The organism is Streptomyces sp. NPDC051211 (assembly GCF_040689505.1).
In the GTDB taxonomy this organism is placed as follows: domain Bacteria; phylum Actinomycetota; class Actinomycetes; order Streptomycetales; family Streptomycetaceae; genus Streptomyces.
Genome location: NZ_JBFBAV010000001.1, coordinates 53790 through 282125, shown reverse-complemented (window position 1 = coordinate 282125; position 228336 = coordinate 53790). Strand labels below are relative to the sequence as shown.

The 228336-nt window shown below is 71.9% G+C and carries 206 protein-coding genes, 4 tRNA genes, 1 pseudogene and 1 riboswitch (2 of these 212 running past the window's edge); of the genes and pseudogenes, 104 read left to right on the top strand and 107 right to left on the bottom strand.

The annotated features are described in order from the left end of the window. The 8 genes in view from AB0447_RS01375 to AB0447_RS01340 are tightly spaced (each overlapping or abutting the next) and all read right to left on the bottom strand, a layout consistent with a single transcriptional unit that may run on beyond the window. A protein-coding gene (locus AB0447_RS01375; protein WP_366474345.1) for an ABC transporter permease crosses the window boundary here: on the bottom strand, positions 1 to 727 show its 5' portion. The gene continues 221 nt to the left of window position 1, outside the view; only the first 727 of its 948 coding nucleotides appear in the window; the start codon lies at positions 725 to 727; the stop codon falls past the left edge of the window. Continuing rightward, the gene (locus AB0447_RS01370; RefSeq protein ID WP_366474344.1) at positions 724 to 2289 is read right to left on the bottom strand and encodes an ABC transporter substrate-binding protein; all 1566 of its coding nucleotides are present in this window, start codon (positions 2287 to 2289) and stop codon (positions 724 to 726) included. The genes AB0447_RS01375 and AB0447_RS01370 overlap by 4 nt, the downstream gene beginning before the upstream one ends. Further along, the gene (locus AB0447_RS01365) at positions 2286 to 3095 is read right to left on the bottom strand and encodes a class I SAM-dependent methyltransferase (RefSeq protein WP_366474343.1); all 810 of its coding nucleotides are present in this window, start codon (positions 3093 to 3095) and stop codon (positions 2286 to 2288) included. The genes AB0447_RS01370 and AB0447_RS01365 overlap by 4 nt, the downstream gene beginning before the upstream one ends. Continuing rightward, positions 3092 to 4378 carry an MFS transporter gene (locus AB0447_RS01360; RefSeq protein ID WP_366474342.1) on the bottom strand — a complete coding sequence of 429 codons (1287 nt, stop codon included), beginning with the start codon at positions 4376 to 4378 and terminating at the stop codon, positions 3092 to 3094. The genes AB0447_RS01365 and AB0447_RS01360 overlap by 4 nt, the downstream gene beginning before the upstream one ends. After that, the gene (locus AB0447_RS01355; protein WP_366474341.1) at positions 4375 to 5529 is read right to left on the bottom strand and encodes a dipeptide epimerase; all 1155 of its coding nucleotides are present in this window, start codon (positions 5527 to 5529) and stop codon (positions 4375 to 4377) included. The genes AB0447_RS01360 and AB0447_RS01355 overlap by 4 nt, the downstream gene beginning before the upstream one ends. Next, on the bottom strand, positions 5526 to 6647 hold the full coding sequence (locus AB0447_RS01350) for a pyridoxal-phosphate dependent enzyme (RefSeq protein WP_366474340.1): 1122 nt from the start codon (positions 6645 to 6647) through the stop codon (positions 5526 to 5528). The genes AB0447_RS01355 and AB0447_RS01350 overlap by 4 nt, the downstream gene beginning before the upstream one ends. Continuing rightward, positions 6644 to 7513 (bottom strand): DUF364 domain-containing protein, encoded by an 870-nt coding sequence (locus AB0447_RS01345; RefSeq protein WP_366474339.1) that lies wholly within the window; start codon positions 7511 to 7513, stop codon positions 6644 to 6646. The genes AB0447_RS01350 and AB0447_RS01345 overlap by 4 nt, the downstream gene beginning before the upstream one ends. Then, entirely contained in the window at positions 7510 to 8796 is a 1287-nt protein-coding gene (locus tag AB0447_RS01340) for an ATP-grasp domain-containing protein (protein WP_366474338.1), read from the bottom strand. Before AB0447_RS01340 ends, AB0447_RS01345 begins: the two co-directional genes overlap by 4 nt. Positions 8797 to 8909: 113 nt before the next feature. On the opposite strand from AB0447_RS01340, the gene AB0447_RS01335 reads away from it, so the two are divergent. Further along, positions 8910 to 9476, top strand: coding sequence for a GNAT family N-acetyltransferase (locus tag AB0447_RS01335; RefSeq protein ID WP_366474337.1), 567 nt, complete (start codon positions 8910 to 8912; stop codon positions 9474 to 9476). 55 nt (positions 9477 to 9531) lie between these two features. On the opposite strand, the gene AB0447_RS01330 is transcribed toward AB0447_RS01335, so the two are convergent. The 5 genes from AB0447_RS01330 to AB0447_RS01310 form a co-directional block, all read right to left on the bottom strand. Continuing rightward, complete coding sequence (locus tag AB0447_RS01330) at positions 9532 to 11718, bottom strand: cation-translocating P-type ATPase (RefSeq protein ID WP_366474336.1); 2187 nt, start codon at positions 11716 to 11718, stop codon at positions 9532 to 9534. A 2-nt stretch (positions 11719 to 11720) separates the two neighbouring features. After that, a complete protein-coding gene (locus tag AB0447_RS01325) occupies positions 11721 to 12020 on the bottom strand; it encodes a DUF1490 family protein (protein WP_366474335.1) in 300 nt (99 codons plus the stop codon). Between the two features lie 140 nt (positions 12021 to 12160). After that, entirely contained in the window at positions 12161 to 13183 is a 1023-nt protein-coding gene (locus AB0447_RS01320) for an iron-containing redox enzyme family protein (protein WP_366474334.1), read from the bottom strand. After that, the gene (locus tag AB0447_RS01315; protein WP_366474333.1) at positions 13180 to 13434 is read right to left on the bottom strand and encodes a CDGSH iron-sulfur domain-containing protein; all 255 of its coding nucleotides are present in this window, start codon (positions 13432 to 13434) and stop codon (positions 13180 to 13182) included. The genes AB0447_RS01320 and AB0447_RS01315 overlap by 4 nt, the downstream gene beginning before the upstream one ends. Next, positions 13418 to 14134 (bottom strand): HemK2/MTQ2 family protein methyltransferase, encoded by a 717-nt coding sequence (locus AB0447_RS01310; RefSeq protein ID WP_366474332.1) that lies wholly within the window; start codon positions 14132 to 14134, stop codon positions 13418 to 13420. The genes AB0447_RS01315 and AB0447_RS01310 overlap by 17 nt, the downstream gene beginning before the upstream one ends. 333 nt (positions 14135 to 14467) lie before the next feature. Between AB0447_RS01310 and AB0447_RS01305 the strand changes: the two genes are divergently transcribed. Then, positions 14468 to 15130: an HAD family hydrolase gene (locus AB0447_RS01305; RefSeq protein WP_366474331.1), complete on the top strand. Its 663-nt coding sequence runs from the start codon at positions 14468 to 14470 to the stop codon at positions 15128 to 15130. Positions 15131 to 15152: 22 nt separating this feature from the next. Here AB0447_RS01305 and AB0447_RS01300 read toward each other — a convergent pair whose 3' ends face one another. The 5 genes from AB0447_RS01300 to AB0447_RS01280 form a co-directional block, all read right to left on the bottom strand. Next, positions 15153 to 16148, bottom strand: coding sequence for an alpha/beta fold hydrolase (locus AB0447_RS01300; RefSeq protein WP_366474330.1), 996 nt, complete (start codon positions 16146 to 16148; stop codon positions 15153 to 15155). An 87-nt stretch (positions 16149 to 16235) separates the two neighbouring features. Further along, positions 16236 to 18626, bottom strand: a complete 2391-nt coding sequence (locus AB0447_RS01295; protein ID WP_366474329.1) for a SpoIIE family protein phosphatase — start codon at positions 18624 to 18626, stop codon at positions 16236 to 16238. Next, complete coding sequence (locus AB0447_RS01290) at positions 18623 to 21046, bottom strand: SpoIIE family protein phosphatase (protein WP_366474662.1); 2424 nt, start codon at positions 21044 to 21046, stop codon at positions 18623 to 18625. The genes AB0447_RS01295 and AB0447_RS01290 overlap by 4 nt, the downstream gene beginning before the upstream one ends. Before the next feature lie 174 nt (positions 21047 to 21220). Then, the gene (locus AB0447_RS01285) at positions 21221 to 21853 is read right to left on the bottom strand and encodes a nucleoside/nucleotide kinase family protein (RefSeq protein WP_366474328.1); all 633 of its coding nucleotides are present in this window, start codon (positions 21851 to 21853) and stop codon (positions 21221 to 21223) included. A 119-nt stretch (positions 21854 to 21972) separates the two neighbouring features. After that, complete coding sequence (locus tag AB0447_RS01280) at positions 21973 to 23130, bottom strand: serine hydrolase domain-containing protein (RefSeq protein ID WP_366474326.1); 1158 nt, start codon at positions 23128 to 23130, stop codon at positions 21973 to 21975. A gap of 203 nt (positions 23131 to 23333) precedes the next feature. Here AB0447_RS01280 and AB0447_RS01275 point away from each other — a divergent pair, with 203 nt between their 5' ends. Further along, positions 23334 to 23861: a hypothetical protein gene (locus AB0447_RS01275; protein WP_366474325.1), complete on the top strand. Its 528-nt coding sequence runs from the start codon at positions 23334 to 23336 to the stop codon at positions 23859 to 23861. Positions 23862 to 24384: 523 nt separating this feature from the next. Further along, complete coding sequence (locus AB0447_RS01270) at positions 24385 to 26646, top strand: MMPL family transporter (protein ID WP_366474324.1); 2262 nt, start codon at positions 24385 to 24387, stop codon at positions 26644 to 26646. A 78-nt stretch (positions 26647 to 26724) separates the two neighbouring features. Here the strand turns inward: AB0447_RS01270 and AB0447_RS01265 are convergent, their stop codons facing one another. Further along, entirely contained in the window at positions 26725 to 28728 is a 2004-nt protein-coding gene (locus AB0447_RS01265; RefSeq protein WP_366474323.1) for a heavy metal translocating P-type ATPase, read from the bottom strand. 96 nt (positions 28729 to 28824) lie between these two features. Here AB0447_RS01265 and AB0447_RS01260 point away from each other — a divergent pair, with 96 nt between their 5' ends. Beyond that, positions 28825 to 29196: a metalloregulator ArsR/SmtB family transcription factor gene (locus AB0447_RS01260; RefSeq protein ID WP_366474322.1), complete on the top strand. Its 372-nt coding sequence runs from the start codon at positions 28825 to 28827 to the stop codon at positions 29194 to 29196. Positions 29197 to 29320: 124 nt separating this feature from the next. Here the strand turns inward: AB0447_RS01260 and rpsN are convergent, their stop codons facing one another. Both rpsN and rpmB read right to left on the bottom strand, forming a co-directional pair. Next, complete coding sequence (rpsN, locus tag AB0447_RS01255) at positions 29321 to 29626, bottom strand: 30S ribosomal protein S14 (RefSeq protein WP_366474320.1); 306 nt, start codon at positions 29624 to 29626, stop codon at positions 29321 to 29323. Continuing rightward, complete coding sequence (gene rpmB, locus AB0447_RS01250) at positions 29626 to 29862, bottom strand: 50S ribosomal protein L28 (RefSeq protein WP_366474319.1); 237 nt, start codon at positions 29860 to 29862, stop codon at positions 29626 to 29628. The genes rpsN and rpmB overlap by 1 nt, the downstream gene beginning before the upstream one ends. Before the next feature lie 113 nt (positions 29863 to 29975). On the opposite strand from rpmB, the gene AB0447_RS01245 reads away from it, so the two are divergent. From AB0447_RS01245 to AB0447_RS01225, 5 genes are all read left to right on the top strand, one after another. Next, the gene (locus AB0447_RS01245; protein ID WP_366474318.1) at positions 29976 to 30527 is read left to right on the top strand and encodes a GNAT family N-acetyltransferase; all 552 of its coding nucleotides are present in this window, start codon (positions 29976 to 29978) and stop codon (positions 30525 to 30527) included. A 229-nt stretch (positions 30528 to 30756) separates the two neighbouring features. Continuing rightward, on the top strand, positions 30757 to 32226 hold the full coding sequence (locus AB0447_RS01240; RefSeq protein ID WP_366474317.1) for a Y4yA family PLP-dependent enzyme: 1470 nt from the start codon (positions 30757 to 30759) through the stop codon (positions 32224 to 32226). Continuing rightward, positions 32223 to 33542, top strand: coding sequence for a pyridoxal-phosphate dependent enzyme (locus AB0447_RS01235; RefSeq protein ID WP_366474316.1), 1320 nt, complete (start codon positions 32223 to 32225; stop codon positions 33540 to 33542). Before AB0447_RS01240 ends, AB0447_RS01235 begins: the two co-directional genes overlap by 4 nt. A 1-nt stretch (position 33543) precedes the next feature. After that, positions 33544 to 34752, top strand: a complete 1209-nt coding sequence (locus AB0447_RS01230) for an aminotransferase class V-fold PLP-dependent enzyme (RefSeq protein ID WP_366474661.1) — start codon at positions 33544 to 33546, stop codon at positions 34750 to 34752. A gap of 8 nt (positions 34753 to 34760) precedes the next feature. Further along, positions 34761 to 35513: a class I SAM-dependent methyltransferase gene (locus tag AB0447_RS01225; protein ID WP_366474315.1), complete on the top strand. Its 753-nt coding sequence runs from the start codon at positions 34761 to 34763 to the stop codon at positions 35511 to 35513. Between the two features lie 14 nt (positions 35514 to 35527). On the opposite strand, the gene AB0447_RS01220 is transcribed toward AB0447_RS01225, so the two are convergent. Next, positions 35528 to 36103: a hypothetical protein gene (locus tag AB0447_RS01220; RefSeq protein WP_366474314.1), complete on the bottom strand. Its 576-nt coding sequence runs from the start codon at positions 36101 to 36103 to the stop codon at positions 35528 to 35530. Positions 36104 to 36279: 176 nt separating this feature from the next. Here AB0447_RS01220 and AB0447_RS01215 point away from each other — a divergent pair, with 176 nt between their 5' ends. From AB0447_RS01215 to AB0447_RS01205, 3 genes are read left to right on the top strand one after another with little or no spacing between them, the layout of a single operon-like run. Next, complete coding sequence (locus AB0447_RS01215) at positions 36280 to 37596, top strand: cytochrome P450 (RefSeq protein WP_366474313.1); 1317 nt, start codon at positions 36280 to 36282, stop codon at positions 37594 to 37596. 29 nt (positions 37597 to 37625) lie between these two features. Beyond that, entirely contained in the window at positions 37626 to 38672 is a 1047-nt protein-coding gene (locus AB0447_RS01210) for an amidohydrolase family protein (RefSeq protein WP_366474312.1), read from the top strand. 14 nt (positions 38673 to 38686) lie between these two features. After that, a complete protein-coding gene (locus AB0447_RS01205; RefSeq protein ID WP_366474311.1) occupies positions 38687 to 39124 on the top strand; it encodes a VOC family protein in 438 nt (145 codons plus the stop codon). Here AB0447_RS01205 and AB0447_RS01200 read toward each other — a convergent pair. The 17 genes from AB0447_RS01200 to AB0447_RS01120 form a co-directional block, all read right to left on the bottom strand. Beyond that, a complete protein-coding gene (locus AB0447_RS01200; protein ID WP_366474310.1) occupies positions 39121 to 39585 on the bottom strand; it encodes a hypothetical protein in 465 nt (154 codons plus the stop codon). The genes AB0447_RS01205 and AB0447_RS01200 overlap by 4 nt on opposite strands. 76 nt (positions 39586 to 39661) lie before the next feature. Beyond that, positions 39662 to 39817, bottom strand: a complete 156-nt coding sequence (locus AB0447_RS01195) for a DUF6131 family protein (RefSeq protein ID WP_366474309.1) — start codon at positions 39815 to 39817, stop codon at positions 39662 to 39664. 84 nt (positions 39818 to 39901) lie between these two features. After that, on the bottom strand, positions 39902 to 40963 hold the full coding sequence (hypE, locus tag AB0447_RS01190; RefSeq protein ID WP_366474308.1) for a hydrogenase expression/formation protein HypE: 1062 nt from the start codon (positions 40961 to 40963) through the stop codon (positions 39902 to 39904). Then, on the bottom strand, positions 40956 to 42155 hold the full coding sequence (gene hypD / locus AB0447_RS01185; protein ID WP_366474307.1) for a hydrogenase formation protein HypD: 1200 nt from the start codon (positions 42153 to 42155) through the stop codon (positions 40956 to 40958). Before hypD ends, hypE begins: the two co-directional genes overlap by 8 nt. Next, a complete protein-coding gene (locus tag AB0447_RS01180; RefSeq protein ID WP_366474306.1) occupies positions 42152 to 42487 on the bottom strand; it encodes a HypC/HybG/HupF family hydrogenase formation chaperone in 336 nt (111 codons plus the stop codon). The genes hypD and AB0447_RS01180 overlap by 4 nt, the downstream gene beginning before the upstream one ends. After that, positions 42456 to 44864 (bottom strand): carbamoyltransferase HypF, encoded by a 2409-nt coding sequence (gene hypF / locus AB0447_RS01175; protein WP_366474305.1) that lies wholly within the window; start codon positions 44862 to 44864, stop codon positions 42456 to 42458. The genes AB0447_RS01180 and hypF overlap by 32 nt, the downstream gene beginning before the upstream one ends. Beyond that, complete coding sequence (gene hypB / locus AB0447_RS01170) at positions 44864 to 45556, bottom strand: hydrogenase nickel incorporation protein HypB (protein WP_366474304.1); 693 nt, start codon at positions 45554 to 45556, stop codon at positions 44864 to 44866. The genes hypF and hypB overlap by 1 nt, the downstream gene beginning before the upstream one ends. Before the next feature lie 3 nt (positions 45557 to 45559). Further along, a complete protein-coding gene (locus AB0447_RS01165) occupies positions 45560 to 45955 on the bottom strand; it encodes a hydrogenase maturation nickel metallochaperone HypA (protein WP_366474303.1) in 396 nt (131 codons plus the stop codon). Between the two features lie 114 nt (positions 45956 to 46069). Beyond that, positions 46070 to 46285 (bottom strand): hypothetical protein, encoded by a 216-nt coding sequence (locus AB0447_RS01160; RefSeq protein ID WP_366474302.1) that lies wholly within the window; start codon positions 46283 to 46285, stop codon positions 46070 to 46072. Continuing rightward, positions 46282 to 46860: a hydrogenase maturation protease gene (locus AB0447_RS01155; protein ID WP_366474300.1), complete on the bottom strand. Its 579-nt coding sequence runs from the start codon at positions 46858 to 46860 to the stop codon at positions 46282 to 46284. The genes AB0447_RS01160 and AB0447_RS01155 overlap by 4 nt, the downstream gene beginning before the upstream one ends. Further along, on the bottom strand, positions 46857 to 48272 hold the full coding sequence (locus tag AB0447_RS01150) for a hypothetical protein (protein WP_366474299.1): 1416 nt from the start codon (positions 48270 to 48272) through the stop codon (positions 46857 to 46859). Before AB0447_RS01150 ends, AB0447_RS01155 begins: the two co-directional genes overlap by 4 nt. Continuing rightward, positions 48269 to 48970, bottom strand: a complete 702-nt coding sequence (locus AB0447_RS01145) for a DUF6084 family protein (protein ID WP_366474298.1) — start codon at positions 48968 to 48970, stop codon at positions 48269 to 48271. The genes AB0447_RS01150 and AB0447_RS01145 overlap by 4 nt, the downstream gene beginning before the upstream one ends. After that, the gene (locus AB0447_RS01140) at positions 48967 to 49629 is read right to left on the bottom strand and encodes a DUF5947 family protein (protein ID WP_366474297.1); all 663 of its coding nucleotides are present in this window, start codon (positions 49627 to 49629) and stop codon (positions 48967 to 48969) included. Before AB0447_RS01140 ends, AB0447_RS01145 begins: the two co-directional genes overlap by 4 nt. After that, positions 49626 to 50147 (bottom strand): hypothetical protein, encoded by a 522-nt coding sequence (locus AB0447_RS01135; RefSeq protein WP_366474296.1) that lies wholly within the window; start codon positions 50145 to 50147, stop codon positions 49626 to 49628. The genes AB0447_RS01140 and AB0447_RS01135 overlap by 4 nt, the downstream gene beginning before the upstream one ends. Further along, on the bottom strand, positions 50144 to 51928 hold the full coding sequence (locus tag AB0447_RS01130; protein ID WP_366474294.1) for a nickel-dependent hydrogenase large subunit: 1785 nt from the start codon (positions 51926 to 51928) through the stop codon (positions 50144 to 50146). Before AB0447_RS01130 ends, AB0447_RS01135 begins: the two co-directional genes overlap by 4 nt. A gap of 72 nt (positions 51929 to 52000) precedes the next feature. Then, positions 52001 to 53068, bottom strand: coding sequence for a hydrogenase expression protein HypE (locus AB0447_RS01125; RefSeq protein ID WP_366474293.1), 1068 nt, complete (start codon positions 53066 to 53068; stop codon positions 52001 to 52003). Positions 53069 to 53140: 72 nt separating this feature from the next. Next, the gene (locus AB0447_RS01120) at positions 53141 to 54940 is read right to left on the bottom strand and encodes an enoyl-CoA hydratase-related protein (RefSeq protein ID WP_366474292.1); all 1800 of its coding nucleotides are present in this window, start codon (positions 54938 to 54940) and stop codon (positions 53141 to 53143) included. A 332-nt stretch (positions 54941 to 55272) separates the two neighbouring features. Here AB0447_RS01120 and AB0447_RS01115 point away from each other — a divergent pair, with 332 nt between their 5' ends. Together AB0447_RS01115 and AB0447_RS01110 are read left to right on the top strand one after the other, a co-directional pair. After that, the gene (locus tag AB0447_RS01115) at positions 55273 to 55662 is read left to right on the top strand and encodes a hypothetical protein (protein ID WP_366474291.1); all 390 of its coding nucleotides are present in this window, start codon (positions 55273 to 55275) and stop codon (positions 55660 to 55662) included. Positions 55663 to 55798: 136 nt separating this feature from the next. Next, positions 55799 to 56365 (top strand): hypothetical protein, encoded by a 567-nt coding sequence (locus AB0447_RS01110; protein WP_366474290.1) that lies wholly within the window; start codon positions 55799 to 55801, stop codon positions 56363 to 56365. Positions 56366 to 56440: 75 nt separating this feature from the next. Here AB0447_RS01110 and AB0447_RS01105 read toward each other — a convergent pair whose 3' ends face one another. After that, positions 56441 to 56839: a DUF1992 domain-containing protein gene (locus AB0447_RS01105; RefSeq protein WP_366474289.1), complete on the bottom strand. Its 399-nt coding sequence runs from the start codon at positions 56837 to 56839 to the stop codon at positions 56441 to 56443. 96 nt (positions 56840 to 56935) lie between these two features. After that, positions 56936 to 57415 (bottom strand): hypothetical protein, encoded by a 480-nt coding sequence (locus tag AB0447_RS01100; RefSeq protein ID WP_366474288.1) that lies wholly within the window; start codon positions 57413 to 57415, stop codon positions 56936 to 56938. 392 nt (positions 57416 to 57807) lie between these two features. On the opposite strand from AB0447_RS01100, the gene AB0447_RS01095 reads away from it, so the two are divergent. Together AB0447_RS01095 and AB0447_RS01090 are read left to right on the top strand one after the other, a co-directional pair. Further along, positions 57808 to 58323 (top strand): NUDIX domain-containing protein, encoded by a 516-nt coding sequence (locus AB0447_RS01095; RefSeq protein WP_366474287.1) that lies wholly within the window; start codon positions 57808 to 57810, stop codon positions 58321 to 58323. A 130-nt stretch (positions 58324 to 58453) separates the two neighbouring features. Beyond that, on the top strand, positions 58454 to 59056 hold the full coding sequence (locus AB0447_RS01090; protein ID WP_366474286.1) for an NUDIX domain-containing protein: 603 nt from the start codon (positions 58454 to 58456) through the stop codon (positions 59054 to 59056). Between the two features lie 343 nt (positions 59057 to 59399). Here AB0447_RS01090 and AB0447_RS01085 read toward each other — a convergent pair whose 3' ends face one another. Both AB0447_RS01085 and AB0447_RS01080 read right to left on the bottom strand, forming a co-directional pair. Further along, entirely contained in the window at positions 59400 to 61751 is a 2352-nt protein-coding gene (locus tag AB0447_RS01085; RefSeq protein WP_366474285.1) for an Rv1355c family protein, read from the bottom strand. A gap of 64 nt (positions 61752 to 61815) precedes the next feature. After that, on the bottom strand, positions 61816 to 62517 hold the full coding sequence (locus AB0447_RS01080; RefSeq protein ID WP_366474284.1) for a GNAT family N-acetyltransferase: 702 nt from the start codon (positions 62515 to 62517) through the stop codon (positions 61816 to 61818). A gap of 326 nt (positions 62518 to 62843) precedes the next feature. Between AB0447_RS01080 and AB0447_RS01075 the strand changes: the two genes are divergently transcribed. After that, positions 62844 to 64037: an alpha/beta hydrolase gene (locus AB0447_RS01075; RefSeq protein WP_366474283.1), complete on the top strand. Its 1194-nt coding sequence runs from the start codon at positions 62844 to 62846 to the stop codon at positions 64035 to 64037. 42 nt (positions 64038 to 64079) lie between these two features. Here AB0447_RS01075 and AB0447_RS01070 read toward each other — a convergent pair whose 3' ends face one another. Beyond that, positions 64080 to 64769, bottom strand: a complete 690-nt coding sequence (locus AB0447_RS01070) for a TetR/AcrR family transcriptional regulator C-terminal domain-containing protein (RefSeq protein ID WP_366474282.1) — start codon at positions 64767 to 64769, stop codon at positions 64080 to 64082. A gap of 117 nt (positions 64770 to 64886) precedes the next feature. On the opposite strand from AB0447_RS01070, the gene AB0447_RS01065 reads away from it, so the two are divergent. Next, positions 64887 to 65609 (top strand): DUF4386 domain-containing protein, encoded by a 723-nt coding sequence (locus tag AB0447_RS01065; protein ID WP_366474281.1) that lies wholly within the window; start codon positions 64887 to 64889, stop codon positions 65607 to 65609. 139 nt (positions 65610 to 65748) lie between these two features. Continuing rightward, complete coding sequence (katG, locus tag AB0447_RS01060; protein ID WP_366474280.1) at positions 65749 to 67938, top strand: catalase/peroxidase HPI; 2190 nt, start codon at positions 65749 to 65751, stop codon at positions 67936 to 67938. 72 nt (positions 67939 to 68010) lie between these two features. Here the strand turns inward: katG and AB0447_RS01055 are convergent, their stop codons facing one another. Then, on the bottom strand, positions 68011 to 68883 hold the full coding sequence (locus tag AB0447_RS01055; protein ID WP_366474279.1) for an AraC family transcriptional regulator: 873 nt from the start codon (positions 68881 to 68883) through the stop codon (positions 68011 to 68013). A gap of 141 nt (positions 68884 to 69024) precedes the next feature. Between AB0447_RS01055 and AB0447_RS01050 the strand changes: the two genes are divergently transcribed. Further along, positions 69025 to 69651 (top strand): TOPRIM nucleotidyl transferase/hydrolase domain-containing protein, encoded by a 627-nt coding sequence (locus tag AB0447_RS01050; protein ID WP_366474278.1) that lies wholly within the window; start codon positions 69025 to 69027, stop codon positions 69649 to 69651. An 18-nt stretch (positions 69652 to 69669) separates the two neighbouring features. Here the strand turns inward: AB0447_RS01050 and AB0447_RS01045 are convergent, their stop codons facing one another. Then, positions 69670 to 71130 carry a SulP family inorganic anion transporter gene (locus AB0447_RS01045; RefSeq protein ID WP_366474660.1) on the bottom strand — a complete coding sequence of 487 codons (1461 nt, stop codon included), beginning with the start codon at positions 71128 to 71130 and terminating at the stop codon, positions 69670 to 69672. 289 nt (positions 71131 to 71419) lie between these two features. On the opposite strand from AB0447_RS01045, the gene AB0447_RS01040 reads away from it, so the two are divergent. Next, the gene (locus AB0447_RS01040; RefSeq protein WP_366474277.1) at positions 71420 to 71695 is read left to right on the top strand and encodes an isoamylase early set domain-containing protein; all 276 of its coding nucleotides are present in this window, start codon (positions 71420 to 71422) and stop codon (positions 71693 to 71695) included. Positions 71696 to 71752: 57 nt separating this feature from the next. On the opposite strand, the gene AB0447_RS01035 is transcribed toward AB0447_RS01040, so the two are convergent. The 14 genes from AB0447_RS01035 to AB0447_RS00970 all read right to left on the bottom strand — a co-directional run bounded on the left by AB0447_RS01035 (position 71753) and on the right by AB0447_RS00970 (position 86108). After that, positions 71753 to 72940 (bottom strand): glycosyltransferase family 9 protein, encoded by a 1188-nt coding sequence (locus AB0447_RS01035; RefSeq protein WP_366474276.1) that lies wholly within the window; start codon positions 72938 to 72940, stop codon positions 71753 to 71755. A 10-nt stretch (positions 72941 to 72950) separates the two neighbouring features. Further along, the gene (gene rfaE2 / locus AB0447_RS01030) at positions 72951 to 74339 is read right to left on the bottom strand and encodes a D-glycero-beta-D-manno-heptose 1-phosphate adenylyltransferase (RefSeq protein WP_366474275.1); all 1389 of its coding nucleotides are present in this window, start codon (positions 74337 to 74339) and stop codon (positions 72951 to 72953) included. Continuing rightward, entirely contained in the window at positions 74336 to 74977 is a 642-nt protein-coding gene (locus AB0447_RS01025) for an SIS domain-containing protein (RefSeq protein WP_366474273.1), read from the bottom strand. The genes rfaE2 and AB0447_RS01025 overlap by 4 nt, the downstream gene beginning before the upstream one ends. A 97-nt stretch (positions 74978 to 75074) precedes the next feature. Beyond that, a complete protein-coding gene (locus AB0447_RS01020) occupies positions 75075 to 76325 on the bottom strand; it encodes a glycosyltransferase (protein WP_366474272.1) in 1251 nt (416 codons plus the stop codon). Continuing rightward, the gene (locus tag AB0447_RS01015) at positions 76322 to 77287 is read right to left on the bottom strand and encodes a glycosyltransferase (protein ID WP_366474271.1); all 966 of its coding nucleotides are present in this window, start codon (positions 77285 to 77287) and stop codon (positions 76322 to 76324) included. The genes AB0447_RS01020 and AB0447_RS01015 overlap by 4 nt, the downstream gene beginning before the upstream one ends. Next, positions 77284 to 78357: a glycosyltransferase family 9 protein gene (locus AB0447_RS01010; protein ID WP_366474270.1), complete on the bottom strand. Its 1074-nt coding sequence runs from the start codon at positions 78355 to 78357 to the stop codon at positions 77284 to 77286. The genes AB0447_RS01015 and AB0447_RS01010 overlap by 4 nt, the downstream gene beginning before the upstream one ends. Continuing rightward, on the bottom strand, positions 78354 to 79043 hold the full coding sequence (locus AB0447_RS01005; RefSeq protein WP_366474269.1) for an HAD-IIIA family hydrolase: 690 nt from the start codon (positions 79041 to 79043) through the stop codon (positions 78354 to 78356). Before AB0447_RS01005 ends, AB0447_RS01010 begins: the two co-directional genes overlap by 4 nt. Next, positions 79040 to 80134: a glycosyltransferase gene (locus AB0447_RS01000; protein WP_366474268.1), complete on the bottom strand. Its 1095-nt coding sequence runs from the start codon at positions 80132 to 80134 to the stop codon at positions 79040 to 79042. The genes AB0447_RS01005 and AB0447_RS01000 overlap by 4 nt, the downstream gene beginning before the upstream one ends. Next, positions 80131 to 81795: a carbamoyltransferase C-terminal domain-containing protein gene (locus tag AB0447_RS00995; protein ID WP_366474267.1), complete on the bottom strand. Its 1665-nt coding sequence runs from the start codon at positions 81793 to 81795 to the stop codon at positions 80131 to 80133. The genes AB0447_RS01000 and AB0447_RS00995 overlap by 4 nt, the downstream gene beginning before the upstream one ends. Before the next feature lie 142 nt (positions 81796 to 81937). Further along, positions 81938 to 82900 (bottom strand): NAD-dependent epimerase/dehydratase family protein, encoded by a 963-nt coding sequence (locus AB0447_RS00990; protein WP_366474266.1) that lies wholly within the window; start codon positions 82898 to 82900, stop codon positions 81938 to 81940. A 292-nt stretch (positions 82901 to 83192) separates the two neighbouring features. Beyond that, positions 83193 to 83939 carry an SDR family oxidoreductase gene (locus AB0447_RS00985; protein ID WP_366474264.1) on the bottom strand — a complete coding sequence of 249 codons (747 nt, stop codon included), beginning with the start codon at positions 83937 to 83939 and terminating at the stop codon, positions 83193 to 83195. Between the two features lie 154 nt (positions 83940 to 84093). Further along, positions 84094 to 84570: an STAS domain-containing protein gene (locus tag AB0447_RS00980; RefSeq protein ID WP_366474263.1), complete on the bottom strand. Its 477-nt coding sequence runs from the start codon at positions 84568 to 84570 to the stop codon at positions 84094 to 84096. Between the two features lie 140 nt (positions 84571 to 84710). After that, on the bottom strand, positions 84711 to 85103 hold the full coding sequence (locus AB0447_RS00975) for an ATP-binding protein (protein WP_366474261.1): 393 nt from the start codon (positions 85101 to 85103) through the stop codon (positions 84711 to 84713). Between the two features lie 195 nt (positions 85104 to 85298). Then, entirely contained in the window at positions 85299 to 86108 is an 810-nt protein-coding gene (locus tag AB0447_RS00970; protein WP_366474260.1) for an SDR family oxidoreductase, read from the bottom strand. Positions 86109 to 86284: 176 nt separating this feature from the next. On the opposite strand from AB0447_RS00970, the gene AB0447_RS00965 reads away from it, so the two are divergent. Beyond that, the gene (locus AB0447_RS00965) at positions 86285 to 87469 is read left to right on the top strand and encodes a zinc-dependent alcohol dehydrogenase (RefSeq protein WP_366474259.1); all 1185 of its coding nucleotides are present in this window, start codon (positions 86285 to 86287) and stop codon (positions 87467 to 87469) included. Positions 87470 to 87490: 21 nt separating this feature from the next. Here the strand turns inward: AB0447_RS00965 and AB0447_RS00960 are convergent, their stop codons facing one another. The 8 genes from AB0447_RS00960 to AB0447_RS00925 form a co-directional block, all read right to left on the bottom strand. Continuing rightward, the gene (locus AB0447_RS00960; RefSeq protein ID WP_366474258.1) at positions 87491 to 88195 is read right to left on the bottom strand and encodes a DUF6766 family protein; all 705 of its coding nucleotides are present in this window, start codon (positions 88193 to 88195) and stop codon (positions 87491 to 87493) included. 82 nt (positions 88196 to 88277) lie between these two features. Beyond that, positions 88278 to 88649, bottom strand: coding sequence for a hypothetical protein (locus tag AB0447_RS00955; protein ID WP_366474257.1), 372 nt, complete (start codon positions 88647 to 88649; stop codon positions 88278 to 88280). An 80-nt stretch (positions 88650 to 88729) separates the two neighbouring features. Continuing rightward, a complete protein-coding gene (locus AB0447_RS00950) occupies positions 88730 to 89206 on the bottom strand; it encodes a hemerythrin domain-containing protein (RefSeq protein WP_366474256.1) in 477 nt (158 codons plus the stop codon). Between the two features lie 75 nt (positions 89207 to 89281). Then, on the bottom strand, positions 89282 to 90904 hold the full coding sequence (locus AB0447_RS00945; protein ID WP_366474255.1) for an NAD(P)/FAD-dependent oxidoreductase: 1623 nt from the start codon (positions 90902 to 90904) through the stop codon (positions 89282 to 89284). A 43-nt stretch (positions 90905 to 90947) separates the two neighbouring features. Continuing rightward, positions 90948 to 91409: an SRPBCC family protein gene (locus tag AB0447_RS00940; RefSeq protein WP_366474254.1), complete on the bottom strand. Its 462-nt coding sequence runs from the start codon at positions 91407 to 91409 to the stop codon at positions 90948 to 90950. Continuing rightward, positions 91388 to 92380 carry a short-chain dehydrogenase/reductase gene (locus AB0447_RS00935; RefSeq protein WP_366474253.1) on the bottom strand — a complete coding sequence of 331 codons (993 nt, stop codon included), beginning with the start codon at positions 92378 to 92380 and terminating at the stop codon, positions 91388 to 91390. Before AB0447_RS00935 ends, AB0447_RS00940 begins: the two co-directional genes overlap by 22 nt. A gap of 170 nt (positions 92381 to 92550) precedes the next feature. Next, positions 92551 to 93444, bottom strand: a complete 894-nt coding sequence (locus AB0447_RS00930) for an oxygenase MpaB family protein (RefSeq protein ID WP_366474252.1) — start codon at positions 93442 to 93444, stop codon at positions 92551 to 92553. 106 nt (positions 93445 to 93550) lie between these two features. Continuing rightward, on the bottom strand, positions 93551 to 94891 hold the full coding sequence (locus tag AB0447_RS00925; protein WP_366474251.1) for an MFS transporter: 1341 nt from the start codon (positions 94889 to 94891) through the stop codon (positions 93551 to 93553). A 612-nt stretch (positions 94892 to 95503) separates the two neighbouring features. On the opposite strand from AB0447_RS00925, the gene AB0447_RS00920 reads away from it, so the two are divergent. Beyond that, positions 95504 to 95956 carry a DUF4383 domain-containing protein gene (locus AB0447_RS00920; RefSeq protein ID WP_366474250.1) on the top strand — a complete coding sequence of 151 codons (453 nt, stop codon included), beginning with the start codon at positions 95504 to 95506 and terminating at the stop codon, positions 95954 to 95956. A gap of 158 nt (positions 95957 to 96114) precedes the next feature. Here AB0447_RS00920 and AB0447_RS00915 read toward each other — a convergent pair whose 3' ends face one another. The 6 genes from AB0447_RS00915 to AB0447_RS00890 form a co-directional block, all read right to left on the bottom strand. Continuing rightward, entirely contained in the window at positions 96115 to 98547 is a 2433-nt protein-coding gene (locus AB0447_RS00915) for a SpoIIE family protein phosphatase (protein WP_366474249.1), read from the bottom strand. 196 nt (positions 98548 to 98743) lie between these two features. Further along, positions 98744 to 99676 (bottom strand): carbohydrate ABC transporter permease, encoded by a 933-nt coding sequence (locus AB0447_RS00910; protein ID WP_366474248.1) that lies wholly within the window; start codon positions 99674 to 99676, stop codon positions 98744 to 98746. Continuing rightward, positions 99673 to 101004 (bottom strand): ABC transporter permease subunit, encoded by a 1332-nt coding sequence (locus AB0447_RS00905; protein ID WP_366474247.1) that lies wholly within the window; start codon positions 101002 to 101004, stop codon positions 99673 to 99675. The genes AB0447_RS00910 and AB0447_RS00905 overlap by 4 nt, the downstream gene beginning before the upstream one ends. Before the next feature lie 10 nt (positions 101005 to 101014). Next, positions 101015 to 102346, bottom strand: coding sequence for an ABC transporter substrate-binding protein (locus tag AB0447_RS00900; protein WP_366474245.1), 1332 nt, complete (start codon positions 102344 to 102346; stop codon positions 101015 to 101017). 58 nt (positions 102347 to 102404) lie between these two features. After that, positions 102405 to 104087: a glycoside hydrolase family 13 protein gene (locus AB0447_RS00895; protein WP_366474244.1), complete on the bottom strand. Its 1683-nt coding sequence runs from the start codon at positions 104085 to 104087 to the stop codon at positions 102405 to 102407. A 229-nt stretch (positions 104088 to 104316) separates the two neighbouring features. Continuing rightward, entirely contained in the window at positions 104317 to 105603 is a 1287-nt protein-coding gene (locus tag AB0447_RS00890) for an ABC transporter substrate-binding protein (RefSeq protein WP_366474243.1), read from the bottom strand. A 168-nt stretch (positions 105604 to 105771) separates the two neighbouring features. Between AB0447_RS00890 and AB0447_RS00885 the strand changes: the two genes are divergently transcribed. The 5 genes from AB0447_RS00885 to AB0447_RS00865 all read left to right on the top strand — a co-directional run bounded on the left by AB0447_RS00885 (position 105772) and on the right by AB0447_RS00865 (position 111736). Further along, the gene (locus AB0447_RS00885; protein WP_366474242.1) at positions 105772 to 106278 is read left to right on the top strand and encodes a PadR family transcriptional regulator; all 507 of its coding nucleotides are present in this window, start codon (positions 105772 to 105774) and stop codon (positions 106276 to 106278) included. Beyond that, positions 106275 to 107042 carry an ABC transporter ATP-binding protein gene (locus AB0447_RS00880; protein ID WP_366474241.1) on the top strand — a complete coding sequence of 256 codons (768 nt, stop codon included), beginning with the start codon at positions 106275 to 106277 and terminating at the stop codon, positions 107040 to 107042. Before AB0447_RS00885 ends, AB0447_RS00880 begins: the two co-directional genes overlap by 4 nt. A gap of 2 nt (positions 107043 to 107044) precedes the next feature. Continuing rightward, entirely contained in the window at positions 107045 to 109369 is a 2325-nt protein-coding gene (locus tag AB0447_RS00875; RefSeq protein WP_366474240.1) for an FtsX-like permease family protein, read from the top strand. A gap of 547 nt (positions 109370 to 109916) precedes the next feature. Beyond that, complete coding sequence (locus AB0447_RS00870; protein WP_366474239.1) at positions 109917 to 110783, top strand: papain-like cysteine protease family protein; 867 nt, start codon at positions 109917 to 109919, stop codon at positions 110781 to 110783. Positions 110784 to 110797: 14 nt separating this feature from the next. Continuing rightward, complete coding sequence (locus AB0447_RS00865) at positions 110798 to 111736, top strand: hypothetical protein (RefSeq protein WP_366474238.1); 939 nt, start codon at positions 110798 to 110800, stop codon at positions 111734 to 111736. 83 nt (positions 111737 to 111819) lie between these two features. On the opposite strand, the gene AB0447_RS00860 is transcribed toward AB0447_RS00865, so the two are convergent. Continuing rightward, positions 111820 to 112785 carry a pirin family protein gene (locus tag AB0447_RS00860; RefSeq protein ID WP_366474237.1) on the bottom strand — a complete coding sequence of 322 codons (966 nt, stop codon included), beginning with the start codon at positions 112783 to 112785 and terminating at the stop codon, positions 111820 to 111822. A gap of 72 nt (positions 112786 to 112857) precedes the next feature. Between AB0447_RS00860 and AB0447_RS00855 the strand changes: the two genes are divergently transcribed. The 6 genes from AB0447_RS00855 (at position 112858) to AB0447_RS00830 (ending at position 117199) form a co-directional block, all read left to right on the top strand. Continuing rightward, entirely contained in the window at positions 112858 to 113208 is a 351-nt protein-coding gene (locus AB0447_RS00855) for a tetratricopeptide repeat protein (RefSeq protein WP_366474236.1), read from the top strand. A gap of 86 nt (positions 113209 to 113294) precedes the next feature. Then, a complete protein-coding gene (locus tag AB0447_RS00850) occupies positions 113295 to 114497 on the top strand; it encodes a methyltransferase (protein ID WP_366474235.1) in 1203 nt (400 codons plus the stop codon). 28 nt (positions 114498 to 114525) lie between these two features. Beyond that, complete coding sequence (locus AB0447_RS00845; protein WP_366474234.1) at positions 114526 to 115284, top strand: MerR family transcriptional regulator; 759 nt, start codon at positions 114526 to 114528, stop codon at positions 115282 to 115284. Positions 115285 to 115392: 108 nt separating this feature from the next. Further along, positions 115393 to 116001 (top strand): DUF6230 family protein, encoded by a 609-nt coding sequence (locus AB0447_RS00840; RefSeq protein WP_366474232.1) that lies wholly within the window; start codon positions 115393 to 115395, stop codon positions 115999 to 116001. Continuing rightward, positions 115992 to 116540, top strand: coding sequence for a DUF6114 domain-containing protein (locus AB0447_RS00835; RefSeq protein WP_366474230.1), 549 nt, complete (start codon positions 115992 to 115994; stop codon positions 116538 to 116540). The genes AB0447_RS00840 and AB0447_RS00835 overlap by 10 nt, the downstream gene beginning before the upstream one ends. Next, the gene (locus tag AB0447_RS00830; protein ID WP_366474229.1) at positions 116537 to 117199 is read left to right on the top strand and encodes a hypothetical protein; all 663 of its coding nucleotides are present in this window, start codon (positions 116537 to 116539) and stop codon (positions 117197 to 117199) included. Before AB0447_RS00835 ends, AB0447_RS00830 begins: the two co-directional genes overlap by 4 nt. A gap of 10 nt (positions 117200 to 117209) precedes the next feature. Here AB0447_RS00830 and AB0447_RS00825 read toward each other — a convergent pair whose 3' ends face one another. The 3 genes from AB0447_RS00825 to AB0447_RS00815 form a co-directional block, all read right to left on the bottom strand. Next, positions 117210 to 117950 (bottom strand): ABC transporter ATP-binding protein, encoded by a 741-nt coding sequence (locus AB0447_RS00825; RefSeq protein WP_366474659.1) that lies wholly within the window; start codon positions 117948 to 117950, stop codon positions 117210 to 117212. A gap of 86 nt (positions 117951 to 118036) precedes the next feature. Further along, on the bottom strand, positions 118037 to 119056 hold the full coding sequence (locus tag AB0447_RS00820) for an iron ABC transporter permease (RefSeq protein ID WP_366474228.1): 1020 nt from the start codon (positions 119054 to 119056) through the stop codon (positions 118037 to 118039). Continuing rightward, the gene (locus AB0447_RS00815) at positions 119053 to 119979 is read right to left on the bottom strand and encodes an ABC transporter substrate-binding protein (RefSeq protein WP_366474658.1); all 927 of its coding nucleotides are present in this window, start codon (positions 119977 to 119979) and stop codon (positions 119053 to 119055) included. The genes AB0447_RS00820 and AB0447_RS00815 overlap by 4 nt, the downstream gene beginning before the upstream one ends. Before the next feature lie 125 nt (positions 119980 to 120104). Next, positions 120105 to 120243, bottom strand: a riboswitch (cobalamin riboswitch). 57 nt (positions 120244 to 120300) lie between these two features. On the opposite strand from AB0447_RS00815, the gene AB0447_RS00810 reads away from it, so the two are divergent. Then, positions 120301 to 120804 (top strand): NUDIX domain-containing protein, encoded by a 504-nt coding sequence (locus AB0447_RS00810; RefSeq protein ID WP_366474227.1) that lies wholly within the window; start codon positions 120301 to 120303, stop codon positions 120802 to 120804. 405 nt (positions 120805 to 121209) lie between these two features. On the opposite strand, the gene AB0447_RS00805 is transcribed toward AB0447_RS00810, so the two are convergent. Further along, positions 121210 to 122604 (bottom strand): serine hydrolase domain-containing protein, encoded by a 1395-nt coding sequence (locus AB0447_RS00805; RefSeq protein ID WP_366474225.1) that lies wholly within the window; start codon positions 122602 to 122604, stop codon positions 121210 to 121212. Positions 122605 to 122745: 141 nt separating this feature from the next. Between AB0447_RS00805 and AB0447_RS00800 the strand changes: the two genes are divergently transcribed. Next, the gene (locus tag AB0447_RS00800) at positions 122746 to 123024 is read left to right on the top strand and encodes a DUF2087 domain-containing protein (RefSeq protein WP_366474224.1); all 279 of its coding nucleotides are present in this window, start codon (positions 122746 to 122748) and stop codon (positions 123022 to 123024) included. An 82-nt stretch (positions 123025 to 123106) separates the two neighbouring features. On the opposite strand, the gene AB0447_RS00795 is transcribed toward AB0447_RS00800, so the two are convergent. The 4 genes from AB0447_RS00795 to trxA form a co-directional block, all read right to left on the bottom strand. Then, positions 123107 to 124024, bottom strand: a complete 918-nt coding sequence (locus tag AB0447_RS00795) for an AAA family ATPase (protein WP_366474223.1) — start codon at positions 124022 to 124024, stop codon at positions 123107 to 123109. Between the two features lie 3 nt (positions 124025 to 124027). Next, positions 124028 to 125248 carry a T4 RnlA family RNA ligase gene (locus AB0447_RS00790; RefSeq protein WP_366474222.1) on the bottom strand — a complete coding sequence of 407 codons (1221 nt, stop codon included), beginning with the start codon at positions 125246 to 125248 and terminating at the stop codon, positions 124028 to 124030. Between the two features lie 88 nt (positions 125249 to 125336). Continuing rightward, on the bottom strand, positions 125337 to 126794 hold the full coding sequence (locus AB0447_RS00785; RefSeq protein WP_366474221.1) for an NAD(P)/FAD-dependent oxidoreductase: 1458 nt from the start codon (positions 126792 to 126794) through the stop codon (positions 125337 to 125339). Positions 126795 to 126877: 83 nt separating this feature from the next. Next, positions 126878 to 127264, bottom strand: a complete 387-nt coding sequence (gene trxA, locus AB0447_RS00780) for a thioredoxin (protein ID WP_366474220.1) — start codon at positions 127262 to 127264, stop codon at positions 126878 to 126880. A 114-nt stretch (positions 127265 to 127378) separates the two neighbouring features. Between trxA and AB0447_RS00775 the strand changes: the two genes are divergently transcribed. Beyond that, positions 127379 to 127921 carry a hypothetical protein gene (locus tag AB0447_RS00775; protein WP_366474219.1) on the top strand — a complete coding sequence of 181 codons (543 nt, stop codon included), beginning with the start codon at positions 127379 to 127381 and terminating at the stop codon, positions 127919 to 127921. 7 nt (positions 127922 to 127928) lie between these two features. On the opposite strand, the gene AB0447_RS00770 is transcribed toward AB0447_RS00775, so the two are convergent. The 3 genes from AB0447_RS00770 to AB0447_RS00760 all read right to left on the bottom strand — a co-directional run bounded on the left by AB0447_RS00770 (position 127929) and on the right by AB0447_RS00760 (position 132223). Then, positions 127929 to 129368: an aldehyde dehydrogenase family protein gene (locus tag AB0447_RS00770; RefSeq protein WP_366474217.1), complete on the bottom strand. Its 1440-nt coding sequence runs from the start codon at positions 129366 to 129368 to the stop codon at positions 127929 to 127931. A 133-nt stretch (positions 129369 to 129501) separates the two neighbouring features. Further along, on the bottom strand, positions 129502 to 130695 hold the full coding sequence (locus AB0447_RS00765) for a thiolase family protein (protein WP_366474216.1): 1194 nt from the start codon (positions 130693 to 130695) through the stop codon (positions 129502 to 129504). 565 nt (positions 130696 to 131260) lie between these two features. Next, positions 131261 to 132223 (bottom strand): LacI family DNA-binding transcriptional regulator, encoded by a 963-nt coding sequence (locus AB0447_RS00760; protein ID WP_366474215.1) that lies wholly within the window; start codon positions 132221 to 132223, stop codon positions 131261 to 131263. A 380-nt stretch (positions 132224 to 132603) separates the two neighbouring features. On the opposite strand from AB0447_RS00760, the gene AB0447_RS00755 reads away from it, so the two are divergent. From AB0447_RS00755 to AB0447_RS00740, 4 genes are all read left to right on the top strand, one after another. Beyond that, positions 132604 to 133857, top strand: coding sequence for an MFS transporter (locus AB0447_RS00755; protein WP_366474214.1), 1254 nt, complete (start codon positions 132604 to 132606; stop codon positions 133855 to 133857). A 74-nt stretch (positions 133858 to 133931) separates the two neighbouring features. Next, positions 133932 to 134627 (top strand): alpha/beta hydrolase, encoded by a 696-nt coding sequence (locus AB0447_RS00750; protein WP_366474213.1) that lies wholly within the window; start codon positions 133932 to 133934, stop codon positions 134625 to 134627. 137 nt (positions 134628 to 134764) lie between these two features. Continuing rightward, a complete protein-coding gene (locus tag AB0447_RS00745; protein WP_366474212.1) occupies positions 134765 to 136159 on the top strand; it encodes an amidase in 1395 nt (464 codons plus the stop codon). A gap of 3421 nt (positions 136160 to 139580) precedes the next feature. Beyond that, complete coding sequence (locus AB0447_RS00740; RefSeq protein WP_366474211.1) at positions 139581 to 141305, top strand: lytic murein transglycosylase; 1725 nt, start codon at positions 139581 to 139583, stop codon at positions 141303 to 141305. A gap of 259 nt (positions 141306 to 141564) precedes the next feature. Here the strand turns inward: AB0447_RS00740 and AB0447_RS00735 are convergent, their stop codons facing one another. After that, a complete protein-coding gene (locus AB0447_RS00735; protein ID WP_030162033.1) occupies positions 141565 to 141768 on the bottom strand; it encodes a cold-shock protein in 204 nt (67 codons plus the stop codon). Between the two features lie 237 nt (positions 141769 to 142005). Here AB0447_RS00735 and AB0447_RS00730 point away from each other — a divergent pair, with 237 nt between their 5' ends. The 7 genes from AB0447_RS00730 to AB0447_RS00700 all read left to right on the top strand — a co-directional run bounded on the left by AB0447_RS00730 (position 142006) and on the right by AB0447_RS00700 (position 149173). After that, a complete protein-coding gene (locus AB0447_RS00730; RefSeq protein WP_366474210.1) occupies positions 142006 to 142854 on the top strand; it encodes a menaquinone biosynthesis protein in 849 nt (282 codons plus the stop codon). Positions 142855 to 142944: 90 nt separating this feature from the next. After that, positions 142945 to 143556: a hypothetical protein gene (locus AB0447_RS00725; RefSeq protein WP_366474209.1), complete on the top strand. Its 612-nt coding sequence runs from the start codon at positions 142945 to 142947 to the stop codon at positions 143554 to 143556. A gap of 60 nt (positions 143557 to 143616) precedes the next feature. Then, positions 143617 to 145455 carry a protein kinase gene (locus AB0447_RS00720; protein WP_366474208.1) on the top strand — a complete coding sequence of 613 codons (1839 nt, stop codon included), beginning with the start codon at positions 143617 to 143619 and terminating at the stop codon, positions 145453 to 145455. Positions 145456 to 145520: 65 nt separating this feature from the next. Beyond that, entirely contained in the window at positions 145521 to 146720 is a 1200-nt protein-coding gene (gene mqnC / locus AB0447_RS00715; protein ID WP_366474207.1) for a cyclic dehypoxanthinyl futalosine synthase, read from the top strand. Positions 146721 to 146730: 10 nt separating this feature from the next. Beyond that, complete coding sequence (locus AB0447_RS00710; RefSeq protein WP_366474206.1) at positions 146731 to 147414, top strand: hypothetical protein; 684 nt, start codon at positions 146731 to 146733, stop codon at positions 147412 to 147414. Between the two features lie 113 nt (positions 147415 to 147527). Next, positions 147528 to 148220 carry a demethylmenaquinone methyltransferase gene (locus tag AB0447_RS00705; protein ID WP_366474205.1) on the top strand — a complete coding sequence of 231 codons (693 nt, stop codon included), beginning with the start codon at positions 147528 to 147530 and terminating at the stop codon, positions 148218 to 148220. A gap of 26 nt (positions 148221 to 148246) precedes the next feature. Continuing rightward, on the top strand, positions 148247 to 149173 hold the full coding sequence (locus AB0447_RS00700; RefSeq protein ID WP_366474204.1) for a glutaminase: 927 nt from the start codon (positions 148247 to 148249) through the stop codon (positions 149171 to 149173). Positions 149174 to 149204: 31 nt separating this feature from the next. On the opposite strand, the gene AB0447_RS00695 is transcribed toward AB0447_RS00700, so the two are convergent. Further along, complete coding sequence (locus AB0447_RS00695; protein WP_366474203.1) at positions 149205 to 149732, bottom strand: GNAT family N-acetyltransferase; 528 nt, start codon at positions 149730 to 149732, stop codon at positions 149205 to 149207. Between the two features lie 98 nt (positions 149733 to 149830). On the opposite strand from AB0447_RS00695, the gene AB0447_RS00690 reads away from it, so the two are divergent. After that, a complete protein-coding gene (locus tag AB0447_RS00690) occupies positions 149831 to 151114 on the top strand; it encodes a geranylgeranyl reductase family protein (protein WP_366474202.1) in 1284 nt (427 codons plus the stop codon). Between the two features lie 144 nt (positions 151115 to 151258). Further along, positions 151259 to 152143: a hypothetical protein gene (locus AB0447_RS00685; RefSeq protein ID WP_366474201.1), complete on the top strand. Its 885-nt coding sequence runs from the start codon at positions 151259 to 151261 to the stop codon at positions 152141 to 152143. Positions 152144 to 152253: 110 nt separating this feature from the next. On the opposite strand, the gene AB0447_RS00680 is transcribed toward AB0447_RS00685, so the two are convergent. Then, positions 152254 to 153093, bottom strand: coding sequence for a C40 family peptidase (locus AB0447_RS00680; protein WP_366474200.1), 840 nt, complete (start codon positions 153091 to 153093; stop codon positions 152254 to 152256). Positions 153094 to 153807: 714 nt separating this feature from the next. Here AB0447_RS00680 and AB0447_RS00675 point away from each other — a divergent pair. From AB0447_RS00675 to nuoN, 14 genes are read left to right on the top strand one after another with little or no spacing between them, the layout of a single operon-like run. Further along, on the top strand, positions 153808 to 154167 hold the full coding sequence (locus tag AB0447_RS00675) for an NADH-quinone oxidoreductase subunit A (RefSeq protein WP_366474199.1): 360 nt from the start codon (positions 153808 to 153810) through the stop codon (positions 154165 to 154167). Positions 154168 to 154182: 15 nt separating this feature from the next. Then, the gene (locus tag AB0447_RS00670) at positions 154183 to 154737 is read left to right on the top strand and encodes an NADH-quinone oxidoreductase subunit B family protein (protein ID WP_366474198.1); all 555 of its coding nucleotides are present in this window, start codon (positions 154183 to 154185) and stop codon (positions 154735 to 154737) included. Then, complete coding sequence (locus AB0447_RS00665) at positions 154734 to 155471, top strand: NADH-quinone oxidoreductase subunit C (protein WP_366474197.1); 738 nt, start codon at positions 154734 to 154736, stop codon at positions 155469 to 155471. Before AB0447_RS00670 ends, AB0447_RS00665 begins: the two co-directional genes overlap by 4 nt. Then, positions 155471 to 156796, top strand: coding sequence for an NADH-quinone oxidoreductase subunit D (locus AB0447_RS00660; RefSeq protein WP_366474195.1), 1326 nt, complete (start codon positions 155471 to 155473; stop codon positions 156794 to 156796). Before AB0447_RS00665 ends, AB0447_RS00660 begins: the two co-directional genes overlap by 1 nt. Beyond that, positions 156793 to 157530, top strand: a complete 738-nt coding sequence (gene nuoE, locus AB0447_RS00655) for an NADH-quinone oxidoreductase subunit NuoE (protein ID WP_366474194.1) — start codon at positions 156793 to 156795, stop codon at positions 157528 to 157530. The genes AB0447_RS00660 and nuoE overlap by 4 nt, the downstream gene beginning before the upstream one ends. After that, positions 157530 to 158909, top strand: a complete 1380-nt coding sequence (nuoF, locus tag AB0447_RS00650; protein ID WP_366474193.1) for an NADH-quinone oxidoreductase subunit NuoF — start codon at positions 157530 to 157532, stop codon at positions 158907 to 158909. The genes nuoE and nuoF overlap by 1 nt, the downstream gene beginning before the upstream one ends. Next, the gene (locus AB0447_RS00645; protein ID WP_366474192.1) at positions 158906 to 161380 is read left to right on the top strand and encodes an NADH-quinone oxidoreductase subunit G; all 2475 of its coding nucleotides are present in this window, start codon (positions 158906 to 158908) and stop codon (positions 161378 to 161380) included. The genes nuoF and AB0447_RS00645 overlap by 4 nt, the downstream gene beginning before the upstream one ends. Beyond that, positions 161377 to 162729 carry an NADH-quinone oxidoreductase subunit NuoH gene (gene nuoH, locus AB0447_RS00640; RefSeq protein WP_366474191.1) on the top strand — a complete coding sequence of 451 codons (1353 nt, stop codon included), beginning with the start codon at positions 161377 to 161379 and terminating at the stop codon, positions 162727 to 162729. The genes AB0447_RS00645 and nuoH overlap by 4 nt, the downstream gene beginning before the upstream one ends. Positions 162730 to 162789: 60 nt before the next feature. Then, positions 162790 to 163344 carry an NADH-quinone oxidoreductase subunit NuoI gene (nuoI, locus tag AB0447_RS00635; protein WP_366474657.1) on the top strand — a complete coding sequence of 185 codons (555 nt, stop codon included), beginning with the start codon at positions 162790 to 162792 and terminating at the stop codon, positions 163342 to 163344. Continuing rightward, complete coding sequence (locus AB0447_RS00630) at positions 163341 to 164162, top strand: NADH-quinone oxidoreductase subunit J (RefSeq protein ID WP_366474190.1); 822 nt, start codon at positions 163341 to 163343, stop codon at positions 164160 to 164162. Before nuoI ends, AB0447_RS00630 begins: the two co-directional genes overlap by 4 nt. After that, positions 164159 to 164458 (top strand): NADH-quinone oxidoreductase subunit NuoK, encoded by a 300-nt coding sequence (gene nuoK, locus AB0447_RS00625; RefSeq protein WP_356850827.1) that lies wholly within the window; start codon positions 164159 to 164161, stop codon positions 164456 to 164458. Before AB0447_RS00630 ends, nuoK (AB0447_RS00625) begins: the two co-directional genes overlap by 4 nt. A gap of 12 nt (positions 164459 to 164470) precedes the next feature. After that, positions 164471 to 166411: an NADH-quinone oxidoreductase subunit L gene (gene nuoL / locus AB0447_RS00620; protein WP_366474189.1), complete on the top strand. Its 1941-nt coding sequence runs from the start codon at positions 164471 to 164473 to the stop codon at positions 166409 to 166411. A 1-nt stretch (position 166412) separates the two neighbouring features. Next, positions 166413 to 168008, top strand: coding sequence for an NADH-quinone oxidoreductase subunit M (locus tag AB0447_RS00615; RefSeq protein WP_366474188.1), 1596 nt, complete (start codon positions 166413 to 166415; stop codon positions 168006 to 168008). Continuing rightward, positions 168005 to 169630 (top strand): NADH-quinone oxidoreductase subunit NuoN, encoded by a 1626-nt coding sequence (gene nuoN, locus AB0447_RS00610; protein ID WP_366474187.1) that lies wholly within the window; start codon positions 168005 to 168007, stop codon positions 169628 to 169630. Before AB0447_RS00615 ends, nuoN begins: the two co-directional genes overlap by 4 nt. A 71-nt stretch (positions 169631 to 169701) precedes the next feature. Here the strand turns inward: nuoN and AB0447_RS00605 are convergent, their stop codons facing one another. Further along, positions 169702 to 170334 (bottom strand): hypothetical protein, encoded by a 633-nt coding sequence (locus AB0447_RS00605; RefSeq protein ID WP_366474186.1) that lies wholly within the window; start codon positions 170332 to 170334, stop codon positions 169702 to 169704. A 312-nt stretch (positions 170335 to 170646) separates the two neighbouring features. Further along, a complete protein-coding gene (gene fahA / locus AB0447_RS00600) occupies positions 170647 to 171873 on the bottom strand; it encodes a fumarylacetoacetase (RefSeq protein WP_366474185.1) in 1227 nt (408 codons plus the stop codon). 148 nt (positions 171874 to 172021) lie between these two features. Here fahA and AB0447_RS00595 point away from each other — a divergent pair, with 148 nt between their 5' ends. Beyond that, positions 172022 to 172840 (top strand): HAD family hydrolase, encoded by an 819-nt coding sequence (locus tag AB0447_RS00595; RefSeq protein ID WP_366474184.1) that lies wholly within the window; start codon positions 172022 to 172024, stop codon positions 172838 to 172840. 171 nt (positions 172841 to 173011) lie between these two features. On the opposite strand, the gene AB0447_RS00590 is transcribed toward AB0447_RS00595, so the two are convergent. Next, positions 173012 to 175018: a CocE/NonD family hydrolase gene (locus tag AB0447_RS00590; protein WP_366474183.1), complete on the bottom strand. Its 2007-nt coding sequence runs from the start codon at positions 175016 to 175018 to the stop codon at positions 173012 to 173014. A 396-nt stretch (positions 175019 to 175414) separates the two neighbouring features. Between AB0447_RS00590 and AB0447_RS00585 the strand changes: the two genes are divergently transcribed. From AB0447_RS00585 to AB0447_RS00570, 4 genes are all read left to right on the top strand, one after another. Further along, positions 175415 to 176425 carry a polyprenyl synthetase family protein gene (locus AB0447_RS00585; protein ID WP_366474182.1) on the top strand — a complete coding sequence of 337 codons (1011 nt, stop codon included), beginning with the start codon at positions 175415 to 175417 and terminating at the stop codon, positions 176423 to 176425. A gap of 238 nt (positions 176426 to 176663) precedes the next feature. After that, positions 176664 to 177866 carry a sigma-E factor regulatory protein RseB domain-containing protein gene (locus AB0447_RS00580; RefSeq protein WP_366474181.1) on the top strand — a complete coding sequence of 401 codons (1203 nt, stop codon included), beginning with the start codon at positions 176664 to 176666 and terminating at the stop codon, positions 177864 to 177866. Positions 177867 to 177963: 97 nt separating this feature from the next. Next, positions 177964 to 178167, top strand: coding sequence for a plasmid partition protein ParG (locus AB0447_RS00575; protein WP_223837821.1), 204 nt, complete (start codon positions 177964 to 177966; stop codon positions 178165 to 178167). After that, positions 178164 to 178598, top strand: coding sequence for a hypothetical protein (locus tag AB0447_RS00570; protein ID WP_366474180.1), 435 nt, complete (start codon positions 178164 to 178166; stop codon positions 178596 to 178598). Before AB0447_RS00575 ends, AB0447_RS00570 begins: the two co-directional genes overlap by 4 nt. On the opposite strand, the gene AB0447_RS00565 is transcribed toward AB0447_RS00570, so the two are convergent. The 7 genes from AB0447_RS00565 to AB0447_RS00535 all read right to left on the bottom strand — a co-directional run bounded on the left by AB0447_RS00565 (position 178588) and on the right by AB0447_RS00535 (position 188727). Continuing rightward, entirely contained in the window at positions 178588 to 179922 is a 1335-nt protein-coding gene (locus AB0447_RS00565) for a M28 family metallopeptidase (protein WP_366474179.1), read from the bottom strand. The two genes, AB0447_RS00570 and AB0447_RS00565, sit on opposite strands and share 11 nt — an antisense overlap. Positions 179923 to 180133: 211 nt before the next feature. Next, entirely contained in the window at positions 180134 to 181087 is a 954-nt protein-coding gene (gene rarD, locus AB0447_RS00560; protein ID WP_366474178.1) for an EamA family transporter RarD, read from the bottom strand. 258 nt (positions 181088 to 181345) lie between these two features. Continuing rightward, positions 181346 to 182422 (bottom strand): 2-oxoacid:ferredoxin oxidoreductase subunit beta, encoded by a 1077-nt coding sequence (locus AB0447_RS00555; protein ID WP_366474176.1) that lies wholly within the window; start codon positions 182420 to 182422, stop codon positions 181346 to 181348. Beyond that, entirely contained in the window at positions 182415 to 184358 is a 1944-nt protein-coding gene (locus AB0447_RS00550) for a 2-oxoacid:acceptor oxidoreductase subunit alpha (protein WP_366474175.1), read from the bottom strand. Before AB0447_RS00550 ends, AB0447_RS00555 begins: the two co-directional genes overlap by 8 nt. Positions 184359 to 184499: 141 nt before the next feature. Beyond that, the gene (locus tag AB0447_RS00545) at positions 184500 to 185159 is read right to left on the bottom strand and encodes a response regulator transcription factor (RefSeq protein WP_366474655.1); all 660 of its coding nucleotides are present in this window, start codon (positions 185157 to 185159) and stop codon (positions 184500 to 184502) included. Between the two features lie 387 nt (positions 185160 to 185546). Continuing rightward, positions 185547 to 186851, bottom strand: coding sequence for a sensor domain-containing protein (locus AB0447_RS00540; protein ID WP_366474174.1), 1305 nt, complete (start codon positions 186849 to 186851; stop codon positions 185547 to 185549). Positions 186852 to 187464: 613 nt separating this feature from the next. Next, complete coding sequence (locus AB0447_RS00535) at positions 187465 to 188727, bottom strand: sensor domain-containing protein (RefSeq protein ID WP_366474173.1); 1263 nt, start codon at positions 188725 to 188727, stop codon at positions 187465 to 187467. Positions 188728 to 188875: 148 nt separating this feature from the next. On the opposite strand from AB0447_RS00535, the gene ndhC reads away from it, so the two are divergent. The 12 genes from ndhC (at position 188876) to AB0447_RS00475 (ending at position 200319) form a co-directional block, all read left to right on the top strand. Then, the gene (gene ndhC / locus AB0447_RS00530) at positions 188876 to 189283 is read left to right on the top strand and encodes an NADH-quinone oxidoreductase subunit A (protein WP_366474172.1); all 408 of its coding nucleotides are present in this window, start codon (positions 188876 to 188878) and stop codon (positions 189281 to 189283) included. Further along, positions 189274 to 189882: an NADH-quinone oxidoreductase subunit B family protein gene (locus tag AB0447_RS00525; protein WP_366474171.1), complete on the top strand. Its 609-nt coding sequence runs from the start codon at positions 189274 to 189276 to the stop codon at positions 189880 to 189882. Before ndhC ends, AB0447_RS00525 begins: the two co-directional genes overlap by 10 nt. Beyond that, positions 189879 to 191150 carry an NADH-quinone oxidoreductase subunit C gene (locus AB0447_RS00520; RefSeq protein ID WP_366474170.1) on the top strand — a complete coding sequence of 424 codons (1272 nt, stop codon included), beginning with the start codon at positions 189879 to 189881 and terminating at the stop codon, positions 191148 to 191150. Before AB0447_RS00525 ends, AB0447_RS00520 begins: the two co-directional genes overlap by 4 nt. Then, positions 191147 to 192115: a complex I subunit 1 family protein gene (locus AB0447_RS00515; RefSeq protein WP_366474169.1), complete on the top strand. Its 969-nt coding sequence runs from the start codon at positions 191147 to 191149 to the stop codon at positions 192113 to 192115. The genes AB0447_RS00520 and AB0447_RS00515 overlap by 4 nt, the downstream gene beginning before the upstream one ends. After that, positions 192112 to 192765 carry an NADH-quinone oxidoreductase subunit I gene (locus AB0447_RS00510; RefSeq protein WP_366474654.1) on the top strand — a complete coding sequence of 218 codons (654 nt, stop codon included), beginning with the start codon at positions 192112 to 192114 and terminating at the stop codon, positions 192763 to 192765. The genes AB0447_RS00515 and AB0447_RS00510 overlap by 4 nt, the downstream gene beginning before the upstream one ends. Continuing rightward, positions 192762 to 193382, top strand: a complete 621-nt coding sequence (locus tag AB0447_RS00505; protein WP_366474168.1) for an NADH-quinone oxidoreductase subunit J — start codon at positions 192762 to 192764, stop codon at positions 193380 to 193382. Before AB0447_RS00510 ends, AB0447_RS00505 begins: the two co-directional genes overlap by 4 nt. Continuing rightward, complete coding sequence (nuoK, locus tag AB0447_RS00500; RefSeq protein ID WP_366474167.1) at positions 193382 to 193741, top strand: NADH-quinone oxidoreductase subunit NuoK; 360 nt, start codon at positions 193382 to 193384, stop codon at positions 193739 to 193741. Before AB0447_RS00505 ends, nuoK (AB0447_RS00500) begins: the two co-directional genes overlap by 1 nt. Then, positions 193738 to 195759 carry an NADH-quinone oxidoreductase subunit L gene (locus tag AB0447_RS00495; protein WP_366474166.1) on the top strand — a complete coding sequence of 674 codons (2022 nt, stop codon included), beginning with the start codon at positions 193738 to 193740 and terminating at the stop codon, positions 195757 to 195759. The genes nuoK (AB0447_RS00500) and AB0447_RS00495 overlap by 4 nt, the downstream gene beginning before the upstream one ends. Before the next feature lie 38 nt (positions 195760 to 195797). Next, positions 195798 to 197360, top strand: coding sequence for an NADH-quinone oxidoreductase subunit M (locus AB0447_RS00490; RefSeq protein WP_366474653.1), 1563 nt, complete (start codon positions 195798 to 195800; stop codon positions 197358 to 197360). Beyond that, positions 197357 to 198898, top strand: coding sequence for an NADH-quinone oxidoreductase subunit N (locus AB0447_RS00485; RefSeq protein ID WP_366474165.1), 1542 nt, complete (start codon positions 197357 to 197359; stop codon positions 198896 to 198898). Before AB0447_RS00490 ends, AB0447_RS00485 begins: the two co-directional genes overlap by 4 nt. Before the next feature lie 168 nt (positions 198899 to 199066). Then, the gene (htpX, locus tag AB0447_RS00480) at positions 199067 to 199930 is read left to right on the top strand and encodes a zinc metalloprotease HtpX (RefSeq protein WP_366474164.1); all 864 of its coding nucleotides are present in this window, start codon (positions 199067 to 199069) and stop codon (positions 199928 to 199930) included. Then, positions 199927 to 200319: a YccF domain-containing protein gene (locus AB0447_RS00475; RefSeq protein WP_366474163.1), complete on the top strand. Its 393-nt coding sequence runs from the start codon at positions 199927 to 199929 to the stop codon at positions 200317 to 200319. Before htpX ends, AB0447_RS00475 begins: the two co-directional genes overlap by 4 nt. Before the next feature lie 302 nt (positions 200320 to 200621). Here the strand turns inward: AB0447_RS00475 and AB0447_RS00470 are convergent, their stop codons facing one another. The 3 genes and pseudogenes from AB0447_RS00470 to AB0447_RS00460 form a co-directional block, all read right to left on the bottom strand. Next, entirely contained in the window at positions 200622 to 201887 is a 1266-nt protein-coding gene (locus AB0447_RS00470; protein WP_366474162.1) for an APC family permease, read from the bottom strand. Positions 201888 to 201897: 10 nt separating this feature from the next. Next, positions 201898 to 202253, bottom strand: a pseudogene (locus AB0447_RS00465) (SulP family inorganic anion transporter); the annotation flags it as partial. Positions 202254 to 202460: 207 nt separating this feature from the next. Beyond that, complete coding sequence (locus tag AB0447_RS00460) at positions 202461 to 202949, bottom strand: YajQ family cyclic di-GMP-binding protein (RefSeq protein ID WP_366474161.1); 489 nt, start codon at positions 202947 to 202949, stop codon at positions 202461 to 202463. 202 nt (positions 202950 to 203151) lie between these two features. Here AB0447_RS00460 and AB0447_RS00455 point away from each other — a divergent pair. After that, positions 203152 to 203233, top strand: a tRNA-Tyr gene (locus tag AB0447_RS00455). 107 nt (positions 203234 to 203340) lie between these two features. Continuing rightward, positions 203341 to 203778: a DUF3574 domain-containing protein gene (locus tag AB0447_RS00450; RefSeq protein ID WP_366474160.1), complete on the top strand. Its 438-nt coding sequence runs from the start codon at positions 203341 to 203343 to the stop codon at positions 203776 to 203778. A 12-nt stretch (positions 203779 to 203790) separates the two neighbouring features. Here the strand turns inward: AB0447_RS00450 and AB0447_RS00445 are convergent, their stop codons facing one another. Both AB0447_RS00445 and AB0447_RS00440 read right to left on the bottom strand, forming a co-directional pair. Beyond that, on the bottom strand, positions 203791 to 204447 hold the full coding sequence (locus tag AB0447_RS00445) for an SDR family oxidoreductase (protein WP_366474159.1): 657 nt from the start codon (positions 204445 to 204447) through the stop codon (positions 203791 to 203793). Positions 204448 to 204490: 43 nt separating this feature from the next. After that, positions 204491 to 205741: an amidohydrolase family protein gene (locus AB0447_RS00440; RefSeq protein WP_366474158.1), complete on the bottom strand. Its 1251-nt coding sequence runs from the start codon at positions 205739 to 205741 to the stop codon at positions 204491 to 204493. A gap of 251 nt (positions 205742 to 205992) precedes the next feature. Between AB0447_RS00440 and AB0447_RS00435 the strand changes: the two genes are divergently transcribed. The 10 genes from AB0447_RS00435 to AB0447_RS00390 all read left to right on the top strand — a co-directional run bounded on the left by AB0447_RS00435 (position 205993) and on the right by AB0447_RS00390 (position 211915). Continuing rightward, positions 205993 to 206065: transfer RNA gene (locus AB0447_RS00435), tRNA-Thr, on the top strand. A gap of 48 nt (positions 206066 to 206113) precedes the next feature. Beyond that, positions 206114 to 206186, top strand: a tRNA-Met gene (locus AB0447_RS00430). 89 nt (positions 206187 to 206275) lie between these two features. Then, the gene (rpmG, locus tag AB0447_RS00425) at positions 206276 to 206440 is read left to right on the top strand and encodes a 50S ribosomal protein L33 (protein WP_003956487.1); all 165 of its coding nucleotides are present in this window, start codon (positions 206276 to 206278) and stop codon (positions 206438 to 206440) included. A 119-nt stretch (positions 206441 to 206559) separates the two neighbouring features. Then, a complete protein-coding gene (locus AB0447_RS00420; protein WP_366474157.1) occupies positions 206560 to 207012 on the top strand; it encodes a MaoC family dehydratase N-terminal domain-containing protein in 453 nt (150 codons plus the stop codon). A 1-nt stretch (position 207013) separates the two neighbouring features. Continuing rightward, the gene (locus tag AB0447_RS00415; RefSeq protein WP_366474155.1) at positions 207014 to 207442 is read left to right on the top strand and encodes a MaoC family dehydratase; all 429 of its coding nucleotides are present in this window, start codon (positions 207014 to 207016) and stop codon (positions 207440 to 207442) included. 213 nt (positions 207443 to 207655) lie between these two features. Beyond that, positions 207656 to 208225 (top strand): helix-turn-helix domain-containing protein, encoded by a 570-nt coding sequence (locus tag AB0447_RS00410; RefSeq protein ID WP_366474154.1) that lies wholly within the window; start codon positions 207656 to 207658, stop codon positions 208223 to 208225. A 94-nt stretch (positions 208226 to 208319) separates the two neighbouring features. Then, positions 208320 to 209879: an MFS transporter gene (locus AB0447_RS00405; protein ID WP_366474652.1), complete on the top strand. Its 1560-nt coding sequence runs from the start codon at positions 208320 to 208322 to the stop codon at positions 209877 to 209879. A gap of 98 nt (positions 209880 to 209977) precedes the next feature. Next, the gene (locus AB0447_RS00400; RefSeq protein ID WP_366474153.1) at positions 209978 to 210376 is read left to right on the top strand and encodes a DUF3291 domain-containing protein; all 399 of its coding nucleotides are present in this window, start codon (positions 209978 to 209980) and stop codon (positions 210374 to 210376) included. A gap of 66 nt (positions 210377 to 210442) precedes the next feature. Continuing rightward, positions 210443 to 211498, top strand: coding sequence for a UDP-N-acetylmuramate dehydrogenase (locus tag AB0447_RS00395; RefSeq protein WP_366474152.1), 1056 nt, complete (start codon positions 210443 to 210445; stop codon positions 211496 to 211498). Between the two features lie 45 nt (positions 211499 to 211543). Further along, entirely contained in the window at positions 211544 to 211915 is a 372-nt protein-coding gene (locus tag AB0447_RS00390) for a hypothetical protein (RefSeq protein WP_366474151.1), read from the top strand. On the opposite strand, the gene AB0447_RS00385 is transcribed toward AB0447_RS00390, so the two are convergent. Then, on the bottom strand, positions 211905 to 212924 hold the full coding sequence (locus AB0447_RS00385; RefSeq protein ID WP_366474150.1) for an adenosine deaminase: 1020 nt from the start codon (positions 212922 to 212924) through the stop codon (positions 211905 to 211907). The two genes, AB0447_RS00390 and AB0447_RS00385, sit on opposite strands and share 11 nt — an antisense overlap. A gap of 315 nt (positions 212925 to 213239) precedes the next feature. Then, positions 213240 to 214466, bottom strand: coding sequence for a pyridoxal phosphate-dependent aminotransferase (locus tag AB0447_RS00380; protein ID WP_366474149.1), 1227 nt, complete (start codon positions 214464 to 214466; stop codon positions 213240 to 213242). Between the two features lie 224 nt (positions 214467 to 214690). On the opposite strand from AB0447_RS00380, the gene AB0447_RS00375 reads away from it, so the two are divergent. The 10 genes from AB0447_RS00375 to AB0447_RS00330 all read left to right on the top strand — a co-directional run bounded on the left by AB0447_RS00375 (position 214691) and on the right by AB0447_RS00330 (position 227944). Then, a tRNA-Trp gene (locus AB0447_RS00375) sits at positions 214691 to 214763 on the top strand. Between the two features lie 105 nt (positions 214764 to 214868). Then, the gene (gene secE, locus AB0447_RS00370; RefSeq protein WP_150212225.1) at positions 214869 to 215150 is read left to right on the top strand and encodes a preprotein translocase subunit SecE; all 282 of its coding nucleotides are present in this window, start codon (positions 214869 to 214871) and stop codon (positions 215148 to 215150) included. 84 nt (positions 215151 to 215234) lie between these two features. Next, a complete protein-coding gene (gene nusG, locus AB0447_RS00365; protein WP_366474148.1) occupies positions 215235 to 216143 on the top strand; it encodes a transcription termination/antitermination protein NusG in 909 nt (302 codons plus the stop codon). Positions 216144 to 216328: 185 nt separating this feature from the next. Continuing rightward, positions 216329 to 216763 carry a 50S ribosomal protein L11 gene (gene rplK / locus AB0447_RS00360; protein WP_361606070.1) on the top strand — a complete coding sequence of 145 codons (435 nt, stop codon included), beginning with the start codon at positions 216329 to 216331 and terminating at the stop codon, positions 216761 to 216763. Between the two features lie 112 nt (positions 216764 to 216875). Beyond that, the gene (gene rplA / locus AB0447_RS00355) at positions 216876 to 217604 is read left to right on the top strand and encodes a 50S ribosomal protein L1 (RefSeq protein ID WP_366474147.1); all 729 of its coding nucleotides are present in this window, start codon (positions 216876 to 216878) and stop codon (positions 217602 to 217604) included. A gap of 170 nt (positions 217605 to 217774) precedes the next feature. Further along, a complete protein-coding gene (locus tag AB0447_RS00350; RefSeq protein WP_366474146.1) occupies positions 217775 to 218638 on the top strand; it encodes an LppX_LprAFG lipoprotein in 864 nt (287 codons plus the stop codon). Between the two features lie 245 nt (positions 218639 to 218883). Further along, positions 218884 to 219414, top strand: a complete 531-nt coding sequence (rplJ, locus tag AB0447_RS00345; RefSeq protein ID WP_030026650.1) for a 50S ribosomal protein L10 — start codon at positions 218884 to 218886, stop codon at positions 219412 to 219414. A 110-nt stretch (positions 219415 to 219524) separates the two neighbouring features. Next, positions 219525 to 219908 (top strand): 50S ribosomal protein L7/L12, encoded by a 384-nt coding sequence (gene rplL, locus AB0447_RS00340; protein ID WP_366474145.1) that lies wholly within the window; start codon positions 219525 to 219527, stop codon positions 219906 to 219908. Positions 219909 to 220461: 553 nt separating this feature from the next. Beyond that, complete coding sequence (gene rpoB / locus AB0447_RS00335; RefSeq protein ID WP_366474144.1) at positions 220462 to 223944, top strand: DNA-directed RNA polymerase subunit beta; 3483 nt, start codon at positions 220462 to 220464, stop codon at positions 223942 to 223944. Positions 223945 to 224044: 100 nt separating this feature from the next. Continuing rightward, positions 224045 to 227944: a DNA-directed RNA polymerase subunit beta' gene (locus AB0447_RS00330; protein WP_366474143.1), complete on the top strand. Its 3900-nt coding sequence runs from the start codon at positions 224045 to 224047 to the stop codon at positions 227942 to 227944. Between the two features lie 282 nt (positions 227945 to 228226). Here the strand turns inward: AB0447_RS00330 and AB0447_RS00325 are convergent, their stop codons facing one another. Then, on the bottom strand, positions 228227 to 228336 hold the end of the coding sequence (locus tag AB0447_RS00325) for a YfhO family protein (RefSeq protein WP_366474142.1). The gene runs 2359 nt beyond the window's last position; 110 of the gene's 2469 nt are visible here — the last part of the coding sequence; the start codon falls outside the window, past its right edge — the gene reads right to left on this strand; it ends in the stop codon at positions 228227 to 228229.

Here is a 228336-nt window from a genome sequence, read left to right as displayed (position 1 = left end):
GTTGCTGGGTGGCGGGGGCCAGGGCGTTGGGCAGGGCGTGGGCCCAGCGGGTGCGGCGGCCGGAGATGCCGTAGCGCCGGGCCTGGGCGACGTACGGCGAGGCCATCGCCTCGACCATGCCGGCCCGCACCAGGCGGCTGATGGTGCACACCGGGCGGGACAGCAGGACGACGACGGGCAGGACGAGGACCGCGGGCCGGGTGAAGGGGTCCGCGCCGACGGCGGTCGGCGGCAGCCAGCCGAGCCAGAGTCCGAAAAGGGTGGCGAGCAGCACGCCGAGGGCGAATTCCGGTACGGCGTGCACGGCCAGGGTCAGGGCGCTGACGGTCCGGTCGAGGAGGCCGCCCTCGCGGCGGGCCGCCAGCACGCCGAGCCCGACCGAGACCGGGACGAGCAGGGCGAGGGTGGCGGCGGCGAGGAGCAGGGTGGGGCCGATGCCGGCGGACAGGTAGCCGGTGACGGGCCGGCCGGTGACGAGGGAGGTGCCCAGGTCGCCGTGGAGCATGCCGGTGACCCAGTCGAGGAGGCGTTCGGCGGCCGGCCGGTCCAGGCCCATGGCTTCGCGGATGCGGGCGATGCGCTCGGGGTCGGGCTGCTCCCCGGCGAGGGCGACGGCGGCGTCGCCGGGCAGGGCCTCGGTGAGGACGAAGATGAGCAGGACCACGGCCGCCGTCTGCCCCAGGCCGAGGAGCAGGCGGCGGCCGATCCATGACAGGTGCAGGGTCACGCGAGCCAGGTCTTGTCGAACCGGGCCCAGTCGAGGGTGTTGGCGGGTGCCTGGTCGGAGACGCCGCGGACCTTGGGCGCGGTGGCCACGATCCAGTCGGCGAAGCCCCAGATCAGGAAGCCGCCCTCGTCGTGCAGGCGGCGCTGCATCCGCTCGTGGAGCGCGGCGCGCTGCTTCTCGTCGCGGGTGGACTGGGCCTGCTGGTACAGGTCGTCGAAGTCCTTGTGCTGCCACTTGGTGGCGTTGGTGGTGGAGCCGGTCAGCAGGCGCTGCGAGACGTGGGACTCGATGGGCATGGCGCCGGACCGGTAGGAGGCGAAGGTGCCGGAGTCGAGGATGTCCTTCCAGTAGGTGTCCTTGTTGCCGACCTTGACCTCGACGGTGACGCCCGCCTTGGCGGCCTGCTCCTTGAAGATGCCCGCGGCCTCGATGAAGCCGGTGGCGGCGGGGGCGGTGTCGAGGGTGACCTTGAGTCCCTCGGCGCCGGCCTCCTTGAGGAGCGCGCGGGCCCGGTCGAGGTCCTGGGTGCGCTGCGGCAGGCCGGCCGCGTAGTACCGGTAGCCCTTGCCGAAGAGGTCGTTGCCGACCTCGCCGGCTCCGGACAGCGCCCCGTCGACGAGTTCCCGGCGGTCGGCGATGAGGAAGAAGGCCTGGCGGACCCGCTTGTCGTCGAACGGGGGCCGGTCGGTCTTCATGACGAAGCCCTGCATGGCGCTGCCGGGGAGGCGGATGATCTCGATCCGGCCCTTGCCCTGGTGGGTGCGGGCGCTGGCCGGGGTGAGTTCGTGGGCGTATTCGACCTGGCCGCCGAGCAGGGCGCTGACCCGCGCCGATTCCTCGGAGGCGACGACGAATTCCAGCTCGTCCAGGTGCGGGGCGCCTTCCCAGTAGGCGTCGTTGCGCTTGAGGAGGAGGGAGCTGCCGGGCTTGAAGGAGACGAAGGTGAACGGGCCGGAGCCGATGGGCCGGTCGAAGGAGGCGGCGTCCTTGGGGACGATGTACGCGCCGAACGCCGCGAGGACGTTGGGGAATTCGGCGTAGGGGCGCTTGAGCCTGAACTCGACGGTGGACGCGTCCACGGCCCGGCTGGCCGCCAGGTCGACGGGTTCGAGGGAGGCCTTGGCCCGGAAGGTGCCCTTGGGGTCGGCGATCCGGCGGTAGCTGTACAGGACGTCCTCGGCGGTGACCGGCCGGCCGTCGTGGAAGGCGGCCTTGCGGAGGGTGATGCGCCAGGTGTCGAGGGTGGCGTTGGGCTCCCAGCGTTCGGCGAGCCGCGGGACCGGGGCGAGGTCGGCGCCGAAGTCGGCGAGCTTGTCGAACAGGGCCTTGGCGCGGGCGGCGTCGACGAACAGGCTTGCGGCGTGCGGGTCGAGGGTCTCGCTCACGCCGCCGCCGGCGAAGGCGGCGCGCAGCCGGCCGCCGCGCCGGGGCGGGCCGGCCGCGGCGTTCTCGGCGTCCGGCGTGGTGCCCGGACCGCAGCCGGCGGCGGTGAGGGCGAGGGCGGTGGCCCCGGTGGCGAGGATGAAGCCTCTGCGGGCGAGGCCGCTGGAGCTGTGGTTCACGGGGTGTCTCCGTTGCTGTGCTGGGGGGTGCGGCGGGCGATGAGGTGGAGGCGGTCGGAACTCGTGGTTCCGTACGGGGGTTCGCCTTCGCTCCACGGCGGTTCGGTGCGGGGACCGGGACCGTCGTGGAGGGCGAGGACCTCGAACCCCGCTTGGCTGAGGAAGTACCGGAGTTCCTGCGGGAAGAGCAGGCGCCAGGCGGAGCGCTGCTCCTCCTGCGGGCAGCCGTCGTCGGCGGTCCAGATCCTCCGGCGGCGCAGAAGTTGTGCGCCGTGGTCGACCCACAGGGTGGTGTGGGAGGTGTAGGTGGTTCCGCGCCAGGTGAAGGTGGCGGTGCGCGGGCCGTCGAGCAGTTCGGTGGTGCCGAGGAAGAAGGCGCCGTTGCGCATTTCGGCGACGAGCAGGCCGCCGGGGGCGAGATGGGCGCGGCATCGGGCCAGGAAGGCCGTCAGGTCCTCGTTGGTGTGGCAGTAGAGCAGGGCGCTGTCGAGGCAGACGATCCCGTCGAAGGTGGTGCCGAGGTCGAACTCCCGCATGTCGGCGTGGTGGTAGGCGGGGCCGGGGTGGTGGCTGCGGGCGTGCGCCAGCATGGCCCCGGAGGTGTCGATGCCGGTGACCCGGCGGCCGGCCCGGTGGTGCAGCCAGGCGGCGTCGCGGCCGGTGCCGCAGCCGATGTCGAGGATGCGGGGGCCGGTGCCGTGGCGTGCCAGTACGTCCTCGGCCCAGCGGGCGGCGAGGTGACCGGGGTCGGGGAAGCGCTCTTCGTAGAGCTCGGGGTGGTCGGTGAGGAGGTTTCCGCTGGTCACGTGGTCTCGCTTCGGGGGCGTGCGGGGGCCCGTGGGGGCAGGGGGTCGGGCGGCGAGTCGGGGGGCGGGTCCGGTGGCAGGCCGCCGCGGCGGTGCAGGCGGGTGACCGCTGCCGCCGAGGTCAGGCCGAGGGCGAGGCAGCAGGCGTACGGCAGCCAGGTCAGGCCGGTGTGGCCGGCGGTGTCCATGGACCAGCCGATCGCCGCGCTGCCGGCGGCTGCGGCGAAGCCGGAGACCGCGTAGAAGACGCCGTAGGAGGTGCCGGTCAGGGTGGAGCGGCCGAAGGCCGGTATCAGCTCCATCACGAACGGGGAGGCGATCATCACGCCGAGGTGCAGCAGCAGCGCGCCGGCGAGGACGGGCAGCAGGTGCAGCGGGTGCGCGGCTGCGGCGCCCGCGACCAGCATCGGCGGCACGAAGCCGAGGCCCATGACCGCCAGGCCTGCGGCGATCCAGCGGCCCCTGCTGCCGCGGGCCTTGAGGCTTCGGGTGATGCGCAGCTGGAACAGCAGGTTGGCGACGGTCCCGGCGAGGAAGAGCAGCCCGATGGAGCCGTCCCAGCCGGAGGCCCGGGCCGCGGCGTGCGGCAGCAGCAGGTAGAGCTGGTTCTCCAGCCCGTACATGCCGACCATGGCCAGGGAGAACGCGAGCAGCTGGCGGTTTCCGACGGCCTCCCGCCAGTCGCCGAGCACCCCGGTGGCGGGTGCCTCGACGGTGCGGGCGGGCAGGACCAGGAGCTGGGCGAGGGTGAGGACGGCGAACACGGCGGCGGCGGTGACGGCGGCGGCCCGGAAGTCCACGAGCAGCAGCAGGCTGCCGAGGAGCGGCCCGAGGAGGGCTCCGGTGGTGGCGAAGACGTTGAACAGCGCGAAGGCCTCGGCCTTGCGCTCGCCGGCCTCCTGGGCGACGTACGTCCGCACGGCGGGGTTGAACAGGGCGCCCGCCAGCCCGCTGAGCATGGAGGCGGCGAGCAGCAGGGGCAGCGCGTCCCCGAGGGCGAACAGACCGAATCCCACGGTGCGCAGGGCGCAGCCCGCGATGATCACGCCGCGGGCGCCGAGCCGGTCGGCGGCCGATCCGCCGATCAGGAACAGGCCCTGCTGGCTGAGGTTGCGCAGGCCGAGGACCACGCCGATGACGGCCGCCGAGAGGCCGAGGTCCTCGGACAGGTGGGTGGCGAGGTACGGGATGAGCAGGTAGAAGCCGGTGTTGACGCCCAGCTGGTTGACCAGGAGGAGGCGGACGGCGAGCGGGAAGCCGCGGACGGCGGCGAGGGTCTTCACCGCGCTCCCTCCGGGCCGGTCCCGCGCACGTCCTGCCGTACGTCCTGCCGTGCGCCCCGCCGTACGTCCTGCCGTCCGTCCTGCGCCATGTCCTTCCGTACGTCCTCCCGTTGGGCCCGCCGGACGCCGAGGCCGGCCCGGTCCGCGACGCGTACGGTGCCGTCGGTTCCGCCGATGCCCGTCCAGGGGTCGTCGGCGAGCAGCAGGTGTCCGTCGAGGTCCACCCAGCGGGCCCGGTCGGCCAGGTGCACGGCGGGGGCGATGCCGAGGGAGCTGGCGGTGAGGCAGCCGAGCATCAGCTCGGTGCCGCTGCCGTGCAGGGCGTCGTGGATGCGCAGGGCGGCGCGCACCCCGCCGCATTTGGCGAGTTTGACGTTGACCCCGTGGACCAGTCCGGCGAGGGCGACGGCGTCCTCGTAGGAGACGGCGTCCTCGTCGGCGATGACCGGGACCGGGGATTCCTTCGCCACCCGGGCGAGGGCGTCGGGGCGGCCCGGGGCGATGGGCTGTTCCACGGCGGTGACGCCGAGGGCGGCGAAGCGCGGGAGCAGGTCGAGGGCCTGCCGTTCGGTCCAGGCGCCGTTGGGGTCTAGCAGCAGGCCGGCCTCGGGCGCACCGGTCCGCACGGCCTCCACCCGGGCGAGGTCCTCCCCCGGATCGGGGGATCCGGCCTTGACCTTGAGGGCGGTGAATCCGCTCACGGCCAGGCGGGCGGCCTGCGCGGCCGCCGGGACGGGCGCGACGATGCCGATCGTGCGGGTGGTGGCGGCGGCCGGGGCGGTGGGCGTGCCCAGCAGCTGGTGCACGGGCCGGCCGGCCCGCTTGCCGACCAGGTCGAGCAGGGCGGCCTCGACGGCGGCGAGGACACCGGCCGGGAGCTCGGGCAGGCCGGGCAGGGCGCCGGCGGTGTACTCGTCCCACAGCGTCTCGGGGTCGGGGAAGCGTTCGACGACGGGGCGCACGGCGGTGAGGTTCCGCACGATGCGGTCGGTGGGCAGGCCGAGGTAGTCGCTGCTGACGGCCTCGCCCCAGCCGGTGAGTCCGCCGTGTTCGACGGCGGCCCAGACGGCGTCGCGGCGGGCCATCACGGAGCGGGAGATGCGCAGGGGTTCGGCCAGTTCAAGGGTGGTGGTGTGCCATCGGAGTTTCACGCGGCACCTCCCCGGGCGGGCGCGGACGGCCGTGGCCGGGTGGCGGCGACCGGGTCGAGGACGGTGCGGCAGCGGGCCCAGCCGGTGGCCTCGGCGGCCTGCGGATGGGCGATCTCCAGCGGGCGGACGGCCAGTTCGGCGCGGTCGAGGCCGTGGGCGCGGCAGAAGTCGTCGTCGTAGACGGTGCCGAGGTAGCGGTGCGGGCCGTCCGGGAAGACGGTGGCGACGACCGCGCCGGCTTCCAGCCGGGCCGCCCAGGCCGAGACCAGGGCGACGGCGCCGGTGCTCCAGCCGCCGCTGACGAAGCTGCCCCGGGCGAGCCGGCGGCAGGCGTCGACGGCTTCGGCCGGGCCCACCCAGTGCACCTCGTCGAAGGCGTGGTGGGCGACGTTGCGGGGGTGGATGCTGCTGCCGAGCCCGCGCATCAGGCGGGGGCGGGCGGGCTGGCCGAAGATGGCGGAGCCGACGGAGTCGACCCCGATGACCTTCAGCCGCGGCCAGCGGCGGCGCAGCGGCCCGACGAGTCCGGCACTGTGGCCTCCGGTGCCCACGCTGCACACCAGGATGTCCAGGTGGTCGAGCTGGTCGCAGAGTTCGGCCGCCATGGGGAGGTAGCCGGCCGCGTTGTCGGGGTTGTTGTACTGGTCGGGCCAGTAGGCGTCCGGCATCCGGGCCAGGACCTCGTGCAGCCGGGCGATCCGGGCGGCCTGCCAGCCGCCTTCGGCGGCGGGCCGGTCGACCAGCTCCAGCCGGGCGCCGTACGTGCGCAGCAACTGGCGCATGGACGGTTCGAGTTCGGTGTCGCCGACGAGGACGACGGGGTGGCCGAGGGCCTGCCCGGCGAAGGCGAGGCCGAGGCCGAGGGTGCCGGAGGTCGACTCGACCACGGGGGCGCCCGGGCGGAGTTCGCCGCGGCTGCGGGCGCCGAGCAGCATGGAGACGGCGGACCGGGCCTTCATGCCGCCGGCCCCGAGGCATTCGAGTTTGGCCCAGAATCCGGGGTGCTGGTACGGGAGTTCGGCGCGGACCCGGGCGAGCGGGGTGCGGCCGATCAGCGCCAGCAGCTCGGGGCGGGCGGCGCCGGCCGGCAGCCGGTGCAGCGGGGGTGCGAGGGTCACCGGGCACCTCCGTAGCGGTGGATGACTCCGGGGCCGCCGTCGAGCCAGAAGAAGGGGAAGGGTTCGGCGGACACGGCGCTCACCCCGGCGCCCAGGAACCGGGGCAGGACGGCGCTGCCGGTCTGGGCGAACATGACGAGGGGCTTGCCGGTGGTCGCGGCGTGGTCGAGGAGCGGCTGGAAGGTGCCGTTGCCGAGGGTCATGCCGGAGGCCAGGACGGCGTCGCAGCGGTCCAGCTCGGCGAGGGCGTCGGTGTGGACCGGCTCCCCCCATTCGGTGGTGCCGCCCTTGAGGTCGCAGGGCAGGTATCCGGTTCCGCGGGCGCGCAGTTGTTCCAGCAGGGAGTTGACGACGCCGACGACGAGGACGCGGTGGAGCCCGGCGGCGGGCAGGAGGTCGACGACCGCCCGGGCCCGGGACCGGGACCGGTGCAGGGAACTGCCGGCCGGCAGGGGGTGGGGGCGGGCGCCGTGGCCGGGGGTGTGCGGGCGTACGTGCATCAGGTACGCGTCGAGGGCGGCCATGCGGACGGGCAGCAGCGGGTGGTCGAGGAGGTCGGCGACGGTGGTGCCGACGCAGTCGTCGAGGGCCGCCGCGGGCAGCGCGCCGGGTTCCACGGCGCAGGATCCGACGGCCGCGTCCAGCCGCAGGCTGAGGACCTCGTTGCGGTAGCCGCTGCTGCGGCCTTCGTGGCGGACGGCCTGGGCGGTGGTGAAGGCGAGCGCGATGCGTTCGCGGGCGGGGTCGGGGCCGTATGCCCCGGCGCGGACCCGGGTGATGAGCTGGTCGACGGTGCGGGCGGGGGCCGGCTCGTGCCGGGGGGCCGCCTGCGCTGCCTGGGCTGCCTGGGCTGCCTGTGTGGTCATGCGGGCACCGCCACGGGCAGCACGGCGCCCTCTTCTTCGAAAGTGGGGTGCAGGTGGGCGAGGAGCCGCTCGGCGGTGTCGCGGGCGCCCGCGCCCCGGGTGTCGGCGGTCATGATGTGGCCGAGGTATTCGTTGTTGCTGGTTGCGGCGCGGACGGTGCGGCCGGGTTCGGCGAGGGTCAGTTCCAGGACCTCGGGCCGCTCGCGGACGCCGTCCGCGCCCTCGATGGCGGCGAGGGTGCCGGTGGTGTCGGGGAGCAGGAAGGCGATGGCGGCGCTGTGCACCCCGGTGGGGCGGGGTGCCAGGTCGGGGGTCCGGCCGAGGGCCACGTCCACGCAGGCGGCGGCCAGGTCGATGCCCGTGACGTGCCGGACGAGTTCGGTGATCCGGTTGCCGGCCGGGCGGGGGTTGACCTCGACCACCCCGGGTCCTTGCGGGGTCAGTTTGATCTCGGTGTGGCAGACGACCTGGTCCAGCCCGAGGGCCTCGACCGCCGCCAGGGCGGTCTCGGCGGCCTGCTGCCGCAGCTCGGCGGTGATGTCCGCCGGGAACATGTGGCCGGTCTCGATGAAGGCGGGTGCTCCGCCGATGCTCTTGTCGGTGATGCCGACGATGTGCGCGGTCCCGTCGAAGGAGACGGTTTCGACGCTGACTTCGGGTCCGGTGAGGAGTTCCTCGAGGAGGAAGAGCGGGGCTCGGTCCTGGCCGCGGGCGTTCACCGGGAACGCGGCCAGCGCCCGGCAGGCCGCGTCGAGTTCGCTCGCGTCCCGGACCTCGCGGACCAGCATGCCGGCGCACAGGTCCACCGGCTTGACGACCAGCGGGTAGCCGATCTCTCGGGCGGCGGCTGCCGCCTGCGCCGGGTCGGTGCAGATCGCGAAGCGGGGGCCGGGCACCTCGGCCTCGGCCAGGATCCGGCGGGTGAGGTCCTTGCGGCAAGCGGCCTCGACCGCGGGGGCGGCGGGGCCGGGCAGGCCGAGCCGTTCGGCCGTACGCGCCACCGCGGGCAGGTAGTAGTCGCAGGAGGACACCACCCCGTCGAAGGCGAGCACCGCGTGCAGCCGCTCCAGATGGGGCAGCAGCGCGTCCGGGTCGTTGGTGTCGGCGGTGAGGATGTTGCGGGCCGCGAGGAGGGGGTGCGGTCCGTCGGCGGAGCCGGCCCGCAGGTAGTGGTGGAGGTCGCGGGTGACGAAGGTGAACTCGTGTCCGCCCTCGCGGATCGCCCTGGGCAGCAGCCTGCTCATCGATCCCACCCAGCTCTCGAGAACCAGCAGATGTGCCACGGAACTTCCTCTCAGACCGCCGTCACGGCTCCGGGTGCGTCCGGAGCCGAGCAGGACGTTATCTGAAATCGTTTTCATTTCCAATACATGGGTTTTCGGGTAACGTGCCGCCCGTGAACCAGCTGCAGATCGGGCCGTACGCGGTACGGCATGCCCGGCCGGAGGACGTCCCCGGCGCGCGGAGCGTCATGCTCGACACCTTCTACCGGGAGTTCGACTACGGGTACGTGCCCCGGTGGCACTCCGATGTCGTCGACATCGAGGCGGCGTACCTCGCCCACCCGCGCCACACCCTGGTCGTGGCGGCCCTGGGCACCGAGGTGGTGGGCACCACCGCCGTGCACTCCCGCGGGCCGGCCCATCCCCCGCACCCGGCCCGGCTCGCCGAGCAGTACCCCTCGGGCAGCACGGCGCAGCTGCTGCGCGTCTACGTGCGCCCGGAGCACCGGCGGCACGGGCTGGCCCGCGCGATGGTCGGCGCGGCCTGCGCGTTCGTGGCCGAAGTCCCCGGCTACGAGCGCATCTACCTGCACACCAATGTCGACATCCCCGGCGCAGAGGGGTTCTGGCGGAGCCTCGCCACCGAGGTGTGCGACGCCCGTACGACCGGGGAGCACGGCGGCTACGGGACGGTCCACTTCGAGATCCCGGTCCCCGTCCCGTCCCTGGCCCGCGGCTAGCCGGCCCCCGGAGCCGGCGGACCAGGCGTCACTGTCCGGCGTCACCGTCCCGGCGTCAGTGGACCCGGCGTTCCTCCAGCGGGGCCCGCCGGAGGGTCTCGTCGCCCACCCGGGGCAGGTGCGGGGTGTGGTTGACCAGTCGGGCCGAGTTGCCGACGACCGCGATGCTGCTGGTGTTGTGCAGCAGTGCCGCCAGCACCGGGTTCATGGTTCCGCCGGCCCCGGCCACCAGCCCGAGCAGGTTGACGCCGATGGCGAGCCCGTAGTTCTGCCGTACGACGCGCAGGGTGTGCCGGCTGAGTTCGACGACGGCGGCGACCTGGCGCAGGTCGTTGCCGGCGAGCGCGATGTCGGCGGTCTCCAGGGCGACGTGCGAGGAGTGCTCGCCCATGGTGATGCCGACGTCGGCCAGGGCCAGGGCGGGGGCGTCGTTGGTGCCGTCGCCGACCATCGCCACCGTGTGGCCCTCGGCCTGGAGGTCCCGGATCAGCTGGAGTTTGGCCTCCGGAAGGGCGTGCGCGTGGACCTCGGTGATGCCGAGGGTGTCGGCGACGACCTGCGCGGTTTCCGGGGCGTCGCCGGTCAGGAGGACGAGGCGGGACACTCCGAGGTCGCGCAGCTGCTGGATGACGGTCTCGGCGCCGGCCCGGACGGCGTCGGACACACCGAGCATGCCGATCAGGTCCTCGTCGTGGGCCAGGCAGATGACGGTCTCCCCGCCGCCGCGCAGCCGTTCCGTCCAGCCCTGGGCCTCGTCGGTGAGGCCGACCCCGTGCCGGCGCAGCAGGGCGGGGCTGCCCACCAGCAGCCGGGTGCCGTCGAGTTCGGCGCGCATGCCCATGCCGAGGACGACCTCGCAGGCCTGGTGGATGGGGATGTGCAGGTGCTGTTCCTCGGTGCGGGCGACGATGGCCTGGGCGAGCGGGTGGCGGGCGTGGAGTTCGCCGGAGGCGGCGAGGCTGAGCACCTGGTCGGCGGTGAAGCCGTCGCTGAGGGTGACCACGCTGGTGACCAGGGGGCGGCCGAAGGTGAGGGTGCCGGTCTTGTCGAAGACCACGGCGGTGACCCGGCCGATGCCCTCCAGGTGGGTGCCGCCCTTGATGAGGGTGCCGCGGCGGGCGCCGTTGCCGATGGCGGCGCTGATCGCGGTCGGGGTGGCCAGGCCGGCCGCGCAGGGGCAGGCGATCAGCAGCATGGTCATGGCCCGCCGGGCGTCACGGGTGACCCCGTAGGTCAGCGCGGCCAGCGCGAAGGAAACGGGGACGAACCGCCGGGTGAAGCGGGCGGCCACGGTCTGGATCGGCGCCCGGTCCGACTGGGCCTCCTCGACCCGGCTGATGATCCGGCCCACCGTGGTGTCCCGGCCGACGGAGTCGGCTCGTACGGTCAGCGAGCCTGAGGTCACGATGGTGCCGGCGTACACGTGGGAGCCGTCGCGGGCGTAGACGGGGAGCGCCTCGCCGGTGACCGCGGCCTGGTCGACCAGGGCCTCGCCGGAGACCACGTGGCCGTCGACGGGGATGCGGTGGTGCTCGTACACGGCTACCACGTCACCGGGCTCGACCTCCTCCAGCGGCACCTCGACCTCCACCCCGGCCTCGCGGACCAGCCAGACGCGCTCCTCGCCGATGGTGAGGAGGTCCTCGATGGCGCGGCGGGTCCGGCGCAGGGTGATGGTCTGCAGGAACTCGCCGATGTTCAGCAGCCACAGCACGGTGAGGGCGACCACGTTCTCCCGGAGCACCAGCGAGATCACTGTCGCCGCGGTGACCAGGGTGTCCGTACCGGGACTGCTGCGGCCGCGCAGCGAGCGGACGGCGCCCCGGAAGAAGGGCAGCCCGGTGAAGACGGTGATCACGCCGAGGAAGCCGCCGGAGCCGAGGGTGAACGGGGGCCGCCCCAGCAGCCGCCGCAGCGCCACGAGCGCGAGGACGGCGCCGCCGACCACCAGTCGGGCGACCTCACCGGTGGAGGAGTCGGGGGTGGAGCGGGTGGGCCGGGCGGGCGCGGAGGCGGGCGGGGCCTCTTCCAGGAGGGCGACGAGGGCGTCGACGTCCAGCTCCTCCGGGGCCGTCCAGACGACCACGCTGCCGGTGCGCGGGAAGATGCGCAGCGCGCGGAACCCGCTGACGCCCGCGAGCCGGTCGTCGACCAGTCCGGCGCATCCGGGCCGGTCCCGTAGCCAGGGGACGGTCAGCCGGGCCCGCCCCGCCGCCACCGAGCACACCAGGACGGCGGGCATGATCAGTGCTCGTGATCGTGGTCGTGGTTCTCGACCTTGACCGCGGAGGGCGGCGGTACCTCCTCGCCGAGCGAGGTACGGGCCTCCGCCAGCATGTCGCCGGCCTTGAGCCGGGCCTCCTCGGCGGCCGAGGCGAGCCAGCGGCTCGCGACGATCCCGCCGGCGAGCCCGCCGACCAGCGCCTTGCGGGCCGCGGGCTTGGCGGCGGGCAGATTCTTGATGATCAGCCCGCCCACCACTCCGGATACCGCGTAGTGGGCCAGTTTGCCGGCGGTCGCACCGGCGATGGCGAGGGGGTGCATGGACTGCTCCTTCCGTCCGCGCCGGGGGGCGCGACGGGCCACCATGTCCAGTGTGGACCCGCGGGGGCGCGCGATCGAGCGGGACGGCGGGCGGGCGGAAGGCCGGGCGGACGGGCGGCCGCGCGGAGCAGGCGCGGGGCTCAGCCCGGCGGCTGCTGCCGCAGGGCCGTCCGGCCCCGGTCCCAGGCCGCGCGGAGGCGGGCGGCGAGGCGGTCCTCCAGCAGGAGGGTAGCCGCGCAGCCGAAGGCGATGTCGGGTTCGAGTTCCGGCTCGTCGGCGAGCAGGCCGCCGATGACGTCCCGGCGTACGACCTGCTCGTGGACGGCGTCCGCCTCGACGTGTTCGGCGTAGAAGCGCTCCGCGGCCGGTCCCGCTCCGCAGCGCCGCATGGCGTGGGCGAGGCGGCGGGAGCCGGGCGAGGAGGTGACCTCGACGCAGGCGAAGTGTCCGACCAGGGCGCCGCGCAGGGAGCGGTGCAGTCCGAAGAGGGACATCAGGTTGACGGTGGCGAGCAGGGGGGCCGGGGCCCGGTCCAGGTAGGTGCCGTACGCGGGATCCAGGCCGAGGTCGGTCATCAGGTCGGCGAAGAGGCGGGCGTGGATGCGGTCCGGGCGGCCGGCGCCGAACTCGTCGTACTCGATGGCCACCATCGCGGCCTTGGCCCGGCCGGTCAGCCTCGGAATGACCCAGGCGTGTGGATCGGCCTCCTTGAGGTGGTAGAGGGAGCGCAGCGCCGCGTACTCGCGCAGCTGCCAGAGCTCGCCGTCGGTTTCGAGGTGCCGGCTGAGGCTGCCGGTCAGGTCGACGGGCTCGACGAGGAGCGGCGCGAAGGCCTCCTCCACGGTGGCGGGCCCGTCGTGGAGTGCGGTGCGCAGGGCGTGCAGGAAGCGGTGCTCCAGGGCGCGGCGCAGCCGCAGCAGCTCCGGATCCCATTCCCGGTCGTCGTCGACGCCGGCGAAGCCGCGGTAGTGGAGTTCGTACAGCAGGTAGAGGGCGAGTTGCAGGTCCTCGCCCCACGGGTCGGCGCGACCCACGGCCGCCTCCTCGTACGCCGGGGGCCGGCCGGTGCGCAGGGAGGCCACGACGGCGTCCGACAGCCGGCCCCGCCCCGGGACCAGCGTGGGGCGGGCGGGGCGGGTGGGGGCAGGGCTGAGCGTGGTCATCGGGCGGTCCTGTCCTCGGGGGCGGAGGGGCGTTCGCGGGGGCGGTGGCTGGTGTCGCACCACGGGTAGGTCCGGCTGCGGCGGCAGGTGCACACGGCGACCAGGAAGCGGTCGGAGCGGGCCACCGTGCCGTCGTCGAGGACGATCTCCACGGGGCCCTCGATCAGGACCGGGCCCTGGGGGTCCACCGCCACCCGGCGGGCCGGGCAGGCCGGTACGGCGGGGCGCGGGGTGTCAGAGGTACCGGGCACGGATGACCACCAGCTCTTCCCACTCCTCGCCGGCGTCGGCCAGGCCGCGGCGCTCCAGCCAGGTCCGCCGGGCGCGCAGCACCGGGCCCCACGGGACCCGGGCCCGCGCCGTCACCTCGGCGGCCAGCCCGGCCCGCTCCAGCCGCTGCACGGTGCTCTGGGGCCCGCACATCGCCGAGTGGACCATGAGGAGTACGCCGCCGGCTGCCAGCAGGGCGGGAGCCCGGGCGCAGATCCGGTCGATGACCTCGCGTCCGTCGGGGCCGCCCTCCCAGGCGCGGCCGGCGCCGTGGGAGGGCAGCCGGGCGAGCGGGGAGGGCACGTAGGGCGGGTTGGCCAGGACCACGTCGAAGCGCCGGCCGCGGGTGCGGTCCGCGAAGTCGCCGTGCAGGACCCGCAGGGGCAGACGGCGGCGCAGGGCGTTCAGGCGGGCGGCGAGCACGGCCGGCCAGGAGACGTCCACGGCGGTGACCCGGGCCCCGGTGGCCGCTGCGCGGAGCGCCACGGCGCCCGTACCGGTACCGATCTCCAGGACCTCGGTGTGGGGGCCCAGCCCTTCCCGGGCGAGGGCCCCGGCGAGGAGCCGGGTGTCGGCCTGCGGGCGGTAGACGCCGGGCAGGGCGATCAGGGGCTGCAGGGCGTTCCCCGCAGTGAGGACGGAAAGCGGCACGGTGACCTCCGGATCGACCGGTCCGCGCATGCGGACCGGGGTGGCAGGGGATGGTCTTCGGTAGGTGGCGGCTACCCAGGGCCACGGGACTCAATGCACAAACGGCGCAAAGCGCCAATCAGCGGCCGGGAGGACGCCGTGCCCGGGCCGGCCGGGCCGCGCCGGCGGTGGAGCCGGGTGTGCGGAGCGGCGCGACGGGTAGGCGCAGCGCATGTCCACCGAGGAGAGGAGTGCCCGTGCACGGCCGCTCGTCCATGAACAAGCCCGAGCTCGAGCGCGAGCTCGGGCACTGAGTCCCCGGATCCCGGGATCCCGGGTCACTGATCCCGGGCCACGAGTCACGGGTCACGGCGGGAGGCGTCAATGAACCGCGCCGCGCTGTTCGATGTCGACGGGACGCTCGCCGACACCAATCACCTGCACGTCACCTGCTGGTGGGAGGCGCTCCGGCAGGCCGGCCACGAGGTGGCCATGCACGACATCCACCGCGCGATCGGCCTGCCCGGGGAGGATCTGATCGCCCACCTGCTCGGGGAGGACCGCGACGCGAGCGAGGACGACACCCTCAGCGCCGCGCACGACACCCTCTACGGCACGTACTTCGACCGGTTGCCCGCCCTGGACTCGGCCGCCGGGCTGCTGCGCGAACTCGACGGGCGGGGCTGGCGGGTCGTTCTCGTCACCTCGGCCGGAAGCACGGAGCTGACCGCGCTGCGCAAGGCCATCGGGGCGGACGAGGCCATCACCGCGACCGCGAGCTCCGACGACGTGAGCGAGGGCAAGCCGGCCCCCGACCCGGTGGACCATGCACTGGAGCTGGTCGACGCGCCCGCCCACAGCGCGGTGTTCGTCGGGGACACGGTGTGGGACATGAAGGCGGGCACCCGGGCGGGGGTGGCCTGTGTGGGCCTGCTCTGCGGGGGCATCCCGCGGGCCGACCTCGAAGAGGCAGGGGCCGGGTCCGTGTACCGGGACCCGGCCGACCTGCTCCGCCACCTCGACCGCAGTCCCTTCGGCGGAACGTGAAGGGCCCAGGGGCGACTTGCCCTCAGCGGCAGAGCCGGGCCACGCGCTCCAGTTCGTCCGCCCACACCGCCGGGTCGCGCGGGCCGATGTGCGGTGCGGCCAGTGACCGTACGCGGAAACGGTTGCGCGGGGTCGTCTCGTCGGCCTCGCGGATCATCAGGTCCTGGAGCGCCGGCGGGATGGAACGGTCCTCGCCGAACCGCAGGTAGGTCCGCGGCACCCGCCCCCAGGTCTCGGGCACTCCCCGGGCGTCGGCGAGCGCGATGGCCGAAGACTCGTCCGGTTCCAGGATGTTCAGCAGCGCCCGCACCTCGGCGTCCGGCCGGTCGGCTGCGAGGGCGTCCTTGGCCACCGCGAAGAACGCGGGGTCGCCGGAGCGCCAGTTGACCCGGCTGACCCCGAGTTCCGGCGGCGTCGGGACGCCGGTCATCCGGAACAGGGCGCTGGTGGAGGCCTCCGGAGTCGTCATCAGCTGCATCACCGAGGAGTGCCGGGTCGGGCAGAACGCCGCGGCGTACACCAGGTGGGAGAGCAGCTCCGGCACTTGGTTGGCGACCGCGTTCACCGTCGCCCCGCCCATGCTCTGGCCGACCAGGACGACCGGACCGTTGCGGTGGGCGCGCCGCACCACGCCCACCACGTGGGCCGCGAAGTCCGCCAGGGTCACCTCGGAGATCGGGGAGGGTTCGGTCCGCAGCCGGTCCAGGTCCTGCGGGGCCTGGTAGGAGACCGGGAGGCACGCACCGAGGCCGTGGCCGGGCAGGTCGACCGCGACGGCGCGGTGGCCGCGCAGGGCCAGCTCGCCCAGGACCGCGGTCCAGCCGAAGGAGTTGCTCCCGGAGCCGTGGACGAGGACGAAGGTGGGGGCGCCGCGCCGCCGCCCGTCCGCGTGCGCGGCGGAGGCTCCCGCCCCCGCCGCGGCGACCGCGCCGGCCCCGGCCACGGCCGCCTTCAGGACACGGCGCCTCGACTGCCCACCGCCACCGGCCGGTTCACTCGTACCGCTCATATCGCTCATGTGGCCGACTCTATGATCGCCCGCCCGGGTGATCGCCGGAATCGGGCCACGGTGGCCGCCGTCCGCAGCGCCACCCCGCTCCCTGCCCTACCCGGCGTGTCCCTCGGCCGTCGGCCGCTTCACCGCGGGCAGGGCCTGCTCGGCCCAGATCGTCTTGCCGGTGGCCGTGTAGCGGGTGCCCCACTGCTGGGTCGTCTGGGCGACGAGGAACAGGCCCCGGCCGCCCTCGTCGTCTCCGGCGGCGTGCCGCAGGTGCGGTGAGGTGTGGCCGCTGTCGGACACTTCGCAGATGAGCGTCTGGTCGCGGATCAGCCGCAGTTGGACCGGGCCGGCCGCGGCGTGCCGGATGGCGTTGGTGACCAGTTCGCTCACCACGAGTTCGGTGGTGAACACCAGGTCGTCGAGGCCCCAGGCCCGGACCTGGGCGGCGGCCGCCGCCCGCGCCCGGCCGACGGCCTGGGGATCGGCGGTCAGCTCCCACACGACCACTTGGTGCCGGCCGAGGACCCGGGTGCGGACCAGCAGCAGGGCCGCGTCGTCGTCCGCCGGGCCGGGCATCAGGGCCCCGACCGCCTCGTCGCACAGATCGTCCAGCGGCTCGCCCGAGCGGGCGAGGACCGTGCGCAGCGTCTCCAGCTGCTCGTCCAGGTCCCGGTCGCGGGCCTGCACGAGGCCGTTGGTGAACAAGGCGAGCAGGCTGCCCGGGGCGAGCGTCAGTTCCGCGGACTCGAAGGGCAGGCCGCCCAGGCCGAGCGGCGGCCCCGACGGCAGCTCGGGAAAGGTGACCGTGCCGTCCTCGGGGTCGACGACGGCGGGCAGCGGGTGTCCGGCCCGGGCCATCGTGCAGGCTCCGGTCACCGGGTCGTAGACGGCGTACAGGCAGGTGACGCCGAAGGCTTCGTCCTCGGGCAGTTCCTCGCCCTCGATGCGGACCGCGGCCCGTTCGTTGGTGCCCTGGGTGACGAGGTCGTCCAGGTGGGCGAGGAGTTCGTCGGGCGCGAGGTCCATCCGGGCCAGCACCCGCACGCTGGTGCGCAGCCGGCCCATGGTGGCGGCGGCGCCCAGGCCGTGCCCGACCACGTCCCCGACGACCAGCCCCACCCGGGCCCCGGACAGGGCGATCACGTCGAACCAGTCGCCGCCGACCCCGGCCCGGCTGTCGGCGGGCAGGTAGCGGTACGCGAGTTCGACGGCGGACAGCTGGGGCAGCAGCCGGGGCAGCAGGCTGCGCTGCAGCATGAGGGCGGCGGCGTGCTCGCGGGCGTAGCGGCGGGCGTTGTCGATGCACACCGCGAGCCGTGCCACGAGCTCGTCGGCGACCGCCAGTTCACCGGGGTCGAAGGGGGTGCCGCGGTGGTCCCAGGCGAAGGCCACGACACCCAGGTTGGCGCCCTCGGCGCGGAGCGGCACGGCCAGCAGGCCGGCTTCGTCCACCGGGCGCGCGGTGGCCAGGGCCCGTCCGCGGACGGTGGAGGGGGCGTGTACGACGGGCTGCCCGGCCGGAGGCCAGACGCGCACCAGCCGGTCCTCGGGCGGTCCGGCGTCTCCGGAGGCCGGCCGGTCGCCGTCGAGCACCGTTTCCAGCAGGTCGACCGTGACGGAGTCGGCGAACTGCGGGATGGCGACGGCGGCGAACTCCTGGGCCGTGCGGCCCATGTCGAGGGTGGTGCCCACGCCGGTGCCGGCCCGGACCAGCAGGTCCAGGCGCTGCTGGGCGAGGTAGCGCTCGGTGATGTCGACGGTCTCCTCGCACACGCCCAGCGGGGTTCCGGCGGAATCCGCCAGCCGGTAGTAGGAGCACGACCAGACGTAGTCGCGGTCGGGAGCGGAGGGCGGGCGGCCGCGGTAGTGCAGCTCGATGACGGGCTCGCCGGTCGCGAGCACGCCGTCCATGATCTCTTCCAGGGTGCCGGGCATGCCGGGAGTCAGGACGACGCCGTGCGTGACCATGTCGTCCGGGCCGAGTCCGGCGTACTGGGTGGTGCCCATCTCCTTGTAGAGGGCGGAGTTCGTCCACACCACCCGCATCCGGGTGTCGTAGATGGCCAGGCCGACCGGGGACTGGGTGGCGAGGCCGCGCAGCATGGACTGGAGGGCCTCCCACTGCTCGGTCTCGGCGGCGTCGGCCATCGCGAGCAGGCGGGCGGGCCGCGTCCGCCCGCCCAGCAGGTCGGCGTCGCCGTCGCGGTCGTCGCCGGGGGTGACGGTGAACACGGCCACCGCCGTCCGCACGGTGTGCCCGCCGCGCCGGCGCAGCCGCAGTACGCGCCGCAGGCCGGGCATGAGGCCGGGTGCCGGGGTGTCGGCGGCGAGGTCGGCGAAGGGCCGGCCGAGCATCTCGGAGGCCGCGTACTCCAGGAGTTCCTCGGCCGCCGGACTCCAGCCCAGCACCCGGCCCTGTCCGTCGAGGACGGCCATGGCGGCCCTGGACACGTCGAGGGGACCGTGCAGTTCACCGAAGCCGGGGACTGCGCTCATGACGCCTTCCTCCACTCCGCGGGTCGCCGGGCCGCCAGCAGCAGGGCGACGTCGTCGGGCCGGTCGGGGGCTTCCCCGGCCTCGCGCACGAGCCGGTCGGCGGTCTCGGCCAGGCCGGCCGACCCGGCCTCGGCCAGGGTGCGGCGCAGCCGCTCGATGCCCACGTCGATGTCGGTGCCCGGCTGTTCCACCAGGCCGTCGGTGAACAGGGCGAGGACGGCGCCCGGTTCGAGCTGGAGCCGGGTGACGGGGTAGGCGGCCTCGCCGTCGACGCCGAGCACCACCCCGCCCGGCAGGTCCAGTACGTCGGTCCGGCCATCGGCGTGGCGGAGCAGCGGCTGCGGGTGCCCGGCGCGTACGGCCCGCATGGAGCCGGTCCCCGGGTCGAGCAGGATGTAGCAGCAGCTGGCGAACTGGCCCGGATCGAGGTCGATCAGCAGCCGGTTCGTGCCGCTCACCACCTCCTGCGGGGAGTTCCCGCTCAGGGCGAACGCCCGTACCGCGCTGCGGAGTTGACCCATCGTGGCGGCGGCCGGCACGCCGTGCCCCTGGACGTCCCCGATGACCAGGGCGAGAGCGCCGGGTCCGGTCTCGATGACGTCGTACCAGTCGCCGCCGACTTCCATGCCGGCGGTGCCGGGGAGGTAGCGGCCGAGGGTTTCGACTCCGTCGACCACCGGCAGCCGGTGCGGGAGCAGGGCGTCCTGGAGCCCGCGGGCGAGGGCGGCTTCGGTGTCGTAGCGCTGGGCGCGTTCGAGGGCCTGGGCGATGAGCCCGGCGAGGGCGGTGAGTACCGTGCGCTCCTCCGGGCTGAAGCCGCGCGGCTGGTCGAAGCCGAGGATGCATGACCCGACCGGCCGTCCGGAGGCGATGAGCGGCAGGAAGGCGCGGGCGCCGACGTGGGCGTCCAGGGCGATGCCCGGGTAGGCGGCGGCGAGGTGTTCCATCGACTCGAAGAAGATCGGGCGGCCGGAGGTGAGCGTCTCGACGCCGGGGAGCCGGACCTCCAGGGAGACCCCGTCGAAGCGGTCGAGGAACCCCTTGGGGAAGCCGGTCTCCCAGGCGAGGTAGAGGTGGCGTTCGTTGAGCAGGTAGATGGCCAGCTGGCGGCCGCCGAAGGCGGGCAGCAGCTCTTCCGTCACCACGGCCGAAACCTGGCGTGCGGTGACCGCCTCGGTGAGCGCGATGGCGAGGGCGACCGGGCGGTACAGGGCGGCCGCCCGGTCGGCCGGGGAGCCCAGCCCGGCACCCGGCCGGACCAGCGATGCCGGGGTGTACGCCGGTTGCTCCTCCGGGGTCAGGGTGACCGTGACGCCGCCGGGGCCGGGGTGCAGGACGACCGAAAGCCATTCCTCCGCGGAGCGCCGGGCCACGAACTGGACCGGGTCGCTGCCCATCAGGACCGCCCGGAAGTAGTCCTCGTACGCGGGCTGCCCGAGCCAGGGCAGGGCCTCCCACAGCACCCGGCCGGCCAGCTCGGCGCGGCTGTGCCCGAGCAGGGCCGGGACGCCGTCGTTGGCGTAGGTCACCCGGCCGAGCCGGTCGAGGGCCAGGACGGCCTGCGTGAGGCGGTCGGCGGCCTGCTCGGTGAAGGGGCCGGTGCCGAGGTCCAGCACCAGTCCGGACAGCGGCCGCCGGCCGCCGGCGCCGGGCGGGCCGGGCCGGGCCGTCAGGTCGAGGACGATCCGCCGCCCGTCGCGTCCGTACAGCGCCAGGCGGCGGGCCGGCGGTCCGTGCGGATCCGCCAGCTCCCGCGCGACGACCCCCAGACCGTGGCGGTCCTCCGGCACCCAGCCCGCGGTGAGGGCGGCCAGGTCGCCCGGGAAGGCGGCGGGATCCAGGCCGGAGATCACGCACAGGCCGGCGTCGGCGGTGACCACGCCCGTGTCGAGGTCCCAGGTGAAGCGGCCGGTGCGCAGGAGCTCCGTCACGGGCGTGGGCAGGGTGACGCACACCGGGTCGTCCTCCCAGACGACGGGCGGGCCGTCGGCGCCGAGCCGGGCAAGCCGGCCGGCCAGCCGCTCTGCGGCCTCGTGCAGCCGACGGCGGTCGTCCCCGCTGACGAGCGCGCCCGGGGTCGCGGCGCGCAGCACCATCAGGACGCCGTACCGCTCGGGTCCGGCGACGAGGGGTTCGTACAGGGAGCCGAAGGGGAAGGGCAGCCCGGCCATCAGCTGGGGGTAGCGCCGCATGGCCTCCTCGGCGTTGGCCAGGTGGACCGCCTGCCCGGAGCGGTGGGCGTCCGCGACGGGGAACGGCCGGTTCACGTGCATCCGCCACCAGGGGCGGAACAGCGGCGCGGGCAGCCCCGCGACGACGGCGAGCCGCAGCAGGCCCGTCGTCCCGGAGCGCATGTAGATCCCGCCGGCGTATCCGCCGACGGCTTCGATCGCGCCCACTGTGGCCTGGGCGAGCACCATGGCCAACTCGTCCGGAACCCGTCCGCCGTCGTCCGGCCTCCCGGTCACACCTCTCTCCCGGTCACACAGCCAGGATGCGCCCCACCCCGCGGGTGCCGCATCCGGGCGGGCGCCGGGCGGGCGCCGGGTCCCGCCGGGTCCCGCCGGGTCCGAGGGCGGTCGGGGTCGGATCGACTAGGGGGTGTCGAGTTCGGATCCGGTGAGCACGAGGTCCGCGCGGGCGCGGGTCGGGGCGATGAGCCGGGCGTTCGCCTCGTCCGACCGGGTCACCCACTCCTCGGCACGCGCCCGCTCGCGGCCGTGGCGGACGTGGCGTTCCACCAGGCGGCGGGTGCGGATCGCGTCGTCCGGGGCGAGGAACCAGGACTCGTCCAGGAGGGGCCGTACGTCCGCCCAGCCGTCGGCCGGGTGGAGGAGGTAGTTCCCTTCGGTGATCACCAGGGGTACGGCCGGGTGGACCGGGATGCTGCCGGCGATCGGTTCCTCCAGGGACCGGTCGAAGGCCGGGGCGTAGACGGTGGCCGGGCCGGGCTCGCGGAGCCGGCGGAGGAGGGCGGCGTAGCCGGTCGCGTCGAAGGTGTCCGGCGCGCCCTTGCGGTCGGCCCGCCCGAGGCGGACCAGCTCGGCCTGCGCGAGGTGGAAGCCGTCCATGGGTACGACCACGGCGAGGGCGGGCCCCAGGGCCCGGGCCAGGCGCCCGGCGAGGGTGGACTTCCCGGCACCGGGCGGCCCGGCGATCCCGAGGATGCGCCGTCCCCCGGAGGCCGCCAGCAGCCGGGCCCGTCGTTCAGGTTCCGTCGTCGGCATCTGCGTATCATCCGCCAGGCGGAACGGTCGGCGCAGCCGGGCGCGGAACGGTGCGGGCGCAGAACGGTGCGGGCGCGGGGCTCGGGCCGTTCTCCCGAGCCGCCGCGCCCGCGGGGCGGCTACTTGCTGCAGAATTCGGCCTCGACCACCGCCTGCGAGCCCCCCGCCCAGTCGCCGTTGAGGTTCATGGCCAGGGCGTGCCGTGCGTCGCGGGTCACCACGGCGTTGGAGCTGGACCCGTGGATGCCGCCGCCGTGGCCCCACACCTGCGTGCCGCAGGACAGCCGGATGCTCATGATGCCCAGCCCGTACCCCACTCCGGGCGCGTCGGGGACGGGCACGGTGGTGGTCATCGCGCGCATCTGTCGCGGCGGGAGCAGACGGCCCGAGAGCAGGGCCCGGTAGAAGTCGTTGAGGTCACGGGCGTCGGTGACGATCTCGCCGGCCGCTCCGGCCAGCGAGGGGTTGAGCTCGGTGACGTCGTGGGTGGGGGCCGTCGCGTCCGGGGACAGCTTCGAGTATGCCCGTCCGGCGGGCTCCGGCATGCCCGGCCGGGTTCCGGGCAGCACGGTCGCGTCGAGGCGGAGGGGGCGCAGGATCCGCCGCTGGACCTCCTTCGCGTAGGGGTTGCCGGTGGCCTTCTCTATGACCAGGCCGGCCAGGATGTAGTTGGTGTTCGAGTAGTGCCAGTCGGTGCCGGGTGCGAAGTACGGCTTGTGGGCGGTGGCCACCCGGACGAGCTGCTCGGGCCGCCAGGTGTCGTAGCGGTGCTGCAGGAATCCGGTGCCGAAGACCGTCCGGCCGAACTCCTCGTCCTCCGTGTAGTTGAAGACTCCGCTGGTGTGGTTGAGGAGCTGGCGCACGGTGACCTTCCGGCCGTCGTGTCCGTTGCCCCGCACGAGCCCCGGGAGCCACCGCTCCACGCTGTCGTCGAGGCTCAGCCGGCCCTCCGCCTCCAGTTGGAGCAGTACGGTCGCGACGAAGGTCTTGGTTATGGACCCGGCTCGGAAGCGGTCCTGGGCCTGCCGCTTTTCGCCCGTCCGCTGGTCGGCGACGCCCGCCGTACCCGTCCAGCTGTGCCGGCCGCGCTCGGCCACCGCGACGGCGCCGGGCGCTCCCGCCCGGACCGCGGCGTCCAGGGCCTGCTGGGTGGCCCGGTGCCCGCTGTCCGCGGGAGCGGCGTACGCGCTGCCGGTGAGGCCACCGACCGCCACCGCGGCGGCTGCGACCACCGCCACCGCCGCGTGCCGGACCCTGCGCGTCGTACGACCTGCCATGTGCGTCTCCTGCTCTCCTGCCGGGCGGCTGGTGCCCCCGGTCGCCGGAGATGACCATGGTTCGGCCGACAAGGTTGCGTGCGCTTGGGATGGTTGAGCATGTTTCGGCCATCTGGACGAAGGGCGGCGTTCTGGCGGGCGTCGGGGTGGTGCGGCACCATCTCCCGTGCCCTGCAAGGCCGTAGAGCGGAAGGGATCCACCTGTGTCCGCGTACCAGCATCCGCGCATCCGCGCGTGCCTCACCGTCCTCGCGCTCGTGCTCACCGCGCTCTTCGCACCCGGTGTCGGCGTCCTGACCGACGCCTCCGAGGCCCGGGCCGCCACCAAGATCAGTCATGCCACGGCGACGTCGATGTTCCGCCAGTCGGGGATCACCTGGTCCTCCTCGGGCGGCTGCTCCGACCGGAACAACCCGACGTGCACCTCCTTCGAGCAGCTGAACCTGGCGACGGCCCAGGGCGCCCAGACCCTCAAGTCCGCGTCCCGGTGCGCCTTGAACATCACCGGCGGCACCGAGACCGGCCACGCGAGCGGCACCTATTCGCACTGGAACGGCTACAAGCTGGACTTCTCCAAGAGCACCTGCCTGACCGGCTACGTCAAGAACACGTTCACCTACATCGGCGTCCGCGGGGACGGCGCCCCGCTGTGGCGCTCCGGCGCCGGGAACGTCTATGCGGACGAGGGCAACCACTGGGACGTCCTCTACTACAACTGCGGCGGCTGCTGACCCGCACGGCCGCCGACAACACCCGACGCCGCCCTGCCCGCGCGGCCGCCTGACGGCGGCCGCGCGCCTGCGTGCCGCCCGCCCCGGCCCGCTGACCGCCGTCCGGTGCGGCACGCTGCGCCGCGCGACAGCGCTGCGCCGGCGGCCCTGCCATCGACCGGGAGACGAGCAGGAGCCCTTCAAGACCTCCGGCCTGCGGTGATCCACCCTCCCGCACCGACGCGATGGCGCCACAATGGCTCATTCATGGCGCCTCGACGAACCCTTTTGACACACAGGCTCAGCCCGGCACGACACGCGAACGAGCCCCGTGTGACCCTGCCGAAGGGGAACTCCGGAACGCCGCGCGTGACACCGAACTGGCACCAGAAATGGCGCCATCATCTTGTGTTGGCGCCACAATGATGCCAGAGTGGCGTCATGCGGTCCTGAGGCGTACATGCCTCCCCGGATCCGTCTCTGCGCGCATCGAGAAGCGGTGCGCGAACCCCTTCACTGCCGATCCGACAGGAGCCTGTTCGTCGTGGCTACATTCCTCTACAAGCTGGGCCGCCTCGCCTTCCGGCGGCGCGGCTTGACCGCCCTGCTGTGGGTGCTGATCCTCGGCGGGGTGGGTGTCGCCGCCTCGTCCGCACCGGCACCTCCGGCCGACACGTTCTCGATGCCGGGCACCGAGTCGCAGAAGGCCTTCGACCTGCTCCAGGAGAAGTTCCCGGCCGCCGGCGCCGACGGCGCGAGCGCCCGAGTGGTCGTCCGAGCCCCCAAGGGCGAGAAGATCTCCGGGCCCGAGCGGAAGGCGGCGGTCTCCGGGCTGGTCTCCAACCTGACCAAGGCCCCGGAGGTGGTCGCGGTCACCGACCCCTTCACGGCGGGCGCCATCAGCAAGGACGGCACCACCGCCTACACGGTCGTGACGTACAAGATCGCCGCCACCGCGCTGACCGACAAGGAACACGACGGGCTCACACAGGCGTTGGACGAGGCCCGCGACACCGGCCTCACCGTCGAAGCCGGCGGTGACGCCATCAAGGTCGAAGCGGAGCTGGGTGGTGCCGAGGGCATCGGCATCCTCATCTCGGCCGTGGTCCTGCTGATCACCTTCGGCTCGATGATCGCCGCCGGCATGCCCCTGCTCACCGCCCTCATCGGGGTCGGCGTCGGCCTCAGCGGCATCCTCGCCCTCGGCAGCACCTTCGGCCTGTCCGCCACCACGTCCACGCTGGCCATGATGATCGGCCTCGCCGTCGGCATCGACTACGCCCTGTTCATCATCTCCCGCTACCGCTCCGAGATCGCCGAGGGCCGCGCACCGCAGGAGGCCGCCGGACGCGCCGTCGGAACCGCCGGATCCGCGGTCGTCTTCGCCGGACTCACCGTCATCATCGCGCTGGCCGGCCTCGCCGTGGTGAACATACCCATGCTCACCAAGATGGGCATGGCCGCGGCGGGCACGGTCGCCGTCGCCGTCCTGATCGCGATCACCCTCGTCCCGGCGCTGCTCGGCTTCGCACCGGTCAAGGTACTGCGCCGCATCGACCGCAAGGCGGTCACCGGCAAGCCGCTCTCGGCCCGGCAGCGGCGCAAGGCCGCCAAGGCGGCCGCCCGCCAGAAGCCCAACCTGGGGACGCGCTGGGCCCGTTACGTCCTGCGCCACCCGGTGTCGGTACTGCTCGTTGGCGTGGTGGGGCTGGGCGCGATCGCGCTGCCCGCCGCCAGCCTGGAACTGGGCCTGCCCGGCGAGGGCACGATGGCGCCGGAAACCACCCAGCGCAAGGCGTACGACATGCTGTCGGAGTCCTTCGGCCCCGGCTTCAACGGCCCCCTGACGATCACCGTGAGCGCCAAGGACGCCTCGGCCGCGGCCGGTTCGGCCGGTCAGGCACTGGTGAAGGTGAAGGGCGTCGACTCCGTCTCCCCCGCCACGGCCAACACGGCGAACGACACCGCGATCCTGAACCTCGTACCGACCACCGGACCCACCGACCACGACACCGAGGAGCTCGTCCGCTCCATCCGGGAGAGCATGGGCGGCATCGAGACCGGCAGCGGTGCGAACGAGATCCTCGTGACCGGCCAGACGGCGATGTTCATCGACTTCTCGAAGACCCTCGACGACGCGCTGGTGCCGTACCTGGCGCTGGTGGTGGGCCTCGCCTTCCTGCTGCTGGTGCTCGTCTTCCGCTCGATCCTCGTGCCGCTCAAGGCGGCGCTCGGCTTCCTGCTGTCGGTCAGCGCGGCCCTCGGTGCCGTGGTGGCGGTCTTCCAGTGGGGCTGGCTCGCCGACCTGTTCGGCGTCAAGGCGACCGGCCCGGTGATCAGCACGATGCCGATCTTCATGATCGGTGTGGTGTTCGGCCTCGCGATGGACTACGAGGTGTTCCTGGTGAGCCGGATGCGGGAGGCTTACGCCCACGGGGAGAAGCCCGGTGAAGCGGTCGTCACCGGCTTCCGCTACGGCGGGCGGGTGGTCAGCGCGGCCGCCGTCATCATGATCAGCGTGTTCTCCGGCTTCATCACGGAGTCCAACGACCTGATCAAGATGATCGGCTTCGCCCTGGCGTCGGCCGTCCTCTTCGACGCCTTCGTCGTCCGGATGGCCATCGTGCCGGCCCTGTTCGCCCTGCTCGGCAAGTCGGCCTGGTGGCTGCCGAGGTGGCTGGACCGGCTGCTGCCGAACGTGGACGTGGAGGGCGCCAAGCTGGAGAGCCGCGGGACCGCCGAGGACAAGGTGGCGCAGGCGGTACAGCGGGCCAAGGAGCCGTACTACACGAACAACCGCTGGTAGCAGCGGTACGCGACGGGGCCGGCCCGGCTGTGGGAACAGCCGGGCCGGCCCCGTCGCATGGGACGAGGAGGCCCCTGTTCAGGCGCTGCCCCGACCCGGGGCGGCAGCCCGGTTCCAGGCCGCATCGCGCAGCAGGCGCAGGCCGTTGAGGCCCACGATGACGGTGGAGCCCTCGTGACCGAGGACCCCGAGCGGCAGCGGCAGGTGCCCGGCCAGGTCCCAGACCACCAGGACCGAGATGAACACACCGGCGATGACCAGGTTCTGCACCACCAGGCGGCGGGCGGCGCGGGAGAGCGCGATCACGGCGGGCACGGTGGCGAGTTCGTCGCGGACGACGACCGCGTCCGCGGTCTCCAGGGCGAGGTCGGAGCCGGCCCGGCCCATGGCGATGCCGGTGTGGGCGGCGGCCAGTGCCGGGGCGTCGTTGACCCCGTCGCCGACGACCAGCACCTTGCGCCCGGCCGCCTCCTGCCCGCGTACGGCCGCCACCTTGTCCTGGGGCAGCAGTCCGGCACGTACGTCGGTGATGCCGACCTCGGCGGCGAGGCGGCTGGCGGCGCGCGGGTTGTCGCCGGTCAGCAGCATCGGCGCGGTGCCGGTGAGCCCGTACAGGGAGGTGACGGTGGCGGCGGCATCCGGACGCAGCCGGTCGGCGGCGCCCAGCACGCCGACGGGAACCCCGTCGCGCCGGACGAGGACGGCGGTGCCGCCGCCCTCCTCCAGTTCCGCCGCCCACACGGCTGCGCGGGCCGAAGCCGCGTCGGCCGCCCCGCCCGGGGCGGGGCGCAGGAGCCGGGCCGGGGCGCCGACTTCGACGGTGTGGCCCAGGACCGTGGCCGTCACCCCCACACCGGGGGCGGAGGCGAACTCCTCGGCGTCGGGCAGGTCCAGGCCCCGTTCGCGGGCGGCGTCGACGACCGCCCGGCCCAGAGGGTGTTCGCTGGGGTGCTCGGCGGCGGCCGCGAGGGCGAGCAGCGCGTCCTCGTCGAGGCCGCTGCCGGGCAGCGGGCGGACCGCGGTGAGCCGGGGCGTGCCCTCGGTCAGGGTGCCGGTCTTGTCCAGGGCGACCGCGTCGACCCGGCCGAGGCGTTCCATGACCACGGCCGACTTGACCAGGACGCCGTGGCGTCCGGCGTTGGCGATGGCGGAGAGCAGCGGCGGCATGGTGGCCAGTACGACCGCGCACGGCGAGGCGACGATCATGAAGGTCATGGCGCGCAGCAGCGAGCCCGCCAGGTCGGCGCCGAACGCGAGCGGCACCAGGAAGACCGCCAGGGTGGCGGCGACCATGCCGAGCGAGTACCGCTGTTCGACCTTCTCGATGAACAGCTGGGTGGGCGCCTTGGTCGCGGAGGCCTCCTCCACCATGGCCACGATCCGTGCGATCACCGAGTCGGCCGGATCCCGCCCGACGGCGACCCGCAGGGCGCCGCTGCCGTTCAGGGTGCCGGCGAAGACCTCGTCGCCGGTCTCCTTCGCCACCGGCAGCGGCTCGCCGGTGATGGTGGACTGGTCGACCTCACTGGTCCCGTCCAGGACCCGGCCGTCGGCGCCGACGCGTTCGCCGGGGCGGACGAGGACGGTGTCTCCGACCGTCAACTCCTCGGTGGGGACGGTCTCCTCGCGGCCGTCCGGGGCCAGTCGGGTGGCGGTGGCCGGGGCGAGGTCGAGCAGGCCGCGTACGGCGTCCCGGGTGCGGGCGGTGGCCAGTGCCTCCAGGGCGCCGGAGGTGGCGAAGATGACGATCAGCAGCGCGCCGTCCATCACCTGACCGATCGCGGCCGCGCCGATCGCGGCGACGATCATCAGCAGGTCCACGTCCAGGGTCCTGGCGCGCAACGCCCGGAGTCCCGCCCAGGCCGGCTCCCAGCCGCCGGTGGCGTAGGCGGCCGCGTACAGCGGACCCCACGTCCAGGCCGGTGCACCGGCCAGTTGGAGCGGCAGGGCCGCCAGGAACAGCACCAGGGCTGCCGCTGCCCAGCGGGCCTCCGCCAGCGCGAACACCCTGGTACGGCGCCGCAGCGGCATCGGGGAGGCCTGCGCGGCCCGTTGCGGACGCTGGAGGAGGAGAGAAGGCATGGCGGATGAACCCTTCACGGGCGAGAGGATCGCAACACCTCCACCGTACAGGAACATCTGAACAGGTCTTCATATATCGCCGGTAAGATGGCCCGCATGGGCCACGGCATGGACGACAAGAACACCTCCACCACCCGCGAACGCCTGGACGCCGTGGGGACCGCAGACGTGGCCGCCACCCTCCAGGCCCTGGCGACCCCCTCGCGGCTGTACATCCTGGCCCGCCTCCAGGAGGGCCCCTGCGCGGTCGGCGACCTCGCCGAAGCGGTCGGGATGGAACCTTCCGCCTGCTCCCACCAGCTGCGCCTACTGCGCAATCTCGGCCTGGTCGCGGGCGAGCGGCGGGGCCGCTCGATCGTCTACTCCCTGTACGACCACCATGTCGCGGAGCTGCTCGACCAGGCCCTCTTCCACGTGGAGCACCTGCGCCTGGGGCTGCACGACGCCGTCCCCGCCGAGCGGCGCTGAATCGTCACGGACCGCCGAGGAGCGGGCCGGGGACGGTGCTCCCGACCAGGGCGCGGCCGGACCGGACGTGCGGCCCCACACCCCGCCGGAGGAGTGGGACCACGCGCCCGGTCCGGTCCGGGCGTCACCAGGAGGACTTGGTGACTCCGGGGAGGAATCCGGCGTGCGCCTGCTCCCGCATGCGCACCCGGGACAGGCCGAACTTCCTCAGGTGACCGCGGGGCCGGCCGTCCACGCCGTCCCGGTTGCGCACCCGGGTGGCGCTGGCGTTGCGCGGCTGCTTCCGCAACTCGGCCAGGGCCGCGCCGCGTTCGGCCTCCGTCGAGGAGGGCCGCCGGACGATCGCCTTCAGCTCCGCCCGCCGGGCCGCGTACCGCTCGACGACCAGCTTGCGCTTCTCGTTCTGCGCGATCTTGCTCTTCTTGGCCATCAGACCTTCACCCCCCGGGCGCGGATCCGGGCCACCGCGGCCTCGATGCCGATGGTGTCGACGGTCTTGATCGCCTTCGCGCTGAGCGTGAGACGGACGTACCGCCCCTCGCTCGGCAGCCAGTACCGCTTGCGCTGGATGTTGGGGTCGAAGCGGCGGGAGGTGCGCCGGTGGGAGTGGGAGATGTTGTTGCCGAAGCCGGGCTGGGCGCCGGTCAGCTGGCAGTGGGCGGACAAGGGGGTTACCTGCCTCTCGTGAAGGGGTTTCTTTTGGTAATGGAAACCATTGTCATATACTAGCGGCACGGCGAGCCCGCCCGGCACGCCGGGACTGTGGGAGGGTGCCGGTCATGACGGTGTACGCAGCCCCGACGCTCCTGGAGTTCAGCCGCCCCGGGGAGGTCACGCCCGAGCTCAGAGAAGAGCTCGTCAGCTGCTGGGAGACGGTGGCCAACGCCGGCGGCGCCGTCATCGCCGCCGAGTTCCCGCTGCCGCCGGTGACCGCACGCGACGTCGGGCCCGTGCTGGCCGGGCTCGTGGGCGGGCTCGACCCCCGCTACCGCCGACTGCTGACCGCCGGCGTCGACGGGCACCTCGCCGGCTGGCTGATCCTCCGCCGCGATGCGCACCCCCTGGTCGCGCACTGCGGAGTGGTCAACCACGTCCAGACGCACCCCCGGTTCCGCGGTCGCGGGATCGGCGCCGCACTCATGAACCGGGTCCACGACCTCGCCCGCGAGGAGATGGGCCTGGAACGGCTGAGGCTCGCCGCGCGAGGCGGTCTCGGACTCGAGGACTTCTACCGCAAGCTGGGCTGGGTGGAGGTCGGCCGGTTTCCCGGCGCGCTGCGGGTGGCCCCGGGAGACGACCGGGACGAGATCCTGATGAGCCTCACGCTCTGACGCTCCGGCCGTCCGGGCTGCCGACCCGGCCGTCCGGTCGCCGCGGCTACCCGACCCGACCCGACCGCCCGACCGTCCCGACCGTCCCGACCGTCCCGATCCGGCCGTCCGGCGTCACGAAGCAGTCCCTCCCCCGCCGGTCCGGGCTCAAAAGGCCCGGCGCGGGTTACGGTCGTATGACCGTTTTTCCGACACCGGTACGCATTCCTCGTCGGGGAGGAACCCTGGGATGAGCAACGCCCCTCTGTACCTGGAACCGCGGCTGGAACCCCGGCCTGCGTCCTTGCTGGACTCGGCCGCCTTCCTCCACACGCTCGTGGACGGACTGGGATCACCCCTCAACCTCGTGCTGCCGCAGCAGTTCGCGGAGAACGTGGCGCGATTCCGCTCCGTCCTGCGCCGGCACCGCCTCGGCGGCCAGGTCTACTTCGCGCACAAGGCCAACCGCTCCAGCGCACTCGTCCGGCGCCTCAGCACGACCGACGCCGCCCTCGACACCGCCTCCCTCGGGGAGTTGCAGCACGCACTCGGGTCGGGCTTCACCGGCGACCGCCTCATGGCGACCGGCCCCAAGGACCCCGAGTTCCTCTGGCTCGCCGCACGCTCCGGAGCGACGGTCAACGCCGACGGGGCCGCGGAACTGGTGGACGCGGCCGGTCTCGTCCGCGCGTACGGGCTGCCCCGCCTCCGGGTCCTGCTGCGGCTGTCCGAGTTCGAGACCTCCGGCGCCCGGGTGCTCTCCCGCCGCAGCCGCTTCGGCACCTCCGTGAAGTCCCTGGGCGCCCTGCTCGACACCCTCGAACGCCACCGGGACGCCCTGGATCCGGTCGGCGTCGGCTACCACCTCGACACCACCAGCCTGGACGAGAAGGCCACCGCCCTCGAGGGCTGCTTACAGGCCATGGAGGAGTTGCGCATCCGCGGCTTCCAGCCGCGCGTCATCGATGTGGGCGGCGGCTTCGGCGTCAACTACCTGGCGCACGCCACCCAGTGGGAGCGCTACACCACCGAGCTCACCCACGCCGTCATGGGCCGGCGCCCGCCCCTCACCTGGGGCGGGCACGGCTACGGACTGCGCGTGGAGAACGGAACCCTCAAGGGCGCTCTCGGGCTCTACCCGGCGCACCGGCCCGTCGCCGGCGCCGACTACCTAGACGAGCTCCTCTCCCGCCCCGCCCCCGGCCTCGGGCGCCCGCTCGGCACCCTGCTCCTGGAGGGCCTGTACGAGCTGTACGCCGAACCGGGCCGGGCCCTGGCCGACCAGTGCGGCCTCACCCTCGCCCGGGTGCTGGAGGTCCGGCGTACCGAATCCGGGGAGCGGCTGGTCCGGCTCGCGATGAACTCCGGCGACGTCGGCCTGGAGGACCACGGAGTGCTGCTGGACCCCGTGCTCGTACCCCGCAACGGCCCCGGTCCCGCGATTCCGGCGGAGCCGGTGGCAGTCCATCTGATGGGCAACCTCTGCCTGGAGGCCGACCTGATCACCCGCAGAACGGTGTTCCTGCCCCGGCTCCCGCACCCCGGCGACCTCCTCGCCTTCGCCAACACGGCCGGCTACTGCATGGACTTCGGCGCCACGCATGCCCAACAGCAGCCCATCGCCCGCAAGGTCGCCGTCCAGGAGGAGGCCGGCGCCTGGAGCTGGTGCCTGGACGAGCAGTACTGGCCGATCACCCGTACGGGGGGACAGCGCGCATGAGGTACGACAGCATCACCGAGGCCATCGGCAACACCCCGCTGGTCCGCATCGACCCGGCCGTCCACGGCCTGCGCACCATCGACCTGTACGCGAAGCTGGAGATGCTGAATCCCTTCGGCTCGCTGAAGGACCGGGCCGCCTGGCACATGGTCCGCGACGGCCTCGACGGTGCCGCGGAGCGCGGCGAGACGGTCGTGGAGCTGTCGAGCGGGAACACCGCCAAGGCCCTGGCCCTCATCGCGGGCCTCCACGGGCTGCCGTTCAAGAGCGTCACCAACCGGATGCGCATACCGGAGATCAAGGACCTGCTCCTGCTGCTGGGGGCCGAGATCGAGGAGCTGCCCGGGCGGAGCGAATGCCTCGACCCCACCGACACCGACGATCCGCTGACCGTCTTCCACCAGCAGCTGAACCGCCCCGGCAGCGCCCACCTCCACACCGACCAGTACTTCAACCCGCTGAACGCCGAAGCCCACGCGCAGGGCACCGGACCGGAGATCGTCGCGGATCTGGACGGACGCGCCCCGGACTTCTTCATCGCCTGCGTGGGCACGGCCGGTTCGTCCACCGGCGTGGCCTCGGCGCTGCGCGCCCACGATCCGGCGGTCCGCGTCATCGGTCTCGTCGGGGAGAAGTCGGACTTCATCCCCGGCATCCGGACCATCGACGAGGTCCAGGAGGTCGGCCTCTTCGACCCCGGCACGTACGACACGATCGAAGCGGTGAGCGCGGACGAGGCCGTCGAGGGGATGCTGACCCTGCTGCGCCGCTGCGGCCTGCTCGCCGGACCGACCGGCGGAGCGGCGTACTTCGGCGCGGTGCGCCATCTCCGGGCCCTGGACGAGGGACCGGCCGGGCGCCGAACGGCCGTGTTCATCGTCTGCGACCGGGTGGAGAGCTACCTGGGCTACCTGCGGCAGCGCCGCCCGGACCTGCTCGGCCGGCCCCCCGTGAAGAACTCGGTGGCCGCGCTGACCGAGGCCGAGGTCCGCGCCGCCGCCGTCATCGAGGTCGCCGACGCACAGAAGTGGATCGAGGACCGGCACCCGCTGGTGGTGGACCTCCGCGGCCCCTTCGCGTACGCCGCACTCCACATCGACGGATCCGTCAACATCGTCGACGAGCTCTTCGAGGAACTCCTGCGCGGCGGCCTGCCCTTCGGCAAGCGGCAGCCGGTGCTCCTGGCCTGCCCGGTCGGCGAGCAGTCCGCCCGGTACGCGGCCCTGCTGACCCGCATGGGCCACCCCGACGTGCGCAGCCTGGCCGGCGGCATCGTCGCCTGGCGGGACGCCGGGGCACCCCTGGTGCGTGACTGACATGGCGGCCGACCCCACCGCGGACATCGCGGAACTGGCACCGTGGCAGCGACGGCTGCGCGCCCAGTTCCCGATCATCCTCGCCCACCCGGAGCTCGCCTACCTGGACAGTGCGGCCACCGCGCAGAAACCGCAGGCCGTCCTGGACGCCGTACAGAGTTACCTCATCACCTCGAACGCCAACGCGGGCCGCGGCTCGTATCCTTGGGCCAACACGACGACGGCCCTGCTGGACCGCACCCGGGACCGGATCAAGGAGTTCCTGGGCGATCCGCAGCCGGACCGGTCGTCGGTGCACTTCACCAGCGGGGCCACGGAAGGGCTGCGCACCATCGCCCGGGACTGGCTGGCCGAGCCCGGGCTGTTGTCGGACGGGGACGAGATCATCGTCCCGTTCACCGACCACCAGGCGAACCTGTCGCCGTGGTGGGAGGCGCGGGAGCTGCTGGCCCGGCAGGGGGTCCGGATCCGGGTCCGGGAGCTGCCCTGCCAGTCGGGCTCCGGAGACTACGACGCGGCGGCGCTCGCCGCGATGGCCGGTCCGCGCACCCGCTTCGTGGCGGCCACCCATGTGCACCACGTGTACGGGGCCGACATGAACGTGCACCGGATACGCGAGGCGGTGGGCCCGGACGTGCCCATCGCGCTGGACGCCGCGCAGAGCGTCGGGCACCTCCCGGTGTCCGTGGCCCGGCTCGACGTGGACTTCGTGGTGTTCTCCGGGCACAAGGCGATGGCCCTGCCCGGTACGGGCGCGGTCTGGGCCCGCGGGCAGCGGGGGCCGGTCTTCCGGCCGGGCGGCTGGAGCGGCACCCCCAACACGGTCGGCATCGCCTCGCTGGCGGCGGCCCTCGACTGGCTGGACGCCGCCGGGACCGAGCGCATCGAGCGCTGGACCGTGGCGTTGACCTCCCGGCTGACCGACGGGCTCGACCGGATGCCGGCGTACGAGGTCCTGGGCTGCCGGTCGAGCCTGGCGGCCGAGTCCGAAGTGCAGCGGCGCCGCAGCATCGTGACGTTCAGGCACCGTGAAATCGGCGCCCAGGACCTCGGGTTCATCCTCTTCAGCCACGGGTTCATGGTGCGCTCCGACGGCCACTGCCAGGCCGGGGCCCGGGACAAGGAGGGCTCGGTGCGGGTGAGCCTCCACGTGCACAACACACCGGAAGAGATGGAAGAATTGCTCACCACCCTCGCCAATCTGGAATGATTTCCATTATGGAAATGAGTACGGTGACGGCATCGCGGTGGGTGGAACGCTGGGAGAGGCAGCAGCAGCGGTACGCGGTCCACCGCGAGGAGAGATTCGCCGTCATGGCCGACGTCGTCGAGCAGGTGACCGTCGGTCAGACCGACCCGCTGATCCTCGACCTGGGCAGCGGACCCGGTGCCCTGGCCTCCCGGATGGCCGCCCGCCTTCCGTCCGCCGAGGTGCTGGCCGTCGACGCCGATCCCCTCCTGCTGGAACTGGGCCGGTCCCACTACGGACCGGCCCTGCGCTACGTCGAGGCGGTGATCGGCCGGCCCGGCTGGCTGGACGCGCTCGGCCTGGACCGCCCGGTGGACGCCGCCGTCTCGGCGACGGCCCTGCACTACCTCGACGAGCCCACCCTGCGCCGGACCTACCGGGAACTCGCGGAACGGCTGCGCCCCGGCGGTGTCCTCGTCAACGGCGACCACATCAGCCCGGACGCACCGGGCGTCTCCGAACTCGCCCTGCAGCTCGGGCAGCGCCGCATCGAGTCCTGTCTGGACAACAGCGAGGACTGGGAGTCCTGGTGGTCGGAAGCGGCCACCGATCCGGAACTGGCGCGGCTGGCCGCCCGGCACGAACGGGGACAGCACCCGCACTGCGAGGGCAACGACCTGACCCTGTCCGGCCACGTGTCACTGCTCCGCGAGGCGGGATTCGCCCACGTCGGGACGGTCTGGCAGTTCGGCCACAGCCACGTCGTGGTCGCCGTCCGCTGAACCGCCGGCCCGGCTCAGGCCGCCGGCTTGGGCGGACGGGTGGTGCCGGGGAGGCAGGTGACCGCCGGGTTGAACGTCTCGAAGACACCCTTGGGGTTCTTCTTCCAGAGCCACAGGTGCAGGGCGTAATGGACCGGCTGGCCGGGGAAGTTGCCGGGCCGCGGGCCCTTGAAGGCGGTACCGAACAGCGAGGGCCGGTCGTCGTCCGTCGCCGGGTTCTGGTCGCGGTCGTAGACCAGCCACTGGACCCCGACGAGGCGCTTGCCGCCGCGCCCGTCGTCCTCGTAGAACAGCGCGGCCGGCTTCGACGGGTCGACGGAGTTGTCGTAGGCGTGGTTGAAGTGCGGGTAGCCGAGCGCGCCCGTGCCGGCCGCCCGGTCGACGACGCAGTACTTGTCCGGCACGTAGCCCGCTCTCACCGCGTTGGCGTGCAGGTGGAACGGGGCGGTCGCCCGGTAGGTGAGGGCACGCTCGACGGCGGCCCTGCCGGTGTCCGCACCGGTGGCGGCGGACGCACCGGTGGGCGCGGCGGCGGCCGCCAGGGCGAGCGAGGCGGCGGTCGTGAGGGCCAGGGCGATACGTCGGGGCATGCGCGCACTCCTTGGGGCTGGGCCGGCGGTACTGCCACCTTGTTCCCGGGTCCGCGGGCTCGCCACACCGCCGGACCGGACGGCTGACGGCCGAACGGACCAAGGCCGTTTCGTGCTCCGCCCCGGCGGGGAACCGCTGACTCCGCACATCACGCGTGTGACGAAGGGTGCGGAACATGACGCAGGAGAAGGCGACACCGAACGGCGGCGGGGCCCTGCACGACGCCGTCTCAGCCGTGTCCAGGGGGGCGCCGGAGTACCGGGTGTGCCCCCACCCCGTCTACGCCACCCTGCGCGAGCAGGCCCCGGTGTGCCTGCTGAAGCCTCCGCACGGGGTCGACACGTACCTCATCACCCGGTACGACGACGCCCGGGACGCCCTGTCGGACCCGCGTTTCAGCAAGAACATGCACGGCGCCCTGGACACCTACCACGCGGTGTACGGCAGTTTCTTCGATGCGCTCGACGACAACGTGCTCTTCTCCGACCCGCCCCGGCACACGCGGCTGCGCCGCTCCCTCAGGAGCGCCTTCAGCCCCCGGCGGGTGGAGGCCATGCGGCCGAGGATCACCGAGATCACCGAAAACCTCCTGCGTGAGTGCAGGAAGGCCAACTCGGTCGACCTGATGTCCTCGTTCGCGTTCCCGCTCCCCATCGCGGTCCTGTGCGACCTGATGGGCATCCCGGAAGCGGACCGCCCGGAGATCCTCGAGCACTTCGCGGTGGTGACGCGCGCCCGGTTCGATCCCCGGATGAAGGCGCAGCTGAAGGAGGCCGAGGAGTGGCTTCAGGGCCGGCTCATCCGGCTCATCGCGCACACCCGCGAGCACCCGTCGGACTCCTTCCTCAGCGACCTCATCCAGGCGGAGGACCGGCTGGACGACGCGGAACTCGTCTCGTCGCTGTGGGTCCTGTTCTTCGCCGGCCACAAGACCACCGCGTACCAGATCGGCAATTCCGTCCTCGATCTGCTGCTCCGTCCCGACCAGCTGGAGAAGCTCCGGACGGACCCGGCGCTGATTCCGGGGGCGGTCGAGGAGATCGTACGGTTCGAGGGGTCGGTGGAGACCTCGACCTTCCGGTACGCGGCCGAGGACGCCGAGATCCGGGGGACGCTGATCCCCAAGGGCTCCCTCGTGCAGATCGCCATCACCTCGGCGAACCGGGACCCGGAGAAGTTCGACTCCCCCGACGTCCTGGACGTGACCCGCGAGGGACTCCAGGGCACGCACCTGGGCTTCGGGCATGGAACGCACTACTGCCTGGGGGCGCCGCTGGCGCGGCTCGAACTCGAGATCGCGCTCTCCTGCCTGCTGCGGGAATTCCCGGAGATGGAACTGGCCGACGCGGAGGAGAGCAAGGGGGCGTGGCTCAAGGGGCCGGTGGCGGCATTCCGGGGCCTCGAGCGGCTCCGGCTCGTCCTGGATCCGTCGCGGCCGGCCGGGGCCCCGGACCCGGCACCGACGTCCATGGCCTCCGTGGCTGCCAACTGACCGGACCCGACAGGCGGTGGATTGACGACATGCCGAACCCTGCGAACAGCCCCGGCCTGGGTCTTCTGGGAATGGAGACGGAGGAGGTGCAGGTCTCCCCTGCACTCGCCGTCGACCACGCAGTCCCGTCGAAGATCGACATGCACCACCACTTCTGCGCACCGGAATGGCGCGAATGGGCTGAGCGCCACGAGCTGATCAAGCCGGAACAGCTGCCGCCGTGGGCGAAGCTCGACATCGAGGCCTCGGTCCGTTTCATGGACCGCGCGGGGGTGGCGACCGCCGTCCTCAAGCCGATGCTGCCGGCCCGCTACCGGTCGTCGGCACAGCTGCGGGAAGCCATCAACATCACGCTCCGCTCGATGCTCGACGTGGCCGGCTCGCATCCGGGCAGGTTCTCCTTCTACGTCCCCCTCTTCCTGGACGACCCGGACGCGTCCTCCTGGGCCGCGCGCCGCGGGCTCGGGCAGCTCGGGGCCGTCGGCGTGAACGTGACGGCCAACTACGGGGGCGTCTACCTCGGAGACCCCTCCTACGACCCGGTGTTCGCCGAGCTGAACGAGTACTCGGCCGTGGTGGACACCCACCCGCACAATCTCCCGGGCGGCCCGCCCGGTGCGCCGACCGTTCCGGGCATCCCGAACTTCATCTGCGACTTCATGCTGGACACCACGCGGGCAGCCGTGAACATGATCAGCAAGAGGACGCTGGACCGCTTCCCGAACATCTCCGTCGTCCTGCCGCACGCCGGCGGGTTCCTGCCGTACATCGCGACGCGGTTGGAGGCCCTCGGACGGTTCTGCGATCCGGCCGTCGAACCCGCCGCCGTCCGCGACCACCTGCGCCGCTTCTACTACGACACGGCAGGCCCGATGGCGCCCGCGGCAACGCTCCTCGCGCACGTGCCCGCCGACCACATCCTCTTCGGCACCGACTGGCCCGCCGCGCCCGCCGACACGGTCACGGACCTGGCGCTGCGCGCCCTCGACGCCGACCCGGCCTTCACCCCGGAACAACTCCAGGGCATCTACCACGACAACGCACTGCACCTGATCCCGCAGCTGGCAACCGTCTGACCGGGCGGGCGGCCATGGAGCAGCGCATCAGCCTGATCACGCTCGGGGTCACCGACCTGGCGCGGGCCCGGGCCTTCTACGAGAGTCTGGGCTGGCGGGGCCGGGAGGTCGAGGAGACCGTCTTCTTCCAGGCGGGCGGGCTGGCCCTGGTCCTGTGGGGCCGTGACAGACTCGCCGCGGACTGCGGCCTGCCCGACCCGGGCACGGCCGGCTTCGGCGGCATCGCGCTGGCCCACAACGTCCGGTCCCGCCAGGAGGTCGACGGCCTCCTGGCCGCGGCCGGCCGGGCTGGGGCCACCATCACCCGCCCGGCCGGGGTCACCCCGTACGGCGGCTATGCGGGGGCCATCACCGACCCCGACGGCCACCCGTGGGAAATCGCCCACAACCCGGGCTTCACCCTCGCCGAGGACGGATCCCTGGTCCTGGTCCTCCCGGACTTCACCGCCTAGCCGCCGCCCGGGCTGCGGGCGAGGGCGATGATCAGCGCGTCGTCCGTCAGGGGAAACCGGCCCGCATGGCGCAGCAGGTCGCTGCCGAGCCGGTCCACGGCGACCGCGGCGTCGTCACCGGCCGGCGCGCGGCCGGGCGGCGGATCTGCACCGTGCCGTCCGCGGTGATCAGCAGGGGCTGTTCGTGGCCCCGGTGCACCAGGGCGGCGTGGTCGGGCCGGAACCAGCGCATAGCGCAGGGGCAGCCCGCACAGGCCTACGGCCATTACCACGCCCGGCCTGGCGGTGGCCGCGGCGAGAGCCGGGGCCAGCACCAGGAACGGGAACGGGTAGAAATACGTGTCGCGCCCGGTGGCGAGGTCGAGCAGGGCCACGACCACCAGAACCGCCACCGGCAGGGCCAGCTCACGGATGACCGACGTGCTCCGCACCGCGGCTTCCCGCGCCGACGGGTCGGTCATCCCTGAGCCTCCGCAGACGCTCGTACGGTGACGAACCGGGAATCACCGGGTCGCAGGGCAGCTGCCGGGAGGGCAGCTACCAATAGTGCCGGCGGCCGCCGACCCCGCGGCCGACGGAGCCGAGGATCAACAGCACTACGCCGATGACGAGCAGGATGATCCCGATGGTCCAGAGGATCGAGATACCGGCTATCCAGCCGATGATCAGAAGTATGAGTCCAAGGGCGATCATGGTGTCCTCCGGTGATGTGGAACACCCCGCCTCTGCCCCGCACGGGCCGTCTCATGCATACCGGGGCACACCGGATGAATCCTCTCAGCAGATGCGCGGCAGCTGTTCCCCGATCGGCAGGTCGACCACCCGGGTGCCGCCGAGGCCGGTGCGGGCCACGACGAGGCCCGGGTGGGCGTCTACGGCTTCGCCGATCACCGTCGCGTGGCGGCCCAGCGGGTGGGCGCGCATGGCGTCGAGGACCGCCTCGGCGTGCTCACGGGGGACGAACGCGACCAGCTTGCCCTCGTTGGCCACGTAGAGCGGATCGAGGCCGAGGATCGCACAGGCGTTCCCGACGGCCGGGGGGACCGGGACGCTTCCCTCGCGGATGACGACGCCGGTCCCGGATGCGGCCGCGATCTCGTTGAGCGAGGCGGCCAGGCCGCCGCGGGTGGGGTCGCGCAGGACGTGGAGGTCCGGGGTGACGGCGAGCATGGTCTGCACCAGGCCGCCGAGGGCCGCGCAGTCGCTCTCGATGTCGACGCCGAACTCGAGGCCCTCGCGGACGCTCATGATCGCCACCCCGTGCAGGCCGATCTCACCGCTGACGATCACGACGTCACCGGGCACGACACGCTGGGGACGCAGGTCCACGCCGTCGGGGATGAGCCCGATGCCCGCGGTGTTGACGTAGATGCCGTCGCCGTGGCCCGCCTCGACGACCTTGGTGTCGCCGGTCGCCACCTCCACGCCCGCGGCCCGCGCGGCGGCGCCCAGGGCCTCGGCCACCCGCGCCACCACGGAGATCTCGATGCCCTCTTCGAGGATGAACCCGCAGGATAGGTAAGCGGCTTGGGCGCCGCTCATGGCCAGGTCGTTGACCGTGCCGTTGACCGCCAGGTCGCCGATGCTGCCGCCGGGGAAGAACAGCGGCCGGACGACGTAGGAGTCGGTGGTGAAGGCCAGCCGGACACCGCCCAGGGAGAGCGCGGCCGAGTCCCCGAGCCGGGCCAGCACCTCGCCGCCGAACGCGGGGGCGAAGAGGTGCTCGACCAGTTCGGCGGAGAGCGCGCCGCCGCCGCCGTGGCCCATGACCACCCGGGGACGGTCGCGCAGCGGGGCCGGGCAGGTCCAGCCGGTGATGTCGAGTGCGGTGTCAGGCAACGGGGCTCGCCTCCAGCGGTACGGCGGTCGCGGCGGGTTCGGCAGGCGCGGCGGGCACGGCGGGTTCGGCCTTCCCGGCCTTCCCGGCCTTCCCCGCGGGCGGGGTTTCCAGTCGGCGGTAGAGGTAGTACGCGGCGCACGCGCCCTCGCTGGAGACCATGGTGGCGCCGAGCGGGGTGCGCGGGGTGCAGAGTCCGCCGAAGGCCTCGCACTCGTGCGGCTTGAGCAGTCCCTGGAGCACTTCGCCGCTGCGGCACTCGGCCGGTTCCCGGGTGTTGATGCCTGTCACCGAGAAGCGGTACTCGGCGTCGTACTCCCGGTAGCGGGAGGAGAGCCGCCAGCCGCTGTCGGGGATGACGCCGATACCGCGCCAGGCGCGGTCGGTGACCTCGAAGACGTCCTCCAGCATGGCGAGGGCCGCTGAATTGCCCTCCGGGCGGACGGCGCGCGCGTAGGCGTTCTCCACGGTGTGCTCGCCGCGTTCCAGCTGCCGCACGGCCCTGCGTACGCCTTCCAGGATGTCCAGCGGCTCGAAGCCCGTCACCACGATCGGGACCCGGTGCCGCGCGGCCAGCTCCGGGTACTCCCGCGTGCCCATCACACTGCACACGTGCCCGGCGGCCAGGAATCCCTGGACCCGGCAGCTCGGCGACTGCATGATCGCCTCGATCGCCGGGGGGACCCGGACGTGGGAGACCAGCAGGCTGAAGTTGGGAATGCCCAGTCGCTTCGCCTGATACACCGTCATGGCGTTGGGCGGCGCGGTGGTTTCGAAGCCGATGCCGAAGAACACCACCTGGTGCTGCGGGTTCTGCTGCGCGATCTTCAGGGCGTCGAGCGGCGAGTAGACCACCCGTACGTCGCCGCCCTCGCTGCGGACCTGGAAGAGGTCGCGGCCCGTACCGGGGACGCGGAGCATGTCCCCGAAGGAGCAGAAGATCACCTCGGGCCGGGAGGCGATCTCCAGCGCCTTGTCGATGACCTCTAGCGGGGTGACGCACACCGGACAGCCCGGGCCGTGAATCAACTCCAGCTGCTTCGGCAGCAGTTGATCGATGCCGTGCCGAATGATGGTGTGGGTCTGACCGCCGCAGACCTCCATCAGCGCCCAGGGGCGGGTGACGGTGGCGTGGATGTCGTCGAGCAGCCGGCGGGCGAGGGCGGGGTCCTGGAACTCGTCGATGTACTTCACTGCCGCGCCTCCTTCTGCGGTGTGCCCTGGGCGGGCTCGTCGGCGAAGGGCCAGGGGGAGCCGTCGGCCTCGGCCGCCGACTCCCACGGGTCGCCGAACTCCTCCTGGAGCATGCCGAGTTCCTCGAAGAGTTCGAGGGTCCGCCGGGCCGATTCCTCGTCGAGGCGCTGCAGGGCGAACCCCACGTGGACGATGGCGTACTCGCCCACCCGGAGGTCCGGGAGGTACTCGAGGCAGACCTCCTTCTGCACGCCGCCGAAATCGACGGTAGCCATGCGGGTGCCGTCCCTCTCCCCGATGTCAAGCACTCTGCCGGGTACCGCCAGGCACATGGGCCTCTCCTTGCTGTCGGTGGGGTTCCGTGACGCCGGCGGCCGCTGCCACCATGAGTTGGCCGAGGGCCAGCCCGCCGTCGTTCGGCGGGACGCGGCGGTGCCGCAGGACGGTGAAGCCTCGCTCGCGCAGCAGGCGGGCGCAGGCGGCGGAGAGCAGGGTGTTGGCGAACACGCCGCCGGTCAGGGCCACGGTGTCCAGGCCGTGCCGCTCGCGCGCGATCCCGCAGAGCGCTGCGACGAGCTCGGCGACGGAGGTGTGGAAGCGGGCGGCGATCAGCGCGGGGTCCACGCCTGCGCGTACGTCGGCCACCACCGCGGCCAGCACGGGCGCCGGGTCGGCGGTGACCGGCCCCCCGACGGCCGCCGGGGGGACGCGCAGCGCGAAGGCGTAGCCGGGGCCGGGGCCGGGGTGAGGGCCGGAGCCAGGGCCGGGCGCGGCGGGGGCGCCGAGTGCGGCGCTCTCCAGCTCGATCGCGGCCTGGGCCTCGTACCCGGCCCGGTGGCAGATGCCCGCCAGTGAGGAGACCGCGTCGAACAGGCGGCCCATGCTGGAGGTGGGCACGCAGTTCAGGTTTCGGTCCAACAGGGTGGCGAGCACGCCAAGTTCGTCGGGAGGGCAGGCGGCCGTGCAGGGCAGGTCCGGCGTCCAGCCGAGGCCGGCGGCGCGCAAGTGGGCCAGGGCCGTGCGGTACGGCCGCTGCACCGCGGCGTCGCCGCCCGGCAGGGGGACGTACGCGAGGTGGGCGAACCGCGTGAACCCCGCGTAGTCGGCGAGGAGGAGCTCGCCGCCCCACACCGCGCCGTCCTCGCCGTAGCCGGTGCCGTCGAAGGCGACGCCGATCACGCGCCGGCCGCCGTCCAGGCCGTGTTCGGCCATCGCGGAGGCGATGTGCGCGTGATGGTGCTGTACGCGGACCAGCGGCCGTTCGCCGGCGTTGCGCCGGGCCCACCGGCCGGACCGGTAGCCGGGGTGCCGGTCCGCGGCGAGCAGCGCGGGGGTGACGCCGGTGATGGACTCCAGCTGCCGCTCGGCGCGTTCGAAGGCGTACTGGGTGGCGAGGTCGTCCATGTCGCCGATGTGGGCGGACAGCCAGGCCCGGCGCCCCTCGCCGAGGCAGAACGTGTTCTTCAGGTCGCCGCCGACGGCGAGGATCGCGGGGACCGGCAGGGGCAGGGGGACCGGCAGCGGGGCGTAGCCGCGGGAGCGCCGTACGGTCAGCGGTTCGCCGTCGCAGACGCGCACCACCGAGTCGTCGCAGGGCACATGGATAGGGCGGTCGTGCACGAGCCAGGCGTCGGCGAGGTGGGCGAGCCGCTCCAGGGCCTCGTCGTCGTCGGTGACGATGGGCTCCCCTGCGAGGTTTCCGCTGGTCATGACTAGAAGGCGGGGGCCCGGGGGGTCGCCGGGCAGCCCGAGCAGCAGGTGGTGGACCGGGGTGTACGGGAGCATCACGCCGAGGTCCGGGCAACGGGGGGCGATCCGGTCGGCCGGATCGGCGGCGGCCCGGCGGCGCAGCAGCACGATGGGCCGTACGCCGCCGGTGAGCAGGCTGCGCTCCTCCGGGCCGATGTGCACGAGGTGTTCGACATCGGAAAGGTTCCGGGCCATCAGGGCGAACGGCTTGTCCCCCCGGGCCTTGCGTCGGCGCAGCTCGGCCACGGCGCCGGGCTGGGCGGCGTCGCAGGCGAGGTGGTAGCCGCCGAGCCCCTTGACGGCGAGGATCGCCCCGGCGGCCAGAAGACGGCGGGCCCCTGCGACCGGGTCGGCGTCCGAGCTCGCGCGGGCGGGCCGCCCGGCGAGCAGCCTCAGCCGGGGGCCGCAGGCGGGGCAGGCGACCGGCTGGGCGTGGAAGCGGCGGTCGGCCGGGTCGGCGTACTCGCGGGAACAGTCCGGGCACATGGGGAAGCGGGACATGGTGGTGTGCGCGCGGTCGTACGGCAGCCCGGTGACGATGGTGAAGCGCGGCCCGCAGTGCGTGCAGGTGATGAAGGGGTGGCGGTGGCGCCGGTCGGCCGGGTCCGCCAGCTCGGCGAGGCAGTCGGCGCAGGTGGCCACGTCCGGGGAGACCAGCGTCCGGGCGGGGCCGCCGGTCCGGGAGGCGACGATGGTGAATCCGGCCCCGCCCGCGACGGGGACTTCGCAGTGGTCGACGGCGTCCACGACGGCCAGCGGGGGCGCGTCCGCCGCGAGCCGGTCGCAGAACTCCGAGACCGCGGCCGGTGCGCCCTCGACCTCGGCGACGACGCCTTCCGGGGTGTTGGTGACGTGCCCGGCGAGGCCGAGCCCGGTGGCGCGGGTGTACACGTAGGGGCGGAAGCCGACCCCTTGCACCACGCCCCGGACCGTGACCCGGCGCCGCTGCACGGCCTCCATCAGCGGGTCTGCGCCATGACCGGCGTGTGCGTCGCGCTGCCTGCGCCGACCGCCAGCGCCCGGTCGAGCAGGACGCCGGCTCCCTCGCCCGCGCGGGCGGACGTCAGCGCCACCTCCACGCCGGGGTTGACCCGCTGGACGTTCGCCCGGAAGGCGGCCTCGTCGAACTCCACGGCCTGCGCGATGTCCGTCTTGGTCACCAGCACCAGCTGGGCGAGGCCGAACGCGGTCGGGTACTTCAACGGCTTGTCCTCGCCCTCGGTGACCGAGGCGAGCACCACGCGCAGGGACTCCCCCAGGTCGTACGAGGCCGGGCAGACGAGGTTGCCGACGTTCTCGACGAAGAGGAGCCGGGTGTCCTCGGGCAGCCATCCGTCGAGGTGGCGGCTGAGCATCCCGGCCTCCAGGTGGCAGAGCCCGTCGGTGAGGACCTGCTTGACGGGTGCGCCGGACCGGGCCAGCCGCACGGCGTCGTTCTCGGTGGCGAGGTCGGCGGTGAGCGCGGCGACGGCGATTCCCCGTTTCCGGGCGAGGAGCAGCTCGCGCTCCAGCAGGGCCGTCTTCCCGCTGCCCGGGCTGGAGAGGAGGTTGACCGTCACGGTGCCACGGGCGGTGAGTTCGGCGCGCAGTGCCTGCGCCGCCTCGTCGTTCTTGGCGAGTACCGCCTGCCGTAGATCGACCACTCGGCACATGGTTCAGGCCTCCTCGGGGATCGGTTCGCGGTGGTCCGCGCGGGCGGGGCCGTCCTCCCAGTCCACGCTGACGATCTGCAGTTCACGGCCGGAGAGCAGCTCGACGTCCGTTGCCCGGCCGCAGCCGGGGCAGCACAGTTCGGGGGGCATACCGACCGGCCATTCGTCCGTACAGGAGGCGCAGCGGGCGCGGGCCGTCACGGGCTCGGTGGTGAGCACGGCTCCTTCGAGGACCGTTCCGGCACAGGCCAGTTCGAAGCAGAAGGCCAGGGAGTCGGGGACCACTCCCGCCAACTCCCCGATCCGGAGCCGGACAGCGGTGACGGCGCTCGCGCCGCCGGCCCGGGCCGCTTCTTCCACCTGGCCGACGACGGCCATGGCGATCGACATCTCGTGCATCGGACTCCGTCCTGCCGGGGCTCATTACACCGGCGGGCCGGGCGCGGCGCGGGCGGGCACGCCGAGGGGCCGGCCGCCCCGTACGCCATTCGGGCGCCCGGGGCGGTCCCGGGGTCACATCCGGCGCATGCGCAGGTAGCGCCTGACGTCGGGGAGGAACTGCTTCAGTACGGCCACGAGGACGGCGGCCGTGGCGCCGCCGACGACGGCCTTCTTGTTCACGGGCTTGTGCGTGGTCTTGTGCATGGCCTTGTGCATGGTCTTGTGCATGGTCTTGTTGTGGGGCTTGTGCATGGTCTTGTTGTGGGGCTTGTGCATGGTCTTGTTCATGGGGTTCTCCTCAGTTCTCGGCGAGGCCTGTCGGCTCCGTCCGCTGACTCGGCCTCGACATCGGCCTCGACATCGGCCTCGGCATCGGGCTCGGCATCGCCTCGGAGCAGGTCCAGGAGCATGCGTACGGCCTGCGGCACCGCGGCGGCCACCGGCGCGCTCAGGCCGATGCCCTCCTCGGTCGAGGCGGGCTCGCAGCCGAGGACCAGTGTCCTGCGGGGCGGTGTGGAGCCGGTGCCGGCGCACAGGGTGTCCAGCAGGGCGAGGACGGCGTCGGGGGACATGTGGTGGCCGTCGAGGACGGCGCTTCCCGGTGCGACCGAACCGGGCCGGTCGGCCTCGATGAGGTAGAGCGTGCCGGGGGCGCCGCCACGGGCAGTGGCGTCGACCAGCACGAGCGTGTCGTAACCGTCGAGGAGCTGGTAGGCGAGGTGGACTCCGCGGACGCCGAAGTCCACCACCCGGACCTCCGGCGGGAGTCGGTGCGCGGACAGGCTGCGTACGGCCTCGACGCCGAAGCCGTCGTCGCCGAGGAAGACGTTGCCGATGCCGGCGACCAGGGTTCCGGCGCTCACGCGTCCTCCAGGGGGGTGACCTCGTCGGGCTGGAAGTAGAGGAACCTGCCCTGTTCCCGGCGGATGTCCGCGCCCGGGTCTCCCTCCACGGTGACGGCGAGGTGCACTCCCCCGTCGACGTCGTGGAGGACGGCCTCCACCTGTGCGGCCCGGCCCCGGAGGAACAGGTCCTGGGCGTCGGTGCGCCGCAGGCCGGGGCGGAGCAGGACGCGACTGCCCGCACCCACCCGGATGCCGTCGATCAGGATCCGGTCGCGCGCCGGGTCCGCGGTGTCCGCCCGGGCGGGATCCCACCAGGGGGTGTCGGGTTTGAACACCGCTTCGTCGTCGGCGGGTTCGGAGATCTCCGGCGGCCTGTCCGGGTCGGTGATCTCCCGCAGGGAACGGACTGCTCCGTGCAGCCGCTCCAGCACCTCGGGCGGCATGGAGTCCGCCAGGTCGATCACGGCGGCCGCGCGGGGGTCCGTACCGCGCGCCTCGCGCTTCTCCCGGTCGGTGAGGGCCGCCGTGCGCAGGGCGAGGATCTCGTCGATCTCGGTGGAGTCGTACATGGCCCCGGCGCTCTCGGGGGCGATGGCCGGGTGGTCCTCCAGGATGATCGGGGAGGACAGGACCACGTCGGCGCGGCCGGGCTCGCCCGCGAGGACGGGCCAGGTGTGCCGGTTGACGCAGCCGGCGACCGCCGCCCTGGCCCATTCGGGCGGGTCGGTCATGGAGAGGAAGGAGCCGCCGCTGAGGCCGAGCATGAGGTGGGCGGCGACCAGGGAGCGGGGCAGGGCCGCGTCTCGGTCGTCCGAGCCGGGTTCCGGTTTCCAGGGGCTGGCGTTCTCCACGATCGCGGTGAGCTTGAACACCCGGTAGGGACCGGGCACTTCGGTGGCCCGCAGCCGTACGACTCCGAGGACCTCCTCGGTACGCCGCACCAGGCGGCCGACGGTGCGGCCCTGGGCGTCGGTGACGGTTTCGGTCTCCTCGCGGGCGGGACGCCGGAAGGGGAGGGTGATGCCCTCGCCCGCCAGTTCCGCCGTGGTCGCGGACAGCTCGACGCGCTCCTCGATGCCCTCGTCCCAGGGGACGAGGACCCGGTCGTCCAGGTGGAGTTCGGCGACCTCGGTGAAGGTGCCGTCGTCCCGGGCCTGCTGGACGGTGCGGCGCTGGGCGTGCAGGAAACGCAGTTCCACGGCCAGGTCGGCCTCGCCGCGGGGTTCCATCAGGATCTCGGTCTGCTGGTGCGCGTGCTCGTCGTGGGCCGGTCCCCAGGCGGGCGGCACGAGCACGCCGAACTGCCAGCGCATCCGGTTCTTGGCCGCCGAGGCCCGGTACGGGTAGAGCACGTACCCCTCGAAGAGGACGGCGTCGGCCACCTGCCGGGCGGCTGCGAAGCGGGCGGTCTGCTCGGTCGTCGTGGTCACGGCGCCGTCCTCTCGCCGGCGCGCGGCAGTACGGCGCCGGCCCAGGCGGGGTCGGAGGGTGGGGGCTCGGTGCGGGCGGCCGCGTCGAGGAGGGCCCGTACGGTCGCCTCCCAGGAGGCGAGGGCGTGGCGCGAACGGAAGGCGAGCAGCTCGTCCATGGCGTCGCGGGGCAGCCGGAGCCAGCCGCAGCCCGGGAAGTGCTGCTCGACCATCTCGCGCCACACCGCGACCGGCATCCGGTACGGGGCTTCGCGGTCCCAGGGCACGGGCTCGACGTGGAATCCGCCGGCTCCGGTGAAGGCCGTGCCGGAGAACAGCATCAGCAGCGGCACCTCCCCGCCTTCGAGGGCGCTGAAGTACCGGGTGGCCGCGATGTCCATGTCGTAGGTGCACGGAACGGCCAGATCCGTCTCGGTCTCGCCGGTGAAGCCGGGCACCATGAGCGCGACCTGGGCGAACTGGACCGGCTTCAGGGTGCTGCCCCAGCGGGACGGCTCGCCGAACAGGTCGGCCAGGCCCTCCGCCTCGGCGGGTCCGTAGCCGCGCCGGGCCGGTTCGATGCGGATCTGGCAGCGCAGGGCGAGGGCGTGCACGGGGGCGTCCCCGCCGGCGGTGATGCGCAGCCGGAAGACGAGGGTGGGCCCGGCTGCGTAGGCGTCGGCGCGGACGCCGGTGCAGGTGAACGCGAATTCCGTCATGCCGTCCGCGCCTTCCCCGCAGCCTCCGCCGGCACCTCGGCCCGGCGCTCGACCTGCTCGAAGAAGGTCCGCAGCGCGGCCTGGGCCTCGGCCCCGCCGTCGAAGCCCTGCCACAACAGACGCATCCGCCCCACCAGTTCGTAGCAGATGTCGATCGGCACCAGGTAGCAGTCGATCCGTCCCTCGGAGCGGCGCAGCAGCAGGGCCTCCACGTCGGGCTCCAGCAGTGCGGCCAGCGGTCCGGCGCCGAGGACCGTCTGCCAGGTGTCCGGGTCGAGTTCGCTCTCGGTGGCTCCGGCCGGGCTCGGGTAGAGGGCGACCAGGCGGTCGAGCGCGGCGTTGCGGAAGAAGAAGGCGACGCCGACCGGGATCCGCAGCAGCTCCCAGGCGGCGTCGTCGAGCCGGTGGCCGGGGTCGGTGAGCCAGCGGTCGGGGACGGCGCGGAAGCGCCCGGTGGCGGCGCCCGGCCGGTCGAACAGCAGGGTGCAGGCGGTGCAGGCGCAGACCAGGGCCCGTTTCTCGGTCTCCACCAGGTGGCGGTGGCCGTCCTCGGGCACCACCGCCCCGCACAGCTCGCAGGTCTCGGGGCGGGGGGCGCGCGGGCCCGCGAACCGGTGCAGCCCGCGCGGGGTGCCCGTACGGGCGAGGGGCGCGTTCACGACACCTGCGCCGGAGCGTGCGGGCGGGGGGAGATCTGGAGCAGGGCGGGCTGCGGGGCCGGAGCCGGCTCCACCTCCACCCGGGTCACCTCGGGCGCGAAAGACGCGAGGGCGTCCTCGACGGCCTGCGACGCGGCCGCGCCGCTGCTCGGGCATCCACAGCCGGAACCGGCTGTGGGGCGCAGCCGCAGGGTGCCGGTGGCCTCGTCGAAACCGAGCAGCTCCACGGGTTCGCCCACGCCTTCCAGGGCGCGGCCGATCCGGGTGTGCACGTCCTCGGGATGCAGCTGGTGCAGGGAGAGCAGGCTCGCCACGAGCTCGTCGCCGAGCAGCGGGGCCAGGGTGCCGGCGCCGAGCCGTTCCACGATCCGGGCGAGCCCGGAGCCGTAGAAGTCCATGAGCACGCGCACGAGTTCCTCGGCCGCCGCGCACGCCTCCCGGTCGCCGGTGGCGGCCAGCCGGTCGAGCACCTCCTCCACCCGCTGCCCGGCCTGCCGGGCGTCGATCGCCGCGCTCATCCGCCCAGTCCGCTCAGCCCGGTGGGCACGTGCATCGTCTTCACCGTCTTGCCGCCGCCCACGTACATGTGGACCCCGCACGGCAGGCAGGGGTCGAAGCTGCGCACGGCGCGCATGATGTCGATGCCCTTGAAGTTCTCCGGGGTGTTCTCCTCGAAGATCGGGGTGTTCTGCACGGCGTCCTCGTACGGTCCGGGCGTGCCGAAGGTGTCGCGGGTGCTGGCGTTCCACGGGGTCGGCGGGTAGGGGTGATAGTTGGCGATCTTGCCGTCGCGGATCACCATGTGGTGCGAGAGGACGCCCCGTACGGCCTCGGTGAAGCCGACGCCGATGGACTCGTCCGGCACCTCGAACTTCTCCCAGGTCTGGGTGCGGCCGGCGCGGACCTCGGCCAGCCCCATCTCGGCGCAGTGGAGCGCGATGGCGGCGGCGTAGGCCTGGAAGTACGTGCGGGCGCGGTTGCGCTCCAGCGCGTTGCTCCACCGTGGGATCTTCCACTCGAAACGGGTCTCGGGCTTGGTCATCGTGCGCGGCAGGGTGATGACCACGCTGTTGCCGGTGGCCTGGACGTAGTCGGTGTGGACGAGTCCGGACAGGGCGGTGGACCACAGACGGGCGAGCGGGCCGCCTCCGGTGTCGAGCGCGAGGTGGTCCTTGCCGTCGAACCAGCGGGGGGACATCACCCAGCTGTACTTGTCGTCGAAGTCCCGCTTCTGCGGGGAGGGGATGGTGTGCTGGTTCCACGGGTGGCGGGGGTCCACCGGGTTGCCCAGCGGGTCGTGCGTGACGAACTGCTCCTGGCCCTCCCAGTCGTCGTAGTAGGAGCTGCCGAGCAGGATGCGGATGCCGAGGTTGATGTCGGTGAGGTCGTTGGTGACCAGCTTGCCGTCCACGATGACGCCCGGGGTGACGAACATCTTCCGTCCCCAGCTGCTCATGTTGGCGTACGTGAAGTCGCAGTACTCGGGGTCGTTGAGGGCGCCCCAGCAGCCGAGCAGGACACGGCGCCGGCCGACCTCCTCGTACCCGGGCAGGGCCTCGTAGAAGAAGTCGAACAGGTCGTCGTGGAGCGGGACGACCCGCTTCATGAACTCGCAGTACCGCATGAGGCGGCTCATGTAGTCCGTGAAGAGCTGGACGGAGGCGATGGTGCCGACGCCGCCCGGGTAGAGGGTGGAGGGGTGCACGTGGCGGCCCTCCATCAGGCAGAACATCTCCCGGGTGTAGCGGCTGACCTGGAGGGCCTCGCGGTAGAACTCGCCCTCGATGGGGTTGAGGGAGCGCATGATGTCGGCGATGGTGCGGTAGCCGTGGTCGCCGGCGTGCGGGGCCTCGGTGCGCTCGGCCAGCTCCAGGACCCCGGGGTTGGTCTCGCGGACCATCTTTTCGCAGTAGTCGACCCCGACCAGGTTCTCCTGGAAGATGTTGTGGTCGAACATGTACTCCGCCGCCTCGCCCAGGTTGATGATCCACTCGGCGAGGTGGGGCGGCTTCACCCCGTAGGCCATGTTCTGGGTGTAGACGGAGCAGGTGGCGTGGTTGTCCCCGCAGATCCCGCAGATGCGGCTGGTGATGAAGTGCGCGTCGCGGGGGTCCTTGCCGCGCATGAAGACGCTGTAGCCGCGGAAGACCGACGAGGTGCTGTAGCACTCCGCGACCCGCTTCTGCTTGAAGTCGATCTTCGTGTGGATGCCGAGGCTGCCCACGATCCGGGTGATCGGATCCCAGGCCATCTCCACCAGGCCGCTGCCGTCACCGGCCGCCTTCGTCTTCGGTGCCATCGTGTCTGCCGTGACCCTTCTTCTGAGCGGGAGGTGATGCGCTGCGGACCGGGGCGCGGGGGTGCGGCCCGGTCACCAGGGCGGGCGGTAGCCCGTCGTCAGCCGGTCGCCGGTGTGCCGCCACTTCGGCTCCTCGTCCACCGTGTGCGCGGTGATCGTCCGGAGTCTGCGGACCACCGCCCCGTACACGCCGCTGGCCCGGCTGGACACCTTGGCTCCGGGGGGTTCGTCCATGAACGGCATGAACTTGTCGGGGAAGCCGGGCATGGTGCAGGCGATGCAGATGCCGCCCACGTTCGGGCAGCCGCCGATGCCGTTCATCCAGCCGCGTTTGGGGACGTTGCACTTCACGACGGGGCCCCAGCAGCCGAGCTTGACCAGGCACTTGGGCGAGTCGTAGGTCTGGGCGAACTGGCCCTGCTCGTAGTAGCCGGCGCGGTCGCAGCCCTCGTGCACGGTGGCGCCGAACAGCCAGGTCGGCCGCAGCTTGTCGTCCAGCGGGATCATCGGGGCCGAGCCCGCCGCCTGGTAGAGCAGGTAGGTGAGGGTCTCCGAGAAGTTGTCCGGCTGGATCGGGCAGCCCGGCACGCACACGATCGGGATGCCGGCCTTCGACTTCCAGTCCCAGCCGAGGTAGTCGGGCACGCCCATGGCGCCCGTCGGGTTGCCCTCCATGGCGTGGATGCCGCCGTAGGTGGCGCAGGTGCCGATGGCGACGACGGCCAGGGCCTTGGGGGCCAGCCGGTCGATCCACTCACTGGTGGTGATCGGCTGACCGGTTTCCGGGTTGTCGCCGAAACCGCACCAGTACCCCTCGGGCTTGATCGTCTCGTTGGGGATCGACCCCTCGACGACCAGCACGAAGGGATCGATCTCGCCGCGCTCACCCTTGAAGAACCACTCGATGAAGGTGTCCGCGCCCCCGACCGGGCCGCATTCGAAGTCGATCAGGGGCCAGTGCACGGCGATCTTGGGCAGCCCGGGAAGCACGCCCATCACGATCTCTTCGATGCTCGGCTGCATCGCCGCCGTCAGGGCGACGGAGTCGCCGTCGCAGCTCAGTCCGGCGTTGATCCAGAGGATGTGGATCGGAGGGGCCTCTGCCTGGTCCTCTACCGGGTCCTGTGTCGCTGCGTCCATGGGGATGCCTCCTCGGGGAGGGACTCGGGGCGGTGGTGCGGGGAGGGCCGGTGACCGGCCCCACCCTTCTTGCTAACAGCAGGTCGCTCCGGGTGCTCGGTCATGTACGGCCAGTCCGGTGACGGTGCGGGGCCGTGCGGGCGGGGCCGGCTGCACGGGGGTGTGCCGGTCGGGCACGGGGCGTACGAGGTGGGGCGGGGTGCCGGACGGGGTCTCCTTGCGTACGAAGGCCCGGCGCAGGGCGTGGTACGGGGCGTCCGGGTCGAAGAAGGTGCGGCGCATCAGGGCGAGCTCCGCCTCCCGGTAGGCGGCGAGCGGCCTGGCCTCCTCGTCCCGGTCGCGCTGCGCCTTCTTCACGGCGATCAGGGACCGGGCGGCGGGCCGGTCGGCGAGCTGCACCGCCAGCCGTGCGGTCTCGGCCGCGAAGGCCTGGGGCGTGCAGGGGATCGTACGGTCGACCAGCCCGAGCCGGTGCGCGGCGGCGGTGCTCACCGGCAGGGCCTCGGTGGTGAGGCGGTCCGCGGCGGCGGCGCCGACGCGGCGCGGCAGGGTGTACGTCCAGTACTCCGAGCCGTGGAGCCCCATCAGGCGGTAGTGCGGGTTCAGCACGGCGCCCGAGCGGCACCAGACCTCGTCGGCGGCGAGGGCGAGCATCGCCCCGCCGGCGGCGGCGTTGCCTCCGACGGCGGCGATGACCAGCCGGTCGGTGGTGGTGAGGACGGCTTCCACCAGGTCGTTCATGGCGTTGATGTTGGCCCAGGACTCCTCGGCCGGGTCGGCGGCCGCCTCGATGACGCCCAGGTGGATGCCGTTGGAGAAGAAGTCGCGGCCGCCACCGAGGACGAGGACCGAGGTGGGGCGGGTGCAGGCGGTCCGGTAGGCGTCCAGCAGGCGCCGGCACTGCTCGGTGCTCATCGCGCCGCCGGGGAAGGAGAACGACAGGAAGCCGGCCTGGCCCTCCTCCCGGTAGCCGATGTCGGACCAGGCGGGCCGCCCTGCGGGGGCGTCCGGCGGGGCGGGGTGCTCCGGCAGCGGCGGCAGCCGGTCGGCGAGCGCGAGGGTGGCGGGCAGCTTGAGGGGGGCGGGCCCGCCGGGCGCACGGCGGGCCCGCAGTTCCGGGATCCACACGGCGCCGTCGGTCGTGGCCCGGCAGATCGCGCCCGCCCGGGTGGCCAGCAGCTCGCCGGGGCGGCCGCGGAGCCGCTCGTACGGCTGGACGGGCCGACCGCCGTGCAGGTACCACTCGCCGCCGAGCAGGTCGTCCCGTACGCCCGGCTGGGAGTCCGCGGCGCGCAGCAGGCGCAGGACGCGCTCGGTGGAGTCGGCTTCCCAGTCGATGCGGCGGTCCTGCTGGCGCAGGTAGGGGCGGGTGCGGGCGGCGGTCTCGTCCTGGGGTCGGGGGGTGTGGGTGCCGGAGGCGAAACGGTCGACGGCGAGCAGTACGGCCTCGAGGGCCGCATCGGCGATCTCGCCGCGGTAGAGGTCGCTCTTGCCGACCTCGGGCACGGGGCACTCGACGCTGGCCCAGACGTCCCCGGCGTCCATCTCCGCGCCGGCCTGCAGGACCGTGACGCCCCACCGGGTCTCCTGCTCCTGGATGGCCCGGTCGAGCGAGGAGGGGCCGCGGTCGCCGACCGGTCCGGGGTGGACGATCAGGCAGGTGCGGGCGGCCCACACCTCTTCGGGGATGGCCGTCTTCAGCATCGGAGCGAGGACGAGGTCGAGATCGGGCTCGTGGCGGCGGACGGCCTCGGCCAGGGAGACCGAGGGCAGGGCGAGTTCGACCGCCACGCGGTGGCCGTGGTCGCGCAGCTCCGCGTGGACACGCTGCGTGAGGCTGTTGAACGCGCTCGCGACGAGCAGGACGTACACGTGATCTCCCAGCGTCGGCCCGGAGCCACTACGGCGTGGCATCCGGCCTGATCGGCAGTGCGTGACCGGAACACGACCGGCGCCTGAGATGGTCGGGCAGGCGGGCGGGGCCGCGGCCGAAGCCGTGCGGCGGTGTCACTCGAACGCGGCACCGGCCGGGGGGCCACTCGGCCGCAGTCAGGCTCTTGAATCGTGTGCCCGGCCCCGGGCCGGCCGAGGGCCGTCCTCGGGTCGGCCGAGGTGACCGCGCGGGGGGCAGGTGGGAGAATTGCTCTACCACCCAGGGCGCGTGCTTCTTTGCGTCCGCCCCCCACAGGACAGCAGGTCAGATCATGGCCAAGCAGCCGAAGCCGTCAGAGCCTCCGCTCGGCAAGGGTCCGAGCCGGCACAAGGGAACCAAGCAGCACGGTTGGTCTCCGGACGTGGACGAGACCAAGCAGCAGGAGAACCCGAGTGCCCGCCGCTCCTTCCATCCGGACGAGTACGCCCCCGGCAAGGGCCCGGGCAGGAAGGCGTCCAAGGAGGAGTCCGGGAATCCGCACGGCAGCCCCACCGAGAGCACGGGCCGCCGCGGGGAGGAGCAGAGCAAGGGTTCCGGCGAGAAGGGTATGCACGACACCGGCCCGAAGGGCCGCTCGCAGCGCCCCAGCGGAACCAAGGACGCCTCTGCCACCACCGGCGTGGACCCGCAGGACCCTCCGGGCAAGCGCAGCGCCGGTTAGTTAGGGCGGCGGTCAGCGCGGCACCCCTAGCAGACTGAGCGGTCGGGGCGGGCGGCAACGGTGACCGGTTCCCCGTAGGAGTGATCATCGGTGTGTCCGGGCGGAGGGACACGCCGGGCCCGCCCAGGATGCGGGCATGCATGCTCACTCCTCGTTGCTGCGCCGCGCCCTCGTCCCGTTCGTGGCCGCCGTCGCCCTGCTGACCACCGCGGGTTCCGCCGCCTCCGACACATGGAAGCCGTGCGGCTCCCTCATCACCGCTCCCCTTTCCCCGCCCGTCAGCGCCGACGATCCCTGTCCCAGCACCGATCCCGTCGTGTGCCGCATCCGGGTCCTGCCGTACGGGGAGAAGGTCGAGGCGCAGCGGACGCGGATGCGCTACCACGGCCTCCTCGAGGACATGCACCGCACCGAAGCCAACATGCGGGAGGCCGGGGCCACCGACGAGGAGATCGCCAGGGAGCTCGTCGACATGCGCAACCAGGCCAAGGAGATCACCCGTGCCGGCATGAGCCCGGAGGAGGTCCGGATCCTGGAGGAGCGGAACGTGGCCAAGTACGGCAACCCGCTCGGGCCGACCGCGGACCAGCTCCACGCCAAGTACGGCTCCTGGCAGAAGGTCATCGACGCGTCGATGCGGACGAGTTACGCCGTCGACCGCGAACTCAGCCTCGAGTACCGCCCCTGCCCCGTCCAGCCCTGACGGCCCGACGGCCCGGACGGCCCGGACAGGCCGACGGGACCGGACAGCCCGGAACCGGCCCCGCCCGCCGCTGCCTCAGGCTCGGCGGGCGCGCCATTCCTCCACCATCGCGGCCACGTCGAACGGCTTCAGGTTCAGCGGCGGACCCGGCGGGGGCCGGCGGATCGCGGCGGCGATCTTGTCGTTGACCGCGGTGAGGATCTCCCGGACCCGGGCCTCGGTACGGGCCTCCGCCACCGCCTCGACCGCGTCCTCGGCCTCCTTGCGCAGCGCGAGCGCGGGCGGGAGGACGGACACGCCCTCGCGGTGCAGCTTGCCCTTGATCCACCACAGCTCGTCGTAGGGGGCGGCGTCGTCGGGGAGCGGTTTGCCGAAGCCGGACAGGCTCGCGAAGTCCCCGCGCTCGGCCGCCTCGCGGATCTGCTTGTCCACGAACGACTCGAAGCTGACGCCGGGGGGTTTGCGCTCGGTCATGCATCCAGCGTACGAAGCGTCGGGGGCGGGGCGGAAGGGACGGCCCGGCCACCCCGCCCCCGGCCACCCCACCCCGGCCACCCCGGCCGCCGGACGTCAGTAGACCAGCTTGTAGGTCACGTCCTGAGGCACCGGGGACGGCGCGGTGTCGGTGTAGACGAGCCGGATCAGGGTGAAGCGCTGGACGCCGGGTTCCGCGGTCCAGGCCTCCGGCTTGCTCAGCGTCACCGTTACCGGATAGGGGTGGAACCGTCCCGCAGCGCAGTAGGGCTTGCAGTCGTTCACCATGTCGGTCCCGGTGGCCGTCGCGGTGTCCGGCCCCCACGTGTGCCAGTCGAGCCGGACGAGACGGTTGTTCCCGTCCCCGCAGGCGAGCAGGTACTCCGGCGGGCGCACCTGTGCCTGCTCGAAGCAGTCGACGACCACCAGGGGGTCCGGGTCCGGGGTCTGCGCGGAGGCCGGGACGGCGCCCGGAACCGCGGCCGCCAAGAGTGCCGCGACCGCCCACATCAGGGCCGTTCTCACCGCCCCGGCCCGGGGCACACCTGCGGGTCGGCCGTGTCCTGAAGCGTCCACGAGACCCTCCTCACCCATCTTGCGCAGCAACACCGGGCCACGCCCAGCTTCCCCCATCGGGCCGGTCCGCGCACCTGCAGAGCCGGCCGCTGCTCCCGCCGGGCCTGAACCAGCTCGGAACGGGCGCCCACCCGGCACGCGCGGCGTGAATCCGTCTTGTGCGGCCGCCGGTCGGCATGTTGGCTGCGTGATCATGGGCGTGGGAGCCGGGCCCGGCCGCGCGTCGGGGCCGGTCGCGGAGTTCGCGCCCGCTCTGCGCGAGTTGCGCCGGAAAGCGGGCAGCCTCACGTACGGCACGACGGTCCGCCGCGCCGGGGCGTACTCGCGTACTCCGCGCTGCCGCCGGTGCCCGGGCCGAGCCGCCGGGAGAACACGCGACCAAGAGGAGTCCGATGAGCACTGCATCCGACGAAGCGCGCGGCATTGCGGCGCCCCCAGCAGCGGTACCGGGGCAGGCCGGGTCCGCCGGGCGGGCATGTCCGAACATCGTCGGGGTCCACCTCTACCTGGAGCGGGGCGGCCGGGTCCTGCTCGGCCTGCGGCACCCCGACTCCGCGTACGCGGGCAAGACCCACCACTTCCTCGCCGGGCACTGCGAGCAGGAATCTGCCGTCAGCTGCCTGGTGAGGGAGGCGGAGGAGGAGGCCGGGCTCGTGATCGACCCGGCGGACGTCGACCTGGTCCACGTGGTCCACGTGGTGGACCACCCGGGCGGGCAGCCGCGGATCCAGCTGGTCTTCCGCGCCGGCCGCTGGCAGGGAGAGCCCGTGGTGCGCGAGCCCGACCGGTGCGTGTCCTGGGGCTGGTGGCCCGCCGACGCCCTGCCGGACCCGATCGTCCCCTATACCCGGGCCGCCATCGACGGCATCCGGGCCGGCCGCCCGTACACCGAACTGGGCTGGACCTGACCCCGTCAGAGTTCGTCAGACCCGGTCAACGCCCTCGCCCCCGTCCGCCGCCGTTGAAGGAGCCGTCTGTGTCCGAACACGCACCACCCGCGCCCGCCGGCGCACCTCCGGCCGCCTCCCCGGCGGTTCGGTGACCGGCCGCGAGCGCTATGCGCTGCCCGTCGACGTACATCTGATCCTGCGCCGCGACAGCGGGAAGGGGCCGGAAGTGCTGCTGTCCCGGCGGGCCGGCGAGGTGTACGCCGCCGGGTTGTGGCACCTGCCGTCGGGGCATCTGGACGGTCCGCACGAGGACATGGTGGACGGGGTGATACGGGAGGCCGCCGAGGAGACCGGCATCACCATCGATCGCGCGGACGTGGCCCTTGCGACCACGGTCCACCACCGAAGCCCCCACGGCAGGGCCCGGGTCGGCGTGTTCTTCGAGGTCCGGGACTTCACCGGCGAGCCGGGCATCATGGAGCCCGACCTGTGCGATGCCATGGGCTGGTACCCCCTCGACGCACTGCCGGAGCCGATGGTGGCGTACTGCCGCGCCGGCCTGGACGCCTACCGCGGCGGCCGCCCCGGCGCCGTCCACTTCCAGCAGCCCGGCGACGCCGTCCCCCACCAGCCCGACGGGCCGGACCGCACCCGCCTCCTGACCGGGCCCTCCCCCGCGAGGGGCCCGTCGCGGACGCTACGGGCCCTGCTGCGGCTCCGCATCACCCACCGCCCCGGTACTGGGCGTTGATGACCGAGCGGTCGGCCGCCCTGTACGGTCCCGCCCTCCCGCAAGGCATCCACCACGACTGAGCCGCTGACGCACAGCACGGTCCGTCCGTGCTGTGCGTCGGCCTCGGTGAGGGGTCTCGCGGGTGGGCCGGCTACTTGAGGTAGGGGCCCGCGGCCCCGATCTTTCCGGGTGCGGACACCGTCGACGCCCAAGTCGATGTACTTGTTGTAGGCGCCGATCAGGTGGTTCTGGACGGGCGCCGACTCGGTGTCGAAGTCCGCGAGGTCGTCGTGCAGCCAGCAGGAGCGGGAGCTTTCGCCCTCCCAGTTGCCGATCCAGCACGGCTGACGTCGGTTCGACGTCAGCGGCGCGTCTCCGGGTCGTCGAAGCGGAGTACGGTGTCGACGTCCCGGCGCAGGGCGCGGGCGGTCGGCGGTGGGGCGTAGGAGAGGCGGAACAGCAGCAGTTCGGTCTCGTCCGGGTGTTGCGGGACGAGGGCGGAAAGGCGCTTCCGCAGGGTGTGCAGGGTGGCGGTTTCCGTCGCGTCGAGTCCGCTGCCGTCACCGCGCTCGATGCGGGCGAAGAGGTACAACAGGACGGTGACGGGCTGGAATCCGAGGCCCAGGGACGTCGCGGTGAGCCAGAGCCGTTGCAGGGCCCTGCCTCCGTCGAAGTAGGCGTCGGATCCGGTGCCGGTGGTGGCGGTGGTGGTGAGGCAGCCGATCGCCGAGGATGCCGCGACACTGCTGCGCGCCCCTTCCTCGAAGGCGCGGCCGCCGCCCATGTGCCGGACGAACGCGAGGTGGGGCCAGTGACGGGCGAGGGACAGGCCCGCCAGGTCGGCGCTGTCCGCTTCGAGGGTGGCGATGTCGATACCGTCCCGGGTCGCCCGCACCTCCTCGGGGGTCCAGCGCAGTTCGCTCATCATCTCCTGGTGCAGGCGCGGGGACAGCATGCGCAGCCGGTCGCCGGCGCCCAGGATGCGGCCCGCCTCCGCCAGCTCCGCACGGTCGGTGATCAGGTGCAGACGGGCACCGCTGTCGGCCGCGCAGCGCATCAGGGCCTGCCGGTGGGACTCGTCCAGGGGACGGGCAGGGCCGGGTCGGCGGTTGGTCGCGCGCCGATCGATCCAGTCGACCAGTCCGGGCCGCGGTGTGTGCGGGGCCTTGGAGAAGGTGAGTGCGCAGACGAGACCGGGATCGGCCGGGTCGGGGAAGGGGCGAACCTGGCAGGCCCAGCCCGCTGCCCGGGCTGCGAGGTCGATGTTCTCGACGGCCGCTCCGATCGCCAGCCGGGTGGCGGCCCCCTGGAAGTCGAGCAGCGTCGCCGGCTGTGTGTCGTCGGTGCGGCAGTGCAGCACGGGGCCGCGGGCGAGGAACTTCCAGGGCTGGACGTTCCCGCCGGACGGCGCCTGGATTCCGTACGCGACGAGGCGGCGGATGCCTTCCTCGCCCAGGGCCGCACCGGGGCCGGGCAGGGCGAGGGGGGAGGTGCGGGTCTCCGCCGCGGGTCCCGGTGCGGGGCCCGCCGCCGGCTGCGTCGCGGGCTCGGACGCGGGGTGTGCCGTGGGCGGGACGGAGGGCGCCGGGTGGACCTGTGCCCCGTCGCGCACGAGCTCCGCCGGGTCGACGAAGAAGCGCCCCGAGGCGGTGAACTGCCCGAGCAGGACACGGCGGGCGGTGTCGGTGAGCACGGCGGCGCCCAGCGCCACCCCCGAGGCGAGCTGGGGCCACGAGGAGAGGGTGTGCCCGATCTCCATCAGCGAGGGGGCCATGCGTTCCGAGAGGTTCTCCGGGCCCAGGATCCGCAGGACGTGGGGCACCTTCTCGCGGACCGGCAGCCCCTTGAGGTCGGCGGCCGACACACCCTCGATCAGGCCGTGCAGTAGGGGCCGGTCCGGTTCGAGGTCGAAGCGTTCCACGTCCAGCATGCCGCGCTCATTGGTCTCCATCAGCACCGCGATCCCGTGCGCCCGGGCACGTTCACGCGCGAAGACCTTGATGTAGAGGTCGTCGCACTCTTCGAGGAACAGATCGGCACGGCCGTCGCCGGTGAGGAACGCGTCGACGTTGTCCTCGGTCAGGCCCTCGGGCCATACCGATATGTCGAGGTAGGGGTCGATCTCGTACATCTGCCGTGCGGCGATGACCACTTTGGGCAGTCCGATGTCGGTGACCGAGGCACGCAGCCGGTTCAGGTTCGAGAGGGAGAGCCGGTCGAAGTCCGCGAGCCGGAAGCGGCTGCCGACCCCTTCCTGGGCGAGGGTGAACGCGCTGGCGGCGCCCACGGAGAGGCCGGCCACGGCGATCGTCCTGCCGGTGAGGTCGGCCTGTTCCGCCGCTGTGATCTTGTACTGGTTGCGGGACTGCCGCAGCTCCCGGTACTCCGCTTCGGGCAGCACGTGCGCGAGTCGGCGTGACCACGGGTACCAGACCCAGGTCCCGTACTCCACCGGCGGCTGCCCGTGGAGATGCCCTTCCACCGCCCTTGCGAGTTCTTCGGTGCTCGGACGCCAGGCGGGGCGGCGGGCGGTCAGCAGCTCCCCCACCTGTTCGGTGAGGGTGTCCCGCACCTCCGTCGCCTCACCGCGGGCCAGGATCGCGGTCAGCTCCGACCGTTGCCCGGGGTCGCCCGCAGTGAACAGCCGCGGACGCCAGTGGCTTTCGCCGTCGGCCGTCCGGGCCGCGGAGTTGATGTGCGCTTCCAGACTCATCGTGCACCTTCGGCAGATCGTGGTCGGGGGGACGGTCGCAGGGGAATGAGGGGGTCGGAGGCTGTCAGGGTTCCTGCGTGAGCAGCGAGGGCTCGAACAGCCGCAGGCCGAGCTGGTCGGCGCAGGTGCGCAAGACCGGCTCGGACATGCGCTCGCGCGTGCTCCTCAGCCCCTGGCCCAGCGCATGCAATGCCCGCGTCAGCCGCGCTTCCCGGTTGTGGAAGGCCTCGATCCTGTCGAGGGAGTAGTACGAGGTGGTGCCGGGCACGGGGACGCCGTCCAGGGGCTGTTCCCACCGCCACCGGTAGCCGCAGCGTTCGTACGTCCCGGTCAGCCGGGCCGAGCAGCTGCCGAGGAGTGCCGTGGCACCGAGGGTCTCGGCGGCGGCGATACCGGCGACCACCAGCACGGTGACGAGATGGCGTCCTCTCCACTCCGGCGCCACCCACGCGCCGGCGATTTCCGCCACCACCTCCCCACGGGCGCGGGCCCGGGCGACGGCGGACGCGACGTCCGGACTGCGGAGGTGGATCTCGGAGGGCAACTCCCCTTCGATTCCGTGGTGGATACGCACGCCGCCCACGAGCCTGCCGTCGTCGTCGACCGCTGCCACACAGCTCAGCGCATCGGCGCCGACGCGTGGGTCACCCTTCCCGAACCTCACCATCGCCTCGTGGCCGAGCCGGGCGTACGCCCGCTCCTGCTCGGCGAGGAAGTCCCGGTAGAGGGGATCGTCGAAGTGGATGTCGAACAGTTTGAGGTGCATGTGGGGGCCTTGAGGATGTAGGTGTACCGGCGCGCGGCGGCCTGAGGGGGCAGGGTGGGCCCGGATTCGCCCTACGGGGTCACCGGCATGCGTGGTGCACGCGGTGCGGCTCCCCGTCCACCGTGCGACGGGCAGCGCGCGGCGCAAGCCGACTGTACCGGGACGGCCACGGTGACGAAGGAGGGGGCCGGAGTTCCTTGCCCACAGGACGAACTCCGCTCCTGTGCCTACGACTTCGGGAGGATGACGGCCCCCTTCGCGCGGGTGACGCCCACTCCTCCCCGAAGCTGACGATCCGTCCGTTTGCTCCGCATAGCTTCAAGGTCATGAATCGACGCCACGCTGCCGCTTCCGCCGCGCTCCTCGCTCTCCTCCTCCCGCTCCCGCTCGCCGTGTCCGGCACCGCCGCCGCGGCCCCCGTGACCGCCGCCGCACCGGCCGCCGCGAACGTCGGCGCCGCGGATCGCCAGGGGGCGCGGCTCGAACTCCCCCGGCCCACCGGCCGGTTCGCCGTGGGCCAGGAGACCCTGCACCTGGTCGACCACAGCCGCACCGACCCCTGGGCGGGCAGCGGGCCGCGCGAACTCATGGTCACCATGCGCTACCCGGCCCAGCGCGGCACGGGCGACACCGTGCGCTACCTCACCGACGAGGAAGCCCGACTGCTCCTGGTCAACCGCAAACTGGACCAGCTGATCCCGGTGGAGACCCTGACCGGCACGGCCGTACACGCGCGCGACCGGGCGCGCGCCCTCCCGGGCCGTTTCCCTCTGGTCGTCCTCTCGCCCGGTTTCACCGTCCACCGCGCCACCCTCACCTCCCTGGCCGAGGAACTGGCCTCCCGCGGGTACGTCGTGGCCGCCGTGGACCACGCGTACGAGAGCGTCGGCACCGCCTTCCCCGGCGGCCGGGTGCTGGAGTGCCTGGCCTGCACCCGGGTAGGGGGCGACGGCTCCGATTTCCGCGCGGTCAGCGACAACCGGGCCCGCGACGTGTCCTTCCTCCTCGACCGGCTCACCGGTCGCAGCCCCGCCTGGCGCAAGGCCGGCCTCATCGACCGCAACCGCATCGCGATGGCCGGGCACTCGATCGGCGGCGCGAGCTCGGCTGCGGCGATGGCCGCCGACCGGCGCATCCGGGCCGGCATCGACATGGACGGCACCCTGTTCACCCCGGTCCCGGAGCAGGGGCTCGACGGCCGCCCGTTCATGCTGCTCGGCGCCGCGGACACCGTGCCCGGTGGCGAGGCCAGCTGGGACCGGGACTGGCAGCGGCTCGACGGCTGGAAGCGCTGGATCACCTTCAAGGACGCCGACCACTTCACCTTCACCGACGTCCCGTCCCTCGGCGACCAGCTCGGCCTGCCCGAGCTGGAATCCCCGCTCCCCGGAACCCGCTCGGTCCAGCTGACCCGCACCTATGTCGGAGCTTTCTTCGACCGCCACCTGAAGGGCATCCCGCAGCCGCTCCTGAACGGCCCGTCCGCCGAGGCCCCGGAGGCGGTCTTCCACCGGCCGTGACCGTCCGCCGCCCGGCAGGGGTGGCGGACGGCACCAACGGCATCACCTGCCGGACGTCCACCCCTGCCGCCGGAGCCGTTCGAAGCCGTCCAGGAGGAGGTCCAGTGCGAACTCGAACTCGAACTGGTCGTCACAGCCTCCGCCGACGACGGACTCCCCGTCGTGGGCAACCGCCATGGCCAGCTCCGTCACGTAGGGGTATCGACGCGCGACCTCGGCGGACGCGTCAGCCGTGACGCCCGGATCGGGGCTCGGCGCGTCGTCGAACAGCTCCTGGGCGAACCCCAGCATGCGGCTCCCCAGTGCGTGCATCACGTGGTGCGTCAGATCCACGGAGAAGCCGCCGGTCCGGAACATCCCGATCACCGAGTCCATATACGCGAGCACGACCGGGGTCGGGCTGGTCCGCGACTGGATCACCCGGGCCGCCCAGGGGTGACCCAGGAGGGCGCGCCGCGCGGAAAGGATCCTCTGCCGGACCGCGCTCTGCCAGTCGGCGTCGGCCGCCGGGGGGTCGATCCCGCCGACGACGACGTCCACCATGCCGTCCAGGAGCTGCTCCTTGTTGGCGACGTGCTTGTAGAGCGCCATCGGCACCACGCCCAGCTCCTGGGCGAGTTTGCGCATGCTGAGCGCTTCGATCCCGATGTCGTCGGCGAGCGCGACGGCGGCCTGCAGCACCCGGTCCCTGCTCAGGGGGGCCCGGCGTCCCGTGTCCGTCTGCTGCGCCATATCGATCATCTCCCTGTGATCAGCCTTGTCCGGCATCCAGCTTGACGGGTGTACGGCGTACACTTAGCGTGGGCTGACAGGTGTACGCCGTACACCAGCATATGGGGAGGGGTCCGCATGGACTCGGTCAGAAAAATCGCCGTCGTCGCGGGTGCGTTCTTCCTCGTCACGGAAGTCAGCGCGATCGCCGGACTCGCGCTCTACGGCCCTGTTCTCGGGGGTGCGGACTACGTGGTCGGTCCGGGTGCCGACACCCGGGTGTTCCTGGGGGCGTTGTTCGAGATCGTCCTCGCGGTGGCCGTCATCGGAACCGGGGTCGCACTCTTTCCGGTCATCAAGAGGCAGAACGAAGGGGCCGCACTGGGTTACGTCTGCGGCCGCCTCCTCGAAGCGGCCGTCATCCTCGTCGGCACCGTCAGCGTGCTGTCCGTGGTGACGTTGAGGAGGAACTTCGCGGGCGGTGCAGACGGTTCGGGCGCTTCGGACGGTTCGGGCGGCGATGCGGCGTCCCTCGTCACGGCCGGCAAAACCCTGGTGGCGGTCCACGACTGGACCTTCCTCTTCGGGCCGAACTTCATCCTGGGCGCGAACACGCTGGTTCTGGCGTGGCTGATGTACCGCTCGGGCCTCGTACCCCGGTTCATCGCCGTACTGGGTCTGGTCGGCGGCCCGTTGATCTGCGCCTCGGCGACGGCCGTGATGTTCGGGCTCTACGAGCAGGTCTCCGTGGCGGGGTCGCTCGCGGCCCTCCCCGTGTTCGCCTGGGAAGTGGCACTCGCCGTCCGGCTCGTCACCCGGGGATTCCAGCCCTCGCCGGCATCATCCCGGCCCGGCCATTGAGCCGGGGCGCAAACGGATTTGGATTTTGACTTCTTGTTACGCGGGGGGCTCTGCGTGTTCTCGTAGCGGTCGGGTCTCGGTGCGCGACCATACCAAGCAGCCAGCAGATGGAAACACCGAGACAGGGAGAAGGACGGACGTGTCCGGCAGCGAAAGCGAGAACCCAGTAATCCCCTCCCCGACCCCCACGCCGACTCGTCCCAGGACGAACCGGGACTGGTGGCCGAATCAGCTGGACCTTCAGGTTCTCCACCAGCACTCGCCCCGGTCCAATCCGATGGGTGAGGATTTCGACTACGCGGAGGAGTTCGCGAACCTGGACGTCGATGCGCTGAAGCAGGACGTCTTCGAGGTGATGACGGCGTCGCAGGACTGGTGGCCTGCCGACTACGGCCACTACGGGCCGCTCTTCATCCGGATGAGTTGGCACGCCGCGGGAACGTACCGCATCGCCGACGGCCGGGGCGGTGGCGGTTCCGGCGCTCAGCGCTTCGCCCCCCTCAACAGCTGGCCGGACAACGCGAGCCTCGACAAGGCGCGCCGTTTGCTCTGGCCGGTCAAGCAGAAGTACGGCCGGAAAATCTCATGGGCCGACCTTCTGGTTTTCGCCGGCAACTGTGCCATGGAATCGATGGGGTTCAAGACGTTCGGGTTCGGCTTCGGACGAGAGGACATCTGGGAGCCGGAGGAAATCTTCTGGGGGCCCGAGGACACATGGCTCGGAGATGAGCGCTACAGCGGCGACCGGGAACTCACCGGCCCTTTCGGCGCCGTGCAGATGGGACTGATCTACGTCAATCCGGAAGGGCCCAACGGCAACCCGGATCCGATGGCTGCGGCCCGGGACATTCGCGAGACGTTCGGGCGTATGGCGATGAATGACGAGGAGACGGTTGCGCTCATCGTCGGCGGCCACACGTTCGGCAAGTGCCATGGTGCGGTCGACCCCGAGTACATCGGTCCGGAACCCGAGGCCTGCCCCATCGAGCAGCAAGGCATCGGCTGGAAGAACACGTACGGCAGCGGCAAGGGCGTCGACACGCTCACCAGCGGGCTCGAGGGCGCATGGACCTCCGAGCCGACGAAGTGGGACAACGGCTACCTGGACAACCTGTTCCGGTACGACTGGGAGCTGACGACGAGCCCGGCCGGTGCGAAGCAGTGGACTCCCACGGATCCCTCGGCCAAGGACACCGTGCCCGACGCGCATGATCCGTCGAAGAGGCACGCTCCCATGATGCTGACGACGGACCTCTCGCTGAAGCTGGACCCGATCTACGGGCCGATCTCGAAGAGCTTCCACGAGAACCCGGACAAGCTCGCGGAAGCGTTCGCCAAGGCGTGGTACAAGCTGTTGCACCGCGACATGGGACCCCTCTCGCGTTACCTCGGCCCGTGGGTGGCCGAGCCGCAGCTGTGGCAGGACCCCGTCCCCCGGGTCGACCACGAGCTGGTCGGGGACGAGGACATCGCCGCCCTCAAGAGCAGGATCCTCGCCGCGGGTCTGCCCGTCTCCCACCTGGTTACCACCGCTTGGGCATCGGCGGCGAGCTTCCGCGGCACCGACAAGCGGGGCGGCGCCAACGGGGCACGGATCCGGCTCGCGCCACAGAAGGACTGGGAGGTCAACGCCCTGCCCGAGGTGGCCGGGACGGTGCAGGCCCTGGAGCAGATCCGGCAGGACTTCAACGACTCACAGGCCGGCGGTACGAAGGTTTCGCTCGCCGACCTGATCGTCCTGGGCGGGTGCGCCGCGGTCGAGCAGGCCGCGAAGAACGCCGGGCACGACATCACGGTCCCGTTCGCACCGGGGCGCACGGACGCCTCGCAGGAGCAGACCGACGTGGATACGTTCGCCGTGCTCGAACCCAAGGCGGACGGTTTCCGCAACTACCTCCGGGCGGGCGAGAAGCTGTCGCCGGAGACCCTCCTCCTGGACCGCGCCAACCTGTTGACGCTGACCGCACCCGAGATGACGGTCCTGACCGGCGGCATGCGGGCGCTGAACACCGGGTTCGGCGGGTCCTCGCACGGCGTCTTCACCCACCGGCCGGAGACGTTGACCAACGACTTCTTCGTCAACCTGCTCGATATGGGTACGGAGTGGAAGGCGTCGACCTCCGCCGAGAACGTGTTCGAAGGCCGGGATCGCGTCACGGGCGAGGTCAAGTGGACCGCCACCGCCGTCGACCTCGTCTTCGGTTCGGACTCCCAGCTCCGAGCCGTCTCGGAGGTCTACGCGTGCGAGGACGCGGGAGAGAAGTTCGTGCGTGATTTCGTGGCGGCGTGGGACAAGGTGATGAACCTCGACAGGTTCGACCTCGTCTGACCCCCGATGTCCCGGTCGACCCCCGTCGGCCGACCGGGACATCATCGGCCGTACGTGCCTGGACCTCGCCTCTCACAGGATGAGGGCTCCCTCCACTACGCGGGCGGCGGCCATCCGGCCGGGAGTGGTGTCGGCCAGGGCACGGAACTCGCGGTTGAGGTGCGCCTGGTCGTAGAAGCCACAGGCAGCCGTCACTTCGGTGAGGTTCGCACCCTCGCGAGTGAGCAGCGCCACGGCCCGGTGGAAGCGCAGTACCCGGGCGGACATCTTGGGCGCCAGGCCGATCTGTTCGGTGAACCGGCGGACCAGGTAGCCCTGACTCCAGCCCACTTCGGCGGCTATCCGGCCGACCGGGATCGCACCGCCGGCGCGGGACAGCAGTCGCCAGGCGTGGCTCACCTCCGGCGCGGGACGCGGTCCGCGCTCGAGCCGGGCCCACAACGCGTTGTCCAGCAGGTCGAACCGGGCTCCCCAGTCCCTGGTGGATGCCAATTGCTCCACCAGCAATCCGGACCCCGGGCCGAGGACGTCGCCGAGCTCGACCACCCTGTTGGTCAACTCGTGCATCGGCACGGCGAACAGCCGGAAGGCGCCCAGCGGGGTCAACTCGAGCCGGATCGCCTCCTGGCCGCCTGGATGATCACACACCCGGGACCCGTCCTCCAGACCCGTGACCAGGGAGCCGGTCACCTGGGTGCTCGGACTCGCCTCCCCCAGCCGGCGGATCCGGGCGAACGGCTCGCCCAGACTGATCACCACGACGGCTCGGCCGGTGGGAACCAGCCGCACCCGATAGGGCGAGGCCGCCGCCTCCCAGTAGCCGGCATAGCTGTGCACGACCGGGCGTAACCAGGGAGGCCACGGCCGGGTCACCCGCCACCGGGCCCCCACCCGGGTCACCTCGACTCCCCGACCGGCCACGCCCGTGCTTCCGACCACCGGCATATCCCTCTCCCTCCGCGGCGACGGCGCGCAGCGCCGGCCCAGCCTGGATTATCAGGCCCGGATGACGAGAGTGCCGGGCATGTCGAGCGGCCGCCGAATATTCCGTGCAGTGCCGGCCGGTGAACGTGCAGACTTCGCTCCATGGCGGACATACAGGCATTCCGGGACGCGGTCGGCTGCTGGGCCGCCGACGGCCCCGGCGAACCGGCCGGGCTCGCGAAGGATCTGGCCGTGGAACTGGGGCTGCGGACGGCGGTGCTGCTGGAAGGCCTGAGCGACCTCGCGGCCGTCGAGGCGCTGGCCGCCCGGCGTGGCCGGGACCTGGCCGCCGAAGGGGTGTGCGTCGTGCCGATGGGCGGGGCGATGAACATCGGCCGCTACGCCGGTCTTCTCGGGCCCCCGGGTCTCGGCCTGCACCTGAGCGGACTGTGCGACGAGCGCGAGCAGCCCTTCTACGATCGCGGCCTGAAGCGGGCCGGGGCGCCGCACCGGGGATTCTTCGTGTGCGTGGCGGACCTGGAGGACGAGCTCATCCGTGCGCTGGGCACGGAGCGGGTCGAGGAGATCATCGAGGCCGAGGGCGACCTGCGGGCCTGGCAGACCTTCCTGCGCCAGCCCGCACAGCACGGTCGGCCCCGGCACGGGCAGTTGCGGCGCTTCCTCGGCACGAAGAAGGGCCGCAAGATCCGCTACGGCCGTCTCCTGGTGGAGGCACTCGGCCCCGGACAGGTACCGGCCCCGCTCGACGACCTCTTCACGAGCCTGTGACCGACGGGTGATCGCGGTTCAGTGGCCGGCGAGTTCGCCGGTGAGCTTGCCGTGGAGGTGGGCGCTGCGGTCGTTCAGGCCGATGATCTCGACCGTCTTGCCGCGCTGGGCGTACTTGTTCTCGATGGCGTCCAGGGCGGCCACCGACGAGGCGTCCCAGATGTGGGCGGCGGACAGGTCGATGACGACCTTGCCGGGGTCGGTGGCGTAGTCGAACTGCCCGACGAGCTCATTGGAGGAGGCGAAGAACAGCTCCCCGGTCACCCGGTAGATCACGGTGGTGCCCTTGGGGTCGGTGACCGCGGTGACCTCAGCGAGGTGGGCAACTCGTTTGGCGAAGATCACCATGGCGGTGACGGAGCCGGCCACGACGCCGATGGCGAGGTTGTGGGTGGCGACCACGACCACGACGGTGATGACCATGACGGCGATCTCCCCGGCGGGCATCCGCTTGAGGGTCGTCGGGGCGATGGAGTGCCAGTCGAAGGTCGCGAAGCAGACCATGACCATGACGGCAACGAGGGCGGCCATGGGAATGTCGGAGACGACCGGGCCGAAGACGATGCAGAGCACCATCAGGAACACGCCGGCCAGGAAGGTCGACAGGCGGGTGCGGGCACCGGAGACCTTCACGTTGATCATCGTCTGGCCGATCATGGCGCAGCCGCCCATGCCGCCGAAGAAGCCGGTGACGATGTTCGCGACGCCCTGGCCGATGGACTCGCGGGTCTTGTTGGAGTGGGTGTCGGTGATCTCGTCGACCAGCTTGGCCGTCATCAGCGACTCCATCAGGCCGACCAGCGCCATCGCGAACGCGTACGGGGCGATCGTCGTCAGGGTGTCCATCGTGAACGGCACGTCCGGCAGCCCGGGCACCGGCAGGGAGGACGGCAGCGCGCCCTTGTCCCCCACGGTCGGAACCGCGATCCCCGCCGCGACGGTGATCACGGTCAGGATGACGATGGAGACGAGCGGCGCCGGGATCACGGTCGTGATCTTCGGGAGGAACACCATCAGTGCCAGACCGGCGGCGGCCAGCGGATAGACGGCCCACGGTACGTCCCGCAGCTCCGGCACCTGCGCCATGAAGACCAGGAGCGCGAGGGAGTTGACGAAGCCGACCATCACCGAGCGGGGAATGAACCGCATCAGCTTCCCCACCCCCAGCGCGCCGAGCGCAATCTGGAAGACGCCCGCCAGGACGACGGCGGCGACCAGGTAGCCCAATCCGTGCTCACGGTTCAGCGGTGCGATCACGAGCGCCACGGCGCCGGTCGCCGCCGATATCATCGCCCGCCGTCCGCCCACGACCGCGATCACCACGGCCATGGTGAACGAGGCGAACAGCCCGATCGCCGGATCCACACCGGCGATGATCGAGAACGAGATCGCCTCGGGGATCAACGCGAGCGCGACCACCAGGCCCGCCAAGACCTCGGTACGCCACACCTTCGGATCGGAGAGCCAGTCGGGACGCATGGCCCGCAGCCGCGCGACGGGCGACACGACGGAAGCAGAAGAAGGCAAGGAGACGGAACCTGTCGTACTCGGGCGCACCCCGCACCGGCGGGCCGGGGTGTACGGGAGGCGGGAGAGCCGGGCCGGCACTCCGCGGACGGCCCCGTGAAGAACGGCAATTCTACCTTCCGCGGGCTGCGGGCCAGCCGGGCGGGTGAAGCCGGCACCCGCCCGGGCCTCTGCGGGTGCCGGTCGTCGGCGCGGGCCTGAGGATGAGCCGAACACCCGCCCTGACCTCAGGAGTTTCGTCATGCTCGAACGCCAGCAGCTCCAGGACTGTGCACAGGTCACCTTCGTCCTGCCCACCGACACCCCGCCCGGCCCGGTCAGCGTCGTCGGTGACTTCAACGACTGGCAGCCCGGCGCCCACACCCTCGAACCCCGCAGCGACGGCACCCGCGCCGTCACCATCGCCCTGCCCGGCAGGAGCGTCCACTCCTTCAGGTACCTGGCCGCGGGCGACTACTGGTTCGACGAGGACCACGCCGACGGTCACGACGGAGCCAACAGCCGCCTGCACACCTGAACCGCCCTCCCGGAATCGGGCACGGGCCCGAGAGTGACCTCGGAGGGGTCGAGGCCGTTAGAGCTTCGCCGGAGCGGCACACCTACCCGGGCCGTTCCGCTCCGGCCCTGAGCGACGTGCCCCGCCGGCCGGGCCCGAGGTCACGCTCTCCACGGCGGCGAGGACCTCGTCGACACGGATCCGCAGCAGGCGCCGGTCGGGCGAGTCGGCGTGCGCGTCTCCCGGGCGCAGCGGGTCCCCGCCCGGCTCGGGATGCCACAGCACACGGTGGGGCCCGGCCGCGGGCGGGCCCCAGAGCCTCGGCGACACGGGTCCGAACAGGACGACGGAGGGGGTGCGGAGCGCGGACGCGAGGTGGGCGAGTCCGGTGTCGCCCACGACCACGCACCGTGCCCCGGCGACGAGGGCGCACAAGCGCCCGAACGGCACGTCGGCCGTCCCGCCCAGTACCGCGTCCGGCGGCAGACCGGCTTCGGCGGCGACGGAGTGTGCGAGGTGTCCTTCGGAGGCACCGGCGGTCACGACGACCCGGTGCCCCGCGCGGTGCAGCGCCGCCGCCACGGCCGCGAACCGCTCCGCCGGCCACTGGCGGGCCGCCGCGTCGGCGCCGGGATGGATGACGGTGGCACCGGGTGCGGGCGAGGGCTCCGGGGGTGGCGGGATGCGCAGGTCGCCGGGGTCGGCCGGAATCCCGTACCAGCGCAGCAGCCGGCACCAGCGGTCCCGCTCGTGCTCCTCGGGACGCCAGATCGGTCCGGGGATGCCGGGAGTGTGGTCGTGTCGGTAGGCGAGCAGCCGGTGGGGCCGCAGTCGCCGGAGCAGCAGGTGGCTGGGCGGGCCGTTGCCGTGCAGGTCGACGGCCACCTCGGGCGGCGGGCCGGGCCAGTCGAGGGAGGCGGGGACCTCGCGCCCGGGGGCCCGGGTGCCCAGGGTGCGGTCGACGAGGCCGGTGGCGGCCGCGGCACCTGCCAGCCGTTCGGGAGCGGCCAGGACGATCTCGTGGTCCGGCAGGTGGTGACGCAGGGCGCGGAGCGCCGGCACGGCCGTCAGAAGGTCTCCCAGACCCAGTGCGCGGAGCACGAGGACACGGGGCCGCGGGCCGGCGGGGCGCCGCCCACGGCCGGGCGCACCGGGGCCACCACGGCCTTCCGGGACTTCCGAGCCGTCCGGGACTTCCGGGTCTTCCGGGCCGTCCGGGTCTTCCGAGCCGGCCGGCTCTTCCGGGCTTTCCGCGTATCGGCTCATGCCCGCTCCTTCACAGTCCCGTGACTGTGGCGGCCGCCCTCGCCGCCCGGCCGGCCAGCATCGTGGTGGAGCGGCCCGCCAGGTAGGGCAGGACGACGGCCTGCCCGCCCCACTCCCGCAGCACGGCCGCCTCGGGAAGGTCGTCGACCGCGTAGTCGCCTCCCTTGACCCACACGTCCGGCCGCAGCTCCGTCAGGAGCGCGGCGGGTGTGTCCTCCTCGAAGGCCACGACGGCGTCGACGCTGCCGAGGGCACCGAGTACGCGCATGCGGTCCGCGAGGGGCGTCAGCGGTCTGCCGGGTCCCTTGAGGCGGGTGAGTGACGCGTCGGAGTTGACGCATACGATCAGGCAGTCGCCGATGCGCCGGGCGCTCTCCAGCAGCCCGACGTGGCCGGCGTGGAGCAGATCGAAGCATCCGCCGGTCGCGACGACGGTCCCGCCTCGGGCCCGGACGCTCCGGGCGAGGGCGAAGGCGTCCGACGGAAGGGTCTCGTCAGCGGCGGCCCGCGCGTGCCACAGGGCGGGATTGCCCGCGCCCCCGGCCGCCACGAAGGCGCACGCTTCGGCGACCGCCCGTTCCACGGCCTCCCCGGGCAGGGCCCCGTCGGCGAGGGCGGCGGCCGCGGTGGCGGCGAAGCAGTCGCCGGCTCCACAGGGGTCTCCGACGGCCCGGTAGGGCGGCGGGACGAGCATCGGCGTGTCCTGGCCCGGGCTCGTCAGCAGTACTCCGCGCTCGCCCAGCGTCACGGCGACCGACGCCGCCGCCCACCGCTCGGCGAGCTGCGCGCCGCGCAGGGCGTCGTCGCTCAGGGTGGTGCCGTCGCCGGGGCACAGGGCACGCGCCTCGGCGGCGTTGGGTGTCGCGAGTCGCGCTCCGGGTACCGGATCGTCGCCCTTGGGGTGGGGGTCCCACACCAGCGGTACCCGGTGGGCCGCGGCCGCGAGCTGCTCGCGTACGGCGTGTGCGGCGTGGCGGCCGTAGTCGGCGACGAGGACGGCCCCGGCCGACGCCAGCGCCTCGCGTACGGCGTCGTCCGGTGCGCCCGGCCGGCCGCCGCCCCGGTCGATCCTGACGAGCGGCCGCCCGCCCGCCATCACCCGGGTCTTGACGGGGAGTTCCCCGGTCAGGGGCAGTTCGACGAGCGTGACCCGGCCGCGCAGGGCACGCCGTACCGTCCGGCTGGCCTCGTCGTCGCCGAGCGCCGTGATCAGGACGACCTCGCGGCCTTCACGGGCTGCCAGGACCGCCGCGAGTCCGGCGCCGCCCGGACGGCACCGGTCCTCGGTGACGTCGACGACCGGGGCGGGGCCGTCGGGCGACAGACGCGTCGCGGAGCCTTCGATGTCCTGGTCGAGCAGGGCGTCCCCGACGACGACCAGCGGCCCGGGCGCGCTCACAGCGGCCTCGGGGCGGCGGCCATCGGCTGGTGGGTCCCGGTGGGCCGGCCCCGTGCCCGGCCGGCGGCCGCGTCGAAGTTCTCGCACAGCAGGTGGACGGCCACCAGGTGGGCTTCCTGGACGGTGGCGGTGCTCGACGCGTCGATGAACAGCGTCTCCTCGGCGATGTCGGCCAGCGGGCTGGGGGCTGGGCCGGTCATCGCCCAGACGTGCAGGCCGGCGCTGCGTGCCGTCGCGGCGGCGGCGATCAGGTTGGCACTGCGGCCGGACGTGGACAGCAGGAGGAGCACGTCTCCGCGGCGGCCGTGGGCGGACACCTGCCGGGCGAACACGTGCTCGTAGCCGTAGTCGTTGCCGATGGCGGTCAGGCTGGAGGTTTCGGCGTGCAGGGCGATGGCCGAGTACGCGGGCCGTTCCTTCCGGTAGCGGCCGACGAGTTCGGCTGTCAGGTGCTGGGCCTGGGCGGCGCTGCCGCCGTTCCCCGCGGCCAGCAGGCGGCCGCCCGCCGGCAGGATGGCGGCCAGCCGGTCGCCCCAGTGGGCCAGTCGGTCGAGGCCGTCACGGCGGAGCCGGTCCAGGGCGTCCTGGAGCGACTGGCAGTGCCGATGCGCGTCTTCCCTCATGTGGTGTTCGCTCATGACGGTCGGACAGGTCGCAGCAGGTCGGTGCGTCCGTGTCCGTGCCTCCTTCGGTCGTCGGCGGTGCGTGGTCGGTGCGTGGGGATCGGTGCCGGGTTCAGATCACCGCCGCGGCCGGCCGGGCGGCGAGTACCGAGCGGTACACCGCCTCGGTCGCCTCGGCGACGCTCGCCCAGCTGTAGCGGCTCAGCACGCGTTGGCGGCCCGCCGCCCCGCAGCTCAGACGCCGGGCCGGGTCGGCGAGCAGAGCGCTCACGGCGGCCGCGAGAGCCTCCGGGTCGCCGGGCGGCACCAGCCGGCCGGTGACGAAGTCGACGACGGTGTCGAGCTGGCCGCCCACCGCGCTGGCGACGACGGGCCTGCCACAGGCCATCGCCTCCAGCGGCACGATGCCGAACGGCTCGTAGTCCGCGGGGCACAGCACCACGTCGGCGCTCCGCAGGACGGTCGGAACCTCCGCGCTGGGCACGGCGCCCGTGAAGTGCACGCGGTCGGCGACCCCCGCTTCGTGGGCGATCGCGCGCAGGCGGCGCACCTCCAGGTCGTCGCCGGCGCGGTCCCCGGCCTGCCCGCCCACCACCACGAGTTCCGTGTCGGGCAGTGCGGCGAGGGCGGCGATCGACACGGCGGCGCCCTTGCGCGGGACCATGCGGCCCAGCTGCACGAGCCGGTGGCGGTGGGGACCGCGTTCGACCGCCGGGCCGTCCGGGGTGAACACCTCGGGGTCCACCCCGCACGGCACGATGTCGACGCGGTCGGGCGGGATCCCCATCCGGGCCAGCTCGGCGGCCTCGTCGCGGCAGGTGGCGACGATCCGGTGGGCGTGCAGACCGACCTGCCGCTCGCACGCGATCCGGGACGGGGGGCTGGTGTCGGCCCCGCCCTGGTGGCGCCGCTTGACCGTACCCAGCGCGTGGTAGGTGTGCAGCAGCGGCAGCCGCAGTTCCCGCGCGGCGGCCAGCGCGGCCAGCCCGGACATCCAGAAGTGGGAGTGCACGAGATCGGGGGGCTGCTCCTGCCACTGCCATGTCAGGTAGTGGCCGAACGCCGGCATGTGGGGCAGGAGTTCGTCCTTGGGAATGTGCCGGGCCGGACCGGCGGGCACGTGGTGCACCTCCACGCCCGCCCGCAGGCGCTTGCGCTGCGGCAGATCGCGGGCGTCCTTGCGGGTGTACACGGTGACGCGGTGGCCGCGGTCGGCGAGTGCCCGGGCCAGGGAGGCGACGTGCACGTTCTGTCCGCCGGCGTCCGCCCCGCCCATGGCCGCGAGCGGACTCGCATGTTCCGAGACGAGGGCGATCGACAGCCGGCCGGAAGCACGGCCGGCGGCATGCGGACTTGGCCTCATGAGCATGCCTCCGCCATCACCCGTTCCCAGTCGGCCAGGAAGCGTTTGAGCCCGTACCGTTCGAGAGCGGCCTGACGTCCCCGCGCACCGTCCTCGGCCGCGGCCTGCGGATCCTCCAGATAGCGGCGGGCGGCGCGCGCCAGCACCTCGGGGCGCGTCGAGAGGACCCCGGTGCCGGGCGGGACGGCCTCCACGGCCTCCGTCGTCGCCAGTGCGACCACGGGCATGCCGAGGTGCATCGCCTCCAGGAGGGACAGCCCGAGGGACGTCCACCGCACGGGGTGCAGGTAGAGCCTGCGCTGAGCCATCGCGGCGTGCAGTGCAGACTGGGGGAGGTCCGCGCTCCGGCAGCGGTCGGCGGGCACGCCCAGGTGGGCCGCGAGCCCTTCCGTGCGCATGCCGAACACGTCGAGGGGGACCGCCGCGGACAGTGCGGGCAGCAGATCGGTCCCGGTGTACCGGCCGCGGCGGACGGGCTCGTTGACGACGACCGCGGCCCGCGGAAGACGGCCGGTGTAGAGGTGGCCGGGATCGACGATCCCGTGCTCGATCACCTCGGTGCGGGTGGAGCCGTTCTCCCAGAAGAGCCTGTTGAAGTGCGTGACGTGGACGAGCGTCAGGTCGTCGCGGTCCGCGTACGGATGCCTGGTCGCCGGGACGTTGCCGGCCGGGGCGTTGTGCTCCAGGTAGACGGCGGGCAGGTCCCGGCCGGGGCGGCGTCCTCCCAGCCACCGCGCGGCGAGCTCCAGCTCGTGCGGGCGCTGGAGGATCACGAGGTCCACGGGGGTGTCCCGAAGGTGCTCGGGGGTGACCTCGCGCACGGAATCGGGCCAGGAGAAGGTGCGGGCGCGTCCCAGTCCGTCCGGGTCCCGGCCCGGGGTCACGGGGACCAGACAGGTGTGCGGCCCCTGGACGAACGCCGTTGTCCACGACCCGTGCACGTGCCACAGCAGGATGTTCATACGCTCGCTCCTTGCTCCGATTCCGTTGGGTCGTCCGCGGCGGCCGCCGTGGGCACCGTGCGGCCGCCGAGCCGGGCCACGGCCCTGAGGACCTCCGCGTCCGGGACACCGTCGAGACAGGGGTGTCCGCGCACGGGGCAGCGCCGTGCCCGGGTGTCGCGGCACGGTGCCTCCTGGTCCCCCAGCAGAACGTGCGGTACCCCGTACGGGCGCCAGCGCTCGGCCGGTACGACCGGGGCGAACAGGCAGGCCACCGGGGTTCCGACGGCGGCGGCGAGGTGTGCGGGGCCGGTGTTGCCCACCACGGCGACATCGGCCCCGGCCAGTACGCCCGCCAGGCACCGCAGGTCGCCCGTGGCCCCGCCGAGGTCGAGCGCGTGGCGGCCGGCGACGTGGGCGGTCAGCTCCCGTTCCGCCGGGCCGCCCGTCACGACGACCCGGTGTCCGGCGGCGCTCAGGGCCGCGCAGGCCCGGGCCGCGCGCGCGGGACTCCACGCGCGGGCCGGGACCGCGGCTCCGGGGTGCAGCACGACGTACGGGGCGGGACCGGTCAGGCCGGTGGTGTCGGGCGGATCGGTGACGCGCAGGGTGCCCGTGTCGCCCGGCGGGAGGGGGAAGCCCGCGTCGGCGGCGAGATCCAGCGCGGCCCGTGCCTCGTGGCGGTGCGGGGCCCGGTGGTGGCGCAGGTCGAGGAGTGCGCCGGGGTAGTCCTCGCAGTCGGCCGCCGTCCACGCCACCCCGGCGAGCCTGAGCAGCAGGGCCGCCGGAAGCGGGTTCTGGTGGTGGGAGACCAGGATGAGCGCCCGGTCGAAGCGTGCGGCGGCCACCGTGGCGGCGAGCTCCAGCCAGGCCTGCTCGGAAAACGGCGCGGGCTCCAGCCCGACCCAGGGGGCGTCGTACACCAGGACGTCGTCGACGCCGGGCAGCAGCCGGCCCGCGGGTGCGCCTTGCGGACCGCACAGCAGCGCGGTGTACGAGGAGCCCGCCGCGACGGCCCGTACCGCGGGGCCGGCCAGCAGGACGTCGCCCGCGCTGTCCAGCCGGACGACGAGGGTGCGCGGCTGACTCACCGCACGCCGCCCGGGGTCCGGGGACACCCCGCACTCGCCGCTCCGGCCCACAGGGCCAGGCGTACGGCCGCCATCAGGTCGGGGGCCGACTCCGGTGCCCGCCGGACCTCTTCGGGGCGGGTGAGGGCGGTGGGCACCAGTACTCCGCGGGCCCCGGCGGCGCGGGCGGCTTCCATGTCGGCGCCGATGTCTCCGATGACCACGGTCCGGCCGGGCGGTACGCCGAGCCGTGCGCAGGCGGCGAGGACCAGGGCGGGGGCGGGCTTGCGGCAGCCGCACCCGTCGTGGGGGCCGTGCGGGCAGACCGCCCAGACGGAGAACGGCCCGATGAGGGCGTCCACCCGCTCGCGCACGGCTTCGACCTGGCGGCGGGTCAGCAGCCCGCGGGCCACGCCCGACTGGTTGCTGACCACTCCGACCGGGATGCCGAGGGCGGTGACCGCGGCCACTGCGGCCCGGGCCGAAGCCATGGGCACCACACGGGCGGGATCGCCGTTGTACGGGACGTCGACGACCAGGGTGCCGTCGCGGTCGAAGAGCACGGCGGCGGGCAGCCCCCGGTCGCCGCTGCCGGCGGGTGCGGGGCGCGGCCCCGGCGCCGCGGCGCGCGCGGGTCCGTCGAACAGCCACGGGCCGTCGTCGAACGCCCCGGGCCGCGCACCGGCCGGGTGGGGAGGGCCGGTCATGCCCGGACCCGCGCTGCGGCGGCCGCGTCCGGCGCGTCCGCGTGCCGGGGTGGACGGGCCGACGTCGCCAGCGGAGCGGCGCGGCGGTGCACGAACAGGCCCCTGAGCCAGTGCCAGGTGGCCGCCGGGGGGATCAGCGCACTCGTCACCGCCATGGTGGAGACCTCCCGGCGGGTCCGCGGTCCCGGCGCGATCCGGGCCGCGGCGAACTCCGCGCAGCCGACGAGCCAGCCGGCTGCGCACAGGGCGGCGGGGCGGTGCCGGCGCAGCACGGCGCAGCCGAGGGCCCCCACGGCCGCCCCGGTGACGAGGAGGTGCCGGGGCAGGCGCCCGCGCGGAGCCGCGGCGCGACCCCACCAGTCGCGGCCGTGCAGCCGGGTCATGAGCACGTCGTCGGCGTTGCCCGCCTGCTGGCGCAGGGAGACCCAGCGGTCCGCGGGCCGGACGGGGTGCGTGGTGCGGCGGCTGCCCGCGGCCAGGGTCCAGCCCGCGTCGAGCACGCGGAGCGCGAGGTCCGCGTCCTCCCGGAAGGCGCGGCCGAAGCGTTCGTCGAAGCCGCCGACGCTCTCCAGGGCCTCCCGGCGGTACGCCATGTCCGCGGTGATCCAGCGGGCGGTGGCCAGGCCCGCCGTGCCGCGTTCCCAGTCGGTGGGCCTGCGATCGGGCGGGAGGGGCACGGTGATGCGGGCCGTGACGCCCGCCGTACGGCCGGACGCGGTGGCCAGGTCGCGCGCCAGCGCCTCGCACCAGTCGGCGCCGGGGACGACGTCGTCGTCGAGGAAGGCGATCCATTCCACGGCACCCGCCGTGCGTGCCCCCGTATTGCGGGCGGCGGCAGGACCGCGGCCACCCCCGGACACCACGGTGGTGACGGCTCTCAGCTCGTCGGGGACCTGGGCGTGCACGGAGCCGCCGCTGCCCGGACGCTGGTCGTCCACGATGACGATCGCGGCGGGTTTCGGCCCGGCGGCCCGCGCCAGCGCCGTCAGGCAGGTGTGCAGGCTGGGGCGGCCGAGTGTGGGGATCACGACCGCGTACTCGGGCACCGTGGTGGCGCCGACGTGTCGCGTGGTCCCGGTCCTCCCGGTCATCGTGACCACTCGTCCTCGCCCTGGCGGAAGAAGGCGCCGCGCCGGACCGCGTAGGGGCCGATGGCCAGGAGGTCCACCGGCGAGGAGCCGAAGCACTCCAGTGCCTCGCGGGGGTCGTCGACCATGGGCCGACCCGCCGTGTTGAGGCTCGTGTTGACGACGACGGGCAGCCCGGTCAGCTGCTCGAAGGAACCGAGCATGCGGGCCACGAGCGGTTCGGAGGCGGGGTCGACGGTCTGGATCCGGGCCGTTCCGTCCACGTGCACGACGGCCGGGATGCGCTCGCGCCACTGCGGCGCCACGTCGTGGACGAAGAGCATGTAGGGGCTGGGGATCGGGCCGTCGAAGATCTCCGCCGCCCGGTCGGCCAGCACCATCGGGGCGACCGGCCGGAACTGCTCGCGGCCCTTGACGTCGTTGAGGCGTTCGAGGTTGCCCGCGTGGCCGGGGTGCGCCAGCAGCGAGCGGTGTCCCAGAGCGCGCGGCCCGTACTCCGAACGCCCTTGGAACCAGGCCACGATGGCGTTGTCGGCCAGCGCCCGTGCCACGGTCTCCGCGATGTCGGGCGGGCGGTCGAAGGGGACGGCCGCCGTCTTGAGGAACGCGCCGAGTTCCGCGTCGGACCAGTCGCGGCCCAGGTCGGCGCCGGCCATGGGCTCCACTTCCTCACCGGAGCCGGCCGCGAGCAACAGGGCTCCGCCCAGGGCCGTTCCGGCGTCGCCGGCGGCGGGCTGGACCCACACGCGGGAGAAGGGGCCCTCACGCGCGATGCGGGAGTTGGCAACGCAGTTGAGCGCGACTCCCCCGGCGAGGGTCAGCAGTTCGTCGTGCGTCTGGCCGTGGAGCCAGCGCGCGAGGTCGAGCATCGTCTCCTCCAGGACGGCCTGGGCACTGGCGGCGACGTCCGCGTGGTCCTGGGTCCAGGGCTCCTCGGGGCCGCGCGGGGCGCACAGTTCGTGCCAGGGGACGCCGGTGGCGTGGAAGCCGCCGTCACCCGTGGGGTAGACGTGACGGCGCAGCTCGGCCAGCATGCGGGGCCTGCCGTGCGAGGCCAGCGCCATGACCTTGAACTCGTCCGAGGACCGCAGGAAGCCGAGGTGTCCGGTGAGTTCCTCGTAGACCAGGCCGAGGGAGTGCGGAAGGTCCTGCGCGTGCAGCGGTTCCATCCGGTCCCCTACCCGACGGGCCGCGAGGTGGGAGGCGCGTTCGCCCCGTCCGTCCAGGACCAGGACGGAGGAGGTCTGCGCATCGTCGGCGGCGAAGGCGCCCGAGGCGGCGTGGGCCATGTGGTGCGGAACGAAGCGGACGATGCCCGGGTCGAGGCCCGGGAGGGCCGTTGCGAGGAATCCGGGCGCTTGGCGTGCGTAGGTCAGGCGCAGGTGGTCCCAGGGGTCGTCGAGCCCCATGATGTGCGCGGCCCGGGCGAGCTCCGGGTCGAAGGAGTAGGCCACGGCGTCGAGGTCCTGAGGGCGCAGACCGGCCCGTTTCAGACACCAGGCGGCGGCCTGCTCCGGCATTTCCCATGCCGAGAACGGCACCGGCCGTTTGCCGTGCTTGCGTCGGGAGAATCGTTCCTCTTCCGCAGCCGCCACGGTTCGTCCGTCGACGACGACCGCCGCCGCCGGATCGTGGAACAGAGCGTTGATCCCGAGAATGCGCATGAGGGGACAGGCCTTTCGGTGAGCGTCGCACCGAGCCCCGCGGGGGGCTCCGAAGGGTCGCGGGGGACTCGGCCCGGCGGCCGTGGACAGTGGCCGTGGACCAGTGACCGTGGGCAGTGGCCGTGGACCAGTCGGCCGTGGATCAGTCGGCGGTGTGCTCGCGGTACCAGGCGATGGTCCGCCGCAGGCCCTCTTCGGCCGTCACCACCGGCTCCCAGCCGAGCTTGTCGCGCGCCAGGGTGATGTCCGGGCAGCGCACCGCAGGGTCGTCGGTCGGACGCTCGATGTAGCGGATCTCGGACGGGGAGCCGGTGAGCCGGATGATCCAGCGGGCGAGCTCCAGCATCGTGATCTCGGTCGGGTTGCCGATGTTGACGGGGCCGCGCATGCCGTCGGCCGCCGCGGCCAGGATGCCTCGTACGGTGTCGTCCACGTAGCAGAGCGAACGGGTCTGCAGGCCGTCGCCGGTGACGGTGAGCGGCTCGCCGGCCAGTGCCTGCCGGATGAAGGTGGGGACGGCGCGGCCGTCGTAGCCGCGCATCCGCGGCCCGTAGGTGTTGAACAGGCGCACGATGCCCGTGTCGGTGCCGTGTACGCCCGCCTCGGCCGTGGTCAGCGCCTCGCCGAAGCGCTTGGCCTCGTCGTAGACGCTCCGCGGACCCACCGGGTTGACGTTGCCCCAGTAGCGCTCGCTCTGCGGATGCTCCTGCGGATCGCCGTACACCTCGGACGTGGACGCGAGCAGGAAGCGGGCGTCGGCTCCGTGGGCGAGGGCCAGGGCGTTGCGCGTACCGAGGCTGCCCGTCTCCAGGGTGTGCAGGGGCAGCCGGAGGTAGTCGGCGGGCGAGGCGGGCGAGGCGAAGTGCAGGACGAGGTCGGGGGGCCTGGTGACGTCGAACGGCTGTGAGACGTCGGCCTCTTGGAAGACGAAGCCCGGCCGGTCCAGCAGATGCCGGATGTTCTCGCGCCGCCCGGTGCTGAAGTCGTCCACGCACGTGACGTCGGTCCCGGCGTCCATCAGGGCGGTGCACAGGTGGGAGCCGACGAAACCGGAGCCACCGGTGACGACCGCGTGCTCCCACCGGCGCGGGACGGTGCTGTCCATGGGGAATCTCCTCTGACGCAGCGGAACTCGGAGTCCCGCCCCAAGGGTTCGTCCGGAGGACGGACGGGCCGCCCGGGGGGCGGGGCAGCCGGTCGGGGGACGCGGCCGGAGCGTGGACGGGTCCAGCCTCTTGGCGCCCGCCGGGGTCGGCACCCGGGGACGGGCATTGGGGTGAAACACGGAGCGTGAGCGCGCGGGCCGACTCGGGCGCCGCCGGGCGCTGAACGGTGCGAACGGTGCGAACGGTGCGAACGGGCATCACGCCGGTGCTGCCGCGGTCGTCGTCTTGGTCTCAGGGCCAGGACGGCTCCGTGCGGGGCACCACCACCAGCTCGGACACCGCGCTCCCGGCCGGCACGGACAGCGCGTACAGCACCGTGTCGGCGACCACTTCGGGGCTCTGGAGCATCGAGACGTCGGCGTCCGGGAACCGCTCCATGATGAACGGCGTTTCCATGCCGCCCGCGATGATGCCGGTGATGCCGATGCCGGGGCAGTCCCGCTGGGCTTCCTTGAAGAGGGTGTGCGTGAAGGCGCGAAGACCGGACTTGCTCGCCGAGTAGGGTCCGGCCTCGGTCCACGTCCGGTTCGCCGCCGTCGAAAGGATGTTGACGATGTGCCCTCCGCCTTGCGCGACCATGCGCCGGTAGACCTCCAGGCACAGGTACATCGGCCCGAGGAGGTTGGTCGTGACCACCCGGGTCACCTCGTCCGCCGTCAGGTGCTCGATCGCCTTCGAGACGTCCACGGCCGCGTTGTTGACGAGGATGTCCACGCTCTGGCCCGTCTCCTCCAGGTCCCCCACGACGGCCGCCACCGCCTCGGGATCGCAGACGTCCATCCTGACGAACCGGGCGCGGGCCCCGGATGCCTCCAGCCGGGCGCACAGCTCTTCCGCCAGGTCCTTGCGTACGTCCGCGACCAGCACGGAGGCGCCGGCCTCGGCCAGTCTCCGGGAGATCGCGGCGCCCAGGCCCCGGGCCCCGCCGGTGACCAGGGCCTGCCTGCCCCGGAGGTCTCCATACACGACGCCGCTCATCGCATCACCGTTCCTCGGTCGTGGGCGCGGCGACGGCCGCCGCCGCCCGCTTACCCACTGTGGGGAGCCGAGGGGCTGCGGGCATGCCGGATTACGCCACCTCGACGCGTGCCCGTCCGGCCGGCCGCCGGACCGCGCGTGCGACGGCACCGGCTCAGCCCCGTGTACGGGCCTTTCGGAGGAAGCCGCGGCCACCTGCCGCCTCGACCGGCGTCCGGTCCGCGCGGGCCCCACTGGCGCCCTGGCCACGCCCCGCCTGCGCCCGCGCGCCGAGGGTGCGGCGCAGGGCGGCGGTCGCGGCGGGCCGCCCGCCGGCGGGCCTCGGCGCATGCGCGGCCTCGATGCGGTCCACGAGGTCCAGCAGCCGCTGCGGCTGCCGGCACCAGTTGTAGGTGAAGAACGCGGTGTCCCGGACCTGGAGGTAGTGGGCGAGGGCCAGCATGCAGTTCATGCCCGTGACGTCCATGAACGAGACGCGCTGCATGTCGCAGACCACCACCGCCACATGGGAGTCGAGACGGTCCCGCACCCGTGCGAAGACGGGCTCGGCCTCGATGTCCAGCTCACCGACGGGGGCCAGGTGCAGGGTCGGCCCGTAGCGCCGTACCGCGACGTGGAAGTCGGGTTCCATGCGTCTCACCTCCCCGGGAAGGGGCCGTTGCACCGACGCCGGCGACGGGCCCGGCTTCACCTCCGATACTGACCCCAAGGATCCGGGCCCGGCAAGCCGCCTCCGGCCAGGCTTCCCGCGCCGGACTGCCCCTGCCGGAATCAGCAGGGGACGCGCACGTGGACCGTCTTTCCACCCTCCCGGTGCCGGATGGCCACGTCGGAGCCGAGCCGGTTGACCAGGTTCCACCCCCACCCGCCTCCGCCCCGGTCGTCCGGCCGCCTGGGACGCGGTTCGGCGGTGCTGAAGTCGGTGACGTCTATGCCGATGCCGTCCTCGTCGAACTCGAGATCCAGCGAGCAGTCGCCGTCCGTGTGGCGCACCGCGTTGGTGACGAGCTCACTGACCAGCAGCAGCGTGGTGTCCACGACCGCGGGTTCCACCGACTCGCCGGCGTACAGAGCAGTGTCGAAGAGACGCCGGGCGGCCCGGCGGGAATCAGCGGCTGCCGTCGGCCGGTGCAGGTCGAAGTGCCGCTGGAGATGGAGAGTCATCGGTGCTCTCCCTTGCATGTGGGCATGGGCGAAACTGCCGCTTTCCAGATGCTGCGGCTGCCCACTCGGGCGCCACCCATGCCTCGATGGCGGGGAAATACCCGGGCCAGTCCGCCGAGGGAGAGCAGAGCCGCCGTGCCGGCCTCCGCCGCGGGGAGCGCGAAGGCCCGTACGCCGAGCGCGTGCGGGCGCCGGTCAGGGGCGGCGCCAGCCGTCGTGGTCCAGGTGCGAACCCGCCATGGGACCCATCCGCAGCATTCCTCCGTCGACCGTCCAGGACGCCCCGGTCACGTACGACGCGTCCGGGCCCGCCAGGAAGGCGACCACGGCCGCCACCTCGCGCGCGTCGCCGGGGCGGCCGACCGGAATGCCGGGCCTGGCCTCCTTGCGGACGTCCCGGTCCTCCTGGCCGGTCATCGGGGTGGCGATCTCCCCGGGCGCGACGGCGTTCACGGTGATCCCGTGCTCGGCCAGTTCGAGTGCCATCACCTGCGTCAGCAGGCCCAGGCCGCCCTTGGCCGCGCAGTACGGCGCGGCTCCCACGCGCGGCTGGTGCTCGTGCACCGAGGTGATGTTGACGATCCGGCCGCCGCGGCCCTGGCGGATCATCCGCCGTGCCGCCCGCTGGCTGCAGAGCAGCGGGCCGACGAGGTCGACGTCGAGGACCTCTCGTACGGTGTCGAGCTCCAGGTCGAGGAAGGGCGTGGCCGTACCGGTCCCCGCGTTGTTGACCAGGACGTCGATGCCTCCGAGTTCTTCGGCCAGCTCGTCGATGACGTCCGCGGCGGCCGGCAGGCGTGTGAGGTCGAGTCCGGCCACCACCGCGCGGCGCCCGCAGGCCCGTACCTCCTCGGCGGTCTCCTGCGCTCCCCGCTCGTCGCGGTGCCAGGTGATGCCGATGTCGGCGCCCGCTTCGGCGAGCCGGACCGCGACGGCCCGTCCGATGCCCGAGTCCGAGCCGGTGACCACGGCGGACCTGGGCGTGAAGTCAAAGGGAGTGGTCATGTGCGAATCCTTCGTTCTGATCGGTTGGGACGGCCTCCCCACGCCGGACGGCTACCCGGAACCGCCGTGATCATCCGGGGCGTCCGTGCTGTGCGGGGGGTGTTTTCGACCGGCACCGGGGGGCAGGCGCAGGGCCTGACCGGAGCGGGGGGCAGGCCACCTACCCAGGAGTCGCCATGAAGGCCCTGACCTGGCACGGCAAACGCGACGTACGCGTCGACACCGTGCCCGACCCCGTGATCAAAGACCCCACGGACGTGATCGTGAAGATCACCACGACCGGCCTGTGCGGCTCTGACCTGCACCTCTACGAGGTCCTCGGTCCCTTCCTCGACGCCGGAGACATCCTCGGGCACGAACCCATGGGCATCGTGGAGGAAGTCGGCTCCGAGGTCACCCGCGTGCGGCCCGGCGACCGGGTCGTCATCCCGTTCAACATCTCCTGCGGTACCTGCCACATGTGCAACCATGGCCTGCACTCCCAGTGCGAGACCACACAGGTCCACGAACACGGCAGTGGTGCAGCCCTCTTCGGCTACACCAAGCTCTACGGACAGGTCCCCGGCGGCCAGGCCGAATACCTCCGCGTCCCCTTCGGCAACACCCTGCCCATCCCCGTGCCGAACGACGGACCCGACGACCGCTTCGTGTACCTCTCCGACGTCCTGCCCACCGCCTGGCAGGCCGTGGAGTACGCCGCGGTCCCACCCGGCGGCACCGTCGCCGTACTCGGCCTGGGGCCCATCGGAGACATGGCCACCCGCATCGCCGCACACCGCGGAGCGGGGCTCGTCATCGGCATCGACCTCGTCCCCGATCGGCTGCGCCGCGCCGCCGCACACGGCGTCCACGCCCTCGACCTCGACACCTACGGCGCGGACATCGTCGACGAGGTGCGGGCGCTGACCGACGGACGCGGCCCGGACTCCGTCATCGACGCCGTCGGCATGGAAGCGCACGGTGCACCCGTGGCCAAGGGTGCCCAGCATCTGACCACCATGCTGCCGGACGCCCTGGCCGCCAGGATGATGCAGCGATTCGGCGTGGACCGCCTCTCCGCGCTCCATCTCGCCATCGACCTCGTACGCCGGGGCGGCACCATCTCCCTGGCCGGCGTGTACGGGGGCATGGCCGACCCGATGCCCCTGCTGACCATGTTCGACAAGCAGATCCAGCTGCGCATGGGCCAGGCCAACGTGTGGCGCTGGGTCGGCGACCTGCTGCCACTGCTCACGGACGGCGACCCGCTCGGCGTGGACGATTTCGCCACCCACCGCCTGCCTCTCGCCGAGGCCCCCCAGGCGTACGAAATGTTCCAGAAGAAGCAGGACGGCGCGGTCAAGGTCCTGTTCAAACCCTGACCGGGCTCCGGTGCTCCGTGGTCAGCCCTCGACCCCGGTCGCCGTGTGGGGGGAGCCGACCGGCTTGGACTCGGGCGATCCCCGCTGGCGCAGGTAGACGGACAGGATGACCATGGCGGCCACGGCCAGGAGCTCCGACTGCCAGTTCTGCAAGGTCCTGCTCCAGAAATCCGGCGAGGCCACATAGGCACCCCATCCGACGGGGTCCTGGAGTTGCCGCAGCTGCTGCTCGCCGTACGCGGCCACGCCCGAGATCGACTGGGCCAGCCAGGACAGCACGAACAGGGCTCCCATGACCAGGCCCAGCGAGCGCGAGTACACCCGCTGCCGCCAGTCCTTCGTACCGGCCCAGCGCGGCGACTCCTCGCTCGCGTGATCACCCATCCGCTGCTCGCGGTCGGACTCGGTACCGATCTTGTGGAGCTTCTTGGACTCCGGTGACCCCCGCTGGACCAGCCACACGGTGCCGAAGATGAACAGGAAGAACTGGAGGAACTCCGACTGCCAGTTCTCGGTGACGTCCACGGCGAAGTCCGAGGACATCACGTACTCGCCCAGGCCGATCCGCTGAAGACCGTCGTCGGTGAGCTGCCCGTTGAACTCGGCCTGCCCGGCCAGCGCCTGTCCCAGCAGGACCAGCAGGAACGCCGTGCCGAAGGCGAGGGTGAGACTGTTGTCCCGCCAGAAACTCCCGTGCTCCCGGCGCCCTTGCCCGCTTCCGCTCATCGGTACATCGCTCCGATCGCGATGAAGTACCCCAGCCCGCCCACGATCACGACCAGGCAGGCAACGAAGAGACCCCGCATGCTCAGCCGCCCTTCACGAGGCACTGGTACGGCTTGTCCTGCTGCGGCGTGCACCCTGCCGCGACCACCCTCCATCCCCCGCTGAACCGCGAAAGGAACAGCGTCTCGCCTTCGGCGCGGATCAGGGCCTGGCGCCCGTAGACCTCTGCGCCGTTCACCGCCCCCGGCGTCGGCAGCTCCTGGCCCTCCAGTGCCTGGGCGCACGACTGCTTTTCGTCCTCTTCCAGTTGCGCGCGGGTCTCGGGGGCCAGCAGGTCGCACGCTGCCCCGTAGTCCCGGGAAGCGAGCGCCTGCTCGAAGGCACGGCCGGCGTCCCGGGCACCGTTCACGCGCGCCCCGGCCGCCCCGCAGCCCGACAGGAACACCCCCAGCACCGCTGCCAGGGCTCCGGCGCCGGCCGTCCGCAGAGCCGCACGGGTCGGGGGGGTCGGGCGGGTCGGGCGGGCTCCCGGTGTCATCGGCTGTCGGCGCTGGGCACGACCAGTGGATCCCGCGGCGCCTTCGGCTTCTCGGCTTCCAGCTGCTCACCGAGCTCGGTGAGCCGGTTGCGTCCCATGGCCTTGCGGACGTCGGGGAACCACTCCTTCTCCTCTTCCTCCACGTGGTGGCGGACGTTCTCCATCAACACGCTCATCTTCGCCTTGAACCGTTCGTCGGCCGCGTCCATCCCTTTGATCTCCGACAGCATCCACACGACCGCATGGTGCTCCTCGATGCTCTCCAGGATGTGGTCGGTGGTGTCCGGCGCGGCCTCGCGGGCAGCGGGGTAGAAGATCTGCTCCTCGATCCAGGCGTGGACGGTCAGCTCCTCGACGACCCGGTCGGCGATCCTCCGCCGTTCGTCCGTGTCCTCGTCCCCGGTCTTCTCGAACTGCTTGAACAGCTTCTCGACCGTCTTGTGGTCGTCTCGCAGGAGCACGATCGCGTCCATGTACATCCTCCAAGCAGCTCGGACCGGTGGGAAACAGCGCATTCCACGCATTTCCCTACCCGAGGGCAGCGCTCCCTACCGCCGGAAGGGAGCGCTGCCGCCCAAGTGGACCAGTCTGCGGCGGTGCCCGGTCAGGGCCGTCGGCAGGTGCCGTCGCAGGGCCGCCCGGGCCGCGTTGGCTCCCGGCGCGCCGTGGACACCGCCGCCCGGATGGGCGGACGCCGATGCGAGGAAGAGGCCCTTGACCGGTGTTTCGGGGCGTCCCGTGCCGGGGACGGGCCGGAAGACCAGCTGCTGGTGCAGGGCGGCCGTGCCGCCGTTGAGGGCGCCGCCCCGCAGGTTGGCGTCCATGGCCTCCATGGTGGGCGGGGCCAGGATCCGGCGCCGGATGATGCTCGCGCGGAAGCCGGGGGCATGGCGCTCGACGACCTCCTCCATGCGGTCGGCCATCACCGCGCTCTCGCTGCCGTCCCAGCGTCCGGTCAGACCCTGGCCGCCCGCGTCGCCCTTGATGCGGTGCGGCAGGTGCGTGTAGGCCCAGGCGGACTCGGTCCCCGCCGGTGACCGGGTGGCGTCGGCCGCGGTCATCTGACCGAAAATCAGGAACGGATCCTCGGGTACGAGTCCCATGGCGATGCGGGCGGCGAAGGCGGTCAGGCCGTCGATGCCGTCGGCCAGGTGGACGGTGCCGGCGGTCGCGGCCTCCGGGGCGGTCCAGGGCACGCGGCGGTCCAGGGCCCAGTCCACCTTGAAGGTGGCGAAGTCCCACTCGAAGCGCCGCAGGCTCCGCAGGAGCCCGTCGGGCAGGTGTTCCTCGCCGACCAGGGACCCGTACAGCGCCGGGGCCGATACGTCGGCCAGGACGGCCCGCCCGGCCGGCACCCGCTCCCCGAAGGCGGTCACCACCCCGACGGCACGGCCGCCGCGCACGCCGACTTCGACGACCGGCGTGGAGCAGCGCACTGCACCGCCCCGGCGCTCCAGCCGCCGCACCAGGGCGGCCGTGAACTCGCCGGCGCCGCCGGCGGGGACGGGGAAACCGTGGTGCTGGCCGAGCATCGACATGAGCCATCCGTATCCGCCGCTGCCGGCCGCCTCCGGCGGAAGGTCGGCGTGCAGGGCGTTGCCCGCGAGGAGGAGGGCCCCCGCTTCGGCGTGGAACTCCTCCTCGCCCAGCCGTCGTACGGGCAACAGCAGCCGCCGTACGAGCCCCAGCCCGCCCGCCCTGCGGACTCCGCCCAGGAGGCGGACTGCGGGACGAACGGGTGGGAAGGGCGTGAACAGGCCGCGGACGATGTCGGGGCCGAGCCGTTCCCAGACCGCGCACAGGTTCGTCCAGGCCGCCCCGTCCCCGGGCGCGAACTCCTCCAGCCCGGCGGCGGTGTCGTGCGGGAGCCGGTCCAGCACTGCGCACCGGCCGTCAGCCATCGGGTGCGCGAGCACCCGCGGGGCGTGGCTCCAGACGAGGCCCTCGCGCTCCAGGCCGAGGGAGGCGATGACGGGCGACGCGGCGGCCAGCGGGTAGAAGGCGCTGAACAGGTCGCTGACGTAGTCGGGGTGCACGCCGCGGTCGCTGCGTACAGCGCCGCCCGGTTCGGGCTGTGCCTCGAGCACCTCGACGCTCCAGCCCGCATCGGCGAGGAGGTTGGCGGCGACCAGACCGTTGGGCCCGGCTCCGATCACCACGGCGTCCGACATCGCGCCTCCTTCCTCATGGAACCCGTTGTCATGGGCCCCGTTGTCATGACACCCGTTCGTGTTCGCCGGCTCCGGCGGACTCCTCCACCACGTTCGCGAGCCGCCTGAGCATGTCGCGGTGGCGCAGCTGGATGAGTGCGTCGAGCGCAGCGTTGTGCAGGGCGCCGCCGATCCCGCGGAGCGGGTGCTCGTCCACGATGACCAGGGATTCCTCGCCCCAGGGGCGGATCTCGATCGCCACCCGGGCCGTCCCGACGGGACCACCGTCGACTTCCAGCTCGAGTTCGTCGGGGGCGTTCACCCGCCGGACGACGGTGGCGCCGGAAGCCGTCCACGGCCCGATCCGGACGGTGTACTCGAGGGCGGAGCCGAGCTCGGGCCACAGGCCGCGGGCGACGCGCGAATCGCTGGTGCCGACCACCCAGTCGGAGTAGCGCGAGCCGTCGGCGAGCACGGCCCACACCTGGCGCGGTGCGGCGTGGATCAGTTGGTGTCGTACGGCCATGGTTCCTCCCCAGGGCGCAGGGATGGGTTCTGGTCCGGAAGTTCCGGAGGTCCCGGAAGTTCCGTCGTACCGCTTTGGGGGGCAGCGGCAGCGGCAGCGCCGCCGGGCCCCAGGAGGCCGGTGGGCGGCAGGGGGCCGTCCCGGCGGGCGGCGAGCACCTGCCGGGAGCGGTGCGCGACGACCGACGGCAGGCAGGCACGCGCCGCTTGTGCGCCGCGCAGCCAGGGCGGGGCGTAGATGTGTGCCGACCGGTGTTCGATGCCGCGGACCATGGAGCGGACGAAGGGGGCCGTGTCGTGGACGGCGGAGGCGGGCCAGGGCAGGTGGGCCCGCAGCTCGCGGAAGACCGCGGTCCTGTCGCCTTCGCGGATCATGCCGGTGTCGGCCCAGCTCAGGTAGGCGATGCCGACTCCTACGCCCCGGTGTGCGACCTCGGCGCGCAGCGCGTGCGCGAAGGCTTCCGCGCCGGCCTTCGAGGCGCAGTAGGCCGTGAGGAGCGGCGCGGGTGCCAGGGCCGCCAGGGAGCACACCTGGAGGTAGTAGCCGCGGGTGCGCAGCAGACCGGGCAGGAAGCAGCGCGCCGTCAGGGCGCTGCCGACGAGGTTGATGTCGATCACCCGCCGCCAGGTCCGGAGGTCGCACTCCAGCAGCGGGCCTCCGAGAGCCACACCGGCATTGGCGACGACCACGGAGGGCTCGCCCAGGGTGTGCCGCACGGCTTCGGCGGCCGCCGCGAGCGCGTCCGCGTCGGTCACGTCGGCGTGCCAGTGGGCCGCCGGGCCGGGCAGCTCCGCGGCCAGCCGGGCCAGCCGTTCCCCTTCGAGGCCGACCAGCGCGAGCCGGGCGCCGCGCCGGGACATCGCGTAGGCCAAGCCCTCGCCGAGGCCGCGCGCGGAACCGGTGACCACGGCGACCCGGCCCTGCAGGGGTCCGGAGTCGTCCGTGCGGTACCGCCGGACGCGGGTTCTCATGGCGGGGCGTCTGCCCGTCCGGCCGACTCCTACACACGCGGCACCGCGCCGCACCGGCCACCGGGGCTCACCGGCGCCCCGACGGACCGGGCCCCCTGGCCGGGCGGCGTTGAACGACCGATGTCGCGGATGGCGGCACGAAGGCCAGGGCCGGCTCCGCCGTCCGTCGGTCAGCGGGCGGCACCGCTGAGATCCGCCGGCGGCAGGGTGGCCATCGCCCAGCGGATGGCGGCGGTCATCGCATGCCCGGAGGGCCGTACGCAGGCCTTCTCCAGCGGCGCCGGCAGCCAGGGCAGGCCGAGCTCCGCGCGGGCCCATCGCGGCAGCATGCTCACGGCGTTCGCGGCGAGGAGGGCGTACGGGGCGCGGGCGGCCGGCGGCAGGGGCGGGTGGAGCAGGATGAAGCGGGCGGCGTCCCGCGCCTCGGGGGTGCCGCGCAGCTCCGGCCGGTAGGCGGCCAGCCGCCCTTGCAGAGCGGCCCGGTCGAGCGGGGGATCCGGCACACCGAGCGCGGCGGCCACCCGGGCGGTGTCGGCGATGTACGCGTCACAGCCGGGTCCGTCGAGCGGGTGCGCGCCGTACCGCTGGTGGGCGCGCAGGAAGCTGTCGATCTCGGCGATGTGGACCCAGGCCAGCAGGTGGGGGTCCGCGGCGTGGTACGGCTCGCCGGTGGCGGTGGTTCCGCGCACCCCGTCGTGGACGGCCCGCACCCGGTCGACGGCCTGCTGTGCGTGCTCGGCCGTTCCGTACGTCGTGACCGCGAGGAAGGTGCTGGTGCGCTGGAGCCGCCCCCAGGGGTCGCCGCGGTACCCGGAGTGCCCGGACACCGCGGCCATGGCCAGCGGGTGCAGGGACTGGAGCAGCAGCGCCCGCAGTCCGCCGATGAACATCGAGGCGTCGCCGTGGACGACCCGCACCGGCCGGTCCGGCCCGAACCAGCGCGGGCCGGGCGTGCCGTGGATGCGCGCACGGTTCGCCGGTCCCGCGGGCCCGGCGACGCGGGAGAACAGTTCACGGCCGAGCTGTTCGCGCAGCCCGGCCAGCACAGGTGCGGCCACTGCCATCCACCCATTGTGGTCTTCCGGTCCGGTGCCTGTCAGCAGGTGGCCGCACTTGGGGCCGGGACCGCGGCCGAGACCGGTGTGCCGCCGACCGCGTTCCCCAGGCCCGTCAGGCCGCGGTGCTCAGGCCCGGGCGCAGTGCCGCCGGGCTGCCGTCGGAGAGGCAGCGCACCTGGACGGAGGTACGGCGGCTGCGGAGCAGGAAGCCCGAACCGATCGCGGCGGCGGTGACCAGGCCGCCGATGACCAGGGCGCCCCGTACACCGGCCGTTTCCATGAGCAGCCCGAGCAGCGGCGGCGCGGCCAGGCTCCACAGCGTGCGCACGCTGCTCCACACGCCCAGGACCCGGCCCCGCAGGTGCGCCGGCGGATCCGTCTGCAGCACGGTGGTCCCGGCGGTGTCGGAGACGGACTCCGCGACCGCCATCGGCAGGACGAGCACCAGCAGTACGGCGAGGGAGGGGGACAGCCCCGCCGTCACCTGGAGGAGGCCTCCGGCCGCAGCCAGTACGCCGACCATCCGCACGGTGGGCTTGCGCAGCCGGGCGCCGAGCACCGCACCGATGATGCCGCCGGCCGCCAGGACGGTGGAGACCGTGCCGAAGGCGGCGGCGTCGCCCGCGAGGGGGCCGGTGACCAGCACGGCCAGGGTGAGCCCGTAGTTCCGCCCGAAGAGGGCGCTGATCCCGCTGATGGCGGCGAGCGCGACCAGGCGGGGGCGGCTCAGGAAGAAGGTGAGTCCCTGGCGTGCGGTCATCTCGGCCCCCGCTGCGTCGGGCGCCTCCGCCGCGCTCTTCTTCAGGGGGTCGGCAGCCGGCGGCGTGGCATCCGCTCCGGCCCGCGCTGCGCCCCACGCCTCCCCGGCAGGCTTGAGGAACGGGATCACCGCGGCGACGAAGAGGAAGGAGAGGCCGTTGCCCGCGTAGGCGGCCGCCGTACCGAGGAAGGCGACGGTGATGCCGCCGAGGGCGGCGCCCGCGAGCCGGCCCGCGTTGTGGACCAGCGAGCCCACACCGATGGCGGAGGGCACGTCCTCGGGACGGACCAGGTCGTTGCCCAGCAGTGCGCAGGCGGGGCCGTCGACCGTGGCGATCAGGCCCGTTACGGCGGCCAGCACCATCAGCACACCGAGGTTGAGCTGGCCGAGCGCCACCAGGACGGCGGTGACGAAGGCGACGGCTCCCAGCAGGGCCTGGCTCACGGCAGCGGTCAGCTTCAGCGGCCACCGGTCCACCGCGGCGCCGCCGACGAGCCCCATCAGCAGGCCGGGGGCGGCCTGGACGGAGATGGACAGCCCCGTCGCGGCGGCGGAGCCGGTGATCTGCAGCACCAGCAGGTTCTGCACCGTGAGCTGCATCCACGTCCCCGCGTTGGAGACGAAGTGGGCCACGGACCACCAGCGCATGCTGCGGTAGCGCAGGGAGCGCCAGGGCGAGCGGTCGGGGGTCACGGATGGCGGCGTGGTGGCAGGGGAGGGCGGCGAGGAAGACACAGTGGGGTACCTGAAGGAGCGCAGGGCTCGGCTCGGCTGTTCGGCGAGGGCAGGAAACGGGGGGACGGGATGTCCGGCGTGCTCCGGCGTGCCCACCGCGGTGGCGGTGGGGGTGGCTGGGGGAGCTCGGCTCGGAGGGATCTCTCCGTCCCGCCGAACCATCGTGGCAGACGCCGATTCGCGGCGGCGGCCCGGACCCGTCCGATGCAGGGGTCACGGAGCCCAAATCACCCGCCGCGTCGGGGCATTGGGGGCCCGCGTGGGCTTGCTCACAGGAACCGCGGCCCGCCCGCGCAGTGACCGCGGTCACCGGAAGCGGGCGAGCGTTCTCCTCATCCGTCGTCGAAGCCTCGGAGCTCCGCGTCGCCGCCCCGGTGGTGGTCGTCAGCCCGTACGGCGCGGGCGCAGGCTGCCGCCCGGGACCGTCGCTCCGCGGACGGATCATGCCGCATAGGGCCGCCGTATCCGGGCAGGCGCGGAGCGGCAGGCGCAGGATGCACCCTGGTCACGCCGCCGCCCGGTGCGCGGGCCCCCGAGCCGGCCTGCCTTGCAGGGAAGAGAGGTCATCCCATGGCAACGCATCGTCCCGCAGCCGTCGCCCCGCGTACCCCGCTCCAGCAGGCCGCGCTCCTGGTGGGTGCGGTGTTCCTGCTCGTGGGCGTGCTGGGCTTCATCCCCGGCATCACCAGCGACTACGACTCCATGACCTTCGCCGGGCACCACTCCGACGCGCAGCTGTTCGGAGTGTTCCAGGTCTCGGTGCTGCACAACATCGTCCACCTGCTGTTCGGCGTCGCCGGTCTGGTGCTGTCGCAGAGCTGGCAGGGCTCCCGCGGCTTCCTGATCGGCGGCGGAGTGGTCTACCTCGCGCTGTGGCTGTTCGGCCTGCTCATCGACCGCGACAGCGCCGCCAACTTCGTACCGGTCAACGAGGCGGACAACTGGCTCCACCTCGCCCTCGGCCTCGGCATGATCGCCCTCGGCGCCCTGCTCGGCCGCCGCGCGCGCCGCCGCGTCCCCTAAGGGCCTCGGCGGGGCCGTCCGCCGATGCGTTGTCGGCGGTGGTCACCGGTGGGCGAGCGGGCATCGATTTCCTGGGCCCGTGCCCCGTCCCGGGGCTGCCGGCCGGGCGGTTGCTGAGGCTCGGCGCGGCCGTGGGCAGCGGGCCTTCGCCCTCCGCCTCAGTCGCTGGCGCGGTGCCAGGGGATCTCGGCCCACACCTGCTTGCCGCCGCTGAGCGGCACCGAGCCCCAGGCCATCGTCGTCGCCTCGACGATGAGCAGCCCGCGACCGCCGGTCGACTCCCAGCTCACCGACACCGGTTTGACGGGGCTGCGCGGCGACGCGTCGTTCACGGCGATCCGCAGCCGGTCCGTCGACAGGATCAGATCCATCCCCACCTCGCCCTGCGTGTGCGCGATGGCGTTGGTGACCAGCTCCGACACGACGAGCAGCGCCGCGTCGAGTTCCTCCACCACCCCCCAGGACCGCAGGGTGCGCGCGGTGAAGCGGCGGGCGTGCATGACCGCCTTGGGCAGCCGCCACACCGTCCAGTGGCTCCTCATCGGCCGGCCCCCTGTGCCGTCGTAGCGCAGCAACAGCAGCGCCACATCGTCGTCGCGACGGCCGACACCGACGACCAACTCGTCGGCCACCCCTCCGGCATCGACCGGGTCGGCCGCAGCGAGCACATCGCACACCCGCCGCATGCCCTCCTCCAGGGGCAGCCTGGCGGACTCGACCAGGCCGTCCGTCAGCAGGACGAGCAGGGTTCCGGGAAGCAATCCCACCTCGGTCATGGGGAATTCGGCTTCCGCGAGCACGCCCAGTGGAGGCCCGCCCTCCACCGCCATCTCCTCGGTGACGCCGTCGGGGTGGCGCAGGATCGGCGGCAGATGGCCGGCCCGTACGGCCCTGGCGATGCCCTCCTCCATGTCCAGGTCCACATACCCGCAGGTGGCGAACAGATCGGTCTCCATGCCGACGAGCAGACGGTTGGCCCGCGCGACCACCACATCGGGCGGGTGGCCCTCGACCGCGTAGGCTCTGACCGCCGTACGCATCTGGCCCATGATGGTGGCGGCTCCCGCGCTGTGCCCCTGTACGTCCCCGATGACGAACGCCACATGACCGTCACTGAGTGGAATGACGTCATACCAGTCGCCGCCGACCTCGAGTCCCGCCGTCGCGGGCAGGTACCGGGCGACGGCGACCCCGCCCGGCAGCTCCGGAAGCTTGCGGGGCAGCAGACTGCGCTGGAGCATGGTGGCGAGTTCGTGGCCCGCGTCCAGTGCGTGGGCGCGCACCAGAGCCTGCCCCACCAGCCCCGCTGTCGCGGTCAGCAGCGACCGCTCCTCCGGTCCGAACCGGTGCTCCCCGTCCCACCCCACCAGACACACTCCGACCATCCTGCCTTCGGCGGGCAGCGGCAGCACCGCGAGACCACCGGGCCCGACACCCAGAAGTCCGGGCTCGAGAGCCGCACCCGGCGGCCACAGACTCATATGCCCCCCACGCAGCGCGCTGTGCAGGGTGGGCAGGTCGCTGAGCGACGCGTCGGGCCACTCGGACCGCCATTCCGAGCGCCAGACCTCGGGCCAGGCATCCGGCTCCGGAGGGTCGAGGGCGGTGACTACGAGCCGCTCGGACTCCAGTTCGCCGACCGCGACCCGGGAGGCGCCGAGCGGCTCGCGCAGGGCGGCGACGACCAGCCGGCTGACCTCTCGGATGGTCGCCGCTCCCGCCAGCGTGGCCGACAGCCGCTGCACGAGGGAGACCTCGTCGGCGCTGGGGCGCAGATAGGTGGCATCGGCCACCACACCCAGGACGCGCTGCGGTGTGCCATCGGGGTCGACCTCCACACGGCAACGCAGCCCCAGCCAGCGCAGCTCGCCGTTCGGGCGGCGGATACGGAACGCCAGCTGCTGTCCGGCGGCGGCCAACCGGTCCGGTTCCACGATCGCCATCAGTGCCGGCATGTCGTCGGGGACGGCGCAGGCGAGCAGGGTCTCCACCTGCCCGTCGAACTGCTCGGGAGTCAGCCCGAGCAGTTCCAGCACATGCGCGTGGGCCTCCATGCGGCCGGTACTCAGCTGCAGGATGAACGCGCCGCCTTGGTGAGGCACCAGGGACTGACCCAGATGTGCCTGCGGGGCTCTGCGCCCGGCGAAGCGAACGGCGACCGATTCGAGTCCGGCGGCCACCTGATCGGCGTAAAGCTCCAGAAGGCTGCGGTCGTCGGCGCTGAATCCGTCCCCGACCTCGCCGGCGACGATCAGGCACCCGAGCTCCTGGTCGCCGTGGCCCAGTGGCAGCGCGCCCAGCGAGATCCTGGCCGGCGAGTTGGGGTCAGCGCCCCGAACCCGGGTGGGGAAGTGGTGGGGATCGTCCTCGACGAACGTGGCGAGTTCCTTGGGGGTCAGCCACAGCGGGCGGCCGGAGCGGAAGGCATTGGCGGCGGGCGAATGACTGGCCACGGCGAGGATCGCGGGCAGTCCGTAAAGGACGCCGCGGTTTCCGGTCAACTCGGCCAGATGCAGTTCCCTGTCCTGGTCGGCGACCACATAGACAGCGGCGAGCTCAGCCCCGCAGAACGTAAAGCGATGCCTGGTCACTGTCTGTATCGCCTCTCCGAGGACGTCCCGCAGGCCGACCGCCTCTCTCCATGCTGTCGCGCCCGGGACCGTTCGGGCGAGTCGGAACGCCGGCCGAAAGGGCCGGCCCCGACTACGTTGCGTGAACCCTGCGGTGACGGAGCGGGGGCGGCCTGCGGGGGTGTACCCGTTCCCGGCACCCCGGACCTCGCGGCCGTTATTTCACCGAGCCCGCCATCACGCCTTGGACGAAATGCCGTTGGAAGGCGAAGAAGACGATCAGCGGGACCACCAGGGACAGGAACGCCCCCGGCGCGAGGACGCCGATGTTGCTTCCGAACTGCCGCATCTGGGACTGCAGGGCGACCGTGAGGGGCTGGGACTCGCTGTCCGCGAAGAGCAGCGCCACGAGCATGTCGTTCCATACCCACAGGAACTGGAAGATGGCCAGGCTCGCGATGGCCGGGCGGCCGAGCGGCAGCACGAGCCGGGAGAAGATCCGCCACTCGCTGCCGCCGTCCATCCGGGCGGCTTCCAGCATTTCGCGCGGTATCTCGGCGAAGTAGTTGCGCAGCAGGAAGATCGCGAACGGCAGCCCGTAGGCGACGTGGAAGAGGACGACGCCCGGAATCGTGCCGAACAGGCCCACCGCGCCGAAGAGTTTGGCCACGGGCAGCAGCCCGATCTGCACGGGCACGACCAGCAGTCCGACGACCACCAGGAAGATGCCGTCGCGGCCGGGGAAGTCCAGCCACGCGAAGGCGTATCCGGCGAGTGCCGCGATGCCGACCACCAGGACGGTGGTGGGCACCGAGATCATCACGGTGTTCCCGAAGGCCGCGGCGATGCCGGAGTCCTCCAGCAGGGCGCTGTAGTTGTCCAGGGACAGCTGGGAGGGGTCGGTGAGCGCGGTCCACCAGCCCTCGGAGGCGTTGTCCCGCTCGGAACGCATCGAGGACAGGAACAGGCCCGCCAGTGGGGTGATCCACACGAGGGCGACCAGGATCAGCAGGCCCTGGACGACCGAGCTGCTCAGCAGGCGCGACAGCCGGCTCCTGCGGCGCGGTCCGGGAGGAGACGGGGCGGGGCCGGGCCGGATCGCCCCCGCCGGCCGCGGCGGCCGGCGCTCGATGGTGCTCTGGCTGCTCATGCTGCGCTCCTTCGGAAACGCCGGATGTTGAAGATCATCGCGGGGACGACCAGCAGGAGGAGCACCACGCTGAGGGCGCTGCCCAGCCCCTGGTCGTTGCCGCCGCCGAAGGACACCAGCCACATGCGGGTGGCCAGCACGTTCGCCTCTTCCTGGACGGGTCCGGGCGCGATGATGTAGACGAGGTCGAAGACCTTCATCACGTTGATCACCAGGGTGACGAAGACGACGGTGAGCACCGGCGCGAGCAGCGGCACTGTGATCTTGCGGAAGATCTGGCTCTCGGTGGCACCGTCCATCCGCGCGGCCTCCAGGGCGTCGCGCGGGATGGCCGCGAGCCCGGCGCCGATCAGGACCATCGCGAAGCCGGTCCACACCCACAGGTAGGCGCCGATGATGGCAGGCGTCACCAGCGCCGGGCCGAGCCAGTTCACGCCCTGGTAGGGGGCCGCGAAGTTGGCCGCGGGCAGCCGGAGGGTGTACTCGCCGTCGGCCAGTCCGGTGAAGCGGAACGACCCGTCGGCGGAGGCGGTGGTGGTCGCGGCCACCCGGCCGTCCCGTACGGCCTCGACCGTCATGCCGGGCAGGCCCTTCTCGCCCGGGTCGACCTTGCCCGGCGTGCCGGCGCCGCCGGGGGCGAAGTCGAGGTAGACGACGCCCCCGATTCCGTCGCCGCCGGGCGTCGCCGAGGCCGCGGCCTTCGCGTCGGCGGGCATCGCGTCGGGTGCCACGCCGACGAGGCCGAGGCTGACCGAGCTGCCGGGACGTACGGCTTCCCCGGTGCTGTACGGGCCGCCCGCGCTGCCCGTCAGGCCCTGGTCCTCGCGGGCACGGGCCGTCGGATAGGCGGCAGCGTCTTCGAAGGTGTCGTGGACGCCGACGACGACCGCGTTGAGCACGCCCCGGCCGGGGTCCTGTTCGTAGGCGAGCCGGAAGATGATGCCCGCGGCGACGAACGACACGGCCATCGGCAGGAAGAGCACCAGCTTGAACGCGGTCGCCCAGCGCACCTTCTCGGTGAGCACGGCGAGCATCAGGCCGAGCCCGGTCAGCAGGGTGGGGGCGACGACGACCCAGATGGTGCTGTTGCGGATCGCTTTGAGGGTGGCCGGGTCCTGGATGATCGCCGTGTAGTTGGCGGCTCCGACGAAGCGGTCGCCACTGGCGTCGAAGAGGCTGCGGCCGAAGGAGAAGACGACCGGGTAGACGACCAGTGCGCCGAGCAGCAGCAGGGCGGGCAGTACGAAGGCGACCGCGAGGCGGCGTTTCCTTCTCTGGGCCCGGCGCCGCGGGTTCGTCGCGTCGCGGGCGGTCGGGGTGTCGGGCATGGGGGCCGCCTCAGTTCCCGTAGGCCTTGGCGGCCTCGGCCTCGAGCTTCGCGGCCGTGCCCTTCGGGTCCGACGGGTCGCGCAGGAAGTCCTGGAGGAGCTTCCACTCGCCCGCGCCCTTGGTGCCGCCGAACGCGGCCGGGGCCTGGTCCGACATGTCGAAGCGGACCGAGTCGCCCGCCGCGATGAGCGACTCGGCGGTGCTGCGGGTGGTGTCGTCGCCGTACGCGAGGGGGTCGACCTTGGAGTTCGGGGACAGGAAGCCGCCCGCGCCGGCCCAGACCTCGGCCGCCTCGGCGCCGGCCAGGAACTCGAGCAGCTTCATGCCGGCCTTGCCGTTCTTGCCCTGCTTGAGGACGACCGCCGCGTCACCGCCGCTGACGACCGGCGCCTTGCCGCCGTCGACGGCGGGGAACGGGAAGAACTTGGCGTCCTTGCCGGGCTGCTTGCCGAACTGGTCCTTGGCGACACCGCCGACGAAGTCGCCCTCGTAGACCATGCCTGCCTTGGGTTCGGGGCCGAAGACCTGCTCGACCGAGGAGGGGAAGTCGGTCTGCAGCGCCGTCTGGGCGCCGCCGGCGACGAGCTGCTTGTCCTTGAACAGTTCGCCGAGGGTGGTCAGCGCCTTGACGACACTGTCGTCGGTCCACTTGAGCTCGTGCTGGGCGAGCCGGTCGTACTTCTCCGGCCCGGCCTGGGAGAGGTAGATGTTCTCGAACCAGTCGGTGAGGGTCCAGCCGTCCTCGCCGGCCACGGCGAAGGCGGGGCGGCCGGAGTCGGCGAGGGTGCGGCCGGCCTTCAGCAGGTCGGCGTAGCTCTTCGGCTCGCTGACGCCGGCCTGGGTGAAGGCCTCGGGGGCGTACCAGACGGTGGACTTGTGGGCGGCCTTGAAGTACAGGCCGTAGTACGTGCCGTCGACGGTGCCGTAGTTCTTCCACACCGGGGCGAGGGTGGAGCCGGCCGTCTCGGCGGCCTGGTCGGACAGGGGCTGGAGCCAGCCCTCCTTCGCGAACTGCCGGAGCACGCCGACCTGGGGGACCATCACCACGTCGGGCGCGTTGCCGCCTTCGATCTTGCTTCCGACGAAGGTGGAGACGTTGTCGCCGGAGGGGACGAAGACCGTTTTGGCACCGGTCTTCGCGGTGAAGGCGTCGAGGACCTTCTTGAAGTTCTTCTGCTCACTGCCGGTCCAGACGCCGGCGACGGTCACGGTCTGGCCGCTGAGTTCACCGCCGCTCGCGGGTCCGGTGGTGCCGCCGCAGGCGGTGGCGCCGAGGGCGAGGACGAGGGCCGCCGATGCGGTGGCCGCGGCGCGTCGGGTCGTCTTGCTGGGTCGTCGCATGATGGGGTCCTTTACGGGGTCGGGGCAGGGGTGCTGGGGGCGGCGGATTCCTGCGGGTTCACGGGGCCGGGCACTCTCCCGTCCACCAGGCGGCGGTCGCCGCGGGGAGCACACCGTCGGGGCAGGGCCCGCTGGCGAGGAGCGGGGTACCGGGGACCGGGGCGGGCACCGGTTCCGTCCCGAAGTTGACCGCGCAGACCAGGCCGTCCCCGCGGGCGATGGCCAGCACCTGCGGGGGCGCGTCCAGCCAGCGCAGGGTGCCGTCGCCGAGCTGAGGCAGGCTGCGCCGCAGCTGGAGGCCGTCGCGGTAGAGGTGCCAGAAGGAACGGGTGTCGGCCAGCGCGCGGTCGGTGGCGTGCTCGGCGAACCATTCGGGCTGCGGCAGCCACGGCTTGACGCCGGCCGCGGCCTGGCTGAAGCCGAACGGGGAGGCGTGCCCCGACCAGGGCAGGGGCACGCGGCAGCCGTCCCGGACGTGCTTGCGGCTGCCGGTGCGGTGGAAGATCGGGTCGGTGAGCACCTCGTCGGGCAGGTCGAGGACCTCGGGAAGGCCGAGCTCCTCGCCCTGGTAGACGTAGGCCGCGCCGGGAAGAGCGAGCATCAGCAGGGCGGCGGCGCGGGCGCGGGCGGCTCCGAGCCCGCTGCCCTCCACCCCCGGCTCGCCCGCGTAGCGGGTCACCGTGCGGACCTGGTCGTGGTTGTTGAGGACCCAGGTGACGGTGGAGCCGGTGCCGGCGATGTCGCGCATCGCCTCGGTGATCGTCGAGCGGAAGGCGTCGGCGTCCCAGGGCGCGCTGAGCAGGTCGAAGAAGAACGCCTGGTGCAGTTCGTCGGGGCGGACGTACTCGGCGTGTTCGCGCGCGGTCGGTACGGACACCTCGCCGACCAGCAGCCGCTCGTGACCGTCCCGGGCGGCGTACTCCTCGCACACCGAGCGCCAGCGGCGCCACACGTCGTGGACCTCGGGCTGGTTCCAGGCCAGCTGGTTGACGGAGTCGCGGGCCCGCTCGTCGGCGCCGGGGTCGTCCGAGTCGGGCAGCTCGGGGTGCTTGAACAGTCCGGCGGCGACGTCGATGCGGAAACCGTCGACACCGCGGTCCAGCCAGAAGCGCAGGACCTGCTCGAAGTCGTCGGCGACGGCCGGGTTGCGCCAGTTCAGGTCGGGCTGCTCGGGCGTGAAGAGGTGCAGGTACCACTCTCCGGGGGTGCCGTCGGGCTCGGTGGTGCGGCTCCAGGCGGGACCGCCGAACATGGCGCGCCAGTTGTTGGGCGGCTCCGCTCCGTCCGGGCCGCGGCCGGGCGCGAAGTGGAAACGGGCGCGCGGCGCACTGCCCGGCCCGGCGGCGAGCGCGGCGCGGAACCACGGGTGCTCGCTCGAGCAGTGGTTGGGGACGATGTCGAGCAGCAGCTTGAGCCCCAGCCGGCGGGCGTCGGCCACCAGCCGGTCGAACTCGGCGAGGGAGCCGTAGACGGGGTCGACGCCGCAGTAGTCGGCGACGTCGTAGCCGTGGTCGTGCTGCGGCGACGGGTAGAAGGGGCTGAGCCAGATGCCGTCGACACCGAGCTTCCTGAGGTAGGGAAGCCCGGCCCGTACGCCGGCCAGGTCGCCGATGCCGTCCCCGGTGCTGTCGAGGAAGCTGCGGACGTAGACCTGGTAGATCACCGCGTCGCGCCACCAGGGGTCACGTGGGGTGGCGCTGCGGGAGGGAAGGCCGATGTCGGCCGGAAGGGTGCTGAGCATCTCGCGTCGACCTGTTTCTGCTGAATGCGAGAGCGCCCCGATCAGGTGCGCTGTTATGCATGCATGTTAAGTAGGAGCGACGGGAGGGTGTCAACGATGCGTCCAGAAACAGCCGAAAGCTGGGGTGGTTTGCACCGAAGCGTCCGCATGCATGACGAAGGGCTTCTACCTAACATGTAAGTAGAAGCCCTGGGGAGGTGGAGCCGGTGGAGGAGGTGGAGGAGTGCGCTCAGCCCTTGCGGGAGATGGTCCCGAGCTCGCGTGCGAGCCGCGCCACTGCCTGCTCGGGCGTCTGGCGCAGCGCCGTCAGGTCCTGTGCCACGGCCTGCACGGCGATGCTCACCTGGTCGTAGCGCGGACTCTTGGGGCGCGGCACCGCCGACAGCACGCTCTGGCGGAGCGTGGGCAGGTACGGGTACGCGCGGATCAGCTCGGGGTCCTCGTACAGCGCGGCACGCACCGGCGGCAGCGAGCCCTCGGTGAGGACCCGGCGCTGGACCCGTTCACTGGTGAGGTAGGAGATCAGATCGGCCGCCGACGCCGGATGCCGCGCATGGCTGCTGACGGCGAGGTTGGAGCCGCCCAGTACGCTGCTTCCGGGTCCGTCGGGTCCGGGCAGCGGCACGACACCGAAGCGGCCCGCGACCTTCGACCCTTCCGCACTCGCGTCCGTGTACGCGTAGGGCCAGTTCCGCAGGAAGAGCAGCCGGCCGTCCTGGAACGCCTGCCGGGACTCCTCTTCCTTGTAGCCGAGGGCGTCGCGGGAGATCCAGCCGTCCCGCACACCGTCCGCGAGGAACCGCAGTCCGGCGCGCGCGGCGTCGGAGTCCACCGCCACCCGCGCGCCGTCGTCACGCAGGATCGAACCGCCCGCCGAGTGCACGGCCTCGGTGATGTTGACGGTGAGCCCTTCGTACGGCAGGAACTGGCCGGCGTAGCCGTCCACTCCGTGCTCGGGGGCGATCGTGCGGGCCTGGCGGACCAGTTCGGCCCAGGTGCGCGGCGGCTTCTCGCCTTCCTGGTCCAGGATGTCCTTGCGGTAGTAGAGCAGTCCCGCGTTGGTGACGTACGGAACCGCGTACAGCCGGCCGTCGAAGGTCGCGGTGTCGACGACCGGCCGCAGGAAGGCGTCCAGGGGGAAGCGGTCACGCTCGAGCGGGGAGATCCATCCGGCCGCGGCGAACTCGGACGTCCAGGCCACGTCGATGTTGAGTACGTCGAACCGGTTGCCGCCCGATCGCAGTTCGCTGATCATCTGGGCCCGGGTCTCGTCGGCCGAGTCGGGCAGTTCGACGAGCGTGACGCGCTCGTCGGGACGGCTGTCGTTCCAGTCGTCGAGCAGCGGGGAGAGGTAGTCGGTCAGATCGCCCGCCGTCACCAGCGTCATGGGGCCGCGCGCCCCGCCGCGGGCCCCGGGTGCCGCGTCCGTGTCGGCTCCGACGCCGAAACCGGCGTACCCCGCCATCACCACCGCCGCGACCAGGAGGGCTCTACCCGCGGCACGCATCCACCGCATAGGTTCCTCCCAGTGCACGATCCGGCTGCGCCGCCGAACATTGCGGCCTATATATACCCGTTAGGCATGGGCGATACTAGACGTCCAGGCAGACAAGACGAGTGGCGATGCCCACTCGCCCCTGCCCGGTGAACGGTTGACTACGGAGCGGGAAGGAGGGGGGAGCGAGTGCGGCTGCCGCTCCTGGCACTCCTCACCCGTGGCCCTGCCCATGGTTACGAGCTGAAGCAGGACCTTGAGAAGCTCCTGGGCGCCGCGTACCCTCAGCCCAACGTCGGCCAGATCTACGTCACGCTCGGTCGGCTGGAGAAGACCGGTCTGATCGAAGGCGAGGACGTCGAGCAGTCCGGCCGCCCCAACAAACGCACGTACCGGCTGACGGACGCCGGGCGCGAGGCCGTGCTGGCCTGGTTCGAGGACACTGCCGAGGAGCCCCGGGTACGGGACGAGTTCTTCATGAAGCTCGCTCTCGCGCCGCAGTCGGGGATGGCCGACCCGGTCGCGCTGATCAACAAGCAGCGGCGGCAGTACCTCAACACGATGCGGGACCTGTCGAAGCTGGCCGCGACCGAAGACCGCGGCAACAAGATCTCCCAACTGCTGATCGAGGGGGCCATGCTGCACCTGCAGGCCGACCTCGACTGGCTGGAACGCTGTCAGGAGGAGCTGGAATGAGCGACGCCGCCACCGACGCTCCTGCCGTGCCCATCGTCCGCGCCGAGGGCCTGACCAAGACCCACCACGGTGAGGGCGCGCCGGTGCACGCCGTGCGCGGGGTCGACCTGACCGTCCAGCCGGGCGAGTTCGTCGCGGTCACCGGACCCTCGGGAGCCGGAAAGTCCACGCTGCTGCACCTGATCGGCGGTCTCCAGCGGCCCGACGACGGGAAGCTGTGGCTCGGCGGAGAGCGGGTCGACGAGTACCGCGAGGCCCGCTGGGCGGTCCTCCGGCGCCGCAGCATCGGCGTCGTCTTCCAGTTCTTCAACCTGGTCTCCAACCTCACCGTCGCCGACAACGTCGAACTGCCCGCCCTGCTCGCCGGCTCCTCCCCCAAGGCCGCTCGCACATCCCGCGCCGAGCTGCTCGCCGAACTCGGCCTGGAAGGCCGCGAGCGTGCGATGCCCGGTGAGCTGTCGGGAGGCGAGCAACAGCGGGTCGCCCTCGCCCGGGCGCTGGTCAACCACCCCGCTCTGCTGCTCGCCGACGAGCCGGCCGGCAGCCTCGACAGCAAGGGCACCCGCGAGGTGCTGCGGCTGCTCTCCCGGTTCCACCAGCGCGGCCAGACGATCATGATGGTCACCCACGACGCCCGGATGGCCAGTGCCGCCGACCGCGTCATCAGCTTCTTCGACGGGCGCATCGCCGACGACGCGCAGCTCGGAGAAGGGCGCCGCGAGCCGGCCGGCGGCGTGTCGCGCGTACTCGGCCTCAAGGGCTGACCGTGCGGGCCACCCTGCGCTGGGCGCACGCCGACTTCCGCGCACACCGCGGCGAAGCCCTCTTCGTCGTGCTGGCCAGCGCCGGGATCATCGCCTCGCTCCTGCTGGCCGGTGCGCTGTTCAGCTACGCGGCGAACCCCTGGCAGCGGATCTTCAACCAGTCCCAGGGCGCGCATATCTGGCTGCACACCCGCGCCGGGGCCGACATGGACGCCCTGTCCGGCGTGGACGGCGTCGCCGCCCTCTCCGGGCCCTTTCGCACGGCGGCGACGACCGTCGAGTCGGGCGGCGCGCGGGCCGCGGTGACGCTGCGCGCAACCGCGGTGGCGCCCCCGGAGACCGGGCGTCCGCTCGTCACCGCGGGCAGCTGGCCGGCCCCGCCGGACGGCGACGGGCGGGCCGGCAGCGTCATGCTGGAGAGTTCGGTCGCACGAGCCCTGTGGGCCGAGCCGGGCGACACGGTACGGGTCACCGGGCCGGACGGCGCCCCGCGCGAACTGCGGGTGAGCGGGACGGCCGAGGCGGCCGAGCCCCGCTACCGGCCGGGCGGCGCCCCGGGCATCGGCTGGGTGCTTCCCGGCACGCTCGACGAGATCGCCGACGGAGACACCGGGCAGAGCGTCGGGCTGCGCCTGGAGGATCCGGGCGACACCGATTTCATCGTCCAGCGCGCCGTGACCCTCCTGGGCGCCGACCGGGTGGCCCAGGTCACCAAATGGCAGCAGGCACGGGCCGAGGCAGGCGGTGACGACCGGCTCCTCGGGCAGGTGTTCGCCGTCTTCGGGCTCGGCGCGCTGCTCGCAGCGGCGCTCGCCGCATCGGGAGCCATCGCCGCCCGGGTCCGCGGCCAGCTGAGGGACATCGCCGTCCTCAAGGCCATCGGCTTCACCCCCGGCCAGGTGGCCCGCGGCTTCCTCGTGCAGCACCTGGCCTTCGCGCTCCTCGGCGTGGCTCTCGGCACGGCGGCGATCGCCCTGCTGGGCGCCCGGATACCGGGGCGGATCGGGGACGCGGCGGCGATGTGGCAGGACCTGCCCGGCCACGCCGCGCTGATGATCGGCATTCCCTGCGGCGCGGTGCTGCTGATCGCGGCCGCCACCGGACTGTCGGCCTGGCGGGCCGGACGTGTGCCACCGGTTCCGGTGGCCCGGGCTGCGCTGCCGTCCGCCGCGCCGATGACCGCGCTCGGCAGGCGGGCCCTCGGCATGCGGGTGCCCCCAGCCCTGGTCCTGGGATGGCGTGCCGCGTTCCCGCGACGCCTTCGGACGCTGGTACCGGTGGCCCGGCTCGCCTTGCCGCTGGCGCTCATCACGGTCGCGCTCGTCGCCTTGTCGACGCTGGACCAGTTCCGCAGCCGGCCCGCGCTGATGGGACTGCCCGCGGCACTGACCGTGCGTGCCGAGCAGTCCGCCGGGCCGTCGGACGGGGAGCTGGAGAAGACCCTCGCGACGGTCCCGGGCATCGCCGCGGTCCATCCGGGCGCGGAAATGGCGGCGCTCGTCCCGGGGCAGACCGGCACCATCACGCTCCGGGGGCTGGGCACGGCAAGGCACCCGTATCCTTCCGCGGTGGTGGAAGGGCGGGTGGCGGCCGGCCCGGACGAGGCTGTGGCCGGGCAGGGGCTGCTGGATCTCCTCGGGGTGCAGGTCGGCGACTGGGTACGGATGACCGTCGAGGGACGGCCGCAGATCCTGCACCTCGTCGGCCGCACCATAGAACCCGAATCCGGCGGCCGGGTGATCACCACGACCATCGACGCGCTGCGGGAGCGCGATCCGCGGCTGCGGCCCGACTTCCATGCCCTGGTGCTGCGCGAGGGCGCGGACCCTCGGGCGGTGAGCGGCACTATCGCCGCGGCGGCGGACGGCAGGCTGGAGATCCGGGAGACGCCCAATCCGGCCGACCGGCTGCAACCGGCACGCGCAGTGATCGCCGCCCTGGTCGCGGTGCTGGCACTGATCGGGCTGACCGAGCTGCTGACGCTGATCAGCACGGGCGTACGCGACCGGGGACGGGACCTGCTCGCATTGAAGGCGATCGGGCTGACGCCCCGGCAGATCGGGGCGATGATCGTGACGGCCGCCGGACTGACCGCGCTCGTGTCCGCCGTGGTGGGTACGACGGTGGGTGCGCTGTCCGGCAGCTGGCTGGTGGACGCGCAGGGCGCGTCGAGCGGAATCGGCGCGGGGATAGCCCAACTGCCGTCGCTGCCGGTGCTGTCGGCGGTGGTCGTCGTGGCGGTGCTGGGTGCGGTGACGGCGGCAGCGCTGCCGGCGACACGGGCGGCGCGGCGGCGGCTGGCGGACTCGTTGAGCGAGACGCTCTGACCCCTTGAGCGGGCTGGGCGAATTCTCCGGTTGGAAATGATGCAGAGTCACGCATCCTGCACTCTGGGCTATTTGGCTATTTGACGGCGCGTCCAATAAAGAGTCGCGCAGCGTCAAGTTTGCGTAAAGTCAACGCATCGTCAGTCCCGTCGACATGGCCTGGACCAGCGACGGCCGTTCGAGCAACTCGACTGCCAGTCAAGGATATTGACGATTCGTCAGTTCACTGCTCTCGATGGTTGAATTGGTGACCTCTTCGCGCGTAGAGCAACCGCGTTCGAATCACCCGATTCCCTCTGGCAGGATTCCCGGCACCCAATCCACTCGAGGAAAGCGGTGCGGTTATGCCTGGTCACAGAAGAGTGATAAACCGGCGAGTCAACGCGCTCTCCACGGGTGACTCCACGGCCGCCTGAGCCCCGCGCCGAGGCGCCACGGGCCGCGGCTGACCCTGCCTCAAGTGCAGTCGGTGCACCCCACCTGACGTCCCGTCGAGCCCGGATCGTCGGGCCGGGCCGCCAGTTCCCCCTTTCCCGAATGAAGGAGCATGATGCACAAACGTCGTACCTCCCGCCGCAAGAAGGCGCTGGTGGCCGTGATCACGGCAGCGCTCTCCGGCGGCCTGCTGTTCGGCTTCGGCGCCCTCGCCCAGGCCGACGTGGTCAGCGGCACGGTCATCGGCGGGCAGGGCAACCACCACACGATCAACCACCGGGCCAAGCCCTCCCTCTCGGCCCAGATCATCGGCTCCTCGAAGGTCGGCGCCAGGATCCGGATGTCCTGCCGGACCACCGGGGACACCGTGGAGAACAACCCGCGGTGGATCTACACCGGCTCGTACTACATCGCCGACGCGTTCATCCGGGAGAACACCACCGGCCTGCCGGTCTGCGGCTCGAACCCGAACCCGAAGCCCACCCGGCCCGTCCCCCCGACGTCGAAGACGCTCGGGATCGACATGCAGAAGCAGGTCAGGACCCAGTGGTGCTGGGACGCCTCGGGCGTGACCATCGCCAAGTACTGGGGGCGCAACGTCAGTCAGGAACGGTTCTGCCAACTCGCCGCCCAGGGAACCTGGGTGAACTGCAACAACCAGCCCGCGACGCTGGAGGACATGGCCAACGGGCTGGCCAGACTGGGGCTGGGCAACAGTGGCCGCAGCTTGTACCGCAACGCCTCGTTCGGCGAGTCGACCGCCGAGATAGCCGCAGGCCGGCCGTTCGCGGTCCGGTTCGGCTGGCACAGCGGCGGCGGCCACATGAACGTCATCTACGGCTACGACAGCGCCAGCAACATGATCGCGGTCGGTGACCCGTGGCAGACCACCCAGACCTACACCTGGTGGAACTACAACACCTACGCGAACAACAACTCGTTCCAGTGGACCCACTCCCGCATCGGCATCCAGGGCTGAGGAGAACACCGACCATGCAGACCATGCGACGCACCAAGCGCGCGGCCGCCCGGGCAGCCGTCCTCGCCACGACCGCGATCGCCGTCACCCTCTGCGGAAACGTCTCCGCACAGGGTGCGGACGGCGACGGCATAGCGGGTTACCAGTCCGCCCGGCAGACCCTCCGCAGCGACCAGCTCCGAGACACCGTGTCCCGCTTCCTGGTCGCGACCCGGCCACCCGGCAGTGCCGGCGCCGCGGACGGCGGCACCCTCGGCACCCCGGGGAACGCACCCGCCGCAGCCGCCGCGCCGCCGAGATTCGACCTCAAGGACCCGGTGCCGATGTTCGAGATCAGCCCCGAGTTCGTGTCCGGCAAGACCCAGGTGACCCCGCAGACCGCGCTGCGGCTCTCCTACCTCGCGTCCCGGGTGACCGCCTCCGACGGCCACAAGGCCGCCGTACTGCTCGCGCCCCAGGGAAACGCCCCCGCGACGGGAGACGGCGTGCGGAACGTCGGCGCCGAGGGCTGGCAGCTGGCCGGCATCCGGGACGGGGACGTCGAGGTCGGCCTTGCCGAACGCAGCACCCCACAGGCCCGCACGTTCGCGGAGCCGCAGATTCGCGCCTGGTACCGGCTCACCGCCCAGGGCATGGTCGAGCCGCTCAACGCGGAGGCGACCACCGGCCTCGGCGGCAAGCGCGCCCTCAGCCTCGCCGCCTACCAGAAGCTCGTATCCGCCCGTTACGGTGACAAACTGCCCGGCTCGGAGTACGACCGCAAGGGCCTGGCCGGCGGGTACGGCGGCCTGGTGGAGGACCGGCCGGCTCAGGCGGCCGCAGCGACCGAGCGACCGGCGGCGGCCGACGGATCCTGGCAGCCGGTGGCCGTCACCGGGACGGCCGCGGCCCTGGCGGCGGCCGCCGGTGCGGCGGTGTACGCGCGCCGCCGGCGGACGACCGCCATGCGCTGACCGGTACGGGCCGCCCGGGGCCCGCCCACCACGGTGAGCGGGCCGGCCCCGGGCTGCACCGTCCGCACGGACATCACCACGGTTCAGCGCACCCTTCCCCGGGGCTTCAGGCGGGTCGCGGGGAGTTCCGGGGCGGGAATCGGAGGGCCGTCGTAGCCCTTCACCTCGCCGAAGCGGGTGCCGTTCATCCAGTCCTCGCGGGCCTGTGTGATGTCCTCCTGGGACCGTCCGATCCAGTTCCAGAACATGACGATCTCCTCCTCGAACGGCTCCCCGCCGAGCAGCATCAGGCCGGCGTCCGAGCTTGCCCGCAGCGGGAGTTCGGTGCGGCCGCAGCCGAGGTAGAGCATGGAGCCCGGGAGGACCGGGACCCCGTCGACGTGGGCTTCGCCGGACATGGAGAGCACGGCGTACTCGAAGTCCGGGTCCAGCGGGAGGCGGGTCTCGGTGCCGGCGGTGAGGGCCAGGTCGGCGCCGGTGATCGGGGTGTACGCCGTGCCCGGCGAGGTCGCGGTGTCCAGGGTGCCCAGGATGACCGTGGCGGTCAGGCCGGGGGCGGTGACCCGGGGCAGCTCGGCGTGGTGCTGGAAGTGCGGTTCGACGTTGCGGTGGGCGTCCGGGAGGGCCACCCACAGCTGGGCGCCGTGCAGGAAGCGGGCGTGCCGCTCGGGGCTCTCCTCGGAGTGGCTGATGCCCCGCCCCGAGGTCATCAGGCCGAGCTCGCGCGGCCGGACGGTCTGCAGGCTGCCCACGCTGTCCCGGTGCAGCACCTCGCCCTCGTGCAGCCAGCTGACGGTCTGCAGACCCGCGTGCGGGTGCGGGGGCACCTGCATGCCGGGCTCGTCGGCGATGTCGTCGGGGCCGTAGTGGTCGACGAAGCACCAGGCGCCGACCATCCGGCGGCCGAGGTTCGGGAGGAGCCGGCGGACCTCGCTGGATTCGCCGAGCTTGACCTGGCGCGGGCTGAGGAGTTCGCGTACGGGTTCGGCGACGACGAAGCCGCGGCCGCCGCAGGCGGAGAGAGCGGGCTGACGATCGAGATTGCTCATGGGCACAAAGTAGCCGCGGGAGGCGGGATGGTTAACCGGAATGTTCCACCTGCGTGCCGTGTTGCAGGCACCATGAACGCTCCGACGACCTACTTCGAGCACGGAACGGCCGCCGAGCGCTGGGAGCGGGCCCAGCTCTTCTTCCGGGCGAGGGAATACACCACGGCCGCGCGCATCCTCGTCACGGTGACCGGCGAGGCCCCCGCGCAGCTCGCGCCGCGGCTGCTGCTGGCCCGCGCCTACTTCCACTCGGCGCAGCTGGGCCGCGCCGAGACCGAGCTGCGGGGCATCCTGGAACGCTGGCCGGTGGAGGACTACGCGCAGCTGATGCTGGGGCGCACCCTGGAGCGGCAGGGCCGGGCCGCCGAGGCGGCGGCGCACGTGCGGATCGCGGCGGCGATGGCCGGCGAGTTCCCCGAGTAGTTCCCGTGCAGTTCCCGTGAATGGCGGCCTGCCCCGCCTCGCGCAATGCGGGGCCGGGGCTCCGGCTCGGTTAGCCTGGGGCCACGATGAATCGCCTGACCACGCCTTTCGGCTCCCACGAGCTCACCCGCTTCCCCGAGGACCCGCGCGACCGGCTGCGCGCCTGGGACGCCGCCGACGAGTACCTGCTGCGCCATCTCGACTCCGGTACCGGGGAGCGCGGGCCGGTGGATCTCGCCGGGGCCGGGCAGATCGCCGTGCTCGGGGACCGGTGGGGGGCTCTGGTGACGGCGCTGGCCGCGTACCACCCCACCCAGATCACCGACTCCGCCCTGACCCATGCGGCCACCGAGGCCAATCTGGCGCGCGCCGGGGTACCCGCCGACAGCGTGCGGCTGCTGACCACGCAGGACGCGCCGCCCGAGCGCATCGACGTGCTGCTCGTACGGGTCCCCAAGAGCCTGGCGCTGCTGGAGGACCAGCTGTACCGGCTCGCCCCGCACCTGCACGAGGGCACGGTCGTGGTGGGCGCCGGCATGGTCAAGGAGATCCACACCTCCACGCTGAAGCTGTTCGAGAAGGTCCTCGGTCCGACCAGGACCTCACTGGCCGAGAAGAAGGCCCGGCTGATCTTCTGTACGCCCGCCAAGCCCGGCACGCCCGGTGCGTCGAGGGCCGTCGACCCCTGGCCGGTCACCTACACCGTGGACGAGGACGGCGGGTCCGGCGCCGGTCTGACCGTGGTCAACCACGCTGGCATCTTCTGCGCGGACCGCCTCGACGTCGGCACCCGCTTCTTCCTCCAGAACATCCCGACCAACACGGACGGCGCCCGGGTCCTGGACCTGGGCTGCGGCAACGGCGTGGTCGGTACGGCGGTCGCGGTGGCGGACCCGGACGCCGAGCTGGTCTTCACCGACGAGTCGTACCAGGCGGTCGCCTCGGCCCGGGCCACCTTCGAGGCCAATGTCCGCCAGGGCCGCGACCGCGCGCAGTTCCTGGTCGGCGACGGGGTGGCCGGCCTCCCGCCCGGTTCGGTGGACCTGGTGCTGAACAACCCGCCGTTCCACTCCCACCAGGCGACGACGGACGCCACCGCGCTGCGGATGTTCGCGCAGTCCCGCAAGGTGCTGCGGCCGGGCGGCGAGCTGTGGGTGGTCGCCAACCGCCACATGGGCTACCACACGCATCTGCGGCGGCTCTTCGGCAACAGCGAAGTCGTGGCGAGCGAACCGAAGTTCGTGGTCCTGCGGGCAGTCAAGCGGGAGAATCGGCCGCGGCCCATGTGACCTGCCAGTACGTCCTACACTCTGCCGCGTGAGCAGCGAGGCGGCGGGGGACGGGGCGCGTTACCGGCGGGAGGAAGTGGCCCGGGCGGCCGGCGTGAAGGTGCGCAACCTGCGCTACTACCAGGAGCGCGGGCTGCTGCCCCCGCCCCGCCGGGAGGGCCGGATCGCCTGGTACTCGGACGACCACCTGACCCGGCTGCGCCTGATCGACGACCTGCTCGGCCGCGGCTACACGGTGAACGGCATCGGGGAGCTGCTGGCCGCCTGGGAGCAGGGCGGGGGGATCGGGCAACTCCTCGGCCTGGAGCGGGAGATGACCCGCGACTGGGACCAGGAGGAGCCGGTCACGACGACCTTGGCCGAGCTGCGGGAGCTGTTCGGCCCGTCGGCCGGCCCGCAGGACACCCGGCGGGCGGCCGCGCTGGAGTACGTACGCGTCGAGGGGGACGTCGTCACCTTTCCGAGCCGCCGGCTGCTGGAGGCGACGCTGACGCTGGTGCGTCAGGGGGTGCCGCTGGCGGAGATCCTGGACGCCGGGGAGTTCGTCCAGGCTCAGGCGGCGGCGCTCGCGGACCGGTTCGTGGCCCTGTTCCGGCAGCACGTGATCGGCCCCGAGGGTCTGGAGCGGCTTTCGGCCACGCAGCTGGAGCACGTCACGGAGGCGGTGGCGGCGCTGCGTCCGGTGGCGGGCGAGGTGGTGGCCGCGGAGTTCGCGCGGGCGATGGCCCGGCGGGTGGACGGAGAGGTCGCCTCACTGCTGCGCAGTGAACCCCGTACGCAACAGTAGGACTTGGCCTGAAGGCAGCGGTCGAGCAACCTTGCCAACCACCATTGGCACTCTTACATTCGACGACACACCCATACCGGTCAGTAACGATCATAAAGGGGATGTGTCATGGAACACGACTTAGGCGACGGCCGGGTGAGATGGCGGCGCTTCGCCGTCTTGACGGTCCCGGCCATAGCCGTCACCGCCGCCCTCGGAATCGCCCTCGCGCAAGGGGCGCTCGCGGCCTCCTTCGCCGTCTCGGGCCAGCAGTTCAAGGTCTCCGCCCAGAGCCTCACCGGCGAGGGCTTCGTCCAGTACGGCAGCGTGGACGTCAACGCCCGCGAGGAACTCATCCCGGTGGCGGTCACCGCCATCAGGGAGGCCAAGCTCAACAGCCTCTGCCAGTCGGTGGTCACCTCGCTCCCGGTGATCGGCGACGTCTCGCTGAACCTGACCGCCGGTCAGAAGACGCCGGTCGAGGCGACGAACCTGTTCGTCGACGCCACCCAGCTGTCCGGCAACGCGACCTTCACGAACATCGAGATCGGCCGCGACGCCTCCACCCTGGACAAGGGACCGACCGACGCCCAGGGCATGCAGGACCTGTTCGCCCAGCAGGCCGACACCGTCAGCATCACCGATCTGAAGCAGACGGCGTGGGCGACGAACGCCGGCACCTTCAAGCTCTCCGGCCTGAACCTGCACATCAGCAAGGGCAAGAAGGAATGCTTCTGACCCCCTACCGGGCGCGGTTCCGGCGCTGGCGCCGCAGCCGGCCGTTCTGGGGCGGGCTCGCCGCCGTCCTCGCCGGGGCCGAGATCTGCGCCCTGCCGCTCGCCCCGCTGAAGGTCATGCTCACCCAGGGCGTGGCGGGCATCCCGTCCGTCCTGATGGGCCTGGTCATGATCGTGCTCGGTCTGTCCGTCTGGTTCGCCCCGCACTACCGCACCCTCGCGGGGGTCCTCGTCACCCTGATCGCCACCGCCGCGCTGGTCCTGTCGAACCTGGGCGGGTTCCTCATCGGCACCCTGCTGGGGATCCTCGGCGGCGGGCTCATGTTCGCCTGGCAGCCGCGCACCCCCCGGCACGGCGCCCCGCCACACGACACCGCTCAACACGCCACCGCTCAACACGACAGCGCCCAACACGGCACCGCCCAGCACGGCACCGTTCAGCACGCCACCGCCCAGCACGGCACGCCCCGGCCGGGCACCCCCAAGCCCGGCTCCCCCTCCCCCACACCGCTCTCCGATCCCCAAGGAGCACAGCCATGAGCCGCACGCGCACCACCCTCGCCCTCGGCCTCGCCGCCGCCGGCGCGCTCACCCTCGGCGCCGCCCCGTCCACCGCCGCACCCTTACCGTCACCGTTACCGGCGGCCGGCTCGACCACCGTCACCCCGGCCGGCCACGCCTTCAAGGCCACGCTCAGCGGCAAGGCCACCCTCAAGGCCGGTTCGGTCACCGTCACCTGCACGGTCTCCGTCTCCACCGGCACCGTCCCGGCCGCCCCGGGCAACCACAACCCGGCCGGCCCGGTCTCCTCGCCGATCTCCGCCCCGACGTACAGCTCCTGTACGTCGAGCATGCCCGGCGTGACCCCGACCGTGACCACCAGCGGCGCCTGGCAGGTGTCCATGCAGCACGGGTCCCCGATCACGGCCACCATGACCGTCCCCACCGGCGGCCTGGTGGTCAGGACCAGCGGCCTGGCCTCCTGCACGGTCGTCGCCGCGCCCACCGCCCCGGCCGGCGTCCCCGGCACCTGGACCAACGGCGCCCCGCCCTCCCTGACCTTCACCAACACCTCGGTCCCGGTCAAGGTCACCGGCGGGTTCGGCTGCCCGACCAGCGCGACGGCCTCCACCTTCAACGCCGTCTACAAGGTGGCCGACACCACCGACCCGGCCCAGCAGATCACCGTGGCCCCCTGACCCTCCCGGCTCAGGGCAGATAGACGATGCTGGGCGCCCCGGTGGTCGGATGGACGCCGACCCGCGTGCGTACGCCGTACACCTCGCCCAGCATCTCCTCGGTCAGCACCTCGGCCGGGGTTCCGGCGGCCACCACCCGCCCCTCGTGCAGCAGGTACAGCCGGTCGCAGAAGGAAGCGGCCAGGTTGAGGTCGTGCAGCACCAGCAGGCCGGTGGCCGGCAGGCCGCGCACCAGGCCGAGGATCTCCAGCTGGTAGCGGATGTCCAGGTGGTTCGTCGGCTCGTCCAGGGCGAGCAGGCCCGGGTCCTGGACCAGGGCGCGGGCCACCAGTGCGCGCTGCCGCTCCCCGCCGGAGAGCTCGTCGAAGGGCCGTTCCCCCAGCTCCTCCACGCCCACCGTGCGCAGGGCCCCGGCGATGCGCCGTACGTCCTCGGGGCCGTCCTGCTCCCAGAAGCGCTTGTGCGGACTGCGGCCCATCGCCACCACCTCGCGCACCGTCAGCCCGAAGGTGCCGCTCGCGTCCTGCGGGACCACGGCCACCCGGCGGGCCCGCTCCTTGACGGGGAGCGCGCCGGCGTCCGTGCCGTCGAGCAGCACCCGGCCCGCGGCGGGCCGCAGGGCGCCGTACACGCAACGCAGCAGCGTCGTCTTGCCGCTGCCGTTGGGTCCGGCCACGCCCACGGTCTCGCCGGGGCGGGCGGTCAGGTCGATGCCGTGCAGCAGGGTGCGGCCGCCCGTCTCGTACCGCAGCCCCTCCACCCGCAGCTCCGCGGCCCGATGGCCACCGGGTTCGTGTTCCCGCACGGACCCCTTGCCGGCGGGCTCCTGAACAGCGGTCATCCGAGGACTCCTTCGGCGCGCGCGGACCGCCGCAGCATCCACAGGAAGCAGGGTCCGCCGACCAGCGCGGTGACCACCCCGACCGGTATCTCCTCGGGGGCGGCGGCAGTACGGGCGACCAGGTCGGCCAGGACCAGGAACACCGCCCCGCCCAGTGCGGCCACCGGCAGCAGCGCCCGGTGTCCGGCGCCGACGGCCATCCGGGCGGCGTGCGGGATCATCAGCCCGACGAAGCCGATGGCCCCGCTGTACGCCACCAGCACCCCGATGACCAGCGAGGTCAGCACGAACACGGAGGCCCGGAACCGGCCGGTGTCCAGGCCGAGGGTCTGCGCGCCCTCCTCGCCGGCGAGCAGCAGGTCGAGCGGCCGGGCCAGTGCGAGCAGCAGGCCGGTGCCGAGCAGCAGGGTGGCGGCCGGCAGGGCGAGTTCGTCCCAGCGGGCGCCGCCGAGGCCGCCGAGCGTCCAGAACAGCACCAGGCGGACCTGGTCCGCCTCGGCGGCGAGGACCAGGACCAGGCTGGTGAGGGCCGACAGGACGTACTGGACGGCCACCCCGGCCAGGATCAGCCGCCCGGTGGTCATGCTGCCGCCGCGCCGGGCCATCGCGTACACGCAGACCAGGGCGCCCAGGGATCCCGCGAACGCGGCGGCCGGCAGGGTCACGGTGGTCGCGAATCCCGCGCCGACGCCGAGGACCAGGACGGCGACGGCGCCGGCGGAGGCCCCCGAGGAGGCGCCGAGCAGGAACGGGTCGGCGAGCCGGTTGCGGACCAGGGCCTGCAGCACGGTGCCGGTCACGGCGAGCCCGGCCCCCACGACGGCGCCGAGCAGCACCCGCGGCATGCGGACGTCCCACACGATGGCGGCGAAGGCGCCGGTGTGCTGCCCGCCGAGGACGATGTCGAGCACCTGTCCCGGGGAGATCCGTACCGGGCCGAGCGCCAGACCGGCGACGGCGGAGGCCAGCAGCGCGGCGGTGAGCCCGCCGAGGACGGCGGCCGTCCGGCGGGTCACACCGCTCCGGGGTGCAGCTGGCGGGCGAGGGACTCGACGGCGTCGCCGACGCGGACGCCGAGCACGGCCGAGGACAGCGGCAGCACGACGAACCGCTTGTTCTTGATGGCCGGCACCTGGGCGAGGGCCGGGTCGTTCAGCAGGCGCTGCTTCTTGGCCTCCACGGGGGTGCCGCCGTAGTCGTAGATGAGGATGACCTCGGGCTTGCGCTCGATGACCTTCTCCCAGGACACCTCGCCGAAGGAGTCCTCGAGGTCGGCGAAGAGGTTCGTGCCGCCGGCGCGGGTGATGATGTCGTTGCCGATGCCGTGGCCGCCGGAGGTGGAGGCGGCGCTGTCGCCGCCGTCGTAGGCGAAGACGGCGGGCTTGGGCCGGCCGGACACCTTCTGCGCCACGGCGTCGATGCGCCGCTGCTGGTCCTCGATCAGCCGGGCGCCGCGCTCGGGCACGCCGAAGGTGCGGGCGACCTCGGTGATTTCGGTGCGGAGCTGGTCGAGTCCGACCGGGCCGCCGGTGCAGTACTCCACGTTGAGGCGGGTGTTGATCCCGCTCTTCTGGAGGCCGGCCCGGTCGCGGCCGGCCGCTTTGTCGAAGGCGCTGGCGTAACCGCCGTACACGAAGTCGGGGTTGGCTGCGAGCAGTTGCTCCTTGGAGGGGTACTCCTTCGCCAGCACCTTGATCTTGTCGTAGGCGGGGCGGTAGGCGGGCAGGATCGCGTCGTCGAGGTAGGCGGTGCCGACCATGCGGTCCTGGAGGCCGAGGGCGAGCAGGATCTCGGTGGTGTGCTGGGTGAGGGTGACGGCGCGCCGGGGCGGTTCCCGGTAGGTGGTGCCGACCCCGCAGTTGGTGGCGGTGTACGGGAATCCGGGCGCGGCGGCCCGGGGCTCGGCGTCGTCGTCGCCGGAACCGGCACAGCCGGCCAGCGGGACGAGGAGGGCGAGGGCGGCGAGCGTGCGCAGGGCGCCGGGGATGCGGCGCGCGGCGGCGCGCGGGTACGACAGGACCACGGGAAGCCTCTCCGGGGGATCCTCGTCCCCTGGTCGACGTGAAAGGTGAAGAGGCGGCGCGTCAGTGTCTGACTTCCGGCTCCCGTGGGGGGAACCGGTCACAGTGGCGGGACCGCACCGGACTTGCACCGGTTTCCTGATCTGCGCCGCCCGGGGGTGACGCGGCCCAGTCTGCCAGACGGCGCAGGGTGCACGTGATGGACTGATCTCCGCACCTGATCTCCCGGGAGGAAGACCATGACGAACACCTGGCTCCCGCCGCGCGAGTACATCGCGACTCTGCCTCCGGCCACCGCGTACGCCTGCCTGTACTTCACCGATGCAATCGGCAACCCGGTCCAGTTGCGCGCCACGTACAGCACGGAGGCGTGGCAGTTCCCGGGCGGGAACATGGATCACGGCGAGACGCCGTGGGAGACGGCGGTGCGGGAGTGCGAGGAGGAGACCGGGATCGTCTTCTCGGGTGAACCGAAGCTGCTGGGTGTGCACTTCCTCACGCCGCGGGGCGAGGACTGGCACACCAACCACATCGGGTTCATCTTCGACGGCGGCACGCTCGACCAGGAACAGATCGCGGGCATCGTGCTGGACCCGGGCGAGCACAGCGAGTTCCGGGTGCTGCCGGTCGAGGAGTGGGTGAAGGTGATGACCCCCGCCAACTTCGCCCGGCTCGCGGTGATCGACCGGGCCCGCCGCACGGGCACGGTGGCGTACCTGGAGTCCGTCCCATCGGTCACATGAGCACACCGGCCGCCCGCCGGTCGCCGCTGTGGCCCCAAACCTCCGGCGTCAGCCGCTGCGCCGGATGGTCTACCCCAACGGGCACGTGGGCTGGCCGGCGCGACCAGCCACGCCCTGGTCCGCGAGGTACTGTCGGACAGCCGGTTCAGTTCGCGCGCCGAGCTGGCGAACTGGCCCGTTCCGGGGGGCCCGCCGCCGAATACCAGGCCCCGCCGGCCGAGGCCGGCATGTTCCTGCGGATGGACGCGTCCGAGCACACCCGCTACCGGGTCCCGATGCGTACCGACTCGGACTTCTACGGGGTGAAAAGCCTGCCGGTGACATGGTGAGGTGAGACGGGGCCCCTTGGCAGCTCGGGGATGCGGTCCCGGCCGAGCCGGACCAGGAGGCCCTGCCGCCGCTTCTCTACCCCCGGCCCACGCCGGATCCCACGCGCTGGAACAGCCGGCCGGCGAGGTCGACGCCGACCACCGCCCCGCTTGCGTCGCGGGTGAAGAAGCCGCGCTGGCCCTTCAGTCCCCCGCCGGTGACGATGTACTCGTCCCCGTCGCCGGGCAGCAGGCCGACGGCGGCCGGCGCGTGGTCCGGGGGCAGGTCGGTGTCCGCCGCCGCGCGGATCTCCGGCTTGATCCGGACGTCGAGGAGCAGTCCGGGCCCGTCCGTGCTGCTGATGGTGAGGGTCATGGCGTCGATGTCGTAGCTTCCGACGATCTCCCGGGCCCGCGCCTCGTCATAGGGGAGCGGCTCCGGTTCCCGGTCGGTGACACCCAGGTAGGTCTGGAGTGCCCAGCGGACGATCGCCTGGTTGCAGAGGATGCCGTCCGGGCCGGCGTTGGACATCGCGACGACGGCGAAGTTCCGCTCGGGCACGACGAGGAACTCGGCGAACTGGCCGATCGCCGAACCTCCGTGACCCACCGTCTGGACGCCGTCGACCTCGCGCAGGAACCAGCAGATGCCGATGGCGTCGCCGAGCGTGCTGCTCCGCAGTGCGACCGTCGGCTCCTTCATCCGCTGGAGGGCCGCGGCCGGCAGAACCGGGACACCGCTCTCCGCCCGGCCGTCGCCGAGCTGGAACCGGGCCCAGCGCAGCATGTCCGCCACCGAGGAGACACCGCCGCCGCCGGGGTTGTGTCCGCGCGGGATCCGCCAGGGGCGGGCGATGGACAGCGTTCCGTCCTCGCCGAGGTTGTGGCCGACGGCGAACCGCCGGGTCATGACGTCGTCGGGCCCGAAGAAGGTGTCCGAGAGCCCCAGCGGCTCGAGTACGAGGGAGGCGACGGCCCGCTCGTACGTCATCCCGGTGACGGTCTCCAGGATCCGCCCGGCCAGGTTGTACCCGGCCTGGCTGTACGAGGCCCGGGTGCCCGGCCGGGCGATCATGTCCAGCTCGGACATCTTCGCCACGTAGCCGGCCAGGGCGTCGTCCCCGTCGCCGGTGTCGGCGATGACCGCCCAGTCCAGCCCCGCGGTGTGGTTGAGCAGGTTCAGCACGGTGATCTCGGCCGCGGCCCGCTCGTCCGCGAGCACGAGCTCGGGAACGTAGTGGCGCACCGGCAGTTCCAGGTCGATCCGGCCGCGCGCGGCCAGCCGCATCAGTGCGGTCGCGGTCAGGGTCTTCGTGACCGACCCCAGCTGGAACAGGGTCGATTCGTCGACGGGCAGCGGGTTCTCGGTGCTCGTCACGCCGTGGCAGGCGAAGACCTCCCGTCCGTCGACCCAGACCCCGACCGCAACGCCTGGGACGCCCAGCTCGGTGGCGGTCGCCTCGACGAACCCGGACAGCGTGTGATGTGACATGCCACTCCCCTTAGCGCACTTGCACTGCGTTCAAGTGAAGGGTAGCCAGCACTTGAACGCAGTGCAAGCGGGGCTCCGAGGGCTCGGCGGTGGGCGGAAAATGCGTTGCCGGGGCCACCGCCGTCGGCGAGGCTGCCCCGCATGTCCGAGCAACGAGCAGCACAGTCCGTGTCCGACCTCTTCACCGCCACCGGCCGCCTGAAGGCGATCCCGCGCAAGGCCGCCCGCCGCGAGCAGCTGCTCGCACACCTCGCCGAGACCCTGTTCGCGCCCGACCGCGCGTACACCGAGGCCGAGGTGAACGAAGCGCTGCACACCGTGCACGAGGACAGCGCCGCCCTGCGGCGCTACCTGGTCATCGCCGGCCTCCTGGTCCGGACCCGGGACGGCAGCAGCTACCGGCGGGCGGGCGGGTCGTAGCTCCTCCAGGCGTGGCCGCTCCGGGCGGCGGCCCGCGACCGGACGCCCCGTAAGGAGAGGGCGCCCGGCCGATCCGGCAGAACTAGAAGTTGCCGTAGTTGACCTGCCAGGTGGGCAGGCCCATCCGGCGCCACAGGGCCACCACCCGGTCGCGGTCGTCCAGCGAGACGCGGACCGCGTAGCGGTGCCGGACGTGTGCGTCGAAGAGTTCGGCCTTCACGATGTCGTCGCTGCGGCCGTCGTCGGAGGCCCGCATCCACAGCTCGTCGTACGGCACTTCGTGCGCGGCGAGCCACGCCTCGGTGATGGCCCGGTGGTCCTCGCTGCGCCCGGACAGCAGCACGATCGTGTCGTTCTCGGCGCTGCGGAAGGCTCGCAGGGCCTGCCGGACGGAGACGTTGAGCAGATCGCGGTCGCAGCGCGTGAAGTCGTACGGGCCGCGGTCGCCGCGCAGCGCCAGCGTGCCGTCGATGTCGCACATCACCGCCGACGGCAGCGCCGGGTCGGCGAGGTACGGAGTGCCGGCGGGCTGGGCACCCAGCCACTCGGCGGTCAGCCGCCAGCCGCCGCTGGTGGCCTTCGCGTGCTTCTCGGCGAGGATGCGGATGATCTCCTCGCCGACGGACCGGTCCCGCGCGGCATCGCGCCGTACGCACTCCTCGACCGGCACGCCGGTGAAGTCGTGCACCACGAAGGCCGCTTCGAGGCCGGTGACCGCGGCCTTGAGCCGCTTGGGGATGTGCGGGGTCAGGTGCGTGTTGTCGACGACCACGTCGAAGCCGCCCTCGACGGCCGAGCGGACGGCCGCGTCCTGGATCTCCAGGACGGTCCGCTCGTGCGCGTGCGAGCGGCCCCGCTCGGGCGCCGGGACGTCGAGCATGGTGCGCAGGTCGTCGAGGTTGACGCGGCGCATCCGGCCCTCGGACTCCGCCTGCAGCTGCCGCGCGGCGGTGGTCTTCCCCGAGGCGGGGAGTCCGGTCATGACGTGAACTACGGGCACGGGTCAGTTCTCCTGATCGGTGGTGAAGGGGTCGGCCGTCTCGGGCCGGACGGCACGCCAGACGAGGAGGTCGGTCGGCTTGCCGTCGAGGCGCTGGAACATGGCCGCGCGGATGCCGGAGTCGACCGGCAGCGTCTTGACCGCGCGGGCGAACTCGCCCCGGTCCGAGGCCAGATGGGCGATGCTGCGGTAGGCCTCGTCGATCGCGCGTCCGCGCGCCGCCGCTGCGTCCTCCAGGCCCGCGATCACCCCGCGCACCCAGGTGTCGAACTCGTCCGGCACCTGCTCCAGCAGGGCGTCCAGCGGGCGGCCGCCGGATGCCTCGATACCACCGAGTTCGGCGACCGAGCAGCCCAGGCCCTGGGCCAGCCGCTTCACGGACATGCCGGCGAACCGCTGGATGCCGTGGGCGCGCCAGATGTCCCGTTCGGTCACGCCCGTCAGCACCTTGTGCAGCCGCACGTACTCGGCGATCTTCGCCTTGGCCCGCACGCCGGACGCGAAGCGCAGCACGAAACCCTCGGCGTCGGTGCCGGTGGCCGCCCGACCGCCCGGCAGCGTGTTCGACTCGGTGAGTTTGACGAGCTCGTCGAGGGACATGGCCGGCCAGACGGTGACCACCGAGCCGATGCCCTCCCAGTGGGCGGCGGCCTCGGTGAGCGGGACCTCGGTGCCGTCGCTGCCGAAGGCGGCGAGCAGCACCAGGTCGCGGCGGTCGCCGTAGTCGACGACGATGCGGTTCTGCGGGTACAGGATCTCGGCCAGGTAGGTCACCCCGGGGGTGAGCGCCGCGGTGTCCGCGCGGTCGAGCCGACGCTGCGCCCAGGTGGCCTGCACGCTGCCGAAGGAACCCTTCGACGCGACCCGCCAGCGGCCGGCGTAGTGGAACACCACGGCCAGGCTGCCGTCGACCTTGTCGTACACCTCGAACGGCTCGTCCGGCAGGGCGGGCGCGTAAGGCTGACCGGACTCGTGCTCACCGACGTTGAAGAACTTCGGCAGCGGCAGGGCCACGATCTCACCGGTGGTGTCGTCGGCGACGAGGCCACGGCAGCGCATGGTCACCCGGTTCCAGATCCGCTCGTACTGGCACACCCGCGTGTACGTGTAGATGGACAGCGGCAGTTCGGGGTGCGACTTGCGGGTGACGTGCCCGGCGTCGATGGCGTCCGCCAGCTCCTGCGCGGGCATCAGGTCATGCAGAGTCAGGGTCGCCTGGCTCATGGGGTTCCTCCCGGATAGCGAGGCCCCATTCTCGCCCGCACCCGACCCCGCTGAACACCCAATTACCGCAGCTCAGCCCGCCGCTCCCTCAGGTCGTGGAGGCCTGTTCGGCATCGCGGTGGGCCTCCAGCAGGCGGAGCCAGATCTCGCTCATCGTCGGGAACGACGGGACCGCGTGCCAGAGCCGGTCGACGGGGACCTCGCCGGCCACCGCGATGGTGGCGGCGTGCAGGAGTTCGGCCGCGCCCGGGCCGACGAAGGTGGCGCCCAGGAGGACCCCGCGGTCCAGGTCGACCAGCATCCGGGCCTGCCCGCGGTAGCCGTCCGCGTACAGGCCTGCGCCGGAGACCTTGGACAGGTCGTAGTCGACGGCGCGGACCCGGTGGCCGGCCCGCTCCGCGTCCGCCAGGGTCGGGCCGACCGCCGTGGCCTCGGGGTCGGTGAACACCACCTGCGGCAGGGCCGCCGTGTCGGCGGTGGCGTGGTGCGCGCCCCAGCGGTCGGCCGCGCCGGCCGGTTCGGCGGCGCCCGCGGCCCGGGCGGCGATGGCGGCACCCGCGATACGGGCCTGGTACTTGCCCTGATGGGTGAGGAGCGCCCGGTGGTTGACGTCGCCGACCGCATACAGCCAGTCGTGCGCCGTCGAACGGAGGCTGTCGTCCACCTCGATCCAGTCGCCCGGCTTCAACCCGACCGTCTCCAGCCCGATGTCTTCGGTGCGCGGCGCCCGCCCGGTCGCCATCAGCAGCTCGTCGCCCTCCAGCGTCTCGCCGCCCTCCAGCACCACCGTGACCGGCCCGGTGGAACCATCGCGTACGACGGCCTCCACGGCCACCCCGGTACGCACCACCGCCCCGGCCTCGCGCAGCGCCTCGGCGACGAGTTCGCCCGCGAACGGCTCCATCCGGGGCAGCAGCCGCTCGCCCCGCACCAGCACCGTGACCTGCGAGCCGAGCGCCTGCCAGGCGGTGGCCATTTCGGCGGCCACCACCGACCCGCCCACGATCAGCAGCCTCGGCGGAACGTGCCGGGCGGAGGTCGCCTCGCGGCTGGTCCAGGGGCGGGCGCCGGTGAGGCCGGGAAGGTCGGGCAGGACCGCCCGGCTGCCGGTGGCGACGACCACCGCGTGCCGGGCGGAGAGCACGTGGTGCTCACCCTCGGGCGAGCTGACGGCGACCTTCCGGTTGCCGTAGAGACGTCCGTGCCCCCGGTAGACGTGGGCACCGATCGAATCCAGCCAGTCGACCTGGCCGTCGTCCTTCCAGTCGCCGGTCCAGTAATCGCGGTGCGCGAAGACCGCCTCCCGGTCGAGCGGGCCCTCGACGGCCGCGGCGAGCCCGGGGATCCGGCGCGCGTCCGCCCGGGCGAGAGCCGGGCGGAGCAGCGCCTTGCTGGGGATGCACGCCCAGTACGAGCACTCCCCGCCGATCAGCTCGCTCTCCACCAGCGCGGTGCTGAGCCCGGCGGCCCGGGTCCGGTCCACGATGTTCTCACCGGCCGGTCCCCCGCCCAGCACCACGACGTCGTACTCCACGGCTTCAGTCATAGGGGACAGTCTCACCGCAGGCCACCGGGCCCGCACGTGCTTCACGCCCCCGGCGCGCCGCCTCAGGCCTCCTGCACGCCGCCTCAGGCCTCCGGCGCGCCGTCCCCGCCCGCCTGCTGCTCCGCGATCTTCGCCTTGATCGCCGCCATGTCCAGTTCCCGCGCCTGGCCGATCACGTCCGCGAGCATCGGCGCGGGCAGCGCGCCGGGCTGGGCGTACACCGCGACCTGGTCGCGGATGACCATCAGCGTGGGGATGGACCGGATCTCGAAGGCGGCGGCCAGCTCCGGCTGGGCCTCGGTGTCCACCTTGGCGAAGACGATGTCCGGGTTGTCCTCCGAGGCCTTCTCGAAGACCGGCGCGAACTGCCGGCAGGGCCCGCACCAGGCGGCCCAGAAATCGATCAGCACGAATCCGTTCTCACTGACCGTGCTGTCGAAGTTCTCCTTGGTGAGTTCGACTGTAGCCACTGTCTCCAGACCTCCGTGTGTCGTGCGTGTGCTCGTGGAACGAGCCGGTTGCCGCCTTCATTCCGTGCCGCCGGCATCCCGCATTCCGCGCCGCCCCGGAGGCAGGATGATCCCATGCACCGGATCGAGTTCTTCCACTACTCCCCCGCCGTGATCTGGGGTATCCGCGTCGACGGCACGGACCTCAGGTCGGTCGTCGCCGAGGCCACCCGTGCCCTCCGGGAGCGCGAAGCGGATGCCCTGGCCGACGCTGAGGACGCTGAGGACGAGGAGGACGAGGAGGACGAGGAAGCGACCGCGCAGCAGCGGGCGGACTTCCTCGCCTACCGCCACGGCGGCATGCCCCAGTACGAACTCGGCCGCCCGGCGAGCTACTTCCTGGGCGAACACGACCCCGCTTTCCGCTGCGGAACCCCGGACGGCACTCCGGTGCTGGGATGCTCCTGCGGCGTCTGGGAGTGCGGGCCGCTGCTGGCCCGGATCACGGTGGCCGAGGACACCGTCACCTGGTCCCGGTTCCGGGATCCGTACCGGCCCGAATGGGGCGACCTCCCCATCGGGCCGTACGTCTTCCCGCGCCCCGCGTACGAGCACGCGCTCGCCCACCCGCTCGGCCTGGACCGGGACCCCCTGGACCCGCCCGACGCGCAGATCTAGAGCCGGTCTAGAAGGGCCAGGCGGCCGGGGTCCGGCGAGCGGTGGTCCAGCGGAGTTCGGTGAAGGCGTCCAGGTTCGCCTCGCCCCCGAAGCGCGCCCCCGTGCCCGAGGCGCCCACCCCGCCGAAGGGGGCCACCGCCTCGTCGTTCACCGTCTGGTCGTTGATGTGGGCGATGCCCGTCGGGATCCGGTCGGCGAGCTCCAGCCCGCGCGCGGTGTCGGCGGTGACGATGCCGAGCGAGAGCCCGTACGGTCCGGCGGAGGCCAGGGCCACCGCCTCCTCCTCGGTGGCGAAGGAACGGACCGGAGCCACCGGCCCGAAGACCTCCTCCGCGTAGGCGGGGGTGTCGTCGGCGACGCCCGCAAGCACCGTGGGCCGGTAGAACAGGTCCCGGTGGGTGCCGCCGGCGACGAGCTTGGCGCCCTGCTCGGTGCTGGCCTCGACCAGGGCGTGGATCCGGTCCCGCTGCACCGCGTCGATGACCGGGCCGAGGTGGACCTCCTCCCGGTACGGGTCACCGACCGCCAGCGATTCCGCCTTGGCCGCGAGGAGTTCGACGTAGTCGTCGTACAGGGAGGCATGGACCAGGTGCCGGCCGGCGGTCATGCAGATCTGGCCCTGGTGGAAGAAGGAGCCCCAGGCTGCCTGGTTGACGGCCGCCTCCACATCGGCGTCGGCGAGCACGAGGAGCGCCGAGTTCCCGCCCAGCTCCAAGTGCACCCGCTTGAGCTGACGGCCGGCCAGTTCGCCGACGGCACGGCCGGTGGCGGTGGATCCGGTGAACGAGACCACCCGCACGTCGGGTTCGGCGACCACGGCCCGCCCGGTGTCGGCATCCCCGGGCAGTACGTGCAGCAGCCCGTCCGGCAGCCCGGCCGCCGCGAGGACCGCAGCGAGCGCCAGGCCGCCGCAGACGGCCGTCCGCCGGTCCGGCTTGAGCAGGACCGCGTTGCCGAGGGCCAGCGCGGGGGCGACCGAGCGGATCGCAAGGATCAGCGGGGCGTTGAAGGGCGCGATCACCCCGACCAGTCCGGCCGGCACCCGGCGGGTGTACGAGAGCCTGGGCGCCTCGCTCGGCAGCACCTGCCCGGCCGGGCGGGAGGCGAGGGCAGCCGCTTCGTAGCACTCCTGGGCGGCCACGTGCAGCTCGAAGTCGGCCTTGCCGGGTATCGAGCCGGACTCCTGCACCAGCCAGGTCCGCAGCTCCTCGGCGTGCTCGGCGAACAGGTCACCGGCCCGGCGGAGCACCGCCGCCCGCTCCAGGTGGGTGGTCCGCGCCCATTCGGCCTGGGCGGCCCGGGCCCGTACGGCGGCGTCGGCGACGTCCGCCGGGGCGGCGAGGGCGAGGGTGGCGAGGGTCCGCCCGGTGGCGGGCTCGACCACCGGGGCCGTGCCACCGGTCAGCACCGGTCCGTCCTGCCAGATGGTCGGGTCGAGAAGCGGCATGCCAGGGCCTCCGGGGGCGGGGTGGCTGGGGTGGGGGCAGGGGGGGTGGGCAGGGGTCATCGTAGCCAGCCAGGCACGCCAAAACTGTTTGGTTATTGGGCAGTTGATACCGGTGGTGACCGGAATTGATCGCTCAGCGCTCGAGGACGAGGGCGATGCCCTGGCCGACGCCGATGCAGAGCGCAGCCAGACCGGTACCGGAGCCGGCGGCCGCCAGCTGATGGGCGACCGAACCGGCGAGCCGCGCGCCGGAAGCACCCAGCGGATGACCGAGGGCGATGGCACCGCCGCGCGGGTTGACCACCGCCGGATCCAGCTCCGGCCAGGCCGCCAGACAGCCCAACGCCTGTGCGGCGAAAGCCTCGTTGAGCTCGAAGGTGGTGAGGTCGGCGAAGCCGCGGCCCGCCTTGGCGAGCGCCCGCTGCACCGCGTCCACCGGGCCCAGGCCGAACAGCTGCGGCTCGATCCCGGTCACCGCGGACGACCGGATCCGGGCCAGCGGCTCGCGGCCGGTGGCGGCCAGACCCTCCTCGTCGGTCAGCAGCAGGGCGGCCGCGCCGTCGTTGAGGGGGGAGGCGTTGGCGGCCGTGACGGTGCCGGTGCCGTCGGACCGGAAGGCCGGCTTGAGCCGGGCCAGCGCCTCGGGGGTGGAACCCTCCCGGATGCACTCGTCCCGGACCAGGTCCACACCCGGGTACGGGACGACCTCGCCGTCGTACTGCCCGGCGGCCCAGGCGGCGGCGGCCTTGCGGTGGCTGTCGAGGGCGAAGGCGTCCTGCGCCTCGCGGGTGATGCCGTACTTGTCCGCGACGAGCTCGGCGCCCTCACCGAGCGAGACGGTCCACTCCTCGGGCATGCGGGGGTTGGTCATCCGCCAGCCGAGGGTGGTCGACCACATCTGCTGGTGCCCGGCGGGGAAGGCCCGCTCGGGCTTCTGCACCACCCAGGGGGCGCGGCTCATGGACTCGACCCCGCCGGCGATGGCCACCGAGGCGTCGCCGAGCGCGATGGCCCGGGCGGCCTGCACGACCGCCTCCAGGCCGGAGCCGCAGAGCCGGTTGACGGTGACACCGGGCACGGAGACGGGCAGCCCCGCGAGCAGCACGGCCATCCGGGCCACGTCCCGGTTGTCCTCGCCGGCACCGTTGGCATCGCCGAAGACCACGTCGTCGATCCGGGCGGGGTCGAGCGCGGGGGTGCGGTCGACGAGGGCTCGTACGGTGTGCGCGGCCAGGTCGTCGGGGCGGATGCCGGCCAGCGCGCCGCCGAACTTGCCGATCGGGGTGCGGACGGCGTCGACGACGTACACGTCGCGGATGGACGGCATGGGGGTCTCCTGAGTCGGGGATGCGCCTGTGCGGGGCGCGCCGTGGGCAGTCTCTGCCGGGCGATCAGCGCCTGTCAACGGGGGTCTTCCCGGCCGGGCGGGGCCGGCCCTGCCGGGGGTGGCTGGTGCGCCCAGGACGGGAGGCCTCTTCCCGACAGGGCGGGGCCGGCCCTGCGGAGGGTGGCTGGTGCGCCCGGGACGGGGAGGCCTCTTCCCGGCAGGGCGGGCCCGGCCCTGCCGGGGTGGCTGGTGCGCCCCGGACGAAGGAGGCCTCTTCCCGGCCGGGCGGGCCCGGCCCTGCCGGGGTGGCTGGTGCGGCCCGGACGGGGAGGCCTCTGCCCCGCAGGGCGGGCCCGGCGCCTGCCCCTGGCGCGCCCCGGGCAGGGGGGCACCCGGCCCTGCCGGGGGTCGGTGTGCCCCGCTCGGGGGGCCCCTGCGGTCAGACGGGGGTGCGAGGCGCCCAGGGCAGGGGGGCACCGGGCCCTGCCGTGGGGCCGGTGTGCCCCGCTCGGGGGGCGCCGGTGTGCCCCGCCCTGCGGTCAGGCGGGGGTGCGGCCCCTGCGGGTCAGGTGGATTCGCGGGGGACGGCCCGGGCCGACATCAGGTCGCGGAGTTCCCGGGCCTCCGCGGGTTCGCGGACCACCCGGTCCACCAGGGACGCCAGCAGGTCCCCGCTCGGCATCCGGATCCGGACCGTGCTCAGCCGCGGCCGCAGCAGCCTCCCCAGCAGCAGATCGTCCGCGCCGATCACGGCCACGTCCTCCGGGATCCGCAGCCCCGCGTCCTGCAGGGCCCGCATCAGCAGCATCGCGTACTCGTCGTTGTACGCGAACACCGCGTCCAGGCCGAGCTGCCGCCAGCGCGCCGCCAGCGCCGTGGCCGAATCCTCCGTGTAGCTCATCGGCAGCGCCTGCACCTCCGCCTCGCCCGCCGCGGACCGGGCCCCGGCCAGGCGCGGGGCGGAGAAGAGCTCCAGACCGTCCTCCTCGGGGACGATCACCCCGATCCGGCGGTAGCCGCGCTCCGACAGATGCGCCGCGGCCCGTGCACCGACTTCCTGCTGGTCCATCACCAGCGCGTGCGCACCCGGCACGCTCTCCGGTCCGAGCGTGATCACCGCGCGGGCCCCGGCCCGCTTGAGGGTGGTGACGTTGCGGGCCGTGAGGGTGATCTCGCCGAGCGAGATCACCGCTACGGGCCGCAGCTCGGCCCAGGCGCGAGCGGCCTGGTCCCCGCTGAGGCCCACGCTGCCGTACTGGACGACGGTGTAGTCGAGGCGGCGCAGCGCCCACTGCAACTCGTTGAGGAAGCTGCTGTAGAGCGGGCCCACCGGGACGTGCGAGGTGGGCAGGAGGACGATCCGGGTGTGGCCGGCCCGCAGGCTGCGCGCGGCGGCGTGGGGGACGTAGCCGAGCTCCTCCGCGGCCTCGCGGACCTTCCGCCGGGTGGGTTCGCTGATGCGGACGGCTTCCGCATTGTTCAGGACGTACGACACCGTCGCGCGCGAGACGCCCGCGAGGCGTGCCACGTCGGCGCTGGTGGGAACGGCGGCGGGAGCCGTGGGCGGGGCCGGGGCCGGCGGGTCTGCCGGTTCGGCCGGTTCGGCCGGTTCGGCCGGCTGGGGCGGCTGGGGCGGCCCGGGCGACTTTGGTGACTGAGACTTCATTGCCGAGGCATCTTTCCAGACCGGTTGCGCCCGGGGGCTAGCGGATGGCCGGAAACGGGTGCTACACAGTGGTTACACGATTCATTGACACGTGTAACCCGGATGCCACAGCCCATCCGGCGTGCCGCTTCCACGTGTCCCGTCGTGCCGTCGCCCTGTCGCGTTCCGTCGCACCCCCGCCGTCGCGACAGGGCGGCGCGCACCCCCTCATCCGCTCGCAGAACCCCGCCCAGGAGGGCACCGTGGCCCTTTCCTCCCCCGGCACCGGCACCACCGCCGCCACCCCTGACGCGTCCGGCCCCTCCGCTCCCGGACGCGGCCTGCTCCCCCTGCTGCTCGTCGGCAACACCGCCATGTATGCGCTCTACGTCGGCGTCGCCGGAGTCCTGCTCGCGCTTCAGGTCGAGGACATCGATCCGGCACGCAAGGTCGCCAATTTCGGCCTGATAGCGGGGGTCTCGGCGATCTTCGCCACGGTCTTCAATCCGGTCGCCGGCGCCCTCTCCGACCGCAGCGGGCGGCGCAATCCCTGGATCCTCGGCGGCGGCCTGGCCGCGATCCCGGCGATGGTGCTGCTCGGCTTCGCCGACACCCTTCTGCTGATCATGATCGCCTGGTGCCTCGGCCAGGCCGTCATGAACGTCTACCAGGCCGCCATCACCTCGGTGGTGCCCGACCGGGTTCCGGTGGGCGCCCGCGGCAAGGCTTCAGCGGCCGTCGGCCTCGGCCTGCCGTTCGGGTCCACGCTCGGCGCGCTGCTCGGCGCCACCTTCTCCGAGGACTACCGCACCGGGTACCTCGTCTTCGGCGCCATGGTGGCGGCCGCCGGCGTCCTGTTCACCGCCTGCACCCGCGAGGAGCGGCTGCCGGCCCGCGCGCCGATGCCGGTCCGGGCGCAGTTGGCCGCCTTCGCGGGCGCGCTCAAGGACCACGACTTCCGGTGGGCCTTCATCGGACGGGCCCTGCTGGTGCTCGGCTACTTCGCGGTGAGCGGCTACCAGTTGTACATCCTCCAGGACCACACCATCCTGCCGGCGGGCATGGAGCCCGAGGCCGCGGTCGCGGTCATGATGCCGCTGACCAGCGTGGCGATGGTGGTGTCGACCGTTCTGGGCGGCTGGCTCTCCGACCGCTTCGACCGTCGCAAGCTGTTCGTCGGCGCCTCCGCCCTGCTGTCCGCCCTCGGCCTGCTGATCCCGGCCCTGTCGACCGGCTGGACCGCGATGCTGGCCTTCGCCGTGGTCAACGGGCTCGGATTCGGCTGCTACATGGCCGTGGACACGGCGTTGGTGACGATGGTGCTGCCGAAGGCGGAGGACGCGGCCCGGGACATGGGCGTGCTCAACATCGCCAACGCCGGTCCGCAGATCGTCGCGCCGTTCATCGCCTCGCTGATCGTGTCCGCGAGCGGCGGCTACACCGCCCTGTTCATCGTGGCCGCGGTCCTGTCGGTGGCCGGGGCGCTGGCGGTCAAGCCGATCCGCAGCGTGCGCTGAACTGCCCTGTTTCTCCGCATCCGCTCCGCCGACACGACTTCCGTCCGTACCACCATCCCGAAAGAGGCACGACCGTGCAGCTGCACACCCGCACCTGGGGCGAGGGCGACCGCATCGCCCTGCTCATCCACGGCATCATGGCCGACCACCGCACCTGGCGCCGAGTGGGCCCCGCCATCGCCGAGCGCGGCTACCGCGTGATCGCGGTGGACCTGCGCGGTCACGGCGCGAGCGGCCGGGGCGCGTACAGCCCGCAGCTCTTCGCGGACGACGTGGTGGAGACCCTGCCCGCCGGCGCGGCGCTCGCCATCGGCCACTCGCTCGGCGGTCTGACCCTGTCCCTGGCCGTGGACCGGCTGAAGCCGCAGCGTGCGGTGTTCTCCGACCCGGCGTGGCACCTGGCCTCGTCGGAGGAGGGCTTCGGGCCGGAGATGTTCGCCGAGTTCAAGTCGGCGCCCAGGGAACAGATCCGGGCGATGAACCCGCGCTGGGAGGAGGCGGACGTCGACATCGAGCTGGCGACCCTGGCGGTGTGGGACGAGGCCACCGCACTGAGCCTGGCCCCGCTGTTCGGCACCGATCTGCTGCCGACCGCGCCGGTGGTCCCGTCTCTGGTGCAGCTCGCCGACCCGAGCTTCCTGATCTCCGAGGACCGGGCGGCGATCCTCAAGGACCGCGGGTTCGAGGTCCGTTCGGTGGCGGGCGCCGGTCACACCATCCACCGGGACGACTTCGAGGGGTTCATGGCCTCGTTGGAAGGGTGGATCTGATCAGGCTCTAGCAGGGGCCGAATCCTCACCGCTACTGTCCACTTACCGACGAGTAACGGGGAGGTCCGGTGTCGGCAGGTGGTTCGGTATCGACGGAGCGAACAGGACAGGGAGCAGGGCTCGCCTCGACGGGGCAGGTGTCCGCCGGCTTGGCGGAGACCGTCCGGCTTCTCGCTGAAGGCACGGTTTCCGCACGGCAGTTGACGGAGGAGGCGCTACGCCGGATCGCCGCCTCCCAGCCCGAACTCAACGCCTTCCGGGTGGTGCGCGGCGAGGCCGCGCTCGCCGAGGCGGACGCGGCGGACCGCCGGCTGGCCGCCGGCGAGCGGCTGCCGCTGCTGGGCGTGCCGCTGGCCGTCAAGGACGACATGGACGTCGCGGGCGAACCGACCGCGTTCGGGTGCGCGGGCGACTTCCCCCGCAAGCCGGCCGACAGCGAGGCGGTCCGCCGCCTGCGGGCGGCGGGTGCGGTGATCGTCGGCAAGACGACGAGTCCCGAGCTCGGCCAGTGGCCCGTCACCGAGGGGCCGGCCTTCGGCAACACCCGCAACCCGTGGAACACCGCCTACACGCCCGGCGGTTCCTCGGGCGGCTCGGCCGCCGCCGTGGCCGCCGGGCTGGTACCGGCCGCGCTCGGTTCCGACGGGGCCGGCTCGGTGCGGATCCCCGCCGCGTGGACCCATCTGGTGGGCATCAAACCGCAGCGCGGACGGATCTCGACCTGGCCGGACCCGGAGTCCTTCCGCGGCCTCACGGTGAACGGCGTCCTCGCCCGTACGGTGGCGGACGCGGCACTGCTGCTGGACGCCGCGAGCGGTCCGCATCCCGAGGACCTGCACCGGCCGGCGCCGATCTCGGCGTCCGCGGCCGCGGCGAGCGCGCCGCCGCGCCGCCTGCGGATCGCCCTGTCCTTCGGCATGGCCTTCACTGCGACGCCCAAGTCCCTGGACCCTATTGTACGTTCGGCCGTTGAGCGGCTGGCCGGACGGCTGGAGGCGCTGGGCCACGAGGTGGTCCCGGAGGACCCCCGGTACGGCCAGATCGGCCTGACCTTCGTGCCGCGCGCGACGAGCGGGGTGCGCGAGTGGGCCGCCCGCGTCCCGGACCCGGAGCTGCTGGACCCGCGGACGCGCGAAACGATGCGTACGGGCCGCCTGCTGGGCGGCCTCGCCCTGCGGGCGGCGCGCCGGGCCGAGCCGCTGCTGCAGCGCCGCATCGGGGAGATCTTCGGCCGCTTCGACGTGGTACTCACCCCCACCACGGCGACCCCGCCCCTGCCGATCGGAGCCCTGTCGGGCCTGGGCGCCCTGGCCACGGACCGGGCGATGATCGCCGCCTGCCCGTACGCCTGGACATGGAACGTCCTGGGCTGGCCGGCCGTCAACGTCCCGGCGGGCTTCACCCCCTCAGGCCTCCCCCTGGGCGCCCAACTCCTGGGCCCCTCCGACTCGGAACCGCTCCTCATCTCCCTGGCCGCACAACTGGAAGCAGACCAGAACTGGGGAGAACGCCGGCCGCCCGCGGGGTCGTGAGCGGTACGGAACCCACGGCGCGGGCGGCCCTTCTCGCGTCCCGAGCCGAGGCGGGGGCGGGCGGGCCTGCGCCCGGCGCGGGCCCGCTCCTTTGCCCCCTGCTCGGGGCGGGGGCGGCGCGGGGTGTGCCACCCACCCCGGGGGGCTTCGGCGGGACGGAACCCGGATGCCGCGCGGGGGGCTGCGGAGGCGCACGGCGCGGGCCCACCTCTTCGCCCCCCGCTCGGAGCCGGGGCGAGCCAGGGTATGCCACCCACCCCTGGAGGCTTCGGCCAGACGGAACCCAGACACCGGGACGGGACACCCGGCGCCCGGCGCGGGCCGCATCTTCGCTCCACAGGGAGCCGGGGCGGGGCGGGGGCTGCGGGGGCGCCCGGCGCGGGCCCGCTCCTTTGCCCCCGCTCGGGGCCGGGGCAGGGCAGGGGTGGGCCACCCACCCCTGGGAGCTTCGGCCAGACGGAACCCAGACACCGGGAGGGGCTGCAGGGCGCACGGCGCAGGCCGCGTCTTCGCCCCCCGCTCGGAGCCGCGGCGAGGCAGGGGTGTACCACCCACCACTCGGGGCTTCGGCGGGACGGAGTCCGAGGCACAGGCAGGTACCGGGTCCGGGGCGCGGGCCTCCCGGCCTGCCGAGGCGGTACGCACCCGGCCGCCCACCGGGGCGGAGCCCCGCTCTCAGGCCTCGGCCGGCTGGATTGCGGGGCCTGGGGCGCGAGCCCGCGCCTGCTGGGCGGTACCCGCCGGCCCTCACCCGGAGCAAAGCCCCGCTTTGACAGCCTCGGCGGGGTGGGTTGCGGTCGCCGTGCCGCGGGCCCGCCGGCCTGCTGGGCGGTACCTCCCCGGCCGCGACTGGGGCGAAGCCCCACTATCGGCCTCGGCCCGCGGGTTGCGGGGGTCGGGCGAGGACCCCGCTCTCCAGCCCCGCCGGCGTTTGAGGCGCGGGGTCCGGGGCGAAGCCCGCTCCCCCGCCCCGCCGGGGTGGTTGCGGAGGCCGGGCCGTGGCTCCGCTTTCCAGCCTCGCCGGCGTTTGAGGCGCGGGGTCTGGGGCGGAGCCCGCTTTCCAGCCTCGCCGGCGTTTGAGGCGCGGGGTCTGGGGCGGAGCCCCAGGTCGGGAAGGGGCGGGCAGGGGAAAGGCTCCGCGCAGCGGCCCACCAGGCCGCGACCCCGCTCACTGCTGAAGCGGCGGCTGGCCGGGGCGGGCTCGGCCAGGCCAGGCTGGTCGGTTGGGCGGGGCCACAGGGTGCCGGGGCTTCGCCTGGACGGAATCGGAGGAGCAGGCGGGGGGCCTTCCCGGCAGTCCCAGTGTCGTTCCGTGTCCGTCCGCCCGGTCAAGGGCGCTCCTTCGTCGCGTCGCTTCGCGATGTCGCTGCGCTCCACCCTTGACAGGTCGGCCGGCCCCGGAAAGACAAGGACTGTCGGGAAGCCCCGAAAGAAGGGCAGGGGGACAGGACCCCATACGGCCCCGCCCAGCAGCTTGCCCGGCAGCGTGAGCGGGTCGGCCGCCCTTCGGGCGGACAGCTCCACTCCCCCGAAGCCAGACCCGGGCAGCAGGACCGGACGACAGGGCGCACCGGATCGCTACGCGCTTCTCCCGGCCAAGCGTCCCCGTCCCGTCTGTGGCCGGACATAGGCCGCCCCACCGACCGCGACGACTGCAGGCCGTCAGGCGGCAGACCGACCGCCTGTGGTTGGACATAGACCGCCACCGGCCATCACACGCTCCTCTCGTCTCGGCGACTGACAGACCGGCCGGGGCCGGACGTAGACCGCCACCGGCCACAACAGGCTCCTCTCGTCTATGCGACTGACGGACCGGCCGCGGTTGGGCATGGGCCGCCACCGATTCGGGGCGGGTTGGGGTGGTCTTGGCGGCTGAATGACGGGGAGATGGAAGTCAGAGCCCGACAGGCGACCACCAACACCTCAAAGCCTGCGCACGCCGCCCGGATTGCCCGCATATGGGCGCCATTTGGTGGCCCCAGACGGGTGGTGGTCGCTGAGACGGCAGAAGCGCCGCATCGTGGGCGGCCTATGTCCGGCCACAGGCGACCCGGGGACGCTGAAACGGCAGGAGCACGTGGTGGCCGGTGGCGGCCTATGTCCGGCCACAGGCGCCCCGGGGACGCTGGGACGGCAGGAGCACGTGGTGGCCGGTGGCGGCCTATGTCCGGCCACAGACGGTCCGGAGACGCTGAGGCGGGAGAAGCGTGCCGCGATCGTGGGCGGCTTATGTCCGGCCACAGGCGGTCCGGAGACGCTATGCCGAGAGAAGCGCGTAGCGATCCGGCGCGCCCTGTCGTTTGGGTCTGCTGCCCGGGTCTGGCTTCGGGGAAGTGGAGCTGTCCGCCCGAAGGGCGGCCGGTCGGGCGACAGCCGCCGCCCGACCGGCTGGGCGGGGCCGCATGTGGGAAAGGTCCCCCATGCCATCCCCCCGGGGGCCGCCCGACAGTCTCTGTCTGGGCGGGCCGGGCCGGGCAGTCAAGGGTGGAGCGCAGCGACATCGCGAAGCGACGCGACGAAGGAGCGCCCTTGACGGCCCGGACCGGCACGCTCGGACACTGGACTGACGGGCAGCCCCCGGGCACCCTCCGACCCCGCCCAAGCAAAACCCCGCAACCCGTACCCCTGCCAGTGTCTGGCTTCCGTCCAAGCGAAGCCTGCAGGGGTGGGTGGCACACCCCCGTCCCGGCCTGGCCCCGAGCGGGGGTCAAAGGAGTGGGCCTGCGCCGTGCGCCCCGCACCCCCGACCGCCTCTGGCTTCCGTCCAAGCGAAGCCTGCAGGGGTGGGTGGCACACCCCCGTCCCGGCCTGGCCTCGAGCGGGGGGCAAAGGAGCAGGCCCGCGCCGTGCGCCCCGTACCCCTGCCAGTGTCTGGCTTCCGTCCAAGCGAAGCCTGCAGGGGTGGGTGGCAGACCCCCGCCCTGGCCCGCCCCCGAGCGGGGGGCAAAGGAGCAGGCCTGCGCCGTGCGCCCCGTACCCCTGCCGGTGTCTGGCTTCCGTCCAACCGAAGCCTGCAGGGGTGGGCGGCACACCCCCGCCCCGCCCCGCCCCCGAGCGGGGGGCAAAGAAGCAGGCCCGCGCCGCGCGCCCCACACCCCCACCCAGCCCCTGGCTTCCGTCCCCCCGAAGCCCCCAGGCCCCCGCCCCACCCCCGCCCCGCCCCGGGGGCCAAAGAAGCCCGCCCGCGCCTGCCTCCGTACCCCCCTCAACTCACCCCGGCCCCCTCACGCCCCGCCCACCCAGGCCCTTCTTCTTCGGCCAAGTCGAGCGGAGGACAAACGCCCTCTTTCGGATGTCGGGGCGAATACCGGTGGAATGGGATGGACGGTGTGTCACAAAGCCGTGGGGGGACGGCGAGTCGGCTTCGGGGACCTGATAAACAGTGGATATTCACAGCTCGTCTTGGGGGGATCGCCGCACTGTGAAACCTCTTCACCGACATCTCGTCAGCACCTCGCGCAAGGTGCTCTGCACCGCCGCGCTCGCCGCCAGCCTCACCACGGCTGCCGTGGTGACGAACACACCGACCGCCGATGCCGGGGAGTCCGAGCCGACCCCGGACAGTCCCCAGGCGAACGACCGCGGCAACGCCCGGCTCGACCTTCCCGATCTGGTGGCCAACCCTCCGGCGCCGGGCACCGGCCCGGGCACGGCCCCGGGCACCGGGACCGGCGAGGGCGCTTCCGGCATACCCGCGACCGCCCTGGAGGCGTACCAGCGCGCCGCGACCTCGGTGGAGGCCGCGCTGCCCAACTGCAACCTGCCCTGGCAGCTGCTGGCCGGCATAGGCCGGGTCGAGTCCGTGCACGCCTCCGGGTACGGCCTCAAGACGGACGGGTACACGGAGAAGCCGATCCGCGGGCCCCGGCTCGACGGCAACGGCTTCGCCGAGATCCGCGACACCGACCGCGGCGAGTGGGACGCGGACACGCAGTACGACCGGGCGATCGGCCCGATGCAGTTCATCCCGTCCACCTGGGCGACCTGGGGGGCCGACGGCAGCGGCGACGGCAAGCGGGACCCGAACAACATCTACGACGCGGCGCTCGGCGCCGGGCTGTACCTGTGCGCGGGCGACCGGGACCTGTCCAACCCGGCCCACCTCGACAAGGCGATCCTCAGCTACAACAACTCGCGCGAGTACGTGAACACGGTCACGGGCTGGATGCGGCAGTACCAGAAGGGCGCGGGCGGGATACCGAACCCGCCCGCCGGGACGTACCCGACCCCGCCGCCGACCGCGCCGGTCCCGACTCCGCAGCCGCCGGTCACTCCGCCGCCGGTGATCCGTCCGCCGGCCCCGCCGGTGAAGCCCCCGGTGAAGCCGCCGACCAAGCCGCCGACCAAGCCTCCGGTGAAGCCGACGCCCCCGCCGGTGAAGCCCACCCCGCCGCCGGCGACGGTGTCCGGGCTGGAGCAGCTCGGCGAGCGCACCCTGACGGCCGAGGCCGGGGCGGTCTTCCAGCCCTCCTCGCAGGTCAAGGCCGTGCTCAGCAATGGCAAGCCGGCCGCCAACGAGGTCGTGGTCTTCGAGATCAGGGACGACACGACGGGCGGGACGGCCTTCGCGAAGGACGGCGAGGACCACGTGGTCCTGCGTACGAACGCCGACGGGATCGTGGCCGTGCCGAAGATCAAGGCCGGCGACAACGGCAAGGGCGGCACCTTCACGCTGCGCGCCACCCTCTACGGCACCCGCGCCTTCACCGTGAACTTCGACGGCAAGGTCACGCCGAAGCCGGTCGCCGCGAAGATCGCCCGGACGGACGACAAGCCGCTGAAGGTGCCGGCCGGCTCCAGCTTCGCTCCGCAGGAGCTGCTGGTCACCGGGACCGACGGCAAGGCGTTCGCCGGGTCGGTCCTGACGGCCGCCATGGTCGAGAAGAACGAGAAGGGCGAGTGGGTCCCGGTCGCCGCCGACGACCGCACCGGCCCGTTCTTCAAGGACGAGGAGGGCAAGCAGCTCCGCACCCTGGAGCTGCCCGCCACGGACGCGGACGGCAAGGTCACCCTGCCGTGGATCTACACGGTCAAGGTCGAGCCGGGTACGTACCACCTGCGCCTGTCCACCCCGGAGGGGGTCGAGCTGGTCCTCGACCTGGTGGTGGAGAAGGCGCCGGAACTGGAGACCCAGCCGCAGGGCTGATCCCTTCACGACTGCCACTCCACGCGCACGGGCCGTGAGCATCCCGCTCACGGCCCGTGCGCGTGCGTGCAGCGCCGGTCACGGGTCCAGGACGCCGGGTCACCGGCAAAGGCAGCAAAGGGCAACAAAGGGCGGCGCAAGGCGGCGCAAGGTGGCAAGGGCAGCAAAAAGGCAGGAGCCCCGCCTCCTCCGTTCCCACGGAAGAGGCAGGGCTCCTTGGGTACTGCTAATCCAACCGCGATCCGGTTGGCCCAGGCGATTAGGCCGGGGTGACGTTCTCGGCCTGCGGGCCCTTCGGGCCCTGCGTGACGTCGAAGTTCACCATCTGGTTCTCCTCGAGGGAGCGGAAGCCAGAGGCGTTGATCGCGGAGTAGTGGACGAAGACATCCGGGCCGCCGCCGTCCTGGGCGATGAAGCCGAAGCCCTTTTCAGCGTTGAACCACTTCACGGTTCCGGTAGCCATGAGCCCTCCTATGGGCCAAAGGGTCGCCCTGCTCCAGAACCTGCTAAGAAGTCTGAAAACTACAAAAGCCTGCGGGTTACATGCTCCGCAGGCTTCGTACTGCAAGGGAAACCAAACTGCAACTTGCGTCGAGCCTAGCACGCAGAGTCCTCGGGAGACCAGAGGGAAAGATCACGTCACCCGGACGTTTGAGACCCTCGAAGATGCTGACGGCTGCGTGCGGGCTAGTCTCGCGATGTGGACCCCTATCGCAGCCGGCCGCGGGTCGGCCACATCCAGTTCCTGAACTGCCTGCCCTTGTACTGGGGGCTGGCCCGGACGGGCACGCTGCTGGACCTGGAGCTGACCAAGGACACCCCCGAGAAGCTGAGCCAGCGGCTGGTCGACGGGGAGCTGGACATGGGTCCCATCACCCTCGTGGAATTCCTCCGGAACGCCGACGACCTGGTCGCCTTCCCCGATCTCGCGGTCGGCTGCGACGGCCCGGTCATGTCCTGCGTGATCGTTTCCCAGGTGCCCCTGGAGCAGCTCGACGGGGCCCGGGTGGCCCTGGGCTCCACCTCTCGTACGTCCGTACGACTGGCCCAGCTGCTGCTCGCCGAGCAGTACGGCGTACGGCCCGAGTACTACAGCTGCCCCCCGGACCTGGGGGTGATGATGCAGGAGGCCGAGGCCGCCGTGCTGATCGGCGACGCGGCCCTGCGGGCCTCCCTGCACGACGCGCCCCGGCTCGGGCTCGCCGTGCACGACCTGGGGCTGATGTGGAAGGAATGGACCGGGCTGCCGTTCGTCTTCGCGGTCTGGGCGGCCCGCCGCGACTATCTCGAACGCGAACCGCATGTGGTGCGGAACGTGCACGAGGCCTTCCTCGCCTCCCGTGACCTCTCGCTGGAAGAGGTCGCCAAGGTCGCCGAGCAGGCGGCCCGCTGGGAGGCATTCGACGCCGGCCTGCTGGAGCGGTACTTCACCACCCTCGACTTCCGATTCGGCGCCGAGCAGCTGGCCGGCGTACGCGAATTCGCCCGCCGTACCGGCCCGACCACCGGGTTCCCGGCGGACGTGAAGGTGGAGTTGCTGGCCCGGTAGCAGGCCCCGAATTGCCTGTGAAATTCTTCTGGTTCAGCGCGCACGCAATTCGCCTGCGCCGAATTGCCGCCGGAACGGGGGAGTTTGGGGATGGCCGGAGTGCAGGAAGGCGTCTCGGCGGGGGTCGCGGGGAAGCGGAAGCAGCAGCCGCCGGCCCGTAAACGGGGGTCGGTCACCCTGGCCCTCCTGGTGCTCACCCCCCTGCTCATCGCGTTCAGCGGCTGGCTCGCGCAACCGCTCAACGTGCTGTGGCTTGCGCTCGCCACGGTGCTCTCGCTGGTGGTGCTCTGCACCGCCTGGGCGCTGTGCGGGGCCGGTCCGGGGGCCTGTGTCGCCGTGACCGGGTTCGCCCTGATGCTGTTCCTCGGGCCCACCCTGGACGAGATCGTGATCGAGCAGCGGGGCGTCCGGCACCAGGGGATGATCGTCGACGTCGACCGGTACAAGCGGACGAGCCGGCCGACGCGGCACACCTGCCAGGTCGCCACCGTCCATGCGGGCCGGATCGGGGTGAGCTGCACGCAGCACCACCGGGTGGACGACCTGGTGGCCGTGGTGGTGGACCCGGAGGACTGGCTGCCCGCCCGGCTGGCTGAGAAGGCCGACGGGCCCTCGACGGCCACGCTGTGGACCTGCGCCGGGCTGTTCGCCGCCCTGGAGGCCTTCATCCTCTGGGGCAGGCTCCGCCGCCGCACCGCCTGAGGGATGCCCGGTCCCGCTACTGTGCGGGCAGTCAGGCAGTGTCACGGGGGAGGGGACGCCATGCAGCCGCTGGACGACGGGGAGCCGCGGGTCATCGGGGCGTACCGCCTGCTCGGCCGGCTCGGCGCGGGCGGCATGGGCCGCGTCTACCTGGGGCGCAGCGAGGGTGGCCGGACGGTCGCGGTGAAGATCGTGCACCCGCATTTCGCCTCCGACGAGGAGTTCCGGGCCCGGTTCCGGCGCGAGGTGGCGGCGGCCCGCCGGGTGGGCGGCGAGTGGACGGCTCCGGTGCTGGACGCGGATCCGGACGCGGCCGTGCCGTGGGTGGCGACCGGGTACGTGGCCGGTCCCTCGCTGGACCGGGCGCTGGCCGCGCACGGCCCCCTGCCGGAGCCGGCGGTCCGGGCGGTCGGGCTGGGGCTGGCCCGGGCGCTGGTGGCGGTGCACGGGCTGGGGCTGGTGCACCGCGACGTGAAGCCGTCGAACGTGATGCTGACCCTGGACGGGCCGCGACTGATCGACTTCGGCATCGCCCGGGCCACGGACGGCACGGCCTCCCTGACCTCCACCGGCGTCTCGGTCGGCTCGCCCGGCTACATGTCGCCGGAGCAGATCCTCGGCAAGGGGGTCACCGAGGCGGCGGACGTGTTCTCGCTGGGCGCGGTACTGGCGTTCGCGGCGACCGGGGCGCCGCCGTTCACCGGGGACAACTCGGCGACGCTGCTGTACAAGGTGGTGCACGAGGAGCCCGACCTCGGGTTGCTGCCGGCGGGGGAGCTGCGCGAGCTGGTGGCCGCCTGCCTGGCGAAGGCCCCCGGGGACCGGCCGACGCCGGAGCGCATCGCGGCGGTGCTGGACGGGGCCCTGGCGGTACCGGGCTGGCTGCCGGCGCCGCTGGTGGAGCAGGCGAGCCGGGCTGCGGTCGACCTCCTGAACCTGGACGCGCCGTCCGCCCCGGCATCCCTGTCCGCTCCGGCATCCCCACCCGCCCCGGCATCCCCGCCCGGCTACGGGTATCCCGCCTCCGCCGCAGGGTCCGGCCCGTCCTGGCCGGGTGCCGGCGGTCCGGGCGCGCCCCGGGCCGGTTACGGGTACCCGGTTGCCGGTCCCGCCGGGTCGGCGGACACGGCCGGGAACCCCTCCTACTGGCCGACCGGCACGGCCGGCTCCGGACCGGCGGGTTCCGCACCGGCGGGTTCCGCACCGGCGGGTTCCGCATCGGCGGGGTTCGGCCCGGCCGATGCCTCGTACCGGGCGGACCCCGGACCGTACGGGACACCGGCCGAGACCACCCCGGACGCAGGCGGCCGGCAGGTCAGCGTCACCGCGGCCGGGCGCCGCTTCAGCTGCACCGTGGTGCTGGCCGCCGCCACGGTGGTCGCGGCGCTGGCCGGCGGCCTGTACGGGACGGGGCTGCTGCCCGGCACCGGCGGGCGGTCCCACGACGCGGCGAGCGGGAACAGCAGCGACAGCCGGACCCCCGCCGCCTCGCCCCCGGCCGCGAGCCGCCCCACCGGCGCCGGGCCCGGGGCCGCCCGGGACGACGTACCGAAGGAGCTCGTCGGCACCTGGAAGGGCACCGTCACCACCACCCGCCTCGGTGTCTCCAGCGAGTTCGAGATCACCATCAAGGCCGGCCGCACCGGCCAAGTCGTCGCCCGCGACAAGTCGGTCGTCGCCGTGCTCGGCACCGACTGCAGCGACGACTGGAAGCTCGCCTCCGCCACCGACCGCTCCCTCGTGCTGGACAACTCCGGCGGCACCAACCCCGCCCCCGGCATCTGCTCCAACGGCTCCGCCGAGGAACGCTTCACCCTCAACGCCGACGGCACCCTGCACTACAAGTCCGGTGACGGCCCCGCCGGAAACCCTCAGGGCGACCTCACCCGCAGCCCTTGACAGCCCTGGCGTAGGCTGGGCCGGTCCGGACCTCTCTTGACACACCTCCGAAGGGTGACGCACCGGTGACCGACCAGGCCGCTCTCCAGTCTGTCCTCGACCGTGCCGCCGCGGGAGGCCGGATCTCCGCGGAGGAGGCGCTCGACCTCTACCGCCACGCACCGCTGCACGCCCTCGGGTCCGCGGCCGACGCCGTGCGCCGCCGCCGCTACGCCGGTACCGAGCACATCGCGACGTACATCATCGAGCGGAACATCAACTACACCAACGTCTGTGTGACGGCCTGCAAGTTCTGCGCGTTCTACGCGGCGCCCAAGGACACCAAGAAGGGCTGGAGCCGCGACCTCGACGACATCCTGCGCCGCTGCGCGGAGACCGTGGAGCTCGGCGGCACCCAGGTGATGTTCCAGGGCGGCCACCACCCCGACTACGGCGTGGAGTACTACGAGGAGCACTTCTCCGCCATCAAGAAGGCCTTCCCGCAGCTGGTCATCCACTCCCTCGGTGCGTCCGAGGTGGAGCACATGGCCCGGATCTCCGGGGTGAGCGCCGAGGAGGCGATCCGCCGGATCCACGCCGCCGGCCTGGACTCCTTCGCGGGCGCCGGCGCCGAACTGCTGCCGGAGCGGCCGCGGAAGGCGATCGCGCCGCTCAAGGAGTCCGGCGAGCGCTGGCTGGAGATCATGGAGCTGGCCCACAACCTGGGCGTGGAGTCCACCTCCACGATGCTGATGGGCACCGGCGAGACCAACGCGGAGCGGATCGAGCACATCCGCATGATCCGCGACGTGCAGGACCGGACGGGTGGCTTCCGGGCCTTCATCCCGTACACGTACCAGCCCGAGAACAACCACCTCAAGGGCCGCACCCAGGCGACCATCTTCGAGTACCTGCGGATGATCGCCGTCGCCCGGCTCTTCCTCGACAACGTCGCGCACATCCAGGGCTCCTGGCTGACCGTCGGCAAGGAGGCGGGCCAGCTGTCGCTGCACTACGGCGCGGACGACCTCGGCTCGATCATGCTGGAGGAGAACGTGGTCTCCTCGGCGGGCGCCAAGCACCGCTCCAACCGGCACGAGATCATCGACCTGATCCGCAAGGCGGGCCGTACGCCGGCGCAGCGCGCGACCACGTACGAGCACCTGGCCGTGCACGACGACCCGGCGAACGACCCGGCCGACCACCGCGTCGTCTCGCACATCTCCTCCACCGCCATCGAGGGCGGCACCGCGCACCCCGAGCTGAAGCTCATCTCCACGAACTGAGCCGGCGCCGATGCTCACGCTGCACACCGCCGACCTGCTGGTGCCCGGAGGCCCCGAGGACGCGGCCGTGCCGCTGACCGCCGGGGCGGTCCTGGTCGAGGGCGACCGGATCGCCCTGGTGGGGCCGTACGAGGACCTGGCGGCCCGGTACCCGCACGCGCGGGTCCGCCGCTGGCCGGGGCTGCTGGCCCCGGGCCTGCTGGTGCGGTCCGCCGACCAGCTGCTGGAGCGCACCTACTACCCGGACGACCCGTACGAGGTCACCGAGCTCGGTGCGGAGCCGATCACCGGGGAGGCGCTGGCCGACCTGAAGATGACCGAGCCGCGCTGGGGGCACAGCGCCCGCCGCGGAACGCAGAAGCTGCTGGCGCGCGGGGTCGTGGCGGTCTCCGGCCGGTTCACCGTCCCTTCGGTGCGGACGGCGGTGTCCCGCTCCGGCCTGACGGTGCTGCCACCGCCCCCGGCCGCGGGCCCGACCGTGGCCCCGGCTGCGGCGGGCCCCGTGCCGCCCTCGCTGGACCCGTTCGCGGGCCGGTCGGCGGTGGCCGAGGCGTACTACGGCACTCTGCAGGAGGGCGGGCCGGCCCGGTTCGCGGCCTTCGCGGTACCGGACGAGGCGGCGCTGCTCGCGGAGGGTGCGACGACCTGTGTGGCCACGGTGATCGGCGGCCGGCTGCTCCACCGCCGCCGCTAGCGGGTCTCCGCCCGCCGGTGGCCCGCCGGGGCGGGCCCGGTCCGGCGGTGCGGGGTGCGCCTGCGAGAATGGCCCGGTATCGGCCGAGTACGCACACCGAGGGGCGAACGCCAGTGACCCGCGCACATCTGGACAAGCAGCCGCACGAAGTCGCCTCCATGTTCGACGGTGTGGCGGCCAACTACGACCTCACCAATGACGTCCTCTCGCTCGGCCAGGCCCGGCTGTGGCGCAAGGAGGTCGCCCGGGCGGTCGACGCGCGGCCCGCGCAGAAGATCCTGGACCTGGCCGCCGGCACGGCGACCAGTTCGCTTCCCTTCGCCGCCACCGGCGCGTACGTCGTGCCCTGCGACTTCTCGCTCGGCATGCTCCGCGAGGGCAAGAAGAAGCACCCGTGGCTGCCGCTGACCGCCGGCGACGCGACCCGGCTGCCGTTCCGCGACGACACCTTCGACGCCGTCACCATCTCCTTCGGGCTGCGCAACGTCCAGGACACGGACACCGCGCTGCGCGAGCTGTACCGGGTGACCAAGCCCGGCGGCCGCGTCGTCATCTGCGAGTTCTCGCAGCCCACCTGGGCGCCGTTCAGGACCGTCTACACCGAGTACCTGATGCGCGCCCTGCCGCCGGTGGCCCGCGCCGTGTCCTCCAACCCCGACGCGTACGTCTACCTCGCCGAGTCCATCCGGGAGTGGCCGGACCAGCCCGCGCTGGCCGCCCTGCTGCAGAAGGCCGGCTGGTCCAAGGTGGCCTGGCGGAACCTGACCGGCGGCGTGGTCGCCCTGCACCGCGGCACCAAGGACTGAGGACCGGAGCGTTGGACACCGCGTCCTTGGACACTGCGTCCTTTGACTACCTGGCGCTGCTGGAGCAGATCGCCTCCGACATCGCTCCGCTGGTCGGCAGCGGCACCCCGGCCGAGTACATTCCGGCGCTCGCCACCGTGGACCCGCGGCAGTTCGGGATGGCCGTCGCCGACCTCGACGGCACGGTGTACGGGGTGGGCGACTGGCGCACCCCGTTCTCCGCGCAGTCCGTCACCAAGGTCTTCGCGCTGGCCCTCGCCCTCGCCGAGGGCGGGGACAGCCTGTGGGAGCGGGTCGGCCGGGAGCCCTCCGGCAACCCGTTCAACTCCCTGGTGCAGCTTGAGTACGAGAACGGCATCCCCCGCAACCCGTTCATCAACGCGGGCGCGCTCGTCGTCACCGACCGGCTGCAGACCCTCACCGGTGACGCGAGCAGCGAACTGCTGAAGTTCCTGCAGCAGGAGAGCCGGAACCCCGACCTCGCCTTCGACGCCGAGGTCGCCGCTTCCGAGCAGGAGCACGGCGACCGGAACGCCGCCGTCGCCCACTTCATGGCCTCGTACGGGAACCTCGACAACCCGGTTCCGGACCTGCTGGACCACTACTTCTGGCAGTGCTCGATCCAGACCAGCTGCGCCGACCTCGCCCTCGCCGCCCGCTTCCTGGCCCGGCACGGCCTGCGCGCGGACGGCTCGCGGCTGCTGACCCGCAGCGAGGCCAAGCAGATCAACGCGGTGATGCTGACCTGCGGGACGTACGACGCGGCCGGGGAGTTCGCCTACCGGGTCGGGCTGCCGGGCAAGAGCGGGGTGGGCGGCGGGATCATGGCCGTGGTCCCCGGCACCTGCACGCTCGCCGTGTGGAGCCCCGGGCTGGACGCGCAGGGCAACTCGGTGGCGGGTGTGGCGGCCCTGGACCGTTTCACGACCCTCACCGGACTCAGCGTCTTCTGAGCCGCTGCCGGGGCTCCGGCCGGAGCCCCGGCTAGAGCTCCAGTACGTAGCGGAGGGCGGGGTTTCCGCCCGGGGTGGTGAGCTCCTCGGCGAGGGTCATGCCCAGCCGCTCCGCCACCGCCACCGAACGGGCGTTCCGCGCGTCGATCATCGCGCAGACCCGGTCCAGGCCGGCGGCCCGTATGCGCTCCAGCGTCGCGGCGGCGGCAGCGCTGGCGTACCCCTGGCCCCAGTGCGCCCGCCCGAGCCGCCAGCCGATCTCGATCTGCCCGACCGGCCCCCAGTCCTTCTCCTCGGGCCACGGCTGCGCGCCGGTGAACCCGATGACCTCGCCGTTCGCGTCGAGCAGGGTCCACAGGCAGTAGCCGTACCTGGCGTCGTGCATCCGCTGCCGCGCGGTGAACTCCTCGTACGCGGACAGCTCGGCGGGGCCGCCGAGGAACTCCATCACGTCCGGGTCGCGGAACACCCGGTGCCAGGCGTGGGCATCCTCGTCCGTAGGCACGCGCAGCCGGACGGCGGGGAACGGCAGGGTCTGCGAAGTGGGCGAGCTTGTCATCGAGGTGGCCCTTCGGATTCGCGATCTCTCTCGCTGCATAGACTGCACATGTCCTGTGCCGTTCGGCACCCCTTATCGAGCCTTCGGGAGATCCCGCAGTGACCGAGCCCCTCTCCGAACACTCCGCGGATGTGATCGTCGTCGGTGCCGGGCCCGCCGGCTCGACCACCGCGTACTACCTCGCCAAGGCCGGCCTGGACGTCCTGCTGCTGGAGAAGACGGCTTTCCCGCGCGAGAAGGTCTGCGGTGACGGGCTGACGCCGCGCGCGACCAAGCAGCTGGTGGCGATGGGCATCGACATCTCCGAAGAGGCCGGCTGGCTCCGCAACAAGGGCCTGCGGATCATCGGCGGCGGGCAGCGGCTCCAGCTGGACTGGCCCGAGCTGGCCTCCTTCCCCGACTACGGACTCGTCCGCAAGCGCGACGACTTCGACGAGACGCTGGCCCGGCAGGCGCAGAAGGCCGGCGCCCGGCTGTACGAGCGCTGCAACGTCGGCGAGCCGATCCGCGACGCCCGCACCGGCCACATCACGGGCGTGCACGCCAAGCTGGGCGAGGACAAGAAGGCCGTCACCTTCCACGCCCCGCTGGTCGTCGCCGCCGACGGCAACTCCTCCCGGCTGTCCCTGGCGATGGGCCTGCACCGGCGCGAGGACCGCCCGATGGGCGTGGCCGTCCGGACGTACTTCACCTCGCCCCGGCACGACGACGACTACCTGGAGTCCTGGCTGGAGCTGTGGGACCGGCGCGGCCCGCAGGACCGGCTGCTGCCCGGCTACGGCTGGATCTTCGGCATGGGCGACGGCACCTCCAACGTCGGCCTCGGCATCCTCAACTCCTCCTCCGCCTTCCGCGAGCTGGACTGGCGCGAGGTACTCAAGGCCTGGTGCGCCTCGATGCCGGAGGACTGGGGCTACACCCCGGAGAACATGACCCAGCCGATCCGCGGCGCGGCCCTGCCGATGGCCTTCAACCGGCAGCCGCACTACACCAAGGGCCTGCTGCTGGTGGGCGACGCGGGCGGGCTGGTCAACCCGTTCAACGGCGAGGGCATCGCCTACGCCATGGAGTCCGGGCAGATCGCGGCGGACGTCATCGTCCAGGCCCACGCCCGGGCCACCCCGGCCCAGCGCGAACTGGCCCTGCACAACTACCCGAAGGTGCTGAAGGAGACCTACGGCGGCTACTACAGCCTGGGCCGGGCCTTCGTGAAGCTGATCGGCAACCCGAAGGTCATGAAGATCGCGGCCCAGCGCGGGCTGAGCCACCCGGTGCTGATGCGCTTCACCCTGAAGATGCTGGCGAACCTGACCGATCCGACGGGCGGCGACGCGATGGACCGCGTCATCAACGGCCTCTCGAAGGTGGCGCCGAAGGCCTGACGGCGGCGAGGCGGTTGTCCGCCCGCGGCGGTCAACCGCCTCGGGCGCAAAGCCCATTGCCCCGCATATCCCTCCATTGGCAGACTCGCGGCGATCAGCTGACGATCATCAGTCCCATGGGGGGAACACAGAGTGAGATTCCGTATGTCCGCGCTCCGGCGCACCGCAGCCGTCCTGACGGCGCTGGCCCTGCCACTGACCGCCGGCCTGGCCGGCGCCGGCACCGCGCAGGCCGCGCCCGTGCCGACGGGCGAGTTCCACTGGGCGGGGGACCAGGGGGACGGCGAAACCGATCGAGCCGTCTGGTACGGGCCGGTGTACGGCGACCGGCTCGACGCCACGGCCTCCGCCGACCACCGCACCCTGCGGATCGTCATCACCCGGCCGGGCGACACCTGGACCGTCGACCTGGCGGCGCCCGCCGGACAGGCCCTGGGGGTCGGCAACTACGAGAACGCGGTGAAGACGCCCGAAATGCCGGGCGTGGCCCTGGACGCGCCGAGCATGTTCGTGAACGGGTACCAGGGCGGCTGCGCCACCCTGTCCGGCGCGTTCGGCATCACCGAGCTGACCTTCGGCGAGGGCGGCACCGTCAAGTCCCTGAAGGCGAACTACCGGCAGGAGTGCGCCGACCGGGGCGTGCTGACCGGGTACGTGCACCTCAGCGACGTGGCGCCGCCGAAGCCGCTGGCCCTCGGCATGACCATCAAGGCGGGCGGCAGGCTGGCCAAGGGCAAGGCCACCCTGAGCGGCACGCTCACCTGCACCAAGCCGGCCCGGGTCCACGTCGGCGGCTCGGCGAGCCAGGAGCAGCCGCTGTTCGTCCAGGGCCAGTTCCGCACCGAGGTGGACTGCGTACCGGGCAAGACGGTCCCGTGGCAGGCCGAGGTGCAGGTGCACACGCCGGAGGTGGGTACTCCGTTCATCCGGTCGGAGCGGCTCAAGGTCTTCGGCAACGTCCAGGCCCAGGACCCCGACCTGGGCCAGTGGGTGTTCGGTGACGCCAACCAGTGGGTGACGCTCCGCTAGAGGGGTCATAACGCCCTATAAGGCCCGGAAGGCCTCAAGGTACGAAGAAGGGCCGGCACTCCGCCCCCGAGCGGGGGAGTGCCGGCCCTTTCCGTGGTGCCTGAGAGCGCCTAGAGGACGCGGACCGCGCCGGTGGGGCGGTCGTAGCTCATGGAGCGCTCCACGATGCCCGTACGGGGGTTCTGGGCGCCGACGAACTTGCCGCCGCCGACGTACACGGCCACGTGGTAGGCGCTGCCCTTGGAGCCCCAGTACAGGATGTCGCCCGGCTGCAGGGCGCTCAGCGAGACCGAGCGGCCGGCCGTCGACTGGTCCTGCGACATGCGGGGCAGGGAGATGCCGGCCTGGCGGTACGCGGCGCGGACGAGGCCGGAGCAGTCGTACGAGGAGGGGCCGGTGCCGCCCAGCACGTACGCCTTGCCGACCTGGGCGCGGGCGAAGTTCACGATGGCGGCGGCGGATCCCTTGGCCACGGGGGCGACCGGGCCGGTCTCGGCGGTGGGCCGCGAGGTGTCCGGGGAGGACTTGGTGCCGAGGGAGGTGCGGGCGTCGTTGCGGGAAGCGCGCTCGGCGGCGGCCTTGCGGTCGGCCTCCTCCTTCGCCTTCTTCTCGGCGTCGGCCTTCTTCTGCGCCTCTTCCTTGGCCTTCTTGGCCTCGGCGGCGGCGCCGGTACGGGCGGTCTCCTCCTGGGCGTTGAGCTCGCCCTCGAGGGCGGCCACGCCGGAGTTGTCGGCGGCCTTGGTGACGGCGGAGGCCACTTCGGAGCCCAGGTCCAGGTTCAGGACGGGCATCTCGAGGGTCTCGGTCACGGGCTCGACGGGGGTTGCGCTCGCCGTGCCGGCCATCGCCAGGGTGCTGAGGACGCCACCGGCAACTCCGGCGCGCACCGCGAGCTTCGAGGCGCTGCGGCGGGGCTTCCGGTGGCTGGGTATGTGAGCGGTGTGGGACATGAGTACAACCGCTATCAGGGCGTCAGGGTTCCCTTCAAGAAACGTGGTCTGCGCCACAGTTGTGCGCGAATGGCTCGAACCGGGCGCGCCGCACCCCTTATTGACGCCGCAAAAGGGCGAATCGGACAGGCCGTTGCAAGGCTGTGATCATGGGGTTTCCATGTTTAGTCCCTTTTGATCCAGCGCCTAGCATCCGCGCGGACAGATGGCCAAGCCCGCTTTTGCCGACGTGAAGCCGGGGTGACGGAGGTCACAGATTCGTCACGCTGTGAGGCTCCTGTGGAGTTCGTGAACGGATGCACGCGTCCACTTCCGTCCCCGGACCCTCCCCCGGTCGGGCGACGCGTGATCCCTTACCACGAAAGGGCTGGCTGTCGCCAATTTGCGTGCAGGATCCAGCCTTTGATAGTGCGACAGTCGTTCTACCTGCGGCAACCGGCTTGAATGTCACCTCTGGTGATCATGTGGGTGCTTCGCGTATGAAGATCACCACTCATCGGAGTTCATGATCGTTCGTCAGGTGGTGGAGATCACAAACTCGGTGTTGTTACCCGTGTCGCAGATCACAGACCGGCAGGCATAAGATGCGCAGCAGTCCGGCTTGTGAACTGCCTCACATGGAATCGTCCGATCGAAGTGCGATCTTCGCGAGGCGGGGCAGACGCCGGTGTGCAGCGGTCCAACGGTCAAGGACGACTGGAAGGAGCGAGGAGCGTGAATGCCTACGCGCCCATCCTCGTGCTCGGCGCCCTCGGCGCAGGGTTTGCGATCTTCTCCGTGGTCATGGCCACGCTGATCGGCCCAAAAAGGTACAACCGGGCGAAGCTCGAGGCCTACGAGTGCGGCATCGAGCCGACCCCGTTGCCGGCCGGCGGCGGCCGCTTCCCGATCAAGTACTACCTGACGGCGATGCTCTTCATCATTTTCGACATCGAGATCGTCTTCCTCTACCCCTGGGCCGTCACCTTCGACGCCCTGGGGATCTTCGGGCTCGTCGAGATGTTGCTCTTCGTGCTCACCGTCTTCGTCGCCTACGCGTACGTCTGGCGGCGCGGCGGCCTGGAATGGGACTGAGGGGCTGAGTTTTCCATGGGACTGGAAGAGAAGCTGCCGAGCGGCTTTCTGCTGACCACCGTCGAACAGGCCGCGGGCTGGGTGCGCAAGTCATCCGTCTTCCCCGCCACCTTCGGCCTGGCGTGCTGCGCCATCGAAATGATGACGACCGGCGCCGGCCGCTACGACCTGGCCCGCTTCGGCATGGAGGTCTTCCGCGGATCTCCGCGCCAGGCGGACCTGATGATCGTGGCCGGCCGGGTCAGCCAGAAGATGGCGCCGGTGCTGCGGCAGGTGTACGACCAGATGCCCGCTCCCAAGTGGGTCATCTCCATGGGCGTATGCGCCTCCTCGGGCGGAATGTTCAACAACTACGCGATCGTCCAGGGCGTCGACCACATCGTCCCGGTGGACATCTACCTGCCCGGCTGCCCGCCCCGGCCCGAGATGCTGATGGACGCGATCCTCAAGCTCCACCAGAAGATCCAGACCTCCAAGCTCGGCGTGAACCGGGAAGAGGCGGCCCGTGAGGCGGAGGAGGCGGCCCTCAAGGCGCTCCCCACCATCGAGATGAAGGGGCTGCTCCGGTGAGCGAGACCCACGAGCCCGAGAACGCCGGCGGGAACGGGAACAACGTTCCTGCCCCGCGCGGCAGCGCCGCCGGCCCCGAGGTGATCGGCGTACGCAAGGGCATGTTCGGCGCCGGCAACGGCGGCGACACCAGCGGGTACGGCGGCCTGGTCCGCACGATCACCCTGCCCGGAGCCTCCGCCCGCCCGTACGGCTCCTACTTCGACGAGGTCGCCGACGAGCTCGAAGGCGCCTTGGAGGAGCAGGGCCTCGTCCCGGAGAACGCCATCGAGAAGACGGTGGTGGACCGCGGCGAGCTGACCTTCCACATCGCCCGCGAGCACCTCGTACGGGTCGCCCGGACCCTGCGCGACGACCCGGCGCTGCGCTTCGAGCTCTGCACCGGCGTCTCCGGCGTCCACTTCCCGGGAGACAGGGGCAGGGAACTGCACGCCGTCTACCACCTGCGCTCGCTCACCCACGGCCGGCTGATCCGGCTGGAGGTCTCGGCGCCGGACGCCGACCCGCACGTCCCCTCGCTGGTCGAGGTCTATCCGACCAACGACTGGCACGAGCGCGAGACGTACGACTTCTTCGGCCTGATCTTCGACGGGCACCCGGCCCTCACCCGGATCATGATGCCGGACGACTGGCAGGGCTTCCCGCAGCGCAAGGACTACCCGCTCGGCGGGATTCCCGTCGAGTACAAGGGCGCCCAGATCCCGGCTCCCGACCAGCGGAGGTCGTACAGCTGATGTCCACGTCAAACCACGCCTCTGCTCGCGAGACGACCGAGGGCACCGTCTACACGGTCACCGGCGGCGACTGGGACGAGATCGTCCAGTCGTCCGCCAAGGCCGACGACGAGCGGATCGTCGTCAACATGGGTCCGCAGCACCCGTCCACCCACGGCGTGCTCCGGCTGATCCTGGAGATCGACGGCGAGACGGTCACCGAGGCCCGCTGCGGGATCGGCTACCTGCACACCGGAATCGAGAAGAACCTCGAATTCCGCAACTGGACGCAGGGCACCACCTTCGTCACGCGCATGGACTACCTGACGCCGTTCTTCAACGAGACGGCGTACTGCCTGGGCGTCGAGAAGCTGCTCGGCATCACCGACCAGATCCCGGACCGCGCCACCGTCATCCGGGTCCTGCTGATGGAGCTCAACCGGCTCTCCTCCCACCTGGTGTGCATCGCCACCGGCGGCATGGAGCTGGGCGCCACCACGATCATGATCTACGGCTTCCGTGATCGTGAACTCATTCTCGACATCTACGAGCTGATCACCGGCCTGCGCATGAACCACGCGTTCATCCGCCCCGGCGGCCTCGCCCAGGACCTGCCTCCGGGCGCCGTGGACCAGCTCCGCGAGTTCGTGAAGACGATGAAGAAGAACCTGCCGGAGTACGACAAGCTCGCCACCGGCAACCCCATCTTCAAGGCCCGCATGCAGGACGTCGGCTACCTCGACCTGGCCGGCTGCATGGCGCTCGGCGCCACCGGCCCCATCCTGCGGTCCGCCGGCCTCCCGCACGACCTCCGCAAGAGCGACCCCTACTGCGGATACGAGAACTACGAGTTCGACGTCCCGACCACCGAGACCTGCGACTCCTACGGGCGCTTCCTGATCCGCCTGGAGGAGATGCGGCAGTCGCTGCGGATCGTCGAGCAGTGCCTGGACCGGCTGGAGCCCGGCCCGGTCATGGTCGCCGACAAGAAGATCGCCTGGCCGGCGCAGCTCGCCATGGGCCCCGACGGCCTCGGCAACTCCCTCGACCACATCAAGAACATCATGGGCACCTCCATGGAGGCCCTCATCCACCACTTCAAGCTGGTGACCGAGGGCTTCCGGGTGCCGGCCGGCCAGGCCTACGCGGCCGTCGAGTCCCCCAAGGGCGAGCTCGGCGTCCACCTGGTCTCCGACGGCGGCACCCGCCCCTACCGGGTCCACTTCCGCGACCCGTCCTTCACCAACCTGCAGGCCATGGCCGCGATGTGCGAGGGCGGCCAGGTCGCCGACGTCATCGTCGCCGTCGCCTCCATCGACCCCGTGATGGGAGGCGTCGACCGATGACCGACATCCAATTGGGGATGCCCCAGCTGCCCGCCCCCGACTTCCCGGCCGACGTCCGGGCCCGGCTCGAAGCGGACGCGAAGGAGGTCGTCGCCCGCTACCCCGACAGCCGCTCCGCGCTGCTGCCCCTGCTGCACCTGGTGCAGTCCGAGGAGGGCTACGTCTCGCGCACCGGCATCCGCTTCTGCGCGGAGGTACTGGGCCTGACCACCGCCGAGGTCACCGCGGTCGTCACCTTCTACACGATGTACCGGCGCAAGCCCTCCGGGGACTACCAGGTCGGCGTCTGCACGAACACCCTCTGCGCGGTCATGGGCGGCGACGCCATCTTCGAGGAGCTCAAGGAGCACCTCGGCGTCGGCAACAACGAGACCACCCCCGACGGCAAGGTCACCCTCGAGCACATCGAGTGCAACGCGGCCTGCGACTTCGCCCCCGTGGTGATGGTCAACTGGGAGTTCTTCGACAACCAGACCCCCGGTTCGGCGAAGGCCCTGGTCGACGACCTCCTCGCGGGCCGCCCGGTCGAGCCGACCCGGGGCGCGCCGCTGTGCACGTACAAGGAGACCGCCCGGATCCTGGCGGGCTTCCCCGACGGGCGCGAGGGCGCGGTCGAGGCGAGCGGCGGTGCCGGACCGGCTTCCCTGGTCGGGCTGAGGCTCGCCCGCGGCGAAGCCCCGCACGCCCCGATCGTCCACCCGCGCGGTGAAGCGACCACCGAGGGAGGGGAGTGATGTCGGTGTCGACTCCAAAGGAAAGTCGCGGGGGCACCTCCCAGCCGGAGGCTGGGGGAGGGACCAGCCCGGAGAAGCTCCTGGCGCCCGTGCTGTCGGCGTTCTGGGACGACCCGCAGTCCTGGACGCTGGAGACCTACAGGCGGCACGAGGGCTACGAGGGCCTGCGCAAGGCGCTCGCGATGACCCCGGACGACCTGATCGCGTACGTGAAGGACTCCGGTCTGCGCGGACGCGGCGGCGCGGGCTTCCCCACCGGAATGAAGTGGCAGTTCATCCCGCAGGGCGACGGGAAGCCGCACTACCTCGTGGTCAACGCCGACGAGTCGGAGCCGGGAACCTGCAAGGACATCCCCCTCCTCTTCGCCAACCCGCACTCCCTCATCGAGGGAATCGTCATCGCCTGCTACGCCATCCGCTCGCAGCACGCCTTCATCTACCTGCGCGGCGAGGTCGTGCCGGTGCTGCGGCGGCTGCACGAGGCCGTGCGCGAGGCCTACGAAGCCGGCTACCTCGGGAAGGACATCCTGGGCAGCGGCATCGACCTCGAACTGACCGTGCACGCCGGCGCCGGTGCGTACATCTGCGGCGAGGAGACCGCTCTCCTCGACTCCCTCGAAGGCCGGCGCGGACAGCCCCGGCTGCGTCCCCCCTTCCCCGCGGTGGAAGGCCTCTACGCCTGCCCCACCGTGGTGAACAACGTGGAGTCGATCGCCTCGGTTCCCGCGATCCTCAACCGCGGCAAGGACTGGTTCAAGGCGATGGGGACGGAGAAGTCCCCCGGCTTCACCCTGTACTCGCTGTCCGGGCACGTGGCCGGCCCCGGCCAGTACGAGGCTCCGCTCGGCATCACCCTGCGGCAGCTGCTCGACATGAGCGGCGGCATGCGGCCCGGTCACCGGCTGAAGTTCTGGACCCCGGGCGGCTCCTCCACCCCCATGTTCACGGACGAGCACCTGGACGTCCCGCTGGACTACGAGGGCGTCGGCGCGGCCGGATCGATGCTCGGCACCAAGGCCCTGCAGTGCTTCGACGAGACCACCTGCGTGGTGCGGGCCGTGACCCGGTGGACCGAGTTCTACGCCCACGAATCCTGCGGCAAGTGCACACCGTGCCGCGAAGGCACCTACTGGCTGGTCCAGCTGCTGCGCGACATCGAAGCGGGCAAGGGCGTGATGTCCGACCTCGACAAGCTCAACGACATCGCCGACAACATCAACGGCAAGTCGTTCTGCGCCCTCGGTGACGGCGCGGCCAGCCCGATCTTCTCCTCGCTCAGGTACTTCCGCGAGGAGTACGAGCAGCACATCACGGGCAAGGGCTGCCCCTTCGACCCCAAGAAGTCGACCCTGTGGGCCGACACGGAGGTGACCGCATGACCGCCCCGGCAGAGGACCTCGTCTCCCTGACCATCGACGGGGTCGAGTTGTCCGTCCCCAAGGGGACGCTCGTCATCCGGGCCGCCGAACAGCTCGGCATCGAGATCCCGCGCTTCTGCGACCACCCCCTCCTCGACCCGGTCGGCGCCTGCCGCCAGTGCATCGTCGAGGTCGAGGGCCAGCGCAAGCCGATGGCCTCCTGCACCATCACCTGCACCGACGGCATGGTGGTCAAGACCCAGCTCAGCTCCCCGGTCGCCGAGAAGGCCCAGCGCGGGGTGATGGAGCTGCTGCTCATCAACCACCCGCTGGACTGCCCGGTCTGCGACAAGGGCGGCGAGTGCCCGCTGCAGAACCAGGCCCTGTCCCACGGCAACGCCGAGTCCCGGTTCGAAGGAAAGAAGCGGACCTACGAGAAGCCGGTGCCGATCAGCACCCAGGTGCTGCTCGACCGGGAGCGCTGCGTGCTCTGCGCGCGCTGCACCCGGTTCTCCAACCAGGTGGCCGGCGACCCGATGATCGAGCTGCTGGAGCGCGGTGCGCTGCAGCAGGTCGGCACCGGCGAGGGCGACCCCTTCGAGTCGTACTTCTCCGGGAACACCATCCAGATCTGCCCGGTGGGCGCGCTGACCTCGGCCGCCTACCGGTTCCGGTCCCGCCCCTTCGACCTGGTGTCCTCGCCCAGCGTGTGCGAGCACTGTGCGGGCGGCTGCGCCACCCGCACCGACCACCGGCGCGGCAAGGTGCTGCGCCGGCTGGCCGCGGAGGACCCGGAGGTCAACGAGGAGTGGATCTGCGACAAGGGCCGGTTCGCGTTCCGGTACGCCCAGCGCCCGGACCGGCTCACCACCCCGCTGGTGCGGAACAGCGCAACCGGTGAGCTGGAGCAGGCGAGCTGGCCGGAGGCCCTGGCGGCGGCCGCCGCCGGACTGGCCGCGGCCCGCGGCCGGGCCGGAGTGCTGACCGGCGGCCGGCTCACCGTCGAGGACGCCTACGGCTACGCGAAGTTCGCCCGGGTCGTGCTCGACACCAACGACATCGACTTCCGGGCGCGCACGCACAGCGCGGAGGAGGCCGACTTCCTGGCCTCCACCGTGGCGGGCCGCGGCACCGGGCTCTCCGGGGACGGGGTCACGTACGGCTCGCTGGAGGCGGCCCCGGCGGTCCTGCTCGCCGGGATCGAGTCCGAGGAAGAGGCCCCCGGGGTGTTCCTGCGGCTGCGCAAGGCGCACCGCAAGCACCGGCAGCGGACCTTCGCGCTGGCGCCGTTCGCCACCCGCGGGCTGGAGAAGGCGGGCGGCACCCTGCTGGCCGCCGCCCCCGGCACCGAGCCCGAGTGGCTGGCCGCACTGGCCTCCCGTACCGGCCTGGAACAGGGCGGTCACGAGGCGGCCGAGGCGCTGCGCGCACCCGGCGCGGTGATCGTCGTCGGTGAGCGGCTCGCGGCCGTGCCCGGCGCGCTGACCGCCGCCGTACGGGCGGCCGCCGCGACCGGCGCGCAGCTGGTGTGGATCCCGCGGCGGGCCGGTGAGCGGGCCGCGATCGAGGCGGGTGCGCTGCCGTCGCTGCTGCCGGGCGCCCGTCCGGCCACCGACCCGCGGGCCCGCGAGGAGGTCGCCGCGGTCTGGGGCCTGGACGAGCTGCCGCACCGGTACGGCCGGGACACCGGCCAGATCGTGGAGGCCGCGGCCGGCGGTGAACTGGGCGCGCTGCTGGTCGCGGGCGTCGAGGTCGCCGACCTGCCGGACCCGGAGCGGGCGCGGGAGGCGCTGCGGGAGGCCTTCGTGGTCTCCCTGGAGCTGCGCCCGAGCGAGGTCACCGACCACGCGGACGTGGTGTTCCCGGTCGCGGCGGTCGCCGAGAAGCCGGGTGCCTTCATCAACTGGGAGGGCCGGATCCGCCCGTTCGAGGCGGCCCTGAAGCCCGACCAGATGACCCGCACGCTCGCGCCGTCCGACGCGCGGGTGCTGCACATGCTCGCGGACGAGGCGGGCAGGCCGCTGGGCCTGCCGGACATCCACGCCGTGCGCCGGGAGATCGACCGGCTCGGCGGGTGGGCCGGGGAGCGTGCCTCCGAGCAGCCGGCCGACCCGCAGCCGCTGCCCCGCCCCGGCGCGGGCGAGGCGGTGCTGGCCGGCCACCGGCTGCTGCTGGACCTGGGCCGGCTCCAGGACGGCGACGATGCCCTGGCCGGTACCCGGCACGAGGCCAGTGCCCGGCTGTCCGCGGCCACGGCCGCCGAGACGGGCGTCAAGAGCGGCGACGTGCTGGCGGTCACCGGCCCGGCCGGGACGGTGGAGCTCCCGCTGCGGGTCACCGAGATGCCGGACCGGGTGGTCTGGCTGCCGCTGAACTCCACGGGCGGCGGGATCGCCTCCGATACCGGTGCCCTGCCGGGCGCCCTGGTCCGGATCGGTCCGGCCCGCCCCTCGTCCGACACCGGCGACACCACTGCGGAGGTGGGCGCGTGAACGCGGTACAGCTTGCCGCCGAGGACCTCTCCCTGTTCGGCCGGGACGTCTGGTGGCTCGTGGTCGTCAAGGCGGTGTTCTGCTTCGCCTTCCTGATGGTGACCGTGCTCTTCTCCATCGTGTGGGAGCGCAAGGTGGTCGCCTGGATGCAGCTGCGCATCGGGCCCAACCGGCACGGGCCGTGGGGCTTCCTGCAGTCCCTCGCCGACGGCATCAAGCTGATGCTGAAGGAAGACCTGGTCGTCAAGCGGGCCGACAAGGCGGTCTACATCCTGGCCCCGATCGTCGCGGCGGTCCCGGCCTTCATGGCGATCGCGGTGATCCCCTTCGGGCCGTCCGGCAACGAGGTCTCGATCTTCGGCCAGCGGACCACGATGCAGCTGACCGACCTGCCGATCGCGATGCTGTACATCCTCGCGGTGGCCTCGGTCGGCATCTACGGCATCGTCCTGGCCGGCTGGTCCTCCGGCTCGACCTACCCGCTGCTGGGCGGGCTCCGCTCCTGCGCGCAGATGATCTCGTACGAGATCGCGATGGGCGCGGCCTTCGCCTCGGTGTTCCTCTACTCCGGGTCGATGTCGACCTCGGCGATCGTCGAGGCGCAGGCGGACCGCTGGTACATCGTGCTGCTGCCGGTGTCCTTCCTCATCTACGTGGTCACGATGGTCGGTGAGACCAACCGGGCCCCGTTCGACATGCCGGAGTCCGAGGGCGACCTGGTCGGCGGCTTCAACACCGAGTACTCGTCGATCAAGTTCGCGATGTTCATGCTCGCCGAGTACGTGAACATGGTGACCGTCTCGGCGGTCGCGACCACCCTCTTCCTGGGCGGCTGGCGGGCCCCGTACCCGGTCAGCACCTTCTGGGAGGGCGCCAACCACGGCTGGTGGCCGCTGCTGTGGTTCGTCCTCAAGGTGCAGCTGCTGCTGTTCTTCTTCATCTGGCTGCGCGGCACTCTGCCGCGGGTCCGCTACGACCAGCTGATGAAGCTCGGCTGGAAGGTCCTCATTCCGGTCTCGGTGGTCTGGCTGATGCTGGTCGCGACCGTCCGGGCGCTCCGCAACGAGGCCTACGACTTCAGCGAGATCGTCCTGTACGTCGGCGGCGGCGTGGTCGCCGTCCTGCTGCTCTCCCTGGTCGTGGATCTGTTCCGGGACCGGAAGGAGAAGGCGGCGGGGCCCGGGGAGGCCGCCGTGGAGGAGCCCTTCGACCCGATGGCGGGCGGATTCCCGGTGCCGCCGAAGCCCGGCCAGCAGACGGCACCCGTACCGCGACGGCGGCCCCGCGGCGAGCGGGAGCTGATCGTCAGTGGCGGCACGAATACTGACAGTGACCGAGAGGAGGGTTGAGAGGTGTCTGACGAGAAGTGGCAGAACCCCGTGGCCGGCTTCGGCGTGACCTTCAAGGCCATGTTCAAGAAGCGGCTCACCGAGCAGTACCCGGAGCAGCAGAAGACCACCGCTCCGCGGTTCCACGGACGGCACCAGCTCAACCGCCATCCGGACGGGCTGGAGAAGTGCATCGGGTGTGAGCTGTGCGCCTGGGCGTGTCCGGCCGACGCCATCTACGTGGAGGGCGCGGACAACACGGAGGAGGAGCGCTACTCCCCGGGCGAGCGGTACGGGCGGGTCTACCAGATCAACTACGCCCGCTGCATCCTGTGCGGGCTGTGCGTGGAGGCCTGTCCGACCCGCGCGCTGACCATGACCAACGAGTTCGAACTGGCCGATGCCAGCCGCGAGTCGCTGATCTACACCAAGGAGCAGCTGCTCGCCGGTCTGACCGAGGGGATGGTCGAGGCACCGCACTCGATCTTCCCGGGGACGGACGAGGGGGACTACTACCGGGGCCTGGTGACCGGGGCGGCTCCCGGCACGGTCCGGCAGGTTGCGGTCTCCAAGGGTGAACTGCGGTCATCGGCAAGTTCTTCGGGCACGGCGGCGGAGAAGGAGGCGGAGGTATGAGCGGCGTGACCGTCCTCGCCGAGGCCGCCTCGCGCGGAGAGGCCGTGCAGTTCTGGATCCTCGGCACGATCGCCGTGGTCGGCGCCTTGTGCACGATCCTGATGAAGAAGGCCGTGCACTCGGCGCTGTGCCTGGCCGGGGTGATGATCATCCTGGCGGTCTTCTACCTCGCCAACGGTGCGTACTTCCTCGGCATCGTCCAGGTCGTCGTCTACACCGGCGCGATCATGATGCTGTTCCTCTTCGTGGTCATGCTCGTGGGTGTCACGGCGGCGGACTCGCTGAAGGAGACCCTCAAGGGGCAGCGCTGGCTGGCCGCCCTGTGCGGGCTCGGCTTCGGCATCCTGCTGATCACCGGCATCGGGCAGGCCCGGCTCGGCCAGTTCAACGGGCTCGGACGGATCAACTCCGCCGGGCACGTGGAGGGCCTGGCCGAGCTGATCTTCACCAAGTACGTCTTCGCCTTCGAACTCACCGGCGCCCTGCTGATCACCGCGGCCGTCGGCGCGATGGTGCTCACCCACCGGGAGCGCACCGAGCGCGCCGCCACCCAGCGCGAGCTGTCCGAGCAGCGGGTCCGCGGCGGAGTCCAGCTCCCGCCGCTGCCGGCGCCCGGCGTGTACGCCCGGCACAACGCGGTGGACATTCCCGGCCTGCTGCCGGACGGCACCGCGTCCGAGCTGACGGTCAGCAAGACGCTGCGCGCCCGCGGCCAGATCCGCGATGTGTCCGGCCAGGCGCTGGAGGACCTGAAGGCCCTGGAGCAGCGCTCGGCGGAGCGCCTCGGCCGGGACGACCGCGAGGAGTCTGCCAAGTGAATCCGGTCAACTACCTCTACCTGTCGGCCCTGCTGTTCACCATCGGTGCGGCCGGGGTGCTGATCCGGCGGAACGCGATCGTGCTGTTCATGTGCGTGGAGCTGATGCTCAACGCCTGCAACCTCGCGTTCGTCACCTTCTCGCGGATGCACGGCAACCTCGACGGCCAGATCATCGCGTTCTTCACGATGGTCGTCGCCGCCGCGGAGGTCGTGGTCGGCCTGGCGATCATCGTGTCGCTGTTCCGTACCCGCCACTCGGCCTCGGTCGACGACGCCAGCCTGATGAAGCTGTAAGGGGCGTACACCGTGGAGAACCTGATTGCGCTGCTGGTCGCGGCGCCCCTGCTCGGGGCGGCGGTGCTGCTGTGCGGCGGCCGGCGCCTCGACAAGGCCGGCCACTGGCTCGGCACCCTGCTCGCCGCCGTCTCCTTCGGGATCGGCGCGGCCCTGTTCACCGACATGCTGGGCCGGAGCGGGGACGACCGCGCCCTGCACCAGAGGCTGTTCAGCTGGATCCCCGTCGAGGGCTTCCAGGCGGACGTCGCCTTCCAGCTCGACCAGCTGTCGATGACCTTCGTCCTGCTGATCACCGGCGTGGGCACGCTCATCCACCTGTACTCGATCGGGTACATGGAGCACGACGAGCGCCGCCGCCGCTTCTTCGGCTATCTGAACCTGTTCCTCGCGGCGATGCTGCTGCTCGTCCTCGCCGACAACTACCTGCTGCTGTACGTCGGGTGGGAGGGCGTGGGCCTGGCCTCGTACCTGCTCATCGGTTTCTGGCAGCACAAGCCCAGCGCGGCCACCGCCGCGAAGAAGGCCTTCCTGGTCAACCGGGTCGGCGACATGGGCCTGTCGATCGCGATCATGATCATGTTCACGACCTTCGGCACCTTCGCCTTCGGCCCCGTGCTGTCGAGCGTCGGCGAGACGGGCGAGGGCACGCTGACCGCCATCGGCCTGATGCTGCTGCTGGCCGCCTGCGGCAAGTCGGCCCAGGTGCCGCTCCAGTCCTGGCTCGGTGACGCGATGGAGGGCCCGACCCCGGTCTCGGCCCTGATCCACGCGGCCACCATGGTCACCGCCGGCGTCTACCTGATCACCCGGTCCGGCGCGATCTTCAACGCTGCTCCCGACGCCCAGCTCGCGGTGGTCGTGGTCGGCGCGGTCACGCTCCTCTTCGGTGCGATCGTCGGTTGCGCGAAGGACGACATCAAGAAGGCCCTCGCCGGGTCGACGATGTCGCAGATCGGCTACATGATCCTGGCCGCCGGCCTCGGCCCGATCGGCTACGCCTTCGCGATCATGCACCTGGTGACCCACGGCTTCTTCAAGGCCGGGCTCTTCCTCGGCGCCGGCTCCGTCATGCACGGCATGAACGACGAGGTCGACATGCGCAAGTACGGCGGCCTGCGGAAGTACATGCCGGTCACCTTCGTGACCTTCGGCCTCGGCTACCTGGCCATCATCGGCTTCCCGGGCCTGTCCGGCTTCTGGTCCAAGGACAAGATCATCGAGGCGGCCTTCGCGAAGGGCGGCACCGAGGGCTGGATCCTGGGCGCGGTCACCCTGCTGGGCGCGGCCATCACCGCGTACTACATGACCCGCATCATGCTGCTCACCTTCTTCGGCGAGAAGCGCTGGCAGCCGGCCCCGGACGCGGACACCGCGCCGAGCGTCGAACCGGGGGCCGAGCACCACGCCGGGGAGATGCCGCACCCGCACGAGTCCCCGAAGTCGATGACCATCCCGATGATCATCCTCGCCTTCGGGTCCGTCTTCGCCGGCGGACTCTTCAGCCTGAACGACGCCTTCGTCAACTGGCTCAAGCCCGTCACGCAGTTCGAGCACGGTCACCCGCCGCTGAGCGCCGGGGCGATCACCGCCTCGACCGTCGTGGTGCTGCTCATCGGTGTGGGCATCGCATACGCCCAGTACGGCAGGCGCCCCGTGCCGGTGGTCGCCCCGCGCGGCAGCCTGCTCACCCGGGCGGCCCGCAAGGACCTCCTCCAGGACGAGTTCAACCACATCGTGCTGGTGCGCGGCGGCGAGCACCTGACCCGCTCGCTCGTGTACGTCGACCACACGCTGGTCGACGGGGTGGTCAACGGGACGGCCGCCTCGGTCGGCGGGCTGTCGGGCCGGCTCCGCAAGCTGCAGAACGGCTACGCCCGCAGTTACGCGGTCTCGATGTTCGGGGGCACGGCGATCCTGATCGCCGCGACCCTGCTGATGAGGGCGGTGTGAAATGAGTTTCCCGCTTCTGACGCTGACGGCCGCGGTCCCCGCGGCCGGCGCGATCCTGACGGCGGCCGTACCGGCCGCCCGCCGGACCGCCGCCAAGTGGCTCGCGTTGTTCTTCTCCCTGGCGACCCTGGTGCTGGCCGCGCTCGTCGCGGTCCGCTTCGAACCCGGCGGAGACCGCTACCAGCTCACCGAATCCCACTGGTGGATCAAGGACTTCGGGGTCCGCTACGAGCTGGGCGTGGACGGCATCGCGGTGGCGCTGATCGGGCTCACCGCAGTCCTGATCCCCTTCGTGATCGCGGCCGGCTGGCACGACGCCGACCCGCTGGAGACCGAACCGTCGGCGGGCTCCCGGTGGCGCCCGACCCAGGGCTTCTTCGCGCTGATCCTGATGGTCGAGGCGATGGTGATCATCTCCTTCGCCGCCACCGACGTCTTCGTCTTCTACATCTTCTTCGAAGCCATGCTCATCCCGATGTACTTCCTCATCGGCGGCTTCGGAGACCGGGCCCACAGCGGCTCGGACGAGAACGCGGCCGCCCAGCGCTCCTACGCGGCGGTCAAGTTCCTCCTCTACAACCTGGCCGGCGGCCTGATCATGCTGGCGGCCGTCATCGGGCTGTACGTGGTCGCGGGGAACTTCTCGCTCCAGGAGATCGCCGAGGCCCGCGCCGCGGGCGAACTCGACATGGCGACCAACACGGAGCGGCTGCTCTTCCTCGGCTTCTTCTTCGCCTTCGCGGTGAAGGCCCCGCTGTGGCCGCTGCACACCTGGCTGCCCAACGCCATGGGCGAGGCCACCGCCCCGGTCGCCGTCCTGATCACCGCGGTGGTCGACAAGGTCGGCACCTTCGCGATGCTCCGCTTCTGCCTCGGACTGTTCCCCGAGGCCAGCAAGTGGGCCACCCCGGTGATCCTGGTCCTGGCCCTCATCAGCATCGTGTACGGGGCGCTGCTCGCCGTCGGCCAGCGGGACATCAAGCGGCTGGTCGCCTACGCCTCGATCTCGCACTTCGGCTTCATCATCCTGGGCATCTTCGCGATGACCTCCCAGGGCCAGTCCGGCGCCACCCTCTACATGGTCAACCACGGCCTGTCGACGGCGGCGTTGATGCTGGTCGCCGGGTTCCTGATCTCCCGGCGCGGCTCCCGGCTCATCGCCGACTACGGCGGCGTGCAGAAGGTGGCCCCGGTGCTCGCCGGCACCTTCCTGATCGGCGGCCTCGCCACCCTCTCCCTTCCGGGCCTCGCCCCGTTCGTGAGCGAGTTCCTGGTCCTGGTCGGCACCTTCGCCCGGTACCCGGTCGCCGGCATCATCGCCACCATCGGCATCGTGCTGGCCGCGCTGTACACGCTGGTCCTCTACCAGCGCACCATGACCGGCCCGGTGAAGGAGGAGGTCCGCTCCATGCCGGACCTGCGCCTGCGGGAACTGCTCGTGGTGGGGCCGCTGATCGCCCTGCTGGTGTTCCTGGGCGTGTACCCGAAGCCGCTGACCGAGATCGTCAACCCGGCGGTCAAGCACACCATGTCCGACGTCCAGCAGAAGGACCCCGAGCCGACTGTGCCCATCCAAAACGTGGAGGCGGCGAAGTGAACGTTCTGAGCGCCGACGCGATCGAACGGATCCCGGCCCCGCACATCGAGTACGCGCAGCTCGCGCCCACGCTGATCGTGATCGGCGCGGCCATCCTCGGCGTCCTCGTGGAGGCCTTCGTACCGCGCAAGTCCCGGTACTACGTCCAGGTGTTCCTGTCCGTGGCCGCGCTCGCCGCCGCCTTCGCGGCGGTGGTGGCCCTGGCCGCCGGCGGGTACGGCTCCACCAAGGCGCAGATCGCCGCGATGGGTGCCATCGCGGTGGACGGCCCGGCCCTGTTCCTCCAGGGCACCATCCTGCTCGCCTCGGTCGTCGCCCTGTTCACCTTCGCCGAGCGGCGCCTGGACCCGGCGGCGCACGGCAACCGGGTCGACTCCTTCGCCGCCCAGGCCGCGTCCGTCCCCGGCAGCGACAGCGAGAAGGCCGCGGTCAAGGCCGGGTTCACCACCACCGAGGTGTTCCCGCTCGCCCTGTTCGCGATCTCCGGCATGCTGATCTTCCCGGCCGCCAATGACCTGCTGACCCTGTTCATCGCCCTGGAAGTGTTCTCCCTCCCGCTGTACCTGCTCTGCGCCGTCGCCCGCCGCCAGCGGCTGATGTCGCAGGAGGCCGCGGTCAAGTACTTCCTGCTGGGCGCCTTCTCCTCCGCCTTCCTGCTGTTCGGCATCGCCCTGCTGTACGGCTACGCGGGCTCCGTCTCGTACGCCGTGATCGCCGACGTCGTGGACGGCACGGTGGCGACGGTGGACCCGGCGCTGGCCGCCACCATGGGCAATGACGTCCTGCTGCTGATCGGCGGGGCGCTCATCCTGATGGGCCTGCTGTTCAAGGTCGGCGCGGTGCCCTTCCACATGTGGACCCCGGACGTGTACCAGGGCGCGCCCACCCCGGTGACCGGCTTCATGGCCGCCGCGACCAAGGTGGCCGCCTTCGGCGCCCTGCTCCGGCTGCTGTACGTGGTCCTGCCCGGCCTGCGCTGGGACTGGCGGCCGGTCATGTGGGCAGTGGCGATCGTGACGATGCTGGCCGGCGCGGTCATCGCGGTCACCCAGACCGACGTCAAGCGGCTCCTCGCCTACTCCTCGATCGCGCACGCCGGCTTCATCCTGGCCGGTGTCATCGCCACCTCGGCGGAGGGGATCTCCTCGGTCCTCTTCTACCTGGGCGCGTACTCCTTCGTGACGATCGGCGCGTTCGCCGTGGTCACCCTGGTGCGCGACGCGGGCGGCGAGGCCACCCACCTGTCCAAGTGGGCGGGTCTGGGGCGGCGTTCCCCGCTGACCGCGGCCGTCTTCGCGGTCTTCCTGCTGGCCTTCGCCGGAATCCCGCTGACCAGCGGTTTCGCCGGCAAGTTCGCCGTGTTCAAGGCGGCGGCCGAGGGCGGCGCGGGCGCGCTGGTCGTGGTCGGTGTGGTCTCGTCGGCGATCGCCGCGTTCTTCTACATCCGGGTGATCGTGCTGATGTTCTTCAGTGAGCCGAAGGCCGACGGTCCGACGGTGGCGGTGCCTTCCCCGTTGACGATGACCACCATCGCGGTGGGCGTGGCGGTGACGCTGGTCCTGGGCGTGGCCCCGCAGTACTTCCTGGAACTGGCCGGCCAGGCCAGTACGTTCGTGCGCTGACCCGTTCCGGTCGCACACCGGGGCCCGGCTCCTCCTGGGGGAGCCGGGCCCCGGTGCGTGTACGCCGCCTCCTACGGGTGGTGGCTGTGCGCCGGGGCGGCCGGGGTGGTGGCGGGTTTGGCGGGCTTGGCTGGCTTGGGGGTCTTGGGGGTCTTGGGGCAGGTCAGGGCCGTGTTCCAGTTGTGGAAGCGGCCGGCCGGGTTCTTCTTGTAGGCCCACATGTGCAGGTCGTAGTGCTTGGGCATGCCCGCCCAGTGACCGGGCATCGGACCGTCGAAGGGCAGGCCGAACATCTTCGGCCGGTCGTCGGTGGTCTTCAGGTCCTGGTCCCGGTCGCTGACCATCCACTCCACCGCCTGCAGCTGACGGCGCCCGTGCCGGTCCGTCTCGGCGCTGTAGACGAGCGCGGTCGGCTTGCTGGGGTCGGTCGAGCCCCAGTAGGCGTCCTTGACGTAGTGGAAGCCCATGGAACCCGCCCCGAACGGGTTGTTCATGCACTCGCCGTGCTTCACGTACCCGTCCTTGATCGCCTGGCGTTCGTCCACGTACTTGGCGGTCACCCGGATGGCCGTGGCCATGTCGAGCATCGCCCTGTAGTCGCGGGGGTCGGGGGCCGGCCCCTCCACCGCCTGCGCGGCCGGGGCGAGGGTCAGGGCCGCGGTCGCGGCGGCGGCAAGGGCCAGGGTGCGGGCGGACACGGGCATGGCGGGGCCTCCTGCGCGGCGAGACTTCGGCTGTCCGAGCAGCATGCGTACGGCCCGCTCCGGCCCGCCACACGGGCGGGCCGAAGGGATGACCCGCCGTCAGCCGGCCGCCCGGCCGGCGTACGCGCGAGGAGGACCCCGTCGGGGAAGCCGCCCGCCGGATCTGGCGGCGCAGCAGGTCGGCGAGCCGCCGGGCCCGGCCCGTGGTGTTGCTGCCGTAATTGCGCCACCCGGCCGGCCGCGTGCGCCGCTCTGACCTGCGGGTTCAGCGGGGTGGTGGAAAGGTCCGCCACCCCGCTGTCCGGGGAGTGACTACCGGGTGCCCACGATGCGGCCGGTGACCTCGCCGAGGCCCACTCGGGCCCCGTCCGGGCCCGGCGCCCAGGCGGTCAGGGTGACGGTGTCGCCGTCCTCCAGGAAGGTGCGCTTGCCGTCGGCGAGTTCGATGGCGTCGCGGCCGTTCCAGGTCAGCTCCAGCAGCGAACCGCGCTGGTCCACCTCCGGTCCGCTGACGGTGCCGGAGCCGTAGACGTCGCCGGTGCGCAGCGAGGCGCCGTTGACCGTCATGTGGGCGAGCTGCTGGGCAGCCGTCCAGTACATGCCGGCGAACGGCGGACGGGCCACCTCCTGCCCGTTGAGGGCCACGCTGATGTGCAGGTCGAACCCGCCGTCCTCGTCCACCGCGGAGTCGTCGAGGTAGGGCAGGACCGGGACGTCGCGGGCCGGGGGCGCGACCCGCGCCGCGTCCAGGGCCTCCAGCGGGGTCACCCAGGCCGACACCGAGGTGGCGAAGGACTTGCCGAGGAACGGGCCGAGCGGCACGTACTCCCAGGCCTGGAGGTCCCGCGCGGACCAGTCGTTGAGGAGGAACAGCCCGAAGACGTGCTCCCGGAAGTCGCCGAGGGCCACCGGCTCGCCCAGCCGGGACGGGGTGCCGACGAGGAAGCCGACCTCGGCCTCGATGTCGAGCTTGATGCTCGGCCCGAAGACGGGCACCGGGTCGGTGGGGGCCTTCCGCTGTCCCGAGGGCCGTACGACGTCCGTCCCCGACACCACGATGGTGCCGGAGCGGCCGTGGTAACCGATCGGCAGGTGCTTCCAGTTGGGGGTGAGCGCGTCCCCGTCCGGGCGGAAGATACGCCCCACGTTGGTGGCGTGGTGCTCGCTGGCGTAGAAGTCGACGTAGTCGGCGACCTCGTACGGCAGGTGCAGCGTGACGGCGTCCAGCGGCAGCAGGTGCGGCTCCACGGTGGGCCGGTGCCCCGGGTCGGTCACCCAGGCGGTCAGCGCGCGCCGTACGTCGTGCCAGGCGGTGCGGCCGGCGGCGAGCAGCGGGTTGAGCGAGGCCTGCCCGAGGAGCCCGGCGTACGGAGAGCCGAGCGCGAACGCGGCCGCGCCCGCGTCGAGCACATGACCGCCGAGCCGCACACCGATGCGCCGCCGGGCCGGCTCCTCGGCGGTGCTGAACACCCCGTACGGGAGGTTGTGCGGTCCGAACGGATCGCCCTCGGGGACGTCGAGGGGGCTCTGCTGGGGCATGGGGTGCTGCCTCGCTTTCCACGCGGTCCGGGGGTGTCCCGGGTGACACTGTGCGGGTTGACACGTTACGTGGCTCGTGTGGTCTGCGGGAGGCCGGATTGGGGCGCTATTTGTAGGACTTGTCCGCGCAGGTCCTATCCTTGGCGCCGTGACTCGCGCCCTCCCGCACTCCCTCCCCTATGCCCTGATCGCCACCGACCTGGACGGGACCCTGCTGCGCGCCGGTGACACCGTCTCGCGCCGCTCGTACGCCGCGCTCGCGCTGGCGCGCGCGGCGGGCGCCCGGCACATCGTGGTGACCGGCCGCCCCGTCCCGCAGGTACGCCACGTCCTGGACGGCCTCGGGTACACGGGGCTCGCGGTGTGCGGGCAGGGCGCGCAGGTGTACGACGCGGCGGCCGGACGCATGCTGCACTCCGTCCCCATGGACCGGGAGCTGGCGGAGGTCGCGCTCGGCAAGATCGAGGCGGAGATCGGCGAGGTCTACGCGGCGGTCAACGGGGAAGGCCTGGACGCGGCGATGCTGATAGGGCCGGGCTACCGGATGCCGCACCCGCACCTGGCGACGGTCCGGGTCCCGCGGCGGACGGACCTGTGGTCGGACCCGATCAACAAGGTGCTGCTCCAGCACCCGGAACTCGACGACGACGAACTGACCCGGATCGCCCGCGGGGTGGTCGGCCACCTGGTGAACGTCACGATGGCGGGCGAACACACGGTGGAACTCCAGCCCCCCGGCGTCTCGAAGGCGACCGGCCTGGCGGTCGCCGCGGCCGAACTGGGCCTGAGCGCTTCCGCCACGATCGCCTTCGGGGACATGCCGAACGACATCCCGATGTTCGCGTGGGCGGCGCACGGGGTGGCGATGGCGAACGCGCACGCGGAGCTGGTGGCCGTGGCCGACGAAGTCACCCTGTCCTGCGAGGCGGACGGCATCGCGGTGGTCCTGGAGCGGCTGTTCGGCTGAGCGTGCCGCCGCCACCGCGCGGGGTTCCAGGGCGGGGCCCCGGGTCTTTCCAGCCCCGCCGGCGCATGAGGCACGGGGTCTGGGGTGAAGCTGCCACGCGGCGGAGCCGCACATCAGGCACTGCGGGAAGGGCGGGGTGGGGAACGGCCCCGCGCAGTGGCCGAGCCAGGCTCAGCCCGCCGCGCGCGGCACCCGGCGTTCCCACGTGCGGTGGAACAGCACCTCCTGCCCCTCCCGGCACACCACCTCGTTCGAGGTCAGGAATCCGCCCTCGTCGCAGGAGATCTCCGACCGGGTCTCCACATGCGTGTCCCACCCCAGCTCCGGCCGGTGCAGCCGGATCCGCCAGTCCGACCGGGTGCGTGCCGACAGCGGGTCCGCGTCCTGGATCTCGTAGACCTCCAGGGCGTCCTCGGTGAACTCCAGCCCGTCCGGGTAGACCCGGGTGCCCCCGTACCGCGGGTCCACCTCCAGCCGCCAGGTGCCGCGTGCCACGTCCCGTACGACGAGCCGCTCCGGCCGCGGCTCGTCCAAGGTCGCCGGGAAGGCCACGCCCAGCGGTTCCGCCTGCTCCGGGGCCTCGAAGACGATGCCGGCGTCCGCCGGGGACGGGCCGCGCACCGGCAGGGTGAGGGTGCTGCCCGCCGGATCCACCGTCCAGCCGGCCTCGGAGCCGGCCCGCGGCCAGATCCACGGCCAGTACGCGGAGGAGAGGGCGAGGCGGATGCGGTGGCCGGGCGGGAAGGAGTGGCCGATGCCGTTGAGTTCGAAGGTCACGGATTCCCAGGAGCCGGCCGGCCACGGCGCCGCCCTGTCGCGCCCGTGCCGCGCGGACAGGTTCAGCGCGCCCCGGGTGACCAGGGTCGAGGAGCCGTCCGGGGCGACGTCGCAGAGCCGGGCGACGATCTGGCCGTACGGGACGTCCATCCGGAGCCGGACCGTGACCGCGGGCCGGCCCAGGATGTCCAGCGGGCCGTCGCCGCCCGGCACCGGGAACTCGAAGCACGCCGATTTCGCGTCCTCCTCCCGCTGGTCCGGCGGCAGGTCCGCGTCGTTGCCGAAGGGGAAGAACCGGCCCGCGTCCACCCCGGTGTGCTGCGGGGACGCGACGGCCACCGGCTCGCCCTGGAGCCCGTACGCGACGGGGGTGACGGCGGGGGAGGGCCAGGCCGGGTCGCCGGCCCAGCGGCCGTCGAGCCGCTCGTACGTGGTCGCGGGCGGGTGCGAGCCGCTGATCCAGGAGCGGAGCAGCGGCTCGGCCATGACCCCGTTGTCGGCCCCCTTCAGCCAGTGGTCCCACCAGCGCAGGGTCTCCTGGAGGAAGCCGATCGCCGGGCCGGGCGGCAGCCCGCGGTCCGGGTACTGGTGGGACCAGGGGCCGATCAGGCCGCGGACCCGGTCCGCCGGCAGGTGTTCGACCAGTCGCAGGACCGCGTCCCGGTAGGGGTCGTGCCAGCCGCCGACCGCCAGGACCGCCGCGCCGATCGCGCCGTAGTCCTCGCAGACGCTGCCGTGCTTCCAGTAGTCGTCGCGGGTCTGGTGGGACAGCCAGGTGTGGATCGGCGGTTCGAGGGACTCCAGCCGGTCGAGCCACTGCTCGCGCCAGCCCTCGCCGGCGTACTGCGGGTCCGGCGGGCGGGCGGTGAAGGCCAGCATGGCGGCCGCCCACGCGTGCATGTCCACGGCCAGCACCGAGCCGCCCATGTAGTGGACGTCGTTGTCGTAGCGGTCGTCCGTGGAGCAGACGGTGACGATCGCCTTCAGGGGTTCCGGGGCGAGGGCGGCGATCTGGAGGGAGTTGAAGCCGCCCCAGGAGATGCCGAACATGCCGACCGAGCCGGTGCACCAGGGCTGGGCGGCCAGCCATTCGACGACCGCCACGCCGTCGGCGAGTTCCTGCGCGTCGTACTCGTCGCCGGGGCGGCCGCCGCTGTTGCCGTGGCCGCGTACGTCGACCCGTACGGAGGCGTATCCGTGGCCGGCGTACCAGGGGTGGCGCTGCCAGTCGCGCGGCGCGGTCCAGTCGGTGAGCCGGTACGGGAGGTACTCCAGCAGGGCCGGAACCGGCCCGTCGGTGACCGGGCGCCAGATCCGCGCGTACAGCCGGGTTCCGTCGCGCATCGGGATCCGGACGTCTTCGTGCCGCGTCGCGTGGGGGAAGTCGGTGCGGATGATCATGCTCGCCTGCCTCAGTGGACGGGGTGCATCGTGCGCCGGAGCCACGGCGCGAGGGCGATCACGGCCAGGCCGCCGCCACCGCGACGGCGCCGTTGAGGCCGAAGTACACGGTGGTCGTCGGCGGGCGGCGGCCGGTCGGCTTCCGGATCCACCGGTTCCGCCGGCTCCCCTCTATGCGTCGCAGTTTTGGACAAAACGCATTCTCCGGTTGTTATGGGCTCCTCAAGAACATACCGGTGCCCTTCGGGCGGTGCGCGGAACGCGGACCTGGCGTGGACCGGCGGGCGCTCACAGTGATCGAAAATGGACGGGATACGCTGGCTTGAGTGAAGGCAGCGACACATCGACAATCCAGGTGATCGTCACCGTGATCGGCAGCAGACAGGAGTACCCCTCGTGACCGTCGTCGGGCCGTTCGGACTGAGCGTGCGGGACCAGGCTCTTGAGACCGATGTCCAGGCCGGACTCGCGGCCGTGGAGGCGGGTCTGCTGGAGGCCACCAAGAGTGAGGTCCCCTTCATCACCCAGGCCGCACAGCATCTGGTGCGGGCCGGCGGAAAGCGTTTCCGGCCGCTGCTGGTGATGCTGGCGTCCCGGTTCGGGGACCCTTACGCGCAGGGGATCGTGCCCTCCGCCGTGGTGGTGGAGCTGACGCACCTGGCCACGCTCTACCACGACGACGTCATGGACGAGGCGGACGTGCGCCGCGGGGTGGACAGCGCCAACGCCCGCTGGGGCAACTCGGTGGCCGTCCTGACGGGTGACTTCCTGTTCGCCCGCGCCTCGCACATCCTCGCCGACCTCGGGCCGGAGGCCGTCCGCATCCAGGCCGAGGCCTTCGAGCGGCTGGTCACCGGGCAGATCCTGGAGACCGCGGGTCCGCGGGACGGCCAGGACCCGGTCGAGCACTACCTGGACGTCATGGCGGGCAAGACCGGCTCGCTGGTCGCGGTCTCCTGCCGGTTCGGCGCGCTCATGTCCGGCGCCGACGAGTCGGTCGTCGACATCCTCACCCAGTACGGCGAGCGCCTCGGCACCGCCTTCCAGCTGGCCGACGACGTCCTGGACATCGCCTCCGACTCCCACGAGTCCGGCAAGACCCCCGGCACCGACCTGCGCGAGGGCATCCCGACGCTGCCCGTGCTGCGGCTGCGCGAGATGGCCGCCCGGGACGGCCGGCCCGAGGACCTCGACCTCGTACGGCTCCTCGACAGCGACCTCACGGACGACACCCGGCACGCCGAGGCCCTGGCCCGGCTGCGGGTGCACCCCGCGCTGGAGCAGGCCCGCCGGGACACCGTCCGGTACGCGCAGGACGCCCGGGCCACGCTGGCCCCGCTGCCCGAGTGCTTCGCCAAGTCCGCGCTGGAAGAGCTGTGCGACGCGGTGGTGCACCGGGCCGGCTAGCCGGCCCCGGCGCCTGCGGGTGTCGTACCAAGGACAGAGGGCAGGGCCCTCCTACCCCTACGGGACGGGGGAGGAGGGCCCTGTTCGTGTCATCCCAGGGTCGTACGCGGAGTTGGCTCCGCGGACTGACGCGCCGGGGGTGCCCGGTTTGGTCAGATGGGTGCAACAAACCCCACCGGATCGGGTGAGCGTGGCGACACGGGGGTCGCCGCCATAGACACAGAGGGCAGGCACTGACATGGCAGCGAACACGAAGACCTTCCGCAAGGCCGCGCGGTACGCCGTACCGGTTGCGGTGATCGGCGTGGTCGGCGCGACCGTCGCACTGGTACCGGCCTTCGCCAACGCCGGCGGCCCGGATCTGCCGAAGATCACGGCACAGGAGCTGATCGAGAAGATCGCCGCCTCGGACGTGGAGCAGCTGTCCGGCACCGCCAAGATCAGCACGGACCTCGGCCTGCCGAAGCTCGCGGGCGGCCTGCTCGGCGGCGGTGGCGGGGTCTCCGGCGGATCCGCGGACCCGCAGGACAAGGTGGCCCAACTCGCCTCGGGCACCCACACCTTCAAGGTCGCGGCCGACGGCCCGGACCGCCAGAAGCTGACCTTCCTGGACGGCAAGGACGAGTACAGCCTCATCCACAACGGCAAGGACGTGTGGGGCTACGACAGCAAGTCCAAGGAGGTCTATCACGAGAAGGCCGACGAGGCGGGGGCGGCCGGCAAGGAGCGGAAGACGGCCGAGCGGATGCCGGCCACGCCCAAGCAGCTGGCCGAGGAGGCGCTGAAGGCGGCCGGCACCACCACGGAGGTCAGCGTCGGCGACACCGCGCAGGTCGCCGGGCGGGACGCCTACCAGCTGGTGCTCAAGCCCAAGCAGTCCGGCTCCACGGTGGAGTCCGTCCGGATCGCGGTGGACGCGAAGAACGGCGTGCCGCTCCGCTTCCAGCTGCTGGCCGGCCAGGGCGGCAAGCCCATCGTGGACGCGGGCTTCACCCAGGTCGACTTCAAGAAGCCGGCCGCCGACACCTTCGCCTTCACCCCGCCCAAGGGCGCGAAAGTGATCGAGGGCTCCGAGCACGGCAAGGACGGCAAGGAGTTCAAGGGCCTGGAGTCCATCCCCGGCCTGGACGGTCTGACCGGCGGCGCCCTGAACGGCAAGGACGGCGGCGAGACGAAGGTCCTCGGCGAGGGCTGGGCCTCGGTCGCCCGCATCGACAGCGGCGCGGGCAAGGGCCTGAAGGAGCTCGAGAACGACAAGAACGCGCCGAAGGAGGCCAAGCAGTTCCTGAACTCCCTCGGGGACAAGGTCACCGGCAAGTTCGGCGAGGGCCGGGTCTTCTCCACCCGTCTGGTCAACGCCCTGATCACGGACGACGGGAAGGTCTACGTCGGCGCGGTCACCAAGGACCAGCTGGTGAAGACGGCCAACGCCGACAAGTAGCCGCACCGGCACCAAGGGTGGCCCGGGACCTGTGTCCCGGGCCACCCTTTCGTCGTTCCCGTTCTGTGTACAGCACCCCCGCTGTACGGTGACAGGCATGTCGAGACACGTCACCATCCGCCTGGACGAAGAGTTTCACGAACGTCTCAAGGCGCGTGCGGCGGCGCTGGGTACGACGGTCACCGCGATGATCACCGAGGTCACCGAGCGCGAACTGGACGAGGACCGGAGGAACTTCCTCTCCGGCATCGAGGAGTTCGCCGATCACTGGGGCTACTTCCAGGAGCGGTTCGGCAATTGAAGATCACCATGGAGTGGGCCTGGACGGCTCTCGCCCACCACCTTCCCTCCGATCCCGCCGTATGGGACCCCTCCGGGGTCGCGGCCGCGGTGGCCCGCCACCAGAACGACCTGGTGCTGGTCCCCGAGCAGCCGGCCCCCGACACCGCCTGGCGGGCCGCCGCCTTCCTCCACACCCTCGCCGTGTGCCCGGCGTTGGAATCCCCGATGAACGAGTTCTACGCGGCTGCGGCCACCCGCTCGTACCTGCGGGTGGCCGGGGCCAAGCAGCTGCCCTCGCCGGAGGCGCTCGGTGATCTGGTGGAGGCGGCCAAGAAGGGCAGGGCCGACATCGCCGCGGTCGCCGAGGAACTCCGCAGCCAGATCCAGGAGCCGCCGCCGGTTCTGCACGGCGACGGCTCCGAAGACGGTGGGACCGGGATCAGAAGGTGATCTTCCAGCTGTTGATGTAGCCGACGTCCTGCGCGGCCACGTCCTTGACCTGGAGCTTCCAGACCCCGTTCGCCACCTCGGCGGAGGCGTTGACGGTGTAGGACGCGACCAGGTTGTCGGCACTGCCGCCGCTGCGGTTGTGCAGGTTGTAGACGGTGCCGTCGGGGGCGACCAGGTCGACCACCAGGTCACCGCGGTAGGTGTGGACGATGTTCACGTCCACCTTGGTGGTGGCCGGGGCGTTGCCCGGGACATCCGAGGCGGTGACCGGCGAGGTCACCGCGGCACCGGGGGAGTCCGGTATGTTCACGTCCGCCGTGTTCTCGAAGGACTTGCCCGGCGGGACCGGGGTGGCCGCGCCCAGGTTCCAGATCGCGTAGGCGACGGCGTCGCTGTTGCGGTCCAGGGCGGTGTCGTTGATGTTCGAGGTGTTGTCGCAGGACGAGTGGTAGCAGCGGTCGAAGGCCTGGCCGGACGTCCCGCCCCACTTCTGTGCCTGCGCCGCGGTCTTGGTGCGGCTGGCCCCGGTGAACAGGCCGCCGACCGGGATGCCCACGTTCTTGAACGAGGCGTGGTCGGAGCGCCCGTCACCCTCGGTCTCGATCTCGGTCGGAACCCCGATGCCCGAGAAGTAGGTCTTGAAGGTCTGCTCGATGGCGGCATCGTCGTCGTAGACGAAGTAGCCCGGGTTCGGCGAGCCGATCATGTCGAAGTTCAGGTAGCCGGAGAACTTCGCGCGCTCGGCGGCCGGCAGGTTGTTGACGTAGTACTTCGACCCGATCAGGCCGAGCTCCTCCGCGCCCCACCAGCCGAACCGCAGGTGCTTGGTGGGCTGAAGCTGGGCGCGGGAGACGGCGAGCGCGGTCTCCAGGACGGCGGCGGAGCCGGATCCGTTGTCGTTGATGCCTGCGCCCGAACTCACCGAGTCCAGGTGCGCGCCGGCCATCAGCACCGAGTCGGGGTCTCCGCCCGGCCAGTCCGCGATCAGGTTGTAGCCGGTGGCACCGCTGGAGGTGAAGGTCTGCAGGGTGGTGGTGAACCCGGCCGCGTCCAGCTTCGCCTTCACGTAGTCGATCGAGGCCTTGTAGCCCGCCCGGCCGTGGGCGCGGTTGCCGCCGTTGTTGGTGGCGATGGTCTGAAGCTGCGTCAGATGCGCCTTGACGTTGGCGAGCGGGATGTCCGGCGGGGTCGGTGCGGCGGTGACCGCGGTCGGCGCGGCGGGCGCGGTCGGTGCGGCGAGCGCGGATGGGGCGGTGGCGGCGATCAGGCCACCGACGGCGAGGGCGGCCACGGCCGCGAGGCGCCGGGGAACGGACAGACTCATGTGGGGGCTCCGGGATTCCGAACGGGGATGGAACGGAACGTGCGGGGATAGTGCGTCTGAACGTGCGGTGATGGTGCGTCTGTGCGAGCCCGATGGTCAGTGAGAATATGACTGTCGGTCAAGAGCACAATCCGGTCAGCCCGGTTCGCTCAACGGACAGTCGCCCGTACGCGTGATGCGTACGGGCGACTGAGGGACGGAAGCTGTTCGGTTACGCCGGCTGCGCCGGTTCCCGGGCGGCGGGCGCGGTGCCGGCCGGGATCCCCGCGAGCGGGGACCGGGCGCGCCGGGCCGCCCGCAGCGCGTCCCAGGTGAGCATCGACAGTGCGGCCCACACCAGGCCGAAACCGGCCCAGCGCTCGGGCGGCATCGCCTCGTGGAAGTAGAGGACGCCGAGGGAGAACTGGAAGACCGGGGCCAGGTACTGGAGCAGTCCGAGGGTGGACAGCGGGACCCGGATGGCCGCGGCGCCGAAGCAGATCAGCGGAAGCGCGGTGACCAGGCCGGTGGCGGCGAGCAGGGAGGCGTGCCCGGCGCCTTCGGAACCGAAGGTCAGCTCGCCCTGCCCGGCCAGCCACAGCAGGTAGCCGAGGGCGGGCAGGAAGAGGATGGCGGTTTCGGCGGCGAGCGATTCCACCCCGCCCATATTGATCTTCTTCTTGATCAGTCCGTAGACGGCGAAGGAGAAGGCCAGCACCAGGGAGATCCACGGCGGCCGCCCGTACCCGACGGCGAGCACGAGCACGGCGGCCAGACCGATGCCGACCGCGGCCCACTGGGCGGGCCGCAGCCGCTCGCCCAGCACCAGTACGCCGATGCCGATGGTGACGAGCGGGTTGATGAAGTAGCCCAGGCTGGCCTCGACCACCTGGCCGTTGTTGACCGCCCAGATGTAGACGCCCCAGTTCACCGTGATCAGGGCGGCGGCCAGGGTGGTCAGGGCGAGCTTGCGGGGCTGCCGTGCGAGCGTCCGGACCCAGCTCCAGCGGCGCAGCGCGAGCAGGATGACGCCCAGTACCGCCACCGACCACACCATGCGGTGGGCCAGGATCTCGATGGCGTCGGAGGGCTTGAGCAGCGGCCAGAAGAGGGGGACGAGGCCCCACATCCCGTAGGCGGCGAATCCGTAGAGCAGACCCGTGCGCTGCTCGTTCTCTGCCTTCACGGGGCCCTCCTCGGTGGCGCAGGCACTTTCCGGCCAACCTCTCGAAGGTAGCGCCGGGCGGGCCGGATGTCATGGCCATAAACAGTGAGACTCATGACACCCTCGAGCGCGGCCCGATCGGCACAGCAGAACGGGCCCGGAGCTCGTGAGAGCTCCGGGCCCGTTCATGGACGTGCAGGTCGGACACCAGGCAGGTCAGACAGGGCCAGACCAGGGTCAGGCCAGGGCCAGACCAGGGTCAGGCCGGGGTCAGACAGGTCAGCCGATGACCGTCCAGGTGTCGTTGCCGGCCAGCAGCCGGTTCAGGTCGCCCTTGCCGTACTGCTCGATGGCGGTGTCCAGCTGGTCCGCCATCTGCGTGTCGTACACCGGCCGCTCCACATTGCGGAACACGCCGATCGGGGTCTGGTACAGCGTGTCCGGGTCGGCCAGCCGGGACAGCGCGAAGGCGGTGGTCGGGGACGCGCTCCGCGAGTCGTGGACCAGGATCCGCGACTCGTTCTCCGGCGTGACGGCCACGACCTGGAGGTCGCCGGTCGCGGGGTCCCGTACGACGCCCTTGTGGCCGTCGGCCCCGAAGCGGATCGGCTGCCCGTGCTCCAGCCGGATCACGGCCTCCTGCGCCTGCTCGTTGTCCTTGAGGATCTCGAAGGCGCCGTCGTTGAAGATGTTGCAGTTCTGGTAGATCTCCACCAGCGCGGTGCCCGGGTGGTCGGCCGCCGCACGCAGCACCTCGGTGAGGTGCTTGCGGTCGGAGTCGACCGTACGGGCCACGAAGGAGGCCTCGGCCCCCAGCGCCAGCGAGACCGGGTTGAAGGGCGCGTCCAGCGAGCCCATCGGGGTCGACTTGGTGATCTTGCCGACCTCGGAGGTGGGCGAGTACTGGCCCTTGGTCAGACCGTAGATCCGGTTGTTGAACAGCAGGATCTTGAGGTTGACGTTCCGCCGCAGGGCATGGATCAGGTGGTTTCCGCCGATGGACAGCGCGTCGCCGTCACCGGTGACCACCCAGACGCTCAGGTCGCGGCGGGAGGAGGCCAGGCCGGTGGCGATGGCCGGGGCCCGGCCGTGGATGGAGTGCATCCCGTACGTGTTCATGTAGTACGGGAACCGTGAGGAGCAGCCGATCCCGGAGACGAAGACGATGTTCTCCTTGGCCAGCCCCAGCTCGGGCATGAAGCCCTGCACGGCCGCCAGGACCGCGTAGTCACCGCATCCGGGGCACCATCGGACCTCCTGGTCCGACTTGAAGTCCTTCATGGACTGCTTGGCCTCGGCCTTGGGGACCAGGGAGAGCAGGGAGTGGCCGGCCGGCGCCGCTGCCGTCTCAGTCATTGATGGCCTCCTTGAGAACCGTCGCGAGCTGCTCCGCCTTGAAGGGCATTCCGTTGACCTGGTTGTACGACTGGGCGTCGACCAAGTACTTCGCCCGGATCAGGGTGGCCAGCTGCCCGAGGTTCATCTCCGGCACCACTACCTTGTCGTAACGCTTCAGGACCTCGCCGAGATTCCTCGGGAAGGGGTTCAGGTGACGCAGATGGGCCTGTGCGATGGGCACTCCGGTGATCCGCAGCCGGCGGACCGCCGCCGTGATCGGTCCGTACGTGGAACCCCAGCCCAGGACGAGCGTGCGGGCCCCGTCCGGGTCGTCCACGTCCAGGTCCGGGACCTCGATGCCGTCGATCTTGGCCTGCCGGGTGCGGACCATGAAGTCGTGGTTGGCCGGGTCGTAGGAGATGTTGCCCGTGCCGTCCTGCTTCTCGATGCCGCCGATCCGGTGCTCCAGCCCCGGGGTGCCGGGGACCGCCCACGGGCGGGCCAGCGTCTGCGGGTCGCGCTTGTACGGCCAGAAGACCTCGGTGCCGTCCGCCAGCTCGTGGTTCGGGCCGCTCGCGAATCGGACCCGCAGGTCGGGCAGGTCCTCCAGATCGGGGATCCGCCAGGGCTCGGAGCCGTTGGCCAGGTAGCCGTCGGAGAGCAGGAAGACCGGGGTCCGGTAGGTCAGGGCGATCCGGGCCGCGTCCAGGGCGGCCTCGAAGCAGTCCGCCGGGGTCCTGGGGGCCACGATCGGGACCGGGGCCTCGCCGTTGCGCCCGTACATGGCCTGGAGCAGGTCGGCCTGCTCGGTCTTGGTGGGCAGGCCCGTCGAGGGGCCGCCGCGCTGGATGTCGACGATCAGCAGCGGCAGCTCCAGGGAGACCGCCAGACCGATCGTCTCGGACTTCAGCGCCACACCGGGGCCGGAGGTGGTGGTCACGGCGAGCGCGCCGCCGAAGGCCGCGCCGAGCGCCGCGCCGATGCCGGCGATCTCGTCCTCGGCCTGGAAGGTCCGTACGCCGAAGTTCTTGTGCTTGGACAGCTCGTGCAGGATGTCCGAGGCCGGGGTGATCGGGTAAGAGCCCAGGTAGAGCGGCAGATCGGCCTGCTGACCTGCGGCGATGAGCCCGTACGCGAGCGCCAGGTTGCCGGAGATGTTCCGGTAGACGCCGGGCGGGAAGGCCTTGGTGGCCGGGGCCACCTCGTAGGAGACCGCGAAGTCCTCGGTGGTCTCGCCGAAGTTCCAGCCGGCCCGGAAGGCGGCCACGTTCGCCGCGGCGATCTCCGGCTTCTTCGCGAACTTCTGCCGCAGGAACTTCTCCGTGCCCTCGGTGGGCCGGTGGTACATCCAGGACAGCAGGCCCAGCGCGAACATGTTCTTGCTGCGCTCGGCCTCCTTGCGGGAGAGCCCGAAGTCCTTCAGCGCCTCGACGGTCAGGGTGGTCAGGGGCACCGGGTGGACGTTGTACGCGTCCAGCGAGCCGTCCTCCAGCGGCGAGGTCTCGTAGCCGACCTTGGCCATCGGGCGCTTGGTGAATTCATCGGTATTGATGATGATCTCCGCGCCACGCGGCACGTCACCGATGTTCGCCTTCAGGGCCGCCGGATTCATCGCCACCAGGACGTTCGGGGCATCGCCCGGGGTCAGGATGTCGTGATCGGCGAAGTGCAGCTGGAACGAGGAGACGCCGGGAAGCGTGCCGGCGGGCGCGCGAATCTCGGCCGGGAAGTTCGGCAGCGTGGAGAGGTCGTTACCGAATGACGCGGTCTCCGAAGTGAAACGGTCACCGGTGAGCTGCATTCCGTCGCCCGAGTCACCCGCAAAGCGGATGATCACTCGGTCGAGGCGGCGGATTTCCTTGCCCCCCGGGCTCGCGGGCGGGCGCTGCCCGGTGACCACAGTTCCTTCGGCCCCGTCGGCCTGCTCGGCTGGACTACTGACCTGGCTGGTCACTGAACTGGACCTCCTTCGAGGCGTGGCGCCCCAAGGCCAACCCTACGTCCGTAAGGATGTCGATCCTCGGGTCGCTCATATTCTGGACGGCTTTTTGAGACGGCCGGTTCAATTGCCATTTGCTGACACGATGTCAGTTGATCAGGAATTCAGATAGGTGAGGACCGCCAACACCCTGCGGTGATCCCCGTCACTCGGCGACAGGCCGAGCTTCATGAAGATATTGCTGACATGCTTCTCGACCGCTCCATCGCTGACCACCAGCTGTTTCGCGACTGCGGAATTCGTGCGGCCTTCGGCCATCAGGCCGAGCACTTCTCGCTCGCGAGGGGTCAGACCCGCAAGAACGTCCTGCTTACGGCTGCGGCCCAGCAGCTGGGCCACCACCTCGGGGTCCAGCGCGGTGCCACCCCGGGCCACCCGCACCACGGCCTCGGTGAACTCTCGCACCTCGGCCACCCGGTCCTTCAACAGATACCCCACACCGGTGCTGGAACCGGCCAGGAGTTCCGTGGCGTACTGCTCCTCCACGTACTGGGACAGCACCAGCACCCCGATCCCGGGGTGCTCCCGGCGCAGCCGCACGGCCGCCCGCACCCCCTCGTCGGTGTGGGTGGGAGGCATCCGGACATCCGCCACCACCACGTCCGGCAGCGCATTCTCGGCCGCCAGCTCCGCGACCGTCTTGAGCAGGGCTTCCGCGTCCCCGACGCCCGCCACGACGTCATGCCCCCGGTCGGTCAGCAGCCGGGTCAGGCCCTCACGCAGCAGCACTGAATCCTCGGCGATGACCACCCGCACCCTGTCTTCCACGATTCAGCAGCTCCCGCATCCACTCGTATCCGGCTTCTGGCTGAGCCAAGCATCCCAGCCTCGCGTCCCGGACAGGGCCAGCCTTAAGGACGAGTGGAGATACGCCGACCGGCCGGGGCCCGCGGGGCCCGGCCGTTCCAACTCAAGGCGCCGTACGACTGCGTACTGCCTACTGCCTACTGCCTGCTCGGCGGCGCTGCTCGGCGCTGGCCGCGCCGGTGGGCACCAGCCATGCCGGTGGGTGCTGGTCGCGCCGGTGGGCACCAGCCGCGCCGGTGGGAACCCCATGCCGGTGGGCGTTGGTCACGCCGGTCGGCACTACCCATGCCGGTGGGCGCTGGTCACGACCGTCGGCACTACCCGCGCCGGTCGCCGCTAGTCCCGCCAGGGCAGCTCGGCCGTGACGGTCGTACCCCCGTCGGCCGGGGACTCGACGATCAGGACGCCGTCCACCGCGTCCAGCCGCTCGCCCAGCCCCGCCAGCCCGCTGCCGGCGCCGGCGCTGGCCCCGCCGCGGCCGTCGTCCGCGACCTGGATCAGCAGCCGGTCGCCGGACTTCCACACATCCACCGACGCGGTCCGGGCCAGTGCGTGCTTGCTGATGTTCTGGAGCAGCTCGGAGACCGTGAAGTACGCGATCCCCTCGATCGCGGCGGCCGGCCGCGCGGGCAGGTCCACCACCACCCGCACCGGCACCGCGCAGCGGGACGCCACCGAGGACAGGGCCGCGTCCAGTCCGCGGTCCGTCAGCACCGCCGGGTGGATCCCGCGGGCCAGGTCCCGCAGCTCCTGCAGCGCGATCTTCACCTCGCCGTGCGCCTCGTCGACCATGCGAGCCGCCGCCTGCGGGTCCTCAGTCAGCTTCTCCTTGGCCAGCCCCAGATCCATGGCCAGGGCCACCAGCCGGGCCTGCGCCCCGTCGTGCAGGTCCCGCTCGATCCGGCGCAGATCGGCGGCCGCGGTGTCGACCACGACCCCGCGGTCGGACTCCAGTTCCGTGACCCGGGTGGCCAGCCGGGACGGGCCCAGCAGGCCGGTGACCAGCACCGCGTCGACCGTGGTGAGGGCCCGGACCAGCCACGGGGTGATCAGGGTCAGGGTCAGGCCGAACAGGCAGGTCATGGCCACCCCCACCGGGCCGGCGAGGTGGAAGGTGTAGTCGTCGTTCTGGAACAGCTGGAGCCCGGGCTGGTCGGTGAAGACGGGGAAGACCCAGAACCAGACCGGGTACAGCAGGAAGCCCCACCCGTAGGTCCAGAAGACCAGCGCGACGGTGAAGCTGAACACCGCCCACGGAAAGTGGATGACCGAGTACAGCACGTGCCGCCAGGCGCTGCCGCTCTTGAGCAGGGCGCCCATCCAGGCCAGGGCGCCGGCCTTCTCGGCCCGGATCGGCTCCGGATCGGCGATGTCCAGCTGCAGCAGGGCCCGGGCGCGGCCCCGCTCGAACTGGCCGAAGCCCCGGCACATGGCGAGCACCGCGGCGAGCACCGGGATGCCGATGAAGGTGACCAGCAGGCCGGCGCCGAGGCTGAGTCCGGTGATGGCGAGCGTGAAGTACAAGATGCTCAGCGGAAACCCGAGCATCAGGTACCCGAACTCCCGCCAGGCCCGCCCCTCGACCGGCGCCCGCAACACCGCCGGTACCCGCCGCTCCTGCCCCACCACGCCGTTGGCCATGATCCCGACCCCGTCCTGTCCGTCCTCCGCTATGCCCCAACCCTCCCGCGCACCCCGCCCCGAAACCATGCGGCAGGTGGGGGTCCCACCCGGGGGGTTAACCCCACCCCAACGGCACCTCCCCGCCCCGCCGGGGCATCCTCAACCTCGCCGGCGTTCGAGGCGCGGGGGTCCGGGGCGGAGCCCCGGAACGGGGTCCGGGGCGGAGCCCCTCAACCCCGCGCTCGCCCATCCCGGCGGGGTCGAAACCCCGCCCAGCCCGCGGGTCGGCGCCCACCCACCTCGCCGGGGGCGGAGGCGTCCTCAGCCCCCGCCCAGACCGGCGGGGGTCGGCGCCCACCCGCCCCGGCCGGGGTCGGAGCCCCACCGAGCCCCGTGGGGGCGACGCCTCCTACCCCGCCGGGGGGCGGAGCCATCCTCAGCCCCGCCGGCGTTTGAGGCGCGGGGGTCCGGGGCGGAGCCCCCGAACGGGGTCCGGGGCGGAGCCCCGGTTACGGGAAGGGGCGGGGTGGGGAAGAAGCCCCGCGCAGCGGCCCCCACCCCCGCCAAACACCACGGGGCCCCCGCAGCCCACCCCGCCCACGGAAGCCCCGTACAACCACCGACGAAAACCTCAGCCCCGCCCCCGCCAAGGCAACTCCGCCGTCACCGTCGTCCCCTCCCCCTCCGGCGAGTCCAGGACGAACACCCCGTCCACCGCCCCCAACCGCTCCGCCAGCCCGGCCATCCCGGTCCCACGGTCCATCCGCGCCCCGCCCCGCCCGTCGTCCGACACCCGGATCATCAGCCGGCCCCCGGAGGCCACGGCCCCGGAGGCCACGGCCCCGGAGGCCACGGCCCGGGAGGACCCGGAGCCGGCAGACCCGGCCCCGGCACCGCCGCTCCCCCCAGCCCGCCAAACCTCCACCGACGCAGACCTGGCCCCCGCATGCTTGCTCACGTTCTGCAGCAGCTCGGAAACCGTGAAGTACGCGATCCCCTCGATCGCCTCCGCCGGCCGCGCCGGCAGATCCACCAGCACCTTCACCGGCACCACGCACCGCGACGCCACCGACGACAGCGCGGCGTCCAGCCCGCGGTCCGTCAGCACCGCCGGGTGGATCCCGCGGGCCAGGTCCCGCAGCTCCTGCAGCGCCAGCTTCACCTCGCCGTGCGCCTCGTCGACCATCGCCGCTGCCGCGTCGGGGTCCTCCAGCAGCTTCTCCTTCGCCAGACCGAGCCCCATCGCCAGCGCCACCAGCCGCGCCTGCGCCCCGTCGTGCAGGTCCCGTTCGATCCGCCGCAGGTCGGCGGCGGCGGTGTCGACCACGACCCCGCGGTCCGATTCCAGCTCGGCGATCCGTCGTTCCAGTTCGTCCGACGGCGACAGCAGCCCCCGCACCATCGCCCGGTCCACGTTCGCCATCCCCCGCGCCACGTACGGCAGCACCGGCCACAGCACGAAGAGTCCGACCAGCATCACGGTGAAGGTCAGCACCCCCCACGGCAGCCGCACCAGGTCGTAGAGCACGGTCCGCCAGGCCACCGGATCCTTGATCGCCGACCACAGCCAGGGGAAGAATCCGCCGGACCGCCGGGGCCCCGGAATCGGCGTAGGCTCCTCCACATGGACGCCGAGCAGCAGCCGGGCCCGCGCGCGCTCCAGCCGTCCTGTCTGGCGGGACACGAAAAGTCCGCCGGCGAGCAGCGGCAGCCCGATCGCGGTCACGGACAGACCGCCGGCCGTGCCGAGCATGAACACCGTGTAAACAAAGCCGGTGATCGTGACTGGCAGGTTGGCCAGCAGGTGTGCAATTTCCTTCCACGTGGCCGCGCTGAAGACGGCGCGCACCGGCGCGGGCCGGTCATGGTCGGGTGCCTGGGTGTTGACGCTCATGCGGCACAGCCTGCCAACCACGCCCCACCGATGCCATGGGGTGCCCTTGTCTCAGTGAACGGGGGATAACCCCACCCTGTGTGAGGCAGGCCCTAGACTCCCTGCCGTACCAGATCGTCGACAGTGGCCAGAGGAGCGAGGAACGGACGTGCCCGACCCAACGGTATCGACCGTAACCGTGCTCGCGGCGGACTACTTCCGAAGCTATTCGGTCGTCGGTTTGCTCGCGGCGCTCGGCGTGCTCTTCGTGGCCGTGGCCTTCGGTGCGGGACGGCTGCTGCGGCCCGTCGTGCCCACCCGCGAGAAGCTCCTGACGTACGAGTGCGGTGTCGACCCGGTGGGCGAGGGCTGGGCTCACACCCAGGTCCGCTACTACGTCTACGCCTTCCTCTACGTCATCTTCGCCGTCGACTCGATCTTCCTGTTCCCGTGGGCGACGGTGTTCGCCGCCGCGGGCTATGGCGCCACCACTCTGGTCGAGATGTTCATCTTCCTGGGGTTCCTGGCCGTCGGCCTGCTCTACGCGTACAAGAAGGGCGTCCTCGAATGGACGTGACACCGGCTGTGACAGCCGCCGAGGGACAGCTGCTCCCGGAGCCCAAGCGCCTGGGAGTCCTCTCCCGCCTCGCCCCGGAACCGATGAAGGTGGTCCTGAACTGGGGCCGCCGCTACAGCCTGTGGGTCTTCAACTTCGGGCTGGCCTGCTGCGCCATCGAGTTCATCGCCGCGTCGATGGCCCGGCACGACTTCATCCGGCTGGGCGTGATCCCGTTCGCGCCGGGGCCGCGCCAGGCCGACCTGATGATCGTTTCGGGCACGGTGACGGACAAGATGGCCCCGGCGGTCAAGCGCCTGTACGAGCAGATGCCGGAGCCGAAGTACGTCATCTCCTTCGGCGCCTGCTCCAACTGCGGTGGGCCGTACTGGGACTCGTACTCCGTCACCAAGGGTGTGGACCAGATCATTCCGGTTGATGTGTACGTGCCGGGCTGCCCGCCGCGCCCCGAAGCCCTCCTGCAGGGCATTCTCAAGCTTCAGGAGAAGATCGCCCGCGAGTCGCTCGCGGCGCGCTACTCGAATGCGCTGGCCCCGTCGGTCTCCCAGCTGACCAGCGGCCTGGTCACGCCCCCCGCCCGTGCGGAGGACCCGGCATGACCACCCTGTACGACGCCCTGCCCGAAGCGGCCCCCGAGATCTTCGGCGCGGAAGCGGTCGCGGAGCTCTCCTACGACGTGCTGACGGTGGACGTTCCCGTCGGCTCCTGGATCCAGGCCCTGGAGATCGCCCGGGACAAGCTGGGCTGCACCTACTTCGACTGGCTGAGCGCGGTCGACGAGCCGGGCACCGGCTTCCGCGTCTGCGCACACGTGGTCGCGCTGGAGGGCCACCGGGTCCGCCGGCTGCTCCTCCGTACGACCGTCCCGCACACCGCCCCCTCCCTCCCGTCGGCCATCGCCGTCTATGCGGGGGCGTCCTGGCACGAGCGCGAGACGCACGAGATGTTCGGCGTGGTCTTCACCGACCACCCCAACCTCGTACCGCTCCTCCTCCCGGAGAGCTTCGAAGGGCACCCGCTCCGCAAGGACTTCGTCCTGGCGGCCCGGGTCGCCAAGGCCTGGCCGGGAGCCAAGGAGCCGGGCGAGGGCGCCGACTCCGGCGGCCCGAAGCGCCGCACCATGCTGCCCCCCGGCGTCCCCGACCCCAACGACTGGGGACCCCTCAAGGGCCAGCTCCCGCCCGCCCCCGCCCGCCCGGCGCGCACCCCGCGCGCGCCCCGCGCCGCCGGCGAGGCCCCGCCCGCCCGCACCCCCCGCGAGGGCGCCCCGGTCCGCCGTGCCCGCTCGGTCGCCGAGGGCTCCGCGAGCCAGGCGGCCGAGACCTCGTCGGGCCCCGAAGCCCCTGCGCGCCCGGTACGCCGTACCCGCTCGGCGGCGGAGGGCTCCGCGAGCCAGGCTGCCGAGACCCCGTCGGGCCCCGAAGCCCCTGCGCGCCCGGTACGCCGTACCCGCTCGGCGGCGGAAGGCTCCGCGAGCCAGGCGGCCGCGCCCACGGAGCCGGCGGCCGGGCCCGCAGCCGAGCCGACTGCGCAGCCCGCGGCCGCGCCGACCGCGAAGCCCGCAGCCGAGCCGACCGCGAAGCCCGCAGCCGAGCCCGGCACCCCGGCCCGCCCGGCCCCGCGCAGCGCCGACGCCCCGTGGCACAACCCGAAGCCCGCCTTCGACGAGCCGGCCACGCCCGAACCGGAGCCCGAACCGGAGCCCGAACCGGCGGGGCAGCCGGAGCCGAAGGCTCCGCGGGCCGAGCCCGGGCCGGCCCCCGAAACCGCACCTGAAGCCCGGCCCGAGCCCCGGCCCGAGCCCCGGCCCGAGCCCCAGACCAAGCCCAAGCCCGAGACCCGACCCGACACCGGAGGCGACGCGTGAACGACGTACTCGATGTCGCGCTGCGCCTGCTCGTCGTCTTCGCCGTCTTCCTGGTGCTGCCCCTGGTCATCGGACAGACCGAGCACAAGGTGATGGCCCACATGCAGGGCCGCCTCGGCCCCATGTACGCCGGCGGCTTCCACGGCTGGGCCCAGCTCGTCGCCGACGGAGTCAAGTTCGCGCAGAAGGAGGACGTCGTCCCGGCCAACGCCGACCGGCGCATCTTCCAGCTCGCCCCCGCCGTCGCGCTCCTCCCGTACCTCCTCGTCCTCGTCGCCATCCCGATCGGCCCCGGCGAGGGCGCCGTCGGGCAGGTCATCGACGCCGGGCTGTTCTTCGTCCTCGCCGTCATGGGCGTCGGAGTCCTCGGCAGCCTGATGGCCGGCTGGGCCTCCGCCAACAAGTTCTCCCTGCTCGGCGGCCTCCGCACCGCGGCCCAGCTGCTCGCCTACGAGCTCCCCATGCTCCTCGCGGCCGCCTCCGTCGCCATGGCCGCCGGCACCGTCTCCCTCCCCGGGATCGTCGAGGCCTTCGAGTGGTGGTGGCTGCCCTGGCAGATCGTCGGCGCCCTGGTCTTCTTCACCGCAGGCCTCGCCGAGCTGCAGCGTCCCCCCTTCGACATGCCCGTCGCCGACTCCGAGATCATCTTCGGCGCCTACACCGAGTACACCGGCCTCCGCTTCGCCCTCTTCCTGCTCGCCGAGTACGCCGGCATCGTCGTCCTCTGCGCCCTGACCACCGTCCTCTTCCTCGGCGGCTGGCAGGGCCCGTGGGGTGCCGACGGCCTCGGCTGGGTGTGGACCCTGCTCAAGACCGCGGTCCTCGCCTTCCTCGTGATCTGGCTGCGCGTGACCTACCCCCGCCTGCGCGAGGACCAGCTCCAGAAGCTCGCCTGGACCACGCTCATCCCGCTCGCGCTCGCCCAGATCGCGCTCACCGGCATCGTGAAGGTGGCGATGAACTGATGCCCATTCCCGGATCCGGCCTCGCCAAGGGCCTGGCCGTCACCTTGCGCACGATGACGAAGCGCTCGCACACCGCCCAGTACCCCGAGGTACAGCCCGAGCTCCCGCCCCGCACCCGCGGGGTCATCGGCCTGTTCGAGGAGAACTGCACGGTGTGCATGCTGTGCGCCCGCGAGTGCCCCGACTGGTGCATCTACATCGACTCCCACAAGGAGACGATCCCGGCCACCACGCCCGGTGGCCGCGAGCGCAGCCGCAACGTCCTCGACCGTTTCGCCATCGACTTCTCCCTCTGCATGTACTGCGGTATCTGCATCGAGGTGTGCCCCTTCGACGCCCTCTTCTGGTCGCCGGAGTTCGAGTACGCGGAGACGGACATCCACGAACTCACCCACGAGCGCGACAAGCTCCGCGAGTGGATGTGGACGGTCCCGGCCCCGCCCGCCCTCGACCCGGCGGCAGAGGAGCCCAAGGAACTCGCCGCCGCCCGCAAGACGGTGGAGAAGGCCGAGGCGGAAGCCCGCGCCGCCGCGGAGGCGGAAGCCGCCGCCCGCGCCGCCGCCGAGGCCGGCCCGGCCGAGGCCGGGCCCGCCGCCGGTGACCCGGCCGGTCCCGCCGACCCCGACGCGCCGGCCGGAGGCGCCGCATGATGCACACCGCCCACCTGGCCGCCGCCGCCCAAGTCACCGGCCCCGGCTTCCTGTCGCCGACCGGCGTCGAAATCGCCTTCCTCCTCGTCGGTATCGCCACCCTCGGCGCGGCCCTCGTCACCGTCACCACCAAGCAGCTGGTGCATGCCGCCCTCTGGCTGGTGGTGGCGCTGGGCGGGATCGCCGTCGAGTACCTCCTGCTCACTGCCGAGTTCATCGCCTGGGTCCAGGTGCTGATCTACCTCGGTTCCGTGGTCGTCCTCCTCCTCTTCGGCCTGATGCTCACCAAGGCCCCCATCGGCCGCTCACCGGACGCCGACTCGGGCAACCGCTGGGCGGCCCTCACGGTCGCCCTGGCCTCCGCCGGCGCGCTCGTCTGGGTCGTGGTCGACGCCTTCCGCACCACCTGGATCAATCTCGACGGACCCGCCCAGGGCTCCACCAAGGTCTCCGGCGAGATCCTCTTCCAGCACTGGGTACTGCCCTTCGAGGCGCTCTCCGTCCTCCTGCTGGCCGCGCTGATCGGAGCCATCGTGCTGTCCCGCAAGACCGGCGACGAGACCGGCAACCGGACCGGCAACCAGACCGGAAGCGGCCGCGAGAAGGGGCAGCGCTGATGCACCTCGCCTACCCCGCCGTGCTCGCGGCGCTCCTCTTCTGCACGGGCCTGTACGGAGTACTGGCCCGCCGCAACGCCATCCTGGTGCTGATGTCCGTCGAGCTCATGCTCAACGCCGTCAACCTCAACCTGGTGGCCTTCGACGTCTGGCTGCGCGACACCCTGCACGCCGGCCAGGCCCTCACCCTCTTCACCATCGCCATCGCCGCCGCCGAGATCGGCATCGGCCTGGCCATCGTGCTGATGGTGTACCGCAACCGGGGCACGTCCGACGTCGACCGGCTGCGCGACACCGCCGAGGGCAACGAGCCGCCCGCACCGACCGCCGAGTCCGCTCCCCACGAGGTCGCCGCGTGACCACCACGACCCTCGCCGTCCTCGTCCCCCTCCTTCCCTTCCTGGGAGCGGTGGCCGGCCTGCTGTTCGGCCGCACCGCCCCCGGATTCGTCCGGCCGCTCGCCGTGCTGCCCACCCTGGCCGCGGCCGTGCTCGCCGTCCTCGTCGCCGTCCGCCAGGGCGGCGGCAAGGCGATCGACTCCGCGACGGAACTGACCCCGACCGGCTCGGTGCCGATCGAGCTGGCCCTCCACCTGGACGGCTTCGCCGTCCTCGTGGCCGTCCTGGTCGGTGTTGTCGCCACCTGCGTACAGCTCTACTCGACGGCCTACCTGCGCGAGGACCCGCGCTACCCGTCCTACGCCGCTCTGGTCTCACTGTTCACCTCCGCCATGCTGCTCGTCGTCTACTCCGGCGACCTGATGGTGCTGCTGGTCGGCTGGGAGATCATGGGCATCTGCTCGTACTTCCTGGTCGGCCACTACTGGGAGACCGAGGCGGCCCGCTCCGCCTCCCTCAAGGCCTTCCTCGTCACCAAGCTCGGTGACGTGCCGTTCCTGATCGGCCTGTTCGCGCTCGCCGCCGACGCCGGCTCCTTCCGGATCACGGAGATCCTCGGCGCCGTCACCGCCGGCGGGCTCGACCACCCGACGCTGATCGCCCTGCTCCTGCTGGCCGGAGTCGCAGGCAAGTCCGCGCAGTTCCCGCTGCACACCTGGCTTCCGGACGCCATGGCCGGCCCGACCCCGGTCTCCGCGCTGATCCACGCCGCGACGATGGTCGCGGCCGGCGTCTACTTCGTCGCCCGTCTCCTTCCGGTCTTCGCGGCCTCCCGGGCCGCGCTGGTGGTGATGGCCGTGATGGCGGCCGTGACGATGGTCGGCTCCGCGCTCGCCGCCCTCGCCCAGGACGACATCAAGCGCGTGCTCGCCTACTCGACGGTCGGTCAGCTCGGCTACATGACCGGCGCGCTGGCCGTCGGCGACCGCTCGGCCGCCGTCTTCCACCTCCTGTCCCACGGCGCCTTCAAGGCGCTCCTCTTCCTCGGCGCGGGCGTGATCATCCACGCCGCGGGGACGAACTCCCTGGCCGCCATGGCCCGGATGGACGGCCTGGCCAAGCGCATCCCCGACGCGTTCTGGACCATGTCGATCGCGCTGCTCGCGCTCGCCGCGATCCCCCCGTTCGCCGGCTTCTTCTCCAAGGAAGCCGTCCTGGTCGCCGCCGAGCACACCGCCACCGGGCACTCGGACTTCGCCCCGAGCACGGCCGGCTGGCTGGTGCTCGTCTCCGGCGTGCTGACCGCCCTGCTCACCGCCGCGTACGCCACCCGGCTCTGGCTGATGGCCTTCCGCGGCCGGGGCGCGGCCGCCCCCGACCACGGCAAGGAGCCGCTCGCCATGACCGGCGTGCTGTGGCTGCTGGCGATCCCCTCGGTCGCCTTCGGCCTCGCCGCCGGCCCGCTCGCCGACTGGTTCGACGGCAAGGAGCTGACCCCGACCCTGACCACCTCGGTGCTGGGCACGGGCGCGGCGGTCATCGGCGCGATGCTCACCTACGCCCTCTGGCAGCGTGCCTCCGTCACCGCCGCCCGGGCCGGTGCGGTCCCCACCGCACCCGGCGCACCGGTCGTGGCCGGTGCGGCATCCGACGCGGCCGAGTCCGCCGCCCAGGCCCCCGAGGTGGCCGAGGTGACCCACGAGCACCCGGTCGTCCCGGCCGCCCCCGCAGCCGACCCCGGCAAGGCGCTGCTCGGCCCGCTGTACCCGCACGCCCACGCCGGCTTCCACCTCGACGCCGTCTACGACGCGCTGTTCGTCCGCCCCGTGCGCGCCGCCGCCGGCCTGGTCCGCTTCCTGGACCGCACGGTCGTCGACACGTACGTCCGCGGAGCCGGCAGCGGCCCCGGGCTGCTCGGTGCCCTGGTGCGCCGCGCCCAGACCGGCAACGTGCAGAGCTACCTGAGCGCCCTGCTCGCCGGTGCCGTGGTCCTGGCGATCGCCACCGCCGTCCTTGCCAACGTCAACGCCGGATCGTGAGCCGTGAGTCAGCCGTGATTGATATCAGCCCATCCGTGATGCAGTTCCTTCTGGCGTTCATCGTGGCCGCACCGCTCCTGGGCGCGGCCGCGGCCCTGCTGCCGCCCCCGCCGGGGCTCAAGGGCCGCAGCCCCGAACAGGCGGTGCTCCGCCACGGCGTGACCGTGACCGGTGTCATCCTCGCCGCGGCGATCGCCCTCGCCCTGGGCTTCGACCACGACGCCCCGTCCCGCTTCCAGGGGACGACGGACATCAGCTGGATCCAGGCGCTGAACGTCCGGATCCACCTCGGCGTCGACGGCATCTCGCTCCCCCTCCTCCTGATGACCGCGCTGCTGTTCTTCCTCTGCGCGCTCTACAGCTACTTCAAGCTCCCCGCGGGCCCCTCCCCGAAGGCCTTCGTCGCCCTGCTCCTGGTCCTGGAGTCCGGCACGCTGGCGACCTTCGCGGTCCTCGACCTCCTCCTGTTCTTCCTCGCCTTCGAGATGGTGCTCATCCCGATGTACTTCCTCATCGCCCGTTGGGGCGGTGACCAGCGGCAGGCCGCCGCCTGGAAGTTCATCCTCTACACGCTGCTCGGTTCCGTGGTCATGCTGCTCGGGCTGCTGCTGATCGGGATCAACAGCGGCACTTTCGACATGGTGGCACTGGCCACTGACAACGGCCGCGAACTCACCCACGCCACCCAGCTGCTGGCGGTTCTCGCCATCGGTGTCGGCCTCGCCGTGAAGACGCCGATGTGGCCGCTGCACAGCTGGCTCCCGGACGCCCACACCGCCGCGCCGACCGTCGGCTCGGTCCTGCTGGCCGGCGTACTGCTGAAGATGGGTACGTACGGGTTCGTGCGGATCCTGCTGCCCGCCACCCCGGACGGCATGCAGACCTTCGCGCCCTACCTGGCCGCCTTCGCCGTCGTCGGCATCGTCTACGGTTCGCTCGCCTGCCTCGCGCTGGCCCGCAAGGGAGCGAACGGCGACCTCAAGCGGCTCATCGCGTACTCCTCCGTCGGCCACATGGGCTTCGTCCTGCTCGGCATCGCCACCATGACCCCCACCGGGGTCAACGGCGCCCTGTTCGCGAACATCGCCCACGGCCTCATCACCGGCCTCCTCTTCTTCCTGGTCGGCGCCCTCAAGGACCGTTACGGCAGCACCGATCTCGACACCCTCGCCGGCGCCACCGGCGCCGCGCTCTACGGCCGCGCCCCCCGCCTCGGCGCCCTGCTCGCCTTCGCCGCGGTCGCCTCCCTCGGCCTGCCCGGCCTGGCCGGGTTCTGGGGCGAGATGCTCGCGCTGTTCGGCGCCTTCGACCCGGCCGAGGGCCTGTCGCGGCCCGCCTTCCTCACCTTCATGGCGGTCGGCGCCTTCGGCACGCTGCTCACCGCCGCATATCTTCTGATCGTCGTACGACGGGTGTGCATGGGCGATCCGCACACCCTTCCCAAGTCGGCCCCGGCCGAGGTGTCCGACGTCCGGCACTACGAGTTCGCCGCCTGGACCCCGCTCGTCGCCCTCACCGTCCTCGCCGGCCTCTGGCCCGCGGTCCTCCTCGGCCTCACCGACCCGGCCGTCCAGAAGCTCCTCGCAGGAGGCAACGCATGACGGCCTTCGCCGCCCCCGGCGCCGCCAGTCTCGTCCAGACCGTCGACTGGCTCGCCATCGCGCCCGTGGTCATCCCGGCCGCCGTCGCCCTGCTGGTCCTCGTCGCCGACCTGTTCCTGCCCGAGGTGAAGAAGGCCCCGCTCGGCTGGATCTCCGTGGCCGGCCTGGCCGCCGCGACCCTCACGCTGCTGCCGTTGCGCGGCGACGACCGCTCCACCTTCTGCCTCACCGGCGACGCCCTCGCCGACGGCGCGGCCTGCAGCTACACCGCCGACCGGTTCACCCTCGTCATCCAGTTCCTGGTGCTCGCGGGCGCCCTGGTCACCGCCCTCCTGTCGGTCACCGCGATCCGCGACACCCGGCTGCCGGCCGGCGAGTACTGGTTCCTGCTGCTGTCCTCCGCCGCCGGCGCCGCCCTGCTGCCCGCCTCCCGCGACCTCGCCACCCTGATCGTCGCGCTGGAAGTCGCCTCGCTGCCCGCCTTCGCCCTCGTCGGCCTGCGCCGCGGCGACCGGCTGTCCTCCGAGGCCGCCCTCAAGTTCTTCCTGTCCTCGGTCACCGCGACCGCCGTCTCCCTGCTCGGCGTCAGCTTCGTCTACGCCGCCACCGGCACCCTGCACCTCACCCTGGTCGCCGACCGGCTGGAAGACGTACCCGGGCAGCTCGACACCCTCGCCATGGCCGGTGTCGCGCTCACCCTCATCGGGTTCGCCTTCAAGACCGCCGCCGTCCCCTTCCACTTCTGGGTCCCCGACACCTACGTCGGCGCGCCGCTGCCCATCGCCGGCTACCTCTCGGTGATCGGCAAGGCCGTCGGCTTCACCGGCCTGATCCTGGTCACCGTGATCGCCTTCCCGGCGTACTCCGACATCTGGGGCCCCGCCCTCGCCGTCCTCGCCGCGCTCACCATGACCCTCGGCAACGCCGCCGCCCTGCGCCAGGCCCCGGACCGCGCGCACAGCGCCGTACGGCTGCTCGCCTGGTCCTCCGTCGGCCAGGCCGGCTACCTGCTGGTCCCGATCGCCGCCGCCGCGTACTCCGAGCGCGACCAGATCGGCTCCACCGTCGCCTACGCCCTCATGTACGCCGTCGTGAACCTGGGCGCCTTCGCGGTCGCCGCGCTGGTGGCCCGTACCAAGCCGCTGAACCGGATCGCCGACTACCGCGGCCTGTACGCGGAGCGCCCGCTGGCCGCCCTCTCGCTGGCCTTCTTCCTGCTCTGTCTGGCCGGCCTGCCCCCGGGCATCATCGGCCTCTTCGCCAAGGTCACCGTCTTCCAGTCGGCCGTGGACGCCGGGCTGGGCTGGCTGGCCGTGGTCATGGCCGTCAACGTGGTCGTCGCCCTCTACTACTACCTCCAGTGGACCGCCCTGCTGTTCCGCGCGCCGGAGGGCGAAGCCGCGGCCGAGGGCCCCCGCGCGAAGGTTCCGTTCCCGGTCACCGCGGCCATCGCCGTCACCGGTGTGGTCTCCGTGGTCCTCTCGGGCGCCCCGCAGCTGGTCCTGCGCTTCGCGGCGACCAGCCTCTTCCCGCAGTGACAGCGGGCGCGCCGTAACACGTACGGAGTAGCGCCCGCCCCGGCCGGCCAGGCAGGCCCGGGAACCCGCCGCCCTCGCCTGGCGTTGACCAGGCAGGGAGGGTCCACTGGACCGTAGACCCTCAGAACCATGACGGGCTCCCCTGCCGCACCACCTGGAGGGCGTACCGTGCACCGCCGGCACAACGGGCTCAAGACCGCCGTACTCCTCGGCGGTCTGTCTGCACTGATCATCGTCATCGGAAGCTTCTTCGGGCGCACCGGCCTGATCGTGGCCGTGTTCATCGCCCTGGGCACCAACGCGTACGCGTACTGGAACAGCGACAAGCTGGCTCTACGCGCGATGCGCGCCCGCCCGGTGAGCGAGTTCGAAGCGCCCGAGCTCTACCGGATGGTGCGCGAACTCTCCACGTCCGCGCGCCAGCCGATGCCCCGGCTCTACATCTCACCGACCGAGGCGCCGAACGCCTTCGCGACCGGCCGCAACCCGCGCAACGCCGCCGTCTGCTGCACGGAGGGCATCCTCCGCATCCTCGACGAGCGGGAGCTCCGCGGAGTCATCGGGCATGAGCTGAGCCACGTCTACAACCGCGACATCCTGATCTCCTCGGTCGCCGGAGCCCTGGCCTCCGTGATCATGTTCCTGGTGAACTTCGCCTGGCTGATCCCGGTCGGCCGGTCCAACGACGACGAGGGCCCCGGCCTGCTCGGCATGCTGCTGATCATGATTCTGGGCCCGCTCGCCGCGTCCGTGATCCAGCTGGCCATCAGCCGCTCCCGCGAGTACGAGGCCGATGCCTCGGGCGCCCAGCTCACCGGCGACCCCCTGGCCCTGGCCAGCGCCCTGCGCAAACTCGACGCCGGCACCAAACAGCTCCCGCTGCCGCCCGAGCCCCGCCTGGAAACCGCGAGCCACATGATGATCGCCAACCCCTTCCGGCCGGGCCAGGGCCTCTCCAAGATGTTCTCCACCCACCCGCCCATGGCCGAGCGCATCGCCCGGCTCGAACAGATGGCAGGCCGCAGCCAGTGAAAACCATCCTGAACCTCATATGGCTCGTGCTCAGCGGATTCTGGCTGTTCCTGGGCTACTGCCTGGCCGGCCTCATCCTCTGCATCACGATCATCGGCATCCCCTTCGGCATAGCCGCCTTCCGGATCGCCCTCTACGCGCTCTGGCCCTTCGGCTACACCACGGTGGAACGCCGCGACGCGGGCGCCCCGTCCTGCGTGGGCAACGTCCTCTGGCTCGTCCTGGCGGGCTGGTGGCTGGCCCTGGGTCACATCGTGACCGGCATCGCCCTGTGCGTGACGATCATCGGCATCCCGTTCGGCATCGCCAACTTCAAGATGATCCCGATCTCCCTGCTCCCCCTGGGGCGCGAAATCGTCCGCACGGACGCACCCTTCGCCTCCCGGTGACACCGGGGGCCCGAGTGGCCCGCCGCTGCCCGGGCGTTCAAACGCTCATCCACACGCCTGCGGCCTTCGTGGAGATCCTCCATCTGCTGCGGGAACGCCGGGTCGCGATGGTCCTCGACTGAGTTGTCCACAGGCCGGGCGGGGTGTCGGCTGGGTGGTCCACCATGAAGTCATGAACGAGACCGAGCAGTTGCCGGAGCAAGTCGCCACCCGCGTGCCCAACTTCCCTCAGGGGCAGAAGGGTCCCCTCGCGGCCCCGCTGCCCACAGCCGAGATGGGCCGGGCCGAGGGCATACCCTGCTTCAGATCCCGCGCCTGAGCCGCCCCCGCACCAGATATACCAGCACGCCCAGCGCCAGCACGCCCGCGCCCGCGACCACCGAGGCGAGCGGCAGCGCGCAGGCGAGCACCACACAGCCGGCCAGCCCTGCCGCTGCCACGGCCCGTCCCTTGACACCTGAATCGTGTGAACCCAGCGTCCAGGCAGAGGCGTTCGCGATCGCGTAGTAGACCAGCACTCCGAAGGAGGAGAAGCCGATCGCGCCCCGCAGGTCCACGGTCGCGGCCAGCACCGCCACCACCGCACCCACTGCGAGTTCCGCATGGTGCGGAACCTGATTCCGGGGATGTACGGCCGCCAGCGTGCGGGGGAGATGGCCGTCCCGTGCCATCGCCAGGGCGGTGCGCGACACCCCCAGCACCAGCGCCAGCAGCGAGCCCAGCGCCGCCAGCGCCGCGCCCGCCTGGACGACCGGCGCCAGCCCGGGCCGCCCGGCCGCCCTGACCGCGTCGGCCAGCGGAGCGGTCGCCCCCGCCAGCCCCTCCGCGCCCAGCACCGACAGCACGGCCGCCGCCACCGCCGCGTACACCACCAGCGTGATCCCCAGCGCCAGCGGCACCGCCCGCGGGATCGTCCGCGCCGGATCCCGCACCTCCTCGCCCAGGGTGGTGATCCGCGCATAGCCCGCGAACGCGAAGAACAGCAGCCCGGCCGCCTGCAGCAGCCCGCCCGGCCCGCCGGAGCCACCCGTTCCGCCAGCCGCCCACAATCGGGCGGAATCAGCTGCTCCGGAACTCAGGCAGGCCACCACCACCCCCGCCAGCACGGCCAGCACCACCGCCACGATCACCCGGGCGATCCGGGCCGACTTCTGCACGCCCCCGTAATTCGCCGCGGTCAGCGCCACCACCGCCGCCACGGCCACCGACTGCGCCTGACCGGGCCACAGGTACGCCCCCACGGTCAGGGCCATCGCCGCACAGGATGCGGTCTTGCCCACCACGAAGGCCCAGCCCGCCAGATACCCCCAGAAGGGCCCCAGCCGCTCCCGCCCGTACACGTAGGTCCCACCGGAGGCGGGATAACGGGCGGCCAGCCGAGCCGAGGAATGTGCATTGCAGTAGGCCACGACCGCGGCCACCCCCAGTGCCGCCAGCAGGGCGCCGCCGGTGCCCGCGGCCCGGGCCGCCGGACCGAAGGCGGCGAAGATGCCCGCCCCGACCATGGCCCCCAGCCCGACCACGACCGCGTCGGACACCCCCAAAGTGCGCTTCAGCTCCTGCTCCATGCGGCGGACCCTAGCCGGGTTCGATGGCGCCCTCCCGCCCGGGTACGCGGGCAGCGGCCCGCTGCCGCTCCCAGCCGTCGAGAGCGGTCAGACAGGCGTGGTCCAAATGGCGCAGCCCGCTGAGGTCGAGACGTACGGACCGGTCGCCGGGCAGGGCGTCGAGCACGTCCGGCAGCTTCGGCAGCCGCAGAAAACTGGCATTGCCCGCGACCCGGACACACAGGACGTCCCCTCCCACACCTGCTCGATGTGCACGTGTGAGGTCTCCCAGGCCGCCTTGGCCACGGCCAGGCTCAGCCCCACCAGCACCCCCTCGAAGAGGTTGGTGGCCACGATCGCACCCGCCGTCACCAGCAGCACCACAGAGGGGCAGCGCGACCAGCGCGACGACAACGGATACCCCGAAGTCTTTGCGGAACGTGCCGGCCTGAGTCATGCGAAAGCCCCCTGCCCACACGGTCATGGTTGTCACCCAGCGTGGTGGGCGCACCAGCCCACGCATAGTGACCACAGGGGGCCCACAAAGGAGCGCACACCGCTTACGCGCTGCACACGACCGGCGAGCGCCGACCTTTAGCGGTAGTTCACGAACTGAATAGCGAAGTCCAGTTCCTTGCCCTTGAGGAGGGCCTGCACGGCCTGGAGGTCGTCGCGGCTCTTGGAGCTGACGCGCAGCTCCTCGCCCTGGACCTGGGCCTTGACGCCCTTGGGGCCCTCGTCACGGATGATCTTCGCGACCTTCTTGGCGTTCTCCTGGGAGATGCCCTCCTCGATCGACGCGAAGATCTTGTACTCCTTGCCGGACAGCTGCGGCTCGCCGGCGTCCAGCGCCTTCAGCGAGATCCCGCGCTTGACCAGCTTGGTCTCGAAGACGTCGAGGACGGCCTTGACCCGCTCCTCGGAGTTCGCCTCCATCAGGATCTTCTCGCCGGACCAGGCGATGGTGGCGCCCGTGCCCTTGAAGTCGTAACGCTGCGAGAGCTCCTTGGCGGCCTGGTTGAGGGCGTTGTCGACCTCCTGCCGCTCGACCTTCGAGACGATGTCGAAACTGGAGTCGGCCATGTGCTGTGGCTCCTTGAAGTCGGCTGCGATGTGCCCAGGGGGGCGCGGACCGGACATCCCCGCTCCGCACGGCAAAGCCTAGCCACCACGCCCACCACAAGCGCTGATCAATCCGGTGGCGAAGCACCCTCCGGCATCAGGTATCGTTTACGTCGTTGCCAGAGAGCGCCGCCGAAAAGCGGACTCAACGGCGACATCCCATGGCGGTGTGCCCGAGTGGCCAATGGGAGCGGACTGTAAATCCGTCGGCTTAGCCTACCCAGGTTCGAATCCTGGCGCCGCCACGCGAAGTGAGACCCCCGTTCATCTGCGGAAACGCAGAGGCGGGGGTCTTCTCGCATGGGCTTGGGCCCCAGGCGCATCGTCGGGCCGGGCCGGTCGTTGTCCACGCGTGAAATGGACATCTGAGACACGAGGCAAAGTCAGCAGCGGGGTGCTGGGCGCCCTGCTGGCCGCCGGGGTGCCGGCTCTGGTCGGGGCGGCGCTGGACACCGGCAGCGGTGAGCCCTATGTGGAGACGCGGCTCTATTTCGGGGCGCAGCGGCCCGGCGGGGGAGAGGTCGGGAAGCCCGAGTTCATGCGGTTCCTCGACCGGGAGGTCACCCCGGGCTTCCCGGAGGGGCTGACCCTGCAGGACGGCTACGGGCAGTGGCAGGGGCAGGACGGGCGGATCGTGCGGGAGACGTCCTACGAGCTGATCCTGCTGTACCCGGAGAAGGCCGCCGAAGAGCGCGACGCGCGCATCGAGCGGATCCGGCGCGCCTACCAGCACCAGTTCCGGCAGGACTCCGTCGGCCGGTCGGACGACCAGGTGACCGTGGACTTCTGACGGACCGCCGGTTCAGTTGCCGGCCACACCCTTCACGGCGACGTCCACCGGGGTGGTGCCCGAGACCAGTTCCAGGGTCAGGCCGGCCGTCGCCGGGGTGTCGACGAGTTCGGCCAGGACCGCCGCGACGTCGTCGCGCGGGATCGAGCCCCGGCCGGTGTGCGCCTCCATGCGGACCCGGCCGGTCCCCGGCTCGTCCGTCAGGGAGCCCGGGCGCAGGATGGTCCACTCCAGTCCGAGTCGGGTGCGGAGGTGATCGTCCGCCTCGCCCTTCGCGCGCAGGTAGGCGTCGAACACCTCGTCACCGGGATGCCGGGCGTCGGCGCCCATCGAAGAGACCATCAGGAAGCGGCGTACCCGGGCCCGTTCGGCCGCGTCCGTGAACAGCACGGCCGCGGCCCGGTCCACGGTGTCCTTGCGTGCGACCCCGCTGCCCGGTCCCGCGCCCGCCGCGAACACGGCCGCCTCCGCGCCCTGGAGGACTGCCGCGACCCGCTCCACCGAGGCCGACTCCAGGTCGCACAGCACCGGTTCGGCGCCGGCCTCCCGGAGGTCGTCGCCCTGTTCCGGGTCCCGGATGATGCCCGCGACCTCGTATCCGCGCGCGGTGAGCAGCCGCTCCAGCCGCAGCGCGATCTGACCGTGTCCACCCGCGATGACGATGCGCATGCCACGACCGTACGACGAGCCGCCCCCGCCCGCCCGCGAACACTCAGGGGCCTGGCTCCATACGGCCCTGCCGGGGGAGGTCCAGGGCCACCGCCACCGCCGAGTCGCAGTACTCCCGGACCGCGCTGGTACGGGCCACCACCCGGCCGCGGTGGATCACGATCCGGCTGTAGGCCAGGGACAGGACCCCTGCGATCCCGTCCCCGCGTACGGCGAGCAGTTCCGCCGGGAACCCGGCCTCCACCCGGATCTCGGGCAGCCCCATCGCCGACCGGGCCGCCGCGCTGACCGTCTCGTACGCCTCGGCCGGCCGCAGCCCGCCCTGGGAGGCGAGCAGGTAGGCGGCTTCCAGCGGGTCTCCGCGGCCGACCGGGTTGCCGGCGTCGCGGAGTGCCCCGCTGCCGGCCGCGACCCGGACCCCGGCCGCGCGCAGCAGCCGGACCGGAGCGGTCCGCAGGCCCCGGCGTTCCAGGGCCGCGCAGTCACCCTGCGGCAGGGAGGTCACCCGTACGCCGGCCGCGGCCAGTTGGTCGGCGGCGCGGGCGGCCACGTCGAGGGGGAGGCGGGAGAGGCCGCCGCAGGGGCCGATGGTGACCCCGGGGCGGAGGCCGCCGGCCATGGCCGCCAGCCGGGCCAGCCGGGCCGGGTCGTCTCCGTCGGTGTGCAGGTCGACCGGGCAGCCGTGCTCGGCGGCCAGCTCCAGCACGGCCTCGATGAACCCGGTCGGGTCCGGGTCCAGGTCGGGGCAGCCGCCGACCACCGCGGCGCCCATCTTCACCGCGTCCCGGAGCATGGCCAGCCCGTCCGCGCCGGCCACTCCGGTCAGCAGGCGGGGGACCGCCACCGCGGTGAGGTCGGTCAGGCCGCGCAGGGAGCGGCGGGCCTGCAGGACCGCCTCCATGGGGGCCAGTCCGTGCACGTCGCCGATCCGGACGTGCGAGCGGACGGCGGTGGCGCCGTGGCCGAGCTGGAGCAGGGCCGACTCGGTGGCCCGCCGCTGCACCTCGTCGGCGGTGTACGGGACGGGTCCTTCGGCGTCGGCCGTCAGCGCGGTGTCCCCGTGGGCGTGCGGCTCCGCGGGGGCGGGCAGCAGCAGATAGCCGCTGAGGTCCACCCGGGAGGGCCCGGGGGCGGGCAGGCTGCCGGCCGTGCCGACCGCCTGGATCCGGCCGCCGCTGAGCCGGACGTCCACCGTCCGGCCGTCCGTGAGACGGGCCCCGGCGAGCAGCAGCGTGGTCGGTTCGGCGGCGGATCCGTGCGCGGCACCGTGTCCGTGTGCGTGGCTGTCGGGCATCGCGCTCCTGCGGTGGCTCGGGCGGTTCCTGGGCCACGGCCCAAGATCACGCAGCGTGCTCAGAGCCTAGGGCGCAGGGCTGCCCGCTTCACGGAAGAGCCGAATAGTCGTACCGGTGTCGCGCCTCGACGGCGCACCCGTCGCAGGAGCCCCTCATGCCACCTCGGACCCGGGGGGAAACCCCCGCCGGAGGCCCCTGGGCCAAAGGATTTGGGCGATCGCCGGGAGGCCGTGTAATGTCTTCCCTGCTCGCCCCAATAGCTCAGTCGGTAGAGCGTCTCCATGGTAAGGAGAAGGTCTGCGGTTCGATTCCGCATTGGGGCTCTGGTGAGAGAGGTTCCCCACCCACGGGTGGGGAAACGATCACATCAAAGCGGCGTAGCTCAGTCGGTAGAGCAAGCGGCTCATAATCGCTGTGTCACCGGTTCAAGTCCGGTCGCCGCTACACACAGTAGCCGATTGCGGGGTCGGTCTCCCGATCGGCTACTCTTTTATGCGTTCATCCGTCCAATAGTCCGTCCAAGGAGCACTCACGTGGCTGCCACCGACGTCCGCCCGAAGATCACGCTGGCCTGCGTGGAGTGCAAGGAGCGGAACTACATCACCAAGAAGAACCGGCGTAACAACCCGGACCGTCTTGAGATGAAGAAGCACTGCCCGCGCTGCAACTCGCACACCGCGCACCGCGAGACCCGCTAACCACTGGCGAAGTCTCGTACACAGGCACCGTCATGAGGTCGTCCCCTTCCGAGGGGGCGGCCTCGTGTCGTTTCCGATGGTGCCGCCCTTGTGTCGTTCTCAACAGGAGGTAGTGAGCCATGGCGCTCGACCAGTCCTTCGTGGGGCGGACCTATCCGCCCACCGATCCGTACGAGGTCGGCCGGGAGAAGATCCGCGAATTCGCCGAATCGGTGGGCGACACCAATCCCGCCTACACGGATACCGAAGTCGCCAAGGCGCTCGGCCACCTCGATGTGATCGCCCCGCCGACCTTTGTGTTCGCCATCACGTTCAAGGCGGCGGGCAAGGTCATCGAGGACCCGCAGCTCGGTCTGGACTACAGCCGCGTGGTGCACGGGGACCAGAAGTTCGCCTACTCCCGCCCGGTGCGCGCCGGTGACCGGCTCTCCGTCACCTCCACCATCGAGGCGATCAAGTCCCTCGCGGGCAACGACATCCTCGACATCCGGGGCGAGGTTCACGACGAGACCGGCGAGCACGTGGTGACGGCGTGGACGAAGCTCGTCTCCCGCGCCGCCGAGGAGGCCTGAGATGACCGCACAGATCCGGTACGCGGACGTCGAGGTCGGCACCGAGCTGCCGGCCCAGTCCTTCCCCGTGACCCGCGCCACTCTCGTCCAGTACGCGGGTGCGTCCGGTGACTTCAACCCGATCCACTGGAACGAGAAGTTCGCCAAGGAGGTCGGCCTCCCCGACGTCATCGCGCACGGCATGTTCACCATGGCCGAGGCGATCCGGGTGGTCACCGACTGGGTGGGCGACCCGGGCGCGGTCGTCGAGTACGGCGTGCGGTTCACCAAGCCCGTCGTGGTGCCCAACGACGACCAGGGCGCGCTGATCGAGGTCAGCGCGAAGGTCGCGGCGCTGCTGGAGGACAACCGGGTGCGGGTGGACCTGACGGCGATGAGCGCCGGGCAGAAGGTCCTCGGCATGTCCCGGGCCGTCGTGCGCCTGGCCTGACCAGACCAGGCCTGACCAGACCAGGCCAGGCCTGACTAGGTGACCAGGCCCGGCCTGACCAGACCAGACCAGGCCTGACTAGGTGACCAGACCCGGCCTGACCATGCCCGATCTGCCGCCTTTGCGGCGGAGCGGCGCCCCCACCCGGCCAGGCCGGATGGGGGCGCCGATTCCCTCTTGACAGAGTTAGTGATTGAGCACTAACTTGAGGTCATGGCAAGGATGAGCGCAGAGGAGCGACGCGAGAGCGTCATCCGCGCGGCGATGCACGAGTTCGCCCGCGGCGGCTACCACGGGACCTCCACCGAGGCGATCGCCAAGCGTGTCGGGGTCTCGCAGCCGTACCTGTTCCGCCTCTTCCCCAACAAGCAGGCGATCTTCCTCGCTGCGGCCGACCGCTGCATGGAGGAGACCCGGCGCGTCTTCGCCGAGGCCGCGGAAGGCCTGCACGGCGAAGAGGCCCTGCATGCCATGGCCAACGCCTATACGAAGCTGATCGTCGAGGACCCGGACAAGCTGCAGATGCAGCTCCAGACGTACGTCACCGTGTCCGCCGCCGAGGCGGCCGGCGACCACGAGCTCGGCGAGCTCGTCCGCGCCGGCTGGCTGCGGCTCTGGGACACCGTCCACCTGCCCCTCGGTGCCGACGTGAAGGAATCCACCACCTTCATGGCGTACGGGATGCTCATCAACACCCTCGCCGCCATGGGATTCCCGCCCGGGCACCGGGTCTGGGAAGGCCTGTACCCCTCGGCCCGGATCACCGGCCGTCTGGAGATCTGATCCGGTGCGCTCCTGCCCGGCGCATCTTTTTGCCCACGAAAGTTAGTCAGCAATAACTAACAACGCTCAGGGGGAAATCGTGAACCAGCAAGAGATCCAACCGGACACACAGCACACCCCGCAGCCCCGGACGTCCCGGGACACCACGCTCCGCGGCCCGGCCCTCTGGGCCCTCGTCCTCACCGGCGTCGCCAGTTTCATGGCCGCCCTGGACAACCTCGTCGTCACCACCGCCCTCCCCGCCATCCGCGGGGACCTCGGCGGCAAGCTGGAAGACCTCGAATGGACGGTGAACGCCTACACCCTCACCTTCGCCGTCCTGCTCATGTTCGGCGCCGCGCTCGGCGACCGCTTCGGCCGCCGGCGGCTCTTCATCGCAGGCCTCACGATCTTCACCGGAGCCTCCGCCGCGGCGGCCCTCTCTCCCGGCATCGACGCGCTGATCGCCGCCCGCGCCGTCCAGGGCGTCGGCGCCGCGATCATGATGCCGCTCACCCTCACCCTGCTCACCGCCGCCGTCCCGGCCGCCCGCCGCGGCATGGCACTCGGGATCTACGGCGCCGTCACCGGCCTCGCCGTCGCCAGCGGCCCGCTCATCGGCGGCAGCCTCACCGAGCACATCTCCTGGCAGTGGATCTTCTGGCTCAACGTCCCGATAGGCCTCGCGCTGATCCCGCTCGCCCGCATGCGCCTCGCCGAGTCCACCGCCCCCGGCGCCCGCCTCGACATCCCCGGCACCCTGCTCATCAGCGGCGGCCTCTTCGGCATCGTCTACGGCCTGGTCAACGCCCACGCCGACGGCTGGACCAGCGCACCCGTCCTCACCAGCCTGATCGCCGGCAGCGCCCTCATCGCGGGCTTCGTGCACCACGGCTTCCGCAACGCCAACGCCATGCTCCCCATGCGGCTCTTCCGCAACCGCGGCTTCTTCGGCATCAACTTCGCCAGCCTGCTGATGTACCTCGGCATGTTCGGCTCGATCTTCCTGCTGAGCCAGTTCATGCAGGGCGTGCTCGGCTACTCGCCCACCGAGTCCGGCCTGCGCATCCTGCCCTGGACCGCCATGCCCATGGTCGTCGCCCCCTTCGCCGGCATCCTCTCCGACCGGATCGGCGGCCGCCCGGTCGTCGCCGCCGGCCTCGGCTTCCAGGCCCTCGGCCTGGCCTGGTTCGCCCTCGTCCTCACCTCCGACGTGTCGTACGCGGCTCAGCTCCCCGCCCTGATCCTCAGCGGCATCGGCATGGCCCTGTACTTCGCCCCGGCCGCCAACGTGGTGATGTCCACCGTCCGCCCCGCCGAGCAGGGTGTCGCCTCGGGCGCCAACAACGCCCTCCGCGAGGTCGGCGGCGCCCTCGGCGTCGCGGTCCTGGCCTCCGTCTTCTCCGCGGCCGGCGGTTACGAGTCCCCGCAGGCCTTCACCGACGGCACCGTCCCCGCCCTGTGGATCGGCGCGGCCGCGGTCGGCGTCGCTGCCCTGCTCGCCCTGCTGATCCCCGGCCGCCGCACAGCCGCCGGCGAGCCGACCGACACCGAGCCGACCGACACCGACCCGACCGCCACCGACCCGACCGCCACCGAGGTGCCGGCCACCGGCCCGACCGGCGCCCTCGACACGACCGGTGTCACCGCCGCCCCGGCCAAGCTCCCCGCCTGAGACCCGGACCGGCCGACCGACCGACCGGCCGAATCATCCCCGGCACGCGGGGAACCGGCCCGGCCCACCCCCCCACCGAAACCGAAAGGAGTACGACCATGCCCGACATCCCCTGGATCACTCCCACCGCTCCCGCCCCCGACGCCGAGGTCTATGTGATGGCCTCCCGCTTCGAGACCGAATCCCTGCTCGGCGCGATCAGGTTCTTCCTCCGGTCGCCCGGCATCATCCGCCAGATCCGCACCGCCCCCGGAGCCCACGGCGCCGCCCTCCGGGCCCGCCTCGGATCCCGCACCTTCCTGACCCTCTCCGCCTGGCAGGACCGCGACGCCCTCTACCGCTTCGCCCGCAGCGAGCCGCACCGCACCAGCTCCCGCGCGGCCGCCGCCTACATGAAGGAATCGGCCTTCACCTTCTGGTCAGCGACCGCCTCCGACCTGCCCGTGACCTGGGACGAGGCCGAGCGGCGGCTCGCCGCACAGAAGCCCGCCCACTGAATGCCGGGACGCTGCGGTCCGTGGCCCCGCCGGGAAGGCGGGGGCACGGACCGTACTCTTGTCCCCGTGCAGGAACTCCACGACGCCCCCCTCGCCCCGCTGACCACCTTCCGCCTCGGCGGCCCGGCGACCCGCCTGGTCACCGCGACCACCGACGCCGAGGTCGTCGCCGCCGTCCGTGCCGCGGACGAGAGCGGCACCCCCCTCCTGGTCATCGGCGGCGGCAGCAACCTGGTCATCGGCGACAACGGCTTCGAGGGCACCGCCCTGCGCATCGCCACCACCGGATTCACCCTGGCCGGCAGCACCCTGGAGCTCGCCGCCGGCGAGAACTGGAGCGAAGCCGTCGCCCGCACCGTCGAGGCCGGCCTCGCGGGCATCGAATGCCTCGCCGGAATCCCTGGCTCCGCCGGTGCCACCCCGATCCAGAACGTCGGCGCGTATGGCCAGGAAGTCTCCAGCACCATCACCGAGGTCGTCGCCTACGACCGCACCCGCGGCGAAACGGTCACCCTCGGCAACGCCGAGTGCGCCTTCTCGTACCGCCACAGCACCTTCAAGGACCAGCCCGACCGGTACGTGGTCCTCCGCGTCCGCTTCGCCCTGGAAGACGCGGGAGGCCTCTCCGCGCCGATCAAGTACCCCGAGACCGCCCGCGCCCTCGGCGTCGAGGCCGGCGACCGGGTCCCGGCCGCCACCGCCCGCGAGACCGTGCTCCGCCTGCGCGCCGGCAAGGGCATGGTCCTCGACCCCGCCGACCACGACACCTGGTCCGCCGGCTCCTTCTTCACCAACCCGATCCTGACCGACCAGGCGTACGCGGCCTTCCTCGCCCGCGTCCAGGAACGGCTCGGCGCCGACACCGTCCCGCCCGCGTACCCCGCCGGCGACGGCCGTATGAAGACCAGCGCGGCCTGGCTGATCGACAAGGCCGGTTTCACCAAGGGCTACGGCACCGGCCCGGCCCGGATCTCCACCAAGCACACCCTCGCCCTCACCAACCGGGGCGAAGCCACCACCGAGGACCTGCTCGCCCTCGCCCGCGAGGTCGTCGCCGGCGTCCACGCGGCGTTCGGCGTCACCCTGATCAACGAGCCGGTGACGGTAGGCGTCAGCATCTGAATGCGGTGTCCCCTGCACGGGGCCGGAACGGACCCCACCCGCCTGGTGGGACGCACGATCAGCAGAATCGTCGCGTCCTGGCACCTCTATGACGGCGAACGCTCCGAGGCGCCCCTGGACGTCTGGCTGATCGACAGCGAGGGCGAGTCCACCCGGATCAGCACCGGCTCCGACTGGTGCCTGATCGTCGAATGCGCCGAACCCCACGAGCCGTACGACATGGGGGAGTGGGGCCGGATCGAGGTCGGCGAGGACCTCGGCGACCACCCCTTCCTGCGCCATCTGGGGGACACCGTCGCCGCCGTCGCCGAGTTCGCCGACCCGGTGACCGGCCGCACCCTGCTGGAGATCGGCTTCGCCGACGGCGACCGCGTCCGCGCCGACTGCTGGGAAGGCGACCTGCGCCTCACCCGCTGAGCCAGTGGCCGATGCCGGCCAGCAGCTTGGCCCGGACGTCCTCCGGCGCCGCCGAACCCCGCACCGACTGCCGGGCCAGCTCCGCCAGCTCCGCGTCCGTGAACCCGTGGTGCCGGCGCGCGATCTCGTACTGGGCGGCCAGCCGCGACCCGAACAGCAGCGGGTCGTCGGCGCCCAGCGCCATCGGCACCCCCGCCTCGAACAGGGTGCGCAGCGGAACGTCCTCCGGCTTCTCGTACACCCCCAGCGCCACATTGGAGGCCGGGCACACCTCGCAGGTGATCTGCCGGTCCGCGAGCCGCCTGAGCAGCCGCGGGTCCTCGGCCGCCCGTACGCCGTGCCCGATGCGGGAGGCGTGCAGATCGTCGAGGCAGTCGCGGACGGACGACGGGCCCGTCAGCTCGCCGCCGTGCGGGGCCGCGAGGAGGCCGCCCTCGCGGGCGATGGCGAAGGCACGGTCGAAATCGCGGGCCATGCCGCGCCGCTCGTCGTTGGAGAGGCCGAAGCCCACCACCCCGCGGTCGGCGTAGCGCACCGCGAGCCGGGCAAGGGTGCGGGCGTCCAGCGGGTGCTTCATGCGGTTCGCGGCGATCAGCACGCGCATGCCGAGGCCGGTGTCCCGGGAGGCGGACTCCACCGCGTCCAGGATCACCTCCACGGCGGGGATCAGCCCGCCGAGGTGCGGCGCGTACGAGGTGGGGTCGACCTGGATCTCCAGCCAGCCGCTGCCGTCGCGGACGTCCTCTTCGGCGGCCTCCCGGACCAGCCGCCGGATGTCGTCCGGCTCCCGCAGACACGAGCGCGCGGCGTCGTACAGCCGCTGGAAGCGGAACCAGCCGCGTTCGTCGGTGGCACGCAGCTTGGGCGGTTCCCCGGCGGTCAGGGCGTCGGGCAGCCGTACGCCGTACTTGTCGGCGAGCTCCAGCAGGGTCGACGGGCGCATCGAGCCGGTGAAGTGGAGGTGCAGGTGGGCTTTCGGCAGAAGCGATAGGTCGCGTACGTGCTCCATCTGGTGATCCTGCCGTACGCGTCACCCGTTGGGCAGCCCATTCCCTGAACGGGACCTTGCCCGAACGTGAATCCGGGGGTGGGGTGGGCCGCTGCGCGGGGCTCTTCCCCACCCCGCCCCTTCCCGAACCGGGGCTCCGCCCCGGACCCTGCGGGGCTCCGCCCCGGACCCCGCGCCTCAAACGCCGGCGGGGCTGGAAGGCGCGGGGCTCCGCCCCGGGCCCGCGGCTCAAACGCCGGCGGGGCCGGCAGGCAGGGCCCAGAAATGCCGGAGCGGCGCCGACCCGTTCGGGTCGGCGCCGCTCCGGGGCGTCCTCTAGGCCTTCGCCTCGGCCAGCAGCTTCTGGATCCGGGACACGCCCTCGACCAGGTCCTCGTCGCCCAGGGCGTAGGACAGGCGCAGGTAGCCGGGGGTGCCGAAGGCCTCGCCGGGTACGACGGCGACCTCGGCCTCGTCCAGGATCAGCGAGGCGAGCTCGGCGGAGGTCTGCGGGCGCTTGCCGCGGATCTCCTTGCCCAGCAGGCCCTTCACCGACGGGTACGCGTAGAACGCGCCCTCGGGGGTCGGGCAGACCACCCCGTCGATCTCGTTCAGCATCCGCACCATGGTCTGGCGGCGGCGGTCGAAGGCCTTCCGCATCTCCGCGACGGCGTCCAGGTTGCCCGAGACGGCGGCCAGCGCGGCGATCTGCGCCACGTTGGAGACGTTGGAGGTGGCGTGCGACTGCAGGTTGGTCGCGGCCTTGATGACGTCCTTCGGGCCGATGACCCACCCGACCCGCCAGCCGGTCATCGCGTACGTCTTGGCGACACCGTTGACGATGATGCAGCGGTCGGCCAGCGCGGGCACCAGCACCGGCAGCGAGGTGAACTTCGCGTCGCCGTAGACCAGGTGCTCGTAGATCTCGTCCGTGAGGACCCACAGGCCGTGCTCCGCGGCCCACTCGCCGATCGCCTTCGCGTCGGCCTCGCTGTAGACCGCACCGGTCGGGTTGGACGGGGAGACGAACAGGACGACCTTGGTGCGCTCGGTGCGCGCGGCTTCCAGCTGCTCGACGGAGACCCGGTAGCCGGTGGTCTCGTCGGCGACGACCTCGACCGGGACACCGCCGGCGAGCTGGATCGACTCGGGGTAGGTGGTCCAGTACGGGGCCGGGACGATGACCTCGTCGCCCGGGTCGAGGATGGCGGCGAAGGCGTTGTAGATGGCCTGCTTGCCGCCGTTGGTCACCAGCACCTCGGCCGGGTCGACCTGGTAGCCGGAGTCGCGCAGGGTCTTCTCGGCGATGGCCTTCTTCAGCTCCGGCAGACCGCCGGCCGGCGTGTAGCGGTGGAACTTCGGGTCGCGGCAGGCCTCGACCGCGGCCTCGACGATGTAGTCCGGGGTCGGGAAGTCGGGCTCGCCCGCGCCGAAGCCGATCACCGGGCGCCCGGCGGCCTTGAGGGCCTTGGCCTTGGCGTCCACGGCGAGGGTGGCGGACTCGGAGATGGCGCCGATACGGGCGGACACCCGGCGCTCGGTGGGAGGCGTTGCAGAGGTCATGGGGCCAATCGTCCCAGACGGAAAACAGCCGCCGCACCGTGTTTCAGAGAGCGGACGGTTCGCCTCCGGAGCGTCTCCAGAACACCTCCAGTTGGTGTGGGGATCAATGCTGTTCGACGTCGGGCTTCGGACCACGTACACTCACCTGTCGTTGGACCTCAGCAGCCGCTCGAGAGCCGTGCACTCCGTGCACTCGCTCGGATGCGGTAGGTTGGGGGACGCAAAGGGTCGTAGCTCAATTGGTAGAGCACTGGTCTCCAAAACCAGCGGTTGGGGGTTCGAGTCCCTCCGGCCCTGCTCCACACTCCTTCGCCGGATGTGTGCGCAGGTACGTACTTCGATGCACCGCCGTGCGGCTCAACCGGGCGCGGCACGGCCATGACCCGGATTCAGGTGAGAGACGTGACGGACGCCCTGGGCTCCATCGACATGCCTGACGCCGAGGACGAGACCCGCGAGAAGAAGGCCCGAAAGGGCGGCAAGCGCGGAAAGAAGGGCCCCCTGGGCCGTCTCGCGCTCTTCTACCGCCAGGTCGTGGCGGAACTCCGCAAGGTCGTATGGCCCACTCGCAGTCAGCTCACGACGTACACCACCGTGGTGATTGTCTTCGTGCTCATCATGATCGGTCTCGTGACCGTGATTGACTATGGGTTCCAGGAAGCCATCAAGTTCGTCTTCGGCTGATCCCCGCGGAGGGCGGCGCCTTGATGGGTGCCGCCCGTTTTCGCATGTTCCACCCATTTTTGTATCCAGGAAGAAGCCGCCACCGTGTCTGACCCGAACCTGAACGTGAGCCCCGACTCCGTCGAGTCCGTCGAGGACCAGCTCGACATCGTCGAGGCGGCGGACGCTGTGGACCCCGACGAGGCCGAGACCGCCGACGCCGAGGCCGGCGAGCCGGCTGAGGAAGCCGCGCTGCACGTCGAGGACGAGGCCGCCGAGGCCGACGCGGACGAGACCGACGCCGACGAGGACGCCGAGCTCACCGACGAGGCCGACGAGGACGCCGCCGAGCCCGAGGCCGAGGTCGAGGAGGCTCCGGAGGAGCCCGCCGAGCCCGTCGACCCCATCCAGGCCCTGCGCGACGAACTGCGCGTGCTCCCCGGCGAGTGGTACGTGATCCACACCTACGCGGGCTACGAGAAGCGCGTGAAGGCCAACCTGGAGCAGCGCGCCGTCTCGCTGAACGTCGAGGAGTTCATCTACCAGGCCGAGGTGCCCGAGGAAGAGATCGTCCAGATCAAGAACGGCGAGCGCAAGAACGTCCGGCAGAACAAGCTGCCCGGCTACGTTCTCGTCCGCATGGATCTGACGAACGAGTCCTGGGGCGTCGTCCGGAACACTCCCGGCGTCACCGGCTTCGTGGGCAACGCGTACGACCCGTACCCGCTGACCCTGGACGAGATCGTCAAGATGCTCGCTCCGGAGGCCAAGGAGAAGGCCGAGAAGGCTGCCGCCGAGGCTGCCGGCCTGCCGGCGCCCGCCGTCAAGCGGACGATCGAGGTCCTGGACTTCGAGGTCGGCGACTCGGTCACCGTCACCGACGGCCCGTTCGCGACGCTGCAGGCGACCATCAACGAGATCAACCCCGACTCGAAGAAGGTCAAGGGCCTCGTCGAGATCTTCGGCCGCGAGACCCCGGTCGAGCTGAGCTTCGACCAGATTCAGAAGAACTGATCCACACCGTGTGATCCACGTCTTCTGAGCGAAAGCTTCCGGACAGGTCAGATACGCCCTCCACGGGCGGTCTGACCTGCTCGGTTTTCAGCCCCGCACCCATACCCGTTATCGTGGTGCGGTATGCCTCCATCCGGATGACCGGTTGGCGGCTGGAAAACTCTCACTAGGACCCGGAGAGAGCAATGCCTCCCAAGAAGAAGAAGGTCACGGGGCTTATCAAGCTCCAGATCAAGGCCGGTGCGGCCAACCCGGCTCCGCCGGTCGGCCCCGCGCTCGGTCAGCACGGCGTCAACATCATGGAGTTCTGCAAGGCCTACAACGCCGCGACCGAGTCGCAGCGTGGCATGGTCGTGCCGGTGGAGATCACGGTCTACGAGGACCGCTCCTTCACCTTCATCACCAAGACTCCGCCGGCCGCGCGCCTCATCCTGAAGAGCGCGGGCGTGGAGAAGGGCTCCGGCGAGCCGCACAAGACCAAGGTCGCGAAGCTCACGCGTGACCAGGTCCGCGAGATCGCCACGATCAAGATGCCCGACCTGAACGCCAACGACATCGACGCCGCCGAGAAGATCATCGCCGGCACCGCGCGTTCGATGGGCATCACGGTCGAGGGCTGATCAGCCCCGATCAACCGGTGGCGGTATCCGCAAGAGGACACCGCCCCAGTGGTAGGGCCAGCGCCGGCCCGCACCACGACTCCACGCCTGAAGCACATACACAGGAGCAGAAGTGAAGCGCAGCAAGACTCTCCGCGCTGCGGACGCCAAGATCGACCGGGAGAAGCTGTACGCCCCGCTCGAGGCCGTCCGTCTCGCCAAGGAGACCTCGTCCACCAAGTTCGACTCGACCGTCGAGGTTGCCTTCCGCCTGGGTGTCGACCCGCGCAAGGCCGACCAGATGGTCCGCGGCACCGTGAACCTCCCGCACGGCACCGGTAAGACCGCCCGGGTCCTGGTCTTCGCGACCGGTGACCGTGCTGCGGCCGCGGAAGCCGCCGGCGCCGACATCGTCGGCAACGACGAACTGATCGACGAGATCGCCAAGGGCAACCGCCTGAACGAGTTCGACGCGGTTGTCGCCACCCCGGACCTCATGGGCAAGGTCGGCCGCCTCGGCCGCGTGCTCGGTCCCCGTGGCCTGATGCCGAACCCGAAGACGGGCACCGTCACCATGGACGTGGCGAAGGCTGTCACGGACATCAAGGGCGGCAAGATCGAGTTCCGCGTCGACAAGCACTCGAACCTGCACTTCATCATCGGCAAGGTCTCCTTCTCCGATGAGCAGCTGGTCGAGAACTACGGCGCGGCGCTGGAGGAGATCCTCCGTCTGAAGCCGTCCGCCGCGAAGGGCCGCTACATCAAGAAGGCCGCCCTGAGCACCACCATGGGCCCCGGCATCCAGCTGGACTCCAACCGCACCCGCAACCTCCTCGTCGAGGAGGACCCGGCCGCTGTCTGACCGGGTCGAGCCTGATGGCTCGCCGAGTGGCTGAACTCGGGCCCTTCGCTCCCTCTCCGAGGGGGCGAAGGGCCCGTTTTCGTGTTTTCGTGCGAAAAAACATGAGACTGTCCTGGGCTCCGCGTATCGTCGGACCCGAAGGAAGATCGATACGGGGTGGGGACAACAGCGTGATCGTGCACCGGAAGAAGACCAGGACCGCCGGCGCCGTACTGGCGGCCGTACTCCTCGCGGGCGGGGCCACCGCCTGTGGCGAGACCAAAGCCGGGGGCAAGGCGGACGGCGGCGGCAACGGCGGCACCGGGGTCACCGAGGTCGCGCCGGCCGCGTACCTGGAGAAGGTGAAGAAGAAGTCCGAGGAGTTCACCTCGGTCCGCTACACCATGTCCGGGAGCGCCGCGGGCCAGGCGGTCAGCGGCGAGGTCTCCATGCGGTTGAAGCCGACGGTGGGGATGGCCATGAAGATGGCCCATCCGCAGAAGCCCGGCGAGAGCGTCGAGATCCGCCTGCTCGACGGCGTCATGTACATGGGCGCCGAGAGCAAGTGGCTGAAGTTCGACCTCAAGAGCGCCGACCCGAACGCCGCCAAGCAGCTGGAGGCGCTGAGCAGCGCCGGCAGCAGCGCCGAGAACCCGGGGGACCGGGCCGGCGAGCTGCAGACGGCCAAGGACCTGAAGAAGGTGGGCGAAGAGACCATCGACGGTCAGAAGACCACGCACCTGTCCGGCACCGTCAGCATCGACGAGGTGAAGGCGGCGATGGCCACGGCCACCCCCGAGGCCAAGGCGCGGCAGGAGAAGTCGCTCAAGCAGCTCGAGGCGCAGGGCATCAAGAGCCTGACCGTGGACATGTGGATCGACGGGAACGACCGCACCAAGCAGGTCCGCACCCGGGGTGAGGGCACCCAGGGGCCGCTGGACATGACGATGAAGTTCACGGACTACAACCAGCCCGTCGAGATCACCGCCCCGCCGGCCGACCAGGTCGTGGACCTGGCCGAGCTGTCCAAGCGTGCCGCGGACGCCCGAAGCTAGGCGATTTGCCTGACCCGAGCCTGTTCACGTACAGTTCCACAGAAGCCAAAGACCGCTGGTCGTTGCCGTGCCTGCAAGGGTGTGGTGGCCGAAGGATCCGTTGAATGCGGACGACCCGCGCAGGTGACTGTGGAAAGTTCCCGGATTTCATCCGGTTGAGCTACGCCCTGGCGCCTGCGCCGGGGCGTTTTGTATGTCAGCCCCTTCTGAGCGGTCCTCATCACCCGGAAGGAGGCGAACGCACCATGCCGACGCCCAACAAGGCTGCATCGGTAGCCGAGCTCACGGACGCGTTCCAGAGCTCGAACGCCGCCGTGCTGACCGAGTACCGGGGTCTCACCGTCGCGCAGCTCAAGACGCTGCGTCGCTCCCTCGGTGAGAACGCCCAGTACGCCGTGGTGAAGAACACGCTGACCAAGATTGCGGCCAACCAGGCCGGGATCACCGCGCTGGACGAGCACTTTGCTGGTCCGACCGCGGTCGCCTTCATCACCGGTGACCCGGTGGAGTCGGCGAAGGCTCTGCGTGACTTCGCCAAGGAGAACCCGAACCTGATCATCAAGGCCGGTGTCCTTGATGGTAAGGCTCTCTCCGCCGACGACATCAAGAAGCTTGCGGACCTCGAGTCCCGCGAGGTTCTGCTCAGCAAGCTGGCCGGCGCGTTCAAGGGCAAGCAGTCTCAGGCTGCCTCGCTCTTCCAGGCGCTGCCGTCGAAGTTCGTCCGCACTGCGGAAGCGCTTCGCGTCAAGCTCGCCGAGCAGGGCGGTGCCGAGTAATTCGGCTCGCGCACTGATCCACGCCGCCTAGTGCGTGGGTCGTAGCGGGCCGTTACGCCCGCCTCTATATACATCCGGCACCTGCCGAATTAGTGGAAGGATCGCCCATCATGGCGAAGCTCTCTCAGGACGACCTCCTCGCCCAGTTCGAGGAGATGACCCTCATCGAGCTCTCCGAGTTCGTGAAGGCCTTCGAGGAGAAGTTCGACGTCACCGCCGCCGCGGCCGTCGCCGTTGCCGGCCCCGCCGGCCCGGGTGTCGTTGCCGAGGCCGAGGAGGAGAAGGACGAGTTCGACGTCATCCTCACCGGTGCGGGCGACAAGAAGATCCAGGTCATCAAGGTCGTGCGTGAGCTGACCTCCCTGGGCCTGAAGGAGGCCAAGGACCTCGTCGACGGCACCCCGAAGCCGGTCCTCGAGAAGGTCAACAAGGAGGCCGCCGAGAAGGCCGCCGAGTCCCTCAAGGCTGCCGGCGCGGCTGTCGAGGTCAAGTAACACCTCTGAGGCTCCCTGAGGGCCTCTGACGAAGGGCGATCACCCATACGGGTGGTCGCCCTTCGGCGTATCCGAAGTGCCTGGCTTGCCCTGCTCCCGTTGAGGAGTATGGTGATCTTCGTTGTCCTGCTGCCGGGTCCCAAGGTGATCCGCACGGAGCAGGGGGCCTTGACGAACGGCACGCGGCGCGCAATTCTCAGACCCGTCGTGAGGTCGAGCAGCTCGATCCGGATCCGAGGCATGGATCGACTACGAAGAGGGCAGTACTGATACGCGCTCTGTGTACGAGGGCCGCAGCGTTGAACAACAAGGGGAAGGCCTGTTGCCGGACTCCAGAATCCTGGCCTGGACATCAGTGAGCCAAGTGGCTACACTGACCCTTTGCGCTGCCTGTTAGCTGCCCCCTGCCCGTCGCCAGGGGCATGCCCACGCTAGAGCACACTGACTGAACGCCTCTGACCTGGCATTTTGACCAGATCAACAGCCTCTGTCTTCTGTGTCGGCTGGGACCGGTACGCGCGTAGTGAGTCCGAGCCCTCGGAAGGACCCCCTCTTGGCCGCCTCGCGCAACGCCTCGACCAATACGAACACTGGCGCCAGCACTGCCCCGCTGCGCATCTCCTTTGCAAAGATCAAGGAGCCCCTCGAGGTTCCGAACCTCCTGGCGCTGCAGACCGAGAGCTTTGACTGGCTGCTCGGGAATGCCGCCTGGAAGGCTCGCGTCGAGTCGGCTCTCGAGAGTGGACAGGACGTCCCCACCAAGTCCGGTCTGGAAGAGATCTTCGAGGAGATCTCGCCGATCGAGGACTTCTCCGGGTCGATGTCGCTGACCTTCCGCGACCACCGTTTCGAGCCGGCGAAGAACTCCGTCGACGAGTGCAAGGAGCGCGACTTCACGTACGCGGCTCCCCTGTTTGTCACGGCCGAGTTCACGAACAACGAGACCGGAGAGATCAAGTCTCAGACGGTCTTCATGGGCGACTTCCCGCTCATGACCAACAAGGGCACCTTCGTCATCAACGGCACCGAGCGTGTCGTGGTGTCACAGCTGGTGCGCTCCCCGGGTGTCTACTTCGACTCCTCCATCGACAAGACGTCCGACAAGGACATCTTCTCCGCCAAGATCATCCCGTCCCGGGGTGCCTGGCTGGAGATGGAGGTCGACAAGCGCGACATGGTCGGTGTCCGCATCGACCGCAAGCGCAAGCAGTCCGTCACCGTCCTCCTGAAGGCTCTCGGCTGGACCACCGAGCAGATCCTCGAGGAGTTCGGCGAGTACGAGTCCATGCGCGCCACCCTGGAGAAGGACCACACCCAGGGCCAGGACGACGCGCTGCTCGACATCTACCGCAAGCTGCGTCCGGGCGAGCCGCCGACCCGTGAGGCCGCGCAGACGCTGCTCGAGAACCTCTACTTCAACCCGAAGCGCTACGACCTGGCCAAGGTCGGCCGCTACAAGGTCAACAAGAAGCTCGGCGCGGACGAGCCGCTGGACGCCGGCGTGCTCACCACCGACGACGTCATCGCGACGATCAAGTACCTGGTCAAGCTGCACGCGGGCGAGACCGAGACGATCGGTGAGTCGGGCCGTTCGATCGTCGTCGAGACCGACGACATCGACCACTTCGGCAACCGTCGTCTGCGCAACGTCGGCGAGCTCATCCAGAACCAGGTCCGCACGGGTCTGGCTCGTATGGAGCGCGTCGTCCGCGAGCGGATGACCACGCAGGACGTCGAGGCGATCACGCCGCAGACCCTGATCAACATCCGGCCGGTCGTCGCCTCCATCAAGGAGTTCTTCGGCACCAGCCAGCTGTCCCAGTTCATGGACCAGAACAACCCGCTCTCCGGTCTGACCCACAAGCGCCGTCTCTCCGCGCTCGGCCCCGGTGGTCTGAGCCGTGAGCGGGCCGGCTTCGAGGTCCGTGACGTTCACCCGTCGCACTACGGCCGCATGTGCCCGATCGAGACCCCTGAAGGCCCGAACATCGGTCTGATCGGCTCGCTCGCCTCCTACGGCCGCGTCAACGCGTTCGGCTTCGTCGAGACCCCGTACCGCAAGGTCGTCGAGGGTGTCGTCACCGACGACGTCGACTACCTGACCGCCGACGAGGAAGACCGCTTCGTCATCGCCCAGGCCAACGCGCGCCTGGACGAGGACATGCGCTTCTCCGAGAACCGCGTGCTGGTCCGCCGTCGTGGCGGCGAGATCGACTACATCGCCGGCGACGACGTCGACTACATGGACGTCTCCCCGCGCCAGATGGTGTCCGTCGCGACCGCGATGATCCCCTTCCTGGAGCACGACGACGCCAACCGCGCCCTCATGGGCGCGAACATGATGCGCCAGGCCGTTCCGCTCATCAAGGCGGAGGCCCCGCTCGTCGGCACCGGCATGGAGTACCGCTGTGCGGTCGACGCCGGCGACTCGATCAAGGCGGAGAAGGACGGTGTGGTCCAGGAGGTCTCGGCCGACTACATCACCGTCGCCAACGACGACGGCACGTACACCACGTACCGCGTCGCCAAGTTCTCCCGCTCGAACCAGGGCACCTCGGTCAACCAGAAGGTGATCGTCAACGAGGGTGACCGGATCGTCGAGAACCAGGTTCTCGCCGACGGCCCGGCCACCGAAGAGGGCGAGATGGCCCTCGGCAAGAACCTGCTCGTGGCGTTCATGCCGTGGGAGGGTCACAACTACGAGGACGCGATTATCCTGTCGCAGCGCCTCGTGCAGGACGACGTCCTCTCCTCGATCCACATCGAGGAGCACGAGGTCGACGCCCGTGACACCAAGCTCGGCCCCGAGGAGATCACCCGGGACATCCCGAACGTCTCCGAGGAGGTCCTCGCGGACCTCGACGAGCGCGGCATCATCCGCATCGGTGCGGACGTCGTCGCCGGCGACATCCTGGTCGGCAAGGTCACCCCGAAGGGTGAGACCGAGCTGACCCCGGAGGAGCGGCTGCTCCGCGCGATCTTCGGTGAGAAGGCCCGCGAGGTGCGTGACACCTCGCTCAAGGTCCCTCACGGTGAGATCGGCAAGGTCATCGGCGTCCGCGTCTTCGACCGCGAGGAGGGCGACGAGCTTCCTCCGGGCGTGAACCAGCTGGTCCGCGTCTACGTCGCCCAGAAGCGCAAGATCACCGATGGTGACAAGCTCGCCGGCCGCCACGGCAACAAGGGTGTCATCTCGAAGATCCTGCCCATCGAGGACATGCCGTTCCTCGAGGACGGAACTCCGGTCGACATCATCCTCAACCCGCTCGGTGTCCCGTCCCGAATGAACCCGGGACAGGTTCTGGAGATCCACCTCGGCTGGCTCGCCAGCCGCGGCTGGGACGTCTCCGGCCTCGCGGACGACTGGGCCCAGCGCCTGCAGGCCATCGGCGCCGACCAGGTCGCCCCCGGCACCAACGTCGCCACCCCGGTGTTCGACGGCGCCCGCGAGGACGAGCTGGCCGGCCTGCTGCAGCACACGATCCCGAACCGCGACGGCGAGCGCATGGTGCTCCCCTCCGGTAAGGCGCGCCTGTTCGACGGCCGCTCCGGCGAGCCGTTCCCGGACCCGATCTCGGTCGGGTACATGTACATCCTCAAGCTCCACCACCTGGTCGACGACAAGCTCCACGCGCGTTCGACCGGTCCGTACTCGATGATCACGCAGCAGCCGCTGGGTGGTAAGGCGCAGTTCGGTGGCCAGCGCTTCGGTGAGATGGAGGTGTGGGCGCTCGAGGCGTACGGCGCCGCCTACGCCCTCCAGGAGCTGCTGACCATCAAGTCCGACGACGTCACCGGCCGAGTGAAGGTCTACGAGGCCATCGTCAAGGGCGAGAACATCCCCGAGCCGGGCATTCCCGAGTCCTTCAAGGTGCTCATCAAGGAAATGCAGTCGCTCTGCCTCAACGTGGAGGTGCTGTCCTCGGACGGCATGTCCATCGAGATGCGCGACACCGACGAGGACGTCTTCCGCGCGGCGGAGGAGCTCGGTATCGACCTGTCCCGGCGCGAGCCGAGCAGCGTCGAAGAGGTCTGACGGGCCCGGCGGGGGCTCCCACGAGGAGCCCCCGCCGTCCCCGGGACCGTTTCAGACCACTGATCAAGAGACACGACCCCGAAAGAGGGATTGACGCACAGTGCTCGACGTCAACTTCTTCGACGAGCTGCGGATCGGCCTTGCCACCGCGGACGACATCCGTACCTGGTCTCACGGCGAGGTAAAGAAGCCGGAGACCATCAACTACCGCACGCTCAAGCCCGAGAAGGACGGACTCTTCTGCGAGAAGATCTTCGGTCCGACCCGGGACTGGGAGTGCTACTGCGGCAAGTACAAGCGTGTCCGCTTCAAGGGCATCATCTGTGAGCGCTGTGGCGTCGAGGTCACGCGCGCCAAGGTGCGCCGTGAGCGCATGGGCCACATCGAGCTTGCCGCTCCCGTTACCCACATCTGGTACTTCAAGGGCGTCCCGTCGCGCCTGGGCTACCTGCTGGACCTCGCGCCGAAGGACCTCGAGAAGGTCATCTACTTCGCCGCGTACATGATCACGTTCGTGGACGACGAGCGCCGCACCCGCGACCTGCCGTCGCTGGAGGCCCACGTCTCCGTCGAGCGCCAGCAGATCGAGAACCGCCGCGACGCCGACCTCGAGGCCCGTGCCAAGAAGCTCGAGACCGACCTGGCCGAGCTCGAGGCCGAGGGTGCCAAGGCCGACGTGCGCCGCAAGGTGCGCGAGGGTGCCGAGCGCGAGATGAAGCAGCTGCGCGACCGTTCGCAGCGCGAGATCGACCGCCTGGACGAGGTCTGGAACCGCTTCAAGAACCTCAAGGTCCAGGACCTGGAGGGCGACGAGCTCCTCTACCGCGAGCTGCGTGACCGCTTCGGCACGTACTTCGACGGCTCGATGGGTGCCGCGGCGCTGCAGAAGCGCCTGGAGTCCTTCGACCTGGAGGAGGAGGCCGAGCGCCTCCGCGAGATCATCCGTACCGGCAAGGGCCAGAAGAAGACCCGTGCGCTCAAGCGCCTCAAGGTCGTCTCCGCGTTCCTGCAGACCAGCAACAGCCCCAAGGGCATGGTGCTGGACTGCGTGCCGGTCATCCCGCCGGACCTGCGTCCGATGGTGCAGCTGGACGGTGGCCGCTTCGCGACCTCCGACCTGAACGACCTGTACCGCCGTGTGATCAACCGCAACAACCGTCTGAAGCGTCTGCTCGACCTCGGTGCCCCCGAGATCATCGTGAATAACGAGAAGCGGATGCTCCAGGAGGCGGTCGACGCCCTCTTCGACAACGGCCGTCGTGGTCGCCCGGTCACGGGCCCCGGCAACCGTCCGCTGAAGTCCCTCAGCGACATGCTGAAGGGCAAGCAGGGCCGATTCCGTCAGAACCTTCTCGGTAAGCGTGTGGACTACTCCGCGCGTTCCGTGATCGTCGTCGGTCCGCAGCTGAAGCTGCACCAGTGTGGTCTGCCCAAGGCCATGGCGCTGGAGCTCTTCAAGCCGTTCGTGATGAAGCGCCTGGTCGACCTGAACCACGCGCAGAACATCAAGTCGGCCAAGCGCATGGTCGAGCGCGGCCGCACCGTCGTGTACGACGTCCTCGAAGAGGTCATCGCCGAGCACCCGGTGCTGCTGAACCGTGCGCCCACGCTGCACCGCCTCGGCATCCAGGCCTTCGAGCCGCAGCTGGTCGAGGGCAAGGCCATCCAGATCCACCCGCTCGTCTGCACCGCGTTCAACGCGGACTTCGACGGTGACCAGATGGCCGTCCACCTGCCGCTCTCCGCGGAGGCGCAGGCCGAGGCCCGCATCCTGATGCTGTCCTCGAACAACATCCTCAAGCCGGCCGACGGCCGTCCGGTCACGATGCCGACCCAGGACATGGTCCTCGGTCTGTTCTTCCTGACCACCGACGGTGAGCTGCGCGACACCAAGGGCGAGGGCCGTTCCTTCGGCTCCACGGCCGAGGCGATCATGGCGTTCGACGCCGGTGAGCTCGCGCTGCAGTCGCAGGTCGACATCCGCTTCCCGGTGGGCACCATCCCGCCGCGCGGCTGGGTCCCCCCGGTCGCGGAGGAGGGTGAGCAGGAGTTCCAGCCGGGCGACAGCTTCCGTCTGAAGACCTCGCTGGGCCGTGCGCTCTTCAACGAGCTGCTGCCCGAGGACTACCCGTTCGTCGACTACTCGGTGGGCAAGAAGCAGCTCTCCGAGATCGTCAACGACCTGGCGGAGCGCTACCCCAAGGTCATCGTGGCGGCGACGCTCGACAACCTGAAGGCGGCCGGCTTCCACTGGGCGACCCGTTCCGGTGTCACCGTGGCCATCTCCGACGTCGTCGTGCCCGAGGCCAAGAAGGCCATCGTCGCGGGCTACGAGGCGCAGGACGAGAAGGTCCAGAAGCAGTACGAGCGCGGTCTGATCACCAAGGACGAGCGCACGCAGGAGCTCATCGCGATCTGGACCAAGGCGACCAACGAGGTTGCCGAGGCGATGAACGCGAACTTCCCCAAGACCAACCCCATCTTCATGATGGTTGACTCGGGTGCCCGAGGAAACATGATGCAGATGCGGCAGATCGCCGGTATGCGCGGTCTGGTGTCGAACGCGAAGAACGAGACCATCCCGCGTCCGATCAAGGCCTCGTTCCGTGAGGGTCTGTCGGTGCTGGAGTACTTCATCTCCACCCACGGTGCCCGTAAGGGTCTGGCCGACACCGCCCTGCGTACCGCCGACTCGGGTTACCTGACCCGTCGTCTGGTGGACGTCTCGCAGGACGTGATCATCCGTGAGGAGGACTGCGGCACCGAGCGCGGTCTGAAGCTGAAGATCGCCGTCCGCGGCGAGGACGGCGTCCTGCGGAAGGCCGACGACGTCGAGACCTCCGTGTACGCCCGCATGCTGGCCGAGGACGTCGTCATCGACGGCAAGGTCATCGCGCCGGCCAACGTGGACCTCGGCGACGTGCTCATCGACGCCCTGGTCGCCAACGGCGTCGAGGAGGTCAAGACCCGCTCGGTCCTGACCTGCGAGTCCGCGGTCGGCACCTGTGCCTTCTGCTACGGCCGCTCGCTCGCCACCGGCAAGCTGGTCGACATCGGTGAGGCGGTCGGCATCATCGCCGCCCAGTCCATCGGTGAGCCCGGTACCCAGCTGACGATGCGTACCTTCCACACCGGTGGTGTGGCCGGTGACGACATCACCCAGGGTCTGCCGCGTGTCGTCGAGCTCTTCGAGGCCCGTACTCCGAAGGGTGTCGCCCCGATCTCCGAGGCCGCCGGCCGCGTGCGGATCGAGGAGACCGAGAAGACCAAGAAGATCGTCATCACCCCCGATGACGGTTCGGACGAGACCGCGTTCCCGATCTCGAAGCGTGCGCGCCTCGAGGTCTCCGAGGGCGACCACGTCGAGGTGGGCCAGAAGCTCACCGCGGGTGCCACCAACCCGCACGACGTGCTCCGCATCCTCGGCCAGCGCGCGGTCCAGGTCCACCTGGTCGGCGAAGTCCAGAAGGTGTACAACTCGCAGGGCGTGTCGATCCACGACAAGCACATCGAGATCATCATCCGGCAGATGCTGCGCCGCGTGACGATCATCGAGTCCGGCGACGCCGAGCTGCTTCCGGGCGAGCTCGTGGAGCGGTCGAAGTTCGAGACCGAGAACCGTCGTGTGGTCACCGAGGGCGGTCACCCCGCCTCCGGCCGTCCGCAGCTGATGGGTATCACCAAGGCCTCGCTCGCGACCGAGTCCTGGCTGTCGGCGGCGTCCTTCCAGGAGACGACCCGGGTTCTGACCGATGCGGCGATCAACGCCAAGTCGGACTCCCTGATCGGCCTCAAGGAGAACGTCATCATCGGTAAGCTCATCCCGGCCGGTACGGGTCTGTCCCGCTACCGCAACATCCGGGTGGAGCCCACCGAGGAGGCGAAGGCCGCGATGTACTCGGCCGTCGGCTACGACGACATCGACTACTCGCCCTTCGGCACCGGCTCCGGCCAGGCTGTCCCGCTGGAGGACTACGACTACGGCCCGTACAACGGCTGAGGTCGCAGGCAGTAGTAAGCACAGGGCGGTCACCCTTCACGGGGTGACCGCCCTGCGGCGTTCTCAGCCCGGGAACGTGAGACAGGGCTGGAGTCGAACTTACGGGCGACCGGCCGGGCGGAGCGTTCCGGCTCGCCCGTCAGCAGCCGGGGTACGTCGCGGTATCCGCTGCGTACGCAGGCGACCGGCGCACGTTCACGGAGGGGGACTCCAGCCGGCGCCGGCCGGGAGACATGCCGAATCCGTGGGAGGCCCGGACCGAGCCCCGATCGTTCCGGGCGGTCAATGTACTGACCGGGCGGCCGTGCGGGCGGGAGAACCGGTGGTCGGGCCGGGGATTCGGACCGTGCTGCCCGCCCTGCGGCGGCGGGCGCCGAGGGCCGTCACCGTGA

What these genes read in the sequence shown, in the direction of transcription:
- AB0447_RS01200 (WP_366474310.1), bottom strand. Translation starts at nt 39,585, where the DNA reads ATGACCGACCCGTCGGCGCGGGAAGCCGCGGTGCGGAGCACGTCGGTC.
- AB0447_RS00965 (WP_366474259.1), top strand. Translation starts at nt 86,285, where the DNA reads ATGAAGGCCCTGACCTGGCACGGCAAACGCGACGTACGCGTCGACACC.
- AB0447_RS01130 (WP_366474294.1), bottom strand. Translation starts at nt 51,928, where the DNA reads ATGGCACCGAAGACGAAGGCGGCCGGTGACGGCAGCGGCCTGGTGGAG.
- AB0447_RS00900 (WP_366474245.1), bottom strand. Translation starts at nt 102,346, where the DNA reads ATGCGACGACCCAGCAAGACGACCCGACGCGCCGCGGCCACCGCATCG.
- AB0447_RS00960 (WP_366474258.1), bottom strand. Translation starts at nt 88,195, where the DNA reads ATGAGCGGAAGCGGGCAAGGGCGCCGGGAGCACGGGAGTTTCTGGCGG.
- AB0447_RS01235 (WP_366474316.1), top strand. Translation starts at nt 32,223, where the DNA reads ATGAGGTACGACAGCATCACCGAGGCCATCGGCAACACCCCGCTGGTC.
- AB0447_RS00850 (WP_366474235.1), top strand. Translation starts at nt 113,295, where the DNA reads ATGAATCGCCTGACCACGCCTTTCGGCTCCCACGAGCTCACCCGCTTC.
- AB0447_RS00485 (WP_366474165.1), top strand. Translation starts at nt 197,357, where the DNA reads ATGACGGCCTTCGCCGCCCCCGGCGCCGCCAGTCTCGTCCAGACCGTC.
- AB0447_RS00410 (WP_366474154.1), top strand. Translation starts at nt 207,656, where the DNA reads ATGGCAAGGATGAGCGCAGAGGAGCGACGCGAGAGCGTCATCCGCGCG.
- AB0447_RS00790 (WP_366474222.1), bottom strand. Translation starts at nt 125,248, where the DNA reads ATGAGCCAGGCGACCCTGACTCTGCATGACCTGATGCCCGCGCAGGAG.
- AB0447_RS00870 (WP_366474239.1), top strand. Translation starts at nt 109,917, where the DNA reads ATGATGCACAAACGTCGTACCTCCCGCCGCAAGAAGGCGCTGGTGGCC.
- AB0447_RS01165 (WP_366474303.1), bottom strand. Translation starts at nt 45,955, where the DNA reads ATGCACGAGATGTCGATCGCCATGGCCGTCGTCGGCCAGGTGGAAGAA.
- AB0447_RS01000 (WP_366474268.1), bottom strand. Translation starts at nt 80,134, where the DNA reads ATGACCGGGAGGACCGGGACCACGCGACACGTCGGCGCCACCACGGTG.
- AB0447_RS00535 (WP_366474173.1), bottom strand. Translation starts at nt 188,727, where the DNA reads ATGAGCGTCAACACCCAGGCACCCGACCATGACCGGCCCGCGCCGGTG.
- AB0447_RS00615 (WP_366474188.1), top strand. Translation starts at nt 166,413, where the DNA reads ATGAGTTTCCCGCTTCTGACGCTGACGGCCGCGGTCCCCGCGGCCGGC.
- nuoF (WP_366474193.1), top strand. Translation starts at nt 157,530, where the DNA reads ATGTCGGTGTCGACTCCAAAGGAAAGTCGCGGGGGCACCTCCCAGCCG.
- AB0447_RS01105 (WP_366474289.1), bottom strand. Translation starts at nt 56,839, where the DNA reads ATGACCGAGCGCAAACCCCCCGGCGTCAGCTTCGAGTCGTTCGTGGAC.
- AB0447_RS01075 (WP_366474283.1), top strand. Translation starts at nt 62,844, where the DNA reads ATGAATCGACGCCACGCTGCCGCTTCCGCCGCGCTCCTCGCTCTCCTC.
- AB0447_RS01065 (WP_366474281.1), top strand. Translation starts at nt 64,887, where the DNA reads ATGGACTCGGTCAGAAAAATCGCCGTCGTCGCGGGTGCGTTCTTCCTC.
- AB0447_RS00995 (WP_366474267.1), bottom strand. Translation starts at nt 81,795, where the DNA reads ATGCGCATTCTCGGGATCAACGCTCTGTTCCACGATCCGGCGGCGGCG.
- AB0447_RS00580 (WP_366474181.1), top strand. Translation starts at nt 176,664, where the DNA reads ATGGCAGCGAACACGAAGACCTTCCGCAAGGCCGCGCGGTACGCCGTA.
- AB0447_RS00710 (WP_366474206.1), top strand. Translation starts at nt 146,731, where the DNA reads ATGCTCACGCTGCACACCGCCGACCTGCTGGTGCCCGGAGGCCCCGAG.
- AB0447_RS01320 (WP_366474334.1), bottom strand. Translation starts at nt 13,183, where the DNA reads ATGACCACGCTCAGCCCTGCCCCCACCCGCCCCGCCCGCCCCACGCTG.
- AB0447_RS01310 (WP_366474332.1), bottom strand. Translation starts at nt 14,134, where the DNA reads ATGCGCGGACCGGTCGATCCGGAGGTCACCGTGCCGCTTTCCGTCCTC.
- AB0447_RS00685 (WP_366474201.1), top strand. Translation starts at nt 151,259, where the DNA reads ATGTCCGCGCTCCGGCGCACCGCAGCCGTCCTGACGGCGCTGGCCCTG.
- AB0447_RS01040 (WP_366474277.1), top strand. Translation starts at nt 71,420, where the DNA reads ATGCTCGAACGCCAGCAGCTCCAGGACTGTGCACAGGTCACCTTCGTC.
- AB0447_RS00805 (WP_366474225.1), bottom strand. Translation starts at nt 122,604, where the DNA reads ATGTCACATCACACGCTGTCCGGGTTCGTCGAGGCGACCGCCACCGAG.
- AB0447_RS00575 (WP_223837821.1), top strand. Translation starts at nt 177,964, where the DNA reads ATGTCGAGACACGTCACCATCCGCCTGGACGAAGAGTTTCACGAACGT.
- AB0447_RS00950 (WP_366474256.1), bottom strand. Translation starts at nt 89,206, where the DNA reads ATGGACGCGATCGTGCTCCTGCGAGACGACCACAAGACGGTCGAGAAG.
- AB0447_RS00765 (WP_366474216.1), bottom strand. Translation starts at nt 130,695, where the DNA reads ATGCCGTCCATCCGCGACGTGTACGTCGTCGACGCCGTCCGCACCCCG.
- AB0447_RS00525 (WP_366474171.1), top strand. Translation starts at nt 189,274, where the DNA reads ATGGACGTGACACCGGCTGTGACAGCCGCCGAGGGACAGCTGCTCCCG.
- AB0447_RS00505 (WP_366474168.1), top strand. Translation starts at nt 192,762, where the DNA reads ATGATGCACACCGCCCACCTGGCCGCCGCCGCCCAAGTCACCGGCCCC.
- AB0447_RS00605 (WP_366474186.1), bottom strand. Translation starts at nt 170,334, where the DNA reads ATGCCCGTGTCCGCCCGCACCCTGGCCCTTGCCGCCGCCGCGACCGCG.
- AB0447_RS00835 (WP_366474230.1), top strand. Translation starts at nt 115,992, where the DNA reads ATGCTTCTGACCCCCTACCGGGCGCGGTTCCGGCGCTGGCGCCGCAGC.
- AB0447_RS01330 (WP_366474336.1), bottom strand. Translation starts at nt 11,718, where the DNA reads ATGCCCGCCGTCCTGGTGTGCTCGGTGGCGGCGGGGCGGGCCCGGCTG.
- AB0447_RS01305 (WP_366474331.1), top strand. Translation starts at nt 14,468, where the DNA reads ATGAACCGCGCCGCGCTGTTCGATGTCGACGGGACGCTCGCCGACACC.
- AB0447_RS01230 (WP_366474661.1), top strand. Translation starts at nt 33,544, where the DNA reads ATGGCGGCCGACCCCACCGCGGACATCGCGGAACTGGCACCGTGGCAG.
- AB0447_RS01240 (WP_366474317.1), top strand. Translation starts at nt 30,757, where the DNA reads ATGAGCAACGCCCCTCTGTACCTGGAACCGCGGCTGGAACCCCGGCCT.
- AB0447_RS00590 (WP_366474183.1), bottom strand. Translation starts at nt 175,018, where the DNA reads ATGATCATCCGCACCGACTTCCCCCACGCGACGCGGCACGAAGACGTC.
- AB0447_RS00890 (WP_366474243.1), bottom strand. Translation starts at nt 105,603, where the DNA reads ATGCGGTGGATGCGTGCCGCGGGTAGAGCCCTCCTGGTCGCGGCGGTG.
- AB0447_RS01020 (WP_366474272.1), bottom strand. Translation starts at nt 76,325, where the DNA reads ATGAGGCCAAGTCCGCATGCCGCCGGCCGTGCTTCCGGCCGGCTGTCG.
- AB0447_RS01080 (WP_366474284.1), bottom strand. Translation starts at nt 62,517, where the DNA reads ATGCACCTCAAACTGTTCGACATCCACTTCGACGATCCCCTCTACCGG.
- AB0447_RS00385 (WP_366474150.1), bottom strand. Translation starts at nt 212,924, where the DNA reads ATGGAGCACGTACGCGACCTATCGCTTCTGCCGAAAGCCCACCTGCAC.
- AB0447_RS00840 (WP_366474232.1), top strand. Translation starts at nt 115,393, where the DNA reads ATGGAACACGACTTAGGCGACGGCCGGGTGAGATGGCGGCGCTTCGCC.
- AB0447_RS01220 (WP_366474314.1), bottom strand. Translation starts at nt 36,103, where the DNA reads ATGCCCCGACGTATCGCCCTGGCCCTCACGACCGCCGCCTCGCTCGCC.
- AB0447_RS00985 (WP_366474264.1), bottom strand. Translation starts at nt 83,939, where the DNA reads ATGAGCGGCGTCGTGTATGGAGACCTCCGGGGCAGGCAGGCCCTGGTC.
- nuoE (WP_366474194.1), top strand. Translation starts at nt 156,793, where the DNA reads ATGACCGACATCCAATTGGGGATGCCCCAGCTGCCCGCCCCCGACTTC.
- AB0447_RS00865 (WP_366474238.1), top strand. Translation starts at nt 110,798, where the DNA reads ATGCAGACCATGCGACGCACCAAGCGCGCGGCCGCCCGGGCAGCCGTC.
- AB0447_RS01110 (WP_366474290.1), top strand. Translation starts at nt 55,799, where the DNA reads ATGCATGCTCACTCCTCGTTGCTGCGCCGCGCCCTCGTCCCGTTCGTG.
- AB0447_RS00420 (WP_366474157.1), top strand. Translation starts at nt 206,560, where the DNA reads ATGGCGCTCGACCAGTCCTTCGTGGGGCGGACCTATCCGCCCACCGAT.
- AB0447_RS00910 (WP_366474248.1), bottom strand. Translation starts at nt 99,676, where the DNA reads ATGAGCAGCCAGAGCACCATCGAGCGCCGGCCGCCGCGGCCGGCGGGG.
- AB0447_RS01035 (WP_366474276.1), bottom strand. Translation starts at nt 72,940, where the DNA reads ATGAGCCGATACGCGGAAAGCCCGGAAGAGCCGGCCGGCTCGGAAGAC.
- AB0447_RS01195 (WP_366474309.1), bottom strand. Translation starts at nt 39,817, where the DNA reads ATGATCGCCCTTGGACTCATACTTCTGATCATCGGCTGGATAGCCGGT.
- AB0447_RS01205 (WP_366474311.1), top strand. Translation starts at nt 38,687, where the DNA reads ATGGAGCAGCGCATCAGCCTGATCACGCTCGGGGTCACCGACCTGGCG.
- AB0447_RS01045 (WP_366474660.1), bottom strand. Translation starts at nt 71,130, where the DNA reads ATGCGTCCCGACTGGCTCTCCGATCCGAAGGTGTGGCGTACCGAGGTC.
- AB0447_RS00670 (WP_366474198.1), top strand. Translation starts at nt 154,183, where the DNA reads ATGGGACTGGAAGAGAAGCTGCCGAGCGGCTTTCTGCTGACCACCGTC.
- AB0447_RS00415 (WP_366474155.1), top strand. Translation starts at nt 207,014, where the DNA reads ATGACCGCACAGATCCGGTACGCGGACGTCGAGGTCGGCACCGAGCTG.
- AB0447_RS00460 (WP_366474161.1), bottom strand. Translation starts at nt 202,949, where the DNA reads ATGGCCGACTCCAGTTTCGACATCGTCTCGAAGGTCGAGCGGCAGGAG.
- AB0447_RS01135 (WP_366474296.1), bottom strand. Translation starts at nt 50,147, where the DNA reads ATGAGCGCGGCGATCGACGCCCGGCAGGCCGGGCAGCGGGTGGAGGAG.
- AB0447_RS00785 (WP_366474221.1), bottom strand. Translation starts at nt 126,794, where the DNA reads ATGACTGAAGCCGTGGAGTACGACGTCGTGGTGCTGGGCGGGGGACCG.
- AB0447_RS00975 (WP_366474261.1), bottom strand. Translation starts at nt 85,103, where the DNA reads ATGACTCTCCATCTCCAGCGGCACTTCGACCTGCACCGGCCGACGGCA.
- AB0447_RS01115 (WP_366474291.1), top strand. Translation starts at nt 55,273, where the DNA reads ATGGCCAAGCAGCCGAAGCCGTCAGAGCCTCCGCTCGGCAAGGGTCCG.
- AB0447_RS00920 (WP_366474250.1), top strand. Translation starts at nt 95,504, where the DNA reads ATGGCAACGCATCGTCCCGCAGCCGTCGCCCCGCGTACCCCGCTCCAG.
- hypB (WP_366474304.1), bottom strand. Translation starts at nt 45,556, where the DNA reads ATGTGCCGAGTGGTCGATCTACGGCAGGCGGTACTCGCCAAGAACGAC.
- AB0447_RS00645 (WP_366474192.1), top strand. Translation starts at nt 158,906, where the DNA reads ATGACCGCCCCGGCAGAGGACCTCGTCTCCCTGACCATCGACGGGGTC.
- fahA (WP_366474185.1), bottom strand. Translation starts at nt 171,873, where the DNA reads ATGCCCCAGCAGAGCCCCCTCGACGTCCCCGAGGGCGATCCGTTCGGA.
- AB0447_RS01285 (WP_366474328.1), bottom strand. Translation starts at nt 21,853, where the DNA reads ATGCCGACGACGGAACCTGAACGACGGGCCCGGCTGCTGGCGGCCTCC.
- AB0447_RS01050 (WP_366474278.1), top strand. Translation starts at nt 69,025, where the DNA reads ATGGCGGACATACAGGCATTCCGGGACGCGGTCGGCTGCTGGGCCGCC.
- AB0447_RS00660 (WP_366474195.1), top strand. Translation starts at nt 155,471, where the DNA reads ATGTCCACGTCAAACCACGCCTCTGCTCGCGAGACGACCGAGGGCACC.
- AB0447_RS01005 (WP_366474269.1), bottom strand. Translation starts at nt 79,043, where the DNA reads ATGACCGGCCCTCCCCACCCGGCCGGTGCGCGGCCCGGGGCGTTCGAC.
- AB0447_RS01015 (WP_366474271.1), bottom strand. Translation starts at nt 77,287, where the DNA reads ATGAACATCCTGCTGTGGCACGTGCACGGGTCGTGGACAACGGCGTTC.
- AB0447_RS01295 (WP_366474329.1), bottom strand. Translation starts at nt 18,626, where the DNA reads ATGAGCGCAGTCCCCGGCTTCGGTGAACTGCACGGTCCCCTCGACGTG.
- AB0447_RS00895 (WP_366474244.1), bottom strand. Translation starts at nt 104,087, where the DNA reads ATGCTCAGCACCCTTCCGGCCGACATCGGCCTTCCCTCCCGCAGCGCC.
- AB0447_RS00540 (WP_366474174.1), bottom strand. Translation starts at nt 186,851, where the DNA reads ATGGCCAACGGCGTGGTGGGGCAGGAGCGGCGGGTACCGGCGGTGTTG.
- nuoK (WP_366474167.1), top strand. Translation starts at nt 193,382, where the DNA reads ATGCACCTCGCCTACCCCGCCGTGCTCGCGGCGCTCCTCTTCTGCACG.
- AB0447_RS00630 (WP_366474190.1), top strand. Translation starts at nt 163,341, where the DNA reads ATGAGCGGCGTGACCGTCCTCGCCGAGGCCGCCTCGCGCGGAGAGGCC.
- AB0447_RS00520 (WP_366474170.1), top strand. Translation starts at nt 189,879, where the DNA reads ATGACCACCCTGTACGACGCCCTGCCCGAAGCGGCCCCCGAGATCTTC.
- AB0447_RS00695 (WP_366474203.1), bottom strand. Translation starts at nt 149,732, where the DNA reads ATGACAAGCTCGCCCACTTCGCAGACCCTGCCGTTCCCCGCCGTCCGG.
- AB0447_RS01125 (WP_366474293.1), bottom strand. Translation starts at nt 53,068, where the DNA reads ATGGACGCAGCGACACAGGACCCGGTAGAGGACCAGGCAGAGGCCCCT.
- AB0447_RS00980 (WP_366474263.1), bottom strand. Translation starts at nt 84,570, where the DNA reads ATGGAACCCGACTTCCACGTCGCGGTACGGCGCTACGGGCCGACCCTG.
- AB0447_RS01265 (WP_366474323.1), bottom strand. Translation starts at nt 28,728, where the DNA reads ATGCCTTCTCTCCTCCTCCAGCGTCCGCAACGGGCCGCGCAGGCCTCC.
- AB0447_RS00470 (WP_366474162.1), bottom strand. Translation starts at nt 201,887, where the DNA reads ATGGAGCAGGAGCTGAAGCGCACTTTGGGGGTGTCCGACGCGGTCGTG.
- AB0447_RS00830 (WP_366474229.1), top strand. Translation starts at nt 116,537, where the DNA reads ATGAGCCGCACGCGCACCACCCTCGCCCTCGGCCTCGCCGCCGCCGGC.
- AB0447_RS00440 (WP_366474158.1), bottom strand. Translation starts at nt 205,741, where the DNA reads ATGCCCGACAGCCACGCACACGGACACGGTGCCGCGCACGGATCCGCC.
- hypF (WP_366474305.1), bottom strand. Translation starts at nt 44,864, where the DNA reads ATGGAGGCCGTGCAGCGGCGCCGGGTCACGGTCCGGGGCGTGGTGCAA.
- AB0447_RS01160 (WP_366474302.1), bottom strand. Translation starts at nt 46,285, where the DNA reads ATGAACAAGACCATGCACAAGCCCCACAACAAGACCATGCACAAGCCC.
- AB0447_RS00810 (WP_366474227.1), top strand. Translation starts at nt 120,301, where the DNA reads ATGACGAACACCTGGCTCCCGCCGCGCGAGTACATCGCGACTCTGCCT.
- AB0447_RS01145 (WP_366474298.1), bottom strand. Translation starts at nt 48,970, where the DNA reads ATGACGGAATTCGCGTTCACCTGCACCGGCGTCCGCGCCGACGCCTAC.
- rplL (WP_366474145.1), top strand. Translation starts at nt 219,525, where the DNA reads ATGGCGAAGCTCTCTCAGGACGACCTCCTCGCCCAGTTCGAGGAGATG.
- AB0447_RS01300 (WP_366474330.1), bottom strand. Translation starts at nt 16,148, where the DNA reads ATGAGCGATATGAGCGGTACGAGTGAACCGGCCGGTGGCGGTGGGCAG.
- AB0447_RS00775 (WP_366474219.1), top strand. Translation starts at nt 127,379, where the DNA reads ATGCACCGGATCGAGTTCTTCCACTACTCCCCCGCCGTGATCTGGGGT.
- AB0447_RS00680 (WP_366474200.1), bottom strand. Translation starts at nt 153,093, where the DNA reads ATGTCCCACACCGCTCACATACCCAGCCACCGGAAGCCCCGCCGCAGC.
- AB0447_RS01215 (WP_366474313.1), top strand. Translation starts at nt 36,280, where the DNA reads ATGACGCAGGAGAAGGCGACACCGAACGGCGGCGGGGCCCTGCACGAC.
- rpsN (WP_366474320.1), bottom strand. Translation starts at nt 29,626, where the DNA reads ATGGCCAAGAAGAGCAAGATCGCGCAGAACGAGAAGCGCAAGCTGGTC.
- AB0447_RS00990 (WP_366474266.1), bottom strand. Translation starts at nt 82,900, where the DNA reads ATGGACAGCACCGTCCCGCGCCGGTGGGAGCACGCGGTCGTCACCGGT.
- AB0447_RS00880 (WP_366474241.1), top strand. Translation starts at nt 106,275, where the DNA reads ATGAGCGACGCCGCCACCGACGCTCCTGCCGTGCCCATCGTCCGCGCC.
- AB0447_RS01260 (WP_366474322.1), top strand. Translation starts at nt 28,825, where the DNA reads ATGGGCCACGGCATGGACGACAAGAACACCTCCACCACCCGCGAACGC.
- AB0447_RS00860 (WP_366474237.1), bottom strand. Translation starts at nt 112,785, where the DNA reads ATGAGCAATCTCGATCGTCAGCCCGCTCTCTCCGCCTGCGGCGGCCGC.
- AB0447_RS00735 (WP_030162033.1), bottom strand. Translation starts at nt 141,768, where the DNA reads ATGGCTACCGGAACCGTGAAGTGGTTCAACGCTGAAAAGGGCTTCGGC.
- AB0447_RS01180 (WP_366474306.1), bottom strand. Translation starts at nt 42,487, where the DNA reads ATGTGCCTGGCGGTACCCGGCAGAGTGCTTGACATCGGGGAGAGGGAC.
- AB0447_RS00490 (WP_366474653.1), top strand. Translation starts at nt 195,798, where the DNA reads ATGCAGTTCCTTCTGGCGTTCATCGTGGCCGCACCGCTCCTGGGCGCG.
- AB0447_RS00930 (WP_366474252.1), bottom strand. Translation starts at nt 93,444, where the DNA reads ATGGCAGTGGCCGCACCTGTGCTGGCCGGGCTGCGCGAACAGCTCGGC.
- AB0447_RS01290 (WP_366474662.1), bottom strand. Translation starts at nt 21,046, where the DNA reads ATGGTGCTCGCCCAGGCCACAGTGGGCGCGATCGAAGCCGTCGGCGGA.
- AB0447_RS01210 (WP_366474312.1), top strand. Translation starts at nt 37,626, where the DNA reads ATGCCGAACCCTGCGAACAGCCCCGGCCTGGGTCTTCTGGGAATGGAG.
- AB0447_RS01245 (WP_366474318.1), top strand. Translation starts at nt 29,976, where the DNA reads ATGACGGTGTACGCAGCCCCGACGCTCCTGGAGTTCAGCCGCCCCGGG.
- AB0447_RS00720 (WP_366474208.1), top strand. Translation starts at nt 143,617, where the DNA reads ATGCAGCCGCTGGACGACGGGGAGCCGCGGGTCATCGGGGCGTACCGC.
- AB0447_RS00565 (WP_366474179.1), bottom strand. Translation starts at nt 179,922, where the DNA reads ATGAGTCTGTCCGTTCCCCGGCGCCTCGCGGCCGTGGCCGCCCTCGCC.
- AB0447_RS01095 (WP_366474287.1), top strand. Translation starts at nt 57,808, where the DNA reads ATGAGCACTGCATCCGACGAAGCGCGCGGCATTGCGGCGCCCCCAGCA.
- AB0447_RS00400 (WP_366474153.1), top strand. Translation starts at nt 209,978, where the DNA reads ATGCCCGACATCCCCTGGATCACTCCCACCGCTCCCGCCCCCGACGCC.
- AB0447_RS00380 (WP_366474149.1), bottom strand. Translation starts at nt 214,466, where the DNA reads ATGACCTCTGCAACGCCTCCCACCGAGCGCCGGGTGTCCGCCCGTATC.
- AB0447_RS01055 (WP_366474279.1), bottom strand. Translation starts at nt 68,883, where the DNA reads ATGCCGGTGGTCGGAAGCACGGGCGTGGCCGGTCGGGGAGTCGAGGTG.
- AB0447_RS01225 (WP_366474315.1), top strand. Translation starts at nt 34,761, where the DNA reads ATGGAAATGAGTACGGTGACGGCATCGCGGTGGGTGGAACGCTGGGAG.
- AB0447_RS01085 (WP_366474285.1), bottom strand. Translation starts at nt 61,751, where the DNA reads ATGAGTCTGGAAGCGCACATCAACTCCGCGGCCCGGACGGCCGACGGC.
- AB0447_RS00940 (WP_366474254.1), bottom strand. Translation starts at nt 91,409, where the DNA reads ATGGCCGTACGACACCAACTGATCCACGCCGCACCGCGCCAGGTGTGG.
- AB0447_RS00770 (WP_366474217.1), bottom strand. Translation starts at nt 129,368, where the DNA reads ATGCCGCTTCTCGACCCGACCATCTGGCAGGACGGACCGGTGCTGACC.
- AB0447_RS01345 (WP_366474339.1), bottom strand. Translation starts at nt 7,513, where the DNA reads ATGACCACACAGGCAGCCCAGGCAGCCCAGGCAGCGCAGGCGGCCCCC.
- AB0447_RS00725 (WP_366474209.1), top strand. Translation starts at nt 142,945, where the DNA reads ATGGCCGGAGTGCAGGAAGGCGTCTCGGCGGGGGTCGCGGGGAAGCGG.
- rplJ (WP_030026650.1), top strand. Translation starts at nt 218,884, where the DNA reads ATGCCGACGCCCAACAAGGCTGCATCGGTAGCCGAGCTCACGGACGCG.
- AB0447_RS00555 (WP_366474176.1), bottom strand. Translation starts at nt 182,422, where the DNA reads ATGACTGAGACGGCAGCGGCGCCGGCCGGCCACTCCCTGCTCTCCCTG.
- AB0447_RS00905 (WP_366474247.1), bottom strand. Translation starts at nt 101,004, where the DNA reads ATGCCCGACACCCCGACCGCCCGCGACGCGACGAACCCGCGGCGCCGG.
- AB0447_RS01280 (WP_366474326.1), bottom strand. Translation starts at nt 23,130, where the DNA reads ATGGCAGGTCGTACGACGCGCAGGGTCCGGCACGCGGCGGTGGCGGTG.
- AB0447_RS01325 (WP_366474335.1), bottom strand. Translation starts at nt 12,020, where the DNA reads ATGCACCCCCTCGCCATCGCCGGTGCGACCGCCGGCAAACTGGCCCAC.
- AB0447_RS00935 (WP_366474253.1), bottom strand. Translation starts at nt 92,380, where the DNA reads ATGAGAACCCGCGTCCGGCGGTACCGCACGGACGACTCCGGACCCCTG.
- AB0447_RS00800 (WP_366474224.1), top strand. Translation starts at nt 122,746, where the DNA reads ATGTCCGAGCAACGAGCAGCACAGTCCGTGTCCGACCTCTTCACCGCC.
- AB0447_RS00855 (WP_366474236.1), top strand. Translation starts at nt 112,858, where the DNA reads ATGAACGCTCCGACGACCTACTTCGAGCACGGAACGGCCGCCGAGCGC.
- AB0447_RS00970 (WP_366474260.1), bottom strand. Translation starts at nt 86,108, where the DNA reads ATGACCACTCCCTTTGACTTCACGCCCAGGTCCGCCGTGGTCACCGGC.
- AB0447_RS00945 (WP_366474255.1), bottom strand. Translation starts at nt 90,904, where the DNA reads ATGTCGGACGCCGTGGTGATCGGAGCCGGGCCCAACGGTCTGGTCGCC.
- rplK (WP_361606070.1), top strand. Translation starts at nt 216,329, where the DNA reads ATGCCTCCCAAGAAGAAGAAGGTCACGGGGCTTATCAAGCTCCAGATC.
- nuoI (WP_366474657.1), top strand. Translation starts at nt 162,790, where the DNA reads ATGTTCAAGAAGCGGCTCACCGAGCAGTACCCGGAGCAGCAGAAGACC.
- AB0447_RS01070 (WP_366474282.1), bottom strand. Translation starts at nt 64,769, where the DNA reads ATGGCGCAGCAGACGGACACGGGACGCCGGGCCCCCCTGAGCAGGGAC.
- AB0447_RS01025 (WP_366474273.1), bottom strand. Translation starts at nt 74,977, where the DNA reads ATGAGCGAACACCACATGAGGGAAGACGCGCATCGGCACTGCCAGTCG.
- AB0447_RS00445 (WP_366474159.1), bottom strand. Translation starts at nt 204,447, where the DNA reads ATGCGCATCGTCATCGCGGGTGGACACGGTCAGATCGCGCTGCGGCTG.